General features: G+C 70.1%; 209 protein-coding genes, 2 tRNA genes, 3 rRNA genes and 5 pseudogenes (1 of these 219 running past the window's edge). 128 read left to right on the forward strand and 91 right to left on the reverse strand.

Going from position 1 to position 227,224, the window contains the following annotated elements:
• The 6 genes from topA to OG870_RS25890 all read left to right on the forward strand — a co-directional run.
• On the forward strand, window positions 1-241 hold the 3' portion of the coding sequence (gene topA, locus OG870_RS25865) for a type I DNA topoisomerase (protein WP_266838961.1). The gene continues 2,582 nt to the left of window position 1, outside the view; 241 of the gene's 2,823 nt are visible here — the last part of the coding sequence; its start codon lies off the left edge, out of view; the stop codon is at window positions 239-241.
• Window positions 242-400: 159 nt separating this feature from the next.
• Window positions 401-3,667 (forward strand): dTMP kinase, encoded by a 3,267-nt coding sequence (tmk, locus tag OG870_RS25870; RefSeq protein ID WP_266588965.1) that lies wholly within the window; start codon window positions 401-403, stop codon window positions 3,665-3,667.
• A gap of 145 nt (window positions 3,668-3,812) precedes the next feature.
• On the forward strand, window positions 3,813-5,018 hold the full coding sequence (locus tag OG870_RS25875; RefSeq protein ID WP_266838959.1) for a DNA polymerase III subunit delta': 1,206 nt from the start codon (window positions 3,813-3,815) through the stop codon (window positions 5,016-5,018).
• A 131-nt stretch (window positions 5,019-5,149) separates the two neighbouring features.
• Entirely contained in the window at window positions 5,150-6,733 is a 1,584-nt protein-coding gene (locus tag OG870_RS25880; RefSeq protein WP_266838957.1) for an alpha/beta hydrolase, read from the forward strand.
• A 106-nt stretch (window positions 6,734-6,839) separates the two neighbouring features.
• Window positions 6,840-6,913, forward strand: a tRNA-Thr gene (locus OG870_RS25885).
• A 782-nt stretch (window positions 6,914-7,695) separates the two neighbouring features.
• Entirely contained in the window at window positions 7,696-9,147 is a 1,452-nt protein-coding gene (locus OG870_RS25890; RefSeq protein ID WP_266592420.1) for an AAA family ATPase, read from the forward strand.
• 99 nt (window positions 9,148-9,246) lie between these two features.
• Here OG870_RS25890 and OG870_RS25895 read toward each other — a convergent pair whose 3' ends face one another.
• From OG870_RS25895 to OG870_RS25910, 4 genes are all read right to left on the reverse strand, one after another.
• A complete protein-coding gene (locus tag OG870_RS25895) occupies window positions 9,247-9,972 on the reverse strand; it encodes a hypothetical protein (protein ID WP_327691520.1) in 726 nt (241 codons plus the stop codon).
• A 131-nt stretch (window positions 9,973-10,103) separates the two neighbouring features.
• Window positions 10,104-10,277, reverse strand: a complete 174-nt coding sequence (locus OG870_RS25900) for a CsbD family protein (protein WP_327691521.1) — start codon at window positions 10,275-10,277, stop codon at window positions 10,104-10,106.
• Between the two features lie 93 nt (window positions 10,278-10,370).
• Window positions 10,371-10,532 (reverse strand): hydrophobic protein, encoded by a 162-nt coding sequence (locus OG870_RS25905; RefSeq protein WP_266518848.1) that lies wholly within the window; start codon window positions 10,530-10,532, stop codon window positions 10,371-10,373.
• Between the two features lie 117 nt (window positions 10,533-10,649).
• Window positions 10,650-10,862, reverse strand: a complete 213-nt coding sequence (locus OG870_RS25910; protein WP_266518850.1) for a hypothetical protein — start codon at window positions 10,860-10,862, stop codon at window positions 10,650-10,652.
• A 382-nt stretch (window positions 10,863-11,244) separates the two neighbouring features.
• Between OG870_RS25910 and OG870_RS25915 the strand changes: the two genes are divergently transcribed.
• Both OG870_RS25915 and OG870_RS25920 read left to right on the forward strand, forming a co-directional pair.
• Complete coding sequence (locus OG870_RS25915; protein WP_327691522.1) at window positions 11,245-11,523, forward strand: hypothetical protein; 279 nt, start codon at window positions 11,245-11,247, stop codon at window positions 11,521-11,523.
• Window positions 11,524-11,774: 251 nt separating this feature from the next.
• Window positions 11,775-12,197, forward strand: coding sequence for a hypothetical protein (locus OG870_RS25920; RefSeq protein ID WP_266520512.1), 423 nt, complete (start codon window positions 11,775-11,777; stop codon window positions 12,195-12,197).
• Between the two features lie 6 nt (window positions 12,198-12,203).
• On the opposite strand, the gene OG870_RS25925 is transcribed toward OG870_RS25920, so the two are convergent.
• Both OG870_RS25925 and OG870_RS25930 read right to left on the reverse strand, forming a co-directional pair.
• A complete protein-coding gene (locus OG870_RS25925; RefSeq protein WP_266518854.1) occupies window positions 12,204-12,470 on the reverse strand; it encodes a hypothetical protein in 267 nt (88 codons plus the stop codon).
• 454 nt (window positions 12,471-12,924) lie between these two features.
• Window positions 12,925-13,413 carry an Asp23/Gls24 family envelope stress response protein gene (locus OG870_RS25930; protein WP_266518856.1) on the reverse strand — a complete coding sequence of 163 codons (489 nt, stop codon included), beginning with the start codon at window positions 13,411-13,413 and terminating at the stop codon, window positions 12,925-12,927.
• 448 nt (window positions 13,414-13,861) lie between these two features.
• Here OG870_RS25930 and OG870_RS25935 point away from each other — a divergent pair, with 448 nt between their 5' ends.
• The 4 genes from OG870_RS25935 to OG870_RS25950 all read left to right on the forward strand — a co-directional run bounded on the left by OG870_RS25935 (window position 13,862) and on the right by OG870_RS25950 (window position 16,487).
• A complete protein-coding gene (locus tag OG870_RS25935; RefSeq protein ID WP_266518858.1) occupies window positions 13,862-14,287 on the forward strand; it encodes an STAS domain-containing protein in 426 nt (141 codons plus the stop codon).
• A gap of 104 nt (window positions 14,288-14,391) precedes the next feature.
• On the forward strand, window positions 14,392-14,955 hold the full coding sequence (locus OG870_RS25940; protein ID WP_266842094.1) for a hypothetical protein: 564 nt from the start codon (window positions 14,392-14,394) through the stop codon (window positions 14,953-14,955).
• Complete coding sequence (locus tag OG870_RS25945; RefSeq protein WP_266588981.1) at window positions 14,945-15,691, forward strand: ANTAR domain-containing protein; 747 nt, start codon at window positions 14,945-14,947, stop codon at window positions 15,689-15,691. Before OG870_RS25940 ends, OG870_RS25945 begins: the two co-directional genes overlap by 11 nt.
• Before the next feature lie 79 nt (window positions 15,692-15,770).
• Window positions 15,771-16,487 (forward strand): GAF and ANTAR domain-containing protein, encoded by a 717-nt coding sequence (locus OG870_RS25950; RefSeq protein ID WP_266518862.1) that lies wholly within the window; start codon window positions 15,771-15,773, stop codon window positions 16,485-16,487.
• Window positions 16,488-16,508: 21 nt separating this feature from the next.
• Here OG870_RS25950 and OG870_RS25955 read toward each other — a convergent pair whose 3' ends face one another.
• Window positions 16,509-16,913, reverse strand: a complete 405-nt coding sequence (locus OG870_RS25955; RefSeq protein WP_266518864.1) for a DUF1003 domain-containing protein — start codon at window positions 16,911-16,913, stop codon at window positions 16,509-16,511.
• A gap of 78 nt (window positions 16,914-16,991) precedes the next feature.
• Window positions 16,992-17,801: a SigB/SigF/SigG family RNA polymerase sigma factor gene (locus OG870_RS25960; protein WP_266588985.1), complete on the reverse strand. Its 810-nt coding sequence runs from the start codon at window positions 17,799-17,801 to the stop codon at window positions 16,992-16,994.
• Window positions 17,802-18,218: 417 nt separating this feature from the next.
• Between OG870_RS25960 and OG870_RS25965 the strand changes: the two genes are divergently transcribed.
• Both OG870_RS25965 and OG870_RS25970 read left to right on the forward strand, forming a co-directional pair.
• Complete coding sequence (locus tag OG870_RS25965) at window positions 18,219-18,869, forward strand: hypothetical protein (protein WP_266518868.1); 651 nt, start codon at window positions 18,219-18,221, stop codon at window positions 18,867-18,869.
• 48 nt (window positions 18,870-18,917) lie between these two features.
• Window positions 18,918-19,223, forward strand: coding sequence for a GAF domain-containing protein (locus OG870_RS25970; RefSeq protein ID WP_327691524.1), 306 nt, complete (start codon window positions 18,918-18,920; stop codon window positions 19,221-19,223).
• A 33-nt stretch (window positions 19,224-19,256) separates the two neighbouring features.
• On the opposite strand, the gene OG870_RS25975 is transcribed toward OG870_RS25970, so the two are convergent.
• Complete coding sequence (locus tag OG870_RS25975; protein ID WP_266518872.1) at window positions 19,257-19,604, reverse strand: ANTAR domain-containing protein; 348 nt, start codon at window positions 19,602-19,604, stop codon at window positions 19,257-19,259.
• A gap of 105 nt (window positions 19,605-19,709) precedes the next feature.
• Entirely contained in the window at window positions 19,710-19,961 is a 252-nt protein-coding gene (locus OG870_RS25980) for a hypothetical protein (protein WP_266518874.1), read from the reverse strand.
• 940 nt (window positions 19,962-20,901) lie between these two features.
• On the opposite strand from OG870_RS25980, the gene OG870_RS25985 reads away from it, so the two are divergent.
• From OG870_RS25985 to OG870_RS26015, 7 genes are all read left to right on the forward strand, one after another.
• Window positions 20,902-21,258 (forward strand): PRC-barrel domain-containing protein, encoded by a 357-nt coding sequence (locus tag OG870_RS25985; protein ID WP_266588991.1) that lies wholly within the window; start codon window positions 20,902-20,904, stop codon window positions 21,256-21,258.
• Window positions 21,259-21,291: 33 nt separating this feature from the next.
• Window positions 21,292-21,462 (forward strand): hypothetical protein, encoded by a 171-nt coding sequence (locus OG870_RS25990; protein WP_266518878.1) that lies wholly within the window; start codon window positions 21,292-21,294, stop codon window positions 21,460-21,462.
• A gap of 916 nt (window positions 21,463-22,378) precedes the next feature.
• Window positions 22,379-22,729 (forward strand): hypothetical protein, encoded by a 351-nt coding sequence (locus tag OG870_RS25995; RefSeq protein WP_266838942.1) that lies wholly within the window; start codon window positions 22,379-22,381, stop codon window positions 22,727-22,729.
• A 189-nt stretch (window positions 22,730-22,918) separates the two neighbouring features.
• Window positions 22,919-24,946, forward strand: coding sequence for a ricin-type beta-trefoil lectin domain protein (locus OG870_RS26000; RefSeq protein WP_443063468.1), 2,028 nt, complete (start codon window positions 22,919-22,921; stop codon window positions 24,944-24,946).
• A 321-nt stretch (window positions 24,947-25,267) separates the two neighbouring features.
• The gene (locus tag OG870_RS26005) at window positions 25,268-27,319 is read left to right on the forward strand and encodes a family 43 glycosylhydrolase (RefSeq protein ID WP_327691527.1); all 2,052 of its coding nucleotides are present in this window, start codon (window positions 25,268-25,270) and stop codon (window positions 27,317-27,319) included.
• 230 nt (window positions 27,320-27,549) lie between these two features.
• Entirely contained in the window at window positions 27,550-30,288 is a 2,739-nt protein-coding gene (locus OG870_RS26010; RefSeq protein WP_327691528.1) for a beta-L-arabinofuranosidase domain-containing protein, read from the forward strand.
• 594 nt (window positions 30,289-30,882) lie between these two features.
• Window positions 30,883-33,366, forward strand: coding sequence for a ricin-type beta-trefoil lectin domain protein (locus OG870_RS26015; protein WP_327691529.1), 2,484 nt, complete (start codon window positions 30,883-30,885; stop codon window positions 33,364-33,366).
• An 802-nt stretch (window positions 33,367-34,168) separates the two neighbouring features.
• Here OG870_RS26015 and OG870_RS26020 read toward each other — a convergent pair.
• From OG870_RS26020 to OG870_RS26030, 3 genes are all read right to left on the reverse strand, one after another.
• Complete coding sequence (locus OG870_RS26020) at window positions 34,169-35,821, reverse strand: glycoside hydrolase family 27 protein (protein ID WP_327691531.1); 1,653 nt, start codon at window positions 35,819-35,821, stop codon at window positions 34,169-34,171.
• A 799-nt stretch (window positions 35,822-36,620) separates the two neighbouring features.
• A complete protein-coding gene (locus OG870_RS26025) occupies window positions 36,621-37,889 on the reverse strand; it encodes a hypothetical protein (RefSeq protein WP_327691533.1) in 1,269 nt (422 codons plus the stop codon).
• Between the two features lie 183 nt (window positions 37,890-38,072).
• Complete coding sequence (locus OG870_RS26030; RefSeq protein WP_327691534.1) at window positions 38,073-38,942, reverse strand: helix-turn-helix transcriptional regulator; 870 nt, start codon at window positions 38,940-38,942, stop codon at window positions 38,073-38,075.
• A 200-nt stretch (window positions 38,943-39,142) separates the two neighbouring features.
• On the opposite strand from OG870_RS26030, the gene OG870_RS26035 reads away from it, so the two are divergent.
• Window positions 39,143-39,919, forward strand: coding sequence for an SDR family oxidoreductase (locus tag OG870_RS26035; protein ID WP_327691535.1), 777 nt, complete (start codon window positions 39,143-39,145; stop codon window positions 39,917-39,919).
• Between the two features lie 396 nt (window positions 39,920-40,315).
• Here the strand turns inward: OG870_RS26035 and OG870_RS26040 are convergent, their stop codons facing one another.
• The gene (locus tag OG870_RS26040) at window positions 40,316-40,795 is read right to left on the reverse strand and encodes an SRPBCC domain-containing protein (protein ID WP_266518903.1); all 480 of its coding nucleotides are present in this window, start codon (window positions 40,793-40,795) and stop codon (window positions 40,316-40,318) included.
• An 81-nt stretch (window positions 40,796-40,876) separates the two neighbouring features.
• Here OG870_RS26040 and OG870_RS26045 point away from each other — a divergent pair, with 81 nt between their 5' ends.
• The 3 genes from OG870_RS26045 to OG870_RS26055 all read left to right on the forward strand — a co-directional run bounded on the left by OG870_RS26045 (window position 40,877) and on the right by OG870_RS26055 (window position 42,826).
• Window positions 40,877-41,476, forward strand: a complete 600-nt coding sequence (locus tag OG870_RS26045; RefSeq protein WP_266518905.1) for a helix-turn-helix domain-containing protein — start codon at window positions 40,877-40,879, stop codon at window positions 41,474-41,476.
• Between the two features lie 268 nt (window positions 41,477-41,744).
• On the forward strand, window positions 41,745-42,518 hold the full coding sequence (locus tag OG870_RS26050; protein WP_266589013.1) for an SDR family oxidoreductase: 774 nt from the start codon (window positions 41,745-41,747) through the stop codon (window positions 42,516-42,518).
• A 232-nt stretch (window positions 42,519-42,750) separates the two neighbouring features.
• Window positions 42,751-42,826: transfer RNA gene (locus tag OG870_RS26055), tRNA-OTHER, on the forward strand.
• A 389-nt stretch (window positions 42,827-43,215) separates the two neighbouring features.
• Here the strand turns inward: OG870_RS26055 and OG870_RS26065 are convergent.
• The gene (locus OG870_RS26065) at window positions 43,216-44,148 is read right to left on the reverse strand and encodes an NAD-dependent epimerase/dehydratase family protein (protein WP_266592424.1); all 933 of its coding nucleotides are present in this window, start codon (window positions 44,146-44,148) and stop codon (window positions 43,216-43,218) included.
• Between the two features lie 762 nt (window positions 44,149-44,910).
• Between OG870_RS26065 and OG870_RS26070 the strand changes: the two genes are divergently transcribed.
• Window positions 44,911-45,810 (forward strand): glycosyltransferase family 2 protein, encoded by a 900-nt coding sequence (locus OG870_RS26070; protein WP_266518911.1) that lies wholly within the window; start codon window positions 44,911-44,913, stop codon window positions 45,808-45,810.
• Window positions 45,811-46,155: 345 nt separating this feature from the next.
• Window positions 46,156-49,224, forward strand: a complete 3,069-nt coding sequence (locus tag OG870_RS26075) for an AfsR/SARP family transcriptional regulator (protein WP_266927764.1) — start codon at window positions 46,156-46,158, stop codon at window positions 49,222-49,224.
• Between the two features lie 39 nt (window positions 49,225-49,263).
• Here OG870_RS26075 and OG870_RS26080 read toward each other — a convergent pair whose 3' ends face one another.
• Both OG870_RS26080 and OG870_RS26085 read right to left on the reverse strand, forming a co-directional pair.
• Window positions 49,264-50,955, reverse strand: a complete 1,692-nt coding sequence (locus OG870_RS26080) for a bifunctional 3'-5' exonuclease/DNA polymerase (protein ID WP_266518913.1) — start codon at window positions 50,953-50,955, stop codon at window positions 49,264-49,266.
• 51 nt (window positions 50,956-51,006) lie between these two features.
• A complete protein-coding gene (locus tag OG870_RS26085) occupies window positions 51,007-51,738 on the reverse strand; it encodes a Clp protease N-terminal domain-containing protein (protein WP_266518915.1) in 732 nt (243 codons plus the stop codon).
• A 174-nt stretch (window positions 51,739-51,912) separates the two neighbouring features.
• Here OG870_RS26085 and OG870_RS26090 point away from each other — a divergent pair, with 174 nt between their 5' ends.
• Window positions 51,913-53,073 (forward strand): DUF2786 domain-containing protein, encoded by a 1,161-nt coding sequence (locus OG870_RS26090; protein ID WP_327691537.1) that lies wholly within the window; start codon window positions 51,913-51,915, stop codon window positions 53,071-53,073.
• A gap of 43 nt (window positions 53,074-53,116) precedes the next feature.
• On the opposite strand, the gene OG870_RS26095 is transcribed toward OG870_RS26090, so the two are convergent.
• The 4 genes from OG870_RS26095 to rpmB form a co-directional block, all read right to left on the reverse strand.
• Window positions 53,117-53,665 carry a DUF4232 domain-containing protein gene (locus tag OG870_RS26095; protein ID WP_266844703.1) on the reverse strand — a complete coding sequence of 183 codons (549 nt, stop codon included), beginning with the start codon at window positions 53,663-53,665 and terminating at the stop codon, window positions 53,117-53,119.
• A 116-nt stretch (window positions 53,666-53,781) separates the two neighbouring features.
• Window positions 53,782-54,306 carry a hypothetical protein gene (locus OG870_RS26100; RefSeq protein WP_327691538.1) on the reverse strand — a complete coding sequence of 175 codons (525 nt, stop codon included), beginning with the start codon at window positions 54,304-54,306 and terminating at the stop codon, window positions 53,782-53,784.
• A 113-nt stretch (window positions 54,307-54,419) separates the two neighbouring features.
• Window positions 54,420-54,725 (reverse strand): 30S ribosomal protein S14, encoded by a 306-nt coding sequence (rpsN, locus tag OG870_RS26105; RefSeq protein WP_266518923.1) that lies wholly within the window; start codon window positions 54,723-54,725, stop codon window positions 54,420-54,422.
• Window positions 54,725-54,961 carry a 50S ribosomal protein L28 gene (gene rpmB, locus OG870_RS26110; protein ID WP_266844700.1) on the reverse strand — a complete coding sequence of 79 codons (237 nt, stop codon included), beginning with the start codon at window positions 54,959-54,961 and terminating at the stop codon, window positions 54,725-54,727. Before rpmB ends, rpsN begins: the two co-directional genes overlap by 1 nt.
• A 400-nt stretch (window positions 54,962-55,361) precedes the next feature.
• Here rpmB and OG870_RS26115 point away from each other — a divergent pair, with 400 nt between their 5' ends.
• Window positions 55,362-55,580 (forward strand): DUF397 domain-containing protein, encoded by a 219-nt coding sequence (locus tag OG870_RS26115; RefSeq protein WP_266520520.1) that lies wholly within the window; start codon window positions 55,362-55,364, stop codon window positions 55,578-55,580.
• A gap of 110 nt (window positions 55,581-55,690) precedes the next feature.
• Here the strand turns inward: OG870_RS26115 and OG870_RS26120 are convergent, their stop codons facing one another.
• Entirely contained in the window at window positions 55,691-56,206 is a 516-nt protein-coding gene (locus OG870_RS26120; protein WP_405624660.1) for an ATP-binding protein, read from the reverse strand.
• A gap of 333 nt (window positions 56,207-56,539) precedes the next feature.
• Here OG870_RS26120 and OG870_RS26125 point away from each other — a divergent pair, with 333 nt between their 5' ends.
• From OG870_RS26125 to OG870_RS26150, 6 genes are all read left to right on the forward strand, one after another.
• Window positions 56,540-57,364, forward strand: a complete 825-nt coding sequence (locus tag OG870_RS26125; protein ID WP_266520522.1) for a helix-turn-helix domain-containing protein — start codon at window positions 56,540-56,542, stop codon at window positions 57,362-57,364.
• 110 nt (window positions 57,365-57,474) lie between these two features.
• A complete protein-coding gene (locus OG870_RS26130; protein ID WP_327691539.1) occupies window positions 57,475-58,935 on the forward strand; it encodes an aldehyde dehydrogenase family protein in 1,461 nt (486 codons plus the stop codon).
• A 131-nt stretch (window positions 58,936-59,066) separates the two neighbouring features.
• Window positions 59,067-59,603: a DinB family protein gene (locus OG870_RS26135; protein WP_266589032.1), complete on the forward strand. Its 537-nt coding sequence runs from the start codon at window positions 59,067-59,069 to the stop codon at window positions 59,601-59,603.
• A gap of 49 nt (window positions 59,604-59,652) precedes the next feature.
• Window positions 59,653-60,294, forward strand: coding sequence for a PadR family transcriptional regulator (locus tag OG870_RS26140; RefSeq protein ID WP_266589034.1), 642 nt, complete (start codon window positions 59,653-59,655; stop codon window positions 60,292-60,294).
• A gap of 72 nt (window positions 60,295-60,366) precedes the next feature.
• Window positions 60,367-61,353, forward strand: a complete 987-nt coding sequence (locus OG870_RS26145) for an ATP-binding cassette domain-containing protein (RefSeq protein WP_323179473.1) — start codon at window positions 60,367-60,369, stop codon at window positions 61,351-61,353.
• Window positions 61,350-62,114, forward strand: a complete 765-nt coding sequence (locus OG870_RS26150) for an ABC transporter permease (protein WP_266589036.1) — start codon at window positions 61,350-61,352, stop codon at window positions 62,112-62,114. The genes OG870_RS26145 and OG870_RS26150 overlap by 4 nt, the downstream gene beginning before the upstream one ends.
• Before the next feature lie 4 nt (window positions 62,115-62,118).
• On the opposite strand, the gene OG870_RS26155 is transcribed toward OG870_RS26150, so the two are convergent.
• Both OG870_RS26155 and OG870_RS26160 read right to left on the reverse strand, forming a co-directional pair.
• Complete coding sequence (locus OG870_RS26155; protein WP_266589038.1) at window positions 62,119-63,519, reverse strand: glutamate decarboxylase; 1,401 nt, start codon at window positions 63,517-63,519, stop codon at window positions 62,119-62,121.
• A gap of 33 nt (window positions 63,520-63,552) precedes the next feature.
• Window positions 63,553-64,835: pseudogene (locus OG870_RS26160) on the reverse strand (ion channel protein).
• 123 nt (window positions 64,836-64,958) lie between these two features.
• Between OG870_RS26160 and OG870_RS26165 the strand changes: the two are divergent.
• Window positions 64,959-65,720 carry a MerR family transcriptional regulator gene (locus tag OG870_RS26165; RefSeq protein ID WP_266518942.1) on the forward strand — a complete coding sequence of 254 codons (762 nt, stop codon included), beginning with the start codon at window positions 64,959-64,961 and terminating at the stop codon, window positions 65,718-65,720.
• 18 nt (window positions 65,721-65,738) lie between these two features.
• On the opposite strand, the gene OG870_RS26170 is transcribed toward OG870_RS26165, so the two are convergent.
• The gene (locus OG870_RS26170; protein ID WP_266518943.1) at window positions 65,739-66,104 is read right to left on the reverse strand and encodes a YbjQ family protein; all 366 of its coding nucleotides are present in this window, start codon (window positions 66,102-66,104) and stop codon (window positions 65,739-65,741) included.
• Window positions 66,105-66,247: 143 nt separating this feature from the next.
• Between OG870_RS26170 and OG870_RS26175 the strand changes: the two genes are divergently transcribed.
• Window positions 66,248-67,171, forward strand: a complete 924-nt coding sequence (locus OG870_RS26175) for a DedA family protein (RefSeq protein WP_327691541.1) — start codon at window positions 66,248-66,250, stop codon at window positions 67,169-67,171.
• An 89-nt stretch (window positions 67,172-67,260) separates the two neighbouring features.
• Here the strand turns inward: OG870_RS26175 and OG870_RS26180 are convergent, their stop codons facing one another.
• Complete coding sequence (locus OG870_RS26180) at window positions 67,261-68,931, reverse strand: threonine/serine ThrE exporter family protein (RefSeq protein ID WP_266589044.1); 1,671 nt, start codon at window positions 68,929-68,931, stop codon at window positions 67,261-67,263.
• A 105-nt stretch (window positions 68,932-69,036) separates the two neighbouring features.
• A complete protein-coding gene (locus OG870_RS26185) occupies window positions 69,037-69,528 on the reverse strand; it encodes an inorganic diphosphatase (protein ID WP_266518949.1) in 492 nt (163 codons plus the stop codon).
• Between the two features lie 79 nt (window positions 69,529-69,607).
• Between OG870_RS26185 and dacB the strand changes: the two genes are divergently transcribed.
• The 6 genes from dacB (at window position 69,608) to folE (ending at window position 77,380) form a co-directional block, all read left to right on the forward strand.
• Window positions 69,608-71,320, forward strand: a complete 1,713-nt coding sequence (gene dacB, locus OG870_RS26190) for a D-alanyl-D-alanine carboxypeptidase/D-alanyl-D-alanine endopeptidase (RefSeq protein WP_266589047.1) — start codon at window positions 69,608-69,610, stop codon at window positions 71,318-71,320.
• Window positions 71,321-71,411: 91 nt separating this feature from the next.
• Window positions 71,412-72,536, forward strand: coding sequence for a zinc-dependent metalloprotease (locus tag OG870_RS26195; RefSeq protein WP_266518953.1), 1,125 nt, complete (start codon window positions 71,412-71,414; stop codon window positions 72,534-72,536).
• Window positions 72,537-72,748: 212 nt separating this feature from the next.
• Window positions 72,749-73,792, forward strand: a complete 1,044-nt coding sequence (gene tilS / locus OG870_RS26200) for a tRNA lysidine(34) synthetase TilS (RefSeq protein ID WP_266589049.1) — start codon at window positions 72,749-72,751, stop codon at window positions 73,790-73,792.
• 55 nt (window positions 73,793-73,847) lie between these two features.
• Window positions 73,848-74,408, forward strand: coding sequence for a hypoxanthine phosphoribosyltransferase (hpt, locus tag OG870_RS26205; RefSeq protein ID WP_266520526.1), 561 nt, complete (start codon window positions 73,848-73,850; stop codon window positions 74,406-74,408).
• Window positions 74,409-74,591: 183 nt separating this feature from the next.
• Complete coding sequence (gene ftsH / locus OG870_RS26210; RefSeq protein WP_266518957.1) at window positions 74,592-76,631, forward strand: ATP-dependent zinc metalloprotease FtsH; 2,040 nt, start codon at window positions 74,592-74,594, stop codon at window positions 76,629-76,631.
• Between the two features lie 143 nt (window positions 76,632-76,774).
• Complete coding sequence (gene folE / locus OG870_RS26215; protein ID WP_266518962.1) at window positions 76,775-77,380, forward strand: GTP cyclohydrolase I FolE; 606 nt, start codon at window positions 76,775-76,777, stop codon at window positions 77,378-77,380.
• Window positions 77,381-77,425: 45 nt separating this feature from the next.
• On the opposite strand, the gene OG870_RS26220 is transcribed toward folE, so the two are convergent.
• The 6 genes from OG870_RS26220 to OG870_RS26245 all read right to left on the reverse strand — a co-directional run bounded on the left by OG870_RS26220 (window position 77,426) and on the right by OG870_RS26245 (window position 83,244).
• Entirely contained in the window at window positions 77,426-77,911 is a 486-nt protein-coding gene (locus tag OG870_RS26220) for a DUF3180 domain-containing protein (RefSeq protein ID WP_266518964.1), read from the reverse strand.
• Window positions 77,912-77,979: 68 nt separating this feature from the next.
• Window positions 77,980-78,591 (reverse strand): 2-amino-4-hydroxy-6-hydroxymethyldihydropteridine diphosphokinase, encoded by a 612-nt coding sequence (gene folK / locus OG870_RS26225; RefSeq protein ID WP_266589051.1) that lies wholly within the window; start codon window positions 78,589-78,591, stop codon window positions 77,980-77,982.
• Window positions 78,588-78,947 carry a dihydroneopterin aldolase gene (folB, locus tag OG870_RS26230; RefSeq protein WP_266589053.1) on the reverse strand — a complete coding sequence of 120 codons (360 nt, stop codon included), beginning with the start codon at window positions 78,945-78,947 and terminating at the stop codon, window positions 78,588-78,590. Before folB ends, folK begins: the two co-directional genes overlap by 4 nt.
• 329 nt (window positions 78,948-79,276) lie before the next feature.
• On the reverse strand, window positions 79,277-79,780 hold the full coding sequence (locus OG870_RS26235) for a nuclear transport factor 2 family protein (RefSeq protein ID WP_266589055.1): 504 nt from the start codon (window positions 79,778-79,780) through the stop codon (window positions 79,277-79,279).
• Complete coding sequence (folP, locus tag OG870_RS26240; RefSeq protein WP_266589057.1) at window positions 79,777-80,727, reverse strand: dihydropteroate synthase; 951 nt, start codon at window positions 80,725-80,727, stop codon at window positions 79,777-79,779. Before folP ends, OG870_RS26235 begins: the two co-directional genes overlap by 4 nt.
• 705 nt (window positions 80,728-81,432) lie before the next feature.
• Window positions 81,433-83,244 (reverse strand): phosphatidylglycerol lysyltransferase domain-containing protein, encoded by a 1,812-nt coding sequence (locus tag OG870_RS26245; protein WP_266844689.1) that lies wholly within the window; start codon window positions 83,242-83,244, stop codon window positions 81,433-81,435.
• A gap of 224 nt (window positions 83,245-83,468) precedes the next feature.
• On the opposite strand from OG870_RS26245, the gene OG870_RS26250 reads away from it, so the two are divergent.
• A complete protein-coding gene (locus OG870_RS26250) occupies window positions 83,469-84,596 on the forward strand; it encodes an alpha/beta hydrolase (RefSeq protein ID WP_266518976.1) in 1,128 nt (375 codons plus the stop codon).
• 135 nt (window positions 84,597-84,731) lie between these two features.
• Window positions 84,732-86,276, forward strand: a complete 1,545-nt coding sequence (locus tag OG870_RS26255; protein ID WP_266518978.1) for a hypothetical protein — start codon at window positions 84,732-84,734, stop codon at window positions 86,274-86,276.
• A 3-nt stretch (window positions 86,277-86,279) separates the two neighbouring features.
• On the opposite strand, the gene OG870_RS26260 is transcribed toward OG870_RS26255, so the two are convergent.
• Together OG870_RS26260 and OG870_RS26265 are read right to left on the reverse strand one after the other, a co-directional pair.
• Window positions 86,280-87,617, reverse strand: coding sequence for a PH domain-containing protein (locus OG870_RS26260; protein WP_266589063.1), 1,338 nt, complete (start codon window positions 87,615-87,617; stop codon window positions 86,280-86,282).
• Window positions 87,614-88,126 carry a PH domain-containing protein gene (locus OG870_RS26265; protein ID WP_266518982.1) on the reverse strand — a complete coding sequence of 171 codons (513 nt, stop codon included), beginning with the start codon at window positions 88,124-88,126 and terminating at the stop codon, window positions 87,614-87,616. Before OG870_RS26265 ends, OG870_RS26260 begins: the two co-directional genes overlap by 4 nt.
• 31 nt (window positions 88,127-88,157) lie before the next feature.
• On the opposite strand from OG870_RS26265, the gene OG870_RS26270 reads away from it, so the two are divergent.
• Entirely contained in the window at window positions 88,158-89,309 is a 1,152-nt protein-coding gene (locus OG870_RS26270; RefSeq protein WP_266518985.1) for an NADH-quinone oxidoreductase subunit D, read from the forward strand.
• A gap of 75 nt (window positions 89,310-89,384) precedes the next feature.
• Here the strand turns inward: OG870_RS26270 and OG870_RS26275 are convergent, their stop codons facing one another.
• On the reverse strand, window positions 89,385-90,449 hold the full coding sequence (locus OG870_RS26275) for an SAM-dependent methyltransferase (RefSeq protein ID WP_266589065.1): 1,065 nt from the start codon (window positions 90,447-90,449) through the stop codon (window positions 89,385-89,387).
• A 118-nt stretch (window positions 90,450-90,567) separates the two neighbouring features.
• Here OG870_RS26275 and OG870_RS26280 point away from each other — a divergent pair, with 118 nt between their 5' ends.
• The 3 genes from OG870_RS26280 to OG870_RS26290 all read left to right on the forward strand — a co-directional run bounded on the left by OG870_RS26280 (window position 90,568) and on the right by OG870_RS26290 (window position 93,198).
• Entirely contained in the window at window positions 90,568-91,770 is a 1,203-nt protein-coding gene (locus OG870_RS26280; protein ID WP_266589067.1) for a sensor histidine kinase, read from the forward strand.
• A gap of 74 nt (window positions 91,771-91,844) precedes the next feature.
• Window positions 91,845-92,516 carry a response regulator gene (locus OG870_RS26285; RefSeq protein WP_266844681.1) on the forward strand — a complete coding sequence of 224 codons (672 nt, stop codon included), beginning with the start codon at window positions 91,845-91,847 and terminating at the stop codon, window positions 92,514-92,516.
• A 49-nt stretch (window positions 92,517-92,565) separates the two neighbouring features.
• On the forward strand, window positions 92,566-93,198 hold the full coding sequence (locus OG870_RS26290) for an AAA family ATPase (RefSeq protein WP_327691544.1): 633 nt from the start codon (window positions 92,566-92,568) through the stop codon (window positions 93,196-93,198).
• A 36-nt stretch (window positions 93,199-93,234) separates the two neighbouring features.
• Here OG870_RS26290 and OG870_RS26295 read toward each other — a convergent pair whose 3' ends face one another.
• Entirely contained in the window at window positions 93,235-94,338 is a 1,104-nt protein-coding gene (locus OG870_RS26295; protein ID WP_266518995.1) for a DUF5937 family protein, read from the reverse strand.
• A 155-nt stretch (window positions 94,339-94,493) separates the two neighbouring features.
• Here OG870_RS26295 and OG870_RS26300 point away from each other — a divergent pair, with 155 nt between their 5' ends.
• Window positions 94,494-94,709 (forward strand): hypothetical protein, encoded by a 216-nt coding sequence (locus tag OG870_RS26300; RefSeq protein WP_266518997.1) that lies wholly within the window; start codon window positions 94,494-94,496, stop codon window positions 94,707-94,709.
• On the opposite strand, the gene OG870_RS26305 is transcribed toward OG870_RS26300, so the two are convergent.
• Window positions 94,699-95,919, reverse strand: a complete 1,221-nt coding sequence (locus OG870_RS26305; RefSeq protein ID WP_266844676.1) for a threonine aldolase family protein — start codon at window positions 95,917-95,919, stop codon at window positions 94,699-94,701. The genes OG870_RS26300 and OG870_RS26305 overlap by 11 nt on opposite strands.
• Before the next feature lie 185 nt (window positions 95,920-96,104).
• Between OG870_RS26305 and OG870_RS26310 the strand changes: the two genes are divergently transcribed.
• The 10 genes from OG870_RS26310 to OG870_RS26355 all read left to right on the forward strand — a co-directional run bounded on the left by OG870_RS26310 (window position 96,105) and on the right by OG870_RS26355 (window position 104,437).
• Window positions 96,105-97,061, forward strand: coding sequence for a Rossmann-like and DUF2520 domain-containing protein (locus OG870_RS26310; RefSeq protein WP_266589073.1), 957 nt, complete (start codon window positions 96,105-96,107; stop codon window positions 97,059-97,061).
• Window positions 97,058-98,059 (forward strand): pantoate--beta-alanine ligase, encoded by a 1,002-nt coding sequence (gene panC / locus OG870_RS26315; protein ID WP_266519003.1) that lies wholly within the window; start codon window positions 97,058-97,060, stop codon window positions 98,057-98,059. The genes OG870_RS26310 and panC overlap by 4 nt, the downstream gene beginning before the upstream one ends.
• Window positions 98,056-99,786, forward strand: coding sequence for an L-aspartate oxidase (locus OG870_RS26320; protein WP_327691546.1), 1,731 nt, complete (start codon window positions 98,056-98,058; stop codon window positions 99,784-99,786). Before panC ends, OG870_RS26320 begins: the two co-directional genes overlap by 4 nt.
• 5 nt (window positions 99,787-99,791) lie before the next feature.
• Window positions 99,792-100,787, forward strand: a complete 996-nt coding sequence (nadC, locus tag OG870_RS26325) for a carboxylating nicotinate-nucleotide diphosphorylase (protein ID WP_266844672.1) — start codon at window positions 99,792-99,794, stop codon at window positions 100,785-100,787.
• Window positions 100,788-100,796: 9 nt separating this feature from the next.
• Window positions 100,797-101,594 carry a type III pantothenate kinase gene (locus OG870_RS26330; RefSeq protein ID WP_266519009.1) on the forward strand — a complete coding sequence of 266 codons (798 nt, stop codon included), beginning with the start codon at window positions 100,797-100,799 and terminating at the stop codon, window positions 101,592-101,594.
• 129 nt (window positions 101,595-101,723) lie between these two features.
• Window positions 101,724-102,383, forward strand: coding sequence for a hypothetical protein (locus OG870_RS26335; protein WP_266592430.1), 660 nt, complete (start codon window positions 101,724-101,726; stop codon window positions 102,381-102,383).
• A 72-nt stretch (window positions 102,384-102,455) separates the two neighbouring features.
• Window positions 102,456-102,635: a hypothetical protein gene (locus OG870_RS26340; protein WP_266519011.1), complete on the forward strand. Its 180-nt coding sequence runs from the start codon at window positions 102,456-102,458 to the stop codon at window positions 102,633-102,635.
• A gap of 153 nt (window positions 102,636-102,788) precedes the next feature.
• Window positions 102,789-103,220, forward strand: a complete 432-nt coding sequence (locus tag OG870_RS26345; protein WP_266519013.1) for a BlaI/MecI/CopY family transcriptional regulator — start codon at window positions 102,789-102,791, stop codon at window positions 103,218-103,220.
• A gap of 9 nt (window positions 103,221-103,229) precedes the next feature.
• Window positions 103,230-103,781: an amino-acid N-acetyltransferase gene (locus OG870_RS26350; RefSeq protein ID WP_266519016.1), complete on the forward strand. Its 552-nt coding sequence runs from the start codon at window positions 103,230-103,232 to the stop codon at window positions 103,779-103,781.
• A 320-nt stretch (window positions 103,782-104,101) separates the two neighbouring features.
• Window positions 104,102-104,437, forward strand: coding sequence for a histone-like nucleoid-structuring protein Lsr2 (locus OG870_RS26355; RefSeq protein ID WP_266519018.1), 336 nt, complete (start codon window positions 104,102-104,104; stop codon window positions 104,435-104,437).
• Window positions 104,438-104,445: 8 nt separating this feature from the next.
• Here the strand turns inward: OG870_RS26355 and OG870_RS26360 are convergent, their stop codons facing one another.
• Window positions 104,446-105,045: an SCO3374 family protein gene (locus OG870_RS26360; RefSeq protein WP_266589077.1), complete on the reverse strand. Its 600-nt coding sequence runs from the start codon at window positions 105,043-105,045 to the stop codon at window positions 104,446-104,448.
• A 442-nt stretch (window positions 105,046-105,487) separates the two neighbouring features.
• Between OG870_RS26360 and OG870_RS26365 the strand changes: the two genes are divergently transcribed.
• A complete protein-coding gene (locus tag OG870_RS26365) occupies window positions 105,488-108,016 on the forward strand; it encodes an ATP-dependent Clp protease ATP-binding subunit (RefSeq protein WP_266519022.1) in 2,529 nt (842 codons plus the stop codon).
• A 133-nt stretch (window positions 108,017-108,149) separates the two neighbouring features.
• Here OG870_RS26365 and OG870_RS26370 read toward each other — a convergent pair whose 3' ends face one another.
• Window positions 108,150-108,749 (reverse strand): HAD family acid phosphatase, encoded by a 600-nt coding sequence (locus tag OG870_RS26370; protein WP_266589079.1) that lies wholly within the window; start codon window positions 108,747-108,749, stop codon window positions 108,150-108,152.
• Window positions 108,750-109,385: 636 nt separating this feature from the next.
• Here OG870_RS26370 and OG870_RS26375 point away from each other — a divergent pair.
• Window positions 109,386-110,093 carry a M23 family metallopeptidase gene (locus OG870_RS26375; RefSeq protein WP_266589086.1) on the forward strand — a complete coding sequence of 236 codons (708 nt, stop codon included), beginning with the start codon at window positions 109,386-109,388 and terminating at the stop codon, window positions 110,091-110,093.
• Between the two features lie 26 nt (window positions 110,094-110,119).
• Here OG870_RS26375 and OG870_RS26380 read toward each other — a convergent pair whose 3' ends face one another.
• Window positions 110,120-110,716 carry a TetR/AcrR family transcriptional regulator gene (locus OG870_RS26380; RefSeq protein ID WP_266589088.1) on the reverse strand — a complete coding sequence of 199 codons (597 nt, stop codon included), beginning with the start codon at window positions 110,714-110,716 and terminating at the stop codon, window positions 110,120-110,122.
• Window positions 110,717-110,840: 124 nt separating this feature from the next.
• On the opposite strand from OG870_RS26380, the gene OG870_RS26385 reads away from it, so the two are divergent.
• The 4 genes from OG870_RS26385 to OG870_RS26400 all read left to right on the forward strand — a co-directional run bounded on the left by OG870_RS26385 (window position 110,841) and on the right by OG870_RS26400 (window position 114,297).
• A complete protein-coding gene (locus OG870_RS26385; RefSeq protein ID WP_266589090.1) occupies window positions 110,841-112,421 on the forward strand; it encodes an MDR family MFS transporter in 1,581 nt (526 codons plus the stop codon).
• A gap of 107 nt (window positions 112,422-112,528) precedes the next feature.
• Entirely contained in the window at window positions 112,529-112,960 is a 432-nt protein-coding gene (locus OG870_RS26390; RefSeq protein ID WP_266519030.1) for a helix-turn-helix transcriptional regulator, read from the forward strand.
• A gap of 60 nt (window positions 112,961-113,020) precedes the next feature.
• The gene (locus OG870_RS26395; protein ID WP_266519031.1) at window positions 113,021-113,455 is read left to right on the forward strand and encodes a VOC family protein; all 435 of its coding nucleotides are present in this window, start codon (window positions 113,021-113,023) and stop codon (window positions 113,453-113,455) included.
• Complete coding sequence (locus OG870_RS26400; RefSeq protein ID WP_266519033.1) at window positions 113,452-114,297, forward strand: class I SAM-dependent methyltransferase; 846 nt, start codon at window positions 113,452-113,454, stop codon at window positions 114,295-114,297. The genes OG870_RS26395 and OG870_RS26400 overlap by 4 nt, the downstream gene beginning before the upstream one ends.
• A gap of 16 nt (window positions 114,298-114,313) precedes the next feature.
• Here the strand turns inward: OG870_RS26400 and cseC are convergent, their stop codons facing one another.
• The 5 genes from cseC to OG870_RS26425 form a co-directional block, all read right to left on the reverse strand.
• Window positions 114,314-115,651: a two-component system sensor histidine kinase CseC gene (gene cseC, locus OG870_RS26405; RefSeq protein ID WP_266519035.1), complete on the reverse strand. Its 1,338-nt coding sequence runs from the start codon at window positions 115,649-115,651 to the stop codon at window positions 114,314-114,316.
• Window positions 115,652-115,659: 8 nt separating this feature from the next.
• The gene (gene cseB / locus OG870_RS26410; protein WP_266519037.1) at window positions 115,660-116,364 is read right to left on the reverse strand and encodes a two-component system response regulator CseB; all 705 of its coding nucleotides are present in this window, start codon (window positions 116,362-116,364) and stop codon (window positions 115,660-115,662) included.
• 58 nt (window positions 116,365-116,422) lie between these two features.
• On the reverse strand, window positions 116,423-117,085 hold the full coding sequence (locus tag OG870_RS26415; RefSeq protein WP_266589092.1) for a hypothetical protein: 663 nt from the start codon (window positions 117,083-117,085) through the stop codon (window positions 116,423-116,425).
• Window positions 117,073-117,612 (reverse strand): SigE family RNA polymerase sigma factor, encoded by a 540-nt coding sequence (locus OG870_RS26420; protein WP_266519041.1) that lies wholly within the window; start codon window positions 117,610-117,612, stop codon window positions 117,073-117,075. Before OG870_RS26420 ends, OG870_RS26415 begins: the two co-directional genes overlap by 13 nt.
• A gap of 262 nt (window positions 117,613-117,874) precedes the next feature.
• On the reverse strand, window positions 117,875-118,822 hold the full coding sequence (locus tag OG870_RS26425) for an A/G-specific adenine glycosylase (protein WP_266589094.1): 948 nt from the start codon (window positions 118,820-118,822) through the stop codon (window positions 117,875-117,877).
• Between the two features lie 166 nt (window positions 118,823-118,988).
• Here OG870_RS26425 and OG870_RS26430 point away from each other — a divergent pair, with 166 nt between their 5' ends.
• Window positions 118,989-119,801, forward strand: coding sequence for a hypothetical protein (locus tag OG870_RS26430; RefSeq protein WP_266844664.1), 813 nt, complete (start codon window positions 118,989-118,991; stop codon window positions 119,799-119,801).
• A gap of 98 nt (window positions 119,802-119,899) precedes the next feature.
• On the opposite strand, the gene OG870_RS26435 is transcribed toward OG870_RS26430, so the two are convergent.
• The 3 genes from OG870_RS26435 to radA form a co-directional block, all read right to left on the reverse strand.
• A complete protein-coding gene (locus OG870_RS26435; RefSeq protein ID WP_266844662.1) occupies window positions 119,900-120,352 on the reverse strand; it encodes an RICIN domain-containing protein in 453 nt (150 codons plus the stop codon).
• 137 nt (window positions 120,353-120,489) lie between these two features.
• Window positions 120,490-121,614: a DNA integrity scanning diadenylate cyclase DisA gene (disA, locus tag OG870_RS26440; protein ID WP_266519052.1), complete on the reverse strand. Its 1,125-nt coding sequence runs from the start codon at window positions 121,612-121,614 to the stop codon at window positions 120,490-120,492.
• Between the two features lie 81 nt (window positions 121,615-121,695).
• Window positions 121,696-123,105: a DNA repair protein RadA gene (gene radA, locus OG870_RS26445; RefSeq protein ID WP_266519054.1), complete on the reverse strand. Its 1,410-nt coding sequence runs from the start codon at window positions 123,103-123,105 to the stop codon at window positions 121,696-121,698.
• Window positions 123,106-123,324: 219 nt separating this feature from the next.
• Here radA and OG870_RS26450 point away from each other — a divergent pair, with 219 nt between their 5' ends.
• Window positions 123,325-125,019, forward strand: coding sequence for a BACON domain-containing protein (locus tag OG870_RS26450; protein ID WP_266844659.1), 1,695 nt, complete (start codon window positions 123,325-123,327; stop codon window positions 125,017-125,019).
• 215 nt (window positions 125,020-125,234) lie between these two features.
• On the opposite strand, the gene OG870_RS26455 is transcribed toward OG870_RS26450, so the two are convergent.
• The gene (locus tag OG870_RS26455; RefSeq protein ID WP_266519059.1) at window positions 125,235-126,101 is read right to left on the reverse strand and encodes a hypothetical protein; all 867 of its coding nucleotides are present in this window, start codon (window positions 126,099-126,101) and stop codon (window positions 125,235-125,237) included.
• A gap of 71 nt (window positions 126,102-126,172) precedes the next feature.
• Between OG870_RS26455 and OG870_RS26460 the strand changes: the two genes are divergently transcribed.
• The 4 genes from OG870_RS26460 (at window position 126,173) to ilvD (ending at window position 130,713) form a co-directional block, all read left to right on the forward strand.
• Window positions 126,173-127,105 carry a Ppx/GppA phosphatase family protein gene (locus OG870_RS26460; protein ID WP_266519061.1) on the forward strand — a complete coding sequence of 311 codons (933 nt, stop codon included), beginning with the start codon at window positions 126,173-126,175 and terminating at the stop codon, window positions 127,103-127,105.
• Between the two features lie 147 nt (window positions 127,106-127,252).
• A complete protein-coding gene (locus OG870_RS26465) occupies window positions 127,253-128,077 on the forward strand; it encodes a sugar phosphate isomerase/epimerase family protein (RefSeq protein ID WP_266589104.1) in 825 nt (274 codons plus the stop codon).
• Entirely contained in the window at window positions 128,074-128,688 is a 615-nt protein-coding gene (locus tag OG870_RS26470) for a TetR/AcrR family transcriptional regulator (protein ID WP_266844656.1), read from the forward strand. The genes OG870_RS26465 and OG870_RS26470 overlap by 4 nt, the downstream gene beginning before the upstream one ends.
• Window positions 128,689-128,859: 171 nt before the next feature.
• Window positions 128,860-130,713 (forward strand): dihydroxy-acid dehydratase, encoded by a 1,854-nt coding sequence (ilvD, locus tag OG870_RS26475; RefSeq protein ID WP_266519067.1) that lies wholly within the window; start codon window positions 128,860-128,862, stop codon window positions 130,711-130,713.
• A gap of 85 nt (window positions 130,714-130,798) precedes the next feature.
• On the opposite strand, the gene OG870_RS26480 is transcribed toward ilvD, so the two are convergent.
• Entirely contained in the window at window positions 130,799-132,892 is a 2,094-nt protein-coding gene (locus OG870_RS26480; RefSeq protein WP_266844654.1) for a serine/threonine-protein kinase, read from the reverse strand.
• A gap of 182 nt (window positions 132,893-133,074) precedes the next feature.
• Between OG870_RS26480 and OG870_RS26485 the strand changes: the two genes are divergently transcribed.
• The 4 genes from OG870_RS26485 (at window position 133,075) to OG870_RS26500 (ending at window position 135,284) form a co-directional block, all read left to right on the forward strand.
• Entirely contained in the window at window positions 133,075-133,383 is a 309-nt protein-coding gene (locus tag OG870_RS26485) for an SH3 domain-containing protein (RefSeq protein WP_266519071.1), read from the forward strand.
• Between the two features lie 27 nt (window positions 133,384-133,410).
• Complete coding sequence (locus OG870_RS26490; protein WP_266519073.1) at window positions 133,411-133,755, forward strand: SH3 domain-containing protein; 345 nt, start codon at window positions 133,411-133,413, stop codon at window positions 133,753-133,755.
• A gap of 42 nt (window positions 133,756-133,797) precedes the next feature.
• On the forward strand, window positions 133,798-134,295 hold the full coding sequence (locus OG870_RS26495) for an EamA/RhaT family transporter (RefSeq protein ID WP_327691551.1): 498 nt from the start codon (window positions 133,798-133,800) through the stop codon (window positions 134,293-134,295).
• A gap of 218 nt (window positions 134,296-134,513) precedes the next feature.
• On the forward strand, window positions 134,514-135,284 hold the full coding sequence (locus OG870_RS26500) for a class I SAM-dependent methyltransferase (protein ID WP_266519077.1): 771 nt from the start codon (window positions 134,514-134,516) through the stop codon (window positions 135,282-135,284).
• On the opposite strand, the pseudogene OG870_RS26505 reads toward OG870_RS26500, so the two are convergent.
• A pseudogene (locus OG870_RS26505) lies at window positions 135,248-135,952 on the reverse strand (SulP family inorganic anion transporter); the annotation flags it as partial. The gene OG870_RS26500 and the pseudogene OG870_RS26505 overlap by 37 nt on opposite strands.
• Before the next feature lie 187 nt (window positions 135,953-136,139).
• On the opposite strand from OG870_RS26505, the gene OG870_RS26510 reads away from it, so the two are divergent.
• From OG870_RS26510 to OG870_RS26525, 4 genes and pseudogenes are all read left to right on the forward strand, one after another.
• On the forward strand, window positions 136,140-136,937 hold the full coding sequence (locus OG870_RS26510; protein WP_266844649.1) for an ABC transporter ATP-binding protein: 798 nt from the start codon (window positions 136,140-136,142) through the stop codon (window positions 136,935-136,937).
• Window positions 136,934-137,728 (forward strand): ABC transporter permease, encoded by a 795-nt coding sequence (locus tag OG870_RS26515; RefSeq protein ID WP_266844647.1) that lies wholly within the window; start codon window positions 136,934-136,936, stop codon window positions 137,726-137,728. Before OG870_RS26510 ends, OG870_RS26515 begins: the two co-directional genes overlap by 4 nt.
• 268 nt (window positions 137,729-137,996) lie before the next feature.
• Complete coding sequence (proC, locus tag OG870_RS26520; protein ID WP_266519083.1) at window positions 137,997-138,809, forward strand: pyrroline-5-carboxylate reductase; 813 nt, start codon at window positions 137,997-137,999, stop codon at window positions 138,807-138,809.
• Between the two features lie 7 nt (window positions 138,810-138,816).
• Window positions 138,817-139,040: pseudogene (locus OG870_RS26525) on the forward strand (AraC family transcriptional regulator); the annotation flags it as partial.
• On the opposite strand, the gene trpS reads toward OG870_RS26525, so the two are convergent.
• Window positions 138,938-140,005, reverse strand: a complete 1,068-nt coding sequence (gene trpS, locus OG870_RS26530; RefSeq protein ID WP_266844644.1) for a tryptophan--tRNA ligase — start codon at window positions 140,003-140,005, stop codon at window positions 138,938-138,940. The pseudogene OG870_RS26525 and the gene trpS overlap by 103 nt on opposite strands.
• 846 nt (window positions 140,006-140,851) lie before the next feature.
• Here trpS and OG870_RS26535 point away from each other — a divergent pair.
• The 7 genes from OG870_RS26535 (at window position 140,852) to OG870_RS26565 (ending at window position 149,906) form a co-directional block, all read left to right on the forward strand.
• Window positions 140,852-142,377: ribosomal RNA gene (locus tag OG870_RS26535) — 16S ribosomal RNA — on the forward strand.
• 317 nt (window positions 142,378-142,694) lie between these two features.
• Window positions 142,695-145,812 (forward strand): 23S ribosomal RNA (locus tag OG870_RS26540).
• 91 nt (window positions 145,813-145,903) lie between these two features.
• Window positions 145,904-146,020 (forward strand): 5S ribosomal RNA (gene rrf / locus OG870_RS26545).
• Together the 16S, 23S and 5S rRNA genes form the textbook arrangement of a ribosomal RNA operon.
• Before the next feature lie 60 nt (window positions 146,021-146,080).
• Complete coding sequence (locus OG870_RS26550; protein WP_266844642.1) at window positions 146,081-146,725, forward strand: HAD family hydrolase; 645 nt, start codon at window positions 146,081-146,083, stop codon at window positions 146,723-146,725.
• A gap of 69 nt (window positions 146,726-146,794) precedes the next feature.
• Window positions 146,795-147,487, forward strand: coding sequence for a VC0807 family protein (locus tag OG870_RS26555; protein ID WP_266519089.1), 693 nt, complete (start codon window positions 146,795-146,797; stop codon window positions 147,485-147,487).
• 78 nt (window positions 147,488-147,565) lie between these two features.
• Window positions 147,566-148,783: an MFS transporter gene (locus OG870_RS26560; RefSeq protein ID WP_266844640.1), complete on the forward strand. Its 1,218-nt coding sequence runs from the start codon at window positions 147,566-147,568 to the stop codon at window positions 148,781-148,783.
• The gene (locus OG870_RS26565) at window positions 148,734-149,906 is read left to right on the forward strand and encodes an acetoin utilization protein AcuC (RefSeq protein ID WP_266519093.1); all 1,173 of its coding nucleotides are present in this window, start codon (window positions 148,734-148,736) and stop codon (window positions 149,904-149,906) included. The genes OG870_RS26560 and OG870_RS26565 overlap by 50 nt, the downstream gene beginning before the upstream one ends.
• Before the next feature lie 36 nt (window positions 149,907-149,942).
• Here the strand turns inward: OG870_RS26565 and OG870_RS26570 are convergent, their stop codons facing one another.
• Complete coding sequence (locus tag OG870_RS26570) at window positions 149,943-150,383, reverse strand: hypothetical protein (protein ID WP_266589115.1); 441 nt, start codon at window positions 150,381-150,383, stop codon at window positions 149,943-149,945.
• A gap of 210 nt (window positions 150,384-150,593) precedes the next feature.
• On the opposite strand from OG870_RS26570, the gene OG870_RS26575 reads away from it, so the two are divergent.
• The 5 genes from OG870_RS26575 to OG870_RS26595 all read left to right on the forward strand — a co-directional run bounded on the left by OG870_RS26575 (window position 150,594) and on the right by OG870_RS26595 (window position 154,408).
• The gene (locus OG870_RS26575; RefSeq protein ID WP_266519097.1) at window positions 150,594-151,409 is read left to right on the forward strand and encodes a phosphatase; all 816 of its coding nucleotides are present in this window, start codon (window positions 150,594-150,596) and stop codon (window positions 151,407-151,409) included.
• A gap of 130 nt (window positions 151,410-151,539) precedes the next feature.
• On the forward strand, window positions 151,540-151,749 hold the full coding sequence (locus tag OG870_RS26580) for a helix-turn-helix domain-containing protein (RefSeq protein ID WP_016437488.1): 210 nt from the start codon (window positions 151,540-151,542) through the stop codon (window positions 151,747-151,749).
• A gap of 152 nt (window positions 151,750-151,901) precedes the next feature.
• Window positions 151,902-152,000 carry a 30S ribosomal protein bS22 gene (locus OG870_RS26585; protein WP_003948845.1) on the forward strand — a complete coding sequence of 33 codons (99 nt, stop codon included), beginning with the start codon at window positions 151,902-151,904 and terminating at the stop codon, window positions 151,998-152,000.
• 279 nt (window positions 152,001-152,279) lie between these two features.
• On the forward strand, window positions 152,280-153,341 hold the full coding sequence (locus OG870_RS26590; protein ID WP_266519099.1) for an NAD-dependent epimerase/dehydratase family protein: 1,062 nt from the start codon (window positions 152,280-152,282) through the stop codon (window positions 153,339-153,341).
• 14 nt (window positions 153,342-153,355) lie between these two features.
• Entirely contained in the window at window positions 153,356-154,408 is a 1,053-nt protein-coding gene (locus OG870_RS26595; protein WP_266519101.1) for a lysophospholipid acyltransferase family protein, read from the forward strand.
• A 111-nt stretch (window positions 154,409-154,519) separates the two neighbouring features.
• Here the strand turns inward: OG870_RS26595 and OG870_RS26600 are convergent, their stop codons facing one another.
• The 3 genes from OG870_RS26600 to OG870_RS26610 form a co-directional block, all read right to left on the reverse strand.
• Entirely contained in the window at window positions 154,520-155,743 is a 1,224-nt protein-coding gene (locus OG870_RS26600; protein ID WP_266519103.1) for a DUF5667 domain-containing protein, read from the reverse strand.
• Between the two features lie 226 nt (window positions 155,744-155,969).
• Window positions 155,970-156,743, reverse strand: a complete 774-nt coding sequence (locus tag OG870_RS26605; RefSeq protein ID WP_266519104.1) for an ECF subfamily RNA polymerase sigma factor, BldN family — start codon at window positions 156,741-156,743, stop codon at window positions 155,970-155,972.
• Between the two features lie 337 nt (window positions 156,744-157,080).
• Entirely contained in the window at window positions 157,081-157,992 is a 912-nt protein-coding gene (locus OG870_RS26610; RefSeq protein ID WP_266519106.1) for an HAD family hydrolase, read from the reverse strand.
• 166 nt (window positions 157,993-158,158) lie between these two features.
• On the opposite strand from OG870_RS26610, the gene OG870_RS26615 reads away from it, so the two are divergent.
• From OG870_RS26615 to OG870_RS26635, 5 genes are all read left to right on the forward strand, one after another.
• Complete coding sequence (locus tag OG870_RS26615) at window positions 158,159-158,440, forward strand: glutaredoxin family protein (protein WP_266519108.1); 282 nt, start codon at window positions 158,159-158,161, stop codon at window positions 158,438-158,440.
• A gap of 246 nt (window positions 158,441-158,686) precedes the next feature.
• Complete coding sequence (locus OG870_RS26620; RefSeq protein WP_266519110.1) at window positions 158,687-159,448, forward strand: redox-sensing transcriptional repressor Rex; 762 nt, start codon at window positions 158,687-158,689, stop codon at window positions 159,446-159,448.
• Complete coding sequence (locus OG870_RS26625; RefSeq protein ID WP_266844634.1) at window positions 159,445-161,235, forward strand: glutamyl-tRNA reductase; 1,791 nt, start codon at window positions 159,445-159,447, stop codon at window positions 161,233-161,235. The genes OG870_RS26620 and OG870_RS26625 overlap by 4 nt, the downstream gene beginning before the upstream one ends.
• Entirely contained in the window at window positions 161,232-162,203 is a 972-nt protein-coding gene (gene hemC, locus OG870_RS26630; protein ID WP_266519114.1) for a hydroxymethylbilane synthase, read from the forward strand. The genes OG870_RS26625 and hemC overlap by 4 nt, the downstream gene beginning before the upstream one ends.
• Window positions 162,200-163,903, forward strand: a complete 1,704-nt coding sequence (locus OG870_RS26635; protein WP_266519116.1) for a bifunctional uroporphyrinogen-III C-methyltransferase/uroporphyrinogen-III synthase — start codon at window positions 162,200-162,202, stop codon at window positions 163,901-163,903. Before hemC ends, OG870_RS26635 begins: the two co-directional genes overlap by 4 nt.
• 98 nt (window positions 163,904-164,001) lie before the next feature.
• Here the strand turns inward: OG870_RS26635 and OG870_RS26640 are convergent, their stop codons facing one another.
• Window positions 164,002-165,393, reverse strand: a complete 1,392-nt coding sequence (locus OG870_RS26640) for an FAD-binding oxidoreductase (RefSeq protein ID WP_327691555.1) — start codon at window positions 165,391-165,393, stop codon at window positions 164,002-164,004.
• A 182-nt stretch (window positions 165,394-165,575) separates the two neighbouring features.
• Here OG870_RS26640 and hemB point away from each other — a divergent pair, with 182 nt between their 5' ends.
• A complete protein-coding gene (gene hemB / locus OG870_RS26645) occupies window positions 165,576-166,568 on the forward strand; it encodes a porphobilinogen synthase (protein WP_266519121.1) in 993 nt (330 codons plus the stop codon).
• A gap of 295 nt (window positions 166,569-166,863) precedes the next feature.
• Here hemB and OG870_RS26650 read toward each other — a convergent pair whose 3' ends face one another.
• Window positions 166,864-167,031, reverse strand: coding sequence for a hypothetical protein (locus OG870_RS26650; protein ID WP_266519123.1), 168 nt, complete (start codon window positions 167,029-167,031; stop codon window positions 166,864-166,866).
• Between the two features lie 313 nt (window positions 167,032-167,344).
• On the opposite strand from OG870_RS26650, the gene OG870_RS26655 reads away from it, so the two are divergent.
• The 3 genes from OG870_RS26655 (at window position 167,345) to OG870_RS26665 (ending at window position 170,950) form a co-directional block, all read left to right on the forward strand.
• The gene (locus tag OG870_RS26655; protein WP_266519125.1) at window positions 167,345-168,247 is read left to right on the forward strand and encodes an SAM-dependent methyltransferase; all 903 of its coding nucleotides are present in this window, start codon (window positions 167,345-167,347) and stop codon (window positions 168,245-168,247) included.
• Between the two features lie 187 nt (window positions 168,248-168,434).
• Entirely contained in the window at window positions 168,435-169,682 is a 1,248-nt protein-coding gene (locus OG870_RS26660) for an aminotransferase-like domain-containing protein (RefSeq protein ID WP_266844629.1), read from the forward strand.
• 437 nt (window positions 169,683-170,119) lie between these two features.
• Window positions 170,120-170,950, forward strand: a complete 831-nt coding sequence (locus tag OG870_RS26665; protein ID WP_327691560.1) for an arylamine N-acetyltransferase family protein — start codon at window positions 170,120-170,122, stop codon at window positions 170,948-170,950.
• Window positions 170,951-170,971: 21 nt separating this feature from the next.
• On the opposite strand, the gene OG870_RS26670 is transcribed toward OG870_RS26665, so the two are convergent.
• The 3 genes from OG870_RS26670 to OG870_RS26680 form a co-directional block, all read right to left on the reverse strand.
• Entirely contained in the window at window positions 170,972-171,760 is a 789-nt protein-coding gene (locus OG870_RS26670; protein WP_327691561.1) for a DUF4253 domain-containing protein, read from the reverse strand.
• Window positions 171,761-171,825: 65 nt separating this feature from the next.
• The gene (locus OG870_RS26675; protein ID WP_327691563.1) at window positions 171,826-172,689 is read right to left on the reverse strand and encodes a helix-turn-helix domain-containing protein; all 864 of its coding nucleotides are present in this window, start codon (window positions 172,687-172,689) and stop codon (window positions 171,826-171,828) included.
• The gene (locus tag OG870_RS26680; RefSeq protein WP_327691564.1) at window positions 172,686-173,465 is read right to left on the reverse strand and encodes a peptidoglycan-binding protein; all 780 of its coding nucleotides are present in this window, start codon (window positions 173,463-173,465) and stop codon (window positions 172,686-172,688) included. The genes OG870_RS26675 and OG870_RS26680 overlap by 4 nt, the downstream gene beginning before the upstream one ends.
• A 294-nt stretch (window positions 173,466-173,759) precedes the next feature.
• Between OG870_RS26680 and OG870_RS26685 the strand changes: the two genes are divergently transcribed.
• On the forward strand, window positions 173,760-174,224 hold the full coding sequence (locus OG870_RS26685) for a peptidoglycan-binding domain-containing protein (RefSeq protein WP_266519146.1): 465 nt from the start codon (window positions 173,760-173,762) through the stop codon (window positions 174,222-174,224).
• Window positions 174,225-174,290: 66 nt separating this feature from the next.
• Here the strand turns inward: OG870_RS26685 and argS are convergent, their stop codons facing one another.
• The gene (gene argS, locus OG870_RS26690; protein WP_327691566.1) at window positions 174,291-176,057 is read right to left on the reverse strand and encodes an arginine--tRNA ligase; all 1,767 of its coding nucleotides are present in this window, start codon (window positions 176,055-176,057) and stop codon (window positions 174,291-174,293) included.
• A 217-nt stretch (window positions 176,058-176,274) separates the two neighbouring features.
• Between argS and lysS the strand changes: the two genes are divergently transcribed.
• Complete coding sequence (lysS, locus tag OG870_RS26695) at window positions 176,275-178,017, forward strand: lysine--tRNA ligase (RefSeq protein ID WP_266519150.1); 1,743 nt, start codon at window positions 176,275-176,277, stop codon at window positions 178,015-178,017.
• A 68-nt stretch (window positions 178,018-178,085) separates the two neighbouring features.
• On the opposite strand, the gene OG870_RS26700 is transcribed toward lysS, so the two are convergent.
• From OG870_RS26700 to OG870_RS26710, 3 genes are all read right to left on the reverse strand, one after another.
• Entirely contained in the window at window positions 178,086-179,423 is a 1,338-nt protein-coding gene (locus OG870_RS26700; RefSeq protein WP_327692333.1) for a DUF2637 domain-containing protein, read from the reverse strand.
• A gap of 182 nt (window positions 179,424-179,605) precedes the next feature.
• Window positions 179,606-180,520: a DUF3558 family protein gene (locus OG870_RS26705; protein ID WP_405624665.1), complete on the reverse strand. Its 915-nt coding sequence runs from the start codon at window positions 180,518-180,520 to the stop codon at window positions 179,606-179,608.
• Between the two features lie 133 nt (window positions 180,521-180,653).
• Window positions 180,654-181,508, reverse strand: coding sequence for a DUF3558 domain-containing protein (locus tag OG870_RS26710; RefSeq protein ID WP_327691567.1), 855 nt, complete (start codon window positions 181,506-181,508; stop codon window positions 180,654-180,656).
• 205 nt (window positions 181,509-181,713) lie between these two features.
• On the opposite strand from OG870_RS26710, the gene OG870_RS26715 reads away from it, so the two are divergent.
• Complete coding sequence (locus tag OG870_RS26715) at window positions 181,714-182,907, forward strand: RtcB family protein (RefSeq protein ID WP_266589136.1); 1,194 nt, start codon at window positions 181,714-181,716, stop codon at window positions 182,905-182,907.
• Between the two features lie 196 nt (window positions 182,908-183,103).
• Here the strand turns inward: OG870_RS26715 and OG870_RS26720 are convergent, their stop codons facing one another.
• The 4 genes from OG870_RS26720 to OG870_RS26735 all read right to left on the reverse strand — a co-directional run bounded on the left by OG870_RS26720 (window position 183,104) and on the right by OG870_RS26735 (window position 185,730).
• Entirely contained in the window at window positions 183,104-184,369 is a 1,266-nt protein-coding gene (locus OG870_RS26720; RefSeq protein WP_266844618.1) for a GNAT family N-acetyltransferase, read from the reverse strand.
• A 28-nt stretch (window positions 184,370-184,397) separates the two neighbouring features.
• Window positions 184,398-184,544 carry a hypothetical protein gene (locus tag OG870_RS26725; RefSeq protein WP_266519161.1) on the reverse strand — a complete coding sequence of 49 codons (147 nt, stop codon included), beginning with the start codon at window positions 184,542-184,544 and terminating at the stop codon, window positions 184,398-184,400.
• Entirely contained in the window at window positions 184,544-185,320 is a 777-nt protein-coding gene (locus OG870_RS26730) for an SDR family NAD(P)-dependent oxidoreductase (RefSeq protein WP_266519163.1), read from the reverse strand. The genes OG870_RS26725 and OG870_RS26730 overlap by 1 nt, the downstream gene beginning before the upstream one ends.
• A gap of 71 nt (window positions 185,321-185,391) precedes the next feature.
• Window positions 185,392-185,730 (reverse strand): YnfA family protein, encoded by a 339-nt coding sequence (locus tag OG870_RS26735; RefSeq protein WP_266589140.1) that lies wholly within the window; start codon window positions 185,728-185,730, stop codon window positions 185,392-185,394.
• 95 nt (window positions 185,731-185,825) lie between these two features.
• Between OG870_RS26735 and OG870_RS26740 the strand changes: the two genes are divergently transcribed.
• Together OG870_RS26740 and OG870_RS26745 are read left to right on the forward strand one after the other, a co-directional pair.
• Window positions 185,826-185,987: a hypothetical protein gene (locus OG870_RS26740; protein ID WP_266519167.1), complete on the forward strand. Its 162-nt coding sequence runs from the start codon at window positions 185,826-185,828 to the stop codon at window positions 185,985-185,987.
• A 65-nt stretch (window positions 185,988-186,052) separates the two neighbouring features.
• Window positions 186,053-186,526 carry a MarR family winged helix-turn-helix transcriptional regulator gene (locus OG870_RS26745; RefSeq protein ID WP_266589144.1) on the forward strand — a complete coding sequence of 158 codons (474 nt, stop codon included), beginning with the start codon at window positions 186,053-186,055 and terminating at the stop codon, window positions 186,524-186,526.
• Here the strand turns inward: OG870_RS26745 and OG870_RS26750 are convergent.
• Window positions 186,523-186,957 carry a winged helix-turn-helix transcriptional regulator gene (locus OG870_RS26750; protein WP_266844614.1) on the reverse strand — a complete coding sequence of 145 codons (435 nt, stop codon included), beginning with the start codon at window positions 186,955-186,957 and terminating at the stop codon, window positions 186,523-186,525. The two genes, OG870_RS26745 and OG870_RS26750, sit on opposite strands and share 4 nt — an antisense overlap.
• Window positions 186,958-187,081: 124 nt before the next feature.
• On the opposite strand from OG870_RS26750, the gene OG870_RS26755 reads away from it, so the two are divergent.
• Window positions 187,082-187,972, forward strand: coding sequence for an NADP-dependent oxidoreductase (locus OG870_RS26755; RefSeq protein WP_266519173.1), 891 nt, complete (start codon window positions 187,082-187,084; stop codon window positions 187,970-187,972).
• 296 nt (window positions 187,973-188,268) lie between these two features.
• Here OG870_RS26755 and OG870_RS26760 read toward each other — a convergent pair whose 3' ends face one another.
• Entirely contained in the window at window positions 188,269-189,693 is a 1,425-nt protein-coding gene (locus OG870_RS26760) for an MFS transporter (protein WP_266519175.1), read from the reverse strand.
• 134 nt (window positions 189,694-189,827) lie between these two features.
• Complete coding sequence (locus OG870_RS26765) at window positions 189,828-190,679, reverse strand: helix-turn-helix domain-containing protein (protein WP_327691572.1); 852 nt, start codon at window positions 190,677-190,679, stop codon at window positions 189,828-189,830.
• A gap of 126 nt (window positions 190,680-190,805) precedes the next feature.
• Here OG870_RS26765 and OG870_RS26770 point away from each other — a divergent pair, with 126 nt between their 5' ends.
• From OG870_RS26770 to OG870_RS26790, 5 genes are all read left to right on the forward strand, one after another.
• Window positions 190,806-191,897, forward strand: a complete 1,092-nt coding sequence (locus tag OG870_RS26770; RefSeq protein ID WP_327691573.1) for an LLM class flavin-dependent oxidoreductase — start codon at window positions 190,806-190,808, stop codon at window positions 191,895-191,897.
• 20 nt (window positions 191,898-191,917) lie between these two features.
• Entirely contained in the window at window positions 191,918-192,511 is a 594-nt protein-coding gene (locus OG870_RS26775) for an FMN reductase (RefSeq protein ID WP_266589154.1), read from the forward strand.
• 128 nt (window positions 192,512-192,639) lie between these two features.
• The gene (locus OG870_RS26780) at window positions 192,640-193,353 is read left to right on the forward strand and encodes a response regulator transcription factor (protein ID WP_323178443.1); all 714 of its coding nucleotides are present in this window, start codon (window positions 192,640-192,642) and stop codon (window positions 193,351-193,353) included.
• Window positions 193,354-194,838 carry a HAMP domain-containing sensor histidine kinase gene (locus OG870_RS26785; RefSeq protein WP_327691574.1) on the forward strand — a complete coding sequence of 495 codons (1,485 nt, stop codon included), beginning with the start codon at window positions 193,354-193,356 and terminating at the stop codon, window positions 194,836-194,838.
• Between the two features lie 170 nt (window positions 194,839-195,008).
• Complete coding sequence (locus tag OG870_RS26790) at window positions 195,009-195,527, forward strand: DUF3515 family protein (RefSeq protein WP_266589158.1); 519 nt, start codon at window positions 195,009-195,011, stop codon at window positions 195,525-195,527.
• 14 nt (window positions 195,528-195,541) lie between these two features.
• On the opposite strand, the pseudogene OG870_RS26795 reads toward OG870_RS26790, so the two are convergent.
• The 5 genes and pseudogenes from OG870_RS26795 to OG870_RS26815 all read right to left on the reverse strand — a co-directional run.
• Window positions 195,542-195,793: pseudogene (locus OG870_RS26795) on the reverse strand (ornithine decarboxylase); the annotation flags it as partial.
• Between the two features lie 86 nt (window positions 195,794-195,879).
• Window positions 195,880-196,995 carry an iron-containing redox enzyme family protein gene (locus OG870_RS26800; RefSeq protein ID WP_266589160.1) on the reverse strand — a complete coding sequence of 372 codons (1,116 nt, stop codon included), beginning with the start codon at window positions 196,993-196,995 and terminating at the stop codon, window positions 195,880-195,882.
• A complete protein-coding gene (locus OG870_RS26805) occupies window positions 196,992-197,267 on the reverse strand; it encodes a CDGSH iron-sulfur domain-containing protein (RefSeq protein ID WP_266589166.1) in 276 nt (91 codons plus the stop codon). Before OG870_RS26805 ends, OG870_RS26800 begins: the two co-directional genes overlap by 4 nt.
• Complete coding sequence (locus OG870_RS26810; protein ID WP_266519196.1) at window positions 197,251-197,928, reverse strand: HemK2/MTQ2 family protein methyltransferase; 678 nt, start codon at window positions 197,926-197,928, stop codon at window positions 197,251-197,253. The genes OG870_RS26805 and OG870_RS26810 overlap by 17 nt, the downstream gene beginning before the upstream one ends.
• Before the next feature lie 5 nt (window positions 197,929-197,933).
• Window positions 197,934-198,071 (reverse strand): hypothetical protein, encoded by a 138-nt coding sequence (locus OG870_RS26815; protein ID WP_266589168.1) that lies wholly within the window; start codon window positions 198,069-198,071, stop codon window positions 197,934-197,936.
• Between the two features lie 129 nt (window positions 198,072-198,200).
• On the opposite strand from OG870_RS26815, the pseudogene OG870_RS48240 reads away from it, so the two are divergent.
• Window positions 198,201-198,272: pseudogene (locus OG870_RS48240) on the forward strand (hypothetical protein); the annotation flags it as partial.
• Window positions 198,273-198,387: 115 nt separating this feature from the next.
• On the opposite strand, the gene OG870_RS26820 reads toward OG870_RS48240, so the two are convergent.
• Window positions 198,388-199,824, reverse strand: a complete 1,437-nt coding sequence (locus OG870_RS26820; protein ID WP_266589170.1) for an MFS transporter — start codon at window positions 199,822-199,824, stop codon at window positions 198,388-198,390.
• A 63-nt stretch (window positions 199,825-199,887) separates the two neighbouring features.
• Between OG870_RS26820 and OG870_RS26825 the strand changes: the two genes are divergently transcribed.
• From OG870_RS26825 to OG870_RS26835, 3 genes are all read left to right on the forward strand, one after another.
• Complete coding sequence (locus tag OG870_RS26825) at window positions 199,888-200,457, forward strand: TetR/AcrR family transcriptional regulator (protein WP_266589172.1); 570 nt, start codon at window positions 199,888-199,890, stop codon at window positions 200,455-200,457.
• Window positions 200,458-200,956: 499 nt separating this feature from the next.
• Complete coding sequence (locus OG870_RS26830) at window positions 200,957-202,540, forward strand: sigma-70 family RNA polymerase sigma factor (RefSeq protein WP_266589174.1); 1,584 nt, start codon at window positions 200,957-200,959, stop codon at window positions 202,538-202,540.
• A gap of 308 nt (window positions 202,541-202,848) precedes the next feature.
• On the forward strand, window positions 202,849-205,260 hold the full coding sequence (locus OG870_RS26835; RefSeq protein ID WP_266844603.1) for a non-reducing end alpha-L-arabinofuranosidase family hydrolase: 2,412 nt from the start codon (window positions 202,849-202,851) through the stop codon (window positions 205,258-205,260).
• 215 nt (window positions 205,261-205,475) lie between these two features.
• On the opposite strand, the gene OG870_RS26840 is transcribed toward OG870_RS26835, so the two are convergent.
• On the reverse strand, window positions 205,476-206,111 hold the full coding sequence (locus tag OG870_RS26840; protein ID WP_266519239.1) for a hypothetical protein: 636 nt from the start codon (window positions 206,109-206,111) through the stop codon (window positions 205,476-205,478).
• A gap of 338 nt (window positions 206,112-206,449) precedes the next feature.
• Between OG870_RS26840 and hemL the strand changes: the two genes are divergently transcribed.
• The 8 genes from hemL (at window position 206,450) to OG870_RS26880 (ending at window position 214,830) form a co-directional block, all read left to right on the forward strand.
• A complete protein-coding gene (gene hemL, locus OG870_RS26845) occupies window positions 206,450-207,769 on the forward strand; it encodes a glutamate-1-semialdehyde 2,1-aminomutase (protein ID WP_266844601.1) in 1,320 nt (439 codons plus the stop codon).
• Window positions 207,766-208,464: a histidine phosphatase family protein gene (locus tag OG870_RS26850; protein WP_266844599.1), complete on the forward strand. Its 699-nt coding sequence runs from the start codon at window positions 207,766-207,768 to the stop codon at window positions 208,462-208,464. The genes hemL and OG870_RS26850 overlap by 4 nt, the downstream gene beginning before the upstream one ends.
• A gap of 235 nt (window positions 208,465-208,699) precedes the next feature.
• Entirely contained in the window at window positions 208,700-210,028 is a 1,329-nt protein-coding gene (locus OG870_RS26855; RefSeq protein ID WP_266589186.1) for a hypothetical protein, read from the forward strand.
• A 66-nt stretch (window positions 210,029-210,094) separates the two neighbouring features.
• Entirely contained in the window at window positions 210,095-210,718 is a 624-nt protein-coding gene (locus OG870_RS26860; protein WP_266519247.1) for a TlpA family protein disulfide reductase, read from the forward strand.
• A 1-nt stretch (window position 210,719) separates the two neighbouring features.
• On the forward strand, window positions 210,720-211,490 hold the full coding sequence (locus OG870_RS26865; RefSeq protein ID WP_266844596.1) for a cytochrome c biogenesis CcdA family protein: 771 nt from the start codon (window positions 210,720-210,722) through the stop codon (window positions 211,488-211,490).
• A gap of 3 nt (window positions 211,491-211,493) precedes the next feature.
• Entirely contained in the window at window positions 211,494-213,236 is a 1,743-nt protein-coding gene (gene resB, locus OG870_RS26870) for a cytochrome c biogenesis protein ResB (RefSeq protein ID WP_266589190.1), read from the forward strand.
• Window positions 213,233-214,333, forward strand: a complete 1,101-nt coding sequence (gene ccsB / locus OG870_RS26875) for a c-type cytochrome biogenesis protein CcsB (RefSeq protein WP_266519253.1) — start codon at window positions 213,233-213,235, stop codon at window positions 214,331-214,333. The genes resB and ccsB overlap by 4 nt, the downstream gene beginning before the upstream one ends.
• 62 nt (window positions 214,334-214,395) lie before the next feature.
• On the forward strand, window positions 214,396-214,830 hold the full coding sequence (locus OG870_RS26880) for an SRPBCC domain-containing protein (RefSeq protein ID WP_266589192.1): 435 nt from the start codon (window positions 214,396-214,398) through the stop codon (window positions 214,828-214,830).
• Here OG870_RS26880 and OG870_RS26885 read toward each other — a convergent pair.
• From OG870_RS26885 to OG870_RS26905, 5 genes are all read right to left on the reverse strand, one after another.
• Window positions 214,817-215,815, reverse strand: a complete 999-nt coding sequence (locus OG870_RS26885; RefSeq protein ID WP_266520539.1) for an isopenicillin N synthase family dioxygenase — start codon at window positions 215,813-215,815, stop codon at window positions 214,817-214,819. The genes OG870_RS26880 and OG870_RS26885 overlap by 14 nt on opposite strands.
• Window positions 215,816-215,843: 28 nt before the next feature.
• Complete coding sequence (locus OG870_RS26890; protein WP_266589194.1) at window positions 215,844-216,302, reverse strand: nucleoside deaminase; 459 nt, start codon at window positions 216,300-216,302, stop codon at window positions 215,844-215,846.
• 41 nt (window positions 216,303-216,343) lie between these two features.
• Complete coding sequence (locus tag OG870_RS26895; RefSeq protein ID WP_266589196.1) at window positions 216,344-217,243, reverse strand: transglutaminase-like domain-containing protein; 900 nt, start codon at window positions 217,241-217,243, stop codon at window positions 216,344-216,346.
• Between the two features lie 106 nt (window positions 217,244-217,349).
• A complete protein-coding gene (locus OG870_RS26900) occupies window positions 217,350-218,024 on the reverse strand; it encodes a hypothetical protein (RefSeq protein ID WP_266589198.1) in 675 nt (224 codons plus the stop codon).
• A gap of 60 nt (window positions 218,025-218,084) precedes the next feature.
• Entirely contained in the window at window positions 218,085-218,798 is a 714-nt protein-coding gene (locus tag OG870_RS26905; RefSeq protein ID WP_266589200.1) for a MerR family transcriptional regulator, read from the reverse strand.
• 117 nt (window positions 218,799-218,915) lie between these two features.
• On the opposite strand from OG870_RS26905, the gene OG870_RS26910 reads away from it, so the two are divergent.
• Entirely contained in the window at window positions 218,916-219,218 is a 303-nt protein-coding gene (locus tag OG870_RS26910) for a hypothetical protein (protein ID WP_266519265.1), read from the forward strand.
• 30 nt (window positions 219,219-219,248) lie between these two features.
• Here OG870_RS26910 and OG870_RS26915 read toward each other — a convergent pair whose 3' ends face one another.
• Window positions 219,249-220,223: a quinone oxidoreductase family protein gene (locus OG870_RS26915; protein ID WP_266589202.1), complete on the reverse strand. Its 975-nt coding sequence runs from the start codon at window positions 220,221-220,223 to the stop codon at window positions 219,249-219,251.
• 96 nt (window positions 220,224-220,319) lie between these two features.
• Between OG870_RS26915 and OG870_RS26920 the strand changes: the two genes are divergently transcribed.
• Window positions 220,320-220,655, forward strand: coding sequence for an ArsR/SmtB family transcription factor (locus OG870_RS26920; protein WP_266589204.1), 336 nt, complete (start codon window positions 220,320-220,322; stop codon window positions 220,653-220,655).
• Between the two features lie 85 nt (window positions 220,656-220,740).
• Here the strand turns inward: OG870_RS26920 and OG870_RS26925 are convergent, their stop codons facing one another.
• The 5 genes from OG870_RS26925 to OG870_RS26945 form a co-directional block, all read right to left on the reverse strand.
• Entirely contained in the window at window positions 220,741-221,874 is a 1,134-nt protein-coding gene (locus OG870_RS26925; RefSeq protein ID WP_266519271.1) for a caspase, EACC1-associated type, read from the reverse strand.
• Entirely contained in the window at window positions 221,875-222,219 is a 345-nt protein-coding gene (locus OG870_RS26930) for an effector-associated constant component EACC1 (RefSeq protein WP_266519273.1), read from the reverse strand.
• Between the two features lie 27 nt (window positions 222,220-222,246).
• Window positions 222,247-223,656 carry a tetratricopeptide repeat protein gene (locus tag OG870_RS26935; protein WP_266844589.1) on the reverse strand — a complete coding sequence of 470 codons (1,410 nt, stop codon included), beginning with the start codon at window positions 223,654-223,656 and terminating at the stop codon, window positions 222,247-222,249.
• Window positions 223,657-223,716: 60 nt separating this feature from the next.
• Window positions 223,717-224,097 (reverse strand): hypothetical protein, encoded by a 381-nt coding sequence (locus OG870_RS26940; protein WP_266519277.1) that lies wholly within the window; start codon window positions 224,095-224,097, stop codon window positions 223,717-223,719.
• 237 nt (window positions 224,098-224,334) lie between these two features.
• A complete protein-coding gene (locus OG870_RS26945) occupies window positions 224,335-224,730 on the reverse strand; it encodes a PLD nuclease N-terminal domain-containing protein (RefSeq protein WP_266589206.1) in 396 nt (131 codons plus the stop codon).
• 88 nt (window positions 224,731-224,818) lie between these two features.
• On the opposite strand from OG870_RS26945, the gene OG870_RS26950 reads away from it, so the two are divergent.
• Complete coding sequence (locus tag OG870_RS26950) at window positions 224,819-226,270, forward strand: menaquinone biosynthesis decarboxylase (RefSeq protein WP_266519281.1); 1,452 nt, start codon at window positions 224,819-224,821, stop codon at window positions 226,268-226,270.
• Complete coding sequence (gene mqnP / locus OG870_RS26955; protein ID WP_266589208.1) at window positions 226,267-227,169, forward strand: menaquinone biosynthesis prenyltransferase MqnP; 903 nt, start codon at window positions 226,267-226,269, stop codon at window positions 227,167-227,169. The genes OG870_RS26950 and mqnP overlap by 4 nt, the downstream gene beginning before the upstream one ends.
• Window positions 227,170-227,224: the final 55 nt, after the last annotated feature.

Consider the following 227,224-nt stretch of genomic DNA (forward strand, 5'->3'; position numbering starts at 1 on the left):
CGGCGACAGCGTCGAGGAGATCACCCCGGAGCGCGGCTTCGAGCTGCTCGCGGAGAAGCGCGCGAAGGCGCCCGCCAAGAAGACGGCGAAGAAGGCCCCCGCGAAGAAGGCTCCGGCCAAGAAGGCGACGGCCGCCAAGAAGACGGCGGCGAAGAAGACCACGACCGCCGCGAAGAAGACGACCGCCAAGAAGACCACCGCGAAGAAGGCGACGGCTTCGAAGACGGCGTCGGACGAGTGAGCCGAGGCGGACGACCGTGCCGAGGCGACTGAGCCGAGGCGGCGTCTTCCGTCACGGAGACTTCGCAAAACGAACGCCCCGATATCGCTTTGGTGTCGGGGCGTGCGCGCGTTCGGACGCGCGCCGCAGGCTGTCAGTCCGTCCCGATAGGCTGAACGCATGACGCGAGCCGAGCAACCAACGGCCCACCACCCGGCCCCCGACGACGCCCTGGTCGCGGACTCCCGCGAGCGGGCAGTCCGCGCCCTGCTGCGCCGGCCGCAGCTGAGGCGGTTGTGGAGCGCGCAGCTCGTGGGATCGGTCGGCGACACCCTCGCCCTTCTTGTGCTGGTGCTTCTCGCCCTTCAAGCGGCGATCAGCGAGGGCTCGTTCGGTGGTGGCTATCGCGGCGTCGCGTTCGCAGTGGCGACCGTTTTCGGGGTGCGCATCCTGGCGACGCTGCTCTTCGGAGCCGTCCTGCTCGGCCCCCTGACCTCGCTCACCTCGCAGGAGGGGCCGCTCGACCGCCGCTGGACCATGGTCGGCGCCGACGCCGTGCGGGTCCTCGCGCTGATCGTCGCCCCCCTGTGGATCGACTGGACGCCGGACGACGCGCTGGCCGTCCTCCTGGTGACCGCCTTCGTGACCGGAGTCGCCGAGCGCTTCTGGACGGTGTGCCGCGAGAGCGCGGCGCCCGCGCTGCTGCCCGCGCCGCCCCTGGAGGGCGCGACGGTACGGCCGCTGCCGGACCACATGGACGCCCTGCGCCGCCTGTCGCTGCGTACGTCCTTCGTCGCGATCCCTCTCGCGGCGGCCACCCTTGTCGTCGCGGGGCTGCTCAACAACCTGCTGGGCGCCGGGATCGACTGGTTCGGGCAGCACCAGGCGGCGCTCGCCTCGTACGTGGCCGCCGGACTGTTCGCCGCGTCCCTGTCCGTGGTGACGTTCCTGGAACTGCCCGACACGCGTACCCCGCGAGCGCGTTCGCCGCTGGAGGGACTGCGCCGCCCCAAGACGGGCACGGGCGTGGACAAGGGCCGTACGGGGGCCATTCCGCTGCTGGTGCTCGCGTGCGCCGCCGTCGCGGGTGCGATCTCCGCGGCCGTCGCCGTCTGCGTGCTGCACGCCAAGGACCTGGGCGGCGGCCCTGTGATGTTCGGGCTGCTGGTCCTCGCGCTGACGGGCGGAGTCGTCGTCGGCATCCGCACGGCACCCTCCGTGCTGCCCACCCTTTCGCGCCGCAGGCTGCTCGCGCTGGCGATCGCCTTCACCGGCGTCGCGCTGCTGGCGGCCGGCCTCGTCCCCGACGTCACCTCGGTCCTGCTGATCGTCGCGCTGGCCGGCATCGGTGCGGGCGTGGCCGCCAACACCGGGCACACACTGCTGGACCAGGAGGCCGAGGACTACCGCCGGGCGCGCACCACGGAGCACCTGCACGCGGTCGTACGGGTCTGTGTGGCGCTCGGCGCGGTGATCGCGCCCGTGGTGGCGGCGGGGATCGGCCCGCACCGGCTGGAGAACGGCAAGTTCGTGTTCACGCACGGCGGCGCCGCGTTCACGCTGATGCTGGTCGGCGCGCTGCTGCTGCCCGTGGCCGCGCTGGTCCTGGCCAAGGTCGACGACCGCTCGGGGGTGCCGCTGCGGCACGACCTGCGGGACGCGCTGCTGGGCGGCGACGACCCGGTCGAGACGCCCACGACGACCGGTTTCCTCATCGCCCTGGAGGGCGGCGACGGAGCCGGCAAGTCCACGCAGGCCGAGGCGCTCGCCGAGTGGATCCGGGCCAAGGGTCACGAGGTCGTGCTGACCCGCGAGCCGGGCGCGACGCCGGTGGGCAAGCGGCTGCGGTCGATCCTGCTGGACGTGTCGAGCGCGGGGCTGTCCCACCGCGCGGAGGCGCTGCTGTACGCGGCGGACCGCGCGGAACACGTCGACACGGTGGTCAGGCCCGCACTGGAGCGGGGCGCCGTGGTCGTCTCCGACCGCTACATCGACTCCTCGGTGGCTTACCAGGGAGCGGGCCGCGATCTGTCCCCGACCGAGATCGCCCGCATCAACCGCTGGGCGACCAACGGCCTCGTACCGCATCTGACCGTGCTGCTCGACGTCTCGCCGGAGATCGCTCGCGAGCGGTTCACGGAGGCTCCGGACCGGCTGGAGTCGGAGCCGGCCGAGTTCCACGCGCGCGTGCGGTCCGGTTTCCTCACGCTGGCCGCGGCCGACCCCGGGCGGTACCTGGTCGTGGACGCCGGCCAGGAGGCCGAGGCCGTCACCACCGTCGTACGGCACCGGCTCGACCAGATGCTGCCGCTGTCCGAGGCCGAGGTGAAGGCCCAGGAGGAGGCGCGGAAGAAGGCCGAGGAGGAGGCCCGCCGCAAGGCCGAGGAAGAGGCCGCGCGGAAGGCCGAGGAAGAGCGTCTGGAGCGCGAGCGCCAGGAACAGCTCGAGCGGCTGCGCGCCGAGGAGGAGGAGCGCAAGCGGCGCGAGCTGGAGGAGGCGCAGCGGCGCGAGGCCGAGCGGCAGGCGGAGGAGGCCCGGCTGCGGGCCGAGGAAGCGCGTCGCCGTGCCGAGGAGGAGCAGGCACGACTCCTCGCGGAGGAGAAGGCACGCGCCGAGGAGGAAGCCCGCCGCAAGGTCGAGGAGGAGCGGCGGCGCAAGCAGGCCGAGGAAGAGGCCCGGCTCCATGCCGAGGCCGAGGCACTGCGCCTGGAGAAGCAGCGCAAGGCCGAGGAGGCGCTGCTGCGGGCCGAGGAGGCCAGGCGGCTCGCCGAGCAGGCCGCGGCCGCCGCGGATGCCGGGCCCAGGCAGCCGACGCCTCCCGCGGCTCCGCCGGAGGCGTCCACCGTGCCGACGCCTGTGGTGACGCCGACCAACGCGTCGGGCGGGCCGGTGGAGGAGACCGCGGTGCTGCGCCCGGTACGGGACGAGCGGCAGCGCGGAGCGCGAAGCGACCGTCCGGCCGGTGAGTCCGAGTCCGAGGTGACGGCGAAGCTGCCGCAGCCGCCGGCACCTGCCGGGGCGGCGGACGAGACGGCTGTGCTGCCGCCGGTGAGGCCGGGTGCGGCGGACGAGACAGCGGTACTGCCGCCGGTCGTGCCGGGTGCGGCCGACGAGACGGCCGTGTTGCCACCGGTGCCTTCCACGGCCGCGGACGAGACCGCTGTACTGCCTCCCGTGCGCGCCGACGATCCCGCGCATCGGGTTCCGCCGGGCTTCTTCCGGGACGAGCAGCGGGCGGCACGTCCGGACGGGGCCGAGGACCGTACGCGCGAGATGCCACAGGTCGGTGCCGAGGGCGAGCCCCGGCGACGGGCCCGCTCGGACTGGGCCGAGGAGACCCCGCTGGACGATCTGCCGACACTGGCGGACGAACTGCTCGGCCCGCGCGAGGACGAGGCCGACGACGATGCGGGCCGGGGGCGCCGGGGCCGCGGGCGTCGCGGCTGAGGGCATAGGGCGGCGGGCGTCGCGGCTGAGGGCACCGCGGCTCAGGGCGTCGCGGCTGACGCCGGTCGCGCGACCGCCGTTGTCAGTGCCACCCCGCACAATGGGTCCCGCAACGTGAGACATGACGAAGGGGCGGGGTGAGCTCATGACCGTCTGGGACGACCTCGTCGGCCAGGAGAAGGTGGCCGAGCAGCTCAATGCCGCTGCCCGGGACGCCGACGCGCTGGTCACCGCGGCCGCCACCGGCGCGCCGCCGCCCGAGGCGTCGAAGATGACGCACGCGTGGTTGTTCACGGGGCCGCCGGGCGCGGGCCGGACCCAGACGGCTCGGGCGTTCGCCGCCGCGCTGCAGTGCGTCAGCCCCGACCGCGCGCTCGGCGGGACCCCCGGCTGCGGGTTCTGCGACGGCTGCCACACCGCCCTCGTCGGCACGCACGCGGACGTCACCACCGTCGCCGCCGTCGGTGCGCAGATCCTCGCCGATGACATGCGTGACACCGTCCGCAAGTCGTTCACTTCACCGGCGAACGGCCGCTGGCAGGTCATCCTCGTCGAGGACGCCGAGCGGCTGAACGAGAAATCGGCCAACGCCGTGCTGAAGGCGGTCGAGGAGCCCGCGCCGCGCACGGTCTGGATGCTGTGCGCGCCCTCTGTCGATGACGTGCTGCCCACCATCCGTTCCCGCTGCCGCCACCTCAGCCTGCTGACGCCCTCCGTGGACGCGGTCGCCGACATGCTCGTGCGGCGGGAGGGCATCGAACCGCCCGTCGCCGCCATGGCGGCGCGCGCCACGCAGGGGCACGTCGACCGGGCCCGCCGCCTGGCCACCGACCCGGCCGCCCGCGAGCGCCGCGCCGCCGTGCTGAAGCTGCCACTGCGGGTCGCGGAGATCGGCGGCGCGCTCAGGGCCGCCCAGGAACTCGTCGACGCGGCCGCCGAGGACGCCAAGCAACTCGCCGAGGAACGGGACGGCAAGGAGACCGAGGAGCTGAAGACGGCCATGGGCGCGTCCCAGGGCGGCCGGATGCCGCGCGGTACGGCGGGCGTGATGAAGGACCTGGAGGACAAGCAGAAGCGCCGCAGAACGCGTACGCAGCGCGACAGCCTCGATCTCGCCCTGACGGACCTCACCGGTTTCTACCGCGACATCCTCGCCCTCCAGCTCGGCTCCCGGGTGGCGATCGCCAACGTGGACGCCGAGGACGCCCTGGAGCGTCTCGCCCGCGAGACCTCTCCCGAGTCCACCCTCCGCCGCATCGAGGCGATCGCCGCCTGCAGCGACGCCCTCGACCGCAATGTCGCCCCGCTGCTCGCGGTGGAGGCGATGGCAATGGCCCTGAGAGCGGGCTGACGGGCGCACGGGGCCCGCTCCGTCCAGCTCTGCTCCATCCAGTGATCAACGGGAAGTTGACGGTGTAATCCGTACGAGCCACGGCGGGCACGGAAGGCATTCAGATGACTGCGGAGAGTTACGCTCGCCAGATGTACATCTGGCGCAGCTCCCGTCCCTGCCGGCCCCGAACCGCCGCCACTCTCCTCGCCGCGGCCGCGCTGCTCGTCTCCGCCTGTTCCTCCGGAGACACGGCGAGCACCAGCGGCAACGCGGCGGACGCGGCCCTGGCCGCACTGCCGCAGTCGACGCCGTCCACCCTCTCGTCGTACTACGGGCAGAAGCTGAGCTGGCGCACCTGCGGAGTCCCCGGTTTCCAGTGCGCCACGATGAAGGCGCCGCTCGACTACGCCAGGCAGGGCGCCGGGGACATGCGGCTCGCCGTCGCCCGCAAGAAGGCGACGGGCAAGGGCAAGCCGCTCGGTTCGCTGCTCGTGAACCCGGGCGGGCCGGGAGGCTCGGCGATCGGGTACCTGCAGCAGTACGCCGCCATCGGCTACCCGGCGAAGGTCCGCGCCCGCTACGACATGGTCGCGATCGATCCGCGCGGCGTCGCCCGCAGCGAGCCCGTGGAATGCCTCAACGGCCGGCAGATGGACGCGTACACACAGACGGACGCCACGCCCGACGACCGGAAGGAGACGGACCAACTCGTCGGCGCGTACAAGAAGTTCGCGGAGAGCTGCGGGAAGCACTCGACGAAGCTGCTGCGGCATGTCTCCACCGTCGAGGCGGCTCGCGACATGGACATCCTGCGGGCGGCGCTCGGGGACGCGAAACTGACGTACGTGGGGGCGTCGTACGGGACGTTCCTCGGGGCGACGTACGCCGGACTGTTCCCCCACCGGGTGGGGCGGCTGGTGCTGGACGGCGCGATGGACCCCTCGCTGACCGCGCGCCGCATGAACCTGGACCAGACGGCGGGGTTCGAGACGGCGTTCCAGTCCTTCGCCAAGGACTGCGTGCAGCAGACGGACTGCCCGCTCGGCCGCAAGGGCACCACACCGGACCAGGTCGGCGACAACCTCAGCGCCTTCTTCAAGAAGCTGGACGCGCACCCCGTGCCCACCGGCGACGCCGACGGCCGCAAGCTCGGCGAGGCCCTCGCCACCACCGGCGTGATCGCGGCGATGTACGACGAGGGCGCGTGGGCGCAGCTGCGCGAGGCGCTGACGTCGGCGATGAAGGAGAACGACGGCGCCGGCCTGCTCGTCCTCTCCGACAGCTACTACGAGCGCGACGCCGACGGCCGCTACTCGAACCTCATGTCCGCGAACGCCGCCGTCAACTGCCTCGACCTCCCGGGCGCCTTCTCCGGCCCCGACCAGGTGGAGAAGGCGCTCCCGTCCTTCCAGGAGGCATCCCCGGTCTTCGGTGAGGGCCTCGCCTGGGCCTCGCTGAACTGCGCGTACTGGCCGGTGAAGCCCACGGGCGCACCGCACCGCATCGAGGCGGAGGGCGCCGCGCCCATCGTCGTGGTCGGCACCACCCGCGACCCGGCGACCCCGTACCGCTGGGCCCAGTCCCTGTCCCGTCAGCTCTCCTCCGCCCGCCTCCTCACCTACGAGGGCGACGGCCACACCGCCTACGGCCGCGGCAGCACCTGCATCGACTCCACGATCGACGCGTACCTGCTCCGCGGAACCCCTCCGACCAAGGGAAAGCGCTGCTCCTAGCCCGGCGGCCGGCCCCGCGGATCCCCACCCGGGGCTGGTACGGAGCACCCTCCGAAACTGTGTAGACTTACCGACGTTGCTGATCGCACCATAGTGCTGACAGCGCGCCGCCTTAGCTCAGATGGCCAGAGCAACGCACTCGTAATGCGTAGGTCTCGGGTTCGAATCCCGAAGGCGGCTCTTTTTGAACCCCAGGTCAGGCCTTTGACCTGGGGTTTTCTTTCATTCATGCTGTCTCGTCCGGGCGGGATCGCGGCTGTTGACCTGCGCAGCCGCAATGCGTTGGTCGAAGGTTTGTGGTGGTGTGGTTCGCGGGGAGTACGTGCGGGTGCCCCTCTGGCCTTGTGGGTTCGAGGGCTCGCCGCCGCCTGATCGGTTCTGGTCGGCAATGGCGTGCGGGAGGGGAGCGCATCCGTGTATCTGTGGTGCAGCAGCTGGCATTGATGGCGGGCGTCCGAGCGGGAAGCGCTGGCTATGGCCAAGTTGCCCATGTCGCACAACCCTGCGCGGGAAGGTTGGCTCGGTCGGTTCCGCCGGCCCGGTGATGCCGTCCGGGGCGAGGGCGGGAGTGTGAATGCCGTACGCGCGCGAGGTGCATGTTGGTACTCCCGGAGCCGTCCGGACGGCATGAGTTGAAGGCCGACGATGCGGAGATCCTCGCGGCCTCGAACTCCGGCTACGGCGTGCCCCCACTGCTCGGCTCGATCCCGCCCGCCTCCTCATCGAAGGTCTACGACACCTCCACCCGGCCGGAAGAGCCGCAGGGCGGCCCGGCGGCACGAACGCGGAAGGACCGCGGAACGAGCCGGAATCCTCAACGGGCACATCGGCTGAAAACGGCGGCACCGGTCTTCGCCTCGCGAGATCGGGAGTCGATATCGCCGAGCGAGGGTGACGAATAAATTCAGCTATAATAACTCCATCTATATGCTGGAGCTGGTGCTGTGGACAAGCCTGCCGAGATGTTCGACCGTGTCTTCGAATGGGCCGAGCTGACCCGGTTCGCCACCCTGCCTGGCCCGCGGGCCACGCTGGGCGTGGTCTCCGGTCGCCGCCGGCAGGGCAAGACCTTCCTGCTCGACGCCGTCACTCGTGCCAGTGGCGGCTTCATGTTCACCGCCACCGAGACCACCGAGGCCGACGCCCTGCGTCAGTTCGGTGAGGCACTGGCCCGTTATCGCGGGCAGCCCACTCCGTTCCGTTTCGCGCACTGGGACGAGGCGGTCGCGGAACTCATGCGCATCGCCGACGCGGGCGGCCCCACCGTGGCGGTCATCGACGAGTTCCCTTTCCTCGCCAAGGCGTCTCCCTCCCTGCCTTCGATCATCCAGCGCGCTCTGGACCCTGCTGCCCAGCACACCAACACTCCCGTGCGTCTGCTGTTGTGCGGCTCCGCGCTGTCGTTCATGGGCCGGTTGCTGTCCGGCAATGCTCCGCTTCGTGGCCGAGCCGGCCTCGAACTCGTGGTCCCGACCCTGGACTTCCGGCTCGCGGCCGAGTTCTGGCAGATCGACGACCCGCGCACGGCGTTGCTGACCAATGCCATCGTCGGGGGTACCCCCGCCTACCGTCGTGAGTTCACCCAGGGGGACACCCCTGCCGAGCCGGACGACTTCGACGACTGGGTCATCCGCGCCGTCCTCAACCCGGCGCGTCCGCTCTTTCGGGAGGCACGCTACCTTCTCGCCGAAGAGCCCGAACTCCACGACACCGCGCTGTACCACTCGGTGCTGGCAGCCATCGCCGCGGGTAACGCGGCTCGTGGTGGCATCGCCGACTACCTGGGGCGCAAGTCCACCGACCTCGCCCACCCGCTGAGCGTGCTCCAGGACGTCGGCATGATCACCCACGAGGCCGATGCCTTTCGCCGCAACCGCTCCGCCTACCGCATCGCCGAGCCGCTCGTCACCTTCTACCACGCGGTCATGCGCCCGGCCTGGGGTGATCTGGAACGCCCCGGGCGGGCCTCCGACGTATGGCGCCGCGCCCAGTCCACCTTCCGCAGCAGGGTCGTCGGTCCGCACTTCGAGCAGGTCTGTAGGGAATGGGCCCGCTGGCACGCTGCGCCCGACACTCACGGAGGGCATGTCACGCGGGTCGCCAGCGGTGCCGTCAACGACCCCGCGGCCAGGACGAGCCACGAAGTCGACGTCGCCGTCCATGGTGAGTCCCACGAGGGCCGTCAGGTGCTGCTTGCCATTGGAGAAGCGAAGTGGAGCGACGTGATGGGAGCCGGCCACCTGGAACGTCTGCGGCACATCCGTTCCCTCATGACCAGAAGCGGCACGGCCACCGAGGCGACACGGCTGTTCTGCTTCAGCGGCACCGGCTTCACCGATGAACTGCACCACCTCGCGAAGGGCGACCGCACGATCCAACTCATCGACCTGCCTCGCCTCTACCACGGCGAGTGACTGCTGATCAGCAGCACAGGGGAGCGGGTTGCCGCGCCGGTTGACGTACCCGCATGAGGAGTTCGGGCTCTTCGGAGAGGAGGTCGCGGGTTCCTACGATCATCCGCGACCCGTCGCCGGACGGTCAGAATGAGCGCGGGCAGCCACTACGACATGTTGGTGACGAGCCGTTGATCCTCGGCCGAGAGCGGTGCTCGCAGTTCGGCGGTAGCGTGGCGAGGCGAGCAGGGCTGCGGACAGGCGGGGCGGATTCATGCGGATGCGGTGCGAAGCCGGGGCCGAGGAGGAGTTCGAGGCGGCGTGTGGGCTGTTGGTCGCCGTCCGGGGCTTCGATGCCGTCGCTCCGCTCTGCTCGCGGGCTGCTGTGTGCATGCTGCGGTAGCCCTGGACGTAGTGGGCGTGGTGGACGGACAGGGCGGAGATCTGGTCCTCGAACTGCTCGCCGTCGGGGAAGCCGCGATCCCTTGCCAGGCCTGCAAATGAGCGCGTCCGCCTCGGTGACGGCCTGCTGCGGGCCTCGGTGACGGCCTGCTGCGGTGATGCGACGAACTGCTCCTGGGCGGCGGCCCATTGAGCCACGCAGTACTCGCGGGCGTCGGGTGACAAGGGCCGCTCGGTGAGGGATCCGTGCCGTTCCACGCGCTTGCCGAGTTCCTGCTCGGCGGCCTTGGCGTCGCCGTCGTGGCGGGCGACGGTGCGGGCGTACTCGAGGCCGAAGCGCCGCTTCAGCCCGCGTCGGCCACTGCCCTGCACCCGTCCACGTCCGAGGTAGAGGAGGGTGGCCAGACCGATGACTATCACAGCGGTGATCACGACGGTGAACATGGCCGCCTTCTCTGGCTTTCGTCTTGCACGTCGGTCGGCTTCATTGCCGTCAATTCCTGTCGGATCATTGGGCGTTGAGGCCTACCTGGTGGTGTCCGCGCGACGTGGGAACCGCCTCGGGGCGTCCTTTGTCAGAGCTTGAAAGTGTCCTTGGCTTTGTCCCCGGCCTGCTTCAGGTTTCCGGAGACCTGGTCGGTCCTGCCGCGCCGCTGCAGTCGCCTGTTGCGGGTGGTTCGGCCGATGCGTTCGGTGATCCGGCCTTTCAGCGCCTGTGTCCTGTGCCTGATCGTCCGTCCGACGGTCATGGCCGCCTCCTGTTTGTCCGGTGAGTGGGCTCCCGCGTGTGATCGCCGTACAGGCCGCTTGTTCCTGCGGGCAGGATCGAGCTCCGGAACGGACTACCTGCGGCTGTACCGGCGGCGGCCACCACTGCGCCCCCGCATGGCGAAGCCGGCGATCCAGACGATCAGCAGGGCGGCGGCGACCCACCACAGGATCTGCATCGTGAAGCCGAACCCGAACACCACCAGGATCAGCAGTAGGAGAAGAATCCAGATCATTGCCGGGCCTCCAGATCGCGGGGATTTCCTGAGTTCCGCGGGGTCCGGGCGAAGCGGGGAGGTGGAATGCTGCGCCCCGATGGTCCGGAGCAACATGGCCCTACGCCGTGCTGTCAGTCAACGCCCGGCAACCTCCCCTGTCAACGTGGTGTCGGCACTGAGGAGTTGTGGGAGCGGCACAGGCGCCGGCGGGGTGAACGGGGCCTGAGTGAGGGCCTCGGCCGGCTCGGCCGGCGGCGCCGGCAGGATGTGGTCCTCCCACCACGACAGGGCCATCACGACGGCGAGCAGGACGAAGGGGGTCGAAGCCGGAACGATCAGCGCGTACATGCGTACCGCCTGGTGTGGGATACGTGCGACGCGGCGGGCAGCAGGTCGGTGCCCGCCTGGGGGCGCATCAGGGCTTCGCCGGGGTCGTGTGACGAGGGGCGTGTGCGGGAACGGCCTCGCTCGTGACGTGGCGGGTTCCGGCACTGATGCGCTGGGTGCGCCCTCTGGGGAGCGCGTGGGCGGTGCGACGCTGCCGGGGGCAGGGGCGGCATGGCGCACGTTAGCCCTCGCAGCAGTGCTCCGACAGGTGCCAAGTAGCCGTCCACGCCGGGCAGGACGCGCTGACGTCGGCCGTATCCGCAACCTCCGGACAGGACTACGCTGGAGGCCAGGCCCCAGTCCCCGGTATCGATGCTGTGTCCCGCTCCCGGGGAGGCCCACCGTGTTCGTCCTGCCCCTCATCCTCATCGCGGTCCTGTTCGGCTTCGGCTTCCTTCACCCCATCTGGTGGGTGGCCGCGGCGGTGCTGGTCTACGGCGCAACCCGGCACGGCCGCGATCGTGGCGAAGGCCGGAGCCGTGGCGGCGGTTCCGATCTCGGGGACTACCGGGACTATCAGGAGCGCCGGGATCGTCAGGACCGCTGGGACCGCCGCTACAGCCGCCAGAACCGGGCGCGCTGGCGGCGCGAGGACCGTCGGGACCACGAAGACCGCAGGTGACCCGTGGAGCGACCTGGCAGTCATGTGTTCCGGACGGCTTCAGCCGGGCCGGGCACGTCGAATTCGCTGAGAGGTACATGCCATGCATCGCACAACCCTGCTGCATGAGGACCACTGGAAGCTGCGGGCCGAGGCCACGTGGGGGGAACGCAGCCGCTGGAGAGGATCTCGTCGCACTGCGCGCCGAGAACGATCAGCTGCGGCGGGCGCTGGCCGGCCGTGCAGTCGTGGACCAGGCCCGCGGCATGCTGATGGTCCTGACCCCTTGCAGCCGCGGGACGGCCAGGGACCTCCTGGTCGACATCTCGCGGCAGTGCCACACCAAACTTCCTGAGGTGGCCGCAGCCACGGTCGCCGCCTGGGAGGGCAAGCCGCTGCCGCGGCAGATGCAGCCGGGTGCCCCGTGGGAGTGCCGAGGACGCCGGGCGAGGAGCGGGCGGAACACCGCGCGGACGCCCAGGCGGCGTTCAGGCCACCGGCTCACGCCGAGCCTGTTGCAGCCAGGCCGCCCTTCGGAACCGGTGGCCCGGATCGCAAGCACGGCGGGACGACAGCGGGCTTCGCGTCTTCCGGAGGAGAGTCGGTCACCACCTATCGTGGTGGCTCCGTCCGGAGATCCATCGGATGGAGGAAATACGCCCTGGCGACGGGCCTGGTGTTCGCCCTGGCGATGATCACGGTCACCCGGTGGAGGTGATCATGGGCAAACCGGTGGCGGCCGTGGTCAGGAACGAGCCGGGCAGGGGAACCTCGGTGGGCGGTGGCTCGGCCGGTACCCCGGGTCCCGGCGACAGCCGGACACCCACCCCGGGTGCGTCCAGCGGCACGGCGCCACAGACGGCCGGCTCCGCCTCGCCGGACGCGAGCGCGGCGCCGGACACCACTTCTGGTGCCAGCTCCAGCCTCAGCGATTCGGCGTCGTCCGCGCCGTCCAGCGGCGCCGCCATGAGCAGTCCGACTCCACGCTGAGCGAGCAGTGACGAACCTCCAGAACTCGGCGGGCGTCGTCGTCGGCGAGCGGAGCGCGTAGGACCTGGTCCGAGAGGCGTCGGCCTGGCCTGCGGTTCCCATGAAGAGCACTTGTTCTCCGCGTACTCACGTTTCCGTTCCGCTGCGCCGGCCTCGCGCCGAGACCGTACTAGCTCGCGCCGTACGGTGCGGCCCATGGCAGGCGATGCGGCGTGCGCCGGTCAGGAACGGGGCTCAGCCCCAACAGAGCCGTCGGGAACGCCCGGTCATGTGGTCGGTGGGCTCGTACCGCTGGTGGACGGCTCGACTCCGTGGCCGTCCCGTCTTCGCACGACTGACGGTCGCACCTTCCTGGTGGGGCCGCTGAGAATCGACCGTCCGCACCCGGAGACTGCCTCGGGCAGCCACGCCCGCGTCTGCCCGGGCGAGGCCCTAATGCACCCGGTCCTCGCCGGTCTCCTGCGTGTCCTCGTCCGGCAGGTGCACGTCGTTGACCGCGATGTTCACCTCGACGACTTCCAGGCCCGTCATCCGCTCCACCGCCGCGATCACGTTCTCCCGGACCTCTGCGGCGAGGTCGGTAATGCTCACCCCGTATTCGACGACGACCTGGAGGTCGATGGCGGTCTGCTTCTGACCGACTTCGACCTTGACGCCGCGCCCCGCGCTCGATTGCCCGCCCGGGACCCGGTCGCGCATGGCTCCCATGGTGCGTGTGAATCCGCCGCCCAGCGCGTGGATTCCGGGGACCTCCCGTGCGGCGATGCCGGCGATCTTCTCCACCACCCCGTCGGCGATGGTGGTCAGGCCGCGGGTCTCCGGCGGTTCCTGCGGCCCGGGCCGTGCGGCGTGCAGCGTCGTGCCGGTGCGGGGCTCATCAGAGCCGGGCTTGGGCAGGGTCGAACCGTTCTGCTCCGTCATGCGAAGCCACCTCCTCGGGTGGTGCACGGACTGCCGTGCCCGGGCGGCCGTCGGCCGCCGCCTGTCGTGCGGCTTGCCGAGTACCGCGCTGCGCCTCGTCCACGCCCGCGTACGGCATCACATCGCGGCCACGGTCCAGGCCCTGGGAACAGGCGGGTTACCGGCCACCCACCGGACCGCACCGAGGACTATGCTGCTGTACGGACGTCCCAGACCCCGGCGGCTTGTCGTTGCTCGACACAGATGGCGCGCGGAGCGGACTCGTAGTCCGTCACCCGGCGGCATCCCTGGAGGGAACCGGGTGGTCCTCTGTCCTGGCGCACAGGCGGTCGGACCGGCCTTCGCTCCGACTCCGCCGAACGTACGCCCCCACCGGGAGCGCGCCATACAGGCCGGGTATCCGGCGTCACCGCGCCCGCTGCCGGATGGTCCCCAGAACCGAGGCGTCATGCCCCTCCCGCAGCTCACCGTGTGTCGCCATGACCGGAGGAAACGGGCACTGATCACCCTGGCCGGTGAGATCGATCTGGAATCGGCGTCACTGGTGCGCGCGGCACTGGAGCGGTGTCTGTACGACGACATGCACACCATCGACGTCGACCTCACCCCCGTCACCTTCTGTGACTGCAGCGGACTCAACGCCTTCCTGTACGCCGCGCAGCAGACCACCCTGGCGGGCGGGACCCTGCGACTGCACCACCCGCCGCCTATGCTCGCCCTTGTCGTCGGCCTCGCCGGCTGCGGGTTCCTTCTCCTCGGCACTCCGTTCGGCCCCCTGCCACCTCCTCTCGGGGACACCGCGGCCATGCCCGCTCCAGCCCCGCCACACCGGTCTGTCCCGCTTGCGCCTGTTCTCTCGGGCGATGTGCGATGACGGCCGGAGTCGGGCGGGGACAGTCACGGAAGCCGGGAGACGGCGAGCCCTGCTCCATGGCTCCGGTGCGGTTGCGTGGGCTGAACCGTTGGCTGGTGGAGGACATGCTTGAGGACCTGGCGGGACTGTATGCGGAGTCCCGTGCGACGGCGCCGGGTGAGGCGTACCGCTGTCCCGGCCGCCAGAACTTCCTGAACCGTCTCACCACGGACATGCGCCGGCCGGGATTCGCCATGGTGATCGGCGAGACGGACAGACTGATGGGATGCGCCTTCGGGTTCCCTGCACGCGGCGACGGCTCGTGGTGGTTCGGTCTCGACGGAGTACTGCCGCGCAGCATCGATCAACTCACGCCGACCGACCGGGTCTTCGCGTTCGGTGACATCCTGATCCGGCCGCACCTGCAGGACCGGGGCCTCGCCCGCAGGGTGCAGGAGCGGCTGCTGACCGACCATCAGGCGTCACTCGGCGCCGCGCTGGTGGACCGGGCCGATCGTGCAACCTCCGCTGCGTTCCGCTCCTGGGGGTGGCTGGACGTCGGAGAGCTTCGCAGGCCGGCCGGTCCCACCAGGTTCCGCGCGCTGGTGCTTCCCGTCGGGGAACGCACCACGGCGAGGCTGGAGGGCCTTGTCACGATGCCTGGAGGCGGTGGCCCGGGTGGTCCCTGAGAGGCGGTCGGCCCGCATTCAGATGCTGGTGGCCGAGCAGGCGGCCCGGCGCGGTGCCCGGGTCGGTGTGGTGGACGTGTGTACCGCGGCTGTGGCCGCGCTGCCGGTCGGCGGGGCCGGGCTGTCGGCGATGTCCAAGGCCGCGCCGAGCCACCCGCTGTGCAGCACCGACGACATCAGCGAGCAACTGGAAGAGCTCCAGCTCACGCTGGGCGAAGGGCCCTGTGTGGACGCCTTCCTGCACGGCTCGGCCGTCCTGACACCCGATCTGCTCACCCGTGACCTGCAGGACCGCTGGATGGTCTTCGCCGAGGCGGCCCTGGAAGCCGGGGCACGCGCGGTCTTCGCGCTCCCTCTGCAGATGGGGGCGATCAGCCCGGGAGTTCTGGACCTGTACGCCGATGTTCCGGTCCGGTTGGACGCGGAGGAACTGGCGGACGCGCTGGCGTTCTCCGATCTCGCGACTTTGGTACTGCTCGACGCGCGAATCGACGAGACGGGCGGGCCGCGCGATGGTCCCGTCGGGGACCTGGGCACATACCGGGCGGAGATCGACCAGGCCAGCGGGATGCTCACGGTCCAGCTCGGGGTCGGCATCGAGGAAGCCTTCGTAAGGCTCCGCGCCTACGCCTATGCACAGGGACGCCGGCTCGCCGACGTGGCCGCGGACGTGGTGGCCCGGCAGCTTCGTTTCCCACCGGACGCGGAGCCGGGGCAGGCCGAGGAGAAAACCTGACGCGGCGGTGCCGGCCGAGGAACGTGCTGTACTTCCCGCCCCGTCGGGCCGGGACTAGGCTCAATTGAGGGTGCCCACGATGAATGAACAGCTTCTGGCCAAGACCTTCGTTGAGCTGGCCGACAACCTGGTCGCCGACTTCGACCTCATCGACTTCCTGCGCCTGCTGACCGACCGCTGCGTCGGCATGCTCGACGCGAGCGCCGCCGGGGTGCTGCTCGCCGACCGGGACGGCAAACTCCGCGTCATGGCCGCCTCCGACGAACACGTGCGTGTGCTGGAGCTGTTCCAGCTCCAGAACGACGAAGGCCCCTGCCTCGATTGTTTCCGCACCGGCGCACCGGTGATCATCCCCGACCTGACCCGGGAGGTCGACCGCTGGCCGCGTTTCGTCACGGCGGCCCACCGCAGCGGGTTCGGGGCCGTCCAGGCTCTGCCCATGCGCCTGCGGGACGAGACCGTGGGCGCCCTGAACCTTTTCCGCGCCGTGCCCGGCCCCTTCGAACCGCCTGCCACACTCATCGCCCAGGCCCTGGCCGACGTCGCCACCATCAGCCTGCTGCAACAACGCACCGCCCAGCGCAGCACGGTGCTCAACGAGCAGCTGCAGACGGCGCTGAACAGCCGGGTGCTGATCGAACAGGCGAAGGGCAAGCTCGCCGAACGCCAGGGCATCGACATGGAGCAGGCGTTCAGCGCGCTGCGCGGCTACGCCCGTTCCCACAACCGGCGCCTGTCCGACGTGGCCCGCGCCTTCATCGCCGACTCCGAACCTCTGGCCGGTCTGGAGTCCTGACCCACGCCGCGGCGGGGCCCGCTACCGCTCTGCGCCGTCCTCGATCAGACGGCGGTGCAGTTCCGTGGTCATGACGTGGATGGCCCGGGTCAGCTCGGTGTTGGTCTTGAGTTCCAGCTCCTGCTCGACGAAATCGTGGTCGGCCTTGATCTGCTGGAAGGCCGCCTGCCGGTTCTGACCGATCATGACGAACGTGGACAGGAAGATCGCTTCCAGCGACACCACGAGCGTCAACGTGGGCCAGGGGCTGCCCTCGACGAACAGCATCCAGAGCACGAAGGCGACGGCGTGGAGGTAGACGAACGGCATCGAACCGGCGAACTTGGTGATGGCGTCGGCGATCCGCAGTTGGGCGTCCCCGGCACGGCTGTTGCGGTGCGCAACGACTGCGGGGTGGTGCATGGCCTGGCTGTCCTGCTCGCTCATCGCGCCGCGCCTCTCGCGTTTCGGGGCTTCGCGGGGCACCGCCGACCACAGGCAACGGCCCCCGCGCATCCCTGGAGCCTAGCCGCGGGGCTCGGCCATCACCTGGTCGCGCAGGCGCGCACAAGTGCGGGTGATCAGACGGGAGACGTGCATCTGCGAGAGACCGAGCTGCAGGGCGATGCGGTTCTGTGTCATCTCCCCGAAGAACCTCATGTAGAGGATCTTCCGTTCGCGTTCGGGCAGGGCCCGCAGCAGCGGGCGCAGCGCCTCACGGTCGACGATCACGTCGAAGCGCGGCTCCGGGCCACCGAGCGTGTCCGTCAGTGGGTGGCTGTGCCCGGAAGGGCCGGGTACGGCGTCCAGGGACAGGGCGGTGAAGCTCTCCAGTGCCTCCTGGCCGAGCCGTACCTCCGCCTCGGTGAGGCCGGCGTGCGCGGCGATCGCGTGAACGGAGGGTTCGTGGCCGTGGAACGAAGCGAGCTCATTCCCGGCGGAGCGGACCCGGCCGCGAAGCTCCTGCACGCGTCGCGGCACATGTACGTCCCAGAGATGGTCACGGAAATGCCGTTTCACCTCACCGAGGATCGTCGGTATGGCAAAGCTCGGAAAGGCGGTGCCGAGGCTCGGGTCGAAGCGGGTCACCGCCTTGACCAGGCCGAGTTGGGCGACCTGCGTGAGGTCTTCGAAGGACTCGCCGTGATGGCGGAAGCGCCGGGCGAGCCGTACGGCCATCGGTGCCCAGGCGCGCACCACCTCCTGGCGCAGCGCGGTCTTCTGCGGGCCGTCCGGCAGGGCGACGATACGGCGGAACGCGGCATCGGTGTCCGGGGCGTCGTCGTGGGCGTAGGGATGTGCGCTTCTTGGGCTCTGTGTGCGTACGTCCGGCATGGGCACGTGTCTCCCCGATGGGTGGCGTCACTCACCGTGGGAGCCGGCAGGCCGCAGCACGTTGGGGAGCAGCGACAGCTGCTCGCACGGGCGTGCCTCCGGTCTGAAGCACACTCGACGAGTTCCCGGACAGCCCGCGTTCAAACAGGGTTTCCGCCCCGACTGCGGCTGCCCATGGATGGTGTGCGGGCGAATCCCGTTCGTCGCCGCGTTCCTCTTCGTGATCGACAAGTCGGTCGGCTCACTCACCGTTCAGTTGCCCGGGGCCGCAATGGCCCCGTGCCCCCAACTGGCCCCGGTACGGCGCCGATCCGGGGCTACGCTGGCGTACAGACGTCCCGGACCCCGGCGCCGCACCGCCCATCGGCCACGATGGCACTCCCGTACATCTCCCGGTCTACTGAACCGAGGCGCCCCATGAGCAGTCCGCGGCACCCGCACGAACCCGATGGCTCAGAGCGTCCCGTCCTGGACACGGTGCGGCTGCGCCGGCTGAACCGCTGGCAGGCCGAGGGCCTGCGGGAGGATCTGGCGGATCTGTACGTGGAGTCGTCCGTCACCCCGCCCGGTGAGGAGTTCCACGGCCGGCAGGGATTCCTGCGCCGGCTGGAGCGCGACGTACGGCTGCCGGGATTCGACATGCTGGTCGCCGAGGCAGAGGGTTTGACCGGCTGTGTCTCAGGGATTCCCATACCGCGCGACGGCTCCTGGTGGGAGGGGTTCGACGGACCGATGCCACAGAACCTGGAGCAACTGACCGCGTCCGGGCATGTCTTCGCGATCCTCGAAACCGTAGTCCATCCGCACCGGCACGCCCCCGGGCTCGCCCGCCGGCTCCAGGAGCGTCTGCTCGCCGACCACCAGTCCTCGCTCGGCGTCACCCTGGTGAATCAGTCCGCCCGTTCGGTCTGTGCCGCTTTCAAGGACCGGGGCTGGCAGGAGGCGGGGCAGATCCATCGCCTGCCCGGTCCAACGGCCCTGTGGGTACTGGTCCTTCCACTTGGCGGTCGCACGCAGGATCATCCGGACGGCCTCGCTCACAACGACCGGACCCAACGGCCCCAATAGCCGCCCGCAGCGGCCGGACACGGCGCGTACCGAGACGTGGAGGAGCGGGTGGACGACATCCTGGACACTCCGCCCGACGGTGCCTTAGACCGGATCGCCGCGCTGGCCGCCCGCCTGTTCGACGCGCAGGCCGCGACGGTGACGCTCGTGGACACCGACCGGGTCTGGTTCAAGGCCGCGTACGGTCTGGCTGGGGTCACGCAGATCGGCCGGGACCCGGGACTGTGCACCTCGGCGATCCTCACCGGCAGCCCTCTGGTCGTCCCCGACACCCTCCGACGTCTCGGGCACCGCACACACCAGCGTGCCCCTCCCACTCCCCGACAGCACATGACCGGGCCGAACGGGCGATGAGCCGACAGGACGACCCGCCGGGCGCGCACGCCGTCATCTCCGGTCCGCCGAACGGAGGCGCCGCAGTGCCTGGCGCAGCTCCTGTCGTACCCGTTCCGGGAGCGCCTCGTCCTTCGTCGTGGCGACCAGCGCCGCGGCCACGTCCCGGAGCTTGATGTTGCAGCGCTGCGACACGTCCACCAGCAGATCCCAGGCCCTCTCACTGGAACAGGGCGCCAGGGCCATCACCATGCCGCGCGCCTGGTCGATCACCGCACGGCTCACCAGCGCCCGCCCCAACTGCTCGTTGCTGGCGCGCAGTTCGACGACCTCGGCCAGCAGAGCCGCAGCCGCAGTCGTCGACAGCGGCTGCGCTTCACGGGGCGTGGTCACCTGGTGCATGGTGCGTACCTCACAACGCAGTCATCCTGTCCATGGGTGGTCGGCGGCATGCCAGTTGCCGTTCGCCGGCCGCGCCGGACTGGTAAGGGCGGGCCGTGGTGTCGGTCACCTGCGGTGCTCGCTGCCCCGACGGACCTCGCGTCTCCGCCGAGCCCGATGCCGACGGCGGTCCCGGTGGTCCCAGTACTCCCCGGGACCGGAAGTGCCGCCACGGTCCCAGCCCCCGCCTTCACCACGGCGGCCGTATTGGGCGGCGCCGAACACCAGCACGACCGAGGCCGCGGCCACCCACCAGATGGGGTGGAGGAAGCCGAAGCCGGACAGGACCGCGATGAGGATAAGGAGCAGGACGAACACGACGGGCCCCCGGAGCGGAACAGAGCATCACAGCCGGGGGCCGGGGCCTGTTCGGACAGCCTAGCCCTGCCAAGGGACTGCTGGTAGCGCCCCGTGTAACGGTCTCGCACCCGGAGCGGACGGCCACTTGCCGGCTGTTCAGGGAGCGCGGCAAGGGCTGGTGTGCGCGGTACGGCCCGAGCCGCCGCCGGTCGAAGCCCCCGCCGAGGCTCCGGTCATCCCGGCGCCCCCTGCGCAGCTCCCAGAACTCCCGGGTGTCGACACCGTGTCGACAGGGGAGGTTGCCGGGCGTTGACCGGCAGCACGGCTTAGGGCCATGCCACTCCGGATCATGCGGTCACGCATTCCACCTTCCCGATTCGCCGGACTCCGCGGAACTCAGGAAATCGCCGCGATCCGGAGGCCCGGCGATGATCTGGATGCAGGCTCCGGTACAGGCGCAGGTGGTCACCAGGGGAGGATCCGCTGCCGCCGCGGATGCTGACGGCGACGGCGGGCAGCGGCATCACCCCGGTGGCGGGAATGCCGCGCACGCTCGCGCGCCGCCGCGCCGCCGCGCCTCCGGACCCGCCCCCGGCGTCGTACTCCTGCAAACCGAACCCGGCCCGGACGGGTTTCCTCTTCCGGCCTCGCGGAGCGGCGGCGCGTCCGCCACGAGGGCCGGCACGACCGGACCGGGAGATCACGCAACGGTTGCAGCGCGGGTGGGCATGGCAGGGATCCATCGCACCGGCGTATCCATCGAGGGTGCGAGGCGCACCAGCCGCAGTACCATGGATCGTGGGTTGGCTCACTCTCACGTGCAGTCGCCCGGAAGGGCGACTCCGGCGTGGTTGCGCCGGAGTCGTTGGCTCAGCCGCAGTGCCGTTTCCGGCCGGGCGGCGACCTTCCAAGGGACGCGGCCCGCGTCGACCGGTGTCCGGCTCGGGAGGGACAGGGCATGATCCACGCAGCCGACATCCGCGAGTGGCGCACCCATGAGGTCGTCGACCCGAAGGGGCACAGGATCGGCGTGCTCGAAGCGGTCTACGTGGACACCACCACCGACCAACCGGCCGTGGTCACCATACGGACCGGGCTGCCGACTCGCCGTCACCTGGTCTTCGTGCCCGTCGACGACGCACTCCTGGGTCCGGGCTACGTGAAGATCGCCTACACCAGGAGCCTGGTCAGGAAGGCTCCTTCGATGGGCATGGACGACATCCTGCCCGCCGAGCAGGAGGAAGCGATCTTCCAGCACTACGGGATGACGTACCAGCCGGGCGCGAACGGCGAACGCAAGCTCGCACGCCGCTGAGCGACGGCACGGTCCAAGGGAGGTGTCCGAGTCGTGGCGTACTTCCTCTTGTTCGCCCTCGTTGCCGTCGTCCTGGGGATCATCGGCGTGGCAGCCGGAGGTCTGGGCTATCTGCTGATCATCGGCATCGTGGTTCTCGTGGCCGATGTGACCGTGGCCGCCGTGTGGCTGTCCCGGCGAGCCCGGCGGCGTCCTCTCCGCTGACGACGACGGGTGGCAGCGGACGACCACGACCTTGCAGCGCGCCGACCTGCGGTCGAAGAGCGGATGCCGTCTTCTGCTTCGCCGCCGCGGGTTCTGGACCCGCTGTGGGGGCGGATCACGCCCGTCACCGTGAACCCCAGACCCGCTCCCGGGCCGAGTCCCAGTCGGCCTCGGCCGCATCCCAACGCGGGCAGGACGCCCTGCCTCTCGCGCCCCCGCATCGGCCGGCCCCGGCCGTCCCCCCCCCGGAACGCACAGTCAGGCGCGCTTCTCGGCCGACTTCGGGGATCTCCCTGGGGGCGAGGGTTTCCGACCTCCCCCGATCAGCGCTCCTGTACCAGCAGCATCTCTCTGAGGCTGACGCCCGACGAGAGTCGAGGCGGGCACGTGCTCTGATCACCGTTTGGGTCCCGCCCGGAAGCACGCCCCCGTCGAGAGCCCACGCGATGGGAGCGCGTGCGCCCTGGGGGCACGCGACGGGCGGGGCGTGGTTGAGGTGGCCCACCACGGTTCGGGTGCGCGGTCTTGGTCTACGGGACGAGTGGCGGAAGTGCTGTTCATGAGTTCTGGTCGACGTCGTTCCGCCGGAGCCGGCGAGTGTTCGGAGCGGCCGAAAAGGGTGCTCGCTCTCATCGGGCCGGAAGATCTGACCTAGTGTCAAGAATGGCTGCGCCGACGCCTGTTGTCCGGTCGGAGTGGCCGCGCAGGAGCGCCGAGGAGGACACGGTGCCTTGGATCGATCCGTATGTGGGGAACGACGGCGCTCAAGTCCGGGGAGTCGGTCGCTGTGCTCCGGGCCCTGTCGCTGTCCGGGGGCAGGGTGAGCCGCCGGCCGCCGGTGCGGCGGACTCGTAAGTCCCCGAAGCGTGTCCCGGCCCCGACGAAGCCGAGAGGGCCCCAGCCGTTGGTGCTGGGCATGGCGGCTGCCGCGGGTGTCGGGTTCTGCGGCGCCGTGGGGCAGTGGCTGCTGGGCAACTGGTGGCTGCTCGCCGTGCTCGCCGCCGTCGTGGCCGGGGCCGGCGGTCTCTGGCTCACGCAGTGGGCGGTGAGCGCCCGCTGCTGGGAGCGGGTGCACGTGCGGAGGCTGCGGTACAGGCTCCCCCAGCTCGACGGGCTCCACCATGAGGACTTCGAGTTCGCGGTACGGGACCTGATGTGCCGTGACGGCTGTGCGGTTGCGGTGCAGGCGGGCGGGACCGGGGACAACGGCGCGGAGCAGATGTCCCGACGATCAGGACGCCTCGGAAAAGTAGGGACGATCCGTTGACTTCTGTGCGGTCGGAACCCTAGCTTCAGCGTCAGCCGGTTCGGTAAACCGTGCACCGTTCGAGATATCGACCAACCTGTGTGTTCGGTTGTCGTGCCTCCGGAAGGAACCCGCATGCCCGTTCAGGGTCTCGTCCCCCGTACAAGACGCCTGTGCAGAGCCGTCCTCGTCCGTACCGCGGTGCTCGCGATGGCCGCCGGTGCCCTGGTCGGCCTCCAGCACCAGCAGGCCACCGAACTGGGCCAGGCGGAACCGGTCGCGGTGACGTCCAACCAGATCGCGGTACCCCCGGCGCCGATGGGCTGGGCCTCGTGGAACACCTTCGTCGCGAACATCGACTACAACGTGATCAAGGCGCAGGTCGACGCGTTCGTCGCAGCCGGACTGCCGGCGGCCGGGTACAAGTACATCAACATCGACGAGGGCTGGTGGCAGGGCACCCGGGACAGCGCCGGCAACATCACCACTGACGAGTCCGAGTGGCCCGGCGGTATGAGCGCCATCGCCGACTACATCCACAGCAAGGGCCTCAAGGCGGGCATCTACACCGACGCCGGCAAGGACGGCTGCGGCTACTACTACCCGACCGGCCGCCCCGCCGCGCCCGGCAGTGGCAGCGAGGGCCACTACGACCAGGACATGCTCCAGTTCTCGAAGTGGGGCTTCGACTACGTCAAGGTCGACTGGTGCGGCGGCGACGTCGAGGGCCTCGACGCGAAGACGACGTACCAGGCCATCGGCGACGCCGCCGCCAAGGCGACCGCCACCACCGGCCGCGAGCTGAAACTGTCCATCTGCAACTGGGGCAAGCAGAACCCCTGGAACTGGGGCGCCGGCATGGCCGCCCTGTGGCGTACCAACACCGACATCATCTACCACGGCCAGTCGCCGTCGTGGGACAGCATGCTCGCCAACTTCGACACGAACGTGCACCCCTCGGCCCAGCACACCGGCTACTACAACGACCCGGACATGCTCATGGTCGGCCTGGACGGCTTCACCGCCGCCCAGAACCGCAGCCACATGAACCTGTGGGCCGTCTCCGGCGCCCCGCTCCTCGCCGGCAACAACATAGCCACGATGAGCACCGAGACGCGTGACATCCTCACCAACCCCGAGGTCATCGCGGTCGACCAGGACCCGCGCGGCCTCCAGGGCGTCAAGGTCGCCGAGGACACCACCGGACTGCAGGTCTACAGCAAGGTCCTGTCCGGCACCGGCAAGCGGGCCGTCGTCCTGCTCAACCGCACGGGCAGCGCGCAGAACATGACCGTCCGCTGGTCCGACCTCGGCCTGACCGGCGCCTCCGCCACGGTCCGCAACCTCTGGACGCGCTCCAACGTGGGCAGCTTCGGCACCAGCTACACCGTCTCCGTCCCCGCCAAGGACTCCGTGATGCTCACGGTCACCGGCGGCACCGAGGCGGCGAGCGCCACGTACGAGGCAGAGGCCACCGCCAACACCAAGGGCGGCTCCGCGGCCAACGCCACCTGCGCCAACTGCTCCGGCGCCACCAAGGTGGGCAACGTCGGCAACGGCGCCGCCAACACCCTCCGCTTCAACAACGTCACGGCCGACGCCACGGGCACCAAGGTCGTCGACATCGCCTACACCAACGGCGCCAACGCCGCCCGTACGGCCGTCCTCCAGGTCAACGGACAGCAGGCCACCACGGTGTCCTTCCCGCCGACCGGCTCCTGGACCACGCCCGGCACCGTCTCGGTCGAGGTGTCCCTGGCCAAGGGCTCGTCGAACACGCTGACGTTCTCCAACTCCTCCGCCTGGGCACCGGACTTCGACGCCATCGAGGTCCGCCCGCTGCCCGGCGCGAACGGCGCCCAGGTGGTCGGAGCGCAGTCGAACCGCTGCCTCGACATCAACAACAACACCATCACCAACGGCACCGACGCGCAGCTGTGGGGCTGCAACGGCGGCGAGAACCAGTCGTGGAACAACACCTCCCGCAAGCAGCTCGTGGTCTACGGCAACAAGTGCCTGGACGCCTACAACCGGGGCACCACCAACGGCACCAGGGTCGTCATCTGGGACTGCAACGGCCAGAACAACCAGCAGTGGAACGCCAACGCGGACGGCACCATCACCAACGTGAACGCCGGCCTCTGCCTGGACGCCAACGGCGGGGGAACCGCCAACGGCACCAAGCTGGTCCTGTGGACCTGCAACGGCGGCAACAACCAGAAGTGGGCCCTGTCGTAGTCCGCACGACAGTGCGAGGGACTGCAAGGCGTTCGGTGTAACTCCCGATCATGGATGTTGCATCGATGACCAGTGAGAACGTGTCCGAGTCCGAGGCTGTCGAGTCCACGAAGGCCGTGGACGACCAGTTGATGTGACGAGTTGGCGGGCCGGGCCCGGGCCGATATGGCGATCATGTCGCTCGGACCCCCACCGGCAAGGGCCAGGCCCGCTGGACCATGCGCTGGAAGACCGCGCTGAACGCCTTCGACATCACTTTCGACGGCCGCCTGTCGGCGGCCCGTCACCAACCCCAACCACTCCAGTCCCAAGGACGGAATCGTGGACATCACCAGACGTCAGCTCGGCCGGCTCGCCGGGGTCGGCACCGGGGCGCTCCTGCTGCCGGGCCTGCTGCCACCGAGCACGGCGGCGGCAGCCACGCCTCCGGCCGGCACGTGGGGCGACCAGGGCGACGGCACCTACGTCAATCCCATCATCCCGGGCGACTTCAGTGACTGGGACTGTATCCGGGTCGGCGCCGACTACTACGGCATCACCAGCACGTTCGGGTACTCGCCCGGCGTGGCCGTCCTGCACTCGAAGGACCTGGTCAACTGGCGCACGCTCGGCGGCGCGGTCGACGATCTCACCAGCATCGGGCCTGAGCTGAACTGGGACCGGATGAACCGCTTCGGCCGGGGCGTGTGGGCCGGGGCCATCCGGTACCACGCGGGCCGGTACTGGGTGTACTTCAACACGCCCGACGAAGGCTTCTTCATGACGTCGGCCCCGTCGCCGACCGGGCCCTGGGACCCGCTGACGGCGGTGTGGCGGACCACCGGCTGGGACGACCCGTGCCCGTTCTGGGACGACGACGGCCAGGGCTACCTGGTCACCACGCACTACGCGGACAGCTACAAGGTGAACCTGTTCAAACTGTCCGAGGACGGCAAGTCGCTGGTCGGTTCGCCCACGGTCATCCACCAGTCGCCGGGCAGCGAGGCCAACAAGCTGTACAAGATCAACGGTCTCTACTACCACCTCTTCAGCGAGGTGAAGTCCGAGGGCCGGGTGCTCATGATGAACCGCGGCTCCAGCCTCTACGGCCCGTTCGAGACCCGGCAGCTGCAGCACGTCAACGCCTCGGTGGACCGCGAGCCCAACCAGGGCGGCCTGGTGCAGGCCCCGGACGGCACCTGGTACTTCGTGACCCATCACGGCCACGGCGACTGGGAGGGACGCGTACTGTCCCTGCTGCCGGTGACCTGGGTGGACGGCTGGCCGATCCTGGGCTCGGTGGGCGCGGACGGCATCGGCAACATGGTGTGGACGGGCCAGGTGCCCGCCGGCGGCACGCCCGGTCTGCCGGTCGACGCGCTGCCCTCCGTGGTGACCAGCGACCTGTTCACCGACACCCGCCTCAGGCCGCAGTGGGAGTGGTACTACCAGCCGCGCGCGGACCGGTGGTCGTTGACCGAACGCCCCGGCTACCTGCGATTGAAGGCGTTCGCACCGCTGGCGGCCGACAACCTGACCAAGGTCGGCAACACCCTCACCCAACGGGTGCTGCGCACGGCGGGCGGCGCGACGGTGACCGTCCGCCTCGAACTGGCCGGCCTCGACGACGGCCAGCACGCCGGGCTGTGCCACTACGCGGCCACCTACGCCGGGCTGGGTGTCCGGCGCTCCGGGACCACCACCACGATCGCGCACAACGCCGGCGGCACCCTCACCTACGGTCCGGTGATCACGCAGAACGCCGTGTGGCTGCGCACCTCCTGGGACGTCAACGGAGTCAGCCACTTCTCCTACAGCCTCGACGGGAACGCGTTCACCACGTTCGGCGGCACCTACCAGCTCACCTGGGGCGGTTACCGCGGTGACCGGGTCGGCCTCTACACCTACAACCCGAACGGCACCGGCTACGTCGACGTCGACTCGGTGCAGTACACCCTCGCACCCACCAGGGCCTACAAGTGCGTCAGCGTGCGCAGCGGCAAGGTCGCCGACGTCTCCGGCGCCTCGAACGTGGATGGCGCCGCCGTGATCCAGTGGCCCTACTCCGGCGCATCGAACCAGCAGTGGGCCTTCCAGTCCACAGCGGACGGCTACCACACCATCATGTGCGTCCGCAGCGGCAAGGTCCTCGACGTGGCAGGGTCCTCGACGGCCGACGGCGCGCGGATCGTGCAGTCGATCCCCGACGGCCGGACCAGCCAGCAGTGGCAGTTGGGTCCGCAGACCGGTGGCGTGTTCGCCGTGGTCAACCGCAACAGCGGCAAGGTGCTCGACGTCAGCGGAGGCAGCACGGCCGACGGCGCCGCACTGATCCAGTACCACGACGTCGGCAGCTCCAATCAGCGATGGACCTTTCAGCGCGTCACCGGCTAGTACTCCACCTCGATCCACCGGGCTGATCTCGGTGAGCGGGAACCTCGTACCTCATCCGGCGAGCGTCCGCGCCAACCACGCCCCTGCCCCTTCGCGGCTGTCAGCGGCAGCGCCGCAACCGCGCCGAAGAGCCTCAGCGAGCCGCGTCATCGGCCGGTACAAGTGAGGGTCGGCTGCCGTCGGCAGCCACCGCCCGAACCCAGCGGCCACAACAGTTTCTGGAGGTCTGAATGCCGTCTGCTTCTCTCAACCGCCGATCCTTGCTCAAGGCCGCCGGTGTCATAGCCGCCGCAGCAACCGGCGCCACCGCGATCGGTGATTCCACCGCTGAAGCGGCGGAATCACCGGCGCGGTCCGACATCGGCGTCTCGGCCTACGCGTTCGACCTCGGCCAGGTCCGGTTGACCACCAGCCGGTGGCTGGACAACCAGAACCGGACCCTGGCGTACCTGCGCTTCGTCGATGTCGACCGGCTGCTCTACAACTTCCGCGCCAACCACGGGCTGCCGACAAACGGCGCGGCGGCGACCGGCGGATGGGATGCCCCCACGTTCCCGTTCCGTACCCACATGCAGGGGCACCTCCTCACGGCCTGGGCCCAGGCGTATGCCGTACTCGGCGACACAACCTGCCGGGACAGAGCCAACTACATGGTCGCCGAGATGGCCAAGTGCCAGGCGAACAACACCGCCGCCGGGTTCACCGCGGGCTACCTCTCCGGCTTCCCGGAGTCCGACTTCAACAGCCTCGAATCGGGCACGCTGGGCAATGGGAACGTGCCGTACTACTGCATCCACAAGACCCTGGCCGGCCTGCTCGACGTGTGGCGCTACATCGGCAACACCCAGGCCCGCGACGTGCTGCTGGCGCTCACCGGCTGGGTCGACCGGCGCACCGGTCAACTCAGCTACAGCCAGATGCAGAGCCTCATGAACACCGAGTTCGGCGGCATGAACGAGGTGCTGGCCGACATCTACCAGCAGACCGGCGACGGGCGCTGGCTCACCGTCGCCCAGCGGTTCGACCACGCCGCCGTCTTCGACCCGCTGGCGTCCAACCAGGACCAGCTGGGCGGCCTGCATGCCAACACCCAAGTACCCAAGTGGATCGGCGCGGCCCGGGAGTACAAGGCCACCGGCACGACCCGCTACCGGGACATCGCCACCAACGCCTGGAACCTCACCGTCGGCGCGCACACCTACGCCATCGGCGGCAACAGCCAGGCCGAGCACTTCCGTGCCCCGAACGCGATCGCCGCGTACCTGACCAACGACAATTGCGAGCACTGCAACAGCTACAACATGCTGAAACTGACCCGCGAGCTGTGGCTGCTGAACCCGGACCAGGCGTCGTACTTCGACTTCTACGAACGCGCGCTGATCAACCACGTCATCGGGGCACAGAACCCGGCCGACAGCCACGGGCACATCACCTACTTCACCCCGCTCAAGCCCGGTGGCAGCCGTGGCGTAGGTCCGGCGTGGGGCGGCGGCACCTGGAGCACTGACTACAACAGCTTCTGGTGCTGCCAGGGCACGGGCCTGGAGACCAACACCAAGCTGATGGACTCCATCTACTTCTACAACGGCACCACGCTGACGGTGAACCTGTTCTTCCCGTCAGTGCTGAACTGGAGCCAGCGCGGCATCACGGTCACCCAGACCACCAGTTACCCGGTCAGTGACACCACCACCCTGACCGTCACCGGCAACGTCAGCGGATCGTGGTCGATGCGGATCCGCATCCCCGACTGGACTTCCCATGCCAAAGTCAGCGTCAACGGCGTGGAGCAGAACATCACCACCACCCCGGGTACGTACGCCACTCTGACCCGTGCGTGGGCCGCCGGCGACACGGTCACCGTCCAGCTCCCCATGCAGGTGGCCCTGCACGCCGCCAACGACAACGCCAACGTCGTCGCGGCCACATACGGTCCGGTCGTGCTGGCCGGAAACTACGGCAGCACCACGCTGTCGTCGCTGCCGTCGCTGACCACCTCCTCGGTAGCCCGAACCAGCACCTCCTCGCTGGCCTTCACCGCCACCGCCAACGGCGCCACGGTCAACCTCGGCCCGTTCCACGACGCGCAGGGCTACAACTACACCGTCTACTGGAACGCCGACGGCTCGGGCGCAGGCGCGACCCAATACCGTATGGTCAACGCGGCCAGCGGGCTCGTGCTCGGTGTCCAGAACATGTCGACGGCCGACGGTGGGCCGGCCCTGCAGTGGACCGACAACGGCACCGCCGACCACAACTGGGAGATGATCACGGACGGCACCGCTGTCCGGTTCCGCAACGCCAACAGCGGCAAGGTGCTCGGCGTGCAGAACATGTCCACCGCCGATGGCGCGGTGGTCCTGCAGTGGACCGACAGTGGCACCGACGACCACCGCTGGACGATCGTCGACAACGGTGACGGTACGCACAGGATCCGCAATGTGAACAGCACCAAGCTGCTGGCCATCCAGAGCGACTCCACCGCCGTCGGCGCGCAGGCCGTCCAGGACTCGGACAACGGCAGCGCGGACAACCTGTGGCGGTTCGTCCCCAACGGCGCCCGGCGGATCCAGAACCTGGGCAGCGGCCTGCTGCTCGGCGTACAGAACATGTCCACCGCCGACGGCGGCCTGGTCATCCAGTGGGGCGACAACGGCACCGCCGACCACTTGTGGACCGCGGTCGTCGACTCGGGCGGGTACATCCGACTGCGCAACTCCAACAGTGCCAAGGTGCTCGGCCTGGAGAACGCCGATACCGCCAACGGCACCCGCGCCGTCCAGTTGCCGGACACCAGCTCCAACGACCGCCTCTGGCGGCTGAAGTACACCGGCAACGGGTACTTCCGCATCCAGAGCGCCAACGGCGGCCGTCTCCTCGGCGTAAGCGGTGCCTCCACCTCCGCGGGCGCCCAGGTACTCATCTGGGACGACAACGGCACCAACGACCACCTCTGGCGGTTCGTGTGACCATGCGGTGACAGTGGACCTGCGACCCGGCAAGCGCCCTCAGCACCAAGAAGAACCAGATCTGGCGCCTGCAAGGCATCAGCTGACTTGAGGGGCTTCTCCACAGGCAGGCCCCGAGCCGCGCCCGCTCCAGCAAGATCAGCGCCGGGAGGCGTCAACGCAACCCGCGCCGACAATGCTGACAGGACTAATGACGCCGCGTATGCACGCTTCCAGCGTCCGACCGCTTCACCGAACGGTATTCGGTATATCGATCAGGCCGGCGTCAGCGGGTGCCCTTGACCGCGACGCCGTACCAGCGGAGGCCATTCACGTGCCGCACACTCGCCCACCTCCGGCTGGCTGCACCGCATCCTCGTCGGCCGCTTCACCGTCCTGCCGCAGCCGCCCGTCCGACCGGAACAAAGAGATCCATGCGCCGACGAAGGCTCAGCGTGAGCGATGGCCCCACGCCTGGAGCACCTGGGGTCTGCCGTACCGCACTCGTGCCGCAATGGCGTATCGGCCGCTGTCCGTTGGACAGCCAAGCCTTCCGTGGCCTCGGATCCGTTCGTACCTGTTCTCAATCGATGAACCATCGCCCTTGGAGACGACATGAACCTCAGATCACCGATCCACCGGAGACTCCCAAGACGGACCTCACTCCTGGCCGCCCTCTCCCTCACCGCCGCTGCGCTGGTGAGCTGGTCGGCGCCGGCGGCACAGGCGGCCACCGCGACCTCGATCACCGTCGACGGCTCCGGCACGGGCCGGACCTTCGACGGTGTGGGCGCGATCTCTGGCGGCGGCGGCAACACCCGGCTGCTGATCGACTATCCGGAGCCGCAGCGCAGCCAGATCCTCGACTACCTGTTCAAGCCCGGCTACGGCGCCTCGCTCCAGTCCCTCAAGATCGAGACAGGCGGCGACACCAACACTACTGACGGCGCCGAGGCCAGCCACGAGCACACCCAGGGCGTGGTCGACTGCAACCAGGGCTACGAGTGGTGGCTCGCGGAGCAGGCCAAGGCCCGCAATCCCAACATCAAGCTCTACGGGCTCGCCTGGGGCGCGCCCGGCTGGGTCGGTGGCGGCAGCAACACCTTCTTCACCTCCAACGCGATCAGCTACCTGACGGACTGGATGGGCTGCGCCGCCCAGCACAAGCTCAACATCGACTACCTGGGCGGCTGGAACGAGCGCGGCTTCAACAAGACTTGGTACGAGAACCTCAAGTCCGCCCTGGTCTCCAAGGGCTACGGTGCCACCAAGCTGGTCGCGGCCGACGACAACTGGTCGGTGGCCGACGCGATGGCCGGCGACCCGACGTTCAAGAACGCGGTGGACGTCGTGGGCGTCCACTACCCCTGCGGCTACAGCAACGGCGGGGCCATCGGCAACAACTCCGACTTCAAGAGCTGCGCGAGCACCAGCACCGCGCAGAACCTCGGCAAACCGCTGTGGGCGAGCGAGAACGGGTCGGAGGACGCCGAGGCCGGCGCGACGTCGGTCGCACGGGCCGTCAACCGGGACTACATCGACGGCCGTATGACGGCCTACTACAACTGGCCGCTCGTCGCCGCGCTCTATCCCAACACCTACTTCGCCTTCAACGGGCTGGCCGTCGCCAACCAGCCCTGGTCGGGCCACTACAGCATCGCCAAGACGGCCTGGGTCCTCGCACACACGTCCCAGTTCGCGCAGATCGGCTGGCAGTACCAGGACTCGGCCAGCGGCTACCTGGGCGGCGCTTCGTCCAACGGCAGCTACGTGACACTGAAGTCGCCGAACCACAGTGACTACAGCACCGTCATCGAGACGGTGGACGCCACGGCCGCGCAGACCATGACCGTTCACGTCACGGGCGGCCTGTCCACCGGCCAGGTCCACGTCTGGGGCACCAATCTCAACTCGCCCAACGACAGCGACCACTTCGTGCACACCACCGACGTCACCCCCTCCGGTGGCAGTTACACGCTGACACTGCAGCCCGGCTACGTGTACACGGTCACCACGACGACCGGGCAGGGCAAGGGAACCGCCACCGCGCCCTCGGCGGCCCCGCTGAGCCTGCCGTACTCCAACAACTTCGAGACCCCGGCGACCACCACGTCCCCGAAGTACTTCACCGACATGAACGGCGCCTTCCAGACCGTGGCCTGCGGCGGAGGGCGCACCGGCACCTGCCTGCGCCAGATGGCACCAGCGGCTCCCGTCCGCTGGACCAACGAGAACTACTACGCGCCGTACACCCTCATGGGCGACGACTCATGGGGCAACTACACCGTCACGGCGGACACGATGTTCGAGCAGTCCGGAGCCGTGGAGCTGCTGGGGCGCATCGGCATGCAGGGCCGCAACGACAACGGCCTGCAGGCGTACCACCTGCGGGTGAGCAGCACCGGCACGTGGTCGATCGTCAAGTCCGTTGTCAACAGCAATAACACGTGGGGGTTCACGACCCTCGCCAGCGGCACTACAACGGCACCGGGCACCAGCCAGTGGCACACCGTCTCACTGACGATGCAGGGGTCGACCATCAGCGCCAAGCTCGACGGCACGGCTCTGGGCAGTGTCACGGACAACAGCTACACCCACGGCCGCGCCGGACTGGGCACCGTGGACTCCACCAGTAGCGTGAACGGGGGCGGTTACCAGACACAGCAGTTCGACAACTTCTCCGTCACCCCGGGGAGCAACCCGATCCCCACCCGTTCGGGCCCCGTGCCCTCCGGCCTCGCCGGCAAGTGCCTCGACCTCAACCAAGGCAACACCACCAACGGCACCGCGGTGCAGCTCTACGACTGCAACCAGAAGGCAGGGTCACAGACCTGGACCTACAACGCCGACGGCAGCCTGACCATCGGCGGGAAATGCCTGGATGTCGTAAAGCAGGGCGTGACCAACGGCACTCTCGTCGACATCTGGACCTGCAACGGCGGAGACAACCAGAAGTGGACTCCGCAGGCTGACGGCAGCCTGCGCAGCATGCAGTCCGGACGCTGCCTGGACGTCCCCGGCGGCAGCACCGCCAACCTCACCCAGCTGAACATCTGGTCCTGCAACAACGGCACCAACCAGAAATGGACCCTGCCGTAGGCGAGCAGCGCAGGTCTCAGGGACTGGGCCGCAGCCCCGCGCGCCCAGCCCCCTGTGAGGTCGCCGAGCATTTCCCGCGTTCTCTTATGCCGCTCCCTGCAAGCTCGTAGGCCGAGCGCCGAAGGGCGAATCCTCTGAAGCTTGTAGGGTTGCCACAATCGGTGTGGCGGGCACGTGAGACGCCAGCGCTCGCGGCCGTGGCGCTCACGGTGGCCGGACGCCTTGGGTGACGTCGTTGTCGGCGGTCATGCATTCCCCAGGATCTTCATGATCAGCGTCACGTAATTCCCCACCTGGGCTGGGGCCGTGACGGGCCGCCCGACCACTGAGTGTGCGGCTGGTCCGGTCGGTCAAGGGCGCCTTCGGCGGCGCTCCGCGCTGGCCTTGCGGCCACCCTGGACAGCCCTGACCAGCCTGAACGACGGTCTGGCTATCGGGCGGCCCGGGAACTCTGGCGCCCTGGGGATCTCGACGCACGGTCACCGTCCCCATGTCCGCGACGGTCGCGGCGTCAGCGTCCCCCTGGCCCATTACATGACGTTCTGGGCGGGGAATTGGCTGACCGTCGACACCGTCGTCGATCGGGCCGGGCACCGTGCGGCCAGTGCGACTTTCTGTACTGGTTCAAGGCCCGCGCACGGCGAGGGCGCGCGCCGCCTCTCCGGCGCGGCCTGCCTCCTGTCTGCGCCCCGGCTGGCCGCGCCCGACAGCGCGCTACGTGGGCAGCCCCCGCAGCTTGGTCTACTGTCGGGGACTGCCCTTTTCCGATCGGGTAGCTCCCTGCGCGGGCAGGGGCGGCGGGTTACGGGAGTGTGGTCCACTTCTGGTTGTTCTGGCCGTTGCAGGTCCACAGGATGAGCGGGGTCCCGTTGGTGGTTCCTGCCTGGTCGGCGTCCAGGCACAGCCCGGCGTGAACGTTGCGGATCGACCCGTCGGCCTGCGTGGTCCACTTCTGGTTGTCCTGGCCGTTGCAGGGCCAGATGATGACCTGCGTGCCGTTGGTGGTGCCCTGGTCGGAGGCGTCCAGGCACTTGTCGCCGTAGACGCGGATCTCGCCTCCGGCCCACGTGGTCCACTTCTGGTTGGCGGCGGTGTGGCAGTCCCAGATCAGCGTCGTCGACCCGGCCGCGGTGGAGGCCTCGTCCACATCCAGGCAGCGGCCGGACCCGGTACCGCGCAGGCGGGCGGTGGTGGAGGCCAGCGGGCTGCCGCCGGTCATCTTGAACACGGCGACACCGTGCGCCGGGACGCTCGCCGAGATCGGGCCGGAGGTGCTCTGCGTGCCGCCGGTCCACAGGTCGGTGAGGGTGAACGGCCCTCCGGTGAGGCCGACCTGCGCGGCCGTGGCGGTGATGGTCGCGGTGCTGCTGCCCCGGTTGAACAGGCCCACGGCGACCGAGCCGTCGGACAGGGGCTTGGCGAACACCTCGGTGTTGCCGTCGTCGCGCACCCGGCGCCCGCCCGCGCCCAGCGAGTCCTGGTTCACCGCCAGCAGGCGGGGGTTGCGCAGGATCGCGCTCACGTCGCTGGACATGGTCCGGATGTCGTTGCCCGCGATGAGGGGGGCCGAGAGCAGCGACCACAGGGCGAAGTGGGACTGGGACTCGGTCAGCGTCAGACCGGGGCGGCCGACGACGAGCATGTCGGGGTCGTTCCAGTGGCCAGGACCCGACTGAGCGGCCAGCGGCGCGTCGATGTCGAGGACGTTGCCCACGCCCATCGGGTAACTGTTGGTGTTGCCGTTCTGCCAGACGTCGAGCAGGTCCTCGGTCGTCCGCCACAGGTCGGCGACCTCGCCCCAGTTGTATGTGGAGCCGGTGATGGCGTGCAGGCTGTTGGGGTTGATGCTGTAGATGATCGGGCGGCCGGTGGCGCGCAGGGCGTCGCGCATGAGGGTGAACTGTGCGACCTGCTGGTCCCGGGTGCCGCTGGAGGAGCACCAGTCGTACTTGAGGTAGTCCACGCCCCATGAGGCGAACGAGGCGGCGTCCTGGGCTTCGTGGCCCTTGCTGCCGGTGGAGCCGGGGTAGTTGCCCACGGCCTGGGCGCAGGTGCGTTCGTTGGGCGCCTCGTAGATGCCGAACTTCAGGCCCTTGCTGTGGATGTAGTCCCCGAGCGCCTTCATGCCGCTGGGGAACTTGTTCGGGTCGGCCTGCAGGTTGCCCGCGCCGTCACGCTGCGGGTTGAACCAGCAGTCGTCGACGACGACGTACTGGTAGCCCGCGGCCTTCATGCCCGAGGACACCATCGCGTCGGCGGCCTGGCGGACCTGCGTCTCGTTGACACCGCATCCGAAGCTGTTCCAGCTGTTCCAGCCCAGCGGCGGGGTGAGCGCGGGGCTGCCCGGCGCGGCCTCGGCGGTCGTGCCGGCGGAGGCGGTGACGCAGGCGGAGAGGGTCAGTGCGGTGGCTGCGAGGAGGCGCAACATTCGTCTGTGTGACCGTATGGGAACCATGGAGGGTTCCTTCCTGGAGGCAGAGCGGAAGCCGCTCGTTGTGGGCCTGGCGGGCACGGTCACGAGCTTGTGGTCATGTGCGCGACTGTACGGCTTTGCGTGTTCTGGGCGTCGAATTGTGTTCGACTATGTGGCGTCTCGGATCATAGAGAGGCGTAGGGGCGTGTCAATACCTCCCGCAAAATCTCGCGCTCGCGGGCCGCAGAGGCATCCGATCGGGAAAGCGGTTGCCATGGCCGCTGTGCAGGGCGCGCCGAGGGAGTGGCATTGGGTGGCCGGAAGGGCAATCCGGCCCTGTGCGTTTCCACCGGCTCCCTCTTCCGGGGTGGCGGAGAAGACTGGGACACGCAAGTGCCGGAGAGTTGCAGGTTGCCCGCCTGCCGGGCAGGGAGCGGAATCCCTACCAGTACACGCCCCGGGGCGTACGCCCTGGCCTTGATCGGCTACACCACTCAGCGGGACGCCATCGGGTAGCCGAACTCCACGCTCTCGCCCACTCGCTTGGGATAAGGCCAGGTGAGTGCCTCGTCGTCGGGCACGTGCAGCAAAAGTGCCGTCCACGGCCACGGTCCGAAGCCCTCGGTAGAACGAACCGGCCTGCCCGAGGTGGGCGACGGGCCCGGCGAGGATCTCGAACAGCCGCCGCAGCGGTGCTGCCCCGACCCTGCCCGCCGAACCGGCCGCCGTGAGCACCAACCAGATCGGCGTCACCCCGCCGCCGATGGGCTGGGCGTCCTGGAACTGGCCGCCGTCGATGGCTGCGGATGCTGTTGCCCGGTGATGGGCGGTGGCAGCCCGTTCAGCCGGTGGCGGGGTATACGAACAGCTTGGTCTTCCAGCCGTCCACCTTCGCCAGGGCGAGGCCCGCCGAGCCGTTCACCAGGACCGGGGCGATGCGGGGGCTGGCGGGCAGGTCTTGGCCCGTGCGTGCGTCCAGGGCGACCGGACCGTTCTCGGTCTTGCCGTAGGCCCGGCCGTGCCAGGCGGTGGTGATCTCGGGGGCGATGCGGTCGGCCTGTTTGTCGGGTAGTTGCCACAGCGTCCTGCCGGTGGTGGCGTCCAGGCCGAAGGCGGCGTCGTCGTCCGTGCCGGCGCCGGTGCCGTGGCAGACGAGCGTGCTCTTCTCGTCGTACACGCAGGTGCCCTTCGAGAGTTGGATGGGCAGTTGTTGTCCGGTCTTGCCGGTGGCGGGGTCGAGGAGCTGGACGTAGGGCTTCTCGCTGCCAAAGTGGCCGCCCTGGAGGAGGACGAAATGCGGGCCCAGCGCGGACACGGTCTGGCTGACCATGGATTGGCCCTGCCAGCGGGGCGCGCCGGTGGCTGCGTCGTGTCCGGCGGCGAGCGTTTCGTGGTTCTCCGTGGTCCAGCCGACCGCGGTGCCCTCGGCGATTCCTGTGGCCGCGAATCCGTCCTGGACCCAGATCTGGCGATGGGTTGTCAGGTCGATTCCGTAGGTGACGGCGTGGGAGTTGCTGTCGGACACCGCCACCAGGCCGGTGTTCCCGTTGGCGCCGACTGCTGTGGCGGTCAGCTCGGCGTTCGGTTCGTCGGCCCACTCCGGCAGCCGCAGGGTCACCTGCCATCGCACCTTGGCGGCGTCGGGGTCGCTGGCGGTGATCTCAACTGCCTTGTGGGAGGCCTGGGTTCCCGTACCGGACTGTTCGACCGGGAACGGTGTCAGCAGGGCCGGTGTGCCGCCGATGGTGACGATCGCGGGCGCCCCGGCCTTGTGCTCGGTGCCGTCGCCCTCGACCAGTGCTTTGCCTGCGGGCTCGATGGTTGCCCTGACGTGTCCGTTGGTGGTGTCGATGGCCTGCACGTGATCGAACGCGCCTACGAACGCCGTGCTTTTGTACAGAGTGACCGGGGGCGGCCCGACGAGTCTGTTGTCGAGGTCCAGGATGTCCACGATCAGCCCGTCGGGCATTTCGGCGCCCGTCGTCGCGAACGTCGCCGGCGGATCGTGGACGGGCCGCGACGTGCGTGCGGCGGCCGGCGGGGCGTCGCCGGCCGCCTGGGAGTCCTCGCCCGAACCGCAGGCCGTCAGCACGCTGCCGACAAGCGCCACGGCCGCGAGCATCAAACCCCTTGAGGGCTGAGGTATTTGGGAGTTTCGCATGGGTGTCCCCCGTCCAGTTCATTCCAAACGGTGGTCACCTTAGTGCCCCCGCTCCGGCACGGCTCGTGACGGGGGAAGCCAACCCGTGTTCAGACGGCAGGTCCGCCCACGCCACCCCCGTGACGTTGCCCGCTACGCACCTCGTTCCGGCGTCCCCGTCGGCTGTGGGGCTGTCCAGCTGGTGAGGAGTTGCAGGGCTCGGGTGGTGTCGGAGGCGGGTTCGACGTTGTAGACGCACAGCGTCTGGTCCGTGTCACCGGGCACCTGGAAGGACTCGTAGGAGAAGTGGAGTTCGCCGACCAGGGGGTGGTGGTAGTGCTTGGCGCCGTGCGTCCGGCGCAGCACCCTGTGATCGTTCCACCAGGTGGAGAACTCCGGTGACTTCAGCGTGAGTTCGCCGACGAGGTCGGCGAGCTGGCGGTCATGGGGGCTTCGGCCGGCTTCCAGCCGGAGCATGGCGACGGTCTCGGCGGCGATCTGTTCCCAGTCGCCGACCCGTTCACGGGCGACGGGGTCCAGGAGGTAGTAGCGGGCCAGGTTCCGGCGGGGTGCGGGCAGGGCGTCGAAGTCGGTGAGGACCTCGCGGGCCAGGCGGTTGGAGGCCAGGACGTCGGTGCGCCGGCCGAGGATGAACGCGGGCACGTGGTCCAGGGTCTGCAGCATCAGGTGCAGTCCTGGACGCACGCGCTGGGGGCTGGTCGGAGCTCGGCGGGCCGGTGCGGGGCGTGCCAGGAGGTCGGTGAGGTGCTCGCGCTCGGAGGGGTCCAGCCTCAGGGTGACGGCGAGGGCTTCGAGGACTTCGGGGGAGGGGTTCTGTGCCCGGCCCTGCTCGATGCGGGTGTAGTACTCGGTACTGACTCCGGCCAGTCTGGCGACCTCGTCGCGGCGCAGGCCGGGCACGCGGCGGGCCCGGCCGTCCTCGGGCAGCCCTGCTTGGTCGGGGGTGACCCGGGCACGGCGGGTGCGCAGGAAGTCAGCGAGCTCGTCACTACGGTCATCCATATCCCCAAGTGTGGCGGGCGAGAGTGGGACATGTCCCGGGCCGGGTGGTACTGCCAGTACCTTCCTTGCGGATACCTGCCTGGTCAGGGCCTTTCTCGGCGCCCCGTGAGGCGTCTGCGGGTGGTGTTCTTGTGGAGGGAGCCGATGGCGACAGGCCGCGGCCCCGAGCCCCTCATCCCATTCACCTTGAAAGGTGTTCCATGACCACGCAGACTTCCGCCCGTCCCCTCTCCGGCCGCGTCGCGGTCGTCACCGGTGCCTCCAGCGGTATCGGCGAGGCGTCGGCCGAGCACCTGGCCGGACTCGGTGCTCGTGTCGTCGTCCTGGCCCGACGTGCGGACCGGCTGGACGAGTTGGTCGTCCGGATCGGGAAGAACGGCGGTCAGGCCCTGGCCCTGGCTGCCGACGTGACCGACGCGGCGGCCGTGCGGGCGGCCGCGGACCGGGTCGCCGCCGAGTTCGGCGGTGCCGACCTGCTGCTCAACAACGCGGGCGTCATGCTTCCCGCCCCGATCGAGGAGCTGGCCACCGAGCAGTGGCAGCACCAGATCGACCTCAACATCACCGGCCTGATGAACGTCATCGGCGCGTTCACGCCGCAGCTGGTGAAGGCCGCTGAGGAGCGCGGTGTCGCGGACCTGATCAACACGTCGTCGATCGCGGCGCAGAACATCTTCCCGAACTTCGCTGTCTACTCCGCGACGAAGGCATACGTCACCCACCTCTCCCGGCACCTGCGGGCCGAGCTGGGTGCGAAGAAGGTGCGTGTCTCGGCGATCGAGCCCGGCATCGTCGGTACCGAGCTGCAGAGCCACGTCACCGATGAAGGCGCTCGTGCGTGGCTGGAGGGATCGAAGGAAGCCATGGAGTGGCTGGCGCCCGAGGACATCGCGCAGACCGTCGGGTTCGTCGCGTCCCTCCCGCCGCGGGTCAACCTCCAGCAGGTCACCATCATGCCGACCGCCCAGGCCAGTTGACCGTTCCCTGCCGGTCCGCCCCGGCCGTGGGTGATGCTGGGGCTCCGCGCCTGGTCGCGCGATGACGGCACCCGCGTACGGCCTCGCCGATGAACGAATGCTGTCCGATGATCCGGACCTGCTGAGGGTCGAGGTCCGACGCCATCGACTGGCCCCGTTCAGCGTCTCGTCCGGATCGGTGAGTGACGCCGGCCCGGTCGGGCCGGCGACGCTCACCGGGTTCTTCGCCTGCATCGAGACATTCCGCGACCGCAGGCGTCTACGGAAGCAACCCGGCCGGGGCTATTTCACCGCGTGGGAGATGCGGCAGCGACACGAACAAGGACATGCCCTCGCGGCGCAGGCGCAGGCGCAGGCGCAGACGTCGGCGTCGAGTGTCGTCACGGGAACTTCGCACTACCGAGGTTGGTCGGTCGCGGTGGGCGCGGGTGCGGGGTTTGGCTGCGAGCGGCTTTCGGCGCGGGTCTTGAGGGCCTGGTTGAGGGCGGCGAAGTTCTGCCGGGTGGCGGAGATGGTCTTGGCGGTGAAGGGGACGAGCAGGCCGGAGAACTTCTCGGCTTGCAGGAGCTCGGTGCCGCCGGTCGCGGTGGTGGTGAGCGTGAAGCGGTGCTCGCCGTCGAAGATGCCGGGCAGGACGAAGTGGCCGATCCAGCGCAGCTCCACGCCGGGGTCGGCAGCCAGGACGCGCGGGCGGAACGTCATCGGCTTCCCGTCGGCGGGGAACATCCTCAGCGTGAGCCGCTGACCGACTGTGACGTCGCCGGACGCCTCGCGGATGAAGGGATTCCAGTCCGAGTAGGCGGCCAGGTCAGTGAGCACCTCCCAGACTTCCGCGGCCGGAGCGTTGATCTCGATCGAGTGGGAGATCGTCTTCATCGTGGGCCTTCCTTGCGAGGATCAGGGGCAATATACTTTCTTCTGATCCGATATATTGAGTGCGAGGAAGGGGTGATGTCAATGGAGGATCCAGCGGAGATCGTGGGCCGGACACTGGCCGCGAACCTGCGGGCGATGCGGCAGTTGCGGGGCTGGCGGCTGGATGACCTGGCGTCACGGTCGGGGGTCAGCCGGGGGATGTTGCAGCAGATCGAGACCTGCCGCACCAACCCCAGCGTCGCCACGCTCGCCCGGATCAGCGCCACTCTGGGCACCTCGATCGGCCGTCTCGTCGAGCCGCCCGAGGAACTCGGCCAGGTGGTGCGCGCGGCCGACGCCGAGGTGTACCGCGCTGGACAGCACACTGTGGGGCGGCTGCTCATCAACGACGGCCAGGCCCCGTTCATCGAGTTCTGGGACTTTCTCATCGCCGAGCACGAGGAGATGGGCTCCCCCGCGCATCCGCCAGGAACACGGGAACTGCTCCACCTCTACGAGGGGCGGCTCGAGGTCGAGGTCGGCGGCGCCGTCTTCACCCTCGAAGCAGGCGACGCCCTGCGCATGCGCGGCGATCGCGACCACGTCTACCGCAACGCCGGCCCCGGTCCCGCCCGGCTGACCATGGCCGTCACCTACTCCGGCGACCGCGACCCCCGCTACGCGCCCCCTCCAGCCCAATGACCACACGTCAGTCAGGGGCAGGTAGGCGCTGGATGTCGGGCCGGGCCCAGTACCGGAGCATGCGGTCGGGGGACAGGTTGACGATCTCATCGGTGCTGATCAGGGAGATGAAGCTGTCGGCCCAGTGGTCCGGTGCCCCGGCGCCAGAAGGGAGGAAGCCGCCGAGCAACTTCGACGGAGCACGTCACATTCTTGAGCCGCGCTCCGTCATCGAGTTGAGAGCCCACCAAGAGCCCACCATCGGAACTGTCCAAGGAAGGTAGCCATCATGCAGAAGTCCAGCAGGATCGCAGTCGTCGGAGCGACGGGCCGGGTCGGCAGGCACGTTGCGCGGGTGCTTGAGGAGCGCGACCACCAAGTCGTGCCCATCTCACGCTCCTCGGGCGTGGACGTGGTCACCGGGGATGGCCTGGCCGAAGCCCTGAACGGCGTCGAAGTGATCATTGACGTGTCCAGCACGCCATCGCCCGAGCAGGCGGCGGCCACCGAGTTCTTCACCACCACGGCTCGTAACCTGCACCAGGCCGGACACAAGAACGGCGTCCGCCGGATGGTGGTGGTGTCGATCATCGGCATCGACGGCTCCACCACCGGCTACAACGCGGCCAAACTGGCCCACGAGAAAGCAGCACTGGCCGGCCCGCTCCCCACCCGGATCGTGCGGGCCGCGCAGTTCCACGAGTTCGTTGAACAACTGGTCGGCTGGGGTACCCAGGGCGACGTCGCCTACGTACCCAACATGCGCACCCAGCTCGTCGCCGCCCGCACCGTCGCCGAGAAACTGGTCGAGGTCGCCACCGATGCGGATCCGGTGCCCACAGGCGCGCCGTACCCGGAGATCGCCGGCCCCCGAGCCGAGAACCTGGCCGACGCGGCACGCCTGCTGGCCGCTCGGCAGGGCAGCCCGTCCCGCATCGAGGAAGTGAGTGACCCGGCCAACCCCGACCGGGACTTGTTCGAGAACGGCGGCCTGCTCCCCGGCCCACACGCCACCCTTGCCGGACCGACCTACGCGGACTGGCTCGACCAACCCACCCCCTGAAGCGCAGCCCAGCCCAGGAAGTTGCCCTCTGCGACTGGGTTGTTGATGTCCGACAACTGCCCTGTGTAACTACCGAGGTGTGGCGCAGGTGGCCCGGGGTGGCCAAGGGGTGGCCGGACGCCTTGGACTGTTCGGCATGAGTTACGCGTGCTCGACGTGGGGCATGTGGTCTGATCAGGCTCGATGGCATGAGCCGTCATGAGCCGTCATGAGCCGTCATGAGCCGTCATGAGCCGTCATGAGGCGACATGATCGCTCGTGTTCTCGTAATGCGTACGTCTCGGGTTCGAATCCCGAAGGCGGCCCCATGGGGAACCCCAGGTCAGGCCTTTGACCTGGGGTTTCTATCTTTCGTTGACCTTGAAATACGGCGTCCCGTGGCGCCCGCGAAGGGGGCCTGGGTGCGGGTGCCCGGCGTGCCGCGCGGCAATGGGCGTCAACTCGCCCTGGGTATAGCCGTGTTCGCGCCCGGCATCACCGCCACGTCGCGCTCGCACGGATGTCGGCTCACAGACGTACGACCTGCAGAGCAATCTGACGCCTCCGGGCGACGACAACGCGATCGAATTCGCCGTCACCTCGAACTTCTGGCAGCTCGCCCGCCGTTAAGGCCCGGAGAGGCTGGCGTGCAGGGGGGCGGACGCCGATGCAGGTTTCCAGCTGTCGGTCGCCCCCTGCCCGTCCACGACTCGTCCGGCTACACGGCGGTTGCCGCCGGGGCCAGTGCCTGGCGGTACCAGCTCTCGTATTGGGCGAAGCGCTCGCCGAAGGCGCCCGGTGCGCAGTCGAGGTCGGCCCACAGCGGTTCGCCGTCGAACCAGTGGTCGGTGACCAACATGTCCAGGTCGTGCCGCGAGCCTCCCCGCGCCCGCAACCGCTCGGCCGCCTCGTCGAGGGTCAGGTCGCGCTCCGGCCAGGGAACGGACGCGAGATCGCCGACCGCTCTCAGGACGGTGTGCCAGGGCACGGGTTCGGGGTGGCAGGCGTGGTAGACGGGCGCGGTGAGCCGTTCGCGGGGTGCCAGGGCGGCGGCGACCAGGGCGCGGGCCAGGTCCTCGGCGGCGACCAGCGACACCCGTGCGCGCCAGCCCTCCACCGTGCCGGGCAGAGCGCGCAGCAGCCGGGCCAGCGGGGGTCCCACCCGGGTGTCCCCCTCGCCGTAGACGAGATGCGGGCGTACGACCGTGCCGCCCGCGGCCAGTACGGCGTCCTCGCCGGCCGCCCGGGTCCGCGAGGTGACCGAGACCGGCGCGCGGTCCAGGTCCTGTGGCCGGGCGTGCAAGAAGGTGCCCCGCCCGTATACGGCGGCGGTGCTGAGGTGGACGATGCGGCCGACCCCCGCCCGGCGGGCCTCCGCCACGAGCGCGGCCGTCCCTCGGGCGTTGACCGCCTCGCACAGCGCGTCCGGACCGCCGATCTGCGAGGCGCAGTGCAGCAGGGCGTCGGCGCCGTCGCACAGGCCGTGCAGCGAGCCGGGGTCGGTCAGGTCGGCGGGGACGATCGTCGTGCCCGGCGCGCCGCTCGTGCGCACCTGGCTGCGATGGGCCGTCAGCCGCAGAGTGAGGCCCCGGCGTTCGGCCTCGCGAAGGACATGGCGGCCGACGAATCCGCCGGCGCCGGTGATCACCACAGTGGGCAAGGTTCGACTCCTACAGGGCCTGGTGCGGGCACGGGGTCACTCGGTGGAACTCGGCCGGGTCCCGCCGGGCGAACACGTCCAGCATGACGTCGACCGCCAGGTCAACCAAGGGGAAGGGGTGTGGGCGTTCCCCCACGGACAGGGAGGAGTGGACCCGCGGTCTGATACAACGTCACCACCTCAAGGGCGGCGTCCGCGACGCGGATGCCGCCCTTTCGCATGTCCCGAGGCCATGCTGTACGCCGCGTGGGACTTCGATAAACCCCCGGCTAACGCGGCCTGGCCATCGACGTCCCGCGCTACACCTTCCAGCCCGGGCTGACCAACGGCACCACCGGCCAGGCCGCCGCGGCCGTCACCGCCGCCGGCCGCATCCCCGAGCCGTCGCTCTTCTCCGACCCCGCGCTCACCCACCCCGGCGCGAGAGCTGACCCGACCGCCCCGCCTCCGGGCCGAGCGTTCTCCCCAGGCCGGGGCGGCAGTGGTCCAACCCAGCCCCCCGGCCGCCCTTTTCGGATCCCGACCACCCGGGATCCCCGAGATCACCCGGGATCCCTCACGGACACCGCGAACCCGGCGGCCGGCCCACGGACCGCGGGAACCGGCCTCCCTGCCCGGCGGGCGTCCGGCACACGACACGGGGCGCCCGCCGACCGCCTTGCCGCCAAGATCCGGCGTATTAAAGAAGTCCTTACCGTGAACGGCTAGCATCGCGGGTCGGAAATCGTCGGTGGCCGGGATGGGGTGAAGGACATGGAGGACCGGGCGCCGAGGATCGCCGTCGCCGTGGTGACCATGGGGAACAGGCCCGACGAGGTCGACGCCCTGCTGGAGTCCGTCGCCAAGCAGGACGTGGCACCCGCCCGCATCGTGGTCGTCGGCAACGGCTGCCCGCTGCCCGACTTCGCCGACCGCCTGGCGCTCCCCGGCGAGGTCACCCTCCTCGAACTCGACGAGAACCTCGGCTGCCCCGGCGGCCGGAACCAGGCACTGGTCCGGCTGCGGGAGTTCGGGGACGTGGACGTCGTCGTGGAACTGGACGACGACGGGCTGCTCGTCGACGCGGACGTACTGCGACGGGTACGGGACCACTTCGCGGCCGACCCGAGGCTCGGCATCGTCGGCTTCCGTATCGCGGACGAGCACGGCGAGACACAGCAGCGGCACGTGCCCCGGGTCGGCGCATCCGACCCGATGAAGGGCGGCTACGTCACGGGATTCCTCGGCGGCGGCCACGGCTTCCGCACGGCCATGCTCGACGAGATCGGCGACTGGCCCGCCGAGTTCTTCTTCGCTCACGAGGAAACCGACATGGCCTGGCGCGCCACCGACGCCGGCTGGCGGATCCTGTACGCACCCGAACTGCTGCTCCAGCATCCGAAGACCTCACCGGCCCGGCACGCCATCTACTACCGCGTGAACGCCCGCAACCGGGTCTGGCTGGTCCGCCGCCGACTGCCCATCCCCCTGATCCCGGTCCACCTGGGGATCTGGACGCTGCTCACACTCCTGCGGACGCGCTCGCGGGCCGGTCTGCGGGCCTGGTTCGGCGGGTTCGTCGAGGGGCTGCGGGAGCCGGCCGGCGAGCGGCGGCCCATGCGCTGGCGGACGGTGTGGCGGCTCGCCCGGCTGGGTCGGCCGCCCGTCATCTGAAGGCAGGACGAGGGTCCCGGTCGTTCACCTCCGCCGACCGGGACCCTCTCGTGTCCCCGGATCCGGCCGCGGCAGCGACACTCCCCCGAGTTACGCGTTCTACGCGCGCACCCCCGGGCCAGATCCGATGAGGTGATCACATCAGGCCCTGCCAACGGATCGCTAACATGTGGCCAACGGGTCTGCGGTCAGGCGTCGGTCGAATGGCGTGAAAGCCGCCGGCCGCCGACGCCGGACGGCCGCAGCCGCGGCGGATTCGAACGGAGACCGTCGAGAAATGGGTGGCGGGAAACCGTCGTGACAAGGGCGGAAATCCGCCAAGAAGGCGGAAACGCAGTGGACGGCGTGAGGCGGCACGAGCTGCGCTTCGGACTGCTGGGACCGCCGGTTCTGTACGACGTCCAGAGCGCCCCAGGTGTGTCCGGCGCCGACGACGAGGCCGGTGTCAACGCGATCGGCAGCCCCAAGGTCCGTACCCTCCTTGCCGCCCTGCTCCTCGAAGCCGGCCGTGTCGTATCCGTCGAGACGCTCAAGGACGCGCTGTGGGGCGGGGCGCCGCCCGCCTCCGCACAGGCCTCGCTGCACAACCACGTGGCCCGGCTGCGACGGCTGCTGGACGACCCCGAGCGGCTACGGGCCGTGCCGCCCGGATATGTGCTGAGGGTCGAACAGGGCGAACTGGACGTCCATGTTTTCGAACGCCATGTCGCGGCGGCACGCGGTGCGCACGCCGACCGCGACTGGGAGCGGACCGCGCGTGAGTGCATGTCCGCACTCGCACTGTGGCGCGGCACCCCGCTCAGCGGGCTCCCCGCCGAGCTGAGCGGATACGCCTTCGTCCAGCGTCTGCAGGAGGCGCGGCTGCTGCTGCTGGAATGGCGCCATGACGCCGAGCTGGCCGCCGGCAGCGCCCGACTCGACGTGCTCGTACCGGAGTTGGCCGCCCTGACCGCCGAGCATCCGCTGCGGGAGGCCTACCACCGCCAGCTGATGCTCGCCCTGCACCGCACCGGCCGGCAGGCCGAGGCCCTCGCCGTCCACCGCGACCTGCGCACCCGCCTGGTGGAGGAACTGGGCGTCGAACCGGGCGCGGCGGTACGCGAGGCGCATACGGAGGTACTGAAAGGCGCCGACCCGGCAGGCGCCGATGGCGGGCAACGCCCGCCCAGGCCACCCGCACCCCGCGACGAAAGCAGTACGGGTGGTGGAGCACATGGGCTCTCGCACCACGTCGAAGGCCGGGTGCCACCCGCCACGTCACCCTCCACGCCACCCGCGCCGGCCCAACTCCCTCCGCCCCCACCCCACTTCACCGGCCGCGCCCCCGAACAGACGGACCTGCACCGGGCCCTGCTCGACCGGCGCAGTCACGCCCTCACCGTCATCAGCGGCATGGCAGGGGTAGGCAAGAGCGCCCTCGCCCTGCACGTCTCCCATCAGTTGCGGGAACGTTTCCCCGACGGTCAGCTGTACGTCAATCTGCACGGCGCCACCCCCGGCATGACCCCGCTCACCTCCGCCCAGGCGCTCACCGCCCTGCTCCGCGACCTCGGCACAGAGCCCCGCCGCATCCCCGAACACCCGGACGCGGCCGCCGCGTTGCTGCGCTCGCTGCTCGCACCGACCCGCACGCTGCTGGTCCTGGACGACGCGGCGAACGCCGCACAGGTGCGGCCGCTGCTGCCGGCCGGCGCCGGGTGCGCAGTGATCGTCACCAGCCGTTCGCCGCTGACCGCCCTCGACGGCGCCCGCCGCTTCCCGCTCACCCCCTTGAGCGACGAGGAGAGCGCCGCGCTGCTGCGGGCGCTCTCCGGCCGCAGCGCCCTCGACGCGGCCCACCCCCTCGTCGAACTCGCCGGCCGCCTCCCGCTCGCCCTGCGCATCGTCGCGGCCCGCCTCGCCGCCCGCCGCGCGCTCACCCCTGACGTACTCGCCGGTCAACTGGCCGCCACCGAGGGGCGGTTGCACCATCTGGAGTACGACGACCTGAGTGTCCGCCGCTCCCTGGCCGTCGCCCACGGCGCGCTCGCCGCCTCGGAGCGCGAGGCCGACCGGGACGCCGCCCTCGTGCTGCGCGGCATCGGCGCCCTCGATCTGCCCGCGTACGGCGCCCCCTTGCTCGCCCACCTCGTCGGCATCGACGCGCGCCGCGCCGAGGCCGCGTTGGACCGGCTCGTCGACGTGGCCCTCCTGGAGGAGACGGCGTACGGCCGCTACGCCCCGCACGACCTGGTGCGCGACTTCGCCCGCGAACTCGCCGCCGACGAGACCGACGCCGTCGACTCCGCCCTGCCCTGGTACGCCGCCGCGGCCGAACTCGCCCTCGCCGCACTCGTCGAACCGGGCCTGGACCGGGACGACCGCCGCCGCCCGACCGCGGCCCAGCCGCCGGACCACGCGGCGCACGTGGCCGCCCTTCCCGGCTTCGAATCCTCCGGACAGGCCTTCGCCTGGGGCGACATGGAGCTGGGGAACGTCGTCACACTGGTCGAGCGGCACGCCGAGGACACCGACGACCTGAGGGCCGCCCGGATCTCGGTGCTGATCCGCCTCTTCTTCCCGTATGTGCAGCGCAGTGGCCGTGTCGCCGAGATGGAGGTGCTCGGCCGGGCCGCGCTGAGCGTGGCGCGCCGGCTCGGTGACGAGGCCGCCGAGGCGTACGCGCTGGGGGACCTGGCCGGCCTGCACTTCCTGACCGGGCAGCAGAGCGAGGCCCTCGACCTCAACGACCGGGCACTGGCGGTCTGGCGGCGACTCGACCGCGTCTCCTGGATGCGCCGCTGCCTCAACAACCGGGGCCTGCTGCTCGAAGGACTCGGCCGCTACGAGGAGTCCGAGCGGGCCCTGCGCAAGAGCCTGGAGTACTCACGGCAGTTGAACGACCCGCACGGCGAGGCCGTGACCCACAGCCACCTCGGCAACCTGTACGAGCACACCGATCCGCGGGCCGCGATCGAGCAGCACCGGCGCTCGCTCGCCATCGGCCACGAGATCGGTGCCGTGATCGTGCAGCACTCCGCTCACTGCAACATCGGGTACGCCCATCTCACCCTCGGCGAACCGGCCGCCGCCGTCCCGCACTTCGAGGAGAGCCTGCGCATCCTGGGCGGACACGGAGACTGGCACGGAGAGTCGCAGACCCGGCTCGGGATGGTGCGCGCGCTGCGGCTGCTCGGCCGTACGGACCGGGCCGGCGGCGAGTGCGCCGAACTGCTCCGCCGCGCGAACGCCCGCTCCGACTGCTACACGAGCGGTCTCGTGCGCCATCAGTACGGCCTCCTGCTGCGGGAAGGGGGTCACGCGCTGGAGGCGTACGAGGAGTGGCGCGCGGCGCTCGACGCCCTGGACGGGACGGACGAGAAGACGGTGGTGACGGAACTGCGAGAACTACTGGCCGACCCGGAAACCCGCTGACCCCCGAACTCCGGCCCGCCCCCGCCTGCCGCGCACCCCTCACTTCGCGTCGGCATAGCACTCCACCACCGCCGTGGTGAACGGGAACCGTACCGGCGTCTCCCCGAACGTCAGCCGCCCCGCCAGCTCAGCCGCCTCCCGGATCGCCGTCACCACCGCCTCCGCCTCCCGCTCGGGGCAGTGCACGATCACCTCGTCGTGCTGGAAGAAGACCAGCTCGGCCGCCATGCCCGCGCAGGCCTGGCGCAGGGCGGCGAGCAGCAGCAGGGCCCAGTCGGCGGCGCTGCCCTGGACGACGAAGTTGCGGGCGAAGCGGCCGCGGGCGCGGGCGTTGGTGGAGGCGTAGCCCGGCACCCAGTCGGTCCCGGCGGGGGTCTCGGCCGGTTCGTCCTGCGGGATGCCCGCCTCCTCCGCCGCGTCGTCGCCCGCCCCGGCGGCGGGCGGACACGTCCGCCCCAGCCAGGTCCGCACGAGCCGTCCCTCCTCGCCCGCGCGCGCCGCGTCGTCGACGTACGCCACCGCCCTGGGGAAGCGGCGTCTGAGCGCGGCGAGGTTCTTCAGGCCGTCGCCGGAGGTCTGGCCGTAGACCGCGCCCAGCACGGCGAGCTTGGCCTGGGCCCGGTCGCCGGAGAAGGCCCGGTCGGAGACGGACTGGTAGAGGTCGGTCTCGCGGCCGGCCACCTCCATGAGCCCCGGGTCGCGGGAGATGGCCGCGAGCACACGTGGCTCCATCTGATCGGCGTCCGCGACGACGAGCCGCCAGCCGGGGTCGGCGACGGCGGCCCGCCGGATCACCTTGGGGATCTGCAGCGCGCCCCCACCATTGGTGACCCATCTGCCCGTGACGGTCCCGCCCGCGAGGAACTCGGGTCTGAACCGGCCGTCGCGCACCCAGTCCTGCAGCCAGGACCAGCCGTGGGCGACCCAGATCCGGTACAACTTCTTGTACTCCAGCAGCGGCTTCACGGCCGGGTGGTCGACGGACTCGATCTCCCAGCGCCGGGTCGACCTGACCTTGATCCCGGCCTGAGCGAACGCCTTGATGACGTCGGCGGGCAGATCGGGCCGGACGCGGCGCCCGAAGGCGGTGGACACCTCGTCGGCCAGTTCGGCGAGGCGGCGGGGCTCGCCACCGCCCGCGTACCGCTCGCCGAGGAGTTCGTGCAGCAGCCGGCGGTGCACGTCGGTGCTCCACGGCAGTCCCGCCCGGTTCATCTCGGCGGCGATCAGCATGCCCGCCGACTCGGCCGCGGTCAGCAGTCGCATCCGGTCGGGGTGCGCGGTGGCGTCGTGCCGGCGCTGCTGCTCGGCGTACACCTCGGCCAGGTCGGGCAGCGGCACATGGACGGTCTGCGGTTCGAAGAGGGGGGACTGAGCGCCTGGCTCGGCGGAGCGCTGCGGCGGGTCGGGCGGTACGGGGCCGCCGCGCAGCCGGGCCAGGGCGGCGGCCGCCGAGTGGGGTTCCCCGTACCGTCCCTCGTGGCCGAGGAGGAGGGTCTCGGCGTCCTCGATGTCGTAGCACCGCTCCACTCGCACCCCCGTGGCGAGCAGGCGCGGATAGACCTCGGTGGTGGATCGCCACACCCAGCGCGCGACCTCGGGCCGCACCCGCACGGCCGTGGCGAGGTCGGGCTCCCAGCGGACCGCTCCGGCGAGCAGCCCGTCCGGACCGAGGGGGGCGATCTCCACGCCACCGTCCTCGGCCGGAGCGAGCGCCCAGCGATCGGTCATGGTGGCGAGTGTCGCAGGGGGGTCTGACAACGGCCTCCGCGGGCGACGGTCTCAGCCCTCCTCGCCAGGGATCTTCAGATAGCCCGCGAGCGCCTTGGCGAGCTCGGCCTCCACCGGTTCCTTCTCCAGCCCGAGGCCGGCCAGCACTCCGGAGCCGTGCTCGAACTCCAGCAGCGCCAGCAGGATGTGCTCGGTGCCGACGTAGTTGTGGCCGAGGCGCAGGGCCTCGCGGAAGGTGAGTTCCAGGACCTTCTTGGCGTCGGAGGCGTACGGGACGAGCTCCGGGGTCTCCTCGGCGGCCGGCGGGAGCGCGGCGGTCGCCGCCTCGCGCACGGAGTCGAGGGAGACGCCCTGCTGAACGATCGCCTTGGCGGCCAGGCCCTCCGGTTCGGCGAGCAGGCCGAGGGCCAGGTGCGCGGGCACGACCTCGGAGTTGCCGGTGGTCTTGGCCTGGTTGTGGGCGGTCATCACCACGTTGCGGGCGCGCGGCGTGTAGCGGCCGAATCCCTGGTTCGGGTCGAGGGCGGTCGACTCCTTGGGCACGAACCGCTTCTGTGCGGCCTGCCGGGTCACGCCCATGCTCTGGCCGATGTCCGTCCAGGAGGCGCCGGACCGCCGGGCCTGGTCCACGAAGTGACCGATCAGGTGGTCGGCCACTTCACCGAGGTGATCGGCGGCGATGACCGCGTCCTGGAGTTGGTCGAGGGGTTCGGAGTGAACCTTCTTGATGGCTGCGATGAGGTCGTCGAGACGTACGGACGACGTGGTCGGATTCGTCGACATGTGTCAACCCTAGGTTGACACTCCCCGCCCTGTCAACCCTTGGTTGACAGTCGGTCGCCTCGCACGTGCGCCGCGCCGAAGCGCGGAGCCGACCGACAGGTGGGTGAGGCTGAGAGAGGACCTGATCCGCGGCCGGCCAGCCGCGCTGTCAGTGCCTCGTGGCACGATCGACGAGTGAGCAGCACTGCCTCCAGCACCGTCGAAAGCGCCTTCCGGGCCGCCCTGTACGCCGAGACCGACACCGCCCTCGACGCGGGCGCCTCCCTGCTGGCCGCGCACCCGGCAGCGGACGAAGAACTCGCCGACCGCGGCCGGGAGTTCGTGGCGACGGCATGGCGGCGCGGCTGGCAGCCCGCCGACGTCGTCCGGATGGTGCGGCGCGAGCTGGAGGACGTACACGTACGCCTGGCGTCGGCGCTGATCCGCGCGCAGAGGCCCGACGACCGCCCGCGCGGCCCCCGCTGGACCGCGCAGCTGGACGAGCTCACGGCCGAGGCGGCCGAAGCCGAGGCCGGCGGCCCGCCACCGCGCACCGACCGCTTCACGCACGCGACCACCGTCCTGGAGCTGTACCGCCTGCTGCTGCGCCTGCCGACCCTCGACCCCCTCGACGAGCCCACGCGGCAGCCCGGTGCCGGTGCCGGTGCCGACGCCGGTCCCAGATCCGAGTCGCGCATGCTCACCCGTATCCGCGCACTGCTCGCCAAGGCGGAGGCGACCGGCTTCCCCCAGGAGGCGGAGGCACTGTCCGCGAAGGCGCAGGAGCTGATGGCCCGCCACAGCATCGACGAGGCGCTGCTCGCCGCCCGGGCGCCGTCCCCCGACGCCCCCGGAGCGTGCCGGATCGGCGTCGAGGCGCCGTACGAGCAGGCGAAGGCGGTGCTGCTGGACGCGGTGGCCACCGCGAACCACTGCCGGGCCGTGTGGAACGAGCCGCTGGGCTTCTCCACCGTCGTCGGCTTCGAGGCGGACCTGGAGGTGGTCGAGCTCCTGTACACCTCGCTCCTCGTGCAGGCCACGACGGCCATGACGAAGGCGGAGACGGCCCAGCGGGCGGGCGGCCGCAGACGCACCAAGACCTTCCGGCAGTCCTTTCTCGCGGCCTACGCCCACCGGATAGGCACGCGCCTGGCGGCGGCCGCCGAGACGCAGGTGACCGACGACCTGCTCCCGGTGCTGGCCTCCCGCGAGGTCGCGGTCACCGCGCACACGGACCGCATGTTCCCGCAGACGACCACGTCCCGCCTGCGCGGGGTGAGCGACGCCGCGGGCTGGACCGAGGGCGCGCAGGCAGCGGACCGGGCCCAGGTAGGGGCCCGGCCACGGCTTCCGTGAAGGCGTACGGGCGTGAGACGTACGGGCGTGAGACGTACGGGCGTCAGTCGCCGGCCTGCTGGAAGGCGGTCACCGAGGCGTTCGGGCTGCTCGCGCCGCTCTTGAGAGCGACGTCGCCGTAGGACCACTTGAAGCTGTGGGCGGCGCTGGAGCCGGGCAGGGTGAACGCCGCGGTCTTCACCGCGAGGCTCTTGCTTCCGCCCGCCTCGCCCCGGACGTAGGCGATCGTGAAGGAGGCGGTCGCGTCCTTGGCGAGGGTCAGTTTCTGGGCCTTGGCGGCCTTGTCGGCAGGGACGGTGCTGGAGTCGGCGCCCGCGTGCAGGCCGACACCCGGGAAGCCGTTCAGGGTGCACTTGGAGCCGCGGTTGGTGATCGTGACGGTGACGTTGCCGGAGTCCCCGGCGCCCGGGGCCGCGCTCGCCGCGACCTGCACACCGACGCCGTCGAGCGTGCAGGCGTCACCGGCCTTGCTCTCGCTCGTGCCGCTCTTGTTCGTGTCGCCGCTCGCGGCGCCGTCACCGCCGTTGTCGTCGCAGGCGGTCAGCAGAAGGGCCGCGGCGAGGGCGGCGACGGTGATCGGGGTGGCGCGCATATGGGTCCTCTGGTGCTCTGCGGCGTGACGCCGGGGATCGCGTGCATGGATCATCACGCACGCACCCGTGCGGCGGTTGCCCGCCCCTGCCTGACTACGGCCCGACTACTGTTCGACTACTGCCCGAGGCTCGCCGTGGGCAGCCCCGTCGGCAGGCCGCCGCCCTTCGACTTGGTGTACGTCTCCTTGCCGACACTGCCCGACCAGGTGATCTGCAGCGAACCCTTGGACACGGAGTCGACCATCCCCGTCGCCCGGTCCTTGCTGCCGTCCGTGCAGGTGAGGCGGATCATCTCCATGCCGGCTTCCTTGCCCGCGGTCCCGCTGCACACGGTCCCGCCGGTCGAGAAGAGCCCGGCCTTCTTGTCGGTGATCACCAGCGCCACGGCCTTGCCGCCGGTCGTGGCGAGCCAGCTGCCCTGCAGGTCGTCGGACGCGCTCGTCGCCCCGCCGGTGGCGCCGCCCGTGTCCGCCGTCGGCGCCGCGGAGGAGGAGGGGCTGGACGAGGAGTCGTCCGTGGAGCCGCCGCCGCTGCACGCGGTCAGCACGAGCGCGCCCGCAAGCCCGGCGGCCGCCGCCGCGATCCGCACCTGCCGGCGCGACACCGTGCGAGAGGGACGCGTGAAGGTCGCCGAAGTCACTGGAAGCTCCCAAGCTGTAGCGGGCGGTGGCCGGTCGCCCGGCCGCGTGGCCGAAACGCCCGCAGCAAGCTACCAGCAGCGGCCGCCCGCCCCATGGGGAGCGCCTGTGAGATTTACCAGGAGGACTTGCGCACGCCCGGCAGATATCCGGCATGCGCCTGTTCCCGCAGCGACACCCGCGACAGCCCGAAGACCCGGAAGTACCCGCGCGGCCGTCCGTCCACCTGGTCGCGGTTGCGTACGCGCGTCGGGCTTGCGTCGCGCGGCTGGCGCCGCAACTCCCGCTGGGCGGCGAGCCGTTCGGCATCCGTCGACGACGGCCGGCGGATGATCTCCTTCAGCTCGGCGCGGCGCTCGGCGTACCGGGCGACGATCTCCCGCCGCTGCTCGTTCTTCGCGATCTTGCTCTGCTTCGCCATCAGACCCGCACCCCGCGCGCGCGGATCCGCGCCACGGCCGCCTCGACGCCGATCGTGTCGACGGTCCTGATCCCCTTCGTGCTCAGCCGCAGCCGCACGTGCCGGCCTTCGCCCGGCAGCCAGTACCGCTTGCTCTGGATGTTGGGGTCGAAGCGGCGGGACGTGCGCCGGTGGGAGCGGGAGATGCGGTTGCCGAAGCCGGGCCGGGCGCCGGTCAGCATGCAGTGCGCGGACATGGGTGTCGTAGCCTCTCTGGAATCATTGTCGCTAATGGAATTCATTTTCAGTAAACCATAGCGGCGCCGGGCCGGGCGGGCCGAAATACCGGAACATGTGCGGACGGGGGAACAGGAAGGCCGCGGCGTGCGTCTCTTCCTTTGTGTGTGCACGGGGGCGGCCCGGCATGTGATGCGGGCGTCGGGGCAGATGATGGCGCGGATGCAGAAGTACGTACGACCATGTCGGGCCTCGTACGCCACATCCGTAACCGCAGCAACACCCCGCGTGCACGTGCATCTGCTCATGCATCCGCACGTGAACACGGCTATGATCCGGATCAGTTGACCACTGCATCAATGGCCCCAAGGCCACCGCACCACCGGGGAGCGACCTGTGGACCACGACGTGTACAACGGCATGGCGGCCACGGAGCTGAACGGAGTGGCCTGGCAGAAGAGCCTGCACAGCAACTCGCAGGGATCCTGCGTGGAGTTCGCGAGACTGCCCGGCGGGGACGTGGCCGTGCGCAACTCGCGCTTCCCCGAAGGTCCGGCGCTCGTCTACACGCGCGCCGAGATCGAGGCGATGCTCCTGGGCGTCAAGGACGGCGAGTTCGACCACCTCGTGGTGGGCTGACGCCGGGCTGGGCCCGAGCCTGAGTCAGGGCCCGGGGCAACTCGGGGCAATCGGCGCCTTACGCACTGTAACGCGCGTAGAACCCCGGCGTCAGTGGATGCTGGGGTTCGTCATTGCGCGGGCAGTGGCTGAGGTGCTTGCGGCAGCCGGAACAGCGCCCAGACGACCTTGCCGCCGAGGGTGCCGGCCATCGGGTGCCAGCCCCAGCTGTCGGCGAAGGAGTCGACGAGGAACAGGCCGCGGCCCGACTCGGCGGAGAAGTCGTCCGCCTCGCGGGCGACCGGGCTCGCGTGGCTCGGGTCGCGCACCGCGCACACCAGCCGCTCGGTCCAGCGCATCAGGTGCAGACGCACGGGCGGGGTCTGCACCGCCGTGCACAGGGTGCCCGCCGGCAGGCCGTGCCGCAGCGAGTTGGTGACCAGCTCGGAGACCACCAGACAGACATCGTCGAAGCGGTCGCCTATGTCCCACTGGTCGAGGGTTCTGCGGGTGAACCGCCTTGCCTCGCGCACTGCTTCGTAGCGGGCGGGAAGGGCGCAGGATGCGGCGTTGGACACGGCCGCGGGATCCAGCGGCGGAAGGCCCTGCCGTAACGGCTCGAGCATGGTCGATCCATTCGTCCCCATGCGAGGCACTCCCCGGTGTTCGCGGTCGTTGCGATGCAGCGGTTGCGCGGGACCATGGTTTCGGATGCGCGGTGCAGATGCAAGGTGCAGATGCACGTGCACGTGACCGAATTGGACGTTCCCGTACCGCTTCTTGGTCATTTTTTCCGCCATCTTCTCTCCCTCTACTTGCCAACTCCTTCCCGCTTCCTGAGCGGAATCTTCGACTTCCTCTCTTCTCTGTAATCGGACGAGTACTGCTCGGAGTGTTTTAGTGGCAGACTTCGGCCCCTGAAGGCGTTGGGGAGGCTGGCGAACGTGAGCGTGGGAGAGCCCGGATCGGTGGTGCGGCGCATGCTGCTCGGCTCGCAACTCAGGCGGCTGCGCGAGGCGCGTGGCATCACCCGCGAGGCGGCGGGCTACTCGATCCGCGCGTCCGAGTCGAAGATCAGCCGGATGGAACTGGGCCGGGTGAGCTTCAAGACGCGTGACGTCGAAGACCTGTTGACGCTGTACGGCATCACGGACGAGCAGGAGCGCACCCAGCTCCTGTCCCTCGCCCGCGAGGCCAACGTCGCGGGCTGGTGGCACAGTTACTCGGACGTGCTGCCGAGTTGGTTCCCCACCTATGTGGGCCTGGAGGGCGCGGCGCATCTGATCCGGGCCTACGAGGTGCAGTTCGTGCACGGCCTGCTGCAGACCGAGGCGTATGCACGTGCTGTGGTGCGGCGGGGGATGAGGGGGGCGAGCCCCGCCGACATCGAGAAGCGGGTGGAGCTGCGCCTGGAGCGGCAGAAGAACCTCGTCTCCGAGCGCGCGCCCGACTTCCACGTCATCCTGGACGAGGCCGCCCTGCGCCGCCCGTACGGCGACCGCGAGGTGATGCGCGGTCAGCTCCAGCACCTGATCGAGATCTCGGCACGGCCGAACGTGCGGCTGCAGATCATGCCGTTCGGCTTCGGCGGCCACTCGGGTGAGAGCGGCGCGTTCACGATCCTCAGCTTCCCGGAGTCCGACCTGTCGGACGTCGTCTATCTGGAGCAGCTCACCAGTGCGCTCTACCTGGACAAGCAGGAGGACGTCGGCCAGTACGAGAAGGCGCTGAAGGAACTCCAGCAGGACAGTCCCGGGCCGGACGAGAGCCGCGACCTGCTGCGAGGTCTCCTCCAGCTCTCCTAGGGTTCTCCCCACGACTTCGCGCTCAGTCCCCAACTCGCTTGCGTCGCCCGTACGATGACGTGTGATCAGACCGTGACGTTGATCGTGTCTGCTAGCGATTTGGGGATCACATGTCGTCGTACTTCACCGACCTGGCTCAGCAGTACATCGACGGCGAATGGCGCCAGGGCACGGGCTCCTGGGACATCATCGACTTCAATCCGTACGACGGCGAGAAGCTGGCGTCGATCACGATAGCCACGGTCGACGAGGTCGACGACGCGTACCAGGCGGCGGCCCGCGCCCAGAAGCAGTGGGCGAAGACCAACCCGTACGCCCGCCGCGCGGTGTTCGAGAAGGCGCTGCGGCTGATCGAGGAGCGCGAGCAGGAGATCACCGAGGTGATCATCGCCGAACTCGGTGGCACCCGTCTGAAGGCCGGTTTCGAACTCCACCTGGCCAAGGAGTTCCTGCGCGAGTCGATCCAGTGGGCGCTGCGCCCCGAGGGCAAGATCCTCCCGTCGCCGGTGGATGGCAAGGAGAACCGCCTCTACCGCGTCCCGGTCGGCGTGGTGGGCGTCATCAGCCCCTTCAACTTCCCCTTCCTGCTGTCGATCAAGTCGGTCGCCCCGGCCCTGGCCCTCGGTAACGGCGTGGTGCTCAAGCCCCACCAGAACACCCCGATCACCGGCGGCTCCCTGGTCGCGAAGATCTTCGAGGACGCGGGTCTCCCGGGCGGTCTGCTCAACGTCGTCATCACGGACATAGCGGAGATCGGCGACGCCTTCATCGAGCACCCGATCGTGAAGGTCGTCTCCTTCACGGGCTCCGACAAGGTCGGCCGCCACGTGGCCACCGTCTGCGCCTCGCACTTCAAGCGCTCGGTCCTGGAACTCGGCGGCAACAGCGCGATCGTGGTCCTCGACGACGCCGACATCGACTACGCGGTCGACGCGGCGGTCTTCAGCCGGTACGTCCACCAGGGCCAGGTCTGCATGGCCGCCAACCGCGTCCTGGTCGACCGTACGATCGCCGACGAGTTCACGGAGAAGTTCGTCGCCAAGGTGAAGACCCTCAAGGCGGGCGACCCGCGCGACCCTGAGACCGTCATCGGCCCGGTCATCAACTCCTCGCAGGCGGACGCTCTTTCGGGTGTCGTCGAGCAGGCGGTCGCCGAGGGTGCGACGGCCCTGCTGCGCGGCACGACCACCGACAACCTGGTCGAGCCCTCGGTCCTCACCGGCGTCCCCGCCGACTCGCCGCTGCTGCGGCAGGAGGTCTTCGGCCCGGTCGTGTTCCTCATCCCCTTCGACGGCGAGGAGCAGGCCGTGCGCATCGCCAACGACACGCCGTACGGCCTGAGCGGCGCCGTCCACACGGGCGACGTGGAGCGGGGCGTCGCCTTCGCCAAGCAGATCGACACCGGCATGTTCCACGTGAACGACGGCACCGTGCACGACGAGCCCCTCGTGCCCTTCGGCGGCGAGAAGAGCTCCGGTGTGGGCAGGCTGAACGGCGAGACGACCATCGACTCCTTCACCACCCTGAAGTGGATCTCGGTGCAGCACGGCAGGAGCGGGTTCCCGTTCTAGTTCTTCGTGACCTTCCGGTCTACGTGACCGTGGCGGGCCATTGAGGACAGACTCTGACCTCAATGGCCCGTAGCTTCGTCGGTGTCAGGCAGGGGGGACGGACTCCCTGCCACCGGCGAAAGGCGGCGGTCATGGTCACTCACGTACTGGTCGAGGAGCGGGGCGACGAGCGGGGGGCGCTGCTGTCCTTCCTGGCGGAACAGCGTGGCGGCATCCGCCGGGCGGTGCTCGGGCTGACGGACGAGCAGGCCTCGTCCCGCCCCAGCGTCAGTGAGCTGTCCCTGGGGGGTCTGGTGAAGCACGTCGCGGAGACCGAGCAGGGCTGGGTGGCCCGCGCGCGGGGCGAGTCGCCGACCGTGCACCGTGATCCGTCGAACTGGCACGAGTGTTTCGCGCTCCTCGACGGCGAGACCGTCGAGTCGCAGCTCGCGTACTGGGAGAAGGTCGCCGCCGAGACCGAGGCCTACGTCCGCTCGGTGCCGAGCCTGGACGACACCTTCCCGCTCCCGGACCAGCCCTGGTTCCCGCCGGAGGGGCGCGTCTCCGTGCGCTGGCTGTGCCTGCACCTGATCCGCGAGACCGCCCGGCATGCCGGGCACGCCGACATCATCCGGGAGTCCCTCGACGGGAAGACGGCGTTCGAGCTGGTGGCGCTCGCCGAAGAGTGAGGCCATTGGCCGAACAGTGAGGTCATTGAGAGGCCATAACCTGGACCGCATGTCAACTATCCGTCTCCTCGTGCTGGGCGCGGTCCGCCAGCACGGGCGGGCCCACGGCTACCAGGTGCGGAGCGACCTGGAGTACTGGGGGGCGCACGAGTGGTCCAACGCCAAGCCCGGCTCGATCTACCACGCCCTGAAGCAGCTGGCCAAGCAGGGACTGCTGCACGCGCACGAGATCGCGCCGTCCACGGCCGGCGGGCCGCCGCGCACGGAGTACGAGATCACCGACTGGGGCACCGAGGAGTTCCTCCGGCTGCTGCGCGAGGCGCTGACCTCCTACGACCAGAAGATGGACGTGAAGTCGGCGGCCATCGGCTTCATGGTCGACCTGCCGCGTGCTGAGGTGGTGGCCCTGCTGAAGGAGCGGGTCCGGCGCAGCGAGGAGTGGCGAGGGGCCGTCACCGAGCACTACGTCCCGGAGGACGGCCCCGGACAGCTCGGCCACATCGGCGAGATCATGAACCTCTGGGTGCATACGGCCGACGCCGAGGCCGAGTGGACCGAGGGGCTGATCGGCCGCATCGAGGGCGGGGCGTACACGTTCGCGGGGGAGGGTGAGCCCTTCGTCGGTGTCCTGGCCGAGGGGGAGGAGAACCCCTACGCCACGGGGGAGCGCCATCCCGGGGACGACCACTAATCAAGTTTGACCAATCGCCTCGACGGCGTTACTTTCGAGGAGTAGTCAAGTTTGACTAACGAGGGAGTGGCAGTGGCCGACGCGGCGATCACCGTCGACGGAGCACGCAAGAAGTACGGCGAGAAACACGCACTGGGCGGGCTGGACCTCACCGTCGCCCGCGGCACGGTGCACGCAGTCCTGGGCCCGAACGGCGCGGGCAAGACAACCCTGGTCCGCATCCTGTCCACCCTGCTCGCGCCCGACGCGGGCCGCATCGAGGTGGCCGGGCACGACGTCGTGGCCGAGGGCCGGGCGGTGCGGCTGCGCATCGGCCTGCTCGGCCAGCACGCGGCCCTCGACGAGGAGCTGAGCGGTCGGCAGAACCTGGAGATGTTCGGCCGCCTGTACCACCTGGGCGCCCGCCCCGCGCGCGTGCGGGCCGGCGAACTCCTGGAGCGCTTCGGCCTCACCGGCACCGGCCGCAAGCCGGTGCGCGCCTACAGCGGCGGCATGCGGCGCCGCCTGGATCTGGCCGCCTCACTGATCAGGGACCCGGAGGTGCTGTTCCTGGACGAGCCGACGACCGGCCTCGATCCCCGCGGCCGCGCCGAGGTGTGGGCGTCGGTGCGCGCCCTGGCCGGCGGCGGGACGACGGTCCTGCTCACCACCCAGTACCTGGAGGAGGCCGACCAGCTCGCCGACCGCATCTCGGTCGTCGACGCCGGCCGGGTGATCGCCGACGGCACGGCGGACGCCCTCAAGGCGGCCACCGGCGGCGACCGCATCGACGTGGTGCTGCGGGACGCCGGGCAACTGGGCGCGGCGGTCGCGCTGTTGCCGGTGGAGAAGGATGAGATCTCGGTCGACCCGGACCGCCGGCTGCTCAGCGCCCCCGTCACCGACCGCATGGCGGCGCTCTCCGGCGTCGTACGCGCCCTGGAGGACGCCGGTATCGAGGCCGAGGACGTCGGTCTGCGCCGGCCGACGCTCGACGAGGTGTTCCTGCACCTGACGGGACCGACGGGACCGACGGGACCTGTGCGGCGGGACGACCGTACGAAGGAGGCCGTCGCATGAGCAGCGCCTACGTACTGAACGACTGCTGGACCATGACCCGCCGCGAACTCGCCCACTGGGCACGGCAGCCCGTGCAGGTGCTCGTCGGCCTGGTCTTCCCCGTGATGCTGCTCCTGATGTTCGGGTACCTGATGGGCGGCGGACGCGGAGTCGCCGGCGGCTACGTGGACTACCTGGTGCCGGGCATGCTCGCGCTCACCATGGCCTTCGGCCTGGAGGGCACGATGCTCAACGTCACCCAGGATCTCAACAAGGGCGTCGTGGACCGCTTCCGCTCGCTGCCGATGGCCAACTGCGCGGTTCTGGTGGGGCGTTCGGCCGCCGACATGCTCCAGTCGGCCGTCGGGCTCGCGGTCCTCGTCGGTGTCGGGCACGCCCTCGGCTGGCGTGTGCACGGCTCCCCGGCCGCGTTCCTGGGCGCGATGGGCCTGTTGCTGCTCTTCCGGTTCGCCATGCTGTGGATCGGCATCCAGCTCGCCCTGGTCGCCGGGAAGCCCGAGCTGGTGCAGGCCGTGCAGATCCTGGTCTGGCCGGTCGGCTTCCTCTCCAATGCGATCGCCACGCCCGGCTCGATGCCCGGCTGGCTCGGTACGGTCGTCGAGTGGAACCCGATGTCCCGGACCACGACGGCCGTACGGGACCTGCTGGGCGGCCCCGGCGGGGAGCCGGGGCACGTGTGGGCGGCCGTCTGCTGGCCGCTGGGGCTGCTGGCGGTGTTCTTCCCACTCGCCCTGAGGCGGTTCGCGCGCCTCGGCCGATAGCGCGTCAGTGGTGGAAGCCGGTGGCCGTGCCCTTGTCCTGGGTGAACGGGTGCGGCTGACGGCGCAGTTCCGGCAGCAGCCGCGTCAGGTCCTCCACGAACAGGTCGGCGAGGTCCGTCGAGAAGCCGTTGCGGCACACCACCCGCAGCACGGACAGGTCCTCCCGGTTCGGCGGGAAGGTGTACGCGGGCACCAGCCAGCCGCTCTCCCGCATCCGCCGGGACACGTCGAAGACGTCGTACGAATCCACGCCGTCGGCCGTCGTGAAGGCGAAGACCGGCAGTTCGTCGCCCCGGGTCAGCAGTCGGAAGTCGCCGAGCGCCTCGACGCGTTCGGCGACGCCCACGGCCACGTCCCGCGTCGTCTGCTGCACGGCCCGGAATCCCTCGCGGCCCAGCCGCAGGAACGTGTAGTACTGCGCGACCACCTGGGCGCCGGGACGCGAGAAGTTGAGGGCGAAGGTCGGCATGTCGCCGCCCAGGTAGTTGACGCGGAAGACGAGGTCCTCGGGCAGCGACTCCTTGTCGCGCCACAGCGCCCAGCCGACGCCCGGGTAGACCAGTCCGTACTTGTGCCCCGAGGTGTTGATGGACGCCACGCGCGGGAGGCGGAAGTCCCAGACCACGTCCGGGTCGAGGAAGGGGGCGACCATGCCGCCGGACGCGCCGTCCACGTGCACCGGGATGTCCAGACCGGTGCGCTCCTGGAGGGCGTCGAGCGCCGCGCAGAGGTCCGCGATGGGCTCGTAGGAGCCGTCGAAGGTCGAGCCGAGGATGCCGACGACCCCGATGGTGTTCTCGTCGCACAGGTCGGCGGCGGCCTGCGGGTCGAGGTGGAAGCGGTCGCCCTCCATGGGCACCTGGCGGGCCTCCACCTCCCAGAAGTTGCAGAACTTGTCCCAGCACACCTGGACGTTGACGCCCATCACCAGGTTGGGCCGCGCCCCCGGGGTGGGGTTCCGCTTGCTCCAGCGCCGCTTGAGCGCCATCCCGGCGAGCATGCACGCCTCGCTGGAGCCGGTCGTCGAACAGCCCACGGCCGTCGACGGATCGGGCGCGTTCCACAGGTCGGCGAGCATCGCCACGCACCGCTGCTCCAACTCGGCGGTGCGCGGGTACTCGTCCTTGTCGATCATGTTCTTGTCCCGGCACTCCGCCATCAGGACGCCGGCCTGCGGCTCCATCCAGGTGGTGACGAACGTGGCGAGATTCAGCCGTGAGTTGCCGTCCAGCATCAGCTCGTCGTGCACCAGCTGATACGCCGTCATCGGCGGCATCGCCGCGTCCGGGAGCCGGTGCCTGGGCGGCGCCTCGGTCATGCCGGCGACCGGATTGGCCTCCCCGAAGAAGGGATTGACCGACACCGGGCGCTCGTCGCGCTTCTGGGGGCCTTTGTGGAGTGCCATGACCTTGTCTCCTTGTCGTTCGAAGAGCGGGTGTCAGCGGATCGGGGTTCCGTCGGCACGCAGTTGCATCCGGGGCCGGCCGGTCACCAGCAGCCAGGCGGGCAGCGAGGCGAAGCACAGCAGGGCGATGATCGCGGGTGCGGACACCAGCACCGCCGCCGTGAACAGGCTCACCCAAGCCTGGCGGGTGACGGCGAGGAGTGTGCCCAGTACGCCCATGGCGACACCGAGCGCCGGGTGAACGGCCGGTAAGAGGGCGTGCGCGCCCAGCCCGAAGGCGACGCCGACGAGTACCGCCGGGAAGATCCGTCCGCCCCGGAAGCCGCAGGACGCCGCGACGAGGTGGGCGGCCAGTTTCACCACGGCCATCAGGGAACCCGCCCGCCGACCAGCCGTTCGGATCACGCGCCGGCTCCGCGATCTCGTCCAGCCCCTTGAAGAGCGTCAGATGACCGCCCAGGGCGCCCAGCAGCCCCAGGACGAGCCCACCGGCCGGGAAGCGCCACCATCGGGTGCCCGAGGCGCCGGAAGGCGCCGCGGACGTACGGGAAGGCGTGGACCGCGCACAGGCCGAGCGCCGCCGCCGGCGGCGCGATCACCGGCGCGGCCGGCAGATCGCCCCAGCCGGGTCGGCCTATCGGGGGCAGGTGCAGGTCGAAGCTCGGCTCCGCCACCAGGGTGGTCGTCATGGCGCCCGCCCCGGCGGCCACCAGCGGACCGAACACGTGGTCCCACAGCAGCCCCCTCAGCTGCCGCCCGGCCAGCGCCTCGGAGATGACCAGCGCCGCCGCCACCGGCGTCCCGAACAGCGCACCGATCGTCGCCGCCTCCGCCAGTGCCGCCCACACTCCGCCCGGCATCCGGCGCACCAGCCGGCTGCCCAGCCAGAAGGCCGGCGCCACGTTCACCGCGATGATCGGGTTCTCGGGGCCGAGGCTCGGCCCGCCCGCGAGCATCAGGGTCGTCGCCAGCAGCAGGCCGGGCAGCACGGCGGGCGGCAGCACGGGCGCGTTCAGCTCCATGGACGCCGGATCGGGCCCCGCGTGCCCGGGCACCTTCCACACCACCAGACCGACCAGCACACCGGTCGCGGTGAGCATGACGAGCATCCAGGGAACGGAGTACCGCCCCACTCCCAGGGCGTCCGGCAGGTTCCGCCACAGCACGTGCTGGAGCTGCTCGGCCGCCGCACTCACCCCGATGAGCAGCAGGCTCGCGCCCACGCCCACCACGAGAGCGGGCAGGATCAACGGCGGCAACGCGCGTGCCGGTGCCGCGGGCGCGGCCGGCGCCTGCTGCGCGGTGTCGTGAGCCACTGGCCCACCATAAGCGGACAAAACAGGCGCAACATCCGGAATGGATACCCCGGAGATCGGACTTGCACCTCACGTCACGTGAGGCCCCACCGTGGAGTGCGTCACAAGAAAGGAGCGGACGAAGTGAGCTACTCCGTAGGACAGGTCGCGGGTTTCGCCGGCGTCACGGTGCGCACGCTGCACCACTACGACGACATCGGCCTGCTCGTCCCGAGCGAGCGCAGCCACGCGGGCCACCGGCGCTACGGCGACACCGACCTCGACCGGCTGCAGCAGATCCTGTTCTACCGGGAACTCGGCTTCCCGCTCGACGAGGTCGCCGCCCTGCTCGACGACCCGGCCGCGGACCCGCGCGCGCACCTGCGCCGCCAGCACGAGCTGCTGACCGCCCGGATCGAGAAGCTGCAGAAGATGGCGGCGGCCGTGGAGCACGCCATGGAGGCACGCACGATGGGCATCAACCTGACACCCGAGGAGCGGTTCGAGGTCTTCGGCGACAAGGACCCCGAGCAGTACGCGGAGGAGGCGCAGCAGCGCTGGGGCGGCACGGAGGCGTACGCCGAGTCACAGCGCCGCGCGGCCACGTACACCAAGGAGGACTGGAAGCGCATCCAGGCCGAGGTCGACGACTGGGGCCGCCGGTACGCGGCCCTCGTGGCGGCGGGCGAGCAGCCCTCCGGCGAGGCGGCCATGGACCTCGCCGAGGAACACCGGCAGCACATCGGCAGGCACTACTTCGACGTCCCTTACGAGATGCACCGGTGCTTCGGCGAGATGTACGTGTCCGACGAGCGCTTCAAGGCGTTCTACGACTCCATGGGGCCCGGTCTCGCCGAGCACCTGAGGGACGCGATCCTCGCGAACGCCGACCGCCACACCTCCTGACCGTCCTGGCCCGGGGGCTCACTCCCGGGCCAGGACCACCGCGGTCCCGTACGCGCACACCTCGGTGCCCAGGTCCGCGGCCTCGGTCACGTCGAAGCGGAACATCAGCACCGCGTTGGCCCCACGCGCGCGTGCCTGCTCGACGAGCCGCTCCATGGCCTGGTTGCGGGTCTGCACCAGTGTCTTGGTGAGCCCCTTGAGCTCACCGCCGATCATCGACTTCAGTCCCGCGCCGATCTGGCTCCCCAGATGCCGGGAGCGCACCGTCAGCCCGAAGACCTCGCCGAGGACCTCCTGAACGCGGTGTCCGGGTACGTCGTTCGTCGTCACGACCAGCACGTCGGGCTGAGGGCCCTGACCGCCGCCGTATTCATCGATGCCCATAACCCCACAGCTTCGGGCCAGTCGGCGCACAGTGCATCCTGGAGACACCCGTGGAACCTGGGGCGGACACCCTGCGTTGATAGCTTTGGGCGCCCGTACAAGGACGCCCCGTACCTTCCTCCACCCCTCAGGAGCCCGGAACCGTGACGACGCTTGCCCTCGGCCCGAGCTGGCTGGATCCGAACTACCTCCTGGACACGTTCGGCATCTGGGGTCTGCTCCTCATCGTCTTCGCGGAGTCGGGCCTGCTCATCGGCTTCTTCCTGCCGGGCGACTCGCTGCTGTTCACCACCGGCCTGCTGATCACGACCGACCAGCTGAACTTCCCGCTGTGGGCCGCCATCGCCCTGATCTGCGTCGCCGCGATCCTGGGCGACCAGGCGGGCTACATGTTCGGCAGGAAGGTCGGCCCCTCGCTCTTCAACCGGCCCGACTCCCGCCTCTTCAAGCAGGAGAACGTGGCCAAGGCCCACGAGTTCTTCGAGAAGTACGGCCCCAAGTCCCTGGTCCTGGCCCGCTTCGTGCCCATCGTGCGCACGTTCACGCCGATCATCGCGGGCGTCAGCGGCATGAAGTACCGCTCGTTCTTGACCTTCAACGTCATCGGAGGCGTCCTGTGGGGCGCCGGTGTCACCCTGCTCGGCTCCTGGCTCGGCAAGATCGAATTCGTCAACAAGAACATCGAGGCGATGCTCATCCTGATCGTCCTCATCTCGGTGATCCCGATCATCATCGAGTTCCTGCGCGCCCGCTCCAAGGCCAGGAAGGCCCCCACGCAGCCGACTCCGGCCCGACAGCAGGCCCAGCAGCCCCCCGTCATGGACGACGCGACGACTCAGCTCCGCCGCATCCCGCCGACGGACGACCAGGACGCCTACCGCCACCAGCAGTACCAGCAGCAGCCGCAGCAGCCGTACGACCCCAACCAGCAGCCGTACGACCCCAACCAGCAGCCGTACGACCCCAACCAGCAGCACTACGCCCAGCAGTACCCGCAGCCGCCGTACCAGCAGGGCCAGTACGGCGACCAGCAGCAGTACCCGTACAACCAGAACCAGGGTTACTGAAGGGGCTTTGAGGGGCGCGGGGAACTGCGCGATCAACCTCGGACAACCCGCGCTCAGCGCGAGGCAGATCGCACCGAGGTCGTAGGCGCTCAGAACCCCCGTGTCCGCTTCGCAGCACGCCGACCCGCCGCCGAAGCCCCGCCGGGAGTCCGCAGGAACAGCCGCGAGATCTCCGACCCGAGGTTGACCCCGATGGCGATGGCCATCGCGAGGGACGCGGCCGTGGCCAAGGAGACCAACCCCTTGTCGACCTCGTTCTGAGCGATCGACAACAGGCCGAAGTAGGTGGCGGAACCCGGCAGCAGGGGCCCGATCGCCGCGGTCGTGAACGGCAGCGCGGAGGCGAACCGGTACCGCGACAACAGCTGCCCGAAGAGGCCGACCAGCCCCGCCGCCACGGCCGTGGAGGCGACCGGCGAGATCCCGCCGGTGTAGTGCAGCGCGCCGTACACCGACCAGGCGACGCCACCGTTCAACGTCACCCACAGCACGGTGGACCGTTCCTGCTGCAACAGCACGGCGAACGTCAACGACAGAAGCATCGACGCACCGATCTGCCACCCGGGCCGCGGGTCGATGCTCAGGGCCACGTCGGGGTTGAGCTTGGCCCCCAGGTTCACCCCGAAGTACAGGACCACGAGCACACCGACGACGATGCCGACGAAGAGGTACATGACCTCCAGCAGCCGCGCCGACGCGGTGATGTAGAACCCGGTCAGCCCGTCCTGCACGCCCGCCACCAGCGCCCGCCCCGGCAGCAGCGCGAACAGCCCACCGGTGATGACGGCGGACGCCTTGACGTCGGCGTGGGCGGCGGTCAGCGCGACCCCGATGGCCGCGGGCGGCATCGCGGCGACCGTGAACTGGTAGAACTCCGGCAGCCCGCGTCCCGCGCACAGCCAGGCCAGCCGGTCGCCGAGCATCGCGCCCAGCATGGCCGCGAGGAACACGTTCACGTCACCGCCGACCAGCACGGAGGCGGCGCCCGCGAGCAGCCCGCTCGCCCCGGTCAGCACCCAGCCCGGATAGGGATGCCGGTTACGGCGGATCTCCGCGAGCCGCCGGTAGGCATCCTCCAGCGAGAGGTGGGTCTCCGCGTCGCTGAGGTCGTCCACCAGGCGGAACACGGCCGCCAGCCGCGTGTAGTCGGTGGCCCGGCGCCGCACCGTCCGGGACGCCGTCACCGGGTCGTCCACCAGGGACGGCTGGTACGAGATCGCCAGCAGCGTGAAGGTGACGTTCGGCTCACAGCGGTCAAGGCCGTAGGACCGGCACACCGCGAACATCGCGGCCTCCACGTCCTCGGCGCCCTCACCGCCGGCCAGCAGCAACTCGCCGATACGCAGGGTCAGGTCGAGCACGCGCGGGACGGCCGGACCGCCCTCCTCCGCCTTCGGCCCCGGCTCCGGCGCGGGCCGTTCGGCCACCGGCATCCGCAGCATCGTGCGCATCCGGTCCTGCCAGGGCACGTCCTTGGTGAGGCTGACCACCGGTATGCCGGACGCCGGCGTGAACGCGGCCGGGGCGAGCCTGGAGCTGTAGGTGTTCGGCGTACTGAACGCCGAACCCTCGGCATCGGCGGCCGACGACTGCGGGACGTCCAGCCCGTCGGGGACGGCGAACTCGGACGTGGTCTCCGGTTCGGCGACCACCCTGGGGGCGGCGAAGCCCGCGGGAATGGCGAACTCGGATGTGATCTCGGGGTCGAACGTGCCTCTGACCTCGTCCGACTGCGGCTTGCGGTCCTCCGCCTCCGTCACTTGAGTAACGCTCCCTGTACGACGCGTGCAGCAACGCCCAGTATGCGCACAGAAATGCAAACGGGCCGCACGCGTGCGCGTACGGCCCGTTGCACGACCCAGGGCTCAGTGGCCGCCCGTCTCCTTGAACCGCTTGTAGGAGCGCTCGATCTCGATCTCGGCGTCCGTACGACCCACCCAGTTGGCGCCCTCGACGGACTTGCCGGGCTCCAGGTCCTTGTAGACCTCGAAGAAGTGCTGGATCTCCAGACGGTCGAACTCCGACACGTGGTGGATGTCACGCAGGTGCTCCTGGCGCGGGTCCGTCGCCGGCACGCACAGCAGCTTGTCGTCGCCGCCGGCCTCGTCCGTCATCCGGAACATGCCGATCGCGCGGCACTTGATCAGGCAGCCGGGGAACGTCGGCTCGTCCAGGATGACCAGCGCGTCCAGCGGGTCACCGTCCTCGCCGAGGGTGTTCTCGACGAAGCCGTAGTCGGTCGGGTAGGCGGTCGAGGTGAAGAGTCGACGGTCCAGGCGGATCCGACCGGTCTCGTGGTCCACCTCGTACTTGTTCCGCGAACCCTTCGGGATCTCGATCGTGACGTCGAACTCCACCGGTGGCTCCTCCATGATCAACACATAGTTCTGGTGGTTAAGTGTCCCTCACGCAGGTGTGTGATCGCGAAAGGGGCTGGTGGTCGTGCCTGAGCTGAGGCCTTGGCGGGCCGCGAGACCGCATGTGGCGCGGGCGGCGAACGCCGTCCGACCGCATCTGGCACGGGCCGCCGGGACCGTACGCCCGCAGCTCGAACGAGCCGCGAACGCCGTGCGACCGGGCCTCGAACGGGCCGCGGCCGCGGCGAAACCGCAGCTCGCGCGGGTGCGGCCCGCACGGAAGCAGCTCAGCCGGAACACGCGGACGAAGTCCGTTGGGACCTGGCAGTACACCGCGGGTGCCGCCACCGCCGGTGTGGCGCTGGCCGTCACCGTGGCGACCGCCGTCGGCCCCTGGGACTCCACCGGTCAGCGTACGGCCGAGGCGGACCGCGCAGTTGCCCTGGAACGAACGGGTGGCGCAGATCACGGCCGTAATTCCGATACGTCTGGTTCATCCGGTGCGGCGGCCGGGGCGCCCCGACCCGCCCCCAGCGCCGCCTCCGTCCTGACCGGCCTGGGCGGCGCCACGAACACCGTCAGGTCGGCCCCGACCGGTCCGGCCCTCTCCGACGTCCTGGGGCCCCTGCTGGGGAACGCGGCGCTCGGCACCCGCCACGCCGGCGCGGTCGTCGACATCGCCAGCGGCAAGCGCCTCTACGGCACCGGCGCCGACGACGCCCTGACCCCCGCCTCCACCACCAAGATCGCCACCGCGGTCGCCGCCCTCTCGGCGATGGGCGCCGACCACCGCCTGACCACCCGCGCGGACCTGGAGCCCGACACCGGGGAACTCGTCCTGGTCGGCGGCGGCGACCCGACCCTGACGGCCCGCAGGACGGCCGAGGGCACCTCCCGCCAGGGCGAAGCCGAGAGCGGAGAGGGCTGGGCGAGCCTGCGGGACCTGGCCGACAAAACGGCGAAGGCGCTGAAGAAGCGCGATGTGCGGTCGGTGACGCTCTCCTACGACACCACCCTGTTCGCGGGTCCCGCGCTGCACCCCATCGGCGTCGACGGCAACCTCGCGCCCGTCAGCGCCCTGATGGCCGACGAGGGCCGCATCAACGACTCGACGAGCGGCCCCGCCAAGCGCGTGACGGACCCGGCTGCGGACGCGGCCCGGACGTTCGCCACGTTCCTCGGGAAGCGCGGCATCACGACCACGCCCCCCGGCCCGTCCAAGGCGACGACCCGGGCCGAGAACCTCGCCACCGTCACCTCGCCCCCGCTCTCGGCCCTGGTCGAGCGCATGCTGACCAACAGCGACAACGACATCGCGGAGGCCCTGGCCCGCCAGACGGCCGTCGCGACGGGGAAGCCCGCGAGCTTCGCCGGCGGTGCGTCCGCGATCGCCGGCGCTCTGAAGAGGCTCGAACTCCCCCTCAAGGGCGCCGAGTTCCACGACGGCAGCGGCCTCAACAGGGACGACAGGCTGACGGCCGACCTGCTCACGGCCCTGCTGGTGAAGGCCGGGGATCCCTCCCACCCCGAACTCCGGCCGGTCCTGACGGGCCTTCCGGTGGCCGGCTTCACCGGCACCCTGACCACCCGCTACGCCGACGGCGCGGCAGGAGTCGTACGGGCGAAGACGGGCACCCTGACGGGCGTGAACACGCTGGCGGGAACGGTGGTCGACCAGGACGGCCGCCTGCTGGCGTTCGCCTTCCTGGCGTCGGACACGACCAGTGCAGGCGAGGCCCAGTCCGCGTTGGACAGAACGGCCACCGCTCTGGCGGCGTGCGGCTGCGGGTGACCGCCGCCGGAAGTCGCCCCGCCGACCGACGCAGGCCGCGGTCGACCGCCGCGGCCTGCCCCAAGTGGGAACGCTCACGTACCGTTGACGCATGACGAGCATCGGTGGTGCCGAGATGGTCGACTGGAATCTCGCGGTCGCGACCGCGACCCGGCTCGTGCGGCCGGGCCCCGACGTGAGCCGCGACGAGGCCCGGGCCGTCGTCGCGGAACTGCGCAGGCATGCCAAGTCCTCGGAGGGACACGTCCGGGGCTTCACCCGTATGGGCACGGAGGAGACCCACGACACCCCGGTCCTCGTCGTCGACCGCCCCGGCTGGGTCCGGGCGAACGTCGCAGGCTTCCGGGAAATCCTCAAGCCGCTCCTGGACAAGATGCAGGAACGGCGCGGCAACACCCCCGGCGGCGCGGTCCTCGGCGCTGTCGGCGGCAAGGTCACCGGCGTCGAACTGGGCATGCTGCTGTCGTTCCTGGCCTCCCGGGTCCTCGGCCAGTACGAGACCTTCGCCCCCGCCACCCGCGAACTCCCCGCTGGGGAGAACGGCGGCGGCCGGCTGCTCCTCGTCGCCCCGAACATCGTGCACGTGGAGCGTGAACTCGACGTACAGCCCCACGACTTCCGCCTGTGGGTCTGCCTGCACGAGGAGACGCACCGCACGCAGTTCAGCGCGGTGCCCTGGCTGCGCGACCACCTGGAGGGCGAAATCCAGTCTTTCTTGGGGGAGACCGACGTCGACCCCATGACCGTGCTCGAGCGTATCCGCGAAGCCGCCCAGTCCCTCGCCGGCGGACGCCCCGAGGCCGAGGAGGACGACGGCGGGCGCTCCTTCGTGGAGATCGTGCAGACCCCGGCGCAGCGGGAGATCCTCGGACGCCTCACCGCCGTGATGTCGCTCCTGGAGGGCCACGCCGACTTCGTGATGGACGGCGTCGGTCCGGACGTCGTGCCGAGCGTCGCCGAGATCCGCGAGAAGTTCCAGCAGCGCCGGGCGAAGGGTGCCTCGCGACTGGACACGGCCCTGCGCAAACTGCTGGGTCTGGATGCCAAACTCAGGCAGTACCGCGACGGCGAGCGTTTCGTACGGGCGGTCGTGGACGAGGTGGGCATGGACGGCTTCAACCGCGTGTGGACGTCCCCGAACACCCTCCCGACCAAGTCGGAGATCGCCAAACCGGCGGACTGGGTCGCGCGGGTGCACCGCAAGCCCGAGTCGTGAACGCCGTAGGCGAGTGGTGAACGCCGTAGGAAGGTCGTGAAACGAATCCGGCCGACGGCAGGCGAACGCCCCTCAGATCACCCGTCCGAGGGACCGTGAGCGATGGGTAGGCGTGCGATGCTCGGGGAACGCCCCGGTTCTGTCACCATCTACACACTCTGAGTGACCGACCCCGGGCTCACCCCCCGACAACTTCATGAAGGGAACCGGACATGGGTCCCCATCCTGCGGTCGCGGCGATACGCCTGGCGGTCCGCCACGTCCTGCACGACCTCCTCAACGACCAACAGACGACCTCCCGGGCCCCCGGGCTCGTCGAGCAGACCCCGCACGAGCGCAGGCCCTCGCCGCTCGTGCTCGTGGCCTGCTCCGGCGGCGCCGACTCCATGGCCCTCGCCTCCGCCCTCGCGTTCGAGGCACCCAAGCTCGGCATCCGCGCCGGCGGCGTCACCGTCGACCACGGCCTGCAGCCCGGCTCCGACCTGCGAGCCGAGGAAGTCGGACTGCGGCTGCGCCAACTCGGCCTCGACCCGGTCGACTCCGTCGCCGTGACCGTCGGCCGCGAAGGGGGACCCGAAGCCGCCGCGCGCGACGCCCGGTACGCCGCCCTCGACGCCGCGGCCCTGCGCCACGGCGCCGCCGCGGTCCTGCTCGGCCACACCCGCGACGACCAGGCCGAGACCGTCCTGCTCGGCCTCGCCCGCGGCTCCGGCATCCGCTCCCTGTCCGGAATGGCCGCGGTCTCGGGGGCCGACGGCCGCTACCGGCGCCCCTTCCTCCAGCTCGACCGGCAGACCGCCCGCAAGGCCTGCATGGTCCAGTCGCTCCCCGTCTGGGACGACCCCCACAACGCGGATCCCGCGTACACCCGCTCCCGGCTGCGCCACGAAGGCCTGCCCGCCCTGGAGAAGGCCCTCGGCAAGGGCGTGGTGGAGGCTCTCGCCCGCACCGCCCAGCTCTCCCGCGACGACGCCGACGCCCTGGACGCCTGGGCCGGCCAGGCCGACGCCACTGTGCGCGACGCCACAGGGTTGCTGGAGTGCGCCAAGCTCTACGCCCTGCCGCCCGCCGTGCGCCGTCGCATCCTGCGCAGGGCCGCCATCCAGGCCGGGGCGCCCGCCGGTTCGCTGTTCGCCCGTCACATCGAGGAAGTCGACCGGCTGATCACCGGCTGGCGCGGCCAGGGGGCCATCAATCTCCCGGGCAAAGTCGTCGCGCAGCGCCAGGGTGGCAGACTGGTGATTCGGCAAGGCTGAAACCTTGCCCCCCTTTGGGGGGTGCTGGGCGGCCGTGGTGGGACGACCGAAAGTGATGCGGGTGGACGCGAAAGACATGGGCACCGACCTCAAAGAGGTGCTCATCACCAAGGAAGAGATCGACGCGAAGCTGGTAGAGCTCGCCGCGAAGATCGACGCGGAGTACGCGGGTAAGGACCTGCTCATCGTCGGTGTGCTCAAGGGCGCCGTGATGGTCATGGCCGACCTCGCCCGGGCGCTGTCCACCCCCGTCACCATGGACTGGATGGCCGTGTCGTCGTACGGCGCGGGCACCCAGTCCTCCGGTGTGGTGCGGATCCTCAAGGACCTCGACACCGACATCAAGGGCAGGCATGTCCTGATCGTCGAGGACATCATCGACTCCGGCCTGACGCTGTCCTGGCTGCTGTCCAACCTCGGCTCCCGCGAGCCGGAGTCGCTCAAGGTGTGCACGCTGCTGCGCAAGCCGGACGCCGCCAAGGTCGCGATCGAGGTGGAGTGGGTCGGCTTCGACATCCCGAACGAGTTCGTCGTGGGCTACGGCCTCGACTACGCCGAGAAGTACCGCAACCTCCCGTTCGTCGGTACGCTCGCGCCCCACGTCTACGGCGGCTGAGCCGGTCGGGCCTTCTTTGTAGGACGATCGGGAACCCCAGCGGGTTTCGCGCCGTTGGAGCATGCAGACGGGTTTGGCAGCCGTCCCGTGCGGCTGCGGGCCACAATGCTGGGGTACCGTCAGAAGAACTGTCTTATCAAACTCACTATGGCAGGAGGGACGGGGCGACACCGCTCCGTATGGATGGACGTGAAGCGATACTTCCGTGGGCCGGTCATGTGGATCGTGCTGGCCGTCCTTGCCGTGGTCGTGTTGATGCAGGTCGTCGGCTCGTCCGGCGGCTACAAGACGGTGGACACCGGCCAGGTCGTGGCAGCGATCAATGACAACAAGGTCGAATCAGCCAAGCTGACCACCGGCGACGAGCAGACCGTCAAGGTCCAGCTCAAGGACGGCGTAAAGGTCGAGGGCAGCTCGAAGATCCAGGCGAGCTACATCGGCGATCAGGGCGTGACCATCGCCAACACGCTGCAGACCAAATACCAGGACAAGCAGATCCCGGACGGCTACACCGTTTCGCCGTCCAAGCAGAACCCCTTCCTGGGCATCCTGCTCTCCCTGCTCCCCTTCGTCCTCATCGTGGTCGTCTTCCTGTTCCTGATGAATCAGATGCAGGGCGGCGGCTCCCGGGTCATGAACTTCGGCAAGTCGAAGGCCAAGCTCATCACCAAGGACACTCCCAAGACGACGTTCTCGGACGTCGCGGGCTGTGACGAGGCCGTCGAGGAGCTCCACGAGATCAAGGAGTTCCTGCAGGAACCGGCGAAGTTCCAGGCCGTCGGTGCCAAGATCCCCAAGGGCGTGCTCCTCTACGGCCGTCCCGGTACCGGCAAGACGCTGCTCGCGCGTGCCGTGGCCGGCGAGGCCGGGGTGCCCTTCTACTCGATCTCGGGTTCCGACTTCGTCGAGATGTTCGTCGGTGTCGGTGCCTCCCGAGTCCGTGACCTGTTCGAGCAGGCCAAGGCGAACGCTCCGGCGATCGTCTTCGTCGACGAGATCGACGCGGTCGGCCGCCATCGCGGCGCCGGCCTCGGCGGTGGTCACGACGAGCGCGAGCAGACGCTGAACCAGCTGCTCGTCGAGATGGACGGCTTCGACGTCAAGGGCGGTGTGATTCTCATCGCCGCCACGAACCGCCCGGACATCCTCGACCCGGCGCTGCTGCGTCCCGGACGCTTCGACCGCCAGATCGCGGTCGACCCGCCGGACCTGCAGGGTCGCCTGGAGATCCTCAAGGTTCACCAGAAGGGCAAGCCGGTCGCCCAGGACGTCGACCTCGCGGCCGTCGCCCGTCGTACCCCCGGCTTCACCGGCGCCGACCTGAGCAACGTCCTCAACGAGGCCGCTCTGCTCACGGCGCGCAGCGACAAGAAGCTGATCGACAACCTCAGCCTGGACGAGGCGATCGACCGCGTGGTGGCGGGCCCGCAGAAGCGGACCCGGATCATGTCGGACAAGGAGAAGAAGATCACCGCGTACCACGAGGGCGGTCACGCCCTGGTCGCGGCGGCTTCCCCCAACTCCGACCCGGTCCACAAGATCACGATCCTGTCGCGCGGCCGGGCCCTCGGTTACACGATGGTCCTGCCGGACGAGGACAAGTACTCCACGACCCGCAACGAGATGCTGGACCAGCTGGCCTACATGCTGGGTGGCCGTGCGGCCGAGGAGCTCGTCTTCCACGACCCGACGACGGGCGCTGCGAACGACATCGAGAAGGCCACCACAACGGCCCGCGCGATGGTCACGCAGTACGGCATGACCGAGCGTCTCGGCGCCATCAAGTTCGGGGGCGACAACAGCGAGCCGTTCCTGGGCCGGGAGATGTCGCACCCGCGTGACTACTCGGAAGAGGTCGCCGCGCTGGTCGACGAAGAGGTCAAGAAGCTCATCGAGACGGCGCACAACGAGGCCTGGGAGATCCTGGTCGAGAACCGCGACGTCCTCGACCAGCTGGTCCTCCAGTTGCTGGAGAAGGAGACGCTGAACAAGGAGCAGATCGCCGAGGTCTTCGCTCCCATCGTCAAGCGTCCCCCGCGGCCGGCCTGGACCGGTTCCTCCCGCCGCACGCCGTCCACCCGTCCGCCGGTGCTCTCCCCCAAGGAGCTCGCACTGACGAACGGGGCCAACGGCGCGACCCCGGCGATCACCACCGTCAAGGCCACCGCTGCGGAGTCCGCTCCGGTGACCGAGCAGGCCCCGGAGGAGCGTCCGGAGAGCTGACCACCGCTCTCCCGGCCGCCTCGTCAGGCCCGGAATGACTGCCGCGCCCCCCAGGTTCTAGCCTGGGGGGCGCGGCATTTCCGTATGTCCGCAGATGAGGCGCGTGGCCCACACGTGTGACCCGCACAGGAACGAGGCACCACATGACCGACCCCGTGACGCTCGACGGCGAGGGTGAGATCGGCGTGTTCGACGAGAAGCGCGCCGAGAACGCCGTACGCGAACTGCTGATCGCGGTCGGCGAGGACCCCGACCGGGAGGGACTCAGGGAGACGCCGGCGCGGGTGGCGCGGGCCTATCGGGAGATCTTCGCGGGACTGTGGCAGAAGCCCGAGGACGTGCTGACGACGACGTTCGACCTGGGGCACGACGAGATGGTGCTCGTGAAGGACATCGAGGTCCTGAGCTCCTGCGAGCATCATCTGGTGCCGTTTGTCGGCGTCGCCCACGTCGGTTACATCCCGTCCGCCGACGGCAAGATCACGGGCCTGTCGAAGCTGGCCCGGCTCGTGGATGTGTTCGCCCGTCGGCCTCAGGTGCAGGAACGTCTCACCACGCAGATCGCCGACTCCCTGATGGAGATTCTGGAGCCGCGTGGCGTGATCGTCGTCGTCGAGTGCGAGCACATGTGCATGTCGATGCGGGGCGTCCGCAAGCCCGGGGCCAAGACCATAACGTCGGCGGTGCGCGGCCAGCTGCGTGATCCGGCCACCCGTAACGAGGCGATGAGCCTGATCATGGCGCGCTGACGCCGGGCGGGCGGCTGGGACGGCGGGGGGCCCGGTGGGGCCGCCTCAGGCCGTCGTCGCCGCCCCGTTGTTGTTCTCGTCGTCCTCCGGGAGCCGGCACACGCGCTCCAGGAAGATGGCCGCCACTATGACCGCGATGCCCGCCACGACCGCGAAGCCGGCGTAGATGGCCTGGTCGCGGCGGGCGGGGATGTCGAGGAGCTCCAGGAGGAAGACGCCCGTGCCGCCGTACATACCGGCGACGAGGGCGGCCACCAGGGCGCTGGCCTGGCCGAAGACGACCGCACGGGCAGCCATCATGGGGTCGACGCCCTTGGCCTCGGGGCGGCGCTCGCGCTGGGCCTTGAAGCGGGCACGCAGCGAGAAGGCGGTGGCCAGCAGGACCACCGCGATCAGGGCGAGGACGATGGGGGCGGCCAGGGGGACGCTGGGGAGGGTCCCGATCGAGTTCCAGAGGCGGGCTCCCGCCCAGGACAGGATTCCGGCCACGATGAACACGCCTGCCAGCACCCTGATGCGCAGCTCTCTCACGGTGTCCCTTCAGCTCCCCCAGGTCCTGCGGACCGTCCCGCAAACAGTGGTCGTCCTGACCTTAACGACTACTCGGGCAGGTGGAGTTCCAGGTCCTTGCGCGGCGTCACGCCTTCGCGGGTGACGGCGTCCAGGAGATCGGCGACCGTCCCGCGGCCGGGCAGCTGGGCGTCGGGGTCGACGTCGTGCCAGGGGGCGAGGACGAACGCGCGCTCGTGTGCGCGGGGGTGAGGGAGCGTGAGATGCGGGTCGTCGTCGACGACGTCGGCGTACGCGACGATGTCGACGTCGAGGGTGCGGGCTCCCCAGCGCTCGTCCCGTACCCGGTGGAAGGCCTCCTCGACCGCGTGGGCCCGCTCCAGGAGCGAGGACGGGGGGAGGGTGGTCTTCAGGACCACGACCGCGTTGAAGTACGCCGGCTGGCTGCCGGGCTCGACTCCCCAGGGCTCCGTCTCGTACACCGGTGAGACGGCCTTGATGCGGACGCCCGGCGTGTCCTCCAGCGCGTCGATCGCGCCCTGGAGGGTCTCCAGCCGGTTGCCGAGGTTCGCGCCGAGGGAGACCACGGCCCGTTTCGGATTGTGGAGGGTCGTGTCGGCGGCGTCCACCTGCGCCACGACGGAGGCGGGTACCGGCTGTACGGTCGGGTCGCTGTGACCCTCGGTGAAGGACGCGGTCATACTCGGCTCCGGGTGATGGTGACGGTCACGTCGTCGAAGGGGACCGTGATCGGTGCGTCCGGCTTGTGGACGCAGACCTCGATTTCCTGGACCCCGTCGTGCTTCAGACAGGCCTGGGCGATGTGCTCGGCGAGCGTCTCGATGAGATTGACGGGCTCGCCCTGGACGACGGCCACGACCTCCTCCGCCACGATGCCGTAATGCACTGTCTTCGCCAGGTCGTCGTCGGCGGCGGCCGGGCGGGTGTCCAGGCCGAGGACGAGGTCCACGATGAAGGTCTGGCCCTCCTCACGCTCCCTGGGGAACACACCGTGGTGCCCGCGGGCCTTGAGGCCGCGCAGCGCGACACGATCCACGCGAATCACTCCTGCAATCGTCGGTAACGGCCGGTGCGTACCGTGTGCGGACGGCACACCGGCATCAAATGAATCTACCTGCGGGCACTGACAGGGCCGGGCCACGGGGGTGTGGGCCTGCGCCGGGACCAGGAGGTTCATCGGGTGTTCTCCCTGGGGAACCCAGCGGCTCACGGGTTGGTAGCCGCCCCTACCCAGGGGTCCGTGATTCCAACCACTTCTTGGTCCCAGTGGGTTCCGGCCGGTCGCGCGAGCACGTCCGGCCGGCTGCCCTCACCGACTGCCACCGGCTGCCGTCAAAGGTCGCCTACCCACTGGCGCCTACCCACTCAGGACGGCGTGTCGTCGTCCTCGGCCTCGTCGTTTTCGGCCATTACCGGGGAGGCGTGGTGGGACCAGAGCTTCCAGCCGGCGGGGGTGCGGCGGAACACGTTGGTGGCGACCACCAGCTGGCCGACCAGCGGGCCGAGTTCGTCGCCGCCCTCGGGGGCGGGGCCGCCGCTGAGGATGTTCTCGGTGCAGTTCACCAGGGCGGTGTCACCGGTGACGGAGACGTGCACGTCGGTGAGGAAGAACTGGATGTAGTCGGTGTTCGCCATGATCAGCGCGTACGACCTCAGGACCTCGCCGCGGCCGGTGAGCACGGGCCAGCCGGGGTGCACGCACGAGACCACGCCGACCTCCGCCGGATCGTGGTACTCCTCGTCGACGCCCAGGTCGGACGGGGCGAGCCAGAGCGAGGACAGTTCCTCGAAGTCACCGCGCTCCATCGTCTCGTAGAAGGTGGTGTTGGCGGCTTCCACCTGCTCGACGTCCGTGTGGGGGGCGCTCACCGGGCTCCTTCTGCACCGTGTGCACCGGGGGCGCGCTCCGTCGTCTGCGCCCCGCTCACGGGGGCGGCGCCCGGCGCGATGCCCGCGGCGCGCGCACCTTCCACGGCGCGCGCGACCTGTACGGCGTCCGCCGTCGCGCGCACCTCGTGCACACGTACCGCCCACGCTCCGGCGTGCGCCGCGAGTGCGGAGACGGCGGCCGTGGCGGCGTCGCGCTCGCGCGCGGGCGGCGGGGCCCCCTCCGGTCCGGCCAGCACGCGCCCGAGGAACCGCTTGCGGGAGGCGGCGACGAGCAGGGGGTGACCGAGGCCGAGCAGGCGGTCGAGATGGGCCAGCAGGACGAGGTCGTGCTCGGCGTCCTTGGAGAAGCCGAGGCCCGGGTCGACGACGATGCGGTCGGGGGCGACGCCGCCCGCCAGAACGGCCTCCACGCGTGCGTGCAGTTCGTCGACGACCTCGGTGACGACGTCGTCGTACACGCCCTTGACGTTGCCGCCCTCCAGGAAGCCGCGCCAGTGCATGACGACGAAGGGCGCGCCGGCCTCTGCCACCACCGGGATCATCGTGGGGTCCGCGAGGCCGCCGCTGACGTCGTTGACGAGGCCGGCGCCTGCGGCGAGGGCCTGTGCGGCGACGGACGCGCGCATGGTGTCGACGGAGACGGTGACGCCCTCCGAGGCGAGGCCGCGGACGACAGGGATGACGCGCTTGAGTTCCTCGGCCTCGTCGACGCGGGTGGCGCCGGGACGAGTGGACTCGCCACCGACGTCGACCAGGTCCGCGCCCTCGGCGACCAGTTCGAGACCGTGTTTGACGGCGGCCGTCGTGTCGAAGAAGCGGCCGCCGTCGGAGAAGGAGTCGGGTGTGACGTTCACGACCCCCATGACCGCGCAGCGGTCCCATTCCGGAAGGCCGACGACGCGCCCGCGTCCGTTCTGCTTGCTCATACGTTCAGCGTAGGCCCAGGGCCCGCCCGCGAACCGCCACGGCGGGAGTGGAGCTCCCCCGCCGCGGCCGGAGGGGAAGCGCGCCGGGCTCCGGGGGAAGCTGATCGCTTCCGGCGGGAGCGGGAGGCCGCCGGGCCGGAGTGGAAGCTGATCGCTTCCGGCGGGAGCGGGAGGCCGCCGGGCCGGAGTGGAAGCTGATCGCTTCCGGCGGGAGCGGGAGGCCGCCGGGCCGGAGTGGAAGCTGATCGCTTCCGGCGGGAGCGGGAGGCCGCCGGGCCGGAGTGGAAGCTGACCGCTTCCGGTCGGAGCGGAAGCGCACCGGGCCGCGGTGGAAGCTGACTGCCACGGTCGGAGTGGAAGCCCACCCTGCCGCGGCGGGAGGGGAAGCGCGCCGGGCTCCGGGGGAAGCTGACCGCTTCCGGCGGGAGCGGGAGGCCGCCGGGCCGGAGTGGAAGCTGATCGCTTTCGGTCGGAGCGGAAGCGCACCGGGTTCCGGGGGAAGCTGACCGCTTCCGGTCGGTCGGAAGCGCACCGGGCCGCGGTGGAAGCTGACTGCCACGGTCGGAGTGGAAGCCCACCGCTACCGGCCGGAGCGGAAGATCAGCGCCACGGCCCGAGCGGAAGCCCCCGTGCCCGAGGGGGCGAGGCTTCCGCTCCGGCCGGCCTGTCACGGTCGGTCGGGCCGCCGGTTGTCCGGTCGCCCGCTCACGCCGCGCGTACGTCCCGCTCCGCGACCGCGTGGGTGCACGCGCGCGGGGCGGCCGTGCGGCGGCGCAGGAAGCGCGGCAGCGGGAGGGCGAGGGTGACGAAGCCCTCCGCCTGCATGGCGGCGAAGCCGATGCGCGGCAGGTCGGCCGACGCGCGGTAGACGACGAAGCGCGGTTCCCAGCGGGGCTGGAACTTCGCGTTGAACTTGTACAGGGACTCGATCTGGAACCAGCGGGAGAGGAACACCAGCAGCCCGCGCCAGGCGCGCAGCACCGGGCCCGCGCCGATCTTCTCGCCACGCGCGAGTGCCGCGCGGAACATGGCGAAGTTGAGCGACACGCGCGTGATGGCGAGTTTCGGCGCCGCCTGGAGGGCCGCGACGATGAGGAGTTCGTTCATACCGGGGTCGGCCGAACGGTCGCGGCGCATCAGGTCCAGGGACACGCCGTCCTCGCCCCACGGGACGAAGTGCAGGATCGCCTTCAGGTCGCCGTACGCACCCGGCTGGTCGTCCGCCTTGTGCGCGGTGGCGATCAGGCAGTCGCCGTCGGAGCCGTCGCCGATGCGGCCGAGGGCCATCGAGAAGCCGCGCTCCGTGTCGGTGCCGCGCCAGTCCTCGGCGGCCTGCCGGATCCGCTCCAGCTCGGCCTCGCCGACGTCACGGACACGTCGTACCCGGGTTTCGTAACCGGCGCGCTCGATGCGCTTGACCATTTGCCGCACGTTGCGCATCGCGCGGCCGGCGAGGGAGAAATCCCCGACGTCCACCACCGCCTCGTCGCCCAGTTCGAGGGCGTCGAGACCGGTCTCACGGGTCCACACCTCGCCGCCCGTCTCCGAGCAGCCCATGACGGCCGGCGTCCAGGAGTGGGCCCTGGCCTCGTCCATGAAGCGCTCGATGGCACCCGGCCAGGCCTCCACGTCGCCGATGGGGTCACCGCTGGCGAGCATCACCCCGGACACGACCCGGTACGTCACCGCAGCCTTGCCACTGGGCGAGAAGACGACCGCCTTGTCGCGGCGCAGCGCGAAGTGGCCGAGGGAGTCGCGGCGGCCGTGCTTCACCAGCAGGGCGCGCAGGCGCTCCTCGTCGTCCTCGGTCAGACGCGCGGCCGGGTGTTCGGGCCGGAACGCGAGGTAGATCGTCGTCACGGCGGTGATCAGGCCGAGGGCGCCCAGTGAGAAGGCGACCGTCCAGGAGGTGTTGCCCTGGTAGTCGACCGGGCCCTCGAAGCCGAACAGGCCGTACAGGACGTGCGTAATGCGATCGGCCAGGCTCGGGTCGCCGACCATCCGGTTCGGGTGGACGCTGACGATGATCAGTCCGAGCACGAGGGAACCGGCGCCCATGAGGACGAAGTTGGCGAGCGCACGCCAGCGGCTGCGCGGATCGGGCAGCGCCGCGAACTGGTCGCGGTGGCGCAGCAGCGGCGCGAGCAGCAGCAGCGAGATGACCACTCCGATCATGGAGTGGCGATATGTGAACTGCCCCACAGCACCCGCCGGCAGCAGCGCCACCGCGGCGCGCCAGGCCCGCCGCTTGCACCGCCTGAGGCCGTGCGCGAGCAGCAGCAGCAGGATCCCCGCGCTGAGCGACAGCGCGGCCGCGAACGGGCCGAACGAGCCGGGCAGCACCTCGGCGAGGCTGTGCATACGGCTGTGCCTGAAGCGCGGGAACACGCCCGCGGCGATGTCCAGAACGCCTACGAGTGCGCAGGCTCTGGCGACGAGGACGGGGACCGCCTCGGGGCGCGGACCACGGAATACGCGCCGCGCGCTGTGTGTTCGGGAGGGAACCCCACCCGACATTTCCTCATCTGTCCTGACAGACATCGCATCCCGTAGTTCCGCGAGAGATCTTGGGTCCGGTCCCGATTCGGGCATCCGGCGACATTGCGCCCTCTAGGACGGTGTCTTGAGGGGAGAGGTTCCAGCCTCTCCTCAAAGCCGGTCCAAAGGCCAAGGAAAGTCCCGGACAAGCCCTTGCGAAGGAGCGGGGGAGCCGGATGGAAACCGCAGGCAGGAAGCAGGTCATGGGTCTTACGAGCAACAAAGTGCTGTGGCTGGCAGTCGCGTTCGCCGTGTTGTTGTTCGCGGGGACGGTGTGGCTGTGGCCGCGTCTGGCGCGGCGGAACTGGCGAGCCGTCAGCGGGCGCGTCGGTCTGCTGCTCGGCACCCAGCTGGCCCTGTTCGCGTCGGTGGGCCTCGCCGCCAACCAGGCCTTCGGGTTCTACGCCAGCTGGGCGGACCTGTTCGGGCAGGAGAAGGACCAGGGCGTGGTCGTGAACCACACGGGGCTCGGCGGCTCGGGCGGCCCGCTCGAAGTGGTCGACACGGCACGCGTGAGTGGAGTGGGCGGTTCCCGGCCACAGATCGGCGGTCAGGTCCAGAAGGTCGACATCGTCGGCCGTACGACGAAAATCGCCACTCCCGCGTATGTGTACCTGCCGCCGGAGTACTTTCAGCCGCAGTACCGCACGCGTACGTTTCCCGCGGCCGTGGTTCTGACGGGATATCCGGGAACCGCCCAGGCGCTCGTGGACAAACTGCACTACCCGCGCACCGCCCAGGAGCTCGCGAAGAGCGGCCGTATGCAGCCGATGATCCTTGTGATGCTGCGGCCGACGGTGGCGCCACCCCGGGACACGGAATGCGTGGACATCCCGGGCGGTCCGCAGACGGAGACGTTCTTCGCGAAGGATCTGCCCGATGCCGTACTCGCGCACTACCGGGTGGGCAGGAAACCGGGCAGCTGGGGCATCATCGGCGACTCCACGGGCGGCTACTGCGCCCTCAAGCTCGCCATGCACCACCCCGGGTCGTACGCGGCCGGGGCGGGCCTGTCGCCGTACTACAAGGCGCCGACCGACCCCACCACGGGCGACCTCTTCCGCGGCGACAAGGCGCTGCGCAATCGCGCCGACCTGTGGTGGTGCATCAAGCATCTGCCGGCGCCCGACACTTCACTGCTCGTCACCAGCAGCAGGATCGGGGAATCCAACTACAAGTCGACTCTGAAGTTCATAGAGCGTGTGCAGGCCACCAAGCTGACAAGGATCTCGTCCATCATCCTCGAAAGCGGCGGGCACAACTTCAACACCTGGCGGCGGGAGATTCCGGCGACGCTGCAGTGGATCAGTGGGCGGCTGAGCGACCGGTGACGGGGGTTACGGCCGATGATGATCTTGCTGAATTCGGTGAGGGCCAATTCCTGATGCGCCGTGAACGTTTCGGGATGGCTGCGTTTTTACGGGGCGGGGCACCAAGGCTCGCCTACTCGCGGTAAGTTTCTGGCCATGCCACGTGGACGTCACCGCCATTCCCCGCCCTTGCACAGGCTGCTGCCACCGTCGGCGATCGCAGGCGTCTCCTTCGTCTGCGCCTTCGGCCCCTGGGTGTTCACACAGCACGCCGTGCTCCGCGTCATCGCCGCGCTCGCCGCGGCGACGGCGGTCGTGGGCGCGGCCGTCATGCGCCGCTGGGACACCCAGGCCGGCAAACAGGTCGCCGACCTTACGCGCGCGCGTGCGAGCGACGAGTGGCGGCACGAGGAGCGGGTCGCCGAACTGGAGACCGACCTCGAGGAGTCGCGCGAGCTGCGCGCCAAGCTGGAGCAGCGGCTGCGGTCCAAGCGCACGGAGCTGGCGGGGCTGCGCAACGAACACGCGGCGCTGCTGCGGCGGTACGCCACCGCGGAGACCGAGCGCGCGAGCGCCCTGGAGGGCCGCCGTCTGCTCGAGATAGAAGCCGGGGTGCCTCAGGCACGCGCGCTGCCGCCCGTGCCGGTGGACGAGGCCCTCGCGGAGGCGGAACTCGCGGAGGAGACCGAGGCTGTGGCTGCCTCGGTCGACACCGACACCGACACCGACACCGACGCCGGCACCATCGAGGCCGCGGGCGACTCGGACGGCACGAAGCAGGCCGACGAGACGCCGGCGGATCCCGCGGTCTTCTCTCCCCAGGGTTCCCAGCTGTTCCTGCGGGCGAAGGCGGCACTCAAGCGGTTCGACGAGGACGGTGAAGGTTCCCCGGAGGGCGGCTCCGCGGCGGACGCCCCGGCCACTGACAACTCCCTGGACGGCGCCTCCCTGGAGGAAGCTTTCCCCGAGGGAGTTGCTTCGGACGACGTTGCTCTGGAGGACGAGTCGCCGGCGAACGATCCGTCGGGGGACGCGCTGTCGGAGTCCGAGCTGTCGCAGGACGGCTTCCCGAAGAGCCAGGACGCCGCGAAGGACGACTCCTCGCCCGACGACGACGGTTCCCCGAAGGGCGACGGTCCCACCAAGGGCCACGCCTCCCGTAAGCGCGAGCCGGTACGGGCGAAGGCCGGTTCCGCCGCCACCGAGGCGGCCACGGCGACCGGGACGGCGCCCGGCGCCACCGGTGCCGCCGCCGACGCAGGCACGGAGGCCGCGACGCAGGAGGACGAGGCGCAGGGGCAGCCCGAGGCGGTCGACGGGCATGAGCGCGCGGCCGCCACCACTTCGGCCAGGCACGCCCCCTCCGGTGGGCCCGTGCGCCGGCCCGCCGGTCACTTCGTCGAGCCGACCGCGGTGGCCGTCGTGCCGGCCGCGCCCGTGCGACGCCCGGCGGTCGAGGGCGGGTTCGACTTCTTCGGTACGAAGGCGGAGCAGACCGGGGACGCCCTGGAGGCCGTGCAGAACGAGGACCTCGCCGATGTGGTCGGCCAGGAGGCGCTCGCCCTGCACAAGGCCGAGGCCGAGTCGGAGTTCAGGCCGGCCGACGAGAAGGCGCGCGCGGTGGGCCAGGTGATCGACCTGACGGCCCACGACGAGACCGAGCAGATCGACCTGCAGGGACTGCGCAGCGCGGCTTCCTGACGTCTACGACGCCATCCAGCGGTCGGGGCGCGCGTCCCTGCGTCCCGTCCGTGACCTCTCGGCCTGCGCCCGCAGCAACTCCGCCGCCTCCTGAGCGCCCCGCAGCCGAGCTGTCACGGACTTGTTGGCCCCCGTGTCCACATGCACGTCGGCAAGCCGCCACAGTCGCCGCCAGGGGCCCTGAGTGAGTCGTACGCTCTGCACCTTCGCGTGCGGGACGAGCGCCAGGCTCCGTCGCAGGAGTCCGTGCCGGGTGGCGAACACCGTGTCGGTGACGGCGAGTCCGTACCCCCGCCACCACACCGGTACGCAGCGTCCGGCCCGGCGAGGGGGCCGTGACAGCTCCTCCGCCGACGGCACGGTCACACCGGGCAGCACGCGCGCGACGACCGACTCGGCGACCGCCCGCGGAGCGACCGGCACCAGCACGGAGTTGGACGATCCGGCCACATCCAGCTCCACCCGCACCCATCCGCGCCGCCGCCACAGCAGCGGCTCCACGATCCGCACGGTCTGCACCCGGCCGGGCGGCACCGTCTCGTGCGTACGGTCGAGCAGCCCGTGGTCGATGCGCAGCCCGTCCGGCGACTCGCCCACCGTCCAGTCGTACTCGCCGACGAACCGCCCCACGCTGCTCGCGCCCGCCGTGCCCAGCAGCGGCAGGGCCGTCGCGAGGACGGTCCACACGCTGTGGGTGGCCAGCCACAGAACGGGCGGTACGACGAGGGCGGCGACCAGGGAGCCCCAGGTGGCGCCCGTCAGTACGACGGAGATCGCGAGGTCGAACGGGGGAGTGCGCAGCAGCTCGCGCGCGGGCGCCTCGCCGACCTCGTGCGCCGTCTCGGGTGCGAAACCGGCCGCCCGGGCGAGGAGTTCCGCGCGCAGCGCACGCGCCTCGCGCTCTCCCAGGAAAGCGAGTTCGTCCTTCTTGTCGGCGCCTATGACGTCGAGCTTCAGCTTGGCGACGCCCGCCACGCGCGCGAGGAGCGGCTGGGTGACGTCGACCGCCTGGATGCGTTCCAGCCGGATGTGCGCGGTGCGCCGGAACAACAGGCCGGTACGGATGCGCAGTTCGCCGTCGGTCACCGCGAAGTGCGTGAACCACCAGGTGAGGAAACCGTAGAGGGCGGCGGCCGGGACGAGAACGGCGAGCGCGATCAGCAGGGTGGTGGTCGTCAGTCGCGTCAGCTGGTGCTGCGCCTGGTCGGGGTCGTGCACCGCCCACCCGATGACGACGGCCACCGGCGCCCACGCCCGCCTCAGGGGCGTCACGGGGTGCAGCCGCCGTTCGGTGACGGGTTCCTTCGCGCGTACGGCGTCGTCGACGCCCGGCGCGGTCACAGGCCCGCCGATCGGGCCTCGCCGAGTTCGCTGAGCCGGTCGCGCAGCCGTTCCGCCTCGGCCGGGTCGAGGCCCGGGATGGTCGCGTCGGTCGCGGCGGCCGCCGTGTGCAGCTGCACGCTGGCCAGCCCGAAGTGCCGCTCGACGGGCCCGGAGGTCACCTCGACGAGCTGCATCCTCCCGTACGGCACGACGGTCTCCTCGCGCCACAGCACGCCCCGGCTGATCAGCAGGTCGTCGGCGCGCTCGGCGTACCGCCACGAGCGCCAGTTGCGGCCGAGCAGCACCCAGCCCCTGGCGATCAGTGCGAGCGGCAGCAGCGCGAAGGCGGCCCAGACGGGTCCCGCGAGCAGTCCGAGCAGCAGCCCCAGGGCGAGGGCCAGCAGCCCCAGCCACACCACCAGCAGCAGCCGGCGCATCCGCAGCAGTCCGGGCGGCAGCCCGATCCACTCCGGCTGTATCGATTCGTCCCCCGTCGTCCCCGTGTTCAGCGGGCTCCCCGTCTCCATGACGCCAGACTACGTAGGAGAGACTGTGTGCATGACTCCCACGACGGAGACCACGGTCGGGATCGGCGGCGCCGCGGAGAGCACCGACATGGTGCTCAACATCGGACCGCAGCATCCGTCCACGCACGGCGTACTGCGGCTGCGACTGGTGCTGGACGGCGAGCGCATCATGCACGCGGAGCCGGTGATCGGGTACATGCACCGCGGCGCCGAGAAGCTCTTCGAGGCGCGCGACTACCGCCAGATCATCATGCTCGCCAACCGCCACGACTGGCTGTCGGCCTTCTCGAACGAGCTGGGTGTGGTCCTCGCCGTGGAGCGCATGCTCGGCATGGAGGTCCCCACGCGCGCGGTGTGGACGCGCACGCTGCTGGCGGAGCTCAACCGGGTGCTCAACCACCTGATGTTCCTGGGCTCGTACCCGCTGGAACTCGGCGGCATCACGCCGGTCTTCTACGCGTTCCGGGAGCGTGAGGTCCTCCAGAACGTCATGGAGGAGGTCTCCGGCGGCCGTATGCACTACATGTTCAACCGCGTCGGGGGCCTGAAGGAGGACCTGCCGGCGGGCTGGGCCGCCCGTGCTCGTGGCGCCGTCGCCGCCGTGCGCTCGCGCATGGACGTCTACGACGACCTGGTGCTCGGCAACGAGATCTTCCGGGGGCGCACCCGGGGCGTCGGCGCGCTCGCGCCGGAGGCCGTGCACGCGTACGGCGTGAGCGGCCCGATCGCGCGCGCCTCGGGCGTCGACTTCGACCTGCGGCGCGACGAGCCGTACCTCGCGTACGGCGAGCTGCAGGACACCCTGAAGGTCGTCACGCGGCAGGAGGGCGACTGTCTCGCCCGCTTCGAGGTGCTCCTGGAGCAGACCCACGTCGCCCTCGACCTCGCCGACGCCTGTCTCGACCGGCTCGCCGACCTGCCGCCCGGACCGATCAACCAGCGGCTCCCCAAGGTCCTGAAGGCGCCCGAGGGCCACACGTACGCGTGGACCGAGAACCCGCTCGGCATCAACGGCTACTACCTCGTCAGCAAGGGCGAGAAGACCCCGTACCGGCTGAAGCTGCGCTCGGCCTCGTACAACAACATCCAGGCGCTCGTGGAACTGCTGCCGGGGACGCTGGTCGCGGACATGGTGGCGATCCTGGGATCGCTGTTCTTCGTGGTCGGGGACATCGACAAGTAGCGGACAAGTAGCGGACAAGTAACGGGCAAGCAGTGGGCAAGCAGCGGGCAAGTAGGTGTAGCCGAGCGGTGGCCGTCAGGCCCGCTCAGCGAGCCCCGGCCGTTGTGGGTGGCCGAGTGGACGGTCCAGTGGGTCCGGAATTCGGTCCGGAATTCCAACCGGCTGGAGAAGCCACCCGAAGTCGCCCAGCCCGCCCGTCGCGGTGAGCTCGGCTGCCTCGCCGGCGCTCGCGAGGGCGCGTACGTAGGCCAAGGGGTCGGTGGAGGCGAGCGTGAGCGGGGGGCGTGCGCCGGAGAGGCCCAGGGCGCGCAGCGCGTCACCTTGCGGGAGCAGGCGTGCCCCGGGGAGCGCGCATGCGTCCAGCGCCACGTGCGCCGTGATGTCGCACGAGCCGTCCGGCACGGGGTCCGTCCCGCGCCCCGCGCGAAAGCCGGTGAGCGTCCCGAACGGGGGGCGCGCGTCCAGGGTGTGCGTGTAGTCGACGGCGACCGCGAGTCCCCGGTCGACCGAGGAGACCGCGGCCGCCCAGGCCTCGTCCCTGGGGAGACCGATCTCGGCCCGCAGCCCCTTGTCGGCCGGCAGCGGCCACCACCGGGCGAGCCACTCCGCCTCCGCCCCCGTAGCCGTATCCGTGCCGTCGACGCGATCCCCGAGCCGCTCGGTCCCGTCCTCTCGTACGAGCACCCACCGCGGCACACCCTCGGAGTCCACTTCGACGACGTCCACCGGGACGTTGTCCAGCCACTCGTTGGCGAACAGCAGCCCCGTGACTCCCCGCGGCGGTTCGGTGAGCCACTCGATCCGGTCGTCGAGGCCCTGAGGGCGGTCGGCGATCTCGACGGCGTACGCACGCGTGCGTGCCGCCACCTCCGCGGGCAGCGCGGCCAGCACGCCGCCGGCCAGTTCGCCCCGTCCCGCGGCCATGTCGACGAAGGCGAGCGAGGCGGGCCGGTCCAGGGCCGTGTCCACCCGGCACAACAGCCGGGCCACGGCCTCGGCGAAGAGCGGCGACGCGTGCACGGACGTACGGAAGTGCCCGGCCGGGCCCTCGGGCCTGCGATAGAAGCCGTCCGGCCCGTACAAGGCGGCCTCGGCCGCCGCCCGCCAGCCCTGCCACCGGCCCGATGTCTCTCCCGTCACAGGCCCAGGCTAGGCGCTCAGGAGAATGGGGCCTCCACCTTGGGGAGTAGGCGCACCGGGTGCGGATCGGTCCTCCGGTTGACCCATGCACGCATCACGCTTCCCTACGCTGGGTTACGTGCAGCGCCTCTATGACTTCCTCCGCAGCCACCCGACAGGGGTCGACAGCTTCTGGGCCGTCTTCCTGTTCGGGATCTCGCTGGTGGGCGAGGTCGCCCGCCGGGAGGCCCGGGGCACGGACTCCCCGGCCGTGATCGTTCCGATCGTGCTCCTGCTCTGCCTGGTGATCGCGCTGCGCCGCCGCATGCCGGAGAAGATGCTGCTGCTGACGATCGGGCTCGGCCTGGCGCAGGTGGCACTGGACGTCGAGACGACGGCCGCGGACTTCGCGATGCTGGTGATCGTCTACACGGTGGCCGCGACGGGAGCCCGCTGGGCCTCGTGGCTCGCGCTCGCCGTGGGCCTGTGCGCGGCCCCCACGGCTCAACTGCGCTGGCCGAACGAGCACTCCAGCGGCCTGGGCAACCTCGCGACCATGGTCTTCATGACCGTGCCCTTCGCGCTCGCCTGGGTGCTCGGCGACTCGATCCGCACCCGGCGCGCCTACTTCGCGCAGCTGGAGGAGCGCGCCGCCCGGCTGGAGAAGGAGCGCGAGGCGCAGGCCAAGGTCGCGGTCGCGGCCGAACGCGCCCGCATCGCGCGCGAGTTGCACGACGTGGTCGCGCACAACGTGTCGGTGATGGTGGTGCAGGCGGACGGCGCCGCCTACGTTCTGGACGCCGCCCCCGACCAGGCGAAGAAGGCCCTGGAGACCATCTCCTCCACCGGCCGCCAGGCCCTCGCCGAGATGCGCCGCCTGCTGGGCGTGCTGCGCACCGGCGAGCACAAGGAGGTCGGCGAGTACGTCCCGCAGCCGGACGTCGAGCAGATCGACGACCTGGTCGAGCAGTGCCGCACCTCCGGTCTGCCCGTCGACTTCAAGGTCGAGGGCACCCCGCGCCCGCTGCCCAGCGGCGTCGAGCTCACCGCGTACCGCATCGTGCAGGAGGCGCTCACCAACACGCGCAAGCACGGCGGGCCCAACACGGGCGCGAGCGTGCGCCTGGTCTACTTCGACGACGGTCTCGGCCTGCTCGTCGAGGACGACGGCAAGGGCGCCCCGCACGAGCTGTACGAGGAGGGCGGCGCCGACGGGCAGGGCCACGGCCTGATCGGCATGCGCGAACGGGTCGGTATGGTCGGCGGCACCCTGGATGCCGGCCCGCGCCCCGGCGGCGGATTCCGCATCAGTGCGCTGCTGCCGCTGAAACCCGCACACTGACGTTACGTACGTCCCGTGTTGACACCTGTAACGACCCTGCCCCGCACAGTCGGAAGAGAACGGAAGAGGCCCCGATGGCGATCCGCGTGATGCTCGTCGACGACCAGGTGCTGCTGCGCACCGGGTTCCGGATGGTGCTCGCCGCCCAGCCGGACATGGAGGTCGTCGCGGAGGCGGGGGACGGCGTCGAGGCCCTTCAGGTGCTGCGCTCGACGGCCGTCGACGTCGTCCTGATGGACGTGCGCATGCCGAAGCTGGACGGCGTGGAGACCACCCGGCGCATCTGCTTGGAACCCGAGCCGCCGAAGGTGCTGATCCTGACCACCTTCGACCTCGACGAGTACGCCTTCTCGGGACTGAAGGCGGGCGCCTCCGGCTTCATGCTCAAGGACGTGCCGCCGGGCGAGCTCCTCGCCGCCATCCGTGCCGTACACAGCGGGGACGCGGTGGTGGCGCCCTCGACCACGCGCCGGCTCCTCGACCGGTTCGCGCCGATGCTGCCGAGCGCCGGCCAGGAGCCCCGCCACAAGGAGCTGGAGCGGCTCACCGAGCGCGAGCGCGAGGTCATGATCCTGGTCGCGCAGGGCCTGTCGAACGGCGAGATCGCGGCCCGGCTCGTGCTGTCCGAGGCGACGGTGAAGACCCATGTCGGCCGCATCCTCACCAAGCTGGGGCTGCGCGACCGGGTGCAGGTGGTGGTCCTGGCGTACGAGACCGGGCTGGTGCGCGCGGGCGGGCACGGCTGATCCGCGGGGACGTCGCTCCCGCGTAACCGCCGCCCACTAGGGTCTGCGCATGCTCCTGTGGATCAACGGCCCCTTCGGGGGCGGCAAGACACAGACCGCGCACGAGATCCAGCGGCGGCTGCCCGGCAGCGTCGTCTGCGACCCCGAGCACGCCGGATTCGGTCTGCGCCGGATGCTGCCGCCCGAACTGCGCGGCAACTTCCAGGACCTGGCCTCCTGGCGGCAGGGTGTCGTCGAGGTGCTCGACCTCGCCCTGACCCGGCACAACGGGGTCGTGATCGCACCCATGACGGTCACGGACTCCGGCTACTTCGGGGAGACCGTGGGCAGGCTGCACGAACTCGGCCACGACGTACGCCACTTCACCCTCCTCGCGCAGCGCGACACCGTCCTCAGGCGGCTGCGCGAGCGCGGCTTCGGGCACCTCCTTCAGTACGTCGGCGGGAAGAACTCCGGCCTGGGCAGGGAGACCTGGGCCGTGCAGCAGCTCGACCACTGCCTGGAACGGCTGCAGGAGCCGGAGTTCGCCGAGCACCTGTGGACGGACCACACGACCGTCCCGAAGACGGCGGACCGCATCGCCGTGCTCGCGGGGCTGCGTCTGCGGCCGAACAACGAGGGCGCACTGCGGACGCGGCTCCGGCAGGTGCGCGTGGGGATCAGGCACATCCGCTTCGACTGACGGGCTTTTCGAGGGGAGTGCTCCGGCGGACCTGCTCTAGCGGAGGATCCCTTCCAGGAAGTCGCTGCCCAGCCGGGCCACTACCGTGACGTCCAGCTGGTGCAGGACGTACCGTCCGCGGCGGCGGGTGGTGATCAGGCCCGCCTTCTTCAGGACGCCGAGATGACGGGATATCTCCGGGGGCGTCATCTCGTGCACCTGCGCCAGCTCGCTCGTGGTGTAGGAGCTACGGGCCAGATGGCGGCAGATCCGCATCCGGGTCGGGTGGGACAGGGCGGTCATCCGCAGGGCCAGCTGCTCCACCGACGGTGGGGCCGCGAGCTCCGGGGAACCGACCGGGTAGTGCAGCACCGGCTGCCAGCCGGTCCGGTACAGGACCGACAGGTGCGGCCAGCCCAGGCTGGTCGGAATGAGGAGGAGGCCGCCGTCCTCCGTGCCCGTACGGCCCACGCCCAGCTTGTCGACCGTGATCTGCCCGGCGGCCTCGTCGAGCGTCACCGCCGGGGACACCGCGCCCAGCGCCTCGGCCAGCCCCTTGTGGCGCAGCAGGTCGGTCTTGTGACGGGCGTCCGCCCCGAGCTGGTGGCGCAGCCGGGACCAGGCCTCCGCGAAGAACGCCTCGTCGCAGTCCTGCAGGAACTGCCTCAGCCATGCGCGGATGCGGGGCGGGTCGTTCAGCAGCCGCTCGGTGAAGCCCATCTGCTGCGGCCCGCGCGCCGCGGCCAGCTCAAGGGCGAGGCGGCGCAGCCCGGCGTCGGCGAGCGGGCCGGGGCCCGCGCCGTAGGGCATCGCGCACGTGAACTCCAGTGCGGCGTCCACGAACTGGTCGTCCGTCAGCTTGTCGAGCAGGTCCAGCTCCTCCGCGAGCGTGGCCCCGGGGAGAGCCGAACGGCCAGGGATGCCCGCGTACGGCAGGAAGAGGTCCGAGAACGTCGTCCGCCACAGGAAGTCGGCCTCGCACATCCGGTCGGCCAGATGTGAGTCCAGCCGGGCCGTCACGCTCGTCACCCAGCCCTGGAGGCCCGGGTGGTGCCCCGGCTCGGAGAGCGCGTGCAGCGCCATACCCAGCTCACCCAGGGGTGAGGGCACGACGGCGATCCTCTCCGGCCGCAGCCCCGCGATGTCGATGCGCACGCTCATGACCTCATGGTGCACCTCGCCACTGACAACGCCGACCTCGATTGACGGCGCGCGTCAATCGACGCGACTTCACGGGCGTACCGGCGCAGCCTGGGACGACCGGGGCAGCCGCGGAGCCTACGGATCCCAGTCACGTCCCGAGAAGGCGATCGGTCATGAGCATCACGCAGCAGTACCTCCTCGACACCTACCGTGCCCGGCAGCTCGGCGAGCCCGTCCCGCCCGCGCCCGGGTCCCATGACCGGCAGGTCGTGCTGGAGTGGCGCGAGCACCGGCAGTTCCGCGCGGTCGTCGCCGGGCGTTCGGCCCACGGACGGATACGGGCGGCGCTGGGCCGGTGGCTGCGTCCGCGGCGGCGTTCTACCGGCTGACCGCCCCCGTCGCGCCTCCTCCTCCCGCCTTGTCGGCCTCCTCGGTGAGGCGGGACACGAATTCCGCGACCGCCGCCTTCACGTCGTCGGACGTCCACTCCAGGGCCGCGGCGCGGACGTTCACCTCGGTGAGGGCGATTCCCGGGCCCTTCTCGTCCCAGGCGTCGGCGAACAGGAGCGTCTTCGTCTCCTCGCCCTGCCGGATCGCGGCCTCCGAGAGGACGTCCACGTCGTACGGGAGCCAGACCTGGAACTCGTTGGTGTGCGGCACCTCGGGGTGGACGCGCGTCCACGGGACGCCCGCCGCCGCGAACCCCTCGCGCAGCGCGTCGGCCACCACGCGCGCGTGGGCGACGTACTCGGGCAGCCGGGGCAGCTCCCGCTCCAGGCCGACGAGGGCCGACAGGGCCGTCGGGAACTGCTGGAAGATCTGTCCCCCGTACCGGTGCCGCCAGACCTTCGCCTCGTCGATCAGCGTCTTCGGGCCGGCGAGCACGGCACCGCCGTAGCCGCCCAGGGACTTGTAGAACGACACGTACACGCTGTCCGCCAGGCCCGCGATCTCGTCCAGGGGGCGGCCGAAGTGGACGGTGGACTCCCATAGGCGCGCGCCGTCGAAGTGCACCATCGCGTCGCGGTCGTGCGCCGCCTCCACGACCTCGGTGAGATCCTCCCAGGAGGGCAGCACGAAACCGGCGTCCCTGAGCGGCAGTTCGAGCATCAGCGTGCCGTAGGGCTCCTCGAAGTCGCGTACCTCGTCCGCGGTGGGGAGCCGTGGCTCGCTCGTCACGCGGACCGGGCGCAGGCCGCTGACCTGGCTGAGCGCGTTCCGCTCGTGCACCTCGGGGTGGGCCAGTGCGTGCAGGGCGACCGTGGGGTTGCCGGTGCGGGCCGCCCAGCAGCGCAGCGCCACCTGTTGGGCCATCGTGCCCGTCGGGAAGAACGCGGCGGCCTCCGTACCGAGCAGCCCGGCGACCTTCGTCTCCAAGGCCTCGACCACGCCGTTGCCGTAGATGTCCGACAACTCGTCGAGGTCGTACAGGTCGTCAAGCCCGTCGAGGAGCGTCAGGCGCTCCCGGAGCGTGTTCAGGAAGCCGGGGCGCCCGAACACGCGCTCCGCGTTGCGGTGCGCGCCGATACGCCTCTCCCGCCGCTGCTTGAGTCGCTCTTCCTCGGACATCTGCTCGACCTGCTCCGACGCATCACTCATGGCCCGGATCATGCCTGGCGCCGGTTCGTGCGGGCACCCGGATTTCCACAGGTTCTCCCCTCCGTCGCCGACGTGTGGAAACCCACAGCCTGTGGACAACCGGACGCCGCTCGAACCGATCGCGTTAACATGACGAGAAATCGTCCGGTACCCGGAGCGGACTGGAACGGGAAGGCCGCCGTCGCGTGACTACAAGCCAACAGCCAGACCCCAGGGACCGTCCCGCACGGCTCACCGTCGGCGTGGTCGGCGCCGGCCGGGTCGGCCCCGCACTCGCCGCCTCCCTCCAACTCGCCGGGCACCGCCCGGTCGCCGTCTCCGGGGTCTCCGACGCCTCCCGCAAGCGTGCCGCGCAGATGCTCCCCGACGTGCCGCTCGTGGCGCCCGCCGAGGTCCTGAAGCGCGCCGACCTGGTCCTGCTGACCGTCCCGGACGACACACTGCCGGGGCTGGTCGAGGGCCTCGCGGAGACCGGGGCCGTCCGGCCGGGACAGCTGCTCGTGCACACCTCCGGGCGCTACGGCGCGAAGGTCCTGGACCCCGCACTGCGCGCGGGCGCGCTCCCGCTGGCCCTGCATCCCGCGATGACCTTCACGGGCACGCCCGTGGACGTCCAGCGCCTGGCGGGCTGCTCGTTCGGCGTCACCGCCCGCGAGGAACTGCGGCTGGCCGCCGAGGCCCTGGTCATCGAGATGGGCGGCGAACCGGAGTGGATCGCCGAGGAGATGCGCCCGCTGTACCACGCTGCGCTCGCGCTGGGCGCGAACCACCTGGTGACACTGGTCGCCCAGTCCATGGAGCTGCTGCGCGAGGCCGGCGTCGCGGCCCCCGACCGGATGCTCGGCCCGCTGCTCGGCGCCGCCCTCGACAACGCCCTGCGCTCCGGCGACGCGGCCCTGACCGGCCCCGTCGCGCGCGGGGACGCCGGCACGGTCGCCGCACACGTCGCCGAGCTGCGCAGGCACGCCCCGCAGACCGTCGCCGGCTACCTGGCGATGGCGCGGGCCACCGCCGACCGGGCGCTCGCCCACGGGCTGCTGAAGCCGGAGCTCGCCGAGGACCTCCTCGGGGTGCTCGCCGACGGGACCGGCGGGACGGGCGGGACCGGCGGGACCGACGGGAGCGAGGGAGACGCCCGATGACCACCACCCTGCTGAGCACCGCCGACGAACTGCACGCACGCACGCGTACCGGCCGCCGCGCCGTGGTGATGACCATGGGCGCCCTGCACGAGGGCCACGCCACCCTCGTCCGCACCGCGCGCGAGATCGCAGGGAGCGACGGCGAGGTCGTCGTCACCGTCTTCGTGAACCCTCTCCAGTTCGGCGCGGGCGAGGACCTCGACCGCTATCCGCGCACCCTGGACGCCGACGTCAAGCTGGCCGAACTGTCCGGTGCGGACGTCGTGTTCGCCCCTTCCGTGGACGAGGTCTACCCGGGCGGCGAGCCCCAGGTCCGCATCAGCGCGGGTCCGATGGGAGAGCGGCTGGAGGGCACCTCCCGCCCCGGCCACTTCGACGGCATGCTCACCGTCGTCGCCAAGTTGCTGCACCTCACCCGCCCCGACGTCGCCCTGTTCGGCCAGAAGGACGCCCAGCAGCTCGCCCTGATCCGCCGCATGGTGCGGGACCTGAACTTCGGCATCGAGATCGTCGGCGTACCCACCGTGCGCGAGGACGACGGCCTCGCCCTTTCCAGCCGCAACCGCTACCTCTCGCCGGAGCAGCGGCGCACCGCGCTCAGCCTGTCCCGCGCGCTGTTCGCGGGCAGCGACCGGCACGCCGCCCAGGAGGCGCTGCGCGCCCGAGCGCGCGAAGTGCCCGCCACGCACGCGCGTGCCGAGGCGCTCAGCGCCATAGGCGAGTCCCGCGCGGCCGCCGACGCGCACGCCGTCGCCAAGGCGCTCCCGGGCGCCCCGTCGGCCGTCCGCGCGGCCGCCCGGCTGGTCCTCGACGACGCCGCGCGGCTCTCTCCGCCGCTCGAACTGGACTACCTGGCCCTCGTCGACCCGTCCGACTTCACCGAGATCGACGACGACTTCACCGGCGAGGCCGTCCTCGCCATCGCCGCCCGGGTCGGGACGACCCGGCTGATCGACAACATCCCACTCGTTTTCGGAACCTTCGGAGCCGCCTCGTGACCAGCACAGGCATACGACTGCACGCGCCCGCGCCCGGGTGGTCCATCGCCGCCGACGTCGTGGTCGTCGGATCGGGCGTCGCCGGACTCACCGCGGCCCTGCGCTGCGAGGCAGCCGGTCTGCGCACCGTCGTCGTCACCAAGGCCCGCCTCGACGACGGCTCCACCCGCTGGGCCCAGGGCGGCATCGCCGCGGCCCTCGGCAAGGGCGACACCCCGCAACAGCACCAGGACGACACCCTGGTGGCCGGTGCGGGCCTGTGCGACGAGGAGGCCGTACGGATCCTCGTCACTGAGGGCCCGGACGCCGTGCGGCGGCTCATCGCCACCGGCGCGCACTTCGACGAGTCCGAAGAGGGCGACCTGCAGCTCGGCCGCGAGGGCGGCCACCACCGCAGGCGCATCGCGCACGCCGGCGGCGACGCGACCGGCGCGGAGATCTCCCGGGCACTGGTCGAGGCGGCACGCGCGCGTGGTGTGCGCACGATCGAGAACGCGCTCGTGCTGGACCTCCTGACGGACGCCGACGGCCGCACGGCCGGCGTGAGCCTGCACGTCATGGGCGAGGGCCAGCACGACGGGGTGGGCGCCGTGCACGCCCCCGCGGTGGTCCTCGCGACCGGTGGCATGGGCCAGGTGTACTCCGCGACCACCAACCCCTCGGTGTCCACCGGCGACGGAGTGGCGCTCGCCCTGCGCGCGGGCGCGGAGGTCTCCGACCTGGAGTTCGTGCAGTTCCACCCGACCGTGCTGTTCCTCGGTCCGGACGCGGAGGGCCAGCAGCCCCTGATCTCCGAGGCCGTACGCGGCGAAGGCGCCCACCTGGTCGACGCCGACGGCGTGCGCTTCATGGTCGGGCAGCACGAGCTGGCCGAGCTGGCTCCCCGGGACATCGTCGCCAAGGGCATCATGCGCCGTATGCAGGAGCGGGACGCCGAGCACATGTTCCTCGACGCCCGGCACTTCGGCGCCGACATGTGGGAGCACCGCTTCCCGACGATCCTCGCCGCGTGCCGCGCCCACGGCATCGACCCGGTCACCGAGCCCATCCCGATCGCCCCGGCCGCCCACTACGCCTCCGGCGGCGTCCGCGCCGACTCCCGGGGCCGTACGACCGTCCCGGGCCTGTACGCCTGCGGAGAGGTCGCCTGCACCGGCGTGCACGGGGCGAACCGGCTCGCCTCCAACTCCCTCCTTGAGGGCCTCGTCTACGCCGAGCGCATCGCCGCCGACATCACGGCGACGCACGCGGACAACGGCCTCCACGCGCGCGTGCCCGCACCGGTCGAGCTCCCCGAGGTGCCCGCGCACCCGCTGCTCGCCCCCGAGGACCGGTTCGCGATCCAGCGCATCATGTCCGACGGCGCGGGCGTCCTGCGCTCCGCCGACTCCCTCGCCAAGGCCGCAGGACAGCTCCAGCAGCTGCACACCGAAGCCCGTGACGCCCTGGCCGAGAACGGCAAGACGTCCGAGCCGGGCGTCGACACCTGGGAGGCCACCAACCTCCTGTGCGTGGCCCGCGTCCTGGTCGCCGCCGCCCGGCTGCGCGAGGAGACGCGCGGCTGCCACTGGCGCGAGGACCGTGCCGAGCGCGACGACGCGGCATGGCGCCGCCACATCGTCGTACGGCTGAATCCGGACCGCACACTCGCCGTACGCACCACCGATACCGCAGACTTCCCCCCGACCCGGCAGCCCCAGCCTGCGCACCGTCCCCAGGAGCAGTGACAGAAGTGAGCACCCCCGACCTCCCCCTCGCGCCGAACGGCGGCTGCGGCGACGGCTGCGCCTGTGGCGCCGACAGTGCCGACAGTGCCGACAGTGCGGCGGAATATCTGGAGTGCGGGCTCGACCCCGCGCTCGCGCAGCTGCTGGCCGACGCCGGACTCGACCCCGTGGAGGTCGAGGACATCGCCAACGTCGCCATCCAGGAGGACCTCGACCACGGCCTGGACGTGACGACCGTCGCGACCATCCCCGAAGAGGCCGTCGCCACCGCCGACTTCACCGCGCGCGAGGCGGGCGTCGTGGCGGGCCTCAGGGTCGCCGAAGCGGTGATCTCGGTGGTCTGCACGGACGAGTTCGAGGTCGAGCGGCACGTGGAGGACGGCGACCGGGTGGAGGCCGGGCAGAAGCTCCTGTCGGTCACCACGCGCACGCGTGACCTGCTCACCGCCGAGCGCAGCGCGCTCAACCTCCTGTGCCGGCTGTCCGGCATCGCGACCGCCACACGCGCGTGGGCCGACGCCCTGGAAAGCACGAAGACGAAGGTCCGCGACACCCGCAAGACGACTCCGGGGCTCAGGTCGCTGGAGAAGTTCGCCGTACGGTGCGGCGGCGGCGTCAACCACCGCATGTCGCTCTCGGACGCGGCACTGGTCAAGGACAACCACGTCGTCGCCGCGGGCGGCGTCGCACCGGCCTTCAAGGCCGTACGGGAGGCCTTCCCGGAGGTGCCGATCGAGGTCGAGGTCGACACCCTGCACCAGCTGCGCGAGGTCGTCGACGCCGGCGCCGACCTGATCCTGCTGGACAACTTCACGCCCGGCGAGTGCGAGGAGGCGGTGGCCCTGGTGCACGGCCGCGCCGCCCTGGAGGCGTCGGGCCGGCTCACCCTGGCCAACGCGCGGACGTACGCCGACACCGGCGTGGACTACCTCGCCGTAGGCGCCCTGACCCACTCCTCGCCGATCCTCGACATCGGTCTCGACCTGCGAGCGGCGGAGTAGGTACCGGCCATGCTGCTGACGATCGACGTAGGGAACACGCACACCGTCCTGGGCCTGTTCGACGGGGACGACATCGTCGAGCACTGGCGCATCTCCACGGACGCGCGCCGCACGGCGGACGAGCTGGCGGTGCTGCTGCAGGGCCTGATGGGCATGCACCCGCTGCTCGGCGACGAACTCGGTGACGGCATCGACGGGATCGCGATCTGCGCCACCGTGCCGTCCGTGCTGCACGAGCTGCGTGAGGTGACGCGCCGGTACTACGGCGACGTGCCCGCGGTGCTGGTGGAACCGGGCGTGAAGACGGGCGTGCCGATCCTCACCGACAACCCCAAGGAGGTCGGCGCCGACCGCATCATCAACGCGGTGGCGGCGGTCGAGCTGTACGGGGGGCCGGCGATCGTCGTGGACTTCGGTACGGCGACGACGTTCGACGCGGTCTCCGCACGCGGGGAGTACGTCGGCGGGGTCATCGCACCGGGCATCGAGATCTCCGTCGAAGCCCTGGGCGTGCGCGGTGCGCAGCTGCGGAAGATCGAGGTGGCGCGGCCGCGGAGCGTGATCGGGAAGAACACCGTCGAGGCGATGCAGTCCGGCATCATCTACGGGTTCGCCGGGCAGGTCGACGGGGTCGTGGGCCGCATGGCGCGGGAACTGGCCGCCGATCCGGACGAGGTGACGGTGATCGCGACCGGCGGACTGGCGCCGATGGTCCTCGGGGAGTCGTCGGTGATCGACGAGCACGAGCCCTGGCTGACCCTGGTCGGGCTGCGGCTCGTGTACGAGCGGAACGTGTCGCGCATGTGAGAGCGGCCCCGTGGCGCAACCGGGTGGCTCGGTCGCGCCACACCCGCCCCCCTGGTTGAAATATGTCGAATTTGTCCGATTAGCGCGTATCGTCGCCGCATGCCCACGCCACACGGATCCCGCGGCGGCATGGCGTTCGGCGCGGAGGAGCTGCGTGTGCTCCGCCGCGCCCTCGCCCTCGCCCTCCAGCCCGGCCCCACTCCCGCCGGGGACGTCCAGGACTGCCTCCGCCTGGCCGAGTCCCTCGACGAGGCGATGCGTGAGGGTGCCCGACTGCGCGCCTTCCTGGTGGCCGACCTCGCGCGCTACCGCGCCGCCCTGCCCGGCACCACCGCCGGCTATCTCGTACTCCTGGAGGAGGCGCTGGCGGCCGGGTACCGCCCGGAACCCGACGACCTCGCCGCCCTGCGCGCCCTGCGCGGCAACCCGGCCGCCTCCGTCCTCCTCGGCCGCTGCCGGATGCTCGCGGAGCAGGACCTGCGCGCCCGTCTCGCGCGCGGAACGACCCGCACGGCCGTCCCGACCGTCCCCGCCGCCCGCAGCGGCCTCACGGCCCTTCCCGGCGGCCTGAGCGGCATCGTGGCGGACACTGCCGAGGGCGCGGAGCGGGATCCCGCCAGGAAGCCGGAGAAGAGGCCCGCCCAGAAGCCCGCCTCTCCCAAGCCGGCCCCCGCCCCGGCCGCCCCGAAACCGGGCCGTCCCATCCCGACCCCGGGCGAGGTCTTCCCCCGCCGCAAACCGGCCCCGCCGTCCGGCTCCAACCCGCCCCGTCACCTCGCCGCGGGCTGAGACGCCCGAACCGCCCGGAACCTCACCAACCCCGCCCCGTCCGCCCCCGCGGTCCGTGGCTACCCTGGACGCATGGACTACGTCTCCGCGCTTGTGCCCCCGATCGTCATGGCCGTGTTCTTCATCGGCGTGATCCGGGTGATCGTGAAGACCCAGGGCGGGGCCAACAAGGCCAAGGAGGACGCGGCCGTCGACGCCGTCCTCGCGCGCACCGAGGGGGCCCGGACGGGCTCCCCGAAGACCGACGGCTGACCCCTCCCGCGGCGCCCCCCGGCGTACGACTCCCGCGCGTGCTCGCGCTTTCCGAGTCGTACGCCCTTTTTGTTCCTGTTTGTTGGCAAATGCGCACGTCCGGCACGCCAATGGGGAGTTCTCCCACTATTGTGCTGAGGTGTGCCTCGCCCATTGGGAGAACTCGAAGACGCGGTCATGACGCGGGTGTGGAAGTGGAACCGCCCGGTGACCGTTCGAGAAGTCCTGGAAGACCTTCAGCAGGAACGGTCCATCGCGTACACCACGGTGATGACCGTTTTGGACAATCTCCATCAGAAGGGCTGGGTGCGCCGAGAGGCCGAAGGCCGGGCCTATCGATATGAGGCCGTCTCCACCAGGGCCGCCTACGCGGCTGCTCTGATGAACGACGCCTGGTCGCAGAGCGACAACCCCGCCGCCGCTCTCGTCGCCTTCTTCGGGATGATGAGCGAGGAACAGCGGCAGGCCCTCAGTGACGCCGTACGCATGGTCCAAGGGCCGGAAACACCCGAAGCGGCCTCGGATACCGGCGGCGAAACCGCCCGTGAGAACCCCGGGTCGGCGCAGGAGCCCGACGGGCGATAGCGTCCGCACATGTCAGCAGAGAGTCCCGAAGGCCCAGAAGGCCCCGAAGTCAGCGCTAAAGCCATCACTGTCCGGAGGGCCCGCACCAGCGATGTCCCGGCCGTGCGCCGTCTCCTTGACACGTACGTCCGCGGCAGCATCCTGCTCGACAAAGCAACGGTGACGCTTTACGAGGACATCCAGGAGTTCTGGATCGCCGAACGGGACGACAACGCCGAGGTGGTCGGCTGCGGTGCGCTGCACGTGATGTGGGAAGACCTCGCGGAAGTGCGCACTCTCGCCGTGAAGCCCGGCATGAAGGGCGCCGGTGTCGGACACCAGTTGCTGCAGAAGTTGCTGCACACCGCGCGCTGGCTGGGCGTTCGGCGCGTTTTCTGTCTGACCTTCGAAGTGGACTTCTTCGCCAAGCACGGCTTCGTCGAGATCGGCGAGACACCTGTCGACACCGATGTCTACGCGGAGCTACTGCGTTCCTATGACGAGGGTGTAGCAGAGTTCCTGGGTCTCGAACGGGTGAAACCGAACACCTTGGGCAACAGCCGGATGCTTCTGCATCTGTGATCACCGATCACCGCGGTGTATTCCGCCGGCCCGTGCCCAGGTTCCCTATGTCCGAAACGCGTATGTTTCCGGACGGGATGGGCCGTCCGTCTCCCGCTTGCTTCGCAGCGATGGCACGGCCGCTCTCTCGGCTCGTCTCTCAGTCAGCTCTCAGTCCGTCTCTCAGCCGGTCTCTCAGCCGGTCTCTCCGAGGGGTTTGTGTTTTTCCCCCAAAAGCGGTTTGCTTTCCGACGTACTGCAGTACTGCATATAACAGGGGACGGCGAAACGGCGGACGCCGCAGGCCCCCGGCCCTCAAGTTATCGATGAAAGGAAATCCGGTGGCACAGAAGGTTCAGGTCCTTCTTGTCGATGACCTCGACGGCGGCGAGGCGGACGAGACCGTCACGTTCGCGTTGGACGGCAAGACTTACGAGATCGATCTCACGACCGCCAATGCGGACAAGCTCCGTGGCCTTCTCGACGCTTACGTGAAGGGTGGTCGTCGTACCGGAGGCCGTGCTTCGGGCGGACGCGGAAAGACGCGCGCCGCTTCCGGTGGCAGCCAGGACACCGCGCAGATCCGCGCGTGGGCGAAGGAGAACGGTTACGAGGTCAACGACCGCGGCCGTGTTCCCGCGTCCATCCGCGAGGCCTACGAGAAGGCCAACGCCTGACCGATGGCCTACGGCAGGGCCAAGGGCTCGGCGCACACGCGCCGCAGCCGCAGCCGGTGGCAATGCGTGGCCACCGTGTCCACGAGTCGTACGAGATCGGGGGCGCCCCCACCGCCCCCCACGGCCGACAGTGCCGGCAGCGAGGCCTCGACCTCGCACCCCGGCTCGGGGGGTCGCAGCCACACGGCGGCCCCCTGCAGGGTGCCCGGGCGCCCCACCCGGGGCAGCAGCGGCGCATCCATGACGCCGCCCTCGCCTGTCGCGGTCAGATCGAGCGTGAGCGCGCCCCATTCCAGCCAGGCCAGCAGCCCCGGCAGCTCGTCGGCGCTCCCCGCGGCCACCAGCAGCCGCATCCGGTCACCCTGCACGGCCACCGGCGATGCCGGCGCGAGATGGCGCAGGCCCGCGCGGCCCGCCTCGGCCGGCACGTCCAGGACGTCGAAGCGGTCGCCCACGCGAAGCCGTAGCGGAGCTCCAGGACGTTCCGCCCGCGCGGGCACGGTCGCCCAGCCCAGTTCGTTCTCGTACCAACGGCGGGCCCGATCGACCGGATCCACCGGGTCGAGCGGTCGACGGGGGAGCGGGACAATGGAGAGGCTGCCAACCATGCCAAGCGCAACCACCAAAAAGGCTCGCGAGTTACGCTGGGTGTTCTAACGGATGCGCAGAGTGCCGGAAATGAGGGCGCGCGGGGGTGTGGGGTGGCGCAAGGTTGTTCGCCCGTAGCGGAGGGAACCGGTGCGCGCGGCATGGAGTGTCAGTCCCAGCGGGTAAGACATCCCTAGTGGGAGGGGGGCGACACGCAGGACCGGGCGTCTCACGTTCGCCATCGGCGTACTGATGGTGAGGGTAACCACCTGGCCTGCGGGAACATCGTCTCGCACCATCGGGTTGGAGCAGATGTCGGCGTTCGGGGTCAGGAGGCAGTGTTGGTTCTCGGTCCGGTGTCGGCAGTTGGAATGAGCGGTCCCCGCTTGCGGGACTAAGCTGCGGAAGGACAGAGAGGGGAAGTTCCCCCCACTGCCTGACCGCTCTGAGGAGCGATTAACGATGTTCGAGAGGTTCACCGACCGCGCGCGGCGGGTTGTCGTCCTGGCTCAGGAAGAAGCCCGGATGCTCAACCACAACTACATCGGCACCGAGCACATCCTCCTGGGCCTGATCCACGAGGGTGAGGGTGTCGCCGCCAAGGCCCTTGAGAGCCTCGGGATTTCGCTCGAGGCGGTCCGCCAGCAGGTGGAGGAGATCATCGGCCAGGGCCAGCAGGCCCCGTCCGGGCACATCCCCTTCACCCCCCGTGCCAAGAAGGTCCTGGAGCTGTCGCTCCGGGAGGCCCTTCAGCTGGGCCACAACTACATCGGCACGGAGCACATCCTGCTCGGCCTGATCCGTGAGGGCGAGGGCGTCGCCGCCCAGGTCCTGGTCAAGCTGGGTGCCGATCTCAACCGGGTGCGGCAGCAGGTCATCCAGCTGCTCTCCGGTTACCAGGGCAAGGAGACCGCCGGCGCCAGTGGCGGCCCTGCCGAGGGCACCCCCTCGACGTCCCTGGTCCTCGACCAGTTCGGCCGGAACCTCACCCAGGCCGCTCGTGAGTCCAAGCTCGACCCGGTCATCGGGCGCGAGAAGGAGATCGAGCGGGTCATGCAGGTGCTGTCCCGCCGTACCAAGAACAACCCGGTCCTGATCGGTGAGCCGGGCGTCGGCAAGACCGCCGTCGTCGAAGGCCTCGCCCAGGCCATCGTCAAGGGCGAGGTGCCCGAGACCCTCAAGGACAAGCACCTCTACACCCTGGACCTCGGCGCGCTGGTCGCCGGCTCCCGCTACCGCGGTGACTTCGAGGAGCGCCTGAAGAAGGTCCTCAAGGAGATCCGCACCCGCGGCGACATCATCCTGTTCATCGACGAGCTGCACACGCTGGTCGGTGCGGGTGCCGCCGAGGGCGCCATCGACGCCGCTTCGATCCTGAAGCCGATGCTGGCCCGCGGTGAGCTGCAGACCATCGGCGCCACCACGCTGGACGAGTACCGCAAGCACCTGGAGAAGGACGCCGCCCTCGAGCGCCGCTTCCAGCCCATCCAGGTCGCCGAGCCGTCCCTGCCGCACACGATCGAGATCCTCAAGGGTCTGCGCGACCGGTACGAGGCCCACCACCGCGTCTCCATCACGGACGAGGCGCTGGTCCAGGCCGCCACACTGGCCGACCGGTACATCTCGGACCGCTTCCTGCCGGACAAGGCGATCGACCTGATCGACGAGGCCGGTTCCCGGATGCGCATCCGCCGGATGACCGCGCCGCCGGACCTGCGCGAGTTCGACGAGAAGATCGCGGGCGTGCGCCGCGACAAGGAGTCCGCGATCGACTCGCAGGACTTCGAGAAGGCCGCCTCCCTCCGCGACAAGGAGAAGCAGCTCCTGGCCGCCAAGGCCAAGCGAGAGAAGGAGTGGAAGGCCGGCGACATGGACGTCGTCGCCGAGGTCGACGGCGAGCTGATCGCCGAGGTCCTCGCGACGGCCACCGGCATCCCGGTCTTCAAGCTGACCGAGGAGGAGTCCTCGCGTCTGCTGCGCATGGAGGACGAGCTCCACAAGCGGGTCATCGGCCAGGTCGACGCCGTCAAGGCGCTGTCGAAGGCGATCCGTCGTACGCGTGCGGGCCTCAAGGACCCGAAGCGCCCCGGTGGCTCGTTCATCTTCGCCGGCCCGTCCGGTGTCGGTAAGACCGAGCTGTCCAAGGCCCTCGCCGAGTTCCTCTTCGGTGACGAGGACGCGCTGATCTCCCTCGACATGTCGGAGTTCAGCGAGAAGCACACGGTGTCGCGTCTCTTCGGTTCGCCCCCCGGATACGTGGGCTACGAAGAGGGCGGCCAGCTGACCGAGAAGGTCCGCCGCAAGCCGTTCTCCGTCGTCCTGTTCGACGAGGTCGAGAAGGCCCACCCGGACATCTTCAACTCGCTGCTGCAGATCCTGGAGGACGGTCGTCTGACCGACTCCCAGGGCCGGGTCGTGGACTTCAAGAACACGGTCATCATCATGACGACCAACCTCGGCACCCGGGACATCTCCAAGGGCTTCAACCTGGGCTTCGCGGCCGCGGGTGACACCAAGTCCAACTACGAGCGCATGAAGAACAAGGTCTCGGACGAGCTCAAGCAGCACTTCCGCCCCGAGTTCCTCAACCGCGTCGACGACGTGGTCGTCTTCCCGCAGCTGACCCAGGCCGACATCCTCTCGATCGTCGACCTGATGGTGGCCAAGGTGGACGAGCGCCTCAAGGACCGGGACATGGGCATCGAGCTCTCCCAGTCCGCCAAGGAGCTGCTGTCCACCAAGGGTTACGACCAGGTGCTGGGTGCGCGTCCGCTGCGTCGCACCATCCAGCGCGAGATCGAGGACACGCTGTCGGAGAAGATCCTCTTCGGCGAGCTGCGTCCCGGTCACATCGTGGTCGTCGACACGGAGGGCGAGGGCGAGACCCAGACCTTCACCTTCCGCGGCGAGGAGAAGTCGGCGCTGCCCGACGCCCCGCCGATCGAGCAGGCCGCGGGTGGGGCAGGACCCAACCTGAGCAAGGAGGCGTGACCCTGCGGGGTTGAGCCGATGAAGAGGGCCGGTGCCGTTGGGCACCGGCCCTCTTCGCATGGTCGGAGGAAGCAGGGGTGGGGGAGGTCCGTCGCTCCCGTGAGTCCCGCGACGGATGGAGCCCACCCGGTGGTCAGGACAACTGGCCGTCGTAGTCCGGGAGTTTGAAGGCCTTCTCGGCGTGGCCGCCCGACAGGTCGGTGGCGCTGTTGCCGACGTTCGCGATGACCGTGTAGCCCTTGTTCTCGATGTCGACGCGCTGGGCGGTCTTGTACGTGGCGACGTCCTTGAACAGGTCGAACAGGCCGCGGACGTAGAGACCGGAGACGTCGTAGCCGTCGTGTTCCAGGTTCCACTCGGTGGGCGCGTAGATGATGCCGGGGCGGGCGGTGACGAAGAACAGGGAGACGCCGTGCGCCTGGGCGTACTCGGCGAGGTTCAGGACGGGCCTGTTGGCCGGCTGCGGGAAGCTGAAGCCGAAGTCGGTCTCCAGCGTGGTGTTGTCGATGTCGAAGACGATCGCCTGCTTCTCGCCCGGCCTGGCCGCGGCGATGCGCTGCTTCACGTAGGGCAGGGCCTGGTCCATCACCGTCTGGCAGTCCTTCTGCCAGGTCGCGTAGTCGACGCCCTCGGTGCTCGGCGCCGCGTTGGCGGGGGCGGCCAGTGCCATGAGGGCGGAAGCGGAGACTGCGGTGACCGCTGCGCGGCGCGCCCAGGGGCGTCGGCTTGTCATGTGTGGGGGTCCTCTCGCGTCAATATGCCGTTGTCTGGTGCATGTTCGGTGGCGAGGGTGGCGCGAGGGGAACCGTAGGGTTACTGGAGGGTAGGTGACCAGAGATGTGCGTCACATGACGGCATGGAACTTGGCGGCCGGGGGTGCCAAGTCCCGTAGCGGCTCTGGCCGTTCGCGTGGATCGGCGGGCATGCGTGACGGCGACCGTGAACCGACCGTACGCGAACCCGGTGTCATGACCCCCGGGTCCATGCGGCTTTCCCCTGGGTCTCGTTGAGGGGGCGACGGGGGTAGTCCCGGTCACATTGCCGAGGGTGTGGATCTTGCTGTCCGGTGACATGCCGCACAGGCGATTTGTCCGTTACTAGGGCGGATAGTGGGAGCCCTGATGCGGGCAAAAAGGACTTTTGCTTTGGAACCTCAGGGGCGGTTTTGTCGTCGTGGGGTGGATCGGCTCCCGATCTGTCCCCGATGGCCGTTGTGTCAAGAAGTGGGAAGTTTTGCGATGAAGTACTAGCTTCCGTCGTAGATCACGGGTTTTGGGCTCCGTGGGTCTCGGGGTTACCAAGGGATGGCCCACCCGACGGCCGCCTGTGCGCCGGGTGGTTCTTCTGTCCCCGTCTTCCCGAGGTTTCTATGTCTTCGCGTGTCACGTCCCGCTCGTCCCGTACGTCCCTGCTCCGCACCCGCGCAGCCGTCCTGGCCGCCGGCCTGGGAGTGTCGGCCGTGCTGGGTGCCGGGGTCGCGGCCGCCGCCGACGCCACCTCCGCCTCTGCCTCCGCCTCCAGCGTCGCGAGCGCCGTCGAGGCGCAGGCCGCCGCGCAGGCCAAGGCCGCCAAGGTCACGGCGAGCGCGAAGGTGAAGGCGCAGGCGGCCGCGAAGAAGAAGGCCGCTGCCAAGAAGGCCGCCGCGGCCAAGAAGGCCATCTCCTGGGTGCACCCGGTGAAGAAGTACAAGCTGTCCGCGAAGTTCAACCAGGCCGGCGGCATGTGGCAGTCCACCCACAGCGGGCAGGACTTCGCCGTGTCCAGCGGCACGAACGTCGTCGCCGCCCACGGCGGCACGGTCGTCAAGACCGGCGGGAACGGCGCCGGCGACGGCCCCGCGTACGGCAACGCCATCGTCATCAGGCACGGCAACGGCACCTACTCGCAGTACGCCCACCTGTCGCGGATCGATGTCAGGGTCGGCCAGGTCGTCGCCACCGGCCAGCACATAGCCCGGTCGGGCAACACGGGCAACTCCAGCGGCCCGCACCTGCACTTCGAGATCCGTAAGACCCCGAACTTCGGCTCGGCCGTCGACCCGGTCGCCTTCCTGCGCGCCAAGGGCCTGTCCCTCTAGGACGGGGGCGTCTGGGACGGGGGCGTCTAGGACGGGTGCGAGGCCTGGTGTGCCTGAGTCACCAGGTCCGTGGCGACGTCGAGGACCGCCTTGCGCTTGTCCTCGGGGTCGCCCTCGATGTCGTTGAGGACGAACATCCCGGCGTGCAGCGTGAACATCGCGCTGACGCAGCGGACCTGGTCGATCAGTTCCGCCTGCGGGTCGATGAGGATGTCGCGCATGCCCATCATGCGGCTGCGGAACGTCTCGCCGATGCTCAGTTCCTTCACCGTCCCCTGGTTCTCCTGCATGAAGCGGAAGAGCGGGGTCGCGCCCGCGAGGGCGTCGCTGTAGCGGCGGATGATCTCGTGCTTGGTCTCCAGCGTCTGCGGCTGCTTCCCGCCCCACTCGATCAGTTCCACGATCGGCTGTGAGAGGTCCTCGAAGATGCTGACGAGGATCTCTTCCTTCGTCTTGAAGTGGTAGTAGAGCGCCGCCTTGGTGACGTCGAGGCGCTCGGCGATCTCGCGCAACGACGTCTTCTCGTAGCCCTGCTCGGCGAAGAGTTCGAGCGCCACGTCCTGGATGCGCTGGCGGGTGTCTCCGCGGCGCTGCTGCTTGGTGCCGTCCATGGTGCCGCCCATCCTTGCACTCCCGAAAAACTTACTTGACGCCCGGCTAGTTACAGGTCTACCTTCCCAGTGTAGTCAACTAGCCGGGCGGCAAGTAAGTAGCTGGCCGGGGGGAAACGCCCAGGGAGTGGGGACGATGGCGGACACACAGACAGTCGAGACGAAGCCCGAGAAACAACCGAAGAGCGTGCGCGTGGTGCTGCTCGCTCTCATGATCACCATGATGCTCGCGATGCTCGACAACATGATCGTGGGCACGGCGATGCCGACGATCGTGGGCGAGCTCGGCGGGCTCGAGCACCTGGCGTGGGTGGTGACGGCGTACACGCTGGCCACCGCGGCGTCCACCCCGGTCTGGGGCAAGCTCGGTGACATGTACGGCCGCAAGGCCACCTTCATGACCTCGATCGTGATCTTCCTGATCGGCTCCGCGCTCAGCGGCATGGCCCAGAACATGGGCGAGCTGATCGGCTTCCGGGCCGTGCAGGGTCTCGGCGCCGGCGGTCTGATGGTCGGCGTGATGGCGATCATCGGCGACCTGATTCCGCCGCGGGAGCGCGGCAAGTACCAGGGCATGATGGCCGGCGTCATGGCACTCGCGATGATCGGCGGTCCGCTGGTCGGCGGCACCATCACCGACAACTGGGGCTGGCGCTGGTCCTTCTACATCAACCTGCCGCTCGGCGTGGTCTCCCTCGCTCTCATCAGCGTCGTACTGCACCTGCCGAAGAAGCGCTCCCAGGCGGGCATCGACTACCTCGGTGTCGTGCTGCTGACCGTGGGCATCACCTCCATCGTGCTCGTCACCACCTGGGGCGGCTCGCAGTACGCCTGGACGTCCGCGCGGATCATGGAGCTCATCGGCATCGGTGTGGCCGCGCTGATCGGGTTCGTGTTCTGGCAGACCAAGGCGGCGGAGCCGGTCGTGCCGCTGCACATCTTCCGCAGCCGCAACTTCACGCTGATGTCGGTCATCGGCTTCATCACCGGCTTCGTGATGTTCGGCGCGACGCTGTTCCTGCCGCTGTACCAGCAGTCCGTGCAGGGTGCCTCCGCGACCAACTCCGGGCTGCTGCTCCTGCCGATGCTCGGCGCGATGCTGGTCACCTCGATGGTGGCCGGACGGGTGACCACCAACACCGGCAAGTACAAGGTGTTCCCGATCGTCGGCAGCGTCCTGATGATCGTCGGGCTGTACCTGCTGTCCACGATGGACACCGGGACCTCGCGGTTCATGTCCGGTGTGTTCATGGCGGTCGTCGGGCTCGGCATGGGCTGTCTGATGCAGATCACCATGCTGGTCGCGCAGAACAGCGTCGAGATGAAGGACATGGGCGTCGCGTCCTCGTCGACCACTCTGTTCCGTACGCTCGGCTCCTCCTTCGGAGTCGCGATCATGGGAGCCCTGTTCAACAACCGCGTCCAGGACGTCATGACCGAGCGGGCCGGGGCACTGGGCGCGAAGATCACCGAGAAGTCGGCGTCGCTGGACGCGAAGAGCCTGGAGAAGATGCCGACGGCGGTGCGCGAGGCGTACCAGCACGCGGTGTCCGCGGGCACCCACTCGGCCTTCCTGCTCGGCGCGATCGTCGCGGTGGTCGCGCTGGTGGCGGCGGTCTTCGTGAAGGAGGTCGCGCTGCGCGGGACGGGACCGAAGCCGGAGGAGGGTCCGACGGACGGTGCGGCAGTGCAGCCGTCGGTCGTCGAGGCCGTCTGATCGCACAGTGAGCCGAAGGCCCCCGGCAGGTGTCCGCCCCGGGGGCCTTCGTCATGCCCGACACGGCTCGGGGGGCGTTGTCAGTGCCCCGTGCGACCATCGGGCTCATGGACAAGATGCGGCAGTTGCGGCTGGCCAAGGACGCCATGGACCGCGACTGGGCCGATCCTGAGCTGGACCTTGGCGCGGTGGCCGCGCACGCCGGGTACTCGCGCTACCACTTCCTACGGGCCTTCAAGGCGGCGTACGACGAGACGCCCGGCCACTATCTGACGCACCGCCGCATCGAGCGGGCCGAGGAGATGCTCCGCAGCGCCGATCTGAGCGTCACCGAGATCTGCCATCTGGTCGGCTTCAGCAGCCTCGGCACGTTCTCGGCCCGCTTCAAGGCCCGCACCGGGCTGACGCCGAGCGAGTACCGGACCAAGCACGTCGGCCGCGGGGCCGCGCTGATACCGGGCTGCTACGCGATGCTGTGGGCCGGCGGCTTCCCGCGCCGGGCGGCGATTCAGGAGCGCAACTCTGAAGAAGCGTCCTGACCCCCGCCCTGCCTACGGTGACGGACAGAACACCGGAACCGAGCCGGAAAGAGCAGAGCCATGATCTTGGGCCTGGGCATCAGCACCGTATGGACCTTCGACCAGCAGCGCACCAAGGCCTTCTTCACCGAGAAGCTGGGCTTCGAGCTGCGGGACGACGTCTCCATGGGAGACATGAAGTGGATCACCGTCGGCGCCAAGGACCAGCCGGGGGTCGAGCTGGCCCTGATGAGCCTGGACGGCCCGGGCCTCGACCCGGAGTCCGCCGAGGCGCTGAGGAGGCTGGTCAGCAAGGGGGTGCTGGGCGCGGGGGCGTTCCGCACGGACGACTGCCGCGGGGACTACGAGACCTTCAAGGCGCGCGGCGTGGAGTTCCTGCAGGATCCGCAGGAGCGGCCGTACGGCATCGAGGCGATCTTCCGTGACGACAACGGCAACTGGTACTCACTGACCGAGCGCAGCGAGGAGCTCGACTTCACGAAGGACTTCGGGTGACCACCGTCGCCGCCGAGCACACAGCCGTCCGCGTGGCCCTGTGGCGGGCCCTGCATCTGCGGGCCGATCCACCGCCGTACGTCATGGAGGACGAGATCGGGCTGCGGCTCGTGGATCCGGGTGACGGGTGGCGCGACCGGCCCGACATGGACGTGCACGCCACACGCCGCACCAGGGCGTCCATCGTGGCCCGGGCCCGGTTCGTCGAGGACCTGGTCGTGGAGCGGGCGGAGGAGGGCGTGGATCAGTATGTCGTCCTCGGTGCGGGGCTCGATACGTTCGCGCAGCGGCGGCCGGAGGCCGGCACCCGGGGGCTTCGGGTGTTCGAGGTCGACCGGCCCGGGCCGCAGGCTTGGAAGCGGCGGCGTCTTTCGGACCTCGGCCTCGGAGTGCCCGAGTGGCTGCGGCTCGTGCCGGTCGACTTCGAGGGGGACTGGTGGGGGCAGCTGGTCGGGGCCGGGTTCGACACCGGTCGGCCCGCCGTGGTGGCCTCCGCCGGCGTCACGATGTATCTGACCCCGGAGGCGATCGAGGCCACCTTCCGGCTCGTCGCGGGCCTCACCCCCGGCTCGACGCTGGTCACGACCTTCCTCCGGCCGATCGAGGACGTCGAACCGGAGGAGCAGCCACAGCTCAGGATTGCCATGAAGGGCGCCCGCGCCGCCGGGACCCCCTTCCTCAGCTTCTACCGGCCGCCGCAGATCCTCGCCCTGGCCCGCGAGACCGGCTTCCGGGAGGTCCGGCACATCTCGGCGGCGGATCTCGAACAGCGGTACTTCGCGGGCCGGACGGACGGGCTGCGGCCGTCGAGAGGGGAGGAACTGCTGGTCGCCACCACCTGAGAGCCTGTGAAGGGCCCTACGGCAGCATCGGGTAGGTGCCCGTGTTCGTCGGCGCATGCTCCGGCAGCCACAGCACCGCCACGGCGCCCTCCGCCGGTACGTGATCCGGTGCGCCCGCCGGGCGTACGTTGCGGAAGGTCAGCCGGGCGCCCAGCACGCGGGCCTGGCCGGCAGCGATCGTCAGGCCGAGGCCGTGGCCGTGGCCCGCGCGGTCGGCGCTGCCCGTGCGGAAGCGGCTCGGACCGTCGGCCAGGAGGTCGGAGGGGAAGCCGGGGCCGTGGTCGCGGACCCGGATGACCCGGCCCTCGACGGTGACCTGGATCGGCGGCTTGCCGTGCCGAGCGGCGTTGGCGAGCAGGTTGAACAGCACGCGCTCCAGGCGGCGCGGGTCGGTCGTGAGCATCGACTCGTGCACCACCCGCACTTCGACGGCCGGGTCCTTGGCCGCCACCCGCCGGGTCACGAACTCGCCGAGCACGATGTCCTGCAGCTCGGCCCGCTCGGAGGCGCTGTCGAGGCGGGCCACCTCCAGCACGTCCTCGACGAGGGTGCGCATGGCCTTCGCGCGGTCCAGGACCAGCTCCGTGGGGCGGCCGGGCGGGAGCAGTTCGGCGGCCGTCAGCAGGCCCGTGACCGGGGTGCGCAGCTCGTGCGCGATGTCCGCGGTGACCCGCCGCTCGGCGTCCAGCCGCTGCCGCAGCGCGTCCGCCATGGCGTCCACCGCGCGCGCGAGATCGTCGGTCTCGTCCCGTACGACCCCGCCGATGGCCTCCCGTACCCGGACGTCGGTCTCGCCCTTGGCGACCTGGTTCGCGGCGGCCGCCGCCTTGCGCAGCCGCCGGGACAGCTGCCCGCCGATCATGACGCCGAGCGCGCTGCCGCAGAACACGACCGCCAGGGAGCCGATGACGAGCGCCTGGTCGAGGTCCTTCATCACATTCGTGGACCGGTCCGGCACACGGCTGTGCAGGGACAGCACCCGTCCGTCCTTGGTCGGCACGGCCGCCCAGATGTCCGGCACCCCGCCGTGGTCGGTGACGTCGCTGGCCTTGCGGCCATCCAGGACCTTGTCGCGCATCGCGTCCGGCAGGTCGGGGTCGTCGATCTTGATGTTGGGGAAGTTCGGCCGCCGGTTCAGGTCGTAGTTGCGCTGCGCGATCTGGACGCGCTCATTGGCCAGGTCGCGCGCGTTGTCGAGCATCGAGACCCGGGCCGCGTTGTGCACCACGAGGCTCAGAGTGATCGCCACCAGGCCGGCCACCAGCGCGATCGCCGCGCTGAGCTTCCATCTGAGCCCGGTGCGCAGGCCCGCGCGCTCCATGCGCCGGACCGGGGAGCGAAGGATCCGCCGCATGGCCCCGCTCAGGCCTTCAGCTTGTAGCCGAAGCCGCGGACCGTCTCGATCCGGTCCTGGCCGATCTTCTGCCGCAGCCGCTGCACATGCACGTCGACGACCCGGGTGTCCCCGCCCCAGCCGTAGTCCCAGACACGCTCCAGCAGCTTGTCGCGGGAGAGCACGGTGCCCGGCGCGGAGGAGAACTCCAGCAGCAGGCGCATCTCGGTCGGGGTGAGCGCGACCGGCTGCCCGGCCCGGCGCACCTCCATGCCCTCGGTGTCGACCTCCAGGTCCCCGAAGGTGAGCACGGCACCGGTCAGCGGGTCCTCCGCGATCTCGGTCCGGTCGCTGCCGCCCGCGTGTCCGAAGCGGCGCAGTACGGCCCGGATCCGCGCGACCAGCACGGCCCCGTCGAACGGCTTGGTCACGTAGTCGTCGGCGCCCGCCTCCAGGCCGAGGACGACGTCGATGGAGTCGGCGCGCGCCGACAGCATGATCACCGGAACGGTGGACTCGTCCCGGATCCGACGGCACAGGCTGACGCCGTCCAGACCGGGGACCATCACGTCCAGCAGGGCGATGTCGGGGCGGTCGGCCCGGAACGCCTCCAGCCCCGACAGGCCGTCGGGCATGGCGGTGACCGCGAAGCCGTCCCGCTCCAGGGCGAGCTGGGTGGCCTCACGGATGACATCGTCGTCCTCGACGAACAGGACGTGGGTCTGCTCTGCCATCCCGTTGCTCTCTGTCCTCGTGGTGTGCGTGCGTGTGTGTGCGTGCGTTGGGGGGGGGTCAGTGGTCCGGCGCGGGCGTGGGCGTGTCGTCGTCGCCGGAGTCGAGTTCGCTGTAGTCGGTTTCGTGGGTGCTGTGCTGGGCGAACCGGCCCGCTTTCCATCTGTACGTGGTCACGGTCTCTCGGGACGGGTTCGACACCGGGTCGTCCGTGTCGTACACCTGCTTGGCCACGGTCAGGTCGGTGCCGTCGATCTCGGCGTAGACCGGCGACTCCTCCGCCTTGAACACATTCTCGTACGTGCCCTTGACGTCCCGGTACACGTACGTGGCGATGCCCACGAAGTCACCGCAGCTTGAGATGTTGACGAGGACGTCGTTGACGGAGCCGCCGGTCAGATAGCCGTAGGAGACCTCGACCGGGTAGTGGTCGGCGTTGCACGGCTTCAGCTCCCGCTTCACCGTGGCGGAGACCTTCGGGTCCTCCTTGACCAGCGAGACCGCGTCCACCCGCCGGTAGCCGCCGGACGGGCTCGGTGAGGGGGAGGCGACGGCTTCCGCGACCGCGGTCGCGTGCGCCGGGCCCTCGTCCCGGGCCCCGGTGCCCCCCGTGCCGCACGCGGTGGTGACAAGGGCGACGGCGGCGAACACGGCCCCCACCGTGATCACCGCCTGTGAACTGCCTCGGGCCCGTTCGGGCCCGGCCCCGGTCAGGCCGCGCAACGCTCCCGCTCCCCACGCTCCAGCGCGCGTGCGTCCAGATCGCGGCTCTCCAGCTCCTCGCGGAGCCGGGCGAGCGCCCGGTGCAGCGTGCTCTTGACCGTTCCGGCCGACATGCCGAGTGCGGCGGCCGTCTCCTCCGTTGACATCTGCTCCCAGTGTCGCAGGACAACCACACTGCGCTGCTTCGGTGCGAGAACTTTCATGATGTCCATGAGCAGCGCCCGGTCCGCGTGCTGCTCGGTGTTGTCGTCGACCGAGGCGTCCGGCAGCTGCTCGGTCGGGACCTCCTCCAGTTTCCGGGCCCGCCACCACTCGGTCCGCGTGTTGATCATCACGCGGCGCAGGTAGGCGTCCGCCAGGCGCTTGTCGGCGATGCCCTCCCAGCGGCCGTAGGTCCGCACGAGCGCCGTCTGGAGCAGGTCCTGGGCGTCCACCGGGTCCGGGACCAGCCGGCGGGCGCTGCGCAGCAGCGCGTCCTGTCGCGTGCGGACATACTCCTCGAACTCGAGCACCTCGCCCTGCGCCATCTCGAACCGCCTCCCGATCCCCGTTCCCGGCCGGCTTGATCGCCGTCGGTCTGTTCCGTAACAGCCCGCTTCTGCCGGGCACGCAAATGAAGCTACGGAGGTGTTGTCACGGCGCTGTCCGAAGCAGCGCTCGGCTAGCAATCAGCTGTCCGTCGGTTGTGTAACGGACGCAGGAACGGGGTAAACAGGTGCGCCTAATCATGTGGCTATGGGGTGATTTGGCAGGGTGATGGAGTGTGATGCGGCGTGATGTTACGAGCGGTTACGTCAACGGCAGCCGATACAAACCACCGGGAAGTGGCTCCACGAGTCCGTCCGAGACGAGCCCGTCGAGCGCCCGCGCGCGCTGCACCGGTTCGTGCCACACCCGGTCCAGGGCCGTGTGCGGCACGGGTGCGTGGGCCTCGCGCAGTACGGCGAGCAGCTTGCCGCGCACCTGCCGGTCCGTCCCCGCGTACGTCTGCCCGCGCCGCGGCGGCCCCGTGTGCTCGGGCTTGCCCGCCAGCCGCCACGCGCACTGCGCGGCGATGGGACAGCGCCGGCACGTCTCGTTCTTGGCGGTGCAGACCAGCGCGCCGAGTTCCATGGAGGCGGCGGCCCAGAGTGCGGCGGTCGGCTCGTCCTCGGGCAACAGGGCGCGGGCGAGCTTGCGTTCGGCGGCGGTGGTGGCGTTCGGCGGGTACTGGACGCCGGTGACGGCGCGCGCGAAGACCCGGCGGACGTTCGTGTCGAGCACCGCGTGCCGCTGCCCGTACGCGAACGAGGCGACCGCCGCGGCCGTGTACTCGCCGATACCGGGCAGTGCGAGGAGCTGGGCGTGGTCGGTGGGTACGTCCCCGCCGTGCCGCTCCGTTATGGCCACGGCGGCGCCGTGCAGTCTGAGGGCGCGGCGCGGGTAGCCGAGCCGGCCCCAGGCGCGGACCGCCTCGCCGGGGGCCTCCTCGGCCAGGTCGGCGGGGCGCGGCCAGCGGGCAAGCCACTGCTCGTACACGGGCAGCACGCGGCTCACCGGTGTCTGCTGCAGCATGAACTCGCTGACCATCACGCCCCAGGGGCCGGCTTCCGGGAGCCGCCACGGAAGGTCACGGGCGTGTTCGTCGAACCAGTCGATGACGGGGGAGTGCAGGTCCTCGCCGAGAGGGGAGCCCGCGAGGGCGTCGGCAGCGTCGTCGGCGGGGCTGCCGTGCGGGGGCTTCGTTGGCGCAGTCATGGGCTACCGATCCTGCCATGGCGCCGGGCGGTTGGGCGGTCGTCGAGCGTGCGGTGCGTCGTGCGGGCCGGCACGCCCCGCGAACCGGGATGATGATCCGGAAAAGTTGTCGCACTGGCGGCGGGTGGGGCAAGTGCACGCGCCGATCTCTCGTACAGTTTGCGCCGTGGGATCTATGCGCAATCCTGTCGGGCCGCTTCCCTCCACCATCTACTGGCGCCGGAGGGCCGTACTCGTGTCTGTGGTCGCCCTGTTGGCGCTGCTGACCACGTGGATCGTCCTGTCGGGCGGTGGCGGCGCCAAGAAGGACGACGGGGCGAACGGCAACACTCCCGCGCCCACGATCACTGCGGGGCCGTCGAGTTCGGGTCCCGCGATCAGCCAAGCGCCGGGCGGTCGTGACGAGTCGGGCGGCGGGGACTCCAGCGGGTCGGATTCCGGGGGCAGTTCGGGGTCAGGATCCGGCTCGGACTCCGGGACCGGGGGCTCCGAAGGGGCGGCCGGCGGCGGTGCGGGCGGTGCCGGTTCCGGCATCGGGGTCGGCCGGGGCGACGCGATTCCGGCGAGTTCCTCGATCCCCAACTGCACGACGAGCTCCGTGAAATTGTCCGTGCGCAGCCTTCGCAACACGTACTCGCCCGGTCAGACGCCCATGCTGCTGCTGACCGCCGCGAACACCTCGGGCTTCGACTGCAAGATCGATCTCGGGCCGAAGAGCGCGGTGTTGACGATCACCCAGGCGGGCAGCCACAGCAACTACTGGTCCTCCGCGGACTGCCCCCAGGGCTCCGGGAACCTGGTGTTCCGGGTGTCCAACCGCAGCAGTATCACCTACTCGGTGAAGTGGGACCGGAAGCCGAGCGCTCCCGAGTGCGCGACGCCTGCGGCGGGGTCTGCCGGGGCCGGCACGTATCTGGTGGAGGCGGCGGCGCCCGGGTTCGGGAAGGTGCAGGCGTCTTTTGTGCTGTCGGCCGACTGAGCAGGGACTCTGCGGGCCGTCCGGGACGGTCGGGAAAGGGGACACCCCCGGTCTCGACGAGGCCGGGGGTGTCTCTTCACTGTGGTGTGAACTGAGGTTCAGCTCCAGTGCTGGGCCGAGTTCGTGGAGGCGCCTCGCCTGTCGGTGTAGACCACTCCGGTGCCCCCCGTGTCGAGGACGAGCCCGGTGGCCTTGTCCTTGAGGACCCAGCCGGTGGACTCGTGGATCTCGTACCACTTCTGGTAGTCGCCACCGTTGCAGGCGAGAAGGTACACGTCACCGTCGCTGTTGCTGTCGAGGCACTTCCCGTTGCCAGTGAACTTCAACAAGTAGGTGCCGTCGGACTGCCTGTACTCGGTCCAGCCTGTGGAGTAGCCAGTGCCGGAAACCAGACGGACGCGGGAGTTGTTGTACGCCAGGTAACCGTCGGTCCAGTTGTTCTTCCAGGTGACCGGGTTGCCGGCGGCGAATGCCTGCCCTGAGCCCGCAAGGGCCAACGCTGGGGCGAGAACCGCCGCCGCGGCGAACATTCCTATCAGGCGTTTCTTCATGGAGTTCCCCCTCCGAGTTCGAATTGAAAATCGAACGAAACGGTCGGCGTCACGCTACCTCGCATGATCACTCCACGCAACGGTATTTGGGTCAACCGGGGGGAAGTGCCCAGGCGTTGGGGCACCGGGGCAGGAACTCAGACGTACCGCTCCAGAATGGAGGACTCGGCCAGCCGCGACAGACCTTCCCGAACGCTCCGGGCCCGTGCCTCGCCGACGCCGTCGACGGTCTGCAGGTCGTCGACGCTCGCGGCGAGCAGCTTCTGCAGTCCGCCGAAGTGCTCCACAAGACGGTCGATGATGGCGCCCGGGAGACGCGGCACCTTGGCCAGCAGGCGGAAGCCGCGCGGCGAGACCGCCGAGTCCAGGGTTTCCGGAGCCCCGGTGTATCCCAACGCCCTTGCCACCGTGGGCAGTTCGAGAAGCTCGGCGTGGGCGAGGGCATTGAGTTCGTAGAGCGCCTCGTCGACCGTGCGCGAGCGCTTGGCCGTGGGCTCGGGGACGTAGTCCCGGACCACCAGCTCGCGCTCGGGCTCCACGCCCGCGATCAACTCGTCGAGCTGCAGGGCCAGCAGACGCCCGTCGGTGCCCAGTTCGACCACGTATTCGGCGATTTCGGTCGCGATGCGGCGCACCATCTCCAGACGCTGGGCCACCGCCGACACATCGCGGACCGTCACCAGGTCCTCGATCTCCAGCGCCGACAGCGTGCCCGCGACCTCGTCCAGGCGGAGCTTGTAGCGCTCCAGGGTCGCCAGGGCCTGGTTGGCGCGGGACAGGATCGCCGCGGAGTCCTCCAGGACGCGGCGCTGGCCGTCGACGTAGAGGGCGATCAGGCGCATCGACTGGGAGACGGAGACGACCGGGAAGCCGACCTGCTTCGAGACGCGGTCCGCCGTGCGGTGCCGGGTGCCGGTCTCCTCGGTCGGGATCGTCGCGTCGGGCAGGAACTGCACGCCCGCCCGCAGGATCTTCGACAGGTCCGAGGACAGCACGATGCCGCCGTCGAGCTTGCACAGCTCGCGCAGGCGCGTGGCCGTGAACTCGACGTCGAGCACGAAACCGCCCGTGCACATGGTTTCGACGGTCTTGTCGAAGCCGAGCACGATGAGTCCGCCGGTGTTGCCGCGGAGTACGCGCTCAAGGCCGTCGCGCAGGCCGGTACCGGGAGCCACGGCGCTCAGCGAGGCGCGCATCAGGCCATCGGCACCGGAACTCCCACCGGATTTTCCGGGAGCTGCCGCCCGGTCGTTGGCTGCCACTGCACTCCTCCGGTCGCAGGTTCTGGGACGCCCCCGTTTCGCACACTTGGTTCGTACGGATGGGCGAGACCAGGGCAAAGTCTACCGGCGGTCCTCCTGGTCCTGTGGGGCCTCTCGGCGACGGGAGCGCGGAAGGACCCTCAGAGCGTCCCCTATGTCGGCTACTTCCAGGACCTTCATGCCCGGAGGGATCTTGCCGGGGTCGCCCGGAACGAGCGCGTGCGTGAAGCCCAGACGGTGCGCTTCGGCGAGCCGGCGCTGGACGCCCGTGACCCGTCTCACCTCGCCCGCGAGGCCGACTTCACCGATCGCGACCAGGTTCTTGGGCAGAGGGGTGTCGCTCGCGGCCGACGCCAGCGCGAGGGCGACGGCGAGGTCGGCGGCGGGCTCGGAGAGCTTCACTCCACCGACCGTCGCGGAGTAGATGTCCCGCTTGCCGAGCGCGCTGATCCGGCCGCGCTGCTCCAGCACCGCGAGCATCATCGAGACGCGGGAGGTCTCCAGACCGGACGTCGTACGCCGTGGGGAGGGGATCTGTGAGTCGACGGTGAGCGCCTGGACCTCGGCGACGAGGGGGCGGCGGCCCTCCAGGGTGACCGTCAGACAGGTGCCGGGGACCGGTTCGTCACGCCTGGTCAGGAAAAGTCCGCTTGGGTCGGCAAGGCCTGTGATGCCCTCGTCGTGCAGTTCGAAGCAGCCGACCTCGTCCGTGGCGCCGTAGCGGTTCTTGACGCCCCGTACGAGACGCAGGCGCGCGTGCCGGTCTCCCTCGAAGCTCAGGACGACGTCCACGAGGTGTTCGAGAAGGCGCGGGCCCGCGATCGCGCCGTCCTTGGTGACATGGCCCACAAGGAGCGTCGACATGCCGCGCTCCTTGGAGACGCGGATGAGCGCGCCGGCGACCTCGCGGACCTGCGCCATGCCGCCGGGGGCGCCGTCGATCTCCGGGGAGGCGACGGTCTGCACGGAGTCGAGGATGAGAAGCGACGGCTTCACCGCGTCCAAGTGGCCGAGCACGGCGGCCAGATCGGTCTCGGCGGCCAGGTACAGATGGTCGTCGATGGCCTTGATGCGGTCGGCGCGCATCCGCACCTGGCTCGCCGACTCCTCACCCGTGACGTACAGCGTGCGGTGCTCGTCGCTCGCCGACTTGGCCGCGACATCCAGCAGCAGCGTCGACTTGCCGACGCCGGGCTCGCCCGCGAGCAGCACCACCGCGCCGGGCACGAGCCCGCCGCCGAGCACCCGGTCCAGCTCGGGCACGCCGGTCGAGCGGGCGGTGGCCTGCCGGCCGTCGACCTGGCCGATGGGCACCGCGGACGTGGTCACTCGGCCCGGAGTCGTCGTACGGACCGCGGGCGCGCCGTACTCCTCGATCGTCCCCCAGGCCTGGCACTCGGGGCAGCGGCCGAGCCACTTGGCCGTCTGCCAGCCGCACTCCTTGCAGCGGTAGGACGGACGGTCCTTGGTGGTCTTGGTACGGGCAGCCATGTCGAGAACCGTAACCGGCGGCACTGACAACGCGGGTCCGAAAGGGGCGCCCTACCGAGCGCGTGAGCCGCGGTGCCTGGCGTAAACCAGCCAGTCACACCGCGAACCAGCCACGGAACGAAAGGTTCCTGTCCCCTATTGAGGGATCGTTTCACCCGTACGGAGTAAATGTGCGCAAGGGGGAAGAAGCCCCTGGTCTCCGCCGCCTACGGTCCACGGATGACGACCAGCAGTCCGGAGACCTCGCCCCGCATCACCGGCGCACACCGGGCGCGCCGGGAGGCGCGCGACCGCGCAGCGGCGCGCACGCTGGCGCAGCGGCCGCCCGCGCGCTACGAGCCGTATCTGGACGGGCTGTTCACCTACTGCCTGTCCGTGCTGTGCGACCACGATGCGGCGACCGCGGCCCTCGGCGAGGCTCTCGCTCTCGCCGAGCGGCGTCGCGGCCCGGAGACGTCGGGGGACCGCCGGGCCTGGTTGTACGCGCTGGCCCGCTGGGCCTGTCTGCGCAAGCTGGCCGAAGCCAAGCAGGAACGTCTGAGCACCCACGCGGCGGGTCGGGGCGGCGCCGAGCGGAAACGCTCCGCCGAACCTGTGGCCGACGAGGTCCAGGAACAGCGCCGCAGCGAACTCGCCCTGCTGGCCTGGCCGGAGGCCGCCGGCACCACTCCGGAACAGCGCGAGGCGCTCGAACTCGCCGTGCGCCACCACCTCGCCGCCCACGAGGTCGCCGCCGTGCTCGGCCTGGACCCCGCCACCGCCCGCGAACTGCTCGCCTCCGCCGCCTGCGAGGTGGAGCGCACGCGCGCGGCCCTCGCCGTCGTCGAGACCGGAGGCTGCCCGAGCGTCGCCCGGCTCACCGGCGACAACCAGTTGGTGCTCAGCTCGGCCCTGCGCAAGGAGCTCGTCCGGCACGTCGACGACTGCCCGTGCTGCCGCCGCAGCGCCGAGCGCGCGGTCCCCGGCCGCTGGCCCGGGGCGATGGTCACCCCTGCCGAGCTGCCCGTCCTGGAGGCACCCGGCGCGGCCCTGCACGTGGCGCACAGCCACCACCCACGCGCGCGTGGCACCGCCGTTCCCCGCTTCGACCGGCGCGGCTTCCCGATGGACCCCAAGGACCGCGCCGCCCGCCGGGACCGCCTACGCGCGCGTGCCGTCACGACGACGGTCGTCGCCACCGTGGTGGCGGCCCCCGTGCTCGCCCTGTGGGCCGCCTACCGGGGCTCACCGGCCGACGCGGGCACCGACGGCCGCTCCGTCACCGCCAGCGAGGCACACGGCCCCGACAGCCTCGCCGGAGAGGCGGCGGGCGGCGGCTACGAGAACGCCGGCAACGCCCGCACCACACCCGGCGGCCGCTTCGGCAAGGGCAACGAACCGGACGTCTCCGTGGAGGTCCTCAGCGTCGCCGGCGCCATGGGAAAAGGCACCGGACGCCTCGACGTCTCGGCCGGCAACAACGGCGACACCACGCTCGTCACCCTCACCGCCACCGGACCCGGACCGGTGCGCTGGTCCGCGTCCACGGGAGCCTCCTGGCTCTACCTGAGCCAGTCGTCGGGAACGCTCGCGTCCGGCGAATCGTTGACGATCAAGGTGTACGTCGACCATCTGCGCGAGCCGTCCGGCTCCTGGCGTGCACAGGTGGCGGTGGCACCGGCCGGCGCCGTCGTGACCATCGAGGGCTACGGCACCGCGCCCAGCCCTACCGCCCCCGGTCCGGGCGGCCCCGGGAACCCACCGCCCTCGTCCCACCCGACCCCGACCACCTCGGCATCCTCGGACCCCACTCCGAGCGCCCCGCCTTCCTCGCCCGGCCCGGACCCCACGCCGACGGCCTCCGCCCCGACGGCCCCGACCGGCTCGACGCCACCACCCGGCGACGGCGAGGACCCGAGCCCCGGGACGTCATGAGCGCGGGCCCCGACGACTGCCCGCCGGACCGACCCGGCGCCGCGGGCGCCCGGCCCGCACTCCTCCGAAGCGGGGGCCCGGCCAACACTCCTCCGGAGGGGCACCCTCGCAGCAGTTCTCCGGTCGCGGACCCGATCCCGATCCAGGTCCACATCCCGACCAGGCCGACCAAGAGGCGCCCTCTCCCGCGGCAGGCCCGGTGCGCCCGACCCGCCCTAGCCGACCGGGTCCGCCGGATGCGCCGCCAGCAGCGGCAGCTGGGAGGCCAGCCGCTCCTCGCACAGCTCGACGAGGCGGTCGTATCCCGCCTTGCCCATCAGCTCGGTCAGCTCCGCCCGGTAGGACACGTACACCGGGTCGCCCGCGCCGTGCGCCGAGGTCGCCGACGTGCACCACCAGTGCAGGTCGTGGCCGCCCGGACCCCAGCCCCGGCGGTCGTACTCGCCGATCGACACCTGCAGCACGCGTGTGTCGTCGGGCCGGTCGATCCAGTCGTACGTCCGCCTCACGGGCAGCTGCCAGCACACGTCCGGCTTGGTCTCCAGCGGCTCACGGCCCTCCTTCAGGGCCAGGATGTGCAGCGAGCAGCCCGCGCCGCCCGCGAATCCGGCCCGGTTCTGGAAGATGCACGAGCCCTGGAAGGGACGGGTCTGACGGTCGCCGTCCTCGTCCTCCGAGACCCAGCCGTGCTCCACGCCCTCGTCATGGTGCTGCCAGATCTCCGGCGTGAGCCTCGCCACATGCCCTGCCACGCGCTTCTCGTCGTCCTCGTCGGAGAAGTGCGCGCCCAGCGTGCAGCAGCCGTCGTCCGCGCGGCCCGCCTGGATGCCCTGGCAGCCGCTGCCGAAGATGCAGTTCCACCGGGAGGTCAGCCATGTCAGATCGCACCGGAAGACCTGTTCGTCGTCTGCCGGATCCGGAAACTCCACCCATGCGCGCGCGAAGTCGAGGCCCTTCTCGTCGGCTTTCCGGGCCTTTTTCGACATCATCGCCTGCTTCGGCGGCTTCACCTGCGAAGAGCCCTTGGCGGACTCGGCAGACCCTGCCGACTTGTCGGCCTTGGCCGTTTTCGTCTTTGGCACAGGACCAGCGTAAGGCTCCCGACGCTCCATCGAATACGGAAGAGCGCTCAGCTGGCAGTAGCGTTCCGTACATGAGACTCGGTGTCCTCGACGTGGGATCGAACACGGTGCATCTGCTGGTGGTGGATGCGCACCCGGGCGCGCGCCCCCTGCCCGCGCATTCGCACAAGGCGGAGCTGCGCCTTGCCCAACTCCTCGACGAGTCCGGAGCCATCGGCCCCGACGGGGTCGACAAACTCATCGCCGTCGTCCACGAGTGCCTGCAGGCCGCCGAGGACAAGGGCGTCGAGGACGTGCTGCCGTTCGCGACCTCCGCGGTGCGCGAGGCCAGCAACGCCGACGACGTCCTCGCGCGCGTGCAGGCCGAGACCGGCGTCGAGCTCCAGGTCCTCACCGGCGCCGAGGAGGCGCGGCTCACCTTCCTCGCCGCCCGCCGCTGGTTCGGCTGGTCCGTGGGCAAGCTGCTCGTCCTCGACATCGGCGGCGGTTCCCTGGAGATCGCCTACGGCATGGACGAGGAGCCCGACGCGGCTGTCTCCCTGCCGCTCGGCGCCGGGCGCCTCACCAACGGCTGGCTCCCCGGCGATCCGCCCGACCCCGAGTCCATAAGGGCCCTGCGCCGGCACGTACGCGCCCAGATCGCCCGCACGGTGGGCGAGTTCACCCGCTTCGGCGCCCCGGATCATGTCGTGGCCACGTCGAAGACGTTCAAGCAACTGGCGCGCATCGCCGGAGCGGCACGGTCCACGGAGGGCCTGTACGTCCAGCGCGACCTGAAGCGCGAGTCGCTGGAGGCCTGGGTCCCCCAGCTCGCAGGCATGTCGGTGGCCCAGCGGGCCGAACTCCCCGGAGTCTCGGAGGGCCGCGCGGGCCAGCTCCTCGCAGGCGCCCTGGTGGCCGAGGGCGCCATGGACCTGTTCGGCGTGGAGAGCCTGGAAATCTGCCCGTGGGCCCTGCGAGAGGGCGTAATCCTGCGCCGCCTCGATCACATGGGTTCGGCGTAGGGCGCCCCAAGGGGGCGCGGGGCTGTGACACTTGCGGCTGCGCCGCGGGGCGCGAGCAGCCACAAATCCCCGCACCGCCCGTGGCGAACCCCACAACGGCCAATAGGCGCCCCGCAGCAGCCAACGCCAACCCGTAACCTGTCCCCCATGGCGGAGCCAGTCGTGCGCATCCCGGATGCGAAGGTCGCGCTGTCCACGGCCTCGGTGTACCCGGAGTCCACGGCGACGGCCTTCGAGATCGCCGCGCGCCTCGGGTACGACGGGGTCGAGGTCATGGTGTGGACCGACCCGGTCAGCCAGGACATAGAGGCACTGCGCAGACTCAGTGACTACCACCGGATCCCGATCCTGGCCGTGCACGCCCCCTGCCTGCTCATCACGCAACGCGTGTGGTCCACCGACCCGTGGGTCAAGCTCCAGCGCGCACGGGCGGCGGCGGAGAAGCTGGGGGCGACCACGGTCGTGGTGCACCCCCCTTTCCGCTGGCAGCGCCAGTACGCCCGCGACTTCGTGAGCGGCATCTGGCGCATGGCGAACGAGACGGACGTACGGTTCGCCGTCGAGAACATGTACCCCTGGCGCTACCGCGACCGCGAGATGCTCGCGTACGCCCCCGACTGGGACGTGACGAAGGAGGACTACCGTCACTTCACGATCGACCTCAGTCACAGCGCGACGGCCCGCTCCGACGCGATGCACATGGTCGACCGCATGGGCGACCGCCTCGGCCACGTCCACCTGGCCGACGGCAGGGGGTCGGCCAAGGACGAGCACCTCGTCCCCGGGCGCGGCACCCAGCCCTGCGCCGAGCTGCTGGAGCGTCTCGCCCTGACCGGCTTCGACGGGCACGTCGTCATCGAGGTGAACACCCGGCGCGCGATGTCCGGCGCGGAACGCGAGGCCGATCTGGCGGAGGCGCTGGCCTTCACGCGCCTTCATCTGGCGTCCGCGGTGAAGGTGACCCGGCGGTGACCGAGGCGCCCGACCCGACCGCCCGGCGCCGGGGACGTCGTACGCGTACGGAGTCCGCCGACACCCGCGACCGCATCCTGACCGTCGCCCGCGAGGAGTTCTCCGAACGCGGATACGAGAAGACGTCGGTACGGGGCATCGCGAAGGCGGCCGGTGTGGACTCGGCGCTGGTGCACCACTACTTCGGCACCAAGGAGCAGGTCTTCGAGGCGGCGATCGAGGTCGCCTTCGCGCCCGCGCTGAACGCGCCGGAGGCACTCGCCGACGGCCCGCAGGCCGACGTCGGAGAGCGGCTCACCCGCTTCATCTTCGGCATCTGGGAGAACCCCACCACCCGTACGCCCCTGCTGGCGATCGTGCGCTCCGCCGTGAACAACGAGGCCGCGGCCGCCGTCTTCCGCCGGCTGATCGCCTCCCAGCTGCTGCGCCGGATCGCCCCCCAGCTGGATCTGCCGGACGCGGAGCTGCGGGCCGAGCTGGCGGCCGCGCAGCTCGTGGGATGCGCGATGCTGCGCTACGTGATCAAGGTGGAACCGCTGGCGTCGGCGGACGTCGAGCAGATCATCGCGCGGGTGGCACCGGTGGTGCACAGGCATCTGACCGGGCCCTGACCGGCCTCCGGTCCGTCTCCGGTCCGTCGCCGGTCGGCCTCCGCTCCGTCTCAGGCCGGCCCGTGACCTCTGAACGAGACGCGCGTCCCGCATTCCGGACACGGTGTCCATCCCTTGGAGCAACGGGCGTACGCTCGACTCAGTCAGAACTCTCCGAAGGAGCGAGCGACGATGCCCGAGCTGAGGTCCCGCACAGTCACCCACGGCCGCAACATGGCGGGCGCCCGCGCCCTTATGCGCGCCTCCGGTGTACCCGGCGCGGACATCGGCCGCAAGCCGATCATCGCGGTCGCCAACTCCTTCACGGAGTTCGTGCCGGGCCACACCCACCTGCAGCCGGTCGGCCGGATCGTCAGTGAGGCGATCGTCGAGGCCGGCGGCATCCCGCGCGAGTTCAACACGATCGCCGTCGACGACGGCATCGCGATGGGACATGGAGGGATGCTCTACTCGCTCCCCTCCCGCGACCTGATCGCCGACAGCGTGGAGTACATGGTCGAGGCGCACTGCGCCGACGCCCTGATCTGCATCTCCAACTGCGACAAGATCACCCCGGGCATGCTGAACGCGGCCCTGCGCCTGAACATCCCGACGGTCTTCGTCTCCGGCGGCCCGATGGAGTCCGGCCGCGCGACGCTCGTCGACGGCACGGTCCGTACGCTCGACCTGGTCGACGCGATCTCCGACGCCGTGAACGACAAAATCTCGGACGAGGACATCCTCCGTATCGAGGAGAACGCCTGTCCGACCTGCGGCTCCTGCTCCGGCATGTTCACCGCCAACTCGATGAACTGCCTCACGGAGGCCATCGGCCTCTCGCTCCCCGGCAACGGCTCGGTCCTGGCCACCCACACGGCCCGTAAGCAGCTGTACGTCGACGCGGCCCGCACGGTCATGGACGTCACCCGCCGCTACTACGAGCAGGACGACGAGACGGTCCTGCCGCGTAACGTCGCCACCATCGCGGCCTTCGAGAACGCGATGGCCCTGGACATCGCGATGGGCGGCTCCACCAACACGATCCTGCACCTGCTGGCGGCGGCCCAGGAGGCGGGCGTCCCCTTCGGCCTGGAGGAGATCAACGAGGTCTCGCGCCGCGTGCCGTGCCTCGCGAAGGTCGCCCCGAACGTCGCCAAGAACCGCACGTACTACATGGAGGACGTGCACCGCGCGGGCGGCATCCCGGCCCTGCTGGGCGAACTGCACCGGGCCGGCCTCCTGAACGAGGACGTGCACTCGGTCCACAGCCCCTCCCTGGCGGACTGGCTGAAGACCTGGGACGTGCGCGGCGGCTCCCCGTCACCGAAGGCGCTCGAACTGTGGCACGCGGCCCCGGGCTGTGTCCGCTCCGCCGAGGCGTTCTCGCAGTCCGAGCGCTGGGCGGCGCTGGACGAGGACGCGGCCGAGGGCTGCATCCGTTCCGCGGAGCACGCCTACTCGAAGGACGGCGGCCTGGCGGTCCTCAAGGGCAACCTGGCGGTCGACGGCTGCGTGGTGAAGACCGCCGGCGTCGACGAGTCGATCTGGACCTTCGAGGGCCCGGCGGTCGTCTGCGAGTCGCAGGAGGAGGCCGTCGAGAAGATCCTCAACAAGCAGGTGACCGACGGCGACGTGGTGGTCATCCGCTACGAGGGCCCCAAGGGCGGCCCCGGCATGCAGGAGATGCTCTACCCGACGTCTTTCCTCAAGGGCCGCGGCCTCGGCAAGACCTGCGCACTGATCACGGACGGCCGCTTCTCCGGCGGCACCTCGGGCCTGTCCATCGGCCACGCCTCCCCCGAGGCGGCGTCCGGCGGCACCATCGCCCTGGTCCAGGACGGCGACCGCATCCGCATCGACATCCCGAACCGCACGATCGACCTCCTGGTCGACGACGCCGAACTCGCCCGCCGCGAGCAGGCGTTGGGCGGCGTGTACGCCCCGAAGAACCGCGAGCGCAAGGTGTCGGCGGCGCTGCGGGCCTACGCGGCGATGGCCACCAGCGCGGACAAGGGCGCGGTACGGGACGTGTCGAAGCTGGGCTGAGCTGAGCTTGCAGCTGGGCTGAGCGTTCGGCTGGGCTGAGGATTTTCCGGGCGGGCCGTCTCTTCGGGGGCGGCCCGCCCTTGTGTCACCAGGCGGAGGGCTTGCGGGCGTCCACGGCGAAGACGGTGCCGTCGGGGGCCGTGGCGTAGACGCGGGTGCCGATGATCACGGGCTGCGGCAGGGAGCCCACGACCTGGCCCGAGTTCCCGCCGAGGCGCGGCGGGGTCTGTCCGGCGAAGGTCCCCTTGCGTGCGTCCACGGCCAGCAGGCGCCCGTCGGCGGTCGTGACGTACACGTGGCGGGAGTCGGCGACCGGCTCGGAACCCCGGTTCACGGAGGTCTCGACGTGCCAGAGCAGCTTGCGGGTGTTCATGTCGACGGCCTCCAGCGAGCCGCCGGCGGCGAGGAGGTGGACGACGCCCCCGCGCACGGAGGCCCGGGCATCCACGAGCGGTACCGGGAGCGCCATGCGGTGTGAGGTCCGGGATGCCGGCGAGTAGCGGACGACCGCTGTCGTGGTGCCCTCGGCGCGGTCGACGGCCAGGAAGTAGACCGACCCGTCGTCGGCGCCGACGGGCGTGAGGTCGCCCTTCAGCCGTGCGTCCCACCGCACGTCGCCCGTGGTCGGATCCACGGCCGTGACCCGGGTGTTCGACGCGTCGGAGGTGTACGTGGTGTAGGCGAGGGGATCCCCGGGGAACGAGGCGAAGTAGGGATCACGCCGACCGGGGAAGTCCCGTTTCCATTTCGTACGGCCCGAGGAACTGTCCACGCCCGTGACCGACGCGTCGGAGCCGGTGACCAGCAGCATGCCGCCGGCGCTCTGCAGCCCGCTGTACGCGGACAGGCTCCGCTGCCAACTCACCCTGCCCGAGGCGGGATCGAGTGCCGCCAGGTGCTCGCGTCGGTCCGTCAGCGGCTGGACGAGACCGCCCGACACGACCGGTGGTCCGTTCCTGACCGTCTCGGCGACGGAGTGCCGCCACAGAAGGCTGCCGTCGGACGCATCGAGAGCGAAGACGACCCCGCGCTGGGCACACACCAGCCGTCCCGCTCCGGACGAACACTGCGGCATACCCGCGTCGGTGGAGACAGGCTTCGCCTCCCAGCCGCTGAACCTGCTCTCGGGAGACCCGCTCCGTGCGGTGCTGCTTTCCGCCGTGGGGCCGCCGCCGTTCAGCAGCGGAACCGAGGCGAGCGCGGCGACCGCGACGACGCCGAGCGTGACGGCGGCCAGGATCCACTTTCTGCGCGAGCTCGGGGCGGGCCGCCGCTCCGGCTCACCGCCGGGCTCGGGTCTCGTCACCTGCCCCGTGCGCTGTGCCGGTATGAACGCCTGCGTGTCGTACGAGGCCGCGACAGACCGCAACTCGTGCATCAACTCGTCCGGTGTGGGCCGGTCCTCGGGCTCCTTGGCGAGGCAACGCAGCACGAGCGGTGCGAGATTCTCCGGTACGCCGGTCAGGTCCGGCTCGTCGTGCACGACCTGGTAGGCGACGACGTACGGGCTGTCGGAGTCGAACGGACCGCGCCCGGTCGCCGCGTGGACCATCACGGACCCGAGCGCGAACACATCGGCGGCGGGGCCGACTTCGCGGGGTCTTCTGAACTGCTCGGGCGCCATGAACGGCGGAGTGCCGATCAACTTGCCCGTCTCGGTTCGCAGTTCGCTGTCCTTTGGCCGAGAAATGCCGAAGTCGATGACCTTCGGACCGTCCTCGGCGAGCAGCACATTGCTCGGCTTCAGATCTCGGTGCACGACGCCGACGCGGTGGATGTCGCGCAGTGCCTCGGCGAGTCCCGCCATCAGCCGACGCAGCTGCGCCGGAGGCATCGCCCCATTCCGCTTCACATGATCGGAAAGGGTCGGGCCGGGGATGAACAGGGTGGCCATCCAGGGCCGTTCGGCTTCCGGGTCGGCGTCGACGACGGACGCCGTAAAGGCGCCGCTGACTCTGCGCGCCGCGGCCACTTCCTGCCGAAAACGCCCCCTGAACTCGGGATCCCTGGCGAACTGGCCGTGTACGACCTTTACCGCGAGCTTCATCCCCGAGGTGCTCCGGGCCAGGTGCACGACACCCATGCCGCCCGAGCCGAGACATGACTCCAGACGGTAGTGCCCGGCGTATGCGGGATGTTCCGCTTCCGCGCCCGCTCCCGTGTTCTGCTGTGGCGCCATGGAACCACCCCCGTGCTGTTCTTCCGCGCGCGCGACGCACGGAGCCTAGTCGATGACTCGTGCGAGACGGAGGCGGCTTGCTAGCCTTCGTGTGCGAGTTGTGTACGTGTGTTTCATGGCGTGTTTTATGGGAATCATCGGGGCCCCATGGCGTTCATGGGGTCCAACGGGGGAGGTTTTTCATGTCTGTTGACCGCGCAGAAGAGGCGGCGGGAACCGGCGAGGCGATCGCCGCGGCGACCGTGAAGACGTATCAGGTCGCACCGGGCTTCCGTGTCAACGTCCGCAGCGGCCCCGGCACCGGCTACACGGTCGTCCGCGTGCTGCCTGAGGGCTCTCGTGTGCCGATCTACTGCCAGACGCCGGGGACGAATGTGGCAGGCCCGTACGGCACCTCGAACATCTGGGACAACGTCAGCAACGGCGAATACATCTCGGACGCGTACGTACTCACCGGCAGCGACGGCTACGTCGCCTCCCGCTGCGGCTGACTGACTCTCACCACTCGGAGAATCCAGATGACATCCCGAAGACGCAGATCCGTCCTGCTCGCCGGCGCCGCCGGAGCCCTCCTCATGGTGCTCGGCTCGGCAGCCACGGCGAACGCGGCCTCACTGCGCTACTACGACGTGGCACCGGGCGCGCGACTCAACGTGCGCAGCGGTCCGGGCACCCAGTACGGCATCGTCCGCGAGCTGCCCGTGGGCGCGAAGGTCGCGATTTTCTGCCAGACACCGGGTACGACGGTGTCCGGCTACTACGGCACGTCGAACATCTGGGACAACGTCGACAACGGCGAGTTCGTCGCGGACGCCTACGTCAACACCGGCAGCGACGGCTACGTAGCCTCCCGCTGCGCCTGATCCCAGGGGAGCCCGCGCCCACCCGGGAGCCATAATCGTCCTGTGAGCGACGAAACCGGCACCCAGGACACCGTGGGCTCCCCAGGCCCCCGCCCAGAACCCCTGCGCTTCTTCGGCACCACCTGGGTGGGGCACGACAACGGCTACACCGCCCGCCGCATCGCGGTCGCCGTCGGCTCCCTGGCGACCGCCGCCGCCTCCTGCCTGGTCCTGCGCTTCGCCTTCGAAGGCCTCCAACTTGCGGACACCGGTGCATTCGTGAGCATCCTCGTCGTCGCGATGTTCGCGATCTGCAGTGCCCTCGCCTTCCGTCACACCTGGGACGCCTTCGCCAAGCGCCCCGACCTCGAGCGCCAGTCCTCCCTCCGCGGCCTGCTCGCCATCGGCTTCGTAGGCTCCCTCCTCGCCTATTTCTTCCGCTCCCTCACCGAGGCCCCCGGCGAGAAACTCCATCGCGAGGAGTACGAGGCAGCCCTCGACCAGCACAAGAAGCGCAGCACCCGCCGCACGGGCAACCCGTCGAAGAAGCGCCGCCGCTAGGCCCTGCCACCACACTCCCGTCTGCTCACGACGCCCTCGCGAAGCTCTCGCGATGCCCATGCACGCATCGAACCCCGCTCGGGCCGGCAAGGACGCACCACTCCTCACGGCCGACCTGATCCAAACAACACCCCCTGGGCCGCCCCCCGCTCGCCGGGCCATCGCCTTCTCACCAAAACTCGCTGCCTCCTGCACCCACCCCGCGCCACCATGGCCTCATGACCGCCTCGTCGCAGCCCACCCGCGCCCACTCCTTCAACGCCGCCGCAGCCCAGTACGCCGCCAACCGCCCCTCCTATCCACCGGCCCTCTTCGACGCGATCGAGGACCTCGCCGGCCGTCCGCTCAAGGGCGCGCGCGTGGCGGACGTCGGCGCCGGGACCGGCATCGCGACCGCGCTCCTGGCCGCTCGCGGTGCGGACGTCGTCGCGGTGGAGCCCGGCGACGGCATGGCAGCCGAGTTCCGCCGTGCCCACCCCGGAATCCCGATCGTCAGGGGCAACGGCAACGACCTCCCCCTCGCCTCCGCCTCCGCCGACCTCCTGACCTACGCCCAGGCCTGGCACTGGACCGAGCCCGCCCGCTCGGTGCCGGAGGCCCTGCGGGTACTGCGGCCGGGCGGAGCACTCGCGCTGTGGTGGAACAAGAGCGCCCCGGACGTCCCGTGGATCGACGAGCAGGCCGTCCGGATCGGGCGTCACTTCGGCATCGACAGGGCCGTGGACAGAAACGGCAGCGGCGACCGCTCCGCGCTCGCCGACCCCACCGGCCGCCTGCGGTTCTCCGACCGCCGGGTGCGCTGGAGCCGCCGCGTCCCCGTCGACACCCACCTCGCCAACATCGGCAGCCACTCGATCTTCCTGGTCCACGGAGAGGAGAGCAGCGCCGCCTTCCTCACCGAGGAGCGCGGCCACCTGCTCGCTGCCTTCCCGGACGGGGCCGTCGAGGAGACCTACGTCGTCGAACTGCTCGTGGCCACCAACTCATGACCCCGTGCGGCGGCCCACCCCTCCAGGGCCGCCGCACACGCGTGGTCCACATGCCGCAGACCGCCCAGGTCCAACCGCACCTCCCGGTCGTGCGGCAGCGCCTCCAACGCGTCCAGCAGCTTCGGCAGCCGCAGGAACGTCGCATGCCCCAGCACCCGTACGACGATCCCCGCCTCGCCCCGGTCCTCGGTCTCCACCTGCACATGACTGGTGTCCCACGCCGTCTTCGCCACGGCCGGCGTCAGCCCGACCACCACCCCCTCCAACAGGTTCCCCACCACGATCGCCCCGGCCGTCACCACCAGCACGACGGCCTCCCCACGATGCTCCCGCCACAGCCCCCGCACCTCCCGCACCGGAACGAGCCGGCACCCGGCGTGCACCAGCAGCGCGGCCAGTGCCGCCACCGGAATCAGCCCGAGCACCCCGGGCACGACGGCCGTGAACAGCAGCAGCCACACCCCGTGCAGCACCCGCGAGGCCTTGGTCCGCGCCCCGGCCTGCACTCCCCCAGAGGGGGCACCCCCAGCCGCGCTCCACACGATCACCGCCGTCATGGGCAGCGCACCGAGAGCCCCGCACACCGCGTTCCCCGCGCCCTGCGCCATCAGCTCCCGGTCGTAGTCCGTCCGAGGTCCGCGGTGCAGCCGGTCCACCGCCGGGCTCGACGAAGTGAAATCCATTGCGGGAACGGGAGTTGGTTCCGCATCCGGTTCGTGTTTCCGGCCCGTGAACGCCGACGCACACCAACCGGACCCTCCGCCTCCGATCACACCTCCACGCGCCTGCGCCGCCGAACACGCCCCTTGGTGATGCCGCTTGACGACACCACCACGCGAGAGCATTATTCATCGCATGATGAATTACTCGCCGAGTCCGCCCGCGGATCCCCCCGCGCCCGCCGTCCGGGCCGAGGACCTCACCGTCGTCCGCGGCCCCCGCACCGTCCTGCGCGGCCTCGACTTCACCGTCCCGCGCGGCCAGATCACCGGCCTCCTCGGCCCCTCGGGCTGCGGCAAATCAACCCTCATGCGCTCGATCGTCGGCACCCAGGCCAAGGTCACCGGCACCCTGGAGGTCCTGGGCAGCCCGGCCGGCCACCCCACCCTCCGCACCCGCATCGGCTACGTCACCCAGGCCCCCTCCGTCTACGACGACCTGACGGTCCGCCAGAACCTCGACTACTTCACGGCGATCCTGGCCCCGGGCCGCAGCGCCGCCGACCGCCGCCAGGACACCGACCGCGTCCTCACCGACGTCGACCTCACCAGCCACGCCGACTCCCTCGGCGGCAACCTCTCGGGCGGCCAGCGCAGCCGCGTCTCCCTGGCCGTGGCGCTCCTGGGCACCCCGGAACTCCTCGTCCTCGACGAACCCACCGTCGGCCTGGACCCGGTCCTGCGCCGCGACCTGTGGAACCTCTTCCACTCCCTCGCCGCCGACCGCGGCGCGACCCTCCTCATCTCCTCCCACGTCATGGACGAGGCCGAGCGCTGCCACCGCCTCCTCCTGATGCGCGACGGCGAGATCCTCGCCGACGACACCCCCGACGCCCTGCGCACCCGCACCGGCTCCGCAACGGTCGAGGCAGCCTTCCTGCACCTGGTCGACGAGGCGACCGCCGCCACCCGCGAGAAGGAGACCACCCGATGAGTACGACGACGACCACGACCGGCACGACGACGGCGACCGCCCCCACCGGCGCCCTCAGCGCCTCCCGCACCACCGCCACCGCGGCCCGGGTCCTGCGCCAGCTCGGCCACGACCCACGCACCATCGCGATGCTGATCCTCATCCCCTGCGTGATGCTGTTCCTGCTGCGCTACGTCTTCGACGGCAGCCCGCGCACCTTCGACAACATCGGCGCCTCACTCCTCGGCATCTTCCCCCTCATCACGATGTTCCTGGTCACGTCCATCGCCACCCTGCGCGAACGCACCTCCGGCACCCTCGAACGCCTCCTAGCCATGCCACTGGGCAAAGGCGACCTGATCGCGGGCTACGCCCTCGCCTTCGGCACCCTCGCGATCATCCAGTCGGCCCTGGCCACCGGCCTCGCGGTCTGGTTCCTCGGCCTGGACGTCACCGGCAGCCCCTGGCTGCTGCTCCTGGTCGCCCTGCTGGACGCCCTCCTCGGCACCGCCCTCGGCCTCTTCGTCTCGGCCTTCGCGGCCTCCGAATTCCAGGCCGTCCAGTTCATGCCGGCCGTGATCTTCCCCCAACTCCTCCTCTGCGGCCTGTTCACCCCCCGCTCCTCCATGCACCCTGCCCTCGAAGCCATCTCCGACGTCCTCCCCATGTCCTACGCCGTCGACGGGATGAACGAGGTCCTCAAACACACCGACATGACAGCCACCTTCGTCCGCGACGTCCTGATCGTGGCGGGCTGCGCGCTGCTGGTGCTGGGTCTGGGCGCGGCAACCCTGAGGCGCAGGACGGCGTGACGTCTCGAACGCCGATCCGTACGACTCAGCCCGCCCGGCGTTTGAGGACGAGGCCGTTAAGGCCGATCGGGGGTCCAGAGGGCGGAGCCCCTTGGCGGGGTCGAAAGGGCAGAGCCCCTGGGGACGGGACGGGTAGGGGCGGCGGGGCGAGAAAAACCCGACGGCCACCCGCAGGGCAACGTTCCGCCCACCGGACACCGGAGCCGCCCTCCCGCCCGCGGTGCGAGGATGGACCCCGGACGACGCACCCCCGGAGGGCACCCCAGCCATGACCCAGAAAGTCGCAGTCCTCGGCACCGGCAAGATCGGCGAGGCCCTGCTCAGCGGAATGATCCGCGGAGGCTGGGCGCCCGCCGACCTCCTGGTCACGGCCCGCCGCCCGGAGCGAGCCGAGGAACTCCGCGCCCGCTACGGAGTCACCCCGGTCACCAACCCGGAAGCCGCCAAGACCGCCGACACACTGATCCTCACGGTCAAGCCGCAGGACATGGGCACCCTCCTGGACGACCTCGCCCCGCACGTCCCCGCCGACCGCCTGATCATCAGCGGAGCCGCCGGTATCCCCACCTCCTTCTTCGAGGAGCGCCTGGCCGCCGGCACCCCCGTCGTCCGCGTCATGACGAACACCCCCGCCCTCGTGGACGAGGCCATGTCCGTCATCTCCGCCGGCACCCACGCCACCTCCGACCACCTCGCCCACGCCGAGGAGATCTTCGGCGCAGTCGGCAAGACCCTCCGCGTCCCCGAGTCCCAGCAGGACGCCTGCACCGCACTCTCCGGCTCGGGCCCGGCGTACTTCTTCTACCTCGTCGAAGCCATGACGGACGCCGGCATCCTGCTCGGCCTGCCCCGCGACAAGGCCCACGACCTGATCGTCCAGTCCGCGATCGGCGCGGCGACGATGCTCCGCGACAGCGGCGAACACCCGGTCAAGCTCCGCGAGAATGTCACCTCTCCCGCGGGCACGACCATCAACGCCATCCGCGAACTCGAGAACCACGGCGTGCGAGCCGCCCTCATCGCTGCCCTCGAAGCCGCCCGCGACCGCAGCCGTGAACTGGCCTCCGGCAAGAAGGATTGACACCCTCCGGTTCCTTGAGCGCACCGACCTGCCGATGCCCGAGGTGGCCCGCCGCGCAGGGTTCGGCAGCGAGGTCACGATGCGCCAGCACTTCGCATCGCATCGCGTCTCGCCACCAGCCCACGCGCCTACCGTGCAGCGTTCAGCGCGACCCCCGTATCGCCCGCATCGGCACCGGCCGCACCCGCACCTGTATCCGCAGCAGGCGGCAGCAACCCGATCGCGCGATAAGCGGCATCGACGGTCGGCCGGGCCATCGCCCGCGCCCTCTCCGCACCATCCCGCAGCACCCCCTCCACGTAACCCGGATCGGCGCACAGCGCCCTGTGCCTCTCCTGTACGGGCCTGAGGAGCTCGACCACGGCCTCCGCGGTGTCCTTCTTCAAGGACCCGTACGTCTCATATACACCGCTCAGCTCCTCCGGGTTCCCACCCGTACAGGCAGCCAGGATCTCCAGCAGATTCGCGACCCCCGGCCGCTCCTCCCGGTCGTAGACGACGTCCTGCCCACTGTCGGTCACGGCCCGCATGACCTTCTTCCGCACCACGTCCGGCTCGTCGAGCAGATAGACGATCCCCGGCCCGGAGTCGTCGGACTTGCCCATCTTCGAAGCCGGCTCCTGCAGGTTCATGACCCGTGCCGCCACTGAGGGAAGCGTGGCCCGAGGCACCACGAACGTATGCCCGTACCGCTGGTTGAACCGCACCGCCAGGTCCCGAGCCAGCTCCACATGCTGCGCCTGGTCGTCCCCGACCGGTACCTCGTGAGCCCCGTACGCCAGGATGTCCGCCGCCATCAGCACCGGGTAGGTCAGCAGGGAGAGCCGCACACTCCCGCCCCGCTCACGCTCGCGCGCGGCCTTCTCCTTGTACTGGATCATCCGCCGCATCTCGCCGTCGGTCGCCACACACTCGAGCAGATACGACAGCCGCGCGTGCTCGTCGACGTGACTCTGCAGGTACACGGTGCACAACGCCGGATCGAGTCCCACCGCAAGCAACAGCGTCGCCGACTGCCGACTGAGCCTGCGCACCCGCGCCGGATCGTGGTCCACGGTCAGGGCGTGCAGATCCACGACGCAGAACAGCGCGTCCGCTCGGTGCTGGTCCACCGCGGCCCACTGCCGCATGGCTCCCAGGTAGTTCCCCAGCGTCAGATGCCCGGTCGGCTTGACTCCACTGAAAACCCGTCCCATCCCTGCTCCACCTCCTGGTCGAGGCCGCCGTCCCCGGCCGGCCGACCCTCAGGAGCTCTGGAGGGAGAAACGAGAACGGCCGCCGAGTCGGCGGCCGTTGAACGCATACGTGAGCGCGGCCGCCGTCAGGCGGCCCACCACAGCTGGGTGCACGTACACGTAGTCATGCCGCAGAGAGTACGCCTCCCGGGTGCCGTCCGGAGTCAAGTTGACACGCCCTCTTCCGCTACGTAGTGTTCTCCGAGTTGTTCGACGTGAGCGCCGACTCCGGTCGGTCCCCGGACAATCATTCCGCAAGTACCAACCACAACTCGGCGACCAGTCGAAATCTGTCTGGGTGCCGCGTCATTGGCGTGTGTATTCGCGAAATGAGGAATCCACGTTCGAAAGGACGCGGACCCCGATTAGCTCGGGGGCCGGGAATCCGCTAAAGTCTCACTCGTCGGAACGGCCCAACGGCCGCGAGGACAAGCCCGCTGACTGGGAGTCAGGCCCGAAAGGATCTGATAGAGTCGGAACCGCCGGAAAGGGAAACGCGAAAGCGGAAACCTGGAAAGCACCGAGGAAATCGGATCGGGAAACGGTCTGATAGAGTCGGAAACGCAAGACCGAAGGGAAGCGCCCGGAGGAAAGCCCGAGAGGGTGAGTACAAAGGAAGCGTCCGTTCCTTGAGAACTCAACAGCGTGCCAAAAATCAACGCCAGATATGTTGATACCCCGTCTGCCGGAATCATCCGGTGGTCGAGGTTCCTTTGAAGCAAAACACAGCGAGGACGCTGTGAACGGCTGGGCTTATTCCGCCCGGCTGTTCCGCTCTCGTGGTGTCATCCCGATTACGGGACAACATTCACGGAGAGTTTGATCCTGGCTCAGGACGAACGCTGGCGGCGTGCTTAACACATGCAAGTCGAACGATGAAGCCCTTCGGGGTGGATTAGTGGCGAACGGGTGAGTAACACGTGGGCAATCTGCCCTTCACTCTGGGACAAGCCCTGGAAACGGGGTCTAATACCGGATATCACTGCCACTCGCATGGGTGGTGGTTGAAAGCTCCGGCGGTGAAGGATGAGCCCGCGGCCTATCAGCTTGTTGGTGAGGTAATGGCTCACCAAGGCGACGACGGGTAGCCGGCCTGAGAGGGCGACCGGCCACACTGGGACTGAGACACGGCCCAGACTCCTACGGGAGGCAGCAGTGGGGAATATTGCACAATGGGCGCAAGCCTGATGCAGCGACGCCGCGTGAGGGATGACGGCCTTCGGGTTGTAAACCTCTTTCAGCAGGGAAGAAGCGAAAGTGACGGTACCTGCAGAAGAAGCGCCGGCTAACTACGTGCCAGCAGCCGCGGTAATACGTAGGGCGCAAGCGTTGTCCGGAATTATTGGGCGTAAAGAGCTCGTAGGCGGCTTGTCACGTCGGGTGTGAAAGCCCGGGGCTTAACCCCGGGTCTGCATTCGATACGGGCTAGCTAGAGTGTGGTAGGGGAGATCGGAATTCCTGGTGTAGCGGTGAAATGCGCAGATATCAGGAGGAACACCGGTGGCGAAGGCGGATCTCTGGGCCATTACTGACGCTGAGGAGCGAAAGCGTGGGGAGCGAACAGGATTAGATACCCTGGTAGTCCACGCCGTAAACGGTGGGAACTAGGTGTTGGCGACATTCCACGTCGTCGGTGCCGCAGCTAACGCATTAAGTTCCCCGCCTGGGGAGTACGGCCGCAAGGCTAAAACTCAAAGGAATTGACGGGGGCCCGCACAAGCAGCGGAGCATGTGGCTTAATTCGACGCAACGCGAAGAACCTTACCAAGGCTTGACATACGCCGGAAAGCATCAGAGATGGTGCCCCCCTTGTGGTCGGTGTACAGGTGGTGCATGGCTGTCGTCAGCTCGTGTCGTGAGATGTTGGGTTAAGTCCCGCAACGAGCGCAACCCTTGTCCTGTGTTGCCAGCATGCCCTTCGGGGTGATGGGGACTCACAGGAGACCGCCGGGGTCAACTCGGAGGAAGGTGGGGACGACGTCAAGTCATCATGCCCCTTATGTCTTGGGCTGCACACGTGCTACAATGGCCGGTACAATGAGCTGCGATACCGTGAGGTGGAGCGAATCTCAAAAAGCCGGTCTCAGTTCGGATTGGGGTCTGCAACTCGACCCCATGAAGTCGGAGTTGCTAGTAATCGCAGATCAGCATTGCTGCGGTGAATACGTTCCCGGGCCTTGTACACACCGCCCGTCACGTCACGAAAGTCGGTAACACCCGAAGCCGGTGGCCCAACCCCTTGTGGGAGGGAGCTGTCGAAGGTGGGACTGGCGATTGGGACGAAGTCGTAACAAGGTAGCCGTACCGGAAGGTGCGGCTGGATCACCTCCTTTCTAAGGAGCACTTCTTACCGATCCCTCCGGGGTGAGGTCAGAGGCCAGTTCATCGGCGAACGTCCGATGCTGGTTGCTCATGGGTGGAACGTTGATTATTCGGTCCGGTTCACGGGTCGGAGGCTGCGAGTACTGCTCTTCGGAGTGTGGAAAGCATGATCTCCGGGCGGGGGCCGGGTCGGGCACGCTGTTGGGTGTCTGAGGGTGCGAGCGTTGCTCGTCCTTCTGATGCCGGCCCCAGTGCACTCGGACTTAGGTTCGGGGTGATGGGTGGCTGGTCGTTGTTTGAGAACTGCACAGTGGACGCGAGCATCTGTGGCCAAGTTTTTAAGGGCGCACGGTGGATGCCTTGGCACCAGGAACCGATGAAGGACGTGGGAGGCCACGATAGGCCCCGGGGAGTCGTCAACCAGGCTTTGATCCGGGGGTGTCCGAATGGGGAAACCCGGCAGTCGTCATGGGCTGTCACCCTTGCCTGAACACATAGGGCAAGTGGAGGGAACGCGGGGAAGTGAAACATCTCAGTACCCGCAGGAAGAGAAAACAACCGTGATTCCGGGAGTAGTGGCGAGCGAAACCGGATGAGGCCAAACCGTATGCGTGTGAGACCCGGCAGGGGTTGCGTATACGGGGTTGTGGGATCTCTCTTTTACGGTCTGCCGGCCGTGAGACGAGTCAGAAACCGTTGATGTAGGCGAAGGACATGCGAAAGGTCCGGCGTAGAGGGTAAGACCCCCGTAGTCGAAACATCAGCGGCTCGTTTGAGAGACACCCAAGTAGCACGGGGCCCGAGAAATCCCGTGTGAATCTGGCGGGACCACCCGCTAAGCCTAAATATTCCCTGGTGACCGATAGCGGATAGTACCGTGAGGGAATGGTGAAAAGTACCGCGGGAGCGGAGTGAAATAGTACCTGAAACCGTGTGCCTACAAGCCGTGGGAGCGTCGGAATGTGCTTGCACATTCTCGTGACTGCGTGCCTTTTGAAGAATGAGCCTGCGAGTTTGCGGTGTGTTGCGAGGTTAACCCGAGTGGGGAAGCCGTAGCGAAAGCGAGTCCGAATAGGGCGGTATAGTAGCGCGCTCAAGACCCGAAGCGGAGTGATCTAGCCATGGGCAGGTTGAAGCGGAGGTAAGACTTCGTGGAGGACCGAACCCACCAGGGTTGAAAACCTGGGGGATGACCTGTGGTTAGGGGTGAAAGGCCAATCAAACTCCGTGATAGCTGGTTCTCCCCGAAATGCATTTAGGTGCAGCGTCGTGTGTTTCTTGCCGGAGGTAGAGCACTGGATAGGCGATGGGCCCTACCGGGTTACTGACCTTAGCCAAACTCCGAATGCCGGTAAGTGAGAGCGCGGCAGTGAGACTGTGGGGGATAAGCTCCATGGTCGAGAGGGAAACAGCCCAGAGCATCGACTAAGGCCCCTAAGCGTACGCTAAGTGGGAAAGGATGTGGAGTCGCACAGACAACCAGGAGGTTGGCTTAGAAGCAGCCACCCTTGAAAGAGTGCGTAATAGCTCACTGGTCTAGTGATTCCGCGCCGACAATGTAGCGGGGCTCAAGCGTACCGCCGAAGTCGTGTCATTGCAGCAATACTCCCAACGGAGGCTGTGATGGGTAGGGGAGCGTCGTGTGCCGGGTGAAGCCGCGCCGGAAGGCAGTGGTGGACGGTTCACGAGTGAGAATGCAGGCATGAGTAGCGATACACACGTGAGAAACGTGTGCGCCGATTGACTAAGGGTTCCTGGGTCAAGCTGATCTGCCCAGGGTAAGTCGGGACCTAAGGCGAGGCCGACAGGCGTAGTCGATGGATAACCGGTTGATATTCCGGTACCCGCTGTGAAGCGTCAAACATTGAATCAGGCGATGCTAAGTCCGTGAAGCCGTTCCGGACCCTTCGGGGAATGGAAAGTGGTGGAGCCGACGGACCAGACTTGTAGTAGGTGAGTGATGGGGTGACGCAGGAAGGTAGTCCAGCCCGGGCGGTGGTTGTCCCGGGGTAAGGGTGTAGCCCGTCATCCAGGTAAATCCGGATGGCATGTGGGTGAGACCTGATGCCGAGCCGATTGTGGTGAAGTGGATGATCCTATGCTGTCGAGAAAAGCCTCTAGCGAGTTTCATGGCGGCCCGTACCCTAAACCGACTCAGGTGGTCAGGTAGAGAATACCGAGGCGTTCGGGTGAACTATGGTTAAGGAACTCGGCAAAATGCCCCCGTAACTTCGGGAGAAGGGGGGCCATCACCGGTGATTGGATTTTCTCCATGAGCTGGGGGTGGCCGCAGAGACCAGCGAGAAGCGACTGTTTACTAAAAACACAGGTCCGTGCGAAGCCGTAAGGCGATGTATACGGACTGACGCCTGCCCGGTGCTGGAACGTTAAGGGGACCGGTTAGTGCGCTTTCGGGCGTGCGAAGCTGAGAACTTAAGCGCCAGTAAACGGCGGTGGTAACTATAACCATCCTAAGGTAGCGAAATTCCTTGTCGGGTAAGTTCCGACCTGCACGAATGGCGTAACGACTTCTCGACTGTCTCAACCATAGGCCCGGTGAAATTGCACTACGAGTAAAGATGCTCGTTTCGCGCAGCAGGACGGAAAGACCCCGGGACCTTTACTACAGTTTGATATTGGTGTTCGGTTCGGCTTGTGTAGGATAGCTGGGAGACTGTGAACTCTGGACGCCAGTTCAGGGGGAGTCGTCGTTGAAATACCAGTCTGGTCGTGCTGGATGTCTAACCTGGGTCCGTGATCCGGATCAGGGACAGTGTCTGATGGGTAGTTTAACTGGGGCGGTTGCCTCCTAAAGAGTAACGGAGGCGCCCAAAGGTTCCCTCAGCCTGGTTGGCAATCAGGTGTTGAGTGTAAGTGCACAAGGGAGCTTGACTGTGAGACCGACGGGTCGAGCAGGGACGAAAGTCGGGACTAGTGATCCGGCGGTGGCTTGTGGAAGCGCCGTCGCTCAACGGATAAAAGGTACCCCGGGGATAACAGGCTGATCTTCCCCAAGAGTCCATATCGACGGGATGGTTTGGCACCTCGATGTCGGCTCGTCGCATCCTGGGGCTGGAGTCGGTCCCAAGGGTTGGGCTGTTCGCCCATTAAAGCGGTACGCGAGCTGGGTTTAGAACGTCGTGAGACAGTTCGGTCCCTATCCGCTGCGCGCGCAGGAATATTGAGAAGGGCTGTCCCTAGTACGAGAGGACCGGGACGGACGAACCTCTGGTGTGCCAGTTGTTCTGCCAAGGGCATGGCTGGTTGGCTACGTTCGGGAGGGATAACCGCTGAAAGCATCTAAGCGGGAAGCCTGCTTCGAGATGAGTATTCCCACCCACTTGATGGGGTAAGGCTCCCAGTAGACGACTGGGTTGATAGGCCGGATCTGGAAGCCCAGTAATGGGTGGAGGTGACCGGTACTAATAGGCCGAGGGCTTGTCCTCAGTTGCTCGCGTCCACTGTGTTGGTTCTGAAACCACGAACAGCCCCGTTGTCGGGCCACGACAACGGGGCGGCTGAACAGTTTCATAGTGTTTCGGTGGTTATAGCGTGAGGGAAACGCCCGGTTACATTCCGAACCCGGAAGCTAAGCCTTACAGCGCCGATGGTACTGCAGGGGGGACCCTGTGGGAGAGTAGGACGCCGCCGAACAATCTTTGAGAAAACCCCCGTGCCATCGGCACGGGGGTTTTCTGCGTTTAGGCTCATGGTATGCGCTATGACCTCGTGATCTTGGACAATGACGGAGTGCTCGTCGACAGCGAGCCGATTTCCAACCGGCTCCTGGCCGCCTGTCTCACCGAACTCGGGCACCCGACCTCCTACGAGGACTCGCTTCGCGACTACCTGGGCTCTGCCATGCACCGGATCCATGACCTTGTCCTGGAGCGGACCGGGCAGAGGCTGCCGGACGACTTCGACGACGTCTTTCACGCGCGCGTGTTCGCCGCGTTCGAGAGGGAGTTGGAGCCGGTCGACGGGGCCGTCGGGTTCGTGGAGAAGCTGGCCGCTGACGGGGTGCCGTACTGTGTCGCGTCCTCCGGGAGCCATGAGCGGATCCGGGTGGGGCACCGGACGACCGGCCTTGACCGGTGGTTCGAGGACGGGCGGATCTTCAGTTCGCAGGATGTCGGGCGGGGGAAGCCGGCGCCGGACCTGTTCCTCTACGCCGCCGAGCGGATGGGGGTCGCGCCGGAGCGGTGCGTGGTGGTCGAGGACAGTCCGCTCGGGGTGCAGGCGGCTGTCGCGGCCGGCATGGACGTCTTCGGCTTCACCGCCATGACGCCTGCCGAGAAGCTCGTAGGAGCGACTCAACTCTTTTCAAGCATGGGTGAGTTGGCTGACCTGCTGGTCTGACATTTGTCATGCCGAGCTCCGGACGATCGTTCCTACTGGCGCCGGGGTGCCGGACGGCAAGCTGAGGGCATGACGACGAAGACGAACAAGAAGAACCCCTTCACCCCGCTGATCGTGGACGTGGCGGTACCCCTCGGTTCGTACTACCTGTTCAAGGACGGCTTCGGGATGAGCACGTTCGCGGCGCTCGCCTGGAGCAGCGTGGTGCCGGCCGCGCGGACGGTGTGGAGCGTGGTCAAGGAGCGGGCGACCAACGGGCTGGCGCTTCTCATTCTCGTCGTGAACGTCGTCGGGCTGCTGCTCAGCTTCGTCACCGGTGACCCTCGGCTGATGCTCGCCAAGGATGGCGGGGTCAGCAGCACGGTCGCGATCGGCATCCTGGTCTCCGTGGCGCTCGGCAAGCCGATGATGACCGCGGGCCTCAAGCCCTTCCTGGTGAAGGGGGATACGGCGAAGGAGGCCGCCTGGCAGCGGCTGGCGGGCGGAGGCGCGGCCGGGTCGGCGGACTTCCGGCGCAAGGAGCGGGTCTTCTCCGTCATCTGGGGTGTGGCGCTGCTCGGTGAGTGCGTCGCGCGGGTCGTGGGCGCGTACACGATTCCCGTGGACACCATGGTCTGGCTCGGTGGGGTCTTCCTGGTCGTCGCGATCGCGCTCGGGATGGTGGTCGGCGGCGCGTTCGGCGCCGGGCCCATGGAGCGGATGCTCGCCGAGGAGACGAAGACCGCGAACGCGCCTGAGCCCGAAGTCGCCGTCGCCGCCTGAGCGCACGGGCAAAGCTGAGAGAAATTCATCTTTGGCTGGATCTACCCACAGGTAGCCCGGGGCCCTACGCTCGCCGCCATGACAGATGTGCTGCGGCGCGGTAGGGCCTCTTTGGCGTTCAGCTTCTTCGCTCAGGGCGCCACCTTTGCCCTGCTGGTGACCCGCATCCCGGCTATCCAGGACCGGTACGGCGTCTCCGACGCGCTGCTGCCCGCCTTCCTGGCCGCCGTGCCCGTCCTGGCCGGCGTCGGGAGCGTGACGGCCGAGCAGTTGGTGAAGCGACTGCCGCCGAGTCTGCTGCTGCGGTGCCTGCAGCCTGTCGTGCTGCTGGCGCTCCTCGGTGTCGGGGCGGGGGAGAACCTGGCCGAGCTGGGGATCGCGCTGGGCGCGTTCGGGCTTGCCGTGGGCGGGCTCGACGCCTCGATGAACATGCTCGGGGTGAGCCTGCAGCGGGCGTACGGGCGCAGCATCATGCTCAGCTTCCATGCCGTGTTCAGTCTCGGCGGGATCATGGGTGCCTCGCTGGCCTGGGCGGGGGCGCACTGGCATCTGGCGCTGTGGGTGTCGTATCTGCCGGTCGTCGCGGTGCTGTTGCCGGCCACGCTGGTCGGGAGTCGGTGGTACGTCGGCGGGGAGGCCGGTCCCGGCGAGCAGGCGGTCGAGGCGGGCGGGGGCCAGTCCCTCGTCTTCAAGCTGCTGCTGCCGCTGTGTCTGGTGATGACTTTCGCCTACATCGGGGACTCGACCGTCTCCAACTGGAGCGCCAAGTACCTGAAGGACGTGCTCGGGAGTTCGGAGCAGCTGTCGACGGTGCCGTACAACGTCTACATGGTGACCACGCTGGTGGGGCGGTCGCTGGGGGACTTGGGGGTACGGCGGTTCGGGGCCGTGGCGGTGGTGCGGCTGGGGGCGGTGGTGGCGGCGCTCGGGTTCGCCGTGGTGGCGGTGGCGCCCGGCGCGTGGGTCGGGATGCTCGGGTTCATGCTGCTGGGGCTCGGACTGTGCGTGCTGGTGCCGCAGACCTTCGCGGCCGCCGGGCGGCTGTTCCCGCACGCGTCCGACGCCGCTGTCGCGCGGCTGAACATCTTCAACTACGTCGGCTTCCTGGTCGGCTCGCCGCTCGTGGGGGCGCTGGGCGACACGTGGAGCTATCGCGGGGCGATGGTCGTGCCGATGGTGTTGGTGCTGGTGACCCTGTTCTACGCCCGTTCGTTCGCTCCTCAACCGGACCGATACGGTGGCGGGCATGAGCGGCCGCGCACAGCTGATGTGGGACGAGGCAGTAACGGGCTATGACTTCGGTCCGGACCATCCGATGGATCCGGTCCGGCTCGCCCTGACCAGGCACCTCGTCGATGCCTTCGGGCTCGACAAGGACATCGACGTGGTGGCGGCGAAATCCGCCGGGGAGTCGACCCTGCGGCTCGTCCACCGGGAGGACTACGTCGAGGCCGTGAAGGCGGCTTCGGTGGATCCGGAGGCGGCGGACGGGGCGTACGGGCTCGGGACGATCGACGATCCCGCCTTTGCGGGGATGCACGAGGTGTCCGCGCTGATCGCCGGGCAGTCGGTGGGCGCGGCCGAGGCGGTGTGGCGCGGAGAGGCGCTGCACGCGGTGAACTTCGCGGGCGGCCTGCATCATGCGATGCCCGGGGGCGCGTCCGGGTTCTGCATCTACAACGACGCCTCGCTCGCCATTGCACGGCTGCTGGAGCTGGGGGCCGAGCGGGTCGCCTACGTCGATGTGGACGTGCATCACGGGGACGGGGTGCAGGCGGCCTTCTGGGAGGATCCGCGCGTTCTGACGATCTCGCTGCACGAGCATCCGCGGACGCTGTTTCCGCAGACCGGGTGGCCGGAGGAGACGGGCGCCGACTCGGCGGAGGGCTCGGCCGTGAACCTCGCGCTGCCCGCCGGGACCGGGGATGCCGGATGGCTGCGGGCCTTCCACGCCGTCGTACCGGAACTGATCGCCGATTTCCGGCCGCAGGTGCTGGTGACGCAACACGGGGCCGACACGCACTTCGAGGATCCGCTCGCGCACCTGGCCGTGTCGCTGGACGCCCAGCGGGCCGTGCAGGTCGCCTGCCATGAGCTCGCGCATGAGTACGCCGACGGGAAGTGGATCGCGCTCGGCGGCGGCGGATACGCGGTCGTCGAGGTCGTGCCCCGGTCCTGGACGCATCTGGTGGGGATCGCGGCGGGGCGGGAGATCGCGCCGGAGACGATGATCCCCGAGGGCTGGCGGCAGGAAGTGTTCGCGCGGACGCGGCAGTTGGCGCCGGCGCGGATGACGGATGGGCGGTGGCCGGTGTCGTACGCGGGCTGGGAGGCGGGGTACGACCCTGCGGACCGGCTCGATCAGGCGGTGCTGGCCACGCGGCGTGCGGTGTTTCCGCTGCGGGGGCTGCTGGCGTAGCCGACCGGGGGGTCGACCACGCCGGCAGCCGTCTGATCAGGTGCAGAGGCCGTTGTCCGAGTTGTAGTGGATGTCGATCGAGCCGCTCCAGGTCAGGCACTGACCGTCGTCCGGGGCGTCCTTGTACACCGGGCCCGCGTAGCTGGTGTAGGAGCCCGAGTCCTTGGCCTCGCCACTGCTGTACGGCCAGGTGTCCAGGGTGACCTCCATGAAGACGCGGGCGCCCGGGCTGGTGCGCACGGTGACCGCGCACACCTTGCCGGCGGTGCGGTTGAAGGTCACGAACGTGGTGGCGGGGATGGTGGACTGGGACGAGTGGATCGGCGTGGCCCGCACGACGTCGTAGCCCTTGCCGCAGGCGCCGTTGTAGGCGGTGGGCGTGGCGGCCGAGGCCGGCGTGGTCGCGGCGAGCGTGCCGCCCAGGGCGAGGACGGCGAGGGCTGCGGCGGTGGCTGCCTTGCGGCGGGTCGGCTTCATGGTGTTCCCCCTGTTGGTGACGACTGGTCAATGCGTTCGGGACAGCCGGTCGTTGCCGTCCACACAGGGTGAGACCAGGGAGCCCCGACGACGGTTGTGGGCCGTCGTGTCGCTGTTCTGTCACCGGTGTCACGGGGGTTGTTACGCCAACTGTGCGGTGTTTGCCTGTTCGTGTGGCCGCCCCCGCCCCGGTCCGCCACCCTCGAAGACGTGTTGAGCACCGGAGCCCTGCGGGCCCATCTCCTGGCCGCCCGTCTCGCCGGGCCGGTGGCCACCTCCCGTGAGGAGAGCCTCCGTAGCTATCGTCTTTTCGCCGCCCGCGATCCGCGCGTACTGCTCGGACTTGATCCCGAATGGACGTGGACGCAGCGGGATCTGATCGAGTTGATGGCGGACAAGTGCGGGGTCTCGGCCGATCCTCGACATGTCTCAGGCCATGATCTGATCGATCCGGAGCGCACTCTGATCGCTCTGGAGGCCTTCGCGGACCGTCTCGCCGTAGCGGCCCAGCGCAGCGCCCCCGTGCTCCTCGGCACCGGCCACCCGCACCGCCTGCTCGGTTTCTACGCCGCCTTGGCGGACGCGCTGTCGGCGGCGGGATGTGCCGTCCTCACACCGGCGCATGGCCACTGTGTCGACATAACGACCCGGTTCGGCCTACGCACGTACAACCTTGACTACGTACAAGGAGTCGCGCTCGTGCGGGAACCCGGCGCTGCTCGCCCCGGTTGTGCGACCGGCGTACACACGCACTCCCCGCTGCCGGTTCGTACCGCTCTGGCGGCCGCGGCCGAGGCCGGAGGGCCGCTTCCCGAGCTGGTCGTCGGGGACCACGGTTGGGTCTGCGGGGCAGGTCAGCTGGGGTTCGAGGCCATTGGTCTCGCCGATACGGACGACCCCGCGCTCTTCGTGGGGGAGGCCGAGGGGTCCGTGTCCGTCGTCGTTCCACTTGATGACGCTGTGCGGTCTGATTACTACCGGCCGCTTACCCGCTACGTACTCAATCGAGCGTGTCTGTCACAGTAGGCCGCCGATGGGTGCACCTCTTCCCCACTCGCATCACTGGCCCCTACATTGGGGAGTGAGCACGCAGCGACGAAGAGTCACCGGAAGGGGAAGCCGGTGGCGCGTCGAGTGCGGAAGGTTCAGGTGTGTCATGGCTGCTGAGCAGAGGCCTCTGAGCGAGGTTCAGTTCCTTACCGTGGCGGAGGTCGCCTCGGTGATGCGAGTGTCGAAGATGACCGTGTACCGGTTGGTGCACAGCGGTCATCTGCCCGCGATCAGGGTGGGGCGGTCCTTCCGCGTCCCCGAGAACGCGGTTCACGAGTACCTCCGCGAGAGTTATGTGGGGGTGGAAACCGCCTGACGACTGCCCCGGGGGGATCCTCAGGGCACTTCTGGATCTCCCCGGCGCCCTCGATTACGACCTCAGCGCTCGGACGGGTAGGCTGGCCCCTTGTAGGTCGTATGGGCCCATGGCGCCCAACGCCGAGTGATGAGAAGTGAGCGAGGGTTGTCGTGGGCTCTGTTATCAAGAAGCGGCGCAAGCGGATGGCGAAGAAGAAGCACCGCAAGCTGCTGAAGCGCACGCGCGTTCAGCGTCGCAACAAGAAGTAGGCGACGCTCCAGAAGCGTGTTCTGTGGCCCCCCACCGCAACCGGTGGGGGGCCACAGGCGTTTGGTGTTCACACAAGCCCCCAGAAGCGCACGGGACCGCGCACAGCCCTGTGCGTACGCACAGGTTTCACATGGCCTGGTCTGTTCGTACGTCTGTGGATGCCGTCACTTCGTGCATTGGGCGGTCATCACAGCGCAACATCGACCCGCTAGGTTGGCCGCACACGGGGAACACGGCAGGCTACGAGTACCGGATGGGCTGGAAGGAAGGCGCAGATCTTGGGCAAGGTCGTGCTCGTGACCGGAGTGGCCCGCAGGCTCGGGGGCCGGTTCGTACGACGGATCCAGCGTGACCCGGAGGTTGACCGGGTCATCGCCGTGGACGCGGTGCCACCCGAGCACCATCTGGGCGGAGCAGACTTCATCCTGGCCGACATCCGGCAGCCCACCATCGCGCGCGTGCTCGCCGAGACCGGCGCCGACACGGTCGTCCACATGGACGTGAGCGCGACGGGGCTCGGCAGCGGCAGCCGGACCGTGGTCAAGGAGACCAACGTCATCGGCACGATGCAGCTGCTCGGCGCCTGCCAGAAGTCGCAGAGCGTCAAACGGCTCGTCGTGAAGTCCAGTACGAACGTGTACGGCTCCGCGCCCCGCGATCCCGCGGTGTTCACCGAGACGACCCCGCCCAAGTCCCTGCCCAGCGGCGGCTTCGCCAAGGACACGGTCGAGGTCGAGGGGTATGTACGGGGCTTCGCGCGGCGGCGGCCCGACGTGGCCGTGTGCGTGCTGCGGTTCGCCAACATCCTGGGGCCCACGGCGGACACTCCGCTCGCCTCCTACTTCTCGCTGCCGGTCCTGCCGACCGTGTTCGGCTACGACCCGCGGCTGCAGTTCGTGCACGAGGACGACGTGATCGAGGTGCTGCGGATCGCCTCGCACGACCCGGCGCGGGGCACGCTCAACAGCGGCACCTTCAACATCGCCGGCGACGGGGTCCTGTTGCTCTCCCAGTGCTCCAGGCGGCTCGGCCGTCCCACGGTGCCGCTGCTGCTGCCGGCGGTCACCTGGGCGGGGTCCCTGGTGCGCACGCTGGGCATGACGGACTTCTCGCCCGAACAGATCCGGCTGCTCACCCACGGCCGGGTCGTGGCGACGGACCAGATGCGTGAGACGCTCGGATTCAAGCCGAAGTACACGACGGCGGAGACCTTCGCGGACTTCGCGCGCAGTCACGGACCCGGGCTCCTGCCGCCGGAGGCCCTCGCGGGGGCCGTCGACCGGATCGCCGCGCTGCCCGTCCCGGGCAGCGGCCACCCCCCGACGCAGAGCGCCAACTGAGGAGCGCATCAACGATGGCGGACGCCAAGGTCATTCCGTTCGACGACGACCGGTCCCGCGGGAGTGCCGTACAGCGGCCGCCGCGGCGCCGGGGCGTGGGGAGCCGACGCAGGACCACGGAACCCGCGCTGGTCGGAGAGGTCCAGCCCCTGCCAGGCAGGGCGTCTGCGCAGCATGATGTTCCCGTGACGCATGAGGAACAGCCGCCGCGGCAGGCGCAGAACGACGGTGGTGTGGAGCGGCGCATCGCCGGCGGTCTCTCCTTCCTGCGCCGCCGCCTGACCGGCGACTACGAGGTCGACGACTTCGGCTACGACGAGGAGTTGACCGACCAGGTCCTGATGTCGATGCTGCGCCCGGTGTACGAGAAGTACTTCCGGGTCGAGGTGAAGGGCATCGAGAACATCCCGTCGGACGGCGGCGCGCTGATCGTCGCCAACCACTCCGGGACTCTCCCGCTGGACGGCCTGATGATGCAGGTCGCCGTCCACGACAACCACCCCGCGGGCCGCCATCTGCGGCTGCTGGCGGCGGACCTGGTGTTCATGCTCCCCGTGGTCAACGAACTGGCCCGCAAGCTCGGCCACACCCTGGCCTGTGCGGAGGACGCCGATCGGCTGCTGGGGCAGGGCGAGCTGGTCGGAGTCATGCCGGAGGGCTTCAAGGGCATCGGCAAGCCCTTCAGCGAGCGCTACAAGCTCCAGCGCTTCGGCCGTGGCGGCTTCGTCTCCACGGCGCTGCGGCACGGCACGCCGATCATCCCGTGCTCGATCGTCGGGGCCGAGGAGATCTACCCGATGATCGGCAACGCGAAGACGCTGGCGCGGCTGCTCGGCTTCCCGTACTTCCCGCTGACGCCGACGTTCCCGTGGCTGGGCCCGCTGGGTGCGATCCCGTTGCCGACGAAGTGGACGATCCAGTTCGGCGAGCCGATCCGGACGGACGGCTATCCGCCGGAGGCCGGCGAGGACCCGATGCTGATGTTCAACCTGACCGACCAGGTACGGGAGCAGATCCAGCACACCCTCTACAAGTTGCTGGTGCAGCGGAGGTCGGTGTTCTTCTGAGGGGGCTCGGGAGGGCTCCGGGGGGCGCAGGGTTCTGGGCATGGCGATGGGGGCGTCCCTCCTGAGAGAGACGCCCCCATCGCCGTACCTGCCTGCCGGCCGGATGCCTGACTACTGGCCGGTGTCCTCGCTGTCGATGCCGAGGCCCGGGAGCAGGCCCGGGAGGAGCGGTGGGATGGTCACGTCCGGTTCGCTGGTGGGCGGCTTGCTTGCGGACGGGGAGGCGCTGCCGCTGTCCTTGGGCGGGTCGAGCAGGCCTCCGGTGCTGCCTCCGAGCAGGCCCTCTCCGGTGGACCCGGCCGACTGGCTGGGGCTGCTGGAGTGGCCGCCTTCTGAGGAGCCGCTGCCGGCGCTGGGCGTCGTCGACCGCCTGCCGGAGCCGGACGTGCCCTTGGACGCCGTCCCCGAGGAGTGTCGCTTGCCGTCGCCGCCGCCCTGGGCCGGGGACTGCGGCAGCAGGGACTGCAGGGGGGCGACCTCTTCGTCTATGGCGTCGAACACGGACGACAGCTGGTTGCTGACGTCCCCGAGCTGGACCGGAAGCCTTTGGCGCAAGGCGCCCCAGGCGTCGCGGTGCGAACGCGAGAAGGCGGAGAGTGCCTGGATGGGGCCCAGGGACTCGGGGTCGCGCTCGTACGCCTCGTGCAGCAGCCGATGGCCCTCGGACGCGTCGTGTGTCATGCCCGCCAGGGTGCGGCGGATCTCGCCGAGGGACTCGTGGTCGAGCTGGGCGCCGCCGCGGCCGCGCTCCATCAGTCGGCGGGCTTCGCTCAGCCGGGTGGACGCCTGGTCGAGGTAGGCCACGCCGCGCTGGTCGTCCCCCTCGGACATGTAGTTGAGCTTGAAGTCCTCGATGCCTCGCTTGAGCCCGTAGAGCGAGTCTCCGGGCAGCGCGTCCGAGCTGGCCGCGGCGACTCCGCCGAAGGCGCCCGCCGCGACGCCGACACTCAGCCCGCCCGCGGCCAGGCCCTTGGTCAGCCGCGACCGGGGCCGCAGTTTGCCCAGTGTGCTCGCGCGGTGGGCACCGCGAGAGCGCTGCTGGGGTACCGAAGCATCCGCCGCCTCGCCACCGGCGCCCTCCTGCAGCATGGCCTCGAACGCGGCCACCAGCTGAGCCCGCTGGACGACCTTGACCTCAGGGTCCAGCTCCGGTCTTGGCAGCTCGCCGAGACCCTCCGTGAGGACCAACAGACGGCCGTGCTCGGACTGTTCCGCAGCAGCCGGGGCCGGTTCCGGCCCCTCGGACTGCTCGGCCGCCGTGCCCCGGTCCGACTGCTCCTCCAGGGCCTGGGCGAAGGCGTTCGCCCGCCGGTGTGCCGATACGTTCGCGATCACTGGCGGCACCTCCTCTCATCATGACGGTCGACTCCCCAGGGGGTCCTGAGGGTTGCACGCTCTGACCACATCCACACGATCCAGCGATCGAAGACGGCCAGGGAGTGACCACAGGGAGCCTGCATCCCGCACAACGAGCGTGTCGGCACTTGGGTTACGGACGACGGATGATCGGAACCGAAAGTCAACGCACTTTCACTGATTGCTAGTTGGGTATCACTGAGCGTCAGCGGGCGTCGTCCGGGAGAAGGCGGGCCAGGGTACGTACGGCTCGGTACTGAAGGGTCTTGATGGCGCCCTCGTTCTTGCCCATCACCCGAGCGGTCTCGGCGACGGAGAGGCCCTGGAGGAAGCGGAGGGTCACGCACTCCTGCTGCTGGGGGTTGAGCCGGCGCACGGCGTCGAGAAGCGCGGCGTTGGAGAGGGACTCCAGGACGGAGTCCTCGGGGGAGCGCTCGACCTCGTTGGCGTCGAGCATCTCGCCGGTCGTCACCTCCAGGCGGAAGCGACTGGACTTGAAGTGGTCGGCCACGAGGTTGCGGGCGATGGTGACCAGCCAGGCGCCGAAGTCACGACCTTGCCAGGTGAAGGTGCCGATACGGCGCAGGGCGCGCAGGAACGTCTCACTGGTGAGGTCCTCGGCGGTGGCCTTGCCGCCGACGCGGTAGTAGATGTACCGGTACACGGTGTCGCTGTACTGGTCGTAGAGGCGGCCGAAGGCGTCGGCCTCGCCGGCCTGGGCGCGTTCGACCAGGTCCATCATGCGGGCGCTGTCGCTGTCCGCGGCCGGACGGCGGGTGGTGGCGGTGCCGGCCGTGCGGCTGCGCCTGCCGACGGCGGCGCTGCCGTCGGCGAGCGCGTAGCACGGGCCGACGGGGGTGTTGGCAACGGCAAGGGCGGGGACGGCGTACGCGGTGGGGACGAAGCCGCGCAACAGGTCTAGGACCGTTGCGCGCAGCGTAGCCAGGCCCGAGGCGTCAACCCCGACGTGTGGGTACACGGGACTCCCAGAGGCAGAGCTTCCATCACGTGCAGTGCGGGACCTTTCACCCGTCGTAGCGACGGAGGGGTACCGGTTTGCGTCTGAGGAGAATAACGCTTCGTGCAGGCGCTGCTACACCCAGTTGCTCAAATCATCGATTACGTCGCTTCCGTAACCCATTCAGGCCCGATCAAGTGCCGTTGCGTGACCGGTTGTTGATCGAAATGGTTCGGATTACGAGTGAGAACAGGGCGTGTTGTGGCCGTGTGCAGCCAATGGGACTGGATAAACGCAGGACGGGCCGGGAAACCTGACCCGGCCCGTCGTGTCGTGCTGCGTCGTGCTGCTCCGACTGTCAGCGGCGGCGTTTGTGCAGTGCGATCGCCGCCGCCGTTCCACCTGCCACCGCGCCGACGCCGGCTGCTGCCGGGATGCCGACCTTGGCCGCCTTGCGGCCCGTGCGGTAGTCGCGCAGGCGCCAGTCCAGGTTGCGGGCGTGCTTGCGGAGCTTGGTGTCCGGGTTGATGGCGTAGGGGTGGCCGACCAGGGACAGCATCGGGATGTCGTTGTGACTGTCGCTGTAGGCGGCGCAGCGGGTCAGGTCCAGGCCCTCCGCCGCGGCCAGCGCGCGAACCGCCTCCGCCTTCGCCGGGCCGTGCAGGGGCTCGCCCACCAGCTTGCCCGTGTAGACGCCGTCGACGGACTCGGCCACCGTGCCCAGGGCGCCGGTGAGGCCGAGGCGGCGGGCGATCACCGTGGCGATCTCCACCGGCGCCGCCGTGACCAGCCACACCTTCTGGCCCGCGTCCAGGTGCGCCTGGGCGAGTGCCCGCGTGCCCGGCCAGATCCGCTCCGCCATGTACTCGTCGTAGATCTCCTCGCCGATCGACTGCAGTTCGGCGACGCGGTGGCCCTTCACGATGGACAGGGCCGAGTCGCGGGCCTCCTGCATGTGCTCGGGGTCCTCGACGCCGGCCAGCCGGAACCACGCCTGCTGCCAGGCGAACTTGGCGAGATCGCGGGTCTCGAAGAACTTCCGCTTGTACAGGCCCCGGCCGAAGTGGAAGAGAGCGGCGCCCTGCATGACGGTGTTGTCGAGATCGAAGAAGGCGGCAGCCTTGTCGTCGCCGAGTACCGGGAAGACCGGTTCCTCCGGGGGGATGTCCTGCGAGGACTTGCGCGCTGCCTCCGCAGAGGCCTCGCCTGCCAACACGCTCCGCGCCGTGGCGGAGCGCCTACGGGGAGTGAGCCATCCGAGAGCGGCCATGACCGTGAGCATAGCCAGTTTGTTCGGTGCCTCCAGACGCGAGAGGTTTGGAAGCTGTGAACTCTCCGCGACCGTGTCGTTAAAGAACTGATGCGATCCGCCCGTTCGTTGCCCTCCCCGCGGCGGTTTCGCGGGGTGTCCCGCCGCCGGGCTCCCGCGCGCGAGAATGGCCGACATGAGTCCCCTCTTCCGACGTAAGCCCGCTCCGCACGAGCGGACGGTCACTCTCATCGGCAAACCCGACTGCCATCTGTGCGACGACGCGCGGCTGGTGGTCGGGAAGGTCTGCGGCGAACTCGGCGTTTCCTGGGAGGAGAAGGACATCACCCAGGACAAGGGGCTGCACGACGAGTACTGGGAGCAGATCCCCGTGGTTCTCGTCGACGGCCTGCAGCACACCTTCTGGCGGGTGGACGAGGGCCGCCTGCGCAAAGAACTGACCGACTAGTACAAGACCGTACGAACGTCGCCTAGGATCGATGGCGATCTGGTCTCGGGGGCGGGATTCACGAGGAGCGTGGCGGTTTTGCCCCCTGGGATGCGCCTGGGACGCGTGTGCGTGACCCCGGTCACGTTGGCCGGGCAAAACGGACACCATCTTTGTGCACGCGTTCACAAAGACATAGCCTGCTGTCGACGGGGCGGTCTGGGTACGTGTGACCGCCTACAGCCCCGCTCTACCCGCAGGAGCACCGTGGCAACTGGCCGATCTCACCGACCGGCGACCCGTAGCCGAGGGATTCCCGAGGCCACCGTCGCCAGGCTTCCGCTGTACCTCCGCGCGCTGACCGGACTGTCGGAGCGCTCGGTACCCACGGTTTCGTCCGAGGAACTCGCCGCCGCCGCGGGCGTCAACTCCGCGAAGCTGCGCAAGGACTTCTCGTACCTGGGGTCGTACGGCACCCGTGGTGTGGGCTACGACGTCGAGTATCTCGTCTACCAGATCTCGCGTGAGCTGGGGCTCACCCAGGACTGGCCGGTTGTGATCGTCGGTATCGGCAATCTCGGCGCCGCCCTGGCCAACTACGGCGGGTTCGCCTCCCGCGGGTTCCGTGTCGCGGCCCTCATAGACGCAGACCCGGCGATGGCCGGCAAGCCCGTCGCGGGGATCCGCGTGCAGCACTCCGATGAGCTGGAAAAGATCATCGAGGACAACGGCGTGAGCATCGGCGTCATCGCCACCCCCGCCGGTGCCGCCCAGCCGGTCTGCGACCGGCTCGTGGCCGCCGGCGTCACCTCCATCCTGAACTTCGCGCCGACCGTGCTGACCGTCCCGGACGGCGTCGACGTACGCAAGGTCGATCTCTCGATCGAGCTGCAGATCCTCGCCTTCCACGAGCAGCGCAAGGCCGGCGAGGAGGCCGCGGCGAACGACGGCGCGGGACCGGCCGCCGCCCGCAAGGAGTCCACCGAGCAGGGCCCGGACGGGGACGTACCCGCCGTGATGCCGGCATGAGTCTCCTCGTCGTCGGGCTGAGCCACCGCAGCGCCCCGGTCAGCGTCCTGGAACGGGCCGCACTGAGCGCGGACGCCCAGATCAAGCTGCTGCAGGACACGGTCGCCGCCGAGCCCGCCACCGAGGCCGCGGTCCTGGCCACCTGCAACCGCATCGAGCTGTACGCCGACGTCGACAAGTTCCACGCCGGTGTCGCCGAGCTGTCCACGCTGCTCGCCCAGCACAGCGGGGTGGGCCTGGAAGAGCTCACGCCCTATCTCTACGTCCACTACGAGGACCGGGCCGTCCATCATCTGTTCTCGGTGGCGTGCGGGCTGGACTCCATGGTCGTGGGCGAGGGGCAGATCCTCGGGCAGATGAAGGACTCGCTGGCCAAGGCGCAGGACCTGCACACCGCGGGACGGCTGCTCAACGACCTGTTCCAGCAGGCGCTGCGGGTCGGCAAGCGCGCCCACTCCGAGACCGGCATCGACCGGGCCGGGCAGTCCCTGGTCACCTTCGGCCTGGAGCAGCTGTCCGCCGGAGCCGACGTCCAGGCGTGGGCCCGCGGCAAGAAGGCGCTGGTCATCGGCGCCGGCTCGATGTCCTCGCTGGCCGCCGCCACCCTCGTGCGGGCCGGGGTCACCGAGATCGTGATCGCCAACCGCACCGCCGACCGGGCCCAGCGGCTCGCACAGATACTGACCGAGGGCGACGGTACGGACGTGGCGGCCCGCGCGGTACCGATGGGTGCGGTGCCGGTCGAGCTGACACGTGCCGACGTCGTGGTGTCCTGTACCGGGGCGACCGGGCTGGTGCTGTCGGCCGAGACGATCGCGGGGGCGACCGAGGGCCGCACGCCGGGCGTGTCGGGCGGAAGCGCGGCGCAGACGGACGGCGGCTTCGGCCGTACGACAGCGGCGGCGACGGCCGTGTCCGGCCCGTCGGTCCCGGCCGCCGAGTCGGTCGTAGCCGATGAGTTCGCGCCCGCCGGCCTCGATGCCGAGGAAGGGTGTCCGCTCGATCTTCCCGCCGTGCCGGCCACCACCGGTTTCTCCGTGCTCGGCGAGGCAGCCGTGGCCGGAATGGCCGCCTCCGAGCTGGAGCAGCACGCGGCCTGGGTGGACAACGCCCCGCGGCCGCAGAGCTCCACCCCCGCGCCCGCCCCGGTCGTCGTGCTGGACCCCGCCGAGGACGCCGAGGCCATCGCGGCGCTCGCCGCCCTCGCCGCCTCCGTCGGCCGCATCCCCGAGCGCCGTAAGCCCGAGCCGGTCGTCGAGGCCCCGCGCCCCACACCCGTCCTCTTCCTCCTCGACCTCGCGATGCCCCGCGACATCGACGCGGCCGTGCACCGGCTCGCCGGGGTGCGGCTGGTGGACATCGAGTCGCTGGCCGAGGCTTCCGCCGACGCACCGATGGCCGCCGACGTCGACCAGGTCCGCCGTATCGTCTCCGACGAGGTCGCGGCCTTCGGGGCGGCGCTCCGGGCCGCGCACATCACGCCCACCGTGGTCGCCCTGCGGACGATGGCCGCCGACGTCGTCGCGAGCGAGATCGCGCGCCTTGAGGGGCGGCTGCCCGGGCTCGACGACAAGCACCGCGGCGAGATCACACAGACCGTCAAGCGCGTCGTCGACAAGCTGCTGCACGCGCCGACCGTACGGGTCAAGCAGCTCGCGGCCGAGCCCGGCGGCGCCGGGTACGCGGACGCGCTGCGCACCCTGTTCGACCTCGACCAGGAGGCGGTGGCCGCCGTCTCCCGGGCCGAAAACGACTCAGAGATCAGCAAGAACCGAGGGCCAGCATGAACAGCAAGGCACTGAGACTCGGGACCAGGCGAAGCAGACTCGCCATGGCCCAGTCCGGGCAAGTGGCGGACGCCGTGAGCCAGGTGACCGGACGGCCCGTCGAGCTCGTCGAGATCACCACCTACGGCGACACCTCCCGCGAGCACCTCGCGCAGATCGGCGGCACGGGAGTGTTCGTCACGGCGCTGCGTGACGCGCTGCTGCGGGGTGAGGTCGACTTCGCGGTTCATTCGCTCAAGGACCTGCCCACAGCGCAGCCCGCGGAACTGGCGCTGGCCGCCATCCCGCTGCGTGAGGACCCGCGCGACGTGATCGTCGCCCGGGACGCGCTGAAGTTCACCGACCTGCCGCGCGGCGCGCGCATCGGTACGGGTTCGCCGCGCCGCATGGCGCAGCTGAACGCGTACGCGCGCAGCCACGGGCTGGACATACAGACGGTCCCGATCCGGGGCAACGTCGACACCCGGATCCGGTATGTGCAGGACGGTGAGCTGGACGCCGTCGTCCTCGCCGCCGCCGGCCTCAGCCGGATAGGCCGGATCGACGAAGTGACCGACTTCCTGTCGGTCGACACGGTTCTGCCCGCCCCTGGCCAAGGGGCGCTGGCGATCGAGTGCAGGGCGGGGAACACCGCCCAAGACACTGACCTGATCGCGGCACTCGGCGAACTCGACGACCCGTTCACGCGGGCCGCCGTGACCGCCGAAAGGTCACTGCTCGCCGCCCTGGAGGCCGGGTGCAGCGCCCCTGTGGGCGCGCTGGCCGACCTTCTGGCCGACGGGCAGATTGTCAACGAAATGCGCCTGCGCGGCATAGTCGGCACGACCGACGGCACGCGTACGGTGCAGCTGTCCACCACCGGTCCCGTGCCCGAGACGTACGACCAAGCAATGGCGCTCGGCCGTGAACTCGCGGCCGAGATGCTTGCCCAGGGCGCGGCCGGTCTGATGGGGGAGCGAGCACAGTGAGCCCCACCACCCTTCCCACCGGCCTCGATCACGGGCACGTCACCTTCCTCGGTGCCGGACCCGGGGATCCGGGACTGCTGACTCTGCGCGCCGTTGAGGCGCTGGCGAACGCGGACGTACTGGTCGCCGAGCACGACGTGCTCGACGTGGTGCGTCAGCACGCCAGACAGGGCGCCGCCGAGGTGCACACGGACGGGGGCCCTTCATCGGACCCGCTTCCGGGCACGGGCACACCTCAGCTGGCGGTTGTTGACGGCTCGTCAACAACCGCTGGAGTCCCCGTGGTACGGGATGCCGCACATCTTGTCATGGAGGCCGCACGGGGCGGCAGGCGGGTCGTGCGTGCGGTGTCCGGGGATCCCGGACTCGACACGAACGCCGCCGAGGAGATGCTCGCCTGCGCCCGCGCCGGCGTGCCCTTCGAGGTGGTGCCCGGTGTCGCCACCGCCGTCGGCGTGCCCGCGTACGCCGGTGTTCCGCTGCGGGACGCCGAGGGCGCGGACGTGCGGTTCGTCGACGCGCGTACGGCATCGGACCGGTGCTGGACGGAGGTGGGGGCGTCGGACGGGACCGTGGTCGTGTCGACGACGCTGGACTCCGTCGGTGCCGCCGCCGGTGAACTGGTGTCGGCAGGCCGTAAGCCCGATACCCCGATGACCGTGACGGTGGCCGGTACGACCACGCGTCAGCGGACCTGGACGGCGACGCTCGGCACCATCGCGCAGACCCTGAAGCAGGCCAAGGTGCTGCCGTCGCCCGAGGGCGGCCGGCCGGTGATAGCCGTGGTCGGTGAGCGTTCCGCCGTCGCCCAGCGCGACCAGTTGTCGTGGTTCGAGTCCAAGCCGCTGTTCGGCTGGAAGGTTCTCGTGCCGCGTACGAAGGAGCAGGCGGCGTCGCTCTCCGACCAGCTGCGGTCCTACGGGGCCGTGCCGCACGAGGTGCCGACCATCGCCGTCGAGCCGCCGCGCACGCCCCAGCAGATGGAGCGGGCCGTGAAGGGGCTCGTCACCGGGCGCTACGAGTGGATCGCCTTCACCTCGGTGAACGCGGTCAAGGCCGTGCGGGAGAAGTTCGAGGAGTACGGGCTCGACGCGCGGGCCTTCGCGGGGATCAAGGTCGCCGCGGTGGGCGAGCAGACGGCGAAGGCGCTGGTCGCCTTTGGCGTGAAGCCGGATCTGGTGCCCAGCGGGGAGCAGTCGGCTGCGGGGCTGCTGGAGGACTGGCCGCCGTACGACCCCGTTTTCGATCCGATCGACCGGGTGTTCCTGCCGCGGGCCGACATCGCCACGGAGACTCTTGTCGCCGGGCTCATCGAGCTGGGCTGGGAGGTCGACGACGTCACCGCGTACCGGACCGTGCGGGCGTCGCCGCCGCCGGCCGATACCCGGGAGGCGATCAAGGGGGGTGGCTTCGATGCCGTTCTCTTCACGTCGTCCTCCACCGTGCGCAACCTGGTGGGTATCGCCGGGAAGCCGCACAACGTGACGGTGATCGCCTGTATCGGTCCGGCCACCGCGAAGACCGCCGAGGAGCACGGGCTGCGGGTGGACGTGATGGCTCCGGAGCCGTCCGTGCACAGGCTGGCCGAGGCGCTGGCGGACTTCGGGTTGCGGCGGCGGGCTGCCGCGCAGGAGGCCGGCGATGCGGTTACTCGGCCGAGTGAGCGGCGGCCGGGGGCTCGGCGGCGTCGTACGACCTGAGGTGGGTGGGGGTGCGCGTCCCTGGGGCGCTGCGCCCCCAGACCCCCGCTTCGGCCCTGACGGGCCTCGTCCTCAAACGCCGGACGGGCTGGATGTGCTCACGCGGGTTGTGGGGTCACCGTGTGCCCGTAGCGCAGCAGGTTGCCTGGGTCGTATGTCGCCTTCGTGTGGCTCAGGCGGGTGTAGACCTCGTCCGTCCAGGCGCGCGCCCGGTCCTTCTCGTTCCCCGGTGTGCCGTGCAGGTTGACCATCGTGTGGCCCGTGCTGTGCGGGGCCATCGCGGTGTGGAGGGCACTCGTCGCCGACTCCACTGCGGCCGCGAACTCGGCGTCGGGCAGGACGCCGACCGTTTCCAGGATGTAGCTGGCGTCGCGGGCGCAGATGGCGTCCTCGATGTCGGCGGGGCGGGAGAGCGCGCCGCCCATGTGGCGGAGTTCGATCAGGAGGAGCGGGAGGTCCGGGACCGCCGGGCCCGCCCGGTCCAGGAACGTCGTGAGGGCGTCCGGGGGCAGGGCCCTGAGAAGGGTGCAGGCTTCGCGGGCGGGGAGCGGGTCGTGCGGGTCCAGGTAGATGCGGTCCATGGCCGCGTACGGCATCACCTCCACGGTGTCGAGGACGACCGGGGCGGCCTCGCGCAGGGGTGCCAGCAGGTGCTCGCCCTCCTCCGTGTCGCCGGTCCAGGCCAGGGCGACGCGAGACCAGAAGCCGCCGCGCAGGGGCTCGGGGATCTCCGGGATCGGCGGGAGGCGCAGGAGGGTGTACGCGCTGCACATCTCGACGGGGAGCGTGGTCGTCCAGTCGGCCCAGGTACGGAGCACCGCCTCCGCGTCCTCGCCGGAGAAGTAGATGCCACCGCCCAGCACCGTGGCGAGCGGGAGCAGGTCGAAGGTCAGCTCGGTGACCACACCCACGTTGCCCTTGCCGCCGCGCAGGGCCCAGAAGAGGTCGGGTTCGGAGTCGGCGGTCGCCGTGCGCAGCCCTGCGTCGGGGGTGACCACCTGGAAGGAACGGACCCGGTCGGCCGCGTAGCCGTAGGTCCGGCCGAGGATGGGGAGACCGCCGCCCAGCGTGTAGCCGACGACGCCCGCGTCCGAGGAGGAGCCGTTGAGCGGGGCGAGGCCGTGCGGGGCGGCCGCCTCCAGGACGTGGCGCCACTTCGCGCCGGCCGCGACCGTCGCCGTGCGTTCGGCCGGGTCGATGGTCACGTCCGTCAGGCGGGTGGTGCTGATGAGCAGTCCGCCGTCGATCGGGAAGTTCGCGCCGTGGCCGGTGGCCTGGACGGCGATGGGGGTGCCGGTGGCCGCGGCCCAGCGCATCGCCGTGACGATGTCGTCGGTGTCCCTCGCTCCGACCACGATGTCGGGACGGTGGATGGCGGCGAGGTTGAAGCCGGTGACCTCGGCGACGTAGGCGTCGTCGCCCGGGCGCAGGACGGGCCCGTGGATCTCGGACAGGGCGAACAGGTCCGGGGTGTGGTGGGTGGCGGTCATCTCGTCCTCCGCGGTGCGTGACGGAGGGACGGCGGCGGCAGGTGGCGGGAGGGGCCGTCGGGTCCCCTCGTTCGGTCGGCTCTCTCAGGATGGACCCGGGCGGCGAGGGGCGCATGACGGGTGTCCGGGCGCCGACGGCCCGTCGGCAAAGGCGCCCCTGAGCCGGGCGTAGCGTAGGCGGCATGACGACGTACGGATCCTTTCCCGGCACCCGGCCGCGGCGGCTGCGCACCACTCCCGTCATGCGGCGCATGGTCGCCGAGACCCGGCTGCACCCTGCGGACTTCATCCTCCCGGCGTTCGTGCGCGAGGGCGTGAGCGAGCCCGTGCCGATCGCCGCCATGCCCGGCGTCGTGCAGCACACGCGCGACAGCCTGAAGAAGGCGGCCGCCGAGGCGGTGGCGGCCGGGATCTCCGGGATCATGCTCTTCGGCGTGCCGGAGGAGGACAAGAAGGACGCCCTCGGGACGCCGGGGACCGATCCGGAGGGGATTCTGCAGGTCGCGATCCGCGACGTGCGGGCCGAGGTGGGCGACGACCTGCTCGTCATGTCCGATCTGTGTCTCGACGAGACGACCGATCACGGGCATTGCGGGGTGCTCGACGCGGAAGGGCGCGTCGACAACGACGCCACCCTGGAGCGGTACGCCGAGATGGCGCAGGTCCAGGCCGACGCCGGCGCCCATGTGGTCGGGCCCAGCGGAATGATGGACGGGCAGATCGGGGTCGTCCGTGACGCGCTCGACCAGATCGGGCGGGAGGACGTCGCGATCCTCGCCTACACCGCGAAGTACGCGTCCGCCTTCTACGGGCCGTTCCGCGAGGCCGTCGGCTCGTCGCTCAAGGGCGACCGCAAGACGTACCAGCAGGATCCGGCGAACCTCCGCGAGTCCCTGCGGGAGCTGGCGCTCGATCTCGAAGAGGGCGCCGACATGGTGATGGTCAAGCCTGCCGGGCCCTACCTCGACGTCCTGGCGCGCGTCGCCGACGCCGTGGACGTGCCGGTGGCCGCCTACCAGATCTCCGGCGAGTACTCGATGGTCGAGGCCGCCGCGGAGAAGGGCTGGATCGACCGCGACCGGGCGATCCTGGAGACGCTGACCGGCATCAGGCGGGCGGGCGCGCAGAACATCCTGACGTACTGGGCCGTGGAGGCCGCGCAGAAGCTGCGCTGAGCGCAGGCGGGAGCGACGCTCACGGGGCCGACGGCGAGGGCCTGTCCGGCGGATCAGGCCGGCTGGAAGGGGCTGCGCGTTGTCGCCGCCCCGGGCGGGCTCTGGTGCGTGCGGCTGCAAGGCGGGGGAGGGAGTCGACGCGATGGGGCTCCCCGCGCTTGAGCGGAGCCGAGAGTGGGGGAGTCGGTGAGTGACGGCAACGCCGCTGAGGGTCCCCTCCCCCACGCCTTCAAGGCAGTGGGGGAGTGCGTGCCAGGGCCCGCGACGCCGGCATGATCCGCCGGACGGACCCTAGCTAGGGCGTCCGCCCGGGGGCCGAGTGGGAAGTGGGACTGCTCACGGACGACGGTCCCTCGTCGCGCAGGCCCTCGCCGTCCTTGCACGCCGTGAGCACGAGCGCGGCGAGTGCGGCCGTCGCGGCGAGGAGCAGGCGGGCTCGGGTGCGGGTGGGGGATGCGGACATGGCGCGGCCCTCTCGATGGCGAACTGGGGGTCGGGGCACCAGCCTGCGTCGTGAACGGCCCGGCTCGCCACACTCCCCGCGCGATTCGGGACGCCGGACCGAAGGGATGCCCTCTGACCTGCGGGGACGCCGTGTCCCGGAGGTACGGTCCGGGACGCTTCGCCGGCCCCGGGCCTGCTCCGGAGCCGTGAGATCACGGCACGGGCACCATCAAGTTCCGCCGGGAGTTAGGTTGTTGACGACCGGTCGTCGGCTCCTGGACGACCTCGTCGTTGGCTCGTGAAGACCACCCCGACTCGCCACGGAGACGCCCATGTCCGGTGACGCCCTCAGCCAGGATCCCGCCGAGCTGAGAAGGAGGATCGACACCACCAAGGCGCACCCTGCCCGCGTCTACGACGTCTTCCTCGGCGGCAAGGACAACTACCCCGTCGACCGGGCGGCGGCCGCCGCCGCGCTCGCCGCCAACCCGCGCGGCTACCTCGACGTACGGCACAACCGCGACTTCCTGCGGCGGGCAGTGAACACGCTGGCCGAGGACCACGGCATACGCCAGTTCCTCGACATCGGTACCGGCCTGCCCACCGCGGAGAACGTCCACCAGATCGCCCAGCGGATCGCCCCCGACTCGCGGGTCGTGTACGTCGACAACGACCCGGTGGTGCTCGCCCACGCGCGGGCGCTGCTCACGAGTGGGCCCGAGGGCCGTACGGACTACATCGACGCCGACTTCAAGAACCCGGCGCAGATCCTGGAACAGGCCGCGAAGACGCTGGACTTCGACCAGCCGGTCGCGCTGTGCCTCGTGGCGCTCCTGCACTTCGTCGAGGACGAGGAGGCGTACCCGATCGTGCGCGGACTCGTCGAGGCGCTGCCGTCCGGGAGCCGGCTGGTGCTCAGCCATCTCACCGAGGATCTCAACCCCGAGAACATCCGCGCGGTCCAGCGCACCTACACCGAGCGGGGCTTCACCTTCGTGCTGCGTTCCGAGGCGGAGGTCGCGCGGTTCTTCACGGAGAACTCCCTGGAGTTGGCGGAGCCCGGAGTGGTCCCCGCCCACCACTGGCGCGCCGACGACGCCGCTCCCGTTCCGGAGCAGCCCGACGCCTCCTACCTGGCGGCCCTCGACGACATCGAGAAGGTGCGCTACGCCGACATCAACGACGTCACGGACGCTGACATCAACGTGTACGTGGCGGTCGGCGGCAAGGGCTGAAAGGGTTGAAAGGGCTGAAGGGCGTGAAAGGGCTGAAAGGACTGAGGGGCCGGACGTCCGTATCCAGGCCGGCGTCCGTATCCGCGTCCGCATCGGCGTCCGCATCCCGGAAACCTGCTTGTAGGCGGCATCTACTTCCCTAGGCTGCGGTCCTGAGCCGCCTCACCGCAGCCGAAGGAGCCGTGCCATGACCGTCGCGCCCGCCCCAGCCCCCGTGCCGTCCCTGGCCGCGCGGGCTTCTTCGATCGGCGGTTCGCCGGTACGGGACATCCTGGCCGTCACTGCCCGCCCCGAGGTGATCAACTTCGCGGGCGGGCTGCCGGCGCCCGAGCTGTTCGACGCGGAGGGAATCGCCCGGGCGTACCGGGCGGTGCTCGCGGAGTCGTCCGCACAGGCTCTGCAGTACTCCACCACCGAGGGCGAGCCGGCGCTGCGGGCCGCGCTCGCCGCGCGCACCTCGGCCCGCGGGCTGCCCACCCAACCCGACGACCTCCTCGTCACCACCGGCTCCCAGCAGGCGCTGTCCCTGCTGGCGACGGCCCTGCTGGAGCCCGGGGACGTCGTCCTCGTCGAGAGTCCCTGTTACCTGGCGGCACTTCAGGTCTTCGCGTTCGCGGGCGCGCGGGTGGTGGCCGTGCCCGGAGACGGGGACGGGGTGGATCCCGCGGCGTTGGAGGAACTGGTGGTGCGGGAGCGGCCCAAGCTGCTGTACACCGTGCCGACGTTCCAGAACCCGACCGGCCGCACCATGCCTGCCGGACGGCGTGCGGCCGTGGCGTCGGTGGCCGCGCGCCGGGGACTGTGGATCATCGAGGACGACCCCTACGGCGAGCTTCGCTTCGAGGGCGAGCGGGTGCCGTGGATCGCCTCGTACGAGGGGGCGGCGGACCGGACCGTGCTGCTCGGTTCCTTCTCCAAGGTCATGGCCCCGGGGCTGCGGCTCGGCTGGCTGCGGGCGCCCGGGGAGCTGCGGCGCGCCTGCGTCGTCGCCAAACAGGCCGCCGACCTGCACACTCCGACCGTCAACCAGCTCGCGGCGACACGGTACTTGGCGGACAGCGACCTGGACGCGCACGTCGCGCGGGTCGCGGGCGTCTACGGCCGGCGCCGGGACGCCATGCTCGCCGGACTGGCCGCCGCGCTTCCCGAGGGCTCGGTCTGGGACCGGCCCGAGGGCGGCATGTTCCTCTGGGCGCGCCTGCCCGAGTCGTACGACACCACCGCGCTGCTGCCGCGGGTGGTGCGGCACGACGTGGCGTACGTCCCGGGCGCGCCCTTCTACGCCGGCGATCCCGACCGCTCGACCCTGCGGCTGTGCTTCGTGACGCAGACGCCGGAGGAGATCGGGGAGGGGCTGAGGAGGCTGGGGGAAGCGTTGGGGGAGGGGTTGGGGAGGGGAGGGGCTGCTAGCTGTATTGATCACGAGCGTTGTTGACGAGCACGTCGAGGCTGCCATACATGTCGGCGACCCGTTCGAAGAGGCGTTGTACCTAGGGCCCGTCGACCTGGAAGCCGATCCGGAACCCGATCCGGAACCCGGTCCAGAACCCGGTCAGAACCCGGTCCGGATATCGACCCGGAACCCGACCCGTAACGCGGACGATCATGAGGCGTTAAGAGCGGAAGAAACGTCACATTTCACACATGGAGGTCTCTCATGCTCGGTACCCTCGTCGGTGGCCTGCTCGCTGCTGTGGTTGCTCTCCTTCACGGGGTTCTCGGCATCCTCTGAAGGACGCCGGCGTCCTTCGAAGGACATAGGAACGTCTCCCGCCCGGAGGAAGCGGCCCGGGCTGCCCAGGACCAAAGGCGGGGGACGACTCCGGCCACGGGTGGGGGACGGGATGCGAGGGGTGTGCCTACGGTGGCGGCATGTCCGACACGGTGGAGTTCGACCTTGACGCGTATCTCGGGCGGATCGGCTGGGGAGGGGAGCGGCGGGCCGATGCGGCGACCCTGCGCGGTGTGCATCTGGCCCACATGAGGGGCATCCCGTTCGAGAACCTGGACGCCCTGCGCCGTACCGCCCCCTCCCTCGACCCCGCGGACCTGATGGCGAAGCTGGTGCACAGCCGGCGCGGGGGCTACTGCTACGAGCACAACACGCTCTTCGCCGGCGTCCTGGAGGCGCTGGGCTTCGGTGTGACCCGGCTGACCGCGCGGGTCGTGATGGGCGCCGACCGCATCGAGAGCCGCCCGCGCACCCATATGACGCTGCTGGTCGAAGCACCCGGCGACCCTCAGCCGTATCTGGCCGACGTCGGCTTCGGGGCGATCGGCGCGCTGCTGGAGCCGGTGCCGCTGACGGCCGGACGCGAGTACCGGGACGCGGAGCGACGACATCGGCTCGTCCATGTGCCGCACCGGGGGCCGTCGGAGATGTGGGTGCTTGAGGCCTACGACCGGGGCAAGGGCGACTGGGCGGCGCAGTACGCCTTCACCCTGGAGCCCTTCGAGAAGCCCGACTTCGACGTCATCAACTGGCACATCGCCACCAACCCGCGCTCACCCTTCACCCAGCGGCTCTACGTCCAGAGCGTCACCCCCGAACGCCATCTCCTGCTCCACGGACGCCTGTTGACCGAGACGCGGGTCGACGGGAGCGTGCGCGAGCGGGAGTTGGTGGACGAGGCGGAGGTGCGGCTGCTGCTGGACGAGGAGTTCGGGATCGAGGCGCCGGCGGGGATGACGCTGCTGGTCTGAGGCGGGCCGGGCGGCAGACCGTCAGTCCCACCAGAAGTGCCACACCGGCTGGTTGAGTAGCTGGTGCTCGGCGTAGGCGGCGAGGGTCGGGTCGCTGCCCTGCCAGATGTTGTCCGGGCAGAACGCGAAGTGCTCGGCGGCCAGGGCCTGAGCCTCGGCGAGGGTGGTGGGCGGGGTGGCGACGGACACCAGTAGATGGTCGAAGCCGAGGGCCACCACCCGTATGCCGAACCGGTCCTCCCAGGAGCGCAGCACCGCGGACAGCCGGGCCGTGTCGCCCTCGTGGTTCGCCGGGCCCGTCCAGCCGATCGCCGTGGGGATGTCGGCGCTGCGGCGGGCCGGGACGAGGGCGAGGCGGGGGTCCTTGAGGGGGTCGCCGCCGTCGAGCAGGGAGTCCACGATGTCGGAGGCAACGGATTCGGGGTCCGTGCCGGTGCCCGTGTTGGTGTCGGTGCGGCGAGTGTCGGCCAGGCCCGGCCAGTCCACGTCCTCCTCCGCGCACTCGTCCCAGAAGTCCTCCAGGACCTCCTCGGCGTCGTGATCACCCGGATACGACATCTCCGCGGGCATCAACTGCCACAGCTCCGGCCCACCGTGACCGGCGCCGACGTCGAGGACGACCGGGAGCAGGCCGACGGCCGGTGCGGTCCGCTGGAGCGCGGCCCGCTCGCCGGAAGCCGCCGGGCCGTCCGCCAGCCACAGCAGCGGCTCGTGCCAGGACCCGTCGTCGGTCGCGTCGACCAGCCCGCCGGGCGGCAGTTGCAGACCGAGGGACGCGAGCCTCGGCAGCGGGTTCGGAAGAGTCGCCATGTCAGTGACTGTAGGGGCAGCCACTGACATCGCCCCGTCCTGCCCGTCCTGCGCGACGCCGGCCGTCACCGTGAGACGGAGTCGAAGCACTCCTGGCCGGTGCTCTTCGTCGAGTGGAAGCACGCCCGCAGCACGGTTCCGGGGCGCGTCACCGTCATCGGGGTGTAGACGAAGGAATCCGCGTCCGCGCTGTCCTCGACCTCGGCGTCGTGTGCCCGCCCGCCCGCCGTCAGCCTGAGCCGGTCACCGGCCCGTGCCCCCCACATCCGTGCCCAACTCGCCCCGCACTGCCGGCTGTAGCGCACCTCCAGCCAGGCCCCGGTCTGCGTACGGCGGGTGGCGAGGGTGGTCGGTGACGCGGCGCAGTACATGTCCATCGGGCTCATGCCCTCGCAGGACGCGCCGCTGCAGTGCGGGCCGGGAGAGGGCGGGACCGCGGACGGCCGGGGCCCATGGCTGTGCCCCGGCAGCAGCAGGAGCGCGACCGTCACGCCCCCGATGGCCACGGCACACACTGTCGCCAGCACGGCCACGGCCGCCGCACGGCGATGGCCGGCACGGTCGGCCTTCGGCGGGGCCTGAGGCGGGTCGGGGCGCGGGTCCGGGCGCGTGTCGGGGGTCGGGGTCGGGACCGCCTGTGCCCGCGACGGCGTGTCCGCAGGCGCCGCCACCCGCGCCGCCTCCGTCGCGCGCCCGCTCCACTCCGACTCGGCGATCTCCCACAGCGCCAGACACCGGCCCTCCGGCTCCCCGGTCAGCCGGCACAGCTCCTGCACCGCCTGACGCGGCGGCAGCGTCCTGCCGTTGAGATAGCGCTCCCAGGACGACTTGCTGTACGCCGTCTTCGCCGCGAGACCCGCCATGCTCAGACCCGCGGCCGCCCTCAACTCCCGTAGCACGGTGGCCAGTCGTGCCCGCTCCGGCGTCATCCCCGCAGCGCCTTCCAGGTGTGCGGGCCCACCGTGCCGTCCACATCGAGCCCGGCGTGCCGCTGGAAGGCCTTGACCGCACCCTGCGTCAGCGGCCCGAACATCCCGTCGATACCGCCCGGTGAGAAGCCGGCCCGCCGCAGCAGACACTGCGCTTCGGCCACCTCCGGCCCGGCGCTGCCGTACCCCAGACCGGCGTCCGTGGTCCGGCTGTTGCCCGTGTACCAGTGGCCGCCGACCCGCTCCGGACGGCAGGTGTACGGCGGCGTCGACGCCGGTGCGGAGGCGGCGAGCGGCGCCCCCTCGGCCGTCTGCCCGTCGCCGCCGCGGTCCATGAGCCGTACGGTCACCAGCACCGCCGACGACACCGCGAGCACCAGGGTCACGGCCCCCGCCACGAGCGCCACACGCAGCGACCGGGTGGGAATCCGCACCTGCTCACCGGGGCCCGCCGACATCAACTCCGGCTCCGCCACGGTCACTTCCGCCACGGCTGCCGTATCGCGGCCCCTGCCCCAGGCCTCGGCGGCGACCTCCTGCAGCGCCAGCAGGCGGGTCGGATCCTCGCCTCCGATCCGGGCCAACGCCTCCACGGCCTGACGCGGCGGCAGCGAACGGGCGCCCAGATACCGCTCCCACGACTTGGGGCTGTACCCCGTCCTGGCCGCCAACTGCCGCACGCTCAGCCCGCTGTGGTCCTTCAGTCGGCGTAAGCGCACCACCAACTGCCGCACGCGTGGGTCCAGTTCAGCGGGCAGCGCTCTCCAACGCGACATGTTTCCCCCACTCGCGTTCATGGCCGGTGGCCGTGGTCAGTGGCCGCCGCGCCCCGCCGCATTGTGCATCAGGCGTTCACGGTTTGCACACAAACGTGGATCGGGCACCGATAGGAAACCGGCCACCGCCCGCCCCGGCCGTCCCGTCGCACCGTCCCACCGGACGGCATCCCTGCAGGCCGGCGGCGGGGGCGTCCCACGGCACCGTCACTTTCGGGGCAACTCTGGCCGCCCGGCCCGTCCGCCCCGCAGTCTCTTCTCGCCACCACCACCAACGACCCGAGAGGGACTCGTATGCGATCGAACGCCTTGGCCAGGACCCTGGTCAGCGCCGCCGCCGTGATCGGACTCGCCGCCGGCGGCCTGGCCACCGCGGGCACCAGCTTCGCCGCGTCCGCGCCGGGCGCCGGCGCACAGTCCGCGTCCATCCTGGCGACGCAGAACTTCGGCCTGAGCAGCCAGCAGGCCAAGAACGTGCAGTGCTTCATGCGAGGGGCGCCGGCGAGCTACACCGGCGGCATCGACGGGCAGCTGGGCACCAACAGCTGGAAGGCGATGCAGCGCCATCTCAAGGCGTACTGGAACTACACCGACTCCATCGACGGCGACCCCGGCCCCAACACGGTCAAGGCGCTGCAGCGCATGCTGGCCTTCGGCTGGGGCTACACCGACAGGATCGACGGCGACCCCGGCACCAACACCCGTGCCGCGTTCAAGCGGTTCGCCAACGACATGAGCGTCTTCTACCCCTGTAGCTGACCCGAACGGCCGCGGCCCGCCCTCCCCGCGCAGGGGAGGACGGGCCGCAGTGCCGTACCGGGGGCCTCAGAGCCGCTCGGGCGTCCGGATGCCCAGCAGGGCCATGCCCCGGTGCAGAGTGCGGGCCGTCAGGTCGCACAGGAACAGCCGGTTCTCCGCCACTTCCTGCGCGGGGGCCGGCTTCACCACCGGGCACTGGTCGTAGAACGTCGTGTACAGGGACGCCAGTTGGTAGAGGTACGCGGCCACCCTGTGCGGCGCGTACTCCGCCGCCGACTCGAAGACCGTCTCGCCGAACGCGTCCAGGTGCAGACCGAGCGCCCGCTCCGCCGGCGCCAGTTCGAGCTCCGGGTGGGCGAGCGGGGTGCGGTCGCCGGCCTTGCCGAAGATGGACCGGATACGGGCGTACGCGTACTGCAGGTACACGCTCGTCTCGCCGTTCAACGACACCATCTGGTCCAGGTCGAACTTGTAGTCCCTGTTCGGCGACGTCGACAGGTCCGCGTACTTCACGGCGCCGATCCCGACGTACCGGCCGTTCTCGACGATCTCCTCCTCGGCGAGACCCACCTTCTCGGCCTTCTCGCGCACGACCGCGGTGGCCCGCTCGACCGCCTCGTCCAGCAGATCCTCCAGCCGTACGGTCTCGCCCTCACGCGTCTTGAACGGCTTGCCGTCCGCGCCGAGCACCGTGCCGTAGCCCATGTTGTGCGCGGTGACGCCGTCGCGCAGCCAGCCCGCCCGCCGTGCCGTCTCGAAGACCATCTTGAAGTGCAGGGACTGGCGTACGTCCACGACGTACAGCAGCGTCGACGCGTGCAGGTCGAAGACACGGTTGCGGATCGCGGTCAGGTCGGAGGCCGCGTAGCCGAAGCCGCCGTCCGCCTTCTGCACGATCAGCGGAACCGGCTGGTCGTCCTTGCCGCGGATCTCGTCGAAGAAGACGACGAGCGCACCCTCGGAGCGCACCGCGACACCCATCTCCTCCAGGAGGCGGACGGTCTCGGGCATGTCCTCGTTGTACGCGGACTCGCCGACGATCTCCTCGTCGCGGATCTCCATGTCCAGCTTCTCGAAGACCGAGTAGAAGTAGACCTTCGACTCGTCCACGAACTGCTGCCACAGTTCGAGCGTCTCCTTGTCACCGGACTGCAGGGCGACGACCCGCTTCCGGGCCCGCTCCTTGAACTCCTCGTCCGAGTCGAAGACCGCACGCGACGCCTTGTACACCCGGTTCAGGTTGCTCATCGCCTGCTCGCCGTCGACGTCGGCCGCCGGGGCCAGCTCGCCGGGGTTCTCGAACAGGTACTGGATGAGCATGCCGAACTGGGTGCCCCAGTCGCCGATGTGGTGCCGGCCGATCGTCGTCTCGCCGGTGAAGTCGAGCATGCCGCGCAGGGCGTCACCGATGACCGCCGACCGCAGGTGACCGACGTGCATCTCCTTCGCCACGTTCGGCTGGGCGTAGTCGACGACCGTGATGCCCGCGTTCTCCTTCAGCGGCACACCGAGACGCTCACCGTCCGCGTACCGCGCGGCGAGGTTCTCGGTGATCGCCTTGTCCGCGATCGTGATGTTCAGGAAGCCGGGCCCGGAGACCTCGACGTCCTTGACCACATCACCGGTGACGATGCCGCCGACGACCTGCGTCGCCAGCTCCCGTGGGTTCGCCTTCGCCTTCTTGGCCAGCGCGAGGACGCCGTTGGCCTGGAAGTCGGCCCGGTCACTACGTCGCAGCAGCGGGTCGACTCCGTCGGCTTCCGGGAGGGCGGAAGTGAGGGCGTCGGCGAGGCGCTGGTTGACGAGATCCGTGAGTGACGTGACCGAGGTCATGGGGTGGGAGCCGTTCTCCTCGTGGGATTGATAGACGTGGCCAGTATCCCATGGGGGGTGAAGCGGTTTTTTTGACTGCGGGAGGGTGCGGGCCCGTCGCGCCCGCGCGGTGGAGCCGCATGCCGGGGCAGTCCCCCGCCGCTTGCCAGGGGCCGCCCGCCTAAACTGGGCGCCGTGGCCGTTTTGACCGTACTGGCCGCCCCGGAGAAAGAAGGACGTGCCGATCGTGGCTCAGAGCACCGAGACCGCCGACTGGGTCTCCCGTTTCGCCGATGACGTCATCGAAGAGTCGGAGCGTCGGGCCCCGGGTAAACCCGTCGTCGTCGCGTCCGGACTCTCCCCATCGGGTCCGATCCACCTGGGCAACCTGCGCGAGGTCATGACCCCGCACCTCGTCGCCGACGAGATCCGGCGGCGCGGACGCCAGGTCCGGCACCTGATCTCCTGGGACGACTACGACCGCTACCGCAAGGTGCCGGCCGGTATCGCGGGCGTCGACGAGTCGTGGGCCGAGCACATCGGCAAGCCGCTGACGTCCGTGCCCGCCCCCAAGGGCTCCGCGTACCCGAACTGGGCCGAGCACTTCAAGGCCGCCATGGTCGAGTCGCTCGCCGAGCTGGGCGTCGAGTTCGACGGGATCAGCCAGACCGCGCAGTACACCTCCGGCGTGTACCGCGAGCAGATCCTGCACGCCATCAGGCACCGCGCCGACATCGACGCGATCCTCGACCAGTACCGCACCAAGAAGGCCCCCGCGAAGAAGCAGCAGCAGAAGCCCCTCGACGAGGCCGAGCTGGAGGCCGAGGAGGGCTCCGGCGCGGCCGGCGAGGACGACGGCAGCGGCGGCACCGTCGGCTACTTCCCGTACAAGCCCTACTGCGGCAACTGCGAGAAGGACCTGACGACGGTCACCTCGTACGACGACGACACGACCGAGCTGACGTACGCCTGCACCGCGTGCGGCTTCTCCGAGACCGTCCGGCTCAACGAGTTCAACCGCGGCAAGCTGGTCTGGAAGGTCGACTGGCCGATGCGCTGGGCCTACGAGGGCGTGGTCTTCGAGCCGAGCGGCGTCGACCACTCCTCGCCCGGGTCCTCGTTCCAGGTCGGCGGCCAGATCGTCGGGATCTTCGACGGCAAGCAGCCCATCGGCCCGATGTACGCCTTCGTGGGCATCAGCGGCATGGCGAAGATGTCCTCGTCGAGGGGCGGCGTACCGACAGCCGCGGACGCCCTGAAGATCATGGAGCCGCAGATCCTGCGCTGGCTCTACGCCCGCCGCCGGCCCAACCAGTCCTTCAAGATCGCCTTCGACCAGGAGATCCAGCGCCTCTACGACGAGTGGGACAAGCTCGACGCGAAGGTCGCCGACGGCTCCGCACTGCCGGCGGACATCGCGGCACACTCGCGCGCCGTGGGCACGGCCGCCGGTGACCTGCCCAGGACCCCGCGCCCGCTGCCGTACCGGACGCTGGCCTCGGTCGCCGACATCACCGCCGGACACGAGGACCAGGCGCTGCGCATCCTGAGCGAACTCGACCCCTCGGACCCGCTCACCTCCCTCGACGAAGCCCGCCCGCGCTACGACAGGGCCGAGGCCTGGATCAACACGCACGTCCCCGCCGACCAGCGGACCATCGTGCGCGGCGAACCCGACGCCGACCTGCTGAAGTCCCTCGACGAGGCGTCCCAGCAGTCACTGGGCCTCCTGCTCGACGGACTCGCCGAGAACTGGTCGCTCGACGGACTCACCCACCTCGTCTACGGCGTACCCAAGGTGCAGGCCGGCTTCCCCGCCGACGCCACGCCGAAGGAACTGCCGGCCGAGATCAAGACCGCCCAGCGGGCGTTCTTCGCGCTCCTCTACCACCTGCTGGTGGGACGCGACACAGGACCGCGACTGCCCACGCTGCTCCTGGCGGTGGGACAGGAGCGGGTGCGGACCCTGCTCGGGAAGTAGTCGGTAGGAAAAAGGGGGCTCTCGGCAGAGAGCCCCCTTTTTCTTGGTCTTCTTCTTGGTCTTCGTGCTCAGGCGATGTGGTCTTCCTGCAGTTCCGCCGTGTGGCGGTTGGTGAAGCGGTTGACCATGCGATCGGCGTCGCGCTGCGGGAGCGTGACGCCGTACGTCGCCTCCACGTCACCTCTGAACTGGCCCGAGGTCGGGTAGCTGCCGTCTATCGACTTCTTGAAGACCAGGTAGAAGTCTTCCTCGGTCAGCTCCGTGCCGCCGCCGGCACCCAGCTCACGAGTACGGCCCGGGCCCGAGGGGATCGGGAAGGTGCCGGTGTCCTCCGGGGAGGGCTCCGGGGCCGGCTCCTCCTCGTGCTGCTGCGGGAACGCCTGCTGCTCGAACCCCTGCTGTTCCTCGAACCGTTGCTGTTCCTCGAACTGCTGCCGGGCCTGGAACTGCTCGGCCTGCTGCTGCTCCGCGTACCACTCGGTGTACGCGATCTCCGGGTCGTACGTCGGGTCGTAGCCGCCCTGGTACGCGACGGACTGAGGGTCCCGCGCCTGGAGCCACTGACTGTGCTGCTCGGCGTAGTCCGGCTGCTCGGCGGGCTCGTCGCCCCCGGGAGCGGGACGCTGTTCCCGGGCAGGGGCCACGTTGTTCTGTACGGCGGGTGCCGTCGCGGGGGTGCGACTGTTCACCGCTGCGTCGGCCCGTTCCAGGGCCGGTTGCGGCGCGGGCGGCAGCAGTACGGGTTCGATGCCCGCCGCCGCGAGGCCCTCGGGGGCCGTCTGTGCCAGCGGAACGCCGTACCGGGCCAGCCTCAACGGCATCAGCGACTCCACCGGAGCCTTGCGCCGCCACGCTCGGCCGAAGCGGGAACGCAGGCGGGCCTGATACACCAGCCGTTCCTGCTCCAGCTTGATGACCTGCTCGTAGGAGCGCAGCTCCCACAGCTTCATCCGCCGCCACAGGAGAAACGTCGGCACGGGGGACAGGAGCCAGCGCGTCAGCCGCACGCCCTCCATGTGCTTGTCGGCCGTGATGTCGGCGATACGGCCGATCGCGTGCCGGGCCGCCTCGACGGAGACCACGAAGAGGATCGGGATCACCGCGTGCATGCCCACGCCCAGCGGGTCCGGCCAGGCCGCCGCGCCGTTGAAGGCGATCGTCGCCGCCGTCAGCAGCCAGGCCGTCTGCCGCAGCAGCGGGAACGGTATTCGTATCCAGGTGAGCAGGAGATCCAGGGCCAGCAGGACGCAGATACCCGCGTCGATGCCGATCGGGAAGACGTAGGAGAAGTTCCCGAAGCCCTTCTTCAGGGCCAACTCGCGGACCGCCGCGTACGAACCGGCGAAGCCGATGCCAGCGATGATCACGGCGCCGGAAACGACCACGGCGATGAGAACGCGGTGCATCCGAGTCAGCTGCAGTGGCGCGGCCACCGTAATCCCCTCCCCTTGCGTGCTGTTGCGCGCAACAGAGTGGCACATGTGTGCGCCCTACGAGGCGGCGGGACGGGTGGAGCCCGGTCCCCTCAGGGTCCCGGGCTCCATCAAAAGGCGGTGCTGAGCTGCGAGTTGCCGTCCAGGTGTGACAGTCAGCTCTTCTTTGACGCTGAGGAGGACGGGGAGGCCGAAGCGGACTTCGAGGGGTTCGAGGCCTTCGAAGGAGACGCGGACGCCGACTTCGACGCCGACTTGGAAGGCGAGGGCTTCGCCGTGCCCGAACCCGAGCCGCCGCCTGTGCCCGAGCCGCCGTCGCCGTTCGCCGCCGACACCGCGGCGACCGCCTCCTTGGCCGCCGACTCCGCGGCCTTCGCCAGCGTGTCCGCGCTCGGGGTCTTCTCACCGGCCAGACCCGCACCGTTGTAGTCGAGCGTGATCACCACGTTCTCGACCCGCGTCACGACCGTCTGCTGCTTGAAGGAACCCTCCTTCTTCTTCAGGTCGTAACGCACCAGCGTCGCCTCGTCGCCCGTCCCGGAGACCGGCTCGGTCTTCGCGTTCTTCGCGCCCTCGACCGACTGGGCGTCCTTGACCTGCTTCTCGTAGTACGCGTGCGCCAACTTGTCGCCCTCACCGCGCTGGGCGTCCGACTCGAAACGCAGCAGCGAGACATTGAGCCAACGGAACTGCGAGCCCTTCACACCGTTGTTGTCCAGACTGCTCCAGGAGCAGCTCGCACGCGTCGAATCATCCGACTTGCCCTGCTTGCCGGACTTGGCGCCCTTCGGTACCAGCGAGGTCAGCGACTTCTTCGACAACACCCCGCACGAGTCCGGCAACTTCCGGTAGGCGGCGGCCTGCACCGTCGGCGCCGTACTCGCGGTCGCCGCCGCCGTTTCACCGGCGCTCGCGCCCTTGCTGCCCCCGTCACCGGAGCCGGAGTCCGAGGAGCAGCCGGCGGCGAACACCATCACGGGCACTGCGACCGCGCCGGCAAGGAAGCGGCCTGAGCGCCTCACTCGCCGGTCTCGCTGGTTCCGCTGGTCTCGCTCTGCTCGTCGCTGCATGGTTCCTTCACTCATGACGCTGTGGTTCCTGCGGTCGGCGGGTTCGGGTCCGAGGGGCCACGGTACGCGGTGAGGAAACTGTGCGCTTCTGCTTCCTGCGCTTTGAAGACGGGCGTACGGGACGGGCGAAGGGTCACTGACCGCCCAGCGTGTCCGACAGCTGCGCGGCCAGTTTCCGGGCCCTGTCCTGCATTTCCTTGCTGTCGGGGGCAACGCCGACAGTGGCCGGCTGCTCCTCGTACTGGATGGTCACAATGACGTTGGACGTGCGGAACGCCACAGTCACCGTGCGCTGCTGAGCCGTCGAACCGGAGCCGCTCAGCGCGTCGTCCAGGAACGCCTCGTCACCGAGATCGGTGAGGGTACGGGGCTGGAGATCGGACGGGGCCACGGAGGGAGACGCGGAACCCGAGGCAGAGCCAGAGGCAGAGACAGAGGCGGAGGCCGAGGGCGAGGAACCGGGGTCGGCGCTGCTCGTGGAAGGGGCGCTGGAGCTGGGGTTGGACGTGGGGTTGGATGTGGGGCTGGAACTCGCCGGCTCGGGAAGGTCGGCCGCCGTCAGCCTCTCCGCGAACACCACCTGTGCCTCGTTGTCGTCGCTCACCGCGTTGTCGTAGGAGACGACGCGCTCGAAGTCGACGAGGAGATGGTCCGTCGCCTCCGCCGACTCGACCTTCCAACGGCAGCCCACCTTGCGGTCGGTGTCGTACGTCAGCGTCGCATCGCCCTCATAGGCCTTCTGGCGCTGCTCCGCGTCGGTGATCTGCTGGATGCCGGGCAGCAGCGTGTCGAGAGTGTCCTCATCGACGGCACTGCACGGCTCAGGGAGCGTGCGGTACTTGCCCGGTTGGGCCGCGGCCGTCGCCGTGCCGGCGTCACCCGGATTGGAGTTGTCCGTCGAACCGCCGTCGTTCGAGCCGCCGGTGCAGCCGGCCAGCAACGCCACGAGCAGCGCGGCGATGCCGGATACAAACACCTTCCGCTGCACGGTCGGGCTCCTCTCGACGGCGGCTCTGTGGCCGTTGCTTCAGTGTCCCCGCTGGTAAATCGCTTGCCGCACGGGGGCGTCCCCTGAGGACAATGTGTATCGCACGCACTGCCGTGGACGCCGGTCCGCTGTCCCTTTTCAGCGACCTTGGCGCCGGTTTTGCGATTACAGACTTCTGTTGTGTTTCCGGGGGAATGAGGACGATATGTCGTACGTGGAAATGCCGGGCGCGAAGGTTCCGATCCGTATGTGGACCGACCCGGCGACGGTCGAGGACGTGGCCCTGCAGCAGCTGCGCAACGTGGCGACCCTGCCGTGGGTCAAGGGCCTCGCCGTCATGCCGGACGTGCACTACGGGAAGGGCGCGACGGTCGGGTCCGTCATCGCCATGCAGGGGGCCGTGTGTCCTGCGGCGGTGGGAGTGGACATCGGGTGCGGGATGTCGGCGGTGAAGACGTCACTGACGGCCAATGACCTCCCGGGTGACCTGACCCGCCTGCGCTCGAAGATCGAGCAGGCGATACCGGTGGGGCGCGGGATGCATGACAGTCCGGTGGAGCCGGGACGGTTCCACGGGCTGGCGACGGCCGGGTGGGACGACTTCTGGGGGCGGTTCGACGGGGTCGCGGAGGCGGTGAAGTTCCGGGAGGAGCGGGCCGTGAAGCAGATGGGGACGCTCGGAGCCGGCAATCACCACCTTGAGGTCTCGCTCGATACCGAGGGGTCCGTCTGGCTCACGCTGCACTCCGGGTCCCGCAACATCGGCAAGGAACTGGCAGAGCACCACATCGGCGTGGCCCAGAAACTTCCGCACAACCAGGGCTTGATCGACCGTGACCTCGCGGTCTTCGTCTCGGACACCCCGCAGATGGCGGCGTACCGGAATGACCTCTACTGGGCGCAGGAGTACGCGAAGTACAACCGCTCGATCATGATGGCGCTCCTCAAGGACGTGATCCGCAAGGAGTTCAAGAAGGCGAAGCCGACCTTCGACATGGAGGTCAGCTGCCACCACAACTACGTTGCGGAGGAACGCTACGAGGGGATGGATCTGCTGGTGACCCGCAAGGGCGCGATCAGGGCGGGCGCGGGTGACCTGGGGATCATCCCGGGTTCGATGGGTACGGCCACGTACATCGTGAAGGGTCTCGGGAACGAGAAGGCGTTCAACTCGGCCTCGCACGGCGCGGGTCGGCGCATGAGCCGCAATGCGGCGAAGCGGCGCTTCTCGACGAAGGATCTGGAGGAGCAGACTCGGGGCGTGGAGTGCCGTAAGGACTCCGGCGTCGTGGATGAGATCCCGGGTGCGTACAAGCCGATCGAGCAGGTGATGGATCAGCAGCGGGACCTCGTGGAGGTCGTGGCGAAGCTGAAGCAGTTCATCTGCGTGAAGGGCTGAAACGGCGAGGTCCCCGGCGTGTGCCGGGGACCTCGTTCAGTTCGTCATTGGTCGGTTGGCATGGGTACTTTGCCCGTGCGCAGACGCCAGAGGAGGATGTAGGAGCTCTTCTCGGGCCGTCGAGTCGATGTTGTGGCGTGAGCCCAGGTCGCGCGTTCGGGCGGCATGCGGGTGATCGAGACGGCTCCCCTGTGGGTTACGGGAGCCGTTTCTCCAGCAGCGTCACCGCGTACGGGCTCCCCGCCCCGCCGTCCTTCGCACGCTGTTCGCCGATCACCGTGTAGCCCGCCGACTTGTAGTACGCGCGCAGGCGTGGGTTGGTGGACAGGCAGTCGAGGCGGGCGTACGGGCGGCCGGTGGCGGCGATGCGGGACTCCGCTTCCGCCAGCATGCGGCGGCCCGTTCCGGGTGGGGCCGTGTGCGGGGTTGTCATCAGGCGGTGGATGTAGCCCGCGTCGGCGGGGCGGGGGCCCCAGGCCGCCGGGTCGTCCCACCACAGTTCCCAGGCGCCGGCCAGGTGGCCGCCGGAGTGGGCCAGCCAGACCTCGCCCTCCCGCATACGGGTGCGGAAGTGGGTCTCGCCCTTCGCGCCGGGCTGCCACTGGTCGATGCCCCGGGCCAGTTGCCAGAGGGCGGACGAGTCGTGGAGACGGGCGAGGGCGGGGGCGTCGGACGGGGCGGCCTTGCGGTACGTCGGCACCGGCGGGGCGGTGGGGCGGGGCTCCAGGAGTGCCCCGCGCAGGGTCGTGGCCAATGCCCGTGCGTCCAGGGACAGTTCGCGCGCCACGTAGTTCTCGGTCGAGCCGTGGCGCGCCGTCATGGCGGCGAGGAACGTGCGCATCACCGCACCCGGGGCGCGGCCGAAGCCCGGCCATGTCGGCTTGCGGCCGTCGTTTCGTCTCGACCAGCTGGCGCGGATGCCCGGGGTGGCCAGTTCCGTGAGGCTGAAGTCCTCGACGACTGTCGTTTCCGGAATGCCCAGCAACCCGAGGATCAGCGCCGCCAGTTGGCCCGTGCGGTCCTTGCCCGATGCGCAGTGGAAGACCAGCGGGGTGCCTGATTCGGCCGACTCCGCGACCAGTTCCAGGGCCCGTCTGATCTCCTTGACGCCGTCCTGAGCCACCTCCATGTAGCGCTCCGCGAGGTACGGATCCGGATCGATGTCCGGGGTGAGCGCGGCCTGGTCGTACGGGCGGTGCTCGATGCTCAGGTTGTGGTACGTGAAGGACGGGTGGCCGGGGACGCGGCCCCTGGCCTCGGCCTCCCACGGGTGGCGCAGGTCGATGACCGTGCGGACGCCGAGGGACAGGAAGCGGTCCCAGTCCGCCGAGCCCTCGGCCAGCTTGCCCAGGGAGTCCGCGCGGTACAGGCGGCCGGGGCGGATCCGGTGGCCGTCCGGGGTCGAATAGCCGCCCAGGTCACGGAAGTTGTGCAGCCCGTCGAAAGCGATGTGTCTGTCCACAGGCTGTGACCCTACGGTGCTCGCGCCGCTACTTGGCGTGCAGTACCGCGTAGATCATCACGAACGCCACGATGTGGATGCCGAAGAGGAAGTACGCGAGGTAGTACCAGACATAGCGCTCGCGTTTCTTCTCCAGGGCCAGGCGCTGCTTGTCGATGTCGTCCGCTCCCGGCATCACAGCTCCCTGTGCACCTTCGTGTTGGAGGCCTGGGCGCGGGGGCGGAGGACCAGGAGGTCGACGTTGACGTGGCTGGGGCGGGTGACCGCCCAGGTGATCGTGTCCGCCACGTCGTCGGCCGTGAGGGGTTCGGCGACGCCCTCGTACACCTTCGTCGCCTTCTCCTTGTCGCCGCCGAAGCGGGTGAGTGCGAACTCGTCCGTCTTCACCATGCCGGGGGCGATCTCGATGACGCGGACCGGCTGGCCGACGATCTCCAGGCGGAGGGTCTCGGCGAGGACGTGTTCGCCGTGCTTGGCGGCGACGTAGCCCGCGCCGCCCTCGTACGTGCTGAGTCCCGCGGTGGAGGAGATGACCACGATCGTGCCGTCGCCGCTCTCGACGAGCTTGGGCAGCAGGGCCTGGGTGATGTTCAGGGTGCCGATGACGTTCGTCTCGTACATCGTGCGCCAGTCGGCCGGGTCGCCGGTCGCGACCGGGTCGGCGCCGAGCGCGCCGCCGGCGTTGTTGACCAGCACGCCGATGGTCTTGAACGCCGTCGCGAACTCGTCGACCGCGGCGCGGTCCGTGACGTCCAGCTGGTACGCGGCGGCGGAGTGGCCGGCCGTGTTGATCTCCTCCGCCAGCGCCTCGATCCGGTCCTTGCGGCGGGCGGTGAGGACGACGCGGTAGCCGGCCGCGGCGAGCTGCCGGGCCGTGGCGGCGCCGATTCCGCTGCTCGCACCGGTGACGACGGCGATGCGGGAGGCGGCGGACGGTGCGGCGGTGGCCATGGAGTGCTCCTCGTACGCGGGGGTGATCGTGGGATCGAGGGATCGACCTGGCGTCCAGGGTATAGAGCTCGTCAGCCGCCGTTCCGTGGTGCCCACATGATCAGTGCCATGCCCGCGAGGCAGACCAGCGCGCCCGTCACGTCCCAGCGGTCCGGGCGGTAGCCGTCGGCGACCGCGCCCCACAGGATCGAGCCGGCCACGAAGATCCCGCCGTATGCGGCGAGGATGCGGCCGAAGTGGGTGTCGGGCTGGAAGGTGGCGACGAAGCCGTAGGCGCCGAGGGCGAGGATGCCGCCGGTGATCCACAGCCAGCCGCGGTGTTCGCGTACGCCCTGCCAGACCAGCCAGGCGCCGCCGATCTCGAAGAGGGCGGCCACGACGAAGAGGGCGGCGGAGCGGGCGATGAGCATGTCCGCAGCCTCGCATGCCGCTCCAGGAGGTCTTACGCCATCAGCGCACACACGGACCATGATTCCCCGGCCATCACCCCGACCAGCGTGACGATGTGGGCGGAGAGATCAGGCTGAGCGTACGGCTGCGGGTTGCGCCGTCCGAGGTGCTGCTGGAGATCGACACGGCGTGGAGCGGGGGCGCCGTCGACCGCAATCGGCAGAACGATCAGCAGCGGGTGCTCGTGCTGGACACCGGGGACGAGTACTACTTCTGATGAGTACTGCTTCTGGCGAGCCTCTCGTACGATCTCTGCACGGCGCAGACGAAGAGGAGCACGACATGGCCGGGAACGCGCGTGAGCGGCTGCTCGACGAGTTGTCGGATGTCTCGCGCCGCTACATGGCCTCGTACGCCTTGTTCAACCAGGCCGTCGCCGACCATCTCGGGCTGCATCCGACCGACCTGCAGTGTCTGAACCTGCTGACGCTGGAGGGCGGGCCGGTGACGACCGGCCGGGTCGCCGAGATGACGGGGCTGACGACCGGGTCGGCGACGCGGTTGGTGGACCGGCTGGAGAAGGCTGGTTACGTCGTACGGGAGCGGGACGCGGCCGATCGGCGGCGGGTGCTCGTGGCGACCGTGCCGGAGCGGATCGCCGAGTTCGGGCGGATGTGGGACCGGATGGGCGGCGGGTGGTCCGCCCTCTTCGACGGGCTCGACGACGGCGAATTGGCCGTGGTCATCGGGCACATGCGGCGGACGGTGCGGTTCAGCGGGGAGCAGATCGCGCGGCTGCGGGCCGGCGAGGTCTAGCCCGCCTGGACACCCTGCTTCTCGGCGGTCCGTGCGGTCTCGGTGTCGTAGCGCTCCCGGGCCTCGTGCACCTCGTCGAAGTGGGTCTCGGCCCAGGTCTTCACGGCGGTCATCAACTGGGCGAGGCTGCCGCCGAGTTCGGTGAGTTCGTAGTCGACGCGGACCGGGACGGACGGGGTGACCGTGCGGGTGAGGATGCCGTCGCGCTCCAGTGAACGCACCGTCTGCGTCAGCATCTTGGGGCTCACGCCGGCGATCTTGCGGCTGAGGTCGCTGTAGCGCATGGGGCCGGTGGCGAGGGCCGCGACGACGAGGCTGACCCACTTGTCGCTGAGGCGGTCGAGGAGCTGGTTGGTGGGGCAGGCGCGGATGAACGCGTCGTACTCGGTGCGGGCCTGCTCGCGCTTCTGAGCCGCTGTCATGGTCGCCATGGCTCTCCTCCCGGTGAGGTAGGCACCTCCAGGTAACTACTTCCCCCTGGATAGTAACTCTTCCTACGGTTGTCGCAGCTGAACGGAAGCCCTACGAAGAATCTCGATTCCAGGAGAACTGATCATGCGTGCTGCAGTGGTGAGGACGTTCGGTGGCCCCGAGGCCGTGGAGGTCGTGGACGTGGAGATGCCCGAGCCGGGTGCTCGTCAGGTGCGGATCAAGGTCGCGGCGGCCGCGCTGAATCCGGTGGACGCGGGTGTGCGGGCCGGGTTCTTCGGCGGTGCGGGCAAGCAGATCGGGTTCGGCTGGGACGTCGCCGGGACGGTGGACGCGACGGGCGTCGCCACCGCGTGGAGCGTCGGTGACGAGGTGGTGGCCCTCGACTACGGCATGGTGAAGCCGCTGGGCGCGCATGCCGAGTACATCGTCGTGGACACGGATGCGGTGGCCAAGGCGCCGGCCACCGTCGACGCCGTGCACGCGGCGACGCTTCCGTTGAACGCGCTGACCGCCGTACAGGCCCTGGATCTGCTGGAGTTGACGGCCGGACAGTCGCTGCTGGTGACGGGCGCGGCCGGTGCGGTCGGCGCCTTCGCCGTCCAACTCGCCGCCCACCGAGGGGTGTCGGTGACCGCGCTGGCCAGGGAGGGCGACGAGGAGTTCGTACGGTCCCTGGGGGCGGCGCACTTCACGTCCGGTGCCGTCGGGGCGGGGAGTGTCGACGCGGTGCTGGACACGGCGATCCTCGGTGAGGCGGCGCTGGAGTGGGTGCGGGACGGGGGCGCATACCTGGGCGTCATCCCGCAGGCGGCCCCGGCGTCGGTGCGCGGGGTGCGGACCGGCGCGGTGGAGGTGAGCGCCGACGGGGCCCGCCTCGCGGAGCTCGCGGCGCTGGTCGACGAGGGGGTGCTGTCGCTGCGGGTGGCCGAGACCTACGCCCTTCAGGAGGCGGCGAAGGCGCACGCCCGCCTCGCGGAGGGCGGCGTGCGCGGCCGGCTGGTCCTGGTCCCCTAGGCCTGTCCGTCGGATCATGCCGGCGTCGCGGGCCCTGGCGCGCACTCCTCCACTGCCTTGAAGGCGTGGGGGAGGGGACCCCCCAGCGGCGTTGTCGTCACTCGCCGACTCCCCTACTCTCGGCTCCGGTCAAGCGGGGGGGGGAGCCCCATCGCGTCGACTCCCTCCTCCGCCTTGCAGCCGCACGCACCAGACCCCGCTCGGGGCGGCGACAACGCGCAGCCCCTTCCGGCCGGCCCGATCCGCGGGACAGGCCCTGGTGCCCCGACAGGCAACGGCCCTCGTTCGCGCGCTCCCTAGTGATCCTGCGCGGGAGCCCTGCGCGGCAGCAGTCGTACGAGGGGCAGGCACAGGGTGACGGCCGCGGCGACCACGGCGAGGCTCACGAGCAGGGCGTGGGGTTCGCCGCCGTCGGCCGCCTTGAAGTACACGGTCGTCACGGCGGCGGCGCCGATCGCGTTGGCCAGCTGCTGCACCGCGTTGAGCGAGCCGCTCGCGCTGCCGGCCTCCTCGGGGGCGATGTCGCCGATGGTGACGTCGTAGACCGTGCCGAAGCAGGTGCCCATGCCGAGGCCGATCAGGAGGAGCGGCGGAACGAGGGCCCAGCTGCCGGGAGCGGCGGCCCCGCACGCGAGTGCCGCCAGGTAGCCGCAGCCGGCCAGGATGATCAGCAGGCCCGCGACGACCAGCAGCCGCCCGTAGGTGTGGATCAGCCGGTAGCAGGCGATGGACGCGACGACGATGCCCGCGGAGAGCGGGATCAGGCCGAGTGCGGTGCCGGCGGGGGAGCGGCCGAGGCCCTGCTGGAAGTAGAGGGAGACGACGTAGAGAAGGCCGGCGACCGCGGCGAAGGCGAGGATGCCGAGGATCAGGCCCGAGGTGAAGCCGCGGTTGCGGAGCAGGGAGGGGCGGATCAGGGGGTCGGCGGCGGTGCGCTGGCGGTGGCAGAAGGCGGCGAACAGGGCGAGGCCGAGCAGGAGCAGGGCGAGCGGCCGGGAGGTCCAGCCGGTCGCCGAGCCGTCGATGAGTCCGCCGAGCAGGCCGAGCATGGCGCCCGCGAGCAGGGCGGAGCCCGGGATGTCGACGGAGACGGACGGGTCGCCGGTGTCGCGGGGGAGCAGGCGGGCGGCGGCGAGCAGGGCGGCGGAGCCCAGGAGCAGGTTGATCAGGAACATGGGGCGCCAGCCCAGGCCCGCGACGTCCGCGTCGACCAGGAAGCCGGCGAGGATCGGGCCGCCGACCGCGGACAGTCCCATCACCGGCCCGAACAGGCTGAACGCCTTGCCGATCTCCTCGCGCGGCCAGGTCGCACCGAGGATTCCGAAGCCCTGGGGGACGAGGAGGGCGCCGAAGGCTCCCTGGGTCAGGCGGGCCACGACCAGGAACGCCGGAGTCGGGGCCAGCCCGCACGCGACCGACGCGGCCACGAACCCGGCGAGTCCGATCAGGAACAGCCGCCGGCGCCCGAACCTGTCGCCGAGCCGTCCGCCGGGCACCAGCAGCACACCGAGCGCGAGGGCGTAGGAGGCGCCGAGCCACTGCACGAGACTCGCGCCGCCGCCGAGGTCCCGCGTGATGGTGGGCGCGGCGATGTTGGTGATCGTCGCGTCGAGGAGGTCGAGGACGTCGGCGGCCAGGACGACGGCGAGAACGGCCCAGCGGGTGCGGGTGCGGGTGCGGAGGGCCGGAGAATCATCTGCGTTACGAAGAGTCTGCGTCACGCAGATAAATATCCGTGCTGCGCTCCCGGCCGTCAAGGGAAAATCGTCGGAGGCCGGCCTCGGCCGGCGGGCCGGGGTGCAGGGCTGCGCTCCGGCGCGCGGCGGAACGGGGCGCGCCTGACGCGCCGAGGCGCCTAAGTGCCTGGAGCCGAAGCAGGAGCCGGAGTCGAAGCCGTTGGATTCGCGGCGTAGGCGGTGGGTGGCATTCCCACCGTCGCCGTGAAGTCCCGTACCAGATGGGCCTGGTCGGCGTAGCCGAGGTCGGCGGCGAGGGCGGCCCAGTCCACCTCGCGGTCCGTCTCCGCGTGCTCCAGGGCCTCGTGGATGCGGTAGCGCAGGATGACCCACTTGGGGCCCACGCCGACGTATCCGGCGAAGAGGCGTTGCAGCAGTCGTACGGACATGCCCTCCGCGCGGGCGAAGTCGGCGACGCGGCGGATCGTGCGGTCGGTGCGGATGCGGTCGACCAGGGCCGTCGCGAGGTCGGCCTGGGGGTCGGGGCGCGGATCCAGGGCGAGGAGGAAGGCGTCGAGTGCGGCGATGCGGGCCCGCTCGTCGTCCGGGGCGAGGGCGGCGGCGACGGTGGCGGCGAGGTCGGTCTGCGGGAAGATCTCCGGGGAGAAGACCCTTCGGCCCGTCCACTCGCTCACCGCCCGCCCGGGCGCGAAGGGCCGGAAGGCGCCCGGCCTGAACTTGATGCCGCACACCCGGCCGCGCCCCTCCAGCTTCTGCGTGAACAGGCCGTGCTGGATGCCCGCGATCTCCACGCGAGGCTCCTGGCCCTCGAACTGCTGGAAGACGATGTGGACGGCGGGGTGGGTGACCACCTGCGAGACGTACGGTTCCTGGAGGTCCCAGTCGATCAGCCAGTAGTGCTCGACATGGCGGCGCAGCGGTTCGGCGGGCTCGGGGCGGCGGAAGTCCACGCGCGCGAGGAAGTCCGCGGCGCCGACGATGCCTCGGGTGTCTCGGCGTGGGGTGGCCATGTCGCGATCGTAGGACGGGGCACTGACAGTCGACGCGGGGTGCGGAATACGGGTGCGGAATACGGGGGGCGGGGTCGTCGTTGCCGGGTATAGTTGAACAGTCAACAACCTGGAGGGTGAGAGACCATGCAGTTCGGGATCTTCAGCGTCGGCGATGTCACGCCGGACCCGACGACCGGCCGTACGCCGACCGAGCGCGAGCGCATCAAGGCCATGGTCGCCATCGCGCTGAAGGCCGAGGAGGTCGGCCTCGACGTCTTCGCCACCGGCGAGCACCACAACCCGCCGTTCGTGCCGTCGTCGCCGACCACGATGCTCGGTTATGTCGCGGCGAAGACGGAGAAGCTGATCCTCTCCACGTCCACGACGCTGATCACCACCAACGACCCGGTGAAGATCGCCGAGGACTTCGCGATGCTGCAGCACCTGGCCGACGGCCGGGTCGACCTGATGATGGGCCGCGGCAACACCGGCCCGGTCTACCCCTGGTTCGGCAAGGACATCCGGCAGGGCATCAACCTCGCCGTCGAGAACTACGCGCTGCTGCACCGGCTGTGGCGCGAGGACGTCGTCGACTGGGAGGGCACCTTCCGCACGCCGCTGCAGGGCTTCACCTCCACGCCCCGGCCGCTGGACGACGTACCGCCGTTCGTCTGGCACGGCTCCATCCGCTCGCCCGAGATCGCCGAGCAGGCGGCCTACTACGGCGACGGCTTCTTCCACAACAACATCTTCTGGCCGGCCGACCACACCAAGCGAATGGTCGAGCTGTACCGGCAGCGGTACGCGCACTACGGGCACGGCACGCCCGAGCAGGCGATCGTCGGCCTCGGCGGGCAGGTGTTCATGCGGCGCAACTCGCAGGACGCGGTGCGGGAGTTCCGGCCGTACTTCGACAACGCGCCGGTCTACGGCCACGGGCCCTCGCTGGAGGACTTCACCGACCAGACCCCGCTCACCGTCGGCTCGCCGCAGCAGGTGATCGAGAAGACGCTGAGCTTCCGCGAGTACGCCGGCGACTACCAGCGCCAGCTGTTCCTGCTCGACCACGCGGGGCTGCCGCTGAAGACCGTGCTGGAACAGCTCGACATGCTGGGCGAGGAGGTCGTGCCGGTGCTGCGCAACGAGTTCGCGGCCGGGCGCCCGGCGAACGTGCCCGAGGCGCCGACCCACGCGTCCCTGCTGGCCGCCGCCGAGAAGGACGAGGCCGCCGTATGAACGGAGAAGGAGGCCGCCGTATGAAGCTTGTCGTCGTCTCGGCGGGGCTGAGTGTTCCGTCGTCCACCCGGCTGCTGGGCGACCGCCTCGCCGCCGCGGTGGGCCGGCAGACCCCTGCCGATGTGCAGGTCGTCGAGCTGCGCGACCTCGCCGTGGAGATCGCGCACAACTTCACCAACGGGTTCCCCGGCCGGAACCTGTCCGCCGCGCTGGACGCGGTGACCGAGGCCGACGGGCTCGTGGTCGTCACCCCCGTCTTCTCGGCGTCGTACAGCGGACTGTTCAAGTCCTTCTTCGACGTGCTCGACAAGGACGCGCTGGCGGGCACGCCCGTGCTGATCGCCGCGACCGGCGGTACGGCCCGGCACTCCCTGGTGCTGGAGCACGCGCTGCGGCCGCTCTTCGCCTACCTGCGGGCGGTGGTCGTCCCGACCGGGGTCTACGCCGCCTCGGAGGACTGGGGCGCGGAGGGACTGGACGGACGGATCGAGCGGGCCGCTCAGGAACTGGCGGCGCTGATGACCGGGCTGGGCGCGGGGGCCGCCGACAGGAAGTCGGAGCCCGACCTGGTGCCGTTCGAGCAGCAGCTCGCCGCCCTTCGTCCCGCAGGGTGAGAGGACGGTAGGGGCAGGGTCCCGGTTGCGTCACAGGGGTGAGAGGCCAGTAAGAAGGGTCCCGGGTGAGCTGCTCATCACGGCGCGGCACTCCGGGCCCTTGGCACTATGGGTGGGTGCCCCAAACTGTGCTGCTCGCCGAAGACGACCGCGCCATCCGCCATGCCCTGGAGCGGGCCCTGAGCCTGGAGGGCTATCAGGTCACCGCGGTCGCCGACGGCGTGGAGGCGCTGGCGCAGGCCCACAAGACCCCGCCGGACGTGCTCCTGCTGGACGTGATGATGCCCGGCATCGACGGGCTGCAGGTCTGCCGGGTGCTGCGCGCCGAGGGCGACCGCACCCCGATCCTCATGCTCACCGCCCTCGTCGAGACCGCGGACCGCATCGCGGGCCTGGACGCGGGCGCCGACGACTACGTGGTCAAGCCGTTCGACGTCGAGGAGGTCTTCGCGCGGCTCCGGGCCCTGCTGCGCAGGACCAGCACGGACAGCGGGGCGGCGGCCCCGGCCGACGTCCCCAGCAAGCAGCCGCAGATCTCCGACCGGCAGATCGAGGCCGCCGGCCTGCGCATGGACGTGCAGGCGCGGCGCGCCTGGCGCGAGGAGCGCGAACTGGAGCTGACCCGCACCGAGTTCGAACTGCTGGAGCTCCTGGTCCGTAACGCCGGAATCGTCCTCGACCACTCCACCATCTACGACCGCATCTGGGGCTACGACTTCGGGCCCGGTTCCAAGAACCTCGCCGTGTACGTCGGCTATCTGCGCCGCAAGCTCGACCAGCCGGGGGCACCGGCGCTGATCCACACGGTGCGCGGTGTGGGTTACGTGCTGCGGGAGGACTGAGTGGGCCGGCTGCGGCGGCTGCTGGCCAGACGGCGGCCCGGGCTGGTCTCCCTGCGCACCACGTTCGCGGTGTCGTTCGCCGCGGTCACCGCCGCCGTCACGGTGCTGGTCGGTGTGCTGTCGTACGGCGCCGCCGCCCGGCTGGTGCGGGTCGACCAGGAGTCCGTGTTCGACCAGGTCGTGCAGGACCTGCGGGACGAGGTGCGCCAGCACCGGATGACGACGGACGACTTCTCCTCCTCGGCGCCGGGCCACGACATCGTGCGGCCCGCGCGTACGGACGTCCAGGTACTGGGGCGGGACGGCACCGTCGTCGACCCCGGCAGCCCCGGACTGCCGGTCACCGCCGCCGACCGGTCCATCGCCGCCGCGGACGACTCCGCGAGGATGGCCGAGCACAAGGACGTCGACGTCGCCCAGGACGTCTACCGGATCGCGACCGTCTCCCTCGGCGACGGGCGGGGCGCGGTGCAGGTCGCGCAGGAGTTCAGCGACACCGAGGACCTGCTGCGGGCGCTGCAGCAGCGCACGCTGATCCTGATGGCCGCGGTCGTGACGGCGGCCGGCCTGTTCGGATGGTGGCTGGCCCGGCGCATCACCCGCCGCCTGATCATTCTCACCTCGGCCGCCGAGGACGTCGCCCGCACCCGCCGCCTCGGCATCGAGGTGCCCGTGGCCGGCTACGACGAGGTGGGCCGCCTCGGCCGCGCCTTCGACCGCATGCTGGGCCGCCTCGCCCAGTCCGAGGAGGACCAGCGCCGCCTGGTCCAGGACGCCGGGCACGAGCTGCGCACCCCTCTCACCTCGCTGCGTACGAACATCTCGCTGCTGCGCCGCATCGACGAACTGCCCCCGGCCAGCCGCGACGACCTGGTCGCGGACCTGAGCCAGGAGGCACGTGAACTGACCGACCTGGTCAACGAACTGGTGGACCTGGCGGCCGGGCAGTCCGACAACGAGCCGCCCCAGCGGGTCGACCTCGCGGACATCGCCGAGGACGTCGCGGGCCTCGCCTGCCGTCGCACCGGACGCGAGGTCACGGTCCGCGCGAGCGGCGACACGACGACCGACGGGCGTCCGGGGATGCTGCAGCGCGCGATCTCCAACCTCGTGGAGAACGCGGCCAAGTTCGACCGCGACGGAACGGGCCACATCGAGATCGCCGTCTCCGGCCCCGCCCGGCCGGGCACGGTCCGCGTCGAGGTCCTCGACCGCGGTCCCGGAATCGCCGACTGCGACCTGATCCGCGTCTTCGACCGCTTCTACCGCGCGGCCGACGCCCGCTCACTGCCCGGGTCCGGGCTGGGCCTGTCGATCGTGCGGGAGGTGGCGATGGCGCACGGCGGGGCGCCGTTCGCGTTCCGCCGCGACGGGGGCGGGGCGGTGATCGGCTTCACGGTGGGCGGGGTGCCGGGGGCGGGGCGTGGGCCGGGGGTGAGGGGCGGAGCGCAGGCCGAGGTGAGGGGCGGAGTGGGCCGGGGGTGAAGGGCGGAGCGCGGGCCGGGAGTTGGTGATCGGCTGTGGAATTGGCCCTGCGGGCGGGTGCCCGATTCGCCGGTGGGGGTGCTGGGGGAGTGCCGTGACTCCGGTGGAAGACTCGCCGGGTACCGGGGGCCGGTCCGTCGGTGGCCGGGTGACGGGGGAAGGTGCGGTTCGTGATCACGCGTGGGGTGTCGTCCGTCGTCCGGGGATCGCGTAGGACCCGAGCCGCCGTGGCCCTGGGCCTCGCCGGCCTGGTCGCCGGGACCCTCCTCGTCGTATGCGAGGTGAACTCACCGGCCGAAGGCGTCAGGGCAGCGCCGAGGGGCGACGCCCCGGAGTGTCACCGCGTCGCGCAGGGCTTCCCGCCCGGCCTCGCGGGACTGGACCGTACGGACACCGACGTGCCCGGCGTGGCCGTGTGGGGCGACGGGGCGGTGACCGCGCGCTGCGGGCTCCGGACGCCCGACCCGACGCTCGACCCGTGCGTGAGCGTGGACGGCATCGACTGGGTGTGGCGACCGAAGTCGCCCGACGGGACCAGGGTCCTCGTCACCTACGGCCGCGACCCCGCCGTGGAGATCACGCTCTCCGCCCGGGTCGCGGCCGTCGACGACGTACTGGTGGAACTCAGCCGCGCGGTGCGACCGCTCGCACAGCACGACAAGTGCATCGGCGACGGGGATCTCATGTAGAACTCACCGGAGTGGTGGTCCGCGTGCACCGCGTCGGCCATCAGCTTCTCGGCACGCTCCAGCACCTGCCCACGGGACAGCCGGTCGTCAAGGCCGCCGTTGGCCAGGACGTCGCCGTGGTAGACGGCGTCACCCAGCACAGCCCGCGCGCGGGGGTCCGCGCCGCGTGCCTGTTTGTGCCCGGGAGGAAAGAAGCCCATCTCGTCGGCGTCGCGATACCGGGCAAGTGCGTCGAGGACGGGGGCCTCGTCGTGGTTCGGAGCCATGGGTGCCGGGTTCCCCACCCGCAGCCGGTGTACCGCTGTGCCGCGCGTACCGCCACGGCACGCTCACGGCGAGCCGCCGGGCTCCTTCACGGGTGCGTGGGGCGCGGGTGGGTGCTGGGTGGGGGTGCCAGGCCAGGTCCGCGCAGTGCCGTCGCGCCGGACCGCCAGGCCCGCAGCAGCCCGGCCGACAGACGGTTCTCCAGATGGGTGGTCGCACGGATCCCGAAGGTCACGTCGGCCTCCAGGCCCGGTTCGCTCTCCAGGAGGCCCCCGACGACGTCGTGTCGTACGACCTGTTCGTGCACGGCGTCGGCCTCCACGTGCTCGGTGTAGAACCGCACGGCCGCCGGTCCGGCGCCCGTTCTCCGCATGGCCTCGGCGAGGCGGCGGGAGGCGGGGGGCGAGGTCACCTCGACGGTGGCGAAGTGGCCGACGAGCGCACCGCGCAGTGCTCGGTGCAGGCCGAGCAGCGACATCAGGTTGACGGTGGCGAGCGCCTCGGCCGGGGCCGCGTCGACGTAGTGCCCGTACGCCGTGTCCAGGTCCAGGTCCGCCATCAGGTCGGCGAACAGTTCCGCGTGGATCTCGTCCGCACGGCCCGCGCCGAACTCGTCGAACTCCACCGCCACCATCGCCGCCTTCGCCCGCCCGTGCAGCCGTGGGATGACCCAGGCATGCGGGTCCGCCTCCTTGAGGTGGTAGAGCGAGCGCAGCGCCGCGTATTCGCGCAGGTGGCCGAGGTCGCCTTCGTCGTGGAGGAAGTGCGAGACGCTCGTACCGTCGTCGCCGGCCGGTTCGATCTGGAGCTCGTTCAGCGCCTGCTGGGCCGTGTCGGCGCCGGCCATCGGCACGTCCTCGCGCAATGCACCCAGGAAGCGGTTCTCGATCGCGCCGCGGCAGGCCAGGAGACGGCTGTCCCACTCAAGGTGGTCGGGGACGTCCTGGAAGCCCTGGTAGTGCAGCTCGTAGAGGAGATACAGGGCGAGCTGCAGGTCGTCGCCGTACGGGTGGCAGTCGTCGGGGGAGGGGACGGGAACGGGGACGGAGAGGCCCGCCTGGGGCGATTCCCGCAGCAGGGCCGTCACGGCGGCGGAGAGCGGGCCGCGCGGTTTGGGGAGACGGGGGGACCGCTGCCGGGGCCGGGACCGGGATTGCGATTCGGATCGGGTGCCGGTGCCGGTGCCGGATTGGGTGCCGGTCATGCGGTACCGCCCTCTCGCGCAGTGCTCGCTTCCTCTTGAGCGGTGGTCGCTTCGGAGGCGGTCTCCGGGGCCCGTGGTGGGGTGCGGTGGCGGTGGCTGGTGTCGCACCAGGGGAAGAGCCGGCTGCGACGGCAGGTGCAGACGGCGACCGTGAAGCGGTCGGACACCGTCACCTCGCCGTTCTCGCCGACCACTTCGACCGGCCCCTCGATCAGCAGGGGCCCGTCCCGCTGGACGCGGATCCGGCGCGGGCGTTCAGGCGTGTTCGGCACGGATCACCACCAGCTCCTCCGTCGTACCGTCGTCCGTCAGCCCCCGCTCGCGCAGCCAGCCGAGCCGCGAGTGCAGCACACGGCCGTAGGGGACCCGGAACCGGTCGGCCACGTCCCCGCGCAGGCCTGCCCCCGCCAGGCGGGCCAATGTGGCGTCCACGCCGCACAGGTCCGACTGCACGATCAGCAGCGTCCCCGTCGGCCGCAGGACCCTCGGCGCGCTGTCGCAGACGCGGTCGATCAGCAGGCGGCCGTCCGGACCGGCGTCCCAGGCGCGGGCGATTCCCCGGGGCGGCGCATGGCCCGGAGCGGGCACGTACGGCGGGTTCGCGAGCACCAGGTCGAAACGGCGGCCGGGAATCCCCGACGTCAGGTCGCCGTGGCGTACGCGCAGGGTCTGTCCGTTCAGCAGGGCGTTGAACCAGGCGACCGCGATCGCCCGCCAGGAGATGTCGACCGCGGTGACCCGGCCGCCGAGCCGCGCCGCCTCCACCGCGAGCACCCCGCTGCCGGTGCCCAGGTCCAGTACGTCCGTCCGTGCCGTGATCGACTCACGGCGCAGGGCCCGCCCCAGAAGCCGCGTGTCGGCCTGCGGGCGATAGACACCCCGGGGAACCCAGTAGCGCAGCGGGGCGGCGGCGATCGAGCATTCGGCTGCCATGGACGTCACCGCTGCCCCGACGCCGTCGGTGACTGTGCCGACGGAGCCGGGGCGAGGTCGTGGGGGTTGTCGCGGGCCGGTGTTCGGGTGGTGGAGGGCTCGGGGAACCTCTTGAGCGTGGGGTTGCTGACGTGCGCCTTCACGGTGGCTCCGAGGTCGGGGAGGGGACGGGCGGCGCTGCCCGGCTACGAGCCGGCAGCCTCCCACGGGTACCCCTGGGCCGCAGACGTAACGAGCGGCGGGTGCCGGTCTCGGGCCGGGCGTGCGAGGCCATGGCTGGTCGGTGGGCGCGGATCGAGGCGTTGCTGCCACACCGGACGCCGAAGCGTGGCGGCCGGTGGTGGGATCACCGCCAGGTGATCGACGCGATCGCCTGGAAGTTCCGCACCGGCTCGCCGCGCGGCTCGAAGCGCCCGGCGAGCGTGCCGTTGGCGCTGTCGGCGGACGCCTGGAGGCAGTTCACGGAGTTCGCCGCGCGCTGAGGTCGGGGCGCTGCTGCGGCGCAGGCGTGGGTGCGGGCGTCGGCCGGGACCTCGCCAGCCACAGGCCGGTGCACACCGCGGTGGCCAGGGTGACGGCTCCGGCCACGGCGAAGGCGCTGTCGAGACCGGCCTCGAAGGAGGCGCCGCCGGACTGCCGGGCGCGGACCACGGCCCCGAGCACCGCCACACCGAGCACCGCGCCGATCTGTCGCGTGGTGCTGCTGATGCCCGAAGCGAGGCCGCCCTCCTGCGGGTCGACCGCCTGGATGGCGGCGCCGGTCAGCGGGGACATGGTCAGGGCGAAGCCGACGCCGACCGTGGCGAGCCGCCACCACACGTTCGCGTAACCGGTGTCGGCGTGCACCCCGCCCAGCGCGAGGAGCCCGAGCCCGGCCGACGCCAGGCCGCCGGTGACGACGGACCGGTAGCCGTACCTGGCGGCGAGGCGGCCCGCGAAGGGGCTGACGACGACCATGGCGAGGGTCGCGGGCAGGGTCTGCAGTCCGGCCCGCAGGATCGAGCTGCCCTGGACGTACACGAAGAACTGAGAGAAGAAGAACGACGAGCCCATGAGCGCGAACCCCACCACGATCATGGCGGAGTTGGAGACGGTGAACAGCCGCCGGCGGAACAGGCCCGGTGGCAGCATCGGTGCGGGGTGCCGCCGCTCTACGGCGACGAACGCGGCGAGGAGGACGGCCGCCGCGGCGAAGCCACCGAGGATCACCGGTGAGGTCCAGCCGCGCGAGCCGCCTTCGATCAGGGCGTAGGCCAGGGTGCCGACCCCGAGGACGGACAGGATCGTGCCCGGGATGTCGAGTGCGCGGGCGTCCGGGTTGCGGGACTCCTCCAGGACGCGCCGGCCGGCCACCAGCAGGACCACGCCGATGGGCACGTTGACCAGGAAGATCGCGGGCCAGCCGAACGCCTGCGCCAGGACGCCTCCGGCCACGGGCCCGGCGGCCAGGCCGATGCCGCTGAGCCCTGCCCACAGCCCGATCGCCCTGACCCGTTCCTGCGGGGCGGGATGCGCGGCCACCAGGAGTGCGAGCGAGGCGGGGCTGAGGGCCGCGGCCCCGACCCCCTGGAGCACCCGCCCGGCCACCAGCCAGCCGACCGAGGGGGCGACGCTGCACAGCACGGACGCGGCGGTGAACACGGCGACACCGCTCAGGTACACGCGCTTGCGGCCGAAGCGGTCGGCGAAGACTCCGCCGGACAGCAGCAGCATGGCGACCAGCAGGACGTAGGCGTCGACGATCCATTGCAGGCCGGTCAGTCCCGCGTCCAGGCGGTGCTGCATGTCGGGCAGTGCCGCGCCGACGATCGTGTTGTCGAGCAGCACCATGAACTGCCCCAGGCAGGTCACCACGAGCATGACGTCCCCCTCATCTAAAGCAGCCAGCAGCTGCATTAAGCAGACCGTAGAGCGGTTGGGCACGCAAACGCAAGTGCGGGCTGCTTTAAGGTGGGAGGCATGGACGAGCAACAGCGCACCCGGCGGCCCGGCGGACGCAGCGCCCGGGTCGGCGCGGCCGTGCATCAGGCCGTCACTGACCTGGTGGGCGAACGCGGGTACGGCGGATTCACCGTCAGCGAGGTCGCGGCCCGCGCGGGCGTCGCCGACACCACCGTCTACCGGCGCTGGGGCAGCCTCGAAGCGCTGCTCACCGACGTGACGCTGACCCGCCTCAACGCGCGGTCACCGATGCCCGACACCGGGGACCTGGTCGGCGACCTGCGCACCTACGCGGCCGCCGTGGCCCGCGAGATCACCGGACCCGACGGTCTGGCCGTGCTCCGCCTGGCCGTCGTCCTGTCCCGCTCCGGACCCGAGGGCCTGCGCCTGCGCGACGGCTTCCTCGCCGAACGCGCCCGGCAGTTGCAGTCCATGCTCGACCGGGCGCGCGAGCGCGGGGAGCGGCCCCCCGACGCGCTGGCCGTCCTCGACCACGTCATGGCCCCGATGTACATCCGCGTCCTGTTCGGCGCGGGCCCGCTCACCGCGGAGTACGTGGACGGCCTGGTCGACCGGCTGCTGCGCTGACCGTCAGGCGGCCGGACCGCTGTCGTTCTGCAGCTGCGCCACCGTCTCCGAGGCCCCGGGCTGCCTGACGGCCCCTCTCCGCCACCACAAAGGGCGAGGCCCGAAGACCCCGCCCGCTACCAGCGAAAACCCCAGCTCACAGCCGAACAAGGCAATACGGCTGATGCCCCGCCTCATGCAACCTGTGGCTGAAGTCCTGCCACTCGTGCAGCGAATGGGAGGGGCGGGGTGCTGACCTGGGGTTTCTTGGTGAAAAGTGCGTTGACCTGAATCGGCCGTCCACGAAGTGGCCGCCGGCTACCCGAACGTACCCAGATGATCTGTGGGAGTCGGCCATGCAACACCACCGACAAGCCCACAACGCGCGGTGCCGGCCCTTCAGGTCGGCGGGGGCCGGTCCTGTGACTCAAGGCGCAGGCTCTGGCCGCATACTTTTGCCGGCGTTATGGTGCGCCGTACTTGGCGGATCGCTCCTCTGAGCGAGGTGGGAATGAGGCTCATGGGTGCGGACCACACGGGGCTGGTTGTCGCGGCGCAGGCCGGTGACGATCGGGCTCGCGAGGAGCTGATCGCCGCGTACCTGCCGTTGCTCTACAACATCGTCGGGCGAGCCCTGAGCGGACATGCCGACGTCGACGACGTCGTCCAGGAAACCCTGCTGCGCGTGGTGCGCGACCTGCCTGCCCTGCGTGCCCCGGACAGCTTCCGGTCCTGGCTGGTGTCGATCACGCTCCGCCAGATCAGTAACCACCGGCACCGGCAACGCGCCTTCGTCGACCGGACCACGGTCATCGACGAGGCACACCACGTACCGGACGCCGGAGCCGTACCCGAGGACATGACGATCCTGCGTCTGCATGTGTCGGACGAGCGCCGTCAGGTCGTCGAAGCGGGCCGGTGGCTCGACCCGGACCATCGGGTGCTGCTCTCGCTGTGGTGGCAGGAGTGCGCCGGCTCGGTGAGCCGTGACGACATCGCCGCCGCGACGGGGCTCACGGTCGCCCACGCCGGAGTGAGCCTGCAGCGCATGCGCGAGCAGCTGGAACTGAGCCGGACGATCGTCGCCGCGCTGGCGGCCGAGCCGCGCTGTCCGGGGTTGGACGAGACCGTCGTCGGCTGGGACGGCCGCCGTACGTCGGTGTGGCGCAAGCGGATCGCGCGGCACACCCGCGACTGCCCGGTCTGCACGGCGACGACGACACAACGGGCGTCGGCCGACCTCCTGCTGCTCAGCCTCGCGCCGCTGGCCGTCCCGGCCGCTCTCGTCGCCGCGCTGGCCGCCAAGGGTCTGGTGTCGGGTACGGCCATGAGCGCCGCCGGGCTGGCCACGGCACACGTCGGTGTCGGCGTCGGTACCGCGGCGGCGTCGGGGGCAGGGGTTGGAGCAGGGGCTGGGGCTGGGGCAGGTGGTCTGCACAGCTCGCTGATCGGGAAACTCTCCGCGATGACCGCTCATCCGCTGGTGGGCCTCACCACCGGCGCGGTGCTCATCGCCGGGACCGCCACCTACGCGGCCTGGCCCGAACCGGCGCACCGGGTGCCCGGTGTCACCGCCGCTCCCACGGCCGGCGATCCCACGCCGATCCCGTTGCGAAACAGCACGCCGGCCAGACCGTCCCCGGTGAGTCCGTCCGCCGTGGCGGGCACTGTCCCGCTGGGCGTGCGGTCACTGGAGTCCGTGGACGAGCCCGCCCTGTACCTCACGTATGCCGGCGACTTCGCGACGCTCGGCCGGGTCTCCGCGTCCAGCGGCGCGCAGAGCCGGCAGCGGGTCACCTTCACGGTCGTCCGGGGGCTGGCCGACACACGGTGCGTCACCTTCCGCGCCGCCGACGGCCGCTATCTGCGCCATCGTGACCTGCGGCTACGGCTGAGCGGCAACGACGGCAGCGAACTGTTCCGGGAAGACGCCACCTTCTGTCCGCGCCCCGGGCTGGTCGCCGGGTCCGTGACCCTGCACGCGCACAACTATCCCGGATCGGTCCTCCGCCACCGCGACGGCGGCATCTGGCTGGATGGCTTCGACGGCACTCGGGCCTTCGCCGGCCAGGCTTCCTTCATCATGCGCGGGGCCTGGGCCTGAGAACCGCTCCCTGAGCGCCGTTCTCAACCCGGCGGTGCGCACCCTTTCGGCGGGGACGACCGGACCGCGGGGCTCGGCATAACGCTTTTTGCCTGCGAGATGCATCACTGAGCAATCGTCCGGGCGGCGCGACTTTTTCGTTACGAGACCGCGGGCTCGGAAGCCTCCTCTTTCGTGGGGTGCACTTCCCGCCGCTCTCACCATGACGTGCCGGCGCGGCAGGCTCCCCGGCTTCCTCCGTTGACGTATCCCCTGAAGAAAGCCCCTCCCATGACGCGACACACCCACGGACGCACCCGAGGAGAATCATGAAGGGCCTGCACCGGCTCGGCCGGGGTCGCCGGACACTGGCGATAGGACTGTCGGCCGCCGCGGTGGTGGCCGGTGTCGTGACGATCCTTCCCAGCTCCGCCGGAGCCGCGACTCTGGGTACGCAGGCGGCCCCCTCAGGCAGGTACTTCGGCACCGCTGTGGCCGCCGGAAGGCTCGGCGACTCGACGTACTCCAGCATTCTCGACCGGGAATTCAACATGATCACCCCGGAGAACGAGATGAAGTGGGACACCATCGAGCCGTCCCGCGGCAATTTCAACTTCGGCCCCGCCGACCAGATCGTCGACCATGCCCTGGCACACGGCCAGCGCATGCGCGGCCACACCACGGTCTGGCACTCGCAGCTCCCGTCCTGGGTCAGCTCCATCACCGACGCGGCCACGCTGCGCAGCGTGATGAACAACCACATCACCACCGAGATGACCCACTTCAAGGGCAAGATCTACGCCTGGGACGTGGTCAACGAGGCGTTCGCCGACGGCGGCAGCGGCCAGCACCGCAGCTCGGTGTTCCAGAACATCCTGGGCAACGGCTTCATCGAGGAGGCGTTCCGCACCGCCCGCGCCGCCGACCCGGCAGCCAAGCTCTGCTACAACGACTACAACATCGAGAACTGGACCGACGCCAAGACCCAGGGCGTCTACGCGATGGTCAAGGACTTCAAGTCCCGCGGCGTTCCCATCGACTGTGTCGGCTTCCAGAGCCACTTCGGCACCGGCGGCCAGCCGTCCAACTTCCGGACCACCTTGGCCAACTTCGCCGCTCTGGGCGTGGACGTCCAGATCACCGAGCTGGACATCGCCCAGGCGTCCGCCACCAACTACGCCAACACGGTCAACGCCTGCCTGTCCGTGGCCCGGTGCACCGGCATCACGGTATGGGGCATCCGGGACAGCGACTCCTGGCGCAGCAGCGAGAGCCCCCTGCTGTTCGACAACAGCGGCAACCCCAAGCCTGCCTACTCCGCCGTCATGAACGCCCTCCAGGCCACCCCCGGTCCCACGACCAGCGCGCCCCCGACCACGGGCGGGACGACCGGCGGGACCGGTACCGGGGCAATCAAGGGCGTCGCCTCCAGTCGCTGCATCGACATCAACAACTTCGCCACCGTCAACGGCACCCGGACGCAGCTGTGGGACTGCAACGGACAGACCAACCAGCGCTGGACGTACACCGCCGGCAAGCAGTTGAAGATCTACGGCGACAAGTGCCTGGACGCAAAGGGCACCAGCAACAGCACCGCGGTGGTCATCTGGGACTGCAACGGCGGCGCCAGCCAGCAGTGGAACATCAACACCAACGGCACGATCGCCGGCGTCCAGTCCGGACTGTGCCTCGACGCCGTCGGCGCGGCCACCGACAACGGCACCAAGATCCAGCTGTACTCCTGCTGGTCCGGCAGCAACCAGAAGTGGACCGGCGTGACCGGGACGTCGACCTCGACCCCGACCCCGACCTCGACAACGTCCGCGTCGACGGGCGGCTCGTGTGCTCTTCCGTCGACGTACCGGTGGTCGTCGTCGGGTGCGTTGGCGCAGCCGGCCAACGGGTGGACCTCGCTGAAGGACTTCACCAACGTGGTCTACAACGGCAAGCACCTGGTGTACGCGTCGAACGTGTCGGGATCGTCGTACGGCTCGATGGCGTTCAAGCCCTTCACGAACTGGTCGGACATGGCGTCGGCCGGCCAGACCGGGATGAACCAGTCCACGGTGGCGCCCACGCTGTTCTACTTCGCGCCCAAGAACATCTGGGTGCTGGCGTACCAGTGGGGTTCGTGGCCCTTCATCTACCGCACGTCCAGCGACCCCACCAACCCCAACGGCTGGTCCGCGCCGCAGCCGATGTTCACCGGCGGCGTCCCCGGCGCCGCCCCGATCGACCAGACGCTGATCGCCGACGACAAGAACATGTACCTGTTCTTCGCCGGTGACAACGGCAAGATCTACCGGGCGAGCATGCCGATCGGGAACTTCCCGGGCAACTTCGGCTCCTCGTACACCACGGTCATGAGCGACACGGTGAAGAACCTGTTCGAGGCCCCGCAGGTCTACAAGGTCCAGGGCCAGAACCAGTACCTCATGATCGTCGAGGCCCGGGGGGCGAACGAGCAGCGCTACTTCCGCTCGTTCACCGCCACCAGCCTCGACGGCTCGTGGACCCCGCAGGCCGCCACGGAAAGCAACCCCTTCGCGGGCAAGGCCAACAGCGGCGCCAACTGGACCAACGACATCAGCCACGGCGACCTGGTCCGCAACAACCCCGACCAGACCATGACCATCGACCCCTGCAACCTGCAGTTCCTCTACCAGGGCAAGTCCCCCACCGCGAGCGGCCCCTACGACCAACTCCCGTACCGGCCGGGTCTCCTCACCCTGCAGCGCTGACCTGCTGACCGATACTCACCGCCTAGAGGAACCTCAGCCGTGCGTCGGCTGGGGTTCCTCTCTTTCGTGGACGTTCATCGTGGGCACGGACCGAAGCACTACGACGCCACAGCGGGCACCGGGCCTTGGCGATCCGGTCCAACTGCGGCTCGTCCAGCCCGGCCAGGGCGCGGCGTGCGGTGGAGTCCGAGGCCGCAAGTGCATGAAACCCCAGCTCAGGGCCACACCAGGCAGTACGGCTGATGCCCGGCCTCATGAAGCCGGTGCGAGAAGTCCTGCCACTCGTGCAGCAGTTGGTAGACGTTGAACGCGTCGCGCGGGCCGCCCCGGTCCGGGACCGTCGACCAGATGAAGGCCGCCGCGCCCACGGCTTCCTCGCCTATGCCGCGCAGGGGGTCGACGACCGTCATGGGGAGCTTGACCACCGCGTAGTCGGGGTGCAGGACGACCAGTTCCAGCGGCGGCACCTTGTTCAACGGCACGCCTTCGATGCCCGTCAGCACCATCGCCGCCATCGTCTCCGGTTTGATCTTGGTGAACATGCCGTTCATGCCGAGCTCGTCGCCGCCGAGTTCCTCGGGGCGCATCGAGATCGGGACGCGGGCCGCGGTCGCGCCGTCCGGCGCGCCGAAGTACTTGTACGTCACCCCCACCCGACCACCATTCCTGCTCCCCGCCCGGAGCGGCTCGCCCCGCCGGTCGATCCGCCGGTCGATCCGCTCGGGCTCAATCGGTACACCCTGCGCCTGACGGGCTTCGGCCTCCTCCGCCTCGCGTCGGTGCTTTCCCCGCCGGGCACGTCGAGGACCCAGGTCGTCAGTCCCCTCGCCCAGTCCGCCACCGCGATGCATATCTCCACCCGACTGCTTTTCTAGGATGCGTGGCCCCCGCCGCGCAACCCGATCATCGTGTCAGTGACCTCCCCCACGGCCGCCCGCCGAAACGTGCGCTGAAACACCTGTCCGCAGGATCTTCGCAGCCTCTGAACAAGCCTCCGTACACCTATACGTACGCCAGGGCCGTTTGAGCTGTGTGTATCAGATCTCAGTTTCGCAGATCGCGCGAGGGGGCGACTGTCTCTCGGGTCAGCAGCAGCGCTCGCTGCCGCCCGCTCACCCTGGCCTACCCTGAGGATGTCCCTTGCAACCGGAGCCGGGTAAGTCGGAGAAGGTCGGAGAAGTCGCAGGTCATGAGCGAACTGCCATATTCATATGAAGCGCCTGTCTCGCAGGCACTGTTCGACCGGGCCGCGGCCGTCACGCCCGGCGGCGTGAACTCCCCGGTGCGAGCCTTCCGTGCCGTGGGCGGTACGCCCCGGTTCATGGTGTCGGGTACGGGTCCGTATCTGACGGACGCGGACGGGCGGGAGTACGTCGACCTGGTGTGTTCCTGGGGTCCGATGATCCTCGGGCACTCCCGCCCGGAGGTCGTCGCGGCCGTTCAGGACGCCGTCTCGCGCGGTACCTCCTTCGGGACGCCCGGCGAGGGCGAGGTCGCCCTCGCCGAGGAGATGGTCGGGCGGATCGAGCCCCTTGAGCAGGTGCGGCTCGTGTCCAGCGGGACCGAGGCGACCATGAGCGCCATCCGGCTCGCCCGCGGGTTCACGCGACGCACCAAGGTGATCAAGTTCGCCGGGTGTTATCACGGTCACGTCGACTCGCTGCTGGCCGCGGCGGGCAGCGGTGTGGCCACCTTCGCGCTGCCCGACACCCCCGGCGTCACCGGCGCCCAGGCCGGCGACACCATCGTCCTTCCCTACAACGACCTGGAGGCCGTCCACGAGGCCTTCCACCGGCACCCCGGTGAGATCGCCTGTGTGATCACCGAGGCCTCGCCCGGGAACATGGGCGTCGTACCGCCGCAGCCCGGTTTCAACCAGGGGCTGAAGGACGCCTGCTCGAAGAACGGCGCGCTCTTCATCTCCGATGAGGTCATGACAGGTTTCCGGACCAGCCGTGCCGGGTGGTTCGGGATCGACGGGGTCAGGCCCGACCTGATGACCTTCGGGAAGGTGATGGGGGGTGGCTTCCCGGCCGCCGCCTTCGGTGGTCGCGCCGACGTGATGGCGCACCTCGCGCCCGCCGGGCCCGTGTACCAGGCCGGCACCCTCTCCGGGAACCCGGTCGCCACCGCGGCCGGCCTCGCCCAGCTGCGGCTCCTCGACGACGCCGCCTACGACAAGGTCGACGCGGTGTCGGAGGCCGTCCGTTCGCTTGTCACCGAGGCACTCACCAAGGAGGGCGTCGCGCACCGGACGCAGAACGCCTCCAACATGTTCTCCGTCTTCTTCACGGACCGTGAGGTCCGCGACTACGAGGACGCCAAGAAGCAGGAGTCCTTCCGCTACACCGCGTTCTTCCACTCGATGCTGGCGCAGGGCGTCTATCTGCCGCCCTCGTCCTTCGAGTCCTGGTTCGTGTCCACGGCCCACGACGAACAGGCCGTACAGCGCATCGCCGACGCCCTTCCGGCGGCGGCCCGAGCGGCGGCGGAGGCCACGGCAGCATGAGCGACAGCAACAACACGGCGGGCAGCGACATCACGGTCGTACACGTCATGCGGCACGGTGAGGTCGACAACCCGGACGGGGTGCTGTACGGGCGGCTCGCCGGGTACCACCTGTCCGAGCTCGGACGGCAGATGGCCGACCGGGTCGCCGAGCACCTCGCGCCCCGCGACATCACCTACGTCTGCGCCTCCCCGCTGGAGCGGGCCCAGGAGACGGCGACCCCGATCGCCAAGGCGCACGGGCTCGACCTCGCCACCGACGAGCGCCTCATCGAGGCCGACAACGTCTTCCAGGGCAAGACCTTCGGGGTGGGCGACGGCGCGATGCGCAAGCCCGGGAACTGGAAGCACCTCGTCAACCCGTTCAAGCCGTCGTGGGGCGAGCCGTACGTCGACATCGTCGTACGGATGATGCGGGCGCTGGACGCCGCCAAGGACGAGGCGCGTGGGCACGAGGCCGTGCTGGTCAGTCATCAGCTGCCGATCTGGATCGTGCGGTCGTACGTCGAGAAGCGGCGGCTGTGGCACGACCCGCGCAAGCGGCAGTGCACGCTCGCCTCGCTGACGAGCTTCACGTACCAGGGCGACAAGCTCGTGTCCGTCGGCTACGGCGAGCCGGCCATCGACCTCGTGCCCGCCCATCTCCGGGCCGGTGCCAAGCCGGTGCAGGGGAAGTCGAAGGCCTTCGGTGCGTAGGAGTCCGTCCGCAAAGGAGTCCGCGTAGGAGTTCGTGCAGGAGTCCGTGTCGGCGTCGGAGTCCGCATCGGAACTCCGCGTCGAACCCTCGATTCCGGGGGGATGGACATTCCTTTTGGGTTCCATGACGAGCTCGTGACGTTTGTTGCGAGATCGCCGTGATCGATGGGAACCTCCCCGTTCGTCATGTCCTCTGACCAAGTGACAACCAGAGCACATGACGAATGGGGTTGGAATGCGCGCTCTCTCCCGCAGGGGAATGCTCGGTCTCGGCGCGGGAGCCGCGGCCGCCGTCGGACTCTCGGGCTGCGGCACCCTCACGCAGTCAGACGGGTCGACCCCCACTCCGGGTTCCCATGGCGGCGGATCCGGCAAGCCGTCGCACCCCGCCCGCCCCCTCGGTGACGGCTCGACCTCCTTCACCGGCAAGCAGCCCCACCAGCCGGGCAAGCCCGAGCCGCTGGAACCCGGCCAGACCCCACCCCAGTTCGTGATCTTCTCCTGGGACGGCGCCGGCGAGGTCGGCAACGGCCTCTTCCCCCGCTTCCTCGACCTCGCCAAGCAGCACCAGGCGTCCATGACCTTCTTCCTCTCCGGGCTGTATCTGCTGCCCGAGTCGAAGAAGCGTCTCTACAACCCGCCGAACAACCCGCGCGGCGCCTCCGACATCGGCTACCTCACCGACGAGCACGTCAAGGCCACGCTGGCCAACGTCCACCGCGCCTGGCTCGAAGGGCACGAGATAGGCACCCACTTCAACGGCCACTTCTGCTCCGGCTTCGGCACCGTTGGCAACTGGACGCCCGCCCAGTGGCAGAGCGAGATCCAGCAGGCGAAGGCCTTCGTCAAGGAGTGGCGGACCAACACCGGCTGGACCGACCTGCCTTCGCTGCCCTTCGACTACGACAAGGAGCTGGTCGGCGGCCGCACCCCCTGTCTGCTCGGCCAGAACAACCTGCTGCCCACCGCCAAGAAGCTCGGCTGGCGCTACGACGCCTCCTCGCCCGGCGGCCGCCAGGTCTGGCCCGACAAGAAGCAGGGTGTGTGGGACCTGCCGCTGCAGCAGGTCCCCTTCCCCGGGCGGTCCTTCGAGGTCCTGTCGATGGACTACAACATGCTCGCCAACCAGTCGGTCAACTCGACCAACGCGCCCGCCTACAACTACCCGGCCTGGCGCACCCAGTCCACGCAGGCCTACATATCAGGCTTCAAGCGGGCATACGAGACGAACCGGGCACCCTTCTTCGTCGGCAACCACTTCGAGCACTGGAACGGCGGCATCTACATGGACTCCGTCGAGGCGGCGTTCAAGCACATCGCGCAGGAGAAGGAGAAGGGTGCGGACGTACGCATGGTCTCCTTCCGGCAGTTCGTCGACTGGATGGACGTACAGAAGCCGGAGGTGCTCGCCAAGCTGCGTACGCTCGATGTCGGACAGCAGCCGGTCGGCGGCTGGAGGACGTTCCTGAAGGGCACCTCGTCGACCTCCTCCTCGACGTCCAACTCGACCTCGACCTCGACCTCGGCCTCGTCCTCCTCCTCGACCTCCGGACAGGCCGCCTGAAATGCGGTTATCCCTCCGCAAGGGGGGTGCGCAAGATCCCCGGAACGGGCATGCGAAACTTTTCACATGAGTGCCGCAAGCCGCGCCCCGTCGCGCTCGAACCGCGCACGTCGCCGAGCCGTCCTGACCACCGCCGGTGCCGCGGTCGCCACGCTGCTGATGTCCGCCTGCTCCTCCGGAGGCACCTCCGGCGGAGGCGGTGACACCAACTTCGTCATGGGCAAGGACGGCATCTCCACCGCCAAGAAGGGGGAGCGCGCCCAGGCTCCCGACCTGTCCGGCAAGACGGTTGACGGCAAGCAACTCGACGTCGCCTCCTACAAGGGCAAGGTCGTGGTGCTGAACGTGTGGGGCTCCTGGTGCCCTCCCTGCCGCGCCGAGGCGCCGGGCTTCGAGAAGGTCTCCCGGGATCTGAAGGCCAAGGACGTCCAGTTCGTCGGCATCAACACCCGTGACACCAGCACCGCCGGCGCCCGCGCCTTCGAGAAGCAGTACGGCGTCGGCTTCCCCAGCCTGTACGACCCGACGGGCCAACTGATGCTCCGTTTCAAGAAGGGCACCCTCAACCCGCAGGCGATCCCCTCCACTCTCGTCCTCGACCGCGAGGGCAAGATCGCCGCGCGTTCGCTGGCCGCGCTCACCGAGGAAAAGCTGCGCAGGATGATCGACCCGGTCCTCGCGGAGAAGTGACGTGAGCCCACTCACCACACTCGCCGAACCGGGCCTCAACGACACGGTGCTCAACGGCGCCCTGCTGGTCGCCCTGCCCATCGCCCTGCTCGGCGGACTCGTCTCCTTCTTCTCCCCGTGCGTCCTGCCGCTCGTCCCCGGCTATCTGTCGTACGTCACCGGGGTGGCCGGCACCGACCTCGCCGAGGCCCGACGCGGCCGGATGGTCGCGGGCGCCTCCCTCTTCGTACTCGGCTTCACCGCCGTGTTCGTCTCCAGCGGCGCCCTGTTCGGCTACTTCGGCGACACCCTCCAGGACAACAAGGGCGTCCTGAGCAAGGTGCTGGGCGCGCTCATGATCCTCATGGGTGTCTTCTTCATGGGGCTGATGCCCTGGATGACCCAGCGGGAGTTCCGCTTCCACCGCAGGCCCGCCGCCGGGCTGGCCGGCGCACCGCTGCTCGGCGCGCTGTTCGGCATCGGCTGGACCCCGTGCATCGGCCCGACCCTCGCCTCAGTGATCGCCCTCTCCTCCCAGCAGGGCAGCGCGGGCCGCGGGGCCGTACTGACCGTCGCCTACTGTCTCGGCCTCGGTGTGCCGTTCGTGCTCGCCGCGGTCGCCTTCCGTAAGGCGCTCGGCGCCTTCGGCTGGGTCAAGCGCCACTATGTCTGGGTGATGCGGATCGGCGGCACGATGATGATCGTGACCGGTCTGCTGCTGCTCACCGGCGCCTGGGACCGCATCGTGCAGGACATGCAGTCCTGGTCCACCGGCTTCACCGTGGGGATCTGATCGATGAGCAAGACCACAACCGGTACGACCCCCGAGCGTGTCGACGACGACCTCGGCGCCGCCGGCTCCCAGCTCTCCACCGCTCCCAGGGAGGACCTGCCGAACCTGCCCTCTCTGGGCGTGATCGGCTGGGCCCGCTGGTTCTGGCGGCAGCTCACCTCCATGCGGGTCGCGCTGCTCCTGCTCCTGCTGCTCTCCCTCGGCGCGATCCCCGGCTCGCTGATCCCGCAGACCGGCATCGACGAGACGAAGGTCGCCGACTTCCGCAAGGCCCACACCTTCCTCGCGCCGGTCTACGACAGGCTCGGCCTCTTCCACGTCTACAGCTCGGTGTGGTTCTCCGCGATCTACATCCTGCTGTTCGTCTCCCTGATCGGCTGCATCATCCCGCGCACCTGGCAGTTCATCGGCCAGCTGCGCGGCCGCCCGCCGGGCGCGCCCAAGCGGCTGACCCGGCTGCCCGCCTACACCACCTGGCGCACCGGGACCGAGCCGGAGCAGGTCCGTGAGACCGCGCTCGCCCTCCTCAGCAAGCGCCGCTTCCGAGCCCACCTCGACGGTGACGCCGTCGCCGCCGAGAAGGGCTATCTGCGGGAGGTCGGCAACCTCGCGTTCCACATCGCGCTGATCGTGCTGCTGACCGCCTTCGCCTGGGGCCAGTTGTTCAAGTCCGAGGGCAACAAGCTGGTCGTCGAGGGCGGCGGCTTCTCCAACACCACCACCCAGTACGACGACTTCAAGTCCGGCAACCTCTTCACCACCGACGACCTGGTGCCGTTCAGCTTCACCCTGGACAAGTTCACGGGCACCTATGAGAAGAGCGGTCCGAACCGGGGGACGCCGCGCACATACCAGGCGAGCCTCACCTACAGAGAGGGCGCCTACGGCAAGGCCCGGACGGACCTCGTCAAGGTCAACGAGCCGCTGGAGATCGGCGACGCGAGGGTCTACCTCACCGCCCACGGTTACGCCCCCCTCATCACCGTCCGCGACGGCAAGGGCAATGTCGTCTACCGCGACGCCGTACCCCTCCTCCCGCTCGACTCCAACGTCACCTCCACCGGTGTGGCCAAGGTCCTCGACGGCTACAAGAACGCCCAGGGCGTCAGGGAGCAGCTGGGCATCTCGGCCTTCTTCCTGCCGACTTACACCAAGGGCAGCGAGACGGCCTCCACCTTCCCGGCACTGAACAACCCGGTGCTGAACCTGACCCCGTTCCACGGTGACCTCGGTGTCGACTCGGGCATCCCGCAGAGCGTGTACCAGCTCGACAAGTCGCATGTGAAGGCATACAAGGACGCCAAGGGCGCCCAGCTCAGGGACAACCTCAGGCCCGGTCAGACCATGAAGCTCCCGAACGGTGCCGGCTCGATCACCTACGAAGGCACCAAGGAGTGGGCGAACTTCCAGGTCGTCCAGCAGGGCGGCACCAAGTGGGCGCTCGGCGGTGCCCTCACCGCCATCTTCGGCCTCGCCGGCTCCCTGTTCATCCAGCGCCGCCGCGTGTGGGTACGGGCGGTGAAGGGCGCCGACGGTGTGACGGTCGTGGAGATGGCCGGACTCGGCCGCAGCGAGTCCGCGAAGGTACCCGAGGAACTCGGCGACCTCGCCGGGATCCTGTACGACCGGGCGCCGGGCGCGCCCGAGCCCGACGACCAGGCCGCCGAGGCCGGCTCCCCGGACCAAGACACCACCACCACCCCCGACTCCCAAGTCCTCCCTGCCGAAGGGGCTGAGACGACATGACTCTCGCCGCCGGAACCGAGTTGGCCACGGCCACCAACGAACACCTCGCGAACATCAGCAACACGCTGATCTACTCCGCGATGGCCGTCTACACCCTGGCCTTCTTCGCGTACATCGCCGAATGGCTCTTCGGCAGCCGCAGCCGGGTCGGCCGCACCGCCGCGGCGCTCACCCCCGGTGCCGAGAAGTCCGGGAAAGCCCCGGCCGTCACCGTGAAGAAGGCCGGCGGGACCGCCGTGCTGGAGCGGCCCAAGGTCGTCGTACGGGCCTCGGCCGGTGCGCGCGACGTGCCCGACGGGCCCGGGGCGCACGGCGGGGACGAGCAGGGCGACCTCTACGGGCGTATCGCCATCTCGCTCACCGTGCTCGCCTTCCTCGTCCATCTCGCCGGTGTGGTCGCCCGCGCGGCCTCGGTGGAGCGGGCGCCGTGGGGCAACATGTACGAGTTCAACATCACCTTCTCCACCGTCGCCGTCGGCGTGTACCTCACGCTGCTCGCGCTGAAGAAGAACATCCGCTGGCTCGGCCTGTTCCTGATCACCACGGTCCTCCTCGACCTCGGCATCGCCGTCACTGTCTTGTACACCGCCAGTGACCAGTTGGTTCCCGCCCTCCACTCGTACTGGCTCTACATCCACGTCTCCACCGCCATCCTGTGCGGCGCGGTCTTCTACGTGGGCGCGGTCGGCACGCTGCTGTACCTCTTCAAGGACTCGTACGAGAGCAAGCTGGAGAGCGGCGGCACGCCCGGCCGCTTCGCCACGTCCTTCCTGGAGCGGCTGCCCGCCTCGTCCTCCCTGGACAAGTTCTCGTACCGCATCAACGCGGCCGTCTTCCCGCTGTGGACGTTCACGATCATCGCGGGCGCGATCTGGGCCGAGTCGGCCTGGGGCCGTTACTGGGGCTGGGACCCGAAGGAGACCTGGGCGTTCATCACCTGGGTCGCCTACGCCTGCTACCTGCACGCCCGCGCCACGGCCGGCTGGAAGGGCCGCAAGGCCGCCTACCTGGCCCTGATCGCCTTCGGCTGCTGGCTGTTCAACTACTACGGCGTGAACATCTTCGTCTCCGGCAAGCACTCCTACGCGGGGGTGTGAGCCGGCGCGGGGTGTGAGCCGGGCACGTGCGCGACGCCGCCCGGCGGGTCAGGCTGGTGTACATGACCGGTTCCATAGAACCCATAGAACCCGTAGAACCCATAGAACCCATGGAACAGGGCACCAGCCAGACCCACGGGAGCACGCACCTCCTGCACTTTCTGGTGCGGGTCCCCAGGCCCGTGGAGCAGGTCTGGGAGGCGGTGGCTGCCCCGGACGGGCTCGCGCGGTGGTTCGCCGCCGCCGACGTCCTCGAACCCCGGCTCGGCGGCGCGGTCACCCTTCGTGACGTGGGGAGCGGCCAGGTCACCGCCTGGGACGTGGACCGGGTCGCCGAGTACACGCTGGGTGACGGCGGCCGGATCCGCTTCCATCTCGAACGGGACGGGGACGACGGCACGGCTGTGCGCTTCACCCATGAGTTCCGGGGCGAGACCGAGACCGAGACCGAGGAGCGCTGGCGGGCCCGCTTCGAGCGGCTGATCAGCCCACCGTGATCGAGTCCAGCTTCTCCCGCAGGTACACGTGCGAGTCCACCGGCTCGTACGCCACCCGCCCCACCGGCGCCGGTACGGACTCCACGATCGTGCCCGGTGTGCACTCGCCGAAGTAGACGAGGGACATCAGCTCCTCGGCCGGCGCGTCCGCGGGCGGCGGCAGCACGCGGTGGCGGCCCGAGCGCCAGCGGTCGCCGGTCCAACGGGCCATCAGATCACCGATGTTGATGGTGAAGGCGTCGGGGTCGTACGGGGCGTCCTCCCAGCCGACACCTCCGTCCGCGGGGTCCGTGTAGACCTGCAGTCCGCCCTTGCCCGCCTGCCGGTCCAGGATCGTGACCGTCCCGAAGTCGGTGTGCGGGCCGATGCGGAACTGGCCCGGCTGCGGCTCGCCGACCACCTCGGTGCCCGGGTACCAGTTGATGTTGAAGCCGTACGTCGGGTGGTCCATGTGCCGGGAGAAGAAGTCCGGTTCGAGGCCGAGGGCCTCACCGAGGAGGGAGAGGAGCAGCTTCTCCAGGTCGGCCATCCGCTCCAGGTACTCCTCGCACAGCGCCCGGAGTCCGGGCGCCTGGGCCGGCCACACGTTGGGCGCGTACCACTCCGCGTTGACCACCGGGTCCTCGAAGGGCTCGTGCGTGGCGAAGGTCAGCGACTCCTTCAGGTCCGGCGGGGTCTCGGTGCCCTCCGAGTAGCCGTTGGCCTCCGCGCCCGGCCCGAGCCAGCCGCGGCCGCCGACCTTCGCCGCGTACGGCTGCTTGGCGTCGACGGGCTGCCGGAAGAACGTACGGGCGGCCTCCCGGATCGAGGAACGCAGTGCCGGGTCCACGCCGTGCCCGGTGACCAGCAGGAACCCGGCGGTCCGCAGGGCCTCGTCGACGGTTTTGGCGATCCCCGCGCGGGCCTCGGGATCGCCGGACAGCCAGGGCCGCAGATCGATCGTGGGGACACGCGGCGGGACGGGGGACGTGGCTCGGGTGGGGATATGCGTCGGGATTCGGGGGTCAGGTGCGTCACTCACCGATGTCCTCGTTCCACAGTGCCGGATGGTTGGTGACGAAGTCGCGCATCATGCCGATGCACTCGGGGTCGTCGAGCAGCACGATCTCCACGCCGTGCTCGGCCAGCCAGTCGTGCCCGCCGTGGAAGGTGGCCGCCTCGCCGACCACGACGCGTGAGATGCCGAACTGGCGGACCAGACCGGAGCAGTACCAGCACGGCGAGAGGGTGGTCACCATGGTCGTACCGCGATACGACCGCTGCCGTCCCGACGCGCGGAACGCGGCCGTCTCCGCGTGCATCGACGGGTCGTCGTCCTGGACGCGCCGGTTGCGGCCGCGGCCGAGGAGGGTGCCGTCGGCGCCATAGAGGGCGGCGCCGATCGGGATGCCGCCCTCCGCCCACCCGGCACGGGCCTCCTCGACCGCGGTCGCGAGCCACGTGCGTGCCTGTGCGTGATCCATGCCTCTCATGCTGCTGTGGCCGCGGCGCCGGGGCAATGCGGCGCGATGGCTCAGCGGAGGGTGACGAGGTTCGGTCCGTTGAAGGGGGCGTAGCTCGTCACCGTCCTCGGAGTGCGCAGGGTGTCGTCCTCGGCGAACAGCCGCCGTGCCGCGGCCAAGTTCACGTCGCCGCTCACGACGGGGGCCACACGGTCGTAGAAGGCGCGGGCCGCCTCGGGCAGGGGCTCCCCGGGCTCGCCCTCGGCCTCTCCCCACACGTCCCACAGCAGGGTCTCGACCTTGTTCAGCGCCGCGAGGTCGAGCCGGATGCTGCCGGACACGTACCGCTCGCCCCAGAACGGCCCCTCCTCGGGTCCGTGCAGTCCGAAGGTCGCCGGATCAGCGCCACGCTCGCGGATCGCCCGCCATGCCTCACCCGCGACGAGGAAGCGGTCGCGCGGTACGTCCATGGGGTCGAAGTCGACCTTCCAGTGGTCGGTGACGAAGGGGTCGGCCAGCTGGGCGTCGGCGAGCAGCCAGCCGCGTCCCTCGTCCCAGTACTCGGTGACGACGTGATCGCCGTGGAAGCCGTCGGACCCCCAGTAGTCGGCGAAGCCGATCCGGATGCGGGCCGGGACACCGGCGTGTCGCAGCAGCGAGCAGTGCAGCAGCGAGAAGTCCCGGCAGATCCCGACGAACCGGTCGCCCACCTCGCGCCGCCGGTCCAGCGGTGCGTCGTTCCGCCCGACGAGGATCCGCAGGATGCCGTCGACGTAGCGGGTCTCGGCGTCGTTGTGCAGGCGGTCGGTGGGGTGGGCGTGGCCGAACAGCTCGCCCTCCAGGCGGTGGATCAGCAAGTTCCGGGAGATGCGGGCGAGTTGGGCGGGGTCGCGCGGCAGGTCGGTGTAGAGGCGGGCGAGATCGCCGGGGTCGGAGAAGGTGCTGTGCGAGGCGTGGAAGTCGAGCGACACGACGGGCCTCCCGGAGGCATCATCGACCACGTGTTCGAATACGGGCCGGTGCGGTTCACGGTGTCAAAATCCCCCGCGAATTGTCCAGTTGGAGGGGCGTGCGGTGTCACGCGCGCTGCCACACCGTCACGGCGAGGTCGATGTGGTCTGCGTCCGGGATGTCGGTCACTTCGACGGCGGCGACCCGCAGGTTCTCCGTGCCGACGCAGGCCCGGTCGCCCTTCTGCACGTCCAACGACTGCTGTCCGAGCCGGGTGTTGAGGAGTGTGGCGCACTGCGCCCGCGTCGGCGGCCGGGAGTCGGTCCAGCGGGCGAGGGCGTAGGCGCCGTAGAGCTGAGCGGCTCCCTGGACGGCGAGGTCGCCCACAGGGGCCCGGCCGGGCGGTGCGTCGTCCAGGAACCAGCCCCGCACACCCGCCGTGCCGTCCAGTCGCAGGGAGCCCTGCCAGCGCACCCGGCTCTCCGCGGTCGGGGCGGGGGCCGGGGTCGAAGCCGTGGTGGGGGTGTCCCGGGGTGTGGACGGCGGTGCGGTCGTCGGCTCGGGCGGGTCCGGGCGGGAGGGGGACGACGGGGGGCCGGGGGCCGGGGTGTCCGAGGCGGGCGTCGTCAGGGGCGGCGTCGGGGGTGAGGGCGTGCCGCTCGCGGTCGGCGGGCGGTTCAGCGCGACGAACAGCGTCACCGTCGCCGTGATCAGGGCCGCCGTCAGCGTGCCGGTGAGCGTGATGAGCGCCGCCTTCACCCCGGTGTCCTGGCTGCGGAACCAGCGGAGAAACCTCACCATGATGTCCCTCTCCTGCCGGATGGACCGTCAACTGTACGGTCAGGGCAGGAGCGTTGGCGATCAGGGAGAGTCGGCCGCGAGGTACTCGTACAACATCCCCGACCCTTCGAGCATCGCCCGCGTCCGCTCCGTCAGCGCCTGCCCGCGCGCGGTGATCGCCGCCCGCAGCGCCTCACTGCTGCCCTCCCGGCGCAGGCCCTCCAGGACCGGGCGGATCTGGTCGAGGAGGTAGTCGCTGCGGCGCAGGGTCTGGACCAGCCGGGCGTCCCGTACGTCCACCGGGCTGTACGTGCGATACCGGGTCCCCCGCTCCCGCCCCGGCGCGAGCAGCCCCGCCTCCTCCCACACCCGCAGCGCGGACGGCCGTACGCCGAGCAGCGCGGCGACCTCTCCGACGCGCAGCCCGCCGGGACCGGGCACCGGCTGTGGTTCCGCCCGCGCCAGCGCCTCCAACGCCTCGCCGGACGCCCGGAGATCGGACCGCTCGGTGTGCAGGGCGGCGTGCGTGGCGTCCACCAGGGCGAGGGCGCCGGGGGTGTCCCCGGCGTGCACGGTCCGCATGATCCGCGTCGCCGTGACCGGTCCGTACCCCTTCAGCAAGGCCCGGTACGTCAGCAGCGCGCGCCGGTGCGCGTCGGTGAAGGCACGGTGGCCGGACTCGGTGCGCGTGGCCGGGGGAAGGACGCCCGCGTCCTCGTAGGTGCGGATCTGCTGGGTGGAGACACCGGCCAGGCGCGCGAGGTCGACGGGGCGGAGGTGGTCGGTGTTCGTCATCTGTCTGAAGAGTACGGTCGCGGGGCGACTCGGTCGGTACGGTTGCCGGATCTTCACCAACAGGCGGATTCCAGGTGGAAACCGTACGAGCGCGACCTCGTCGCCTACGGTGAGGCCGTGGACGAAGAAGAGGACCAGCGTCTGGCCGCCCTCGCCCCGGAGGTCTCCCGTCTCTCCATCGACCTGCTGCGCAGGGCGGTCGGCAGCTATCCGGCCGAACGGGTCGCCCAGGAGGCGTTGGACTGCGCCGACGACGTCCTGGAGCGCTTCGGCACGGACGGCCTGCGCGTCCTCGTCATGAGTCTCGGATGCTGGGCGACGGTGCAGGTGGAGATCAACGCGCACGCTTCGGGACGGCCGCCGGAGTCCCTCCTCGACGACATGCAGCTGACGTGGCTGGAGGCCGACCCGGAGAGCTGACCGCGGCTCGGACGCGCCGTGCCGGATGCGCTAGGCGTTCACCCTGAGCAGCAGCTTGCCCGTGCTCGTGCGGGTGCCCATCAGGCGGTGTGCCTCAGCCGCCTCCTCCAGCCCGAACTCCGCCGTCACCGGCAACGACACCGTGCCGTCCAGCGCCTTCGCGAAAGCCCGCTCGACGAGCGAACGCAGCTCGCCCGGAGCCGTCTGCGCCAGGGTCAGGATCGAGAATCCGCCGACGGAGATCCCCCTCGGGTACAGCTCGGGCTGCCCCACGCTCCACGCCGGCGCCGAGCTCGCGTTGCCGAAGGAGACCAGGCGCCCGAAGACCGCGAGCGAGGCCAGGCTCGACCGGAGGGTCTCGCCGCCGACTGGGTCGAGGGCGAGGTCGACCCCGCGTCCGCCCGTCGCGGCCCGCACCGCGTCCGTGAACTCCCCGACGAACACCTCGTCGTACCCGTACTCGCGCGCGTGGGCGGCCTTGGCCTCGCCCGACACCACCCCGTACACCCTGCCGGCGCCCGCGGCCTTCGCCAACTGCCCCACCACCGTGCCCACTCCACCCGCCGCGCCCTGCACGAGCACCGTCTCCCCGGGCTGCAGCCGGCCCACGGCGTGCACCAGGGCGTACGCCGTCGGCAGCACGGCCGGCAAGGTCGCCGCCGTGCGCAGATCGACGCCCGCCGGGACCGGGAACACCGCCGAGGCGCTCGCCACCACCACGTCCGCGTAGGCGCCGCCCTCCGTCATCGCGGTCACCTCCTGGCCGACGGACAGCCCGGTGACGCCCTCGCCGACGGCCCGGATCCGCCCGGAGGCTTCGAGTCCGGGCACGAAGGGCAGCCGCGGCACGCGGTAGCCCTCCCCGCGTGCCTTGAGGTCGGCGAAGTTGATCCCGGTGTACGCCACGTCGACGCTCACCTGGCCGGGGCCCGGCTCGGGCACCTCGGTCTCCACCACCTTCAGGACCTCGGGACCGCCGTACTCCTGGATCTCGACCGCGCGCATGCCGCACCACCCGTGACTCGACTGTTCAATGAAAAGCGAACACTGGCGAGTGTATGGTTTCCATCGAACACTCGGCAAGGTGTGAAGGAGCCCCGCATGACGCAGCGCACCGGTCATCGGGCCGCCCCCGAGCACACCCACCCCGACGACGTCTCCGTCCAGACCGTGCTCGCCGCGCTCGCCGACCCCGTACGCATCGCCCTCGTAAGGGAGTTGGCGGGTTCGCGGGAGTGGTCGCGCAGCTGCGGCAGCTTCGACGTGCCGGTCGGCAAGGCGGCCCTGAGCCATCACTTCGCGGTGCTGCGGGGCGCGGGCCTCGTGGAGCAGCGGGACGAGGGGCCGAGGCGGGTCAACCGACTGCGGAGGGCGGAGTTCGACGCCTGTTTCCCGGGACTCCTGGAGCTGGTCCTGCGGGACGAGCCGACGGCCTGAACGTCCTGAACGTCCTGGCCGGGCCGATCCCCAGGAAGGCGTACGGGGAGAGCGGCAGCGGGTACATCAAGGTCGAACACGTCGATCAGGCCTCGCCGTTCGACGTCGCCCGACCCCGCTGCCGCCGCAGCAGTCTCTCCAGGTCCTCCGCCGCCCCCGGCACCCCGGCGGCCGCGGCTCTCCCGAGCCAGCGTTCGGCTTCCGCCAGGTTCCCCGTGTGCCAGGAGGTGACTCCCAGCTCGTACATGGCGGTGGGGTCCCCGGACTCGGCGGCCCGGCCACGCCACAGCCCGGCCTCCACACGATGTCCGCTCCGCTCCAGCAGCCGCCCCAGTTCCCTCATGGCGTTGGACCGCCCGGCGCCCGCGGCCTGCCGGTACCAGTGCACGGCGCCCGCGCTGTCACCGATCCGCTCCAGTCGCGTGGCCTCCTTCACCATCGCCTCCGGATCGGAGATGCCCGAGCGCGCCCGGTTCCGGGCCAGCGCGAGACGACCGACCGTGTGGGTGCCCCGCAGCTCGGGACGCGGATGACCCTTGCTGGGCAGGACCCGGGCGAGATGCTCGTGGATGGTCTGCAGGGTGAGGAACTCCGCGGCCTCGGTGGTTCCGTGCTTCAGGAGATCGAGCAGTTCACCGGTGTAGGCCGTGTGGCGCGCGCCGACGGGCGCACTGGAAGGGCGGTTCGCCGGTGAGGACGCCAGCGTGCAGGTTCCGGCGACCTCCAGCTGGCCGGCCACCACCGAGGTGGTGGTGGCCATCGCGCCGATGGCCAGTCCGGAGAAGCAGCAGTCCAGGATGAGAACCCGGCTGTCCGCCCGGGCGTTCGCCAACGTACGGCGCACCAGACTGAACGGTATCCCCGTCCACGGCACCAGATCCGGTTCGCTGGAGGTGCTGGGCAGGGACAGGTACAACTCGCCGTCCGGGCCGACCACACCATGACCGGCGTAGTAGACCAGCAGCAGGTCCTCGGCCTCCTTGGCGGCGGAGACCAGCCGGGCCCCGACGGACGCGGAGTCGGTCAGGTCGGAGGGCACCCCCTTGCGCCGCCGTACGCAATGTCCGTCCGGGAGGGCCGTCCCCCACGGGCTGGTGAGCACCTCCACCAGGTCCTCGACGTTGTGCGTCACGGCGGGCAGATCGGGCAGGCCGGGGTCGGTGAACGTGTCGAAACCCAGCAGCACCGCTCGGGACCGCCGGGGGTCGGGCAGCCGCATTCACCGCTCCAGGACGCGTCGCAGCACGGCTTCCACGTCCGCCTCCGGGACGTTGCGCAAGGAGATCTTGACGCTCGCCCCGTCGGGGCCGGTCACCTCGATGTCCGCCGACGGACGGCGATGCCTGATCCACACGGACAGCGAGGCCGCCAGCACCGTGCCGGCCCCCTGGGCGCCGAGTGCCACGACCACGACCTCGGTGAGCCCACCCATGTGGCCGGGCCGGGCGTCGGGCCGCTCGACGGCCGCCCGCCCACGGAACTCGTCCTCACGCGACAACCAGTCGGCCAGCCCGGTCAGCTCCGCCGGGGCTGTGTCGCCGGTCAGCCGGATGTACGCCTGCATCGTTCTCCCCGTTCGTGGCGTGGGCGTTCAGAACCCGGGCCCACGGTGTGCTTCCAGTACGGCCTTCATGTCGGTCAGGGCGTTGGGGACGCCGGCGTCGATCGCCCGTCGGCACCACTGCTCTCCGGCGGCCACGTCCCCACGCTCCGCCAGGAGGATCCCGAGCAACGCCATACAGCTGCCGTTGCCGGCGGCGGACCCCCTGCGGAACCACATCTCGGCGTCCTCCTGCTCGCCGCGGTCCATCCGCAGACGGGCCACATGGAACATGCCGAACTCGTTCCCCGCCTGGGCGGCCCGCTCGTACCACCGATCGGCTTCGTCCATGTCGCCCTGCCGCTCCGACAGCGCCGCCGCTCCGAGCATGGCCGGCTCCTGCCCGGCGGCGGCGGCCTTCTGGTACCAGTGCAGCGCCTCGGCCAGGGCGCCGCGCTTCTGGAGCAGATAGGCCAACCGGAACATCGAACGGTCGACCCTGGCCTCGGCGGCCTCCCGGTACCACCGCTCCGCCTCGGCGAACTCCCCGCGGTCCTCCAGCAGCGAGCCCAGGAAGTCCATCCCCGGTGGCACTCCGGCCTCGGCCGCCTGCCGGAACCACGGCTCCGACTCGGCCGGGCGCCGCTGCTCCACCAGCAGAACCGCCAGCAGCAGAGCCGAGCGGAGATTCCCCGCCTCGGCCCCTCTCCGGTGCCATTCCTCGGCCTCGGCGGGCCGGCCCGTCTCCTCCATCAGCCCCCCGAGTTCGATCATCGCGGGGGTGTGTCCGAAACCGGCGGCCAGGCGGTAGAACTTCTCGGCCTCGGCGCTCTCGCCGCGCTCCTGCAGCAGGGACCCGAGCAGAGTCAGCAGCTCGGCGGTGAGCGTGACCGTCTCCTCCGTGGGCGGCCCGTCCGACGTCGCCAGCAGCGAGGCGGCCTCCCGCAGCAGCTGCTCCGCCTCGGCCGGATCACTGCGCTGCACCGCGATGCGCGCGAGATCCCTCAGCGCATCGGCCTGCACCAGAACCTGCCCCGTGCACTCCGCCGCCTTGCGCAGCCACTCCTGCGCCTCCTCCGGGCGGCCGCTCTCCACCAGCAGACGCCCCAACTGCCGCAGCGAGTAGGCGTCGCCACCGTCGGCGGCCTCGCGATACCACTCGCGTGCGCCCTCAAGGTCGCCGCGCGTCTCCAGGAGGTATCCGACCGCTCCGATGGCGTTCACGTTCCCCGCGTCAGCGGACTTGCGGATCCAGTGCTCCGCCTCACCGGACTCACCGCGCTCCTGCAGCATCCCCCCGAGGCGGAGCATTCCCCCGGTGTGCCCGCGGGAGGCAGCTCGCCGATACCAGTGCTCGGCCCCGGAACGCTCACCCCGCCGCCCGACCAGCAGTCCCAGCTGGACCATCGCGTCCGGATCACCGCGCTCGGCGGCAGCACGCCACTCGTGTTCGTGTTCCACCCGCTCGTCCAACGGTCCCCCGTCCGTCCCTGTCCGTCCGTCGCCGCTCGTTGCGCCGGCTCAGAGGCGGCCCTTGGCGAGTCGGTCGAGCATGTCCTGCTTGATGAAGTCCGTGCCGATGCGCTCGATGAGCCGCTTGGCGGTGCGCTTGTCCGTCGTCGCGAGCGTCCTCGCCATGTTGGCGAGCGCCCCGTCCCGTTCGTGGTCCGTCTTGATGGTCAGCGCGATGCGCTCGGCCTCACGGGCATGGACGGCCACCAACTGCTCGGCCAGTACGCGTACCGAGAAGTCCCGGCCGTTGCGCACGACGTCGTCCTCGTAGTTGACGGTGTTCACGATGCGTTCGGCCTCGGCGATGTCGCCCGGGCCGATGGCCACCTGAATGGCGAGGTCGGTCAGCGCGGCTGCTCGCCGGCGCGCATCCGGGATGGCGCGGGCCATCCGTTCGGCCTGACGTATTTCTTCTCTGAGGCTGCGACGGCCCGCCATGGCTTCCCCCTGAGGCGCAGGCGACTGAAGTGGCCTCGATGACAGCACGCCGCATGTGCGGCGACAAGGGTGCGAGCCACTCAGGAAGCGGCTGGCCGCGAGCCCGCGCAGGTCCCCGGCTCGACGGGGCGGCAACCTTCACAGGTTCAACTCATGTGCGTTCTCGGCCAGTTGGCGAGAACCGGCTGGTCAGTCGGTGCTGGGCTCGTCGCCCCGCTCGCGTCGCCGCAGCTCCTCCTCGCGGCGCCGCAGGTCGGCCTCCCAGTCCTTGAGGAGCGCCTCGTCCTTCTTGTTCTCTTCCTTCAGGGACTTCAGGAACTCGGGGTTGTCGTCGGGCGCGACGAACTCCGTGCGGTGGTTGCGGTGCCACTCCGAGGGTGTGGACCCGCCGGCCGGGACGCCGCGCTGCTTGCCGGCGACCAGCCAGGCCACCGGACCGACCAGCACCTCGCCGAACAGCAGGATGATGAGCACCCAGACCACTTTGGGCAGCCCGCGCACCTGCTCCTCAGGGGTGTTCAGGCAATCGATGAAGGCGTAGATCCACAGCGCCAGGACCAGCAGGAACGGCAGATACCTGAGCATGGTGGTGCGATCCCCCAGGAGACGGCGAAGGGGCGCTCCACGGCCCCGGTGACGGGGTCAGGGTAGCGGGTGACCGATACTGGGACGCATGGCTTACGACGATCTTCGCTCCCTGCTCAGGGCATTGGAACGCGAGGGTGACCTCAAGCGCGTCAAGGCCGAGGTCGACCCGTACCTGGAGGTCGGGGAGATCGTCGACCGGGTGCAGAAGTCCGGGGGACCGGCGCTGCTCTTCGAGAACGTGAAGGGCTCCGCCATGCCCCTCGCGATGAACGTCTTCGGGACCGACCGCCGACTGCTGAAGGCCCTGGGGCTGAAGTCGTACGGGGATATCTCCGAGAAGATCGGCGGACTGCTGCGCCCCGAACTGCCGCACGGCTTCGTCGGCGTCCGCGAGGCCTTCGGGAAGCTCGGCGCGATGACGCACGTACCGCCGAAGAAGGTGAAGGAAGCCCCCGTACAGGAGGTCGTCCTCACCGGCGACGACGTCGACCTCGACGCCCTGCCCGCACTGTTCACCTGGCCCCAGGACGGCGGCTCGTTCTTCAACCTCGGGCTCACCCACACCAAGGACCCGGAGAGCGGCATCCGGAATCTGGGTCTCTACCGGCTGCAGCGCCACGACAGGCGCACCATCGGCATGCACTGGCAGATCCACAAGGACAGCCGCAACCACTACCAGGTCGCGGCGCGCAGGGGCGAGCGACTGCCGGTCGCGATCGCGTTCGGGTGTCCGCCCGCGGTGACGTACGCCTCCACCGCGCCGCTGCCCGGCGACATCGACGAGTACCTCTTCGCCGGGTTCATCGCCGGCAAGCGCATCGAGATGGTCGACTGCAAGACCGTTCCGCTGCAGGTGCCGGCCCAGGCGGAGGTCGTGATCGAGGGCTGGCTGGAGCCCGGGGAGATGCTCCCCGAGGGCCCCTTCGGCGACCACACCGGCTTCTACACCCCGCAGGAGCCCTTCCCCGCGCTGAAGATCGACTGCGTGACGATGCGGAAGCGGCCGCTGCTTCAGTCGATCGTAGTAGGCCGCCCTCCGACAGAGGACGGACCTCTCGGCCGTGCGACGGAGCGGTTCTTCCTCCCGCTGCTGAAGATCATCGTCCCGGACATCGTGGACTACCACCTGCCGGAGGCCGGCGGCTTCCACAACTGCGCGATCGTCTCGATCGACAAGAAGTACCCCAAGCACGCCCAGAAGGTCATGCACGCTGTCTGGGGGGCACACATGATGTCCCTGACGAAGCTGATCGTGGTCGTGGACTCCGACTGCGACGTCCACGACCTCCACGAGGTCGCGTGGCGAGCCCTCGGCAACACGGACTACGCCCGGGACCTCAGCGTCGTCGAAGGCCCCGTCGACCATCTCGACCATGCCTCCTACCAGCAGTTCTGGGGAGGCAAGGCGGGCATCGACGCGACGAAGAAGTGGCCCGAGGAGGGCTACACACGCGACGGCGGCTGGCCCGACATGGTGGAGTCCGATCCCGAGACGGCGGCGAAGGTCGACCGCCGCTGGAAGGAGTACGGTCTGTGAGCAGCGCCTCCGCCGCGATCCCGCAGCCAGGACGCACCAAGGCGTTCCTCCGCCTGGTGATGATCGAGCACTCGGTCTTCGCCCTGCCCTTCGCCTACATCGCCGCCCTCACGGCGATGTTCCAGTGGGACAGGAACATCCACTGGGGGCGGCTGCTCCTGGTCACCATCTGCATGGTGGGCCTGCGCACCTTCGCCATGGCGGTCAACCGGATCATCGACCGCGAGATCGACGCCCGTAACCCGCGCACGGCACACCGCGAACTGGTCACCGGCGCGATGACCGTGAAGCACGCCTGGACGGGCGCCCTGATCGCCCTGGTGGTCTTCCTGGGCTCGGCGGCCCTGCTGAACCCGCTCTGCCTCGCCCTCGCGCCCATCGCGGTGATTCCGATGGTGGTCTACCCGTACGGGAAACGCTTCACGAACTTCCCTCAGGCCATCCTCGGCCTCGCTCAGGCGATGGGCCCCATCGGCGGCTGGCTCGCGATCAGCGGGGAGTGGTCCTGGGACGCCACGATCCTCGGCCTCGCGGTCGGCATCTGGATCGGCGGCTTCGACCTGATCTACGCCTGCCAGGACGTCGATACCGACCGCGAGATCGGCGTCCTGTCGGTCCCGGCCCGCTTCGGCATCCCGGCCGCAGTGTGGGGCGCCCGGGCCTGCCACGTCATCACGACGGCCCTGTTCATCTGGTACGCGGTGGCGACGGACGCCGGCGCCTTCTTCTGGATCGGCCTGATGATCGTCGCAGGCGCCTTCGTCTACGAGCACAACATCGTCCGCCCCCACGACCTGTCCCGCCTGAACAGGGCATTCTTCAGCGTCAACGGCTTCATCGGCATCGCCCTGTTCGGGTGCGCGCTGCTTGATCTCCTGGTTCGGGGGCTGACCGTCTGATGGGAACAAGCGGTACGCGGCCCGAGGCATCCCGAACCACCTGATCTTCGATCCC

It is taken from the genome of Streptomyces sp. NBC_00461 (assembly GCF_036013935.1).
Taxonomy (GTDB): domain Bacteria; phylum Actinomycetota; class Actinomycetes; order Streptomycetales; family Streptomycetaceae; genus Streptomyces.

Bases quoted from the DNA above. Each gene is read 5' to 3' on its own strand.
- OG870_RS25920 (WP_266520512.1), top strand. From the start codon at position 11,775: ATGGTCCTGACCCCTTGCAGCCGCGGGACGGCCAGGGACCTCCTGGTC.
- OG870_RS26650 (WP_266519123.1), bottom strand. From the start codon at position 167,031: ATGTCCGCATCCCCCACCCGCACCCGAGCCCGCCTGCTCCTCGCCGCG.
- OG870_RS26810 (WP_266519196.1), bottom strand. From the start codon at position 197,928: ATGGCAGCCGAATGCTCGATCGCCGCCGCCCCGCTGCGCTACTGGGTT.
- OG870_RS25940 (WP_266842094.1), top strand. From the start codon at position 14,392: ATGCTTGAGGACCTGGCGGGACTGTATGCGGAGTCCCGTGCGACGGCG.
- OG870_RS26155 (WP_266589038.1), bottom strand. From the start codon at position 63,519: ATGGCACTCCACAAAGGCCCCCAGAAGCGCGACGAGCGCCCGGTGTCG.
- OG870_RS26770 (WP_327691573.1), top strand. From the start codon at position 190,806: ATGCAGTTCGGGATCTTCAGCGTCGGCGATGTCACGCCGGACCCGACG.
- hemB (WP_266519121.1), top strand. From the start codon at position 165,576: ATGACGACGTACGGATCCTTTCCCGGCACCCGGCCGCGGCGGCTGCGC.
- OG870_RS26860 (WP_266519247.1), top strand. From the start codon at position 210,095: ATGAGTGCCGCAAGCCGCGCCCCGTCGCGCTCGAACCGCGCACGTCGC.
- OG870_RS26170 (WP_266518943.1), bottom strand. From the start codon at position 66,104: ATGGGCATCGATGAATACGGCGGCGGTCAGGGCCCTCAGCCCGACGTG.
- OG870_RS26485 (WP_266519071.1), top strand. From the start codon at position 133,075: ATGTCTGTTGACCGCGCAGAAGAGGCGGCGGGAACCGGCGAGGCGATC.
- OG870_RS26265 (WP_266518982.1), bottom strand. From the start codon at position 88,126: ATGGAGACGGGGAGCCCGCTGAACACGGGGACGACGGGGGACGAATCG.
- OG870_RS26070 (WP_266518911.1), top strand. From the start codon at position 44,911: ATGGAGGACCGGGCGCCGAGGATCGCCGTCGCCGTGGTGACCATGGGG.
- OG870_RS26350 (WP_266519016.1), top strand. From the start codon at position 103,230: ATGTCAGCAGAGAGTCCCGAAGGCCCAGAAGGCCCCGAAGTCAGCGCT.
- panC (WP_266519003.1), top strand. From the start codon at position 97,058: ATGACCACCACCCTGCTGAGCACCGCCGACGAACTGCACGCACGCACG.
- OG870_RS26050 (WP_266589013.1), top strand. From the start codon at position 41,745: ATGCAGAAGTCCAGCAGGATCGCAGTCGTCGGAGCGACGGGCCGGGTC.
- OG870_RS26385 (WP_266589090.1), top strand. From the start codon at position 110,841: ATGGCGGACACACAGACAGTCGAGACGAAGCCCGAGAAACAACCGAAG.
- OG870_RS26290 (WP_327691544.1), top strand. From the start codon at position 92,566: ATGCTCCTGTGGATCAACGGCCCCTTCGGGGGCGGCAAGACACAGACC.
- OG870_RS26115 (WP_266520520.1), top strand. From the start codon at position 55,362: ATGGCGGCCACGGAGCTGAACGGAGTGGCCTGGCAGAAGAGCCTGCAC.
- OG870_RS26135 (WP_266589032.1), top strand. From the start codon at position 59,067: ATGGTCACTCACGTACTGGTCGAGGAGCGGGGCGACGAGCGGGGGGCG.
- OG870_RS26945 (WP_266589206.1), bottom strand. From the start codon at position 224,730: ATGCTCAGGTATCTGCCGTTCCTGCTGGTCCTGGCGCTGTGGATCTAC.
- OG870_RS26735 (WP_266589140.1), bottom strand. From the start codon at position 185,730: ATGCTCATCGCCCGCTCCGCCGCCCTCTTCGTCGTGGCCGCCCTCTTC.
- OG870_RS26905 (WP_266589200.1), bottom strand. From the start codon at position 218,798: ATGACGAACACCGACCACCTCCGCCCCGTCGACCTCGCGCGCCTGGCC.
- OG870_RS26030 (WP_327691534.1), bottom strand. From the start codon at position 38,942: ATGGATGACCGTAGTGACGAGCTCGCTGACTTCCTGCGCACCCGCCGT.
- OG870_RS25995 (WP_266838942.1), top strand. From the start codon at position 22,379: ATGGCGGCTGCCGCGGGTGTCGGGTTCTGCGGCGCCGTGGGGCAGTGG.
- OG870_RS26880 (WP_266589192.1), top strand. From the start codon at position 214,396: ATGACCGGTTCCATAGAACCCATAGAACCCGTAGAACCCATAGAACCC.
- OG870_RS26655 (WP_266519125.1), top strand. From the start codon at position 167,345: ATGTCCGGTGACGCCCTCAGCCAGGATCCCGCCGAGCTGAGAAGGAGG.
- OG870_RS26500 (WP_266519077.1), top strand. From the start codon at position 134,514: ATGACCGCCTCGTCGCAGCCCACCCGCGCCCACTCCTTCAACGCCGCC.
- OG870_RS26550 (WP_266844642.1), top strand. From the start codon at position 146,081: ATGCGCTATGACCTCGTGATCTTGGACAATGACGGAGTGCTCGTCGAC.
- OG870_RS26390 (WP_266519030.1), top strand. From the start codon at position 112,529: ATGGACAAGATGCGGCAGTTGCGGCTGGCCAAGGACGCCATGGACCGC.
- OG870_RS26890 (WP_266589194.1), bottom strand. From the start codon at position 216,302: ATGAGAGGCATGGATCACGCACAGGCACGCACGTGGCTCGCGACCGCG.
- OG870_RS26120 (WP_405624660.1), bottom strand. From the start codon at position 56,206: ATGGGGACGAATGGATCGACCATGCTCGAGCCGTTACGGCAGGGCCTT.
- OG870_RS26610 (WP_266519106.1), bottom strand. From the start codon at position 157,992: ATGGCCGCTCTCGGATGGCTCACTCCCCGTAGGCGCTCCGCCACGGCG.
- OG870_RS26900 (WP_266589198.1), bottom strand. From the start codon at position 218,024: ATGGTGAGGTTTCTCCGCTGGTTCCGCAGCCAGGACACCGGGGTGAAG.
- rpmB (WP_266844700.1), bottom strand. From the start codon at position 54,961: ATGTCCGCGCACTGCATGCTGACCGGCGCCCGGCCCGGCTTCGGCAAC.
- OG870_RS25910 (WP_266518850.1), bottom strand. From the start codon at position 10,862: ATGTACGCGCTGATCGTTCCGGCTTCGACCCCCTTCGTCCTGCTCGCC.
- OG870_RS25965 (WP_266518868.1), top strand. From the start codon at position 18,219: ATGAGCAGTCCGCGGCACCCGCACGAACCCGATGGCTCAGAGCGTCCC.
- OG870_RS26095 (WP_266844703.1), bottom strand. From the start codon at position 53,665: ATGCGCGCCACCCCGATCACCGTCGCCGCCCTCGCCGCGGCCCTTCTG.
- OG870_RS26595 (WP_266519101.1), top strand. From the start codon at position 153,356: ATGGCGGACGCCAAGGTCATTCCGTTCGACGACGACCGGTCCCGCGGG.
- OG870_RS26335 (WP_266592430.1), top strand. From the start codon at position 101,724: ATGGCGTTCGGCGCGGAGGAGCTGCGTGTGCTCCGCCGCGCCCTCGCC.
- OG870_RS26580 (WP_016437488.1), top strand. From the start codon at position 151,540: ATGGCTGCTGAGCAGAGGCCTCTGAGCGAGGTTCAGTTCCTTACCGTG.
- OG870_RS25925 (WP_266518854.1), bottom strand. From the start codon at position 12,470: ATGGCGGCGCCGCTGGACGGCGCGGACGACGCCGAATCGCTGAGGCTG.
- OG870_RS26330 (WP_266519009.1), top strand. From the start codon at position 100,797: ATGCTGCTGACGATCGACGTAGGGAACACGCACACCGTCCTGGGCCTG.
- OG870_RS26755 (WP_266519173.1), top strand. From the start codon at position 187,082: ATGCGTGCTGCAGTGGTGAGGACGTTCGGTGGCCCCGAGGCCGTGGAG.
- OG870_RS26125 (WP_266520522.1), top strand. From the start codon at position 56,540: ATGCTGCTCGGCTCGCAACTCAGGCGGCTGCGCGAGGCGCGTGGCATC.
- OG870_RS26825 (WP_266589172.1), top strand. From the start codon at position 199,888: ATGGACGAGCAACAGCGCACCCGGCGGCCCGGCGGACGCAGCGCCCGG.
- resB (WP_266589190.1), top strand. From the start codon at position 211,494: ATGAGCAAGACCACAACCGGTACGACCCCCGAGCGTGTCGACGACGAC.
- OG870_RS25880 (WP_266838957.1), top strand. From the start codon at position 5,150: ATGTACATCTGGCGCAGCTCCCGTCCCTGCCGGCCCCGAACCGCCGCC.
- OG870_RS26855 (WP_266589186.1), top strand. From the start codon at position 208,700: ATGCGCGCTCTCTCCCGCAGGGGAATGCTCGGTCTCGGCGCGGGAGCC.
- OG870_RS26950 (WP_266519281.1), top strand. From the start codon at position 224,819: ATGGCTTACGACGATCTTCGCTCCCTGCTCAGGGCATTGGAACGCGAG.
- OG870_RS26010 (WP_327691528.1), top strand. From the start codon at position 27,550: ATGCCGTCTGCTTCTCTCAACCGCCGATCCTTGCTCAAGGCCGCCGGT.
- OG870_RS26130 (WP_327691539.1), top strand. From the start codon at position 57,475: ATGTCGTCGTACTTCACCGACCTGGCTCAGCAGTACATCGACGGCGAA.
- OG870_RS26565 (WP_266519093.1), top strand. From the start codon at position 148,734: ATGAGCGGCCGCGCACAGCTGATGTGGGACGAGGCAGTAACGGGCTAT.
- OG870_RS26705 (WP_405624665.1), bottom strand. From the start codon at position 180,520: ATGCAGCGACGAGCAGAGCGAGACCAGCGGAACCAGCGAGACCGGCGA.
- OG870_RS26140 (WP_266589034.1), top strand. From the start codon at position 59,653: ATGTCAACTATCCGTCTCCTCGTGCTGGGCGCGGTCCGCCAGCACGGG.
- folE (WP_266518962.1), top strand. From the start codon at position 76,775: ATGACCGACCCCGTGACGCTCGACGGCGAGGGTGAGATCGGCGTGTTC.
- OG870_RS26725 (WP_266519161.1), bottom strand. From the start codon at position 184,544: ATGCCGGGAGCGGACGACATCGACAAGCAGCGCCTGGCCCTGGAGAAG.
- OG870_RS26715 (WP_266589136.1), top strand. From the start codon at position 181,714: ATGTCGTACGTGGAAATGCCGGGCGCGAAGGTTCCGATCCGTATGTGG.
- hemL (WP_266844601.1), top strand. From the start codon at position 206,450: ATGAGCGAACTGCCATATTCATATGAAGCGCCTGTCTCGCAGGCACTG.
- OG870_RS25935 (WP_266518858.1), top strand. From the start codon at position 13,862: ATGCCCCTCCCGCAGCTCACCGTGTGTCGCCATGACCGGAGGAAACGG.
- OG870_RS26250 (WP_266518976.1), top strand. From the start codon at position 83,469: ATGGGTCTTACGAGCAACAAAGTGCTGTGGCTGGCAGTCGCGTTCGCC.
- OG870_RS25875 (WP_266838959.1), top strand. From the start codon at position 3,813: ATGACCGTCTGGGACGACCTCGTCGGCCAGGAGAAGGTGGCCGAGCAG.
- OG870_RS26360 (WP_266589077.1), bottom strand. From the start codon at position 105,045: ATGGTTGGCAGCCTCTCCATTGTCCCGCTCCCCCGTCGACCGCTCGAC.
- ccsB (WP_266519253.1), top strand. From the start codon at position 213,233: ATGACTCTCGCCGCCGGAACCGAGTTGGCCACGGCCACCAACGAACAC.
- tilS (WP_266589049.1), top strand. From the start codon at position 72,749: ATGGGTCCCCATCCTGCGGTCGCGGCGATACGCCTGGCGGTCCGCCAC.
- OG870_RS26080 (WP_266518913.1), bottom strand. From the start codon at position 50,955: ATGACCGATCGCTGGGCGCTCGCTCCGGCCGAGGACGGTGGCGTGGAG.
- ilvD (WP_266519067.1), top strand. From the start codon at position 128,860: ATGCCCGAGCTGAGGTCCCGCACAGTCACCCACGGCCGCAACATGGCG.
- OG870_RS26765 (WP_327691572.1), bottom strand. From the start codon at position 190,679: ATGGCCACCCCACGCCGAGACACCCGAGGCATCGTCGGCGCCGCGGAC.
- OG870_RS26625 (WP_266844634.1), top strand. From the start codon at position 159,445: ATGAGTCTCCTCGTCGTCGGGCTGAGCCACCGCAGCGCCCCGGTCAGC.
- OG870_RS26245 (WP_266844689.1), bottom strand. From the start codon at position 83,244: ATGTCGGGTGGGGTTCCCTCCCGAACACACAGCGCGCGGCGCGTATTC.
- OG870_RS26940 (WP_266519277.1), bottom strand. From the start codon at position 224,097: ATGGCCCGCGCCATCCCGGATGCGCGCCGGCGAGCAGCCGCGCTGACC.
- OG870_RS26800 (WP_266589160.1), bottom strand. From the start codon at position 196,995: ATGACCGGCACCCAATCCGGCACCGGCACCGGCACCCGATCCGAATCG.
- OG870_RS26450 (WP_266844659.1), top strand. From the start codon at position 123,325: ATGACGACCAGCAGTCCGGAGACCTCGCCCCGCATCACCGGCGCACAC.
- OG870_RS26685 (WP_266519146.1), top strand. From the start codon at position 173,760: ATGCGATCGAACGCCTTGGCCAGGACCCTGGTCAGCGCCGCCGCCGTG.
- folK (WP_266589051.1), bottom strand. From the start codon at position 78,591: ATGACCGCGTCCTTCACCGAGGGTCACAGCGACCCGACCGTACAGCCG.
- folP (WP_266589057.1), bottom strand. From the start codon at position 80,727: ATGAGCAAGCAGAACGGACGCGGGCGCGTCGTCGGCCTTCCGGAATGG.
- OG870_RS26340 (WP_266519011.1), top strand. From the start codon at position 102,456: ATGGACTACGTCTCCGCGCTTGTGCCCCCGATCGTCATGGCCGTGTTC.
- trpS (WP_266844644.1), bottom strand. From the start codon at position 140,005: ATGGGACGGGTTTTCAGTGGAGTCAAGCCGACCGGGCATCTGACGCTG.
- OG870_RS26460 (WP_266519061.1), top strand. From the start codon at position 126,173: ATGAGACTCGGTGTCCTCGACGTGGGATCGAACACGGTGCATCTGCTG.
- OG870_RS25955 (WP_266518864.1), bottom strand. From the start codon at position 16,913: ATGAGCGAGCAGGACAGCCAGGCCATGCACCACCCCGCAGTCGTTGCG.
- OG870_RS26615 (WP_266519108.1), top strand. From the start codon at position 158,159: ATGGCCGACATGAGTCCCCTCTTCCGACGTAAGCCCGCTCCGCACGAG.
- OG870_RS26040 (WP_266518903.1), bottom strand. From the start codon at position 40,795: ATGAAGACGATCTCCCACTCGATCGAGATCAACGCTCCGGCCGCGGAA.
- OG870_RS26285 (WP_266844681.1), top strand. From the start codon at position 91,845: ATGGCGATCCGCGTGATGCTCGTCGACGACCAGGTGCTGCTGCGCACC.
- OG870_RS26515 (WP_266844647.1), top strand. From the start codon at position 136,934: ATGAGTACGACGACGACCACGACCGGCACGACGACGGCGACCGCCCCC.
- OG870_RS26085 (WP_266518915.1), bottom strand. From the start codon at position 51,738: ATGTCGACGAATCCGACCACGTCGTCCGTACGTCTCGACGACCTCATC.
- OG870_RS25895 (WP_327691520.1), bottom strand. From the start codon at position 9,972: ATGTTCACCGTCGTGATCACCGCTGTGATAGTCATCGGTCTGGCCACC.
- OG870_RS26750 (WP_266844614.1), bottom strand. From the start codon at position 186,957: ATGGCGACCATGACAGCGGCTCAGAAGCGCGAGCAGGCCCGCACCGAG.
- hpt (WP_266520526.1), top strand. From the start codon at position 73,848: ATGCGGGTGGACGCGAAAGACATGGGCACCGACCTCAAAGAGGTGCTC.
- ftsH (WP_266518957.1), top strand. From the start codon at position 74,592: ATGGACGTGAAGCGATACTTCCGTGGGCCGGTCATGTGGATCGTGCTG.
- OG870_RS26375 (WP_266589086.1), top strand. From the start codon at position 109,386: ATGTCTTCGCGTGTCACGTCCCGCTCGTCCCGTACGTCCCTGCTCCGC.
- radA (WP_266519054.1), bottom strand. From the start codon at position 123,105: ATGGCTGCCCGTACCAAGACCACCAAGGACCGTCCGTCCTACCGCTGC.
- OG870_RS26640 (WP_327691555.1), bottom strand. From the start codon at position 165,393: ATGACCGCCACCCACCACACCCCGGACCTGTTCGCCCTGTCCGAGATC.
- argS (WP_327691566.1), bottom strand. From the start codon at position 176,057: ATGACCTCGGTCACGTCACTCACGGATCTCGTCAACCAGCGCCTCGCC.
- OG870_RS26730 (WP_266519163.1), bottom strand. From the start codon at position 185,320: ATGGCCACCGCCGCACCGTCCGCCGCCTCCCGCATCGCCGTCGTCACC.
- OG870_RS26270 (WP_266518985.1), top strand. From the start codon at position 88,158: ATGACTCCCACGACGGAGACCACGGTCGGGATCGGCGGCGCCGCGGAG.
- OG870_RS26930 (WP_266519273.1), bottom strand. From the start codon at position 222,219: ATGCAGGCGTACATCCGGCTGACCGGCGACACAGCCCCGGCGGAGCTG.
- OG870_RS25905 (WP_266518848.1), bottom strand. From the start codon at position 10,532: ATGATCTGGATTCTTCTCCTACTGCTGATCCTGGTGGTGTTCGGGTTC.
- OG870_RS25960 (WP_266588985.1), bottom strand. From the start codon at position 17,801: ATGCCGGACGTACGCACACAGAGCCCAAGAAGCGCACATCCCTACGCC.
- OG870_RS26570 (WP_266589115.1), bottom strand. From the start codon at position 150,383: ATGAAGCCGACCCGCCGCAAGGCAGCCACCGCCGCAGCCCTCGCCGTC.
- OG870_RS25890 (WP_266592420.1), top strand. From the start codon at position 7,696: ATGTTCGACCGTGTCTTCGAATGGGCCGAGCTGACCCGGTTCGCCACC.
- OG870_RS26745 (WP_266589144.1), top strand. From the start codon at position 186,053: ATGGCCGGGAACGCGCGTGAGCGGCTGCTCGACGAGTTGTCGGATGTC.
- OG870_RS26675 (WP_327691563.1), bottom strand. From the start codon at position 172,689: ATGACGCCGGAGCGGGCACGACTGGCCACCGTGCTACGGGAGTTGAGG.
- OG870_RS26045 (WP_266518905.1), top strand. From the start codon at position 40,877: ATGGAGGATCCAGCGGAGATCGTGGGCCGGACACTGGCCGCGAACCTG.
- OG870_RS26670 (WP_327691561.1), bottom strand. From the start codon at position 171,760: ATGGCGACTCTTCCGAACCCGCTGCCGAGGCTCGCGTCCCTCGGTCTG.
- OG870_RS26000 (WP_443063468.1), top strand. From the start codon at position 22,919: ATGGCCGCCGGTGCCCTGGTCGGCCTCCAGCACCAGCAGGCCACCGAA.
- OG870_RS26420 (WP_266519041.1), bottom strand. From the start codon at position 117,612: ATGGCGCAGGGCGAGGTGCTCGAGTTCGAGGAGTATGTCCGCACGCGA.
- tmk (WP_266588965.1), top strand. From the start codon at position 401: ATGACGCGAGCCGAGCAACCAACGGCCCACCACCCGGCCCCCGACGAC.
- OG870_RS26835 (WP_266844603.1), top strand. From the start codon at position 202,849: ATGAAGGGCCTGCACCGGCTCGGCCGGGGTCGCCGGACACTGGCGATA.
- OG870_RS26255 (WP_266518978.1), top strand. From the start codon at position 84,732: ATGCCACGTGGACGTCACCGCCATTCCCCGCCCTTGCACAGGCTGCTG.
- OG870_RS25985 (WP_266588991.1), top strand. From the start codon at position 20,902: ATGATCCACGCAGCCGACATCCGCGAGTGGCGCACCCATGAGGTCGTC.
- OG870_RS26560 (WP_266844640.1), top strand. From the start codon at position 147,566: ATGACAGATGTGCTGCGGCGCGGTAGGGCCTCTTTGGCGTTCAGCTTC.
- OG870_RS26510 (WP_266844649.1), top strand. From the start codon at position 136,140: ATGATGAATTACTCGCCGAGTCCGCCCGCGGATCCCCCCGCGCCCGCC.
- OG870_RS26660 (WP_266844629.1), top strand. From the start codon at position 168,435: ATGACCGTCGCGCCCGCCCCAGCCCCCGTGCCGTCCCTGGCCGCGCGG.
- proC (WP_266519083.1), top strand. From the start codon at position 137,997: ATGACCCAGAAAGTCGCAGTCCTCGGCACCGGCAAGATCGGCGAGGCC.
- OG870_RS26680 (WP_327691564.1), bottom strand. From the start codon at position 173,465: ATGTCGCGTTGGAGAGCGCTGCCCGCTGAACTGGACCCACGCGTGCGG.
- OG870_RS26915 (WP_266589202.1), bottom strand. From the start codon at position 220,223: ATGCGCGCGGTCGAGATCCAGGAGTACGGCGGTCCCGAGGTCCTGAAG.
- OG870_RS26305 (WP_266844676.1), bottom strand. From the start codon at position 95,919: ATGAGTGATGCGTCGGAGCAGGTCGAGCAGATGTCCGAGGAAGAGCGA.
- OG870_RS26380 (WP_266589088.1), bottom strand. From the start codon at position 110,716: ATGGGCGGCACCATGGACGGCACCAAGCAGCAGCGCCGCGGAGACACC.
- OG870_RS26425 (WP_266589094.1), bottom strand. From the start codon at position 118,822: ATGACTGCGCCAACGAAGCCCCCGCACGGCAGCCCCGCCGACGACGCT.
- OG870_RS26925 (WP_266519271.1), bottom strand. From the start codon at position 221,874: ATGCGGCTGCCCGACCCCCGGCGGTCCCGAGCGGTGCTGCTGGGTTTC.
- OG870_RS26465 (WP_266589104.1), top strand. From the start codon at position 127,253: ATGGCGGAGCCAGTCGTGCGCATCCCGGATGCGAAGGTCGCGCTGTCC.
- OG870_RS26775 (WP_266589154.1), top strand. From the start codon at position 191,918: ATGAAGCTTGTCGTCGTCTCGGCGGGGCTGAGTGTTCCGTCGTCCACC.
- cseB (WP_266519037.1), bottom strand. From the start codon at position 116,364: ATGGCAGAGCAGACCCACGTCCTGTTCGTCGAGGACGACGATGTCATC.
- OG870_RS26150 (WP_266589036.1), top strand. From the start codon at position 61,350: ATGAGCAGCGCCTACGTACTGAACGACTGCTGGACCATGACCCGCCGC.
- OG870_RS26435 (WP_266844662.1), bottom strand. From the start codon at position 120,352: ATGAAGAAACGCCTGATAGGAATGTTCGCCGCGGCGGCGGTTCTCGCC.
- cseC (WP_266519035.1), bottom strand. From the start codon at position 115,651: ATGCGGCGGATCCTTCGCTCCCCGGTCCGGCGCATGGAGCGCGCGGGC.
- OG870_RS26300 (WP_266518997.1), top strand. From the start codon at position 94,494: ATGAGCATCACGCAGCAGTACCTCCTCGACACCTACCGTGCCCGGCAG.
- OG870_RS26395 (WP_266519031.1), top strand. From the start codon at position 113,021: ATGATCTTGGGCCTGGGCATCAGCACCGTATGGACCTTCGACCAGCAG.
- OG870_RS26490 (WP_266519073.1), top strand. From the start codon at position 133,411: ATGACATCCCGAAGACGCAGATCCGTCCTGCTCGCCGGCGCCGCCGGA.
- OG870_RS26555 (WP_266519089.1), top strand. From the start codon at position 146,795: ATGACGACGAAGACGAACAAGAAGAACCCCTTCACCCCGCTGATCGTG.
- OG870_RS26820 (WP_266589170.1), bottom strand. From the start codon at position 199,824: ATGCAGCTGCTGGCTGCTTTAGATGAGGGGGACGTCATGCTCGTGGTG.
- OG870_RS26850 (WP_266844599.1), top strand. From the start codon at position 207,766: ATGAGCGACAGCAACAACACGGCGGGCAGCGACATCACGGTCGTACAC.
- OG870_RS25975 (WP_266518872.1), bottom strand. From the start codon at position 19,604: ATGCACCAGGTGACCACGCCCCGTGAAGCGCAGCCGCTGTCGACGACT.
- OG870_RS25950 (WP_266518862.1), top strand. From the start codon at position 15,771: ATGAATGAACAGCTTCTGGCCAAGACCTTCGTTGAGCTGGCCGACAAC.
- rpsN (WP_266518923.1), bottom strand. From the start codon at position 54,725: ATGGCGAAGCAGAGCAAGATCGCGAAGAACGAGCAGCGGCGGGAGATC.
- OG870_RS26920 (WP_266589204.1), top strand. From the start codon at position 220,320: ATGACGCAGCGCACCGGTCATCGGGCCGCCCCCGAGCACACCCACCCC.
- OG870_RS26295 (WP_266518995.1), bottom strand. From the start codon at position 94,338: ATGAGCGTGCGCATCGACATCGCGGGGCTGCGGCCGGAGAGGATCGCC.
- OG870_RS26365 (WP_266519022.1), top strand. From the start codon at position 105,488: ATGTTCGAGAGGTTCACCGACCGCGCGCGGCGGGTTGTCGTCCTGGCT.
- OG870_RS26830 (WP_266589174.1), top strand. From the start codon at position 200,957: ATGGGTGCGGACCACACGGGGCTGGTTGTCGCGGCGCAGGCCGGTGAC.
- OG870_RS26665 (WP_327691560.1), top strand. From the start codon at position 170,120: ATGTCCGACACGGTGGAGTTCGACCTTGACGCGTATCTCGGGCGGATC.
- OG870_RS26015 (WP_327691529.1), top strand. From the start codon at position 30,883: ATGAACCTCAGATCACCGATCCACCGGAGACTCCCAAGACGGACCTCA.
- OG870_RS26370 (WP_266589079.1), bottom strand. From the start codon at position 108,749: ATGACAAGCCGACGCCCCTGGGCGCGCCGCGCAGCGGTCACCGCAGTC.
- OG870_RS26700 (WP_327692333.1), bottom strand. From the start codon at position 179,423: ATGCACCGCGTTCTCATCGCCGTGGTCGTTTCCGGCGCCGTGATCATC.
- OG870_RS26020 (WP_327691531.1), bottom strand. From the start codon at position 35,821: ATGGTTCCCATACGGTCACACAGACGAATGTTGCGCCTCCTCGCAGCC.
- OG870_RS26480 (WP_266844654.1), bottom strand. From the start codon at position 132,892: ATGGCGCCACAGCAGAACACGGGAGCGGGCGCGGAAGCGGAACATCCC.
- OG870_RS26195 (WP_266518953.1), top strand. From the start codon at position 71,412: ATGACGAGCATCGGTGGTGCCGAGATGGTCGACTGGAATCTCGCGGTC.
- OG870_RS25900 (WP_327691521.1), bottom strand. From the start codon at position 10,277: ATGACCGTCGGACGGACGATCAGGCACAGGACACAGGCGCTGAAAGGC.
- OG870_RS26840 (WP_266519239.1), bottom strand. From the start codon at position 206,111: ATGCATCGCGGTGGCGGACTGGGCGAGGGGACTGACGACCTGGGTCCT.
- OG870_RS26035 (WP_327691535.1), top strand. From the start codon at position 39,143: ATGACCACGCAGACTTCCGCCCGTCCCCTCTCCGGCCGCGTCGCGGTC.
- hemC (WP_266519114.1), top strand. From the start codon at position 161,232: ATGAACAGCAAGGCACTGAGACTCGGGACCAGGCGAAGCAGACTCGCC.
- OG870_RS25930 (WP_266518856.1), bottom strand. From the start codon at position 13,413: ATGACGGAGCAGAACGGTTCGACCCTGCCCAAGCCCGGCTCTGATGAG.